145 protein-coding genes and 1 tRNA gene are annotated in these 169,734 nt (G+C 67.5%); 71 read left to right on the top strand and 75 right to left on the bottom strand.

From position 1 onward, the window contains the following. Positions 1–36 precede the first annotated feature (36 nt). Genes ACFVTM_RS10105 through ACFVTM_RS10115 form a run of 3 tightly spaced genes read left to right on the top strand, consistent with a single transcriptional unit; the run spans position 37 to position 5,253 of the window. Entirely contained in the window at positions 37–1,179 is a 1,143-nt protein-coding gene (locus ACFVTM_RS10105) for an AAA family ATPase (protein ID WP_390203315.1), read from the top strand. A gap of 13 nt (positions 1,180–1,192) precedes the next feature. Next, entirely contained in the window at positions 1,193–2,731 is a 1,539-nt protein-coding gene (locus ACFVTM_RS10110; RefSeq protein WP_390203316.1) for a DUF58 domain-containing protein, read from the top strand. Next, the gene (locus ACFVTM_RS10115) at positions 2,728–5,253 is read left to right on the top strand and encodes a transglutaminaseTgpA domain-containing protein (protein ID WP_390203317.1); all 2,526 of its coding nucleotides are present in this window, start codon (positions 2,728–2,730) and stop codon (positions 5,251–5,253) included. The genes ACFVTM_RS10110 and ACFVTM_RS10115 overlap by 4 nt, the downstream gene beginning before the upstream one ends. 9 nt (positions 5,254–5,262) lie before the next feature. Here the strand turns inward: ACFVTM_RS10115 and ACFVTM_RS10120 are convergent, their stop codons facing one another. After that, complete coding sequence (locus tag ACFVTM_RS10120) at positions 5,263–6,762, bottom strand: NAD-dependent succinate-semialdehyde dehydrogenase (RefSeq protein WP_390203318.1); 1,500 nt, start codon at positions 6,760–6,762, stop codon at positions 5,263–5,265. 280 nt (positions 6,763–7,042) lie between these two features. Further along, entirely contained in the window at positions 7,043–7,993 is a 951-nt protein-coding gene (gene rsmI / locus ACFVTM_RS10125; RefSeq protein WP_390203319.1) for a 16S rRNA (cytidine(1402)-2'-O)-methyltransferase, read from the bottom strand. Positions 7,994–8,050: 57 nt separating this feature from the next. Here rsmI and ACFVTM_RS10130 point away from each other — a divergent pair, with 57 nt between their 5' ends. Next, a complete protein-coding gene (locus ACFVTM_RS10130) occupies positions 8,051–9,808 on the top strand; it encodes a dolichyl-phosphate-mannose--protein mannosyltransferase (protein WP_390203320.1) in 1,758 nt (585 codons plus the stop codon). A gap of 61 nt (positions 9,809–9,869) precedes the next feature. Next, a complete protein-coding gene (locus ACFVTM_RS10135) occupies positions 9,870–11,699 on the top strand; it encodes an AMP-dependent synthetase/ligase (protein ID WP_390203321.1) in 1,830 nt (609 codons plus the stop codon). A 23-nt stretch (positions 11,700–11,722) separates the two neighbouring features. Here ACFVTM_RS10135 and ACFVTM_RS10140 read toward each other — a convergent pair whose 3' ends face one another. The 5 genes from ACFVTM_RS10140 to ACFVTM_RS10160 all read right to left on the bottom strand — a co-directional run bounded on the left by ACFVTM_RS10140 (position 11,723) and on the right by ACFVTM_RS10160 (position 16,847). Then, positions 11,723–13,021 (bottom strand): TIGR01906 family membrane protein, encoded by a 1,299-nt coding sequence (locus ACFVTM_RS10140; protein WP_390203322.1) that lies wholly within the window; start codon positions 13,019–13,021, stop codon positions 11,723–11,725. A gap of 112 nt (positions 13,022–13,133) precedes the next feature. Further along, a complete protein-coding gene (locus tag ACFVTM_RS10145) occupies positions 13,134–14,360 on the bottom strand; it encodes an Ig-like domain-containing protein (protein WP_390203323.1) in 1,227 nt (408 codons plus the stop codon). 157 nt (positions 14,361–14,517) lie between these two features. After that, a complete protein-coding gene (gene ahcY / locus ACFVTM_RS10150) occupies positions 14,518–15,996 on the bottom strand; it encodes an adenosylhomocysteinase (protein WP_390203324.1) in 1,479 nt (492 codons plus the stop codon). A 130-nt stretch (positions 15,997–16,126) separates the two neighbouring features. Then, on the bottom strand, positions 16,127–16,372 hold the full coding sequence (locus tag ACFVTM_RS10155; RefSeq protein ID WP_390203325.1) for a Trm112 family protein: 246 nt from the start codon (positions 16,370–16,372) through the stop codon (positions 16,127–16,129). Between the two features lie 85 nt (positions 16,373–16,457). After that, entirely contained in the window at positions 16,458–16,847 is a 390-nt protein-coding gene (locus ACFVTM_RS10160) for a DUF3499 domain-containing protein (RefSeq protein WP_091250737.1), read from the bottom strand. Between the two features lie 132 nt (positions 16,848–16,979). Between ACFVTM_RS10160 and ACFVTM_RS10165 the strand changes: the two genes are divergently transcribed. Continuing rightward, a complete protein-coding gene (locus tag ACFVTM_RS10165) occupies positions 16,980–17,531 on the top strand; it encodes a metallopeptidase family protein (protein ID WP_390203326.1) in 552 nt (183 codons plus the stop codon). A gap of 63 nt (positions 17,532–17,594) precedes the next feature. On the opposite strand, the gene ACFVTM_RS10170 is transcribed toward ACFVTM_RS10165, so the two are convergent. Genes ACFVTM_RS10170 through ACFVTM_RS10180 form a run of 3 tightly spaced genes read right to left on the bottom strand, consistent with a single transcriptional unit; the run spans position 17,595 to position 23,294 of the window. Further along, entirely contained in the window at positions 17,595–19,346 is a 1,752-nt protein-coding gene (locus ACFVTM_RS10170) for a DUF5719 family protein (RefSeq protein ID WP_390203327.1), read from the bottom strand. Further along, the gene (locus ACFVTM_RS10175) at positions 19,339–22,722 is read right to left on the bottom strand and encodes a glycosyltransferase (protein ID WP_390203329.1); all 3,384 of its coding nucleotides are present in this window, start codon (positions 22,720–22,722) and stop codon (positions 19,339–19,341) included. The genes ACFVTM_RS10170 and ACFVTM_RS10175 overlap by 8 nt, the downstream gene beginning before the upstream one ends. 29 nt (positions 22,723–22,751) lie before the next feature. After that, the gene (locus tag ACFVTM_RS10180; RefSeq protein ID WP_390203330.1) at positions 22,752–23,294 is read right to left on the bottom strand and encodes a WhiB family transcriptional regulator; all 543 of its coding nucleotides are present in this window, start codon (positions 23,292–23,294) and stop codon (positions 22,752–22,754) included. A gap of 359 nt (positions 23,295–23,653) precedes the next feature. Between ACFVTM_RS10180 and ACFVTM_RS10185 the strand changes: the two genes are divergently transcribed. Beyond that, positions 23,654–24,358, top strand: a complete 705-nt coding sequence (locus ACFVTM_RS10185; protein WP_390203331.1) for a TIGR03089 family protein — start codon at positions 23,654–23,656, stop codon at positions 24,356–24,358. 126 nt (positions 24,359–24,484) lie between these two features. On the opposite strand, the gene ACFVTM_RS10190 is transcribed toward ACFVTM_RS10185, so the two are convergent. After that, positions 24,485–25,048, bottom strand: coding sequence for a GtrA family protein (locus ACFVTM_RS10190; protein ID WP_390203332.1), 564 nt, complete (start codon positions 25,046–25,048; stop codon positions 24,485–24,487). Between the two features lie 267 nt (positions 25,049–25,315). Here ACFVTM_RS10190 and ACFVTM_RS10195 point away from each other — a divergent pair, with 267 nt between their 5' ends. The 5 genes from ACFVTM_RS10195 (at position 25,316) to ACFVTM_RS10215 (ending at position 31,052) form a co-directional block, all read left to right on the top strand. Next, a complete protein-coding gene (locus tag ACFVTM_RS10195) occupies positions 25,316–26,464 on the top strand; it encodes a 5-(carboxyamino)imidazole ribonucleotide synthase (protein WP_390203462.1) in 1,149 nt (382 codons plus the stop codon). Beyond that, positions 26,461–27,072: a 5-(carboxyamino)imidazole ribonucleotide mutase gene (gene purE / locus ACFVTM_RS10200; protein WP_390203333.1), complete on the top strand. Its 612-nt coding sequence runs from the start codon at positions 26,461–26,463 to the stop codon at positions 27,070–27,072. The genes ACFVTM_RS10195 and purE overlap by 4 nt, the downstream gene beginning before the upstream one ends. Positions 27,073–27,082: 10 nt before the next feature. Then, a complete protein-coding gene (locus tag ACFVTM_RS10205; RefSeq protein ID WP_390203334.1) occupies positions 27,083–28,723 on the top strand; it encodes an LCP family protein in 1,641 nt (546 codons plus the stop codon). 66 nt (positions 28,724–28,789) lie between these two features. Beyond that, positions 28,790–30,076 carry a mannose-6-phosphate isomerase, class I gene (gene manA / locus ACFVTM_RS10210; RefSeq protein WP_390203335.1) on the top strand — a complete coding sequence of 429 codons (1,287 nt, stop codon included), beginning with the start codon at positions 28,790–28,792 and terminating at the stop codon, positions 30,074–30,076. A 4-nt stretch (positions 30,077–30,080) separates the two neighbouring features. Then, complete coding sequence (locus ACFVTM_RS10215; RefSeq protein WP_390203336.1) at positions 30,081–31,052, top strand: lipid II:glycine glycyltransferase FemX; 972 nt, start codon at positions 30,081–30,083, stop codon at positions 31,050–31,052. A 60-nt stretch (positions 31,053–31,112) separates the two neighbouring features. On the opposite strand, the gene galE is transcribed toward ACFVTM_RS10215, so the two are convergent. Next, complete coding sequence (galE, locus tag ACFVTM_RS10220; protein WP_390203337.1) at positions 31,113–32,087, bottom strand: UDP-glucose 4-epimerase GalE; 975 nt, start codon at positions 32,085–32,087, stop codon at positions 31,113–31,115. Between the two features lie 138 nt (positions 32,088–32,225). Further along, complete coding sequence (glpX, locus tag ACFVTM_RS10225) at positions 32,226–33,248, bottom strand: class II fructose-bisphosphatase (RefSeq protein WP_390203463.1); 1,023 nt, start codon at positions 33,246–33,248, stop codon at positions 32,226–32,228. A gap of 195 nt (positions 33,249–33,443) precedes the next feature. Between glpX and ACFVTM_RS10230 the strand changes: the two genes are divergently transcribed. The 3 genes from ACFVTM_RS10230 (at position 33,444) to ACFVTM_RS10240 (ending at position 36,322) form a co-directional block, all read left to right on the top strand. Beyond that, positions 33,444–34,190, top strand: a complete 747-nt coding sequence (locus tag ACFVTM_RS10230; protein ID WP_390203338.1) for a DUF4245 domain-containing protein — start codon at positions 33,444–33,446, stop codon at positions 34,188–34,190. Between the two features lie 9 nt (positions 34,191–34,199). Then, positions 34,200–34,814 (top strand): carbonic anhydrase, encoded by a 615-nt coding sequence (locus ACFVTM_RS10235; protein ID WP_390203339.1) that lies wholly within the window; start codon positions 34,200–34,202, stop codon positions 34,812–34,814. Positions 34,815–34,885: 71 nt separating this feature from the next. Then, positions 34,886–36,322, top strand: a complete 1,437-nt coding sequence (locus ACFVTM_RS10240; RefSeq protein WP_390203340.1) for a class II fumarate hydratase — start codon at positions 34,886–34,888, stop codon at positions 36,320–36,322. Positions 36,323–36,413: 91 nt separating this feature from the next. On the opposite strand, the gene ACFVTM_RS10245 is transcribed toward ACFVTM_RS10240, so the two are convergent. Beyond that, positions 36,414–37,082 (bottom strand): VWA domain-containing protein, encoded by a 669-nt coding sequence (locus ACFVTM_RS10245; protein ID WP_390203341.1) that lies wholly within the window; start codon positions 37,080–37,082, stop codon positions 36,414–36,416. 167 nt (positions 37,083–37,249) lie between these two features. Between ACFVTM_RS10245 and ACFVTM_RS10250 the strand changes: the two genes are divergently transcribed. Beyond that, the gene (locus ACFVTM_RS10250) at positions 37,250–37,981 is read left to right on the top strand and encodes a TetR/AcrR family transcriptional regulator (protein ID WP_390203343.1); all 732 of its coding nucleotides are present in this window, start codon (positions 37,250–37,252) and stop codon (positions 37,979–37,981) included. Continuing rightward, positions 37,978–39,690, top strand: a complete 1,713-nt coding sequence (locus ACFVTM_RS10255; RefSeq protein ID WP_390203344.1) for an MDR family MFS transporter — start codon at positions 37,978–37,980, stop codon at positions 39,688–39,690. The genes ACFVTM_RS10250 and ACFVTM_RS10255 overlap by 4 nt, the downstream gene beginning before the upstream one ends. Before the next feature lie 124 nt (positions 39,691–39,814). Here ACFVTM_RS10255 and ACFVTM_RS10260 read toward each other — a convergent pair whose 3' ends face one another. Together ACFVTM_RS10260 and ACFVTM_RS10265 are read right to left on the bottom strand one after the other, a co-directional pair. Beyond that, positions 39,815–40,285 carry an NUDIX domain-containing protein gene (locus ACFVTM_RS10260; RefSeq protein ID WP_390203345.1) on the bottom strand — a complete coding sequence of 157 codons (471 nt, stop codon included), beginning with the start codon at positions 40,283–40,285 and terminating at the stop codon, positions 39,815–39,817. A gap of 8 nt (positions 40,286–40,293) precedes the next feature. Further along, positions 40,294–40,851: a prepilin peptidase gene (locus ACFVTM_RS10265; RefSeq protein ID WP_390203346.1), complete on the bottom strand. Its 558-nt coding sequence runs from the start codon at positions 40,849–40,851 to the stop codon at positions 40,294–40,296. 58 nt (positions 40,852–40,909) lie between these two features. Between ACFVTM_RS10265 and ACFVTM_RS10270 the strand changes: the two genes are divergently transcribed. Continuing rightward, complete coding sequence (locus ACFVTM_RS10270) at positions 40,910–41,740, top strand: hypothetical protein (RefSeq protein WP_390203347.1); 831 nt, start codon at positions 40,910–40,912, stop codon at positions 41,738–41,740. A gap of 71 nt (positions 41,741–41,811) precedes the next feature. Beyond that, complete coding sequence (locus ACFVTM_RS10275) at positions 41,812–42,462, top strand: GNAT family N-acetyltransferase (protein ID WP_390203348.1); 651 nt, start codon at positions 41,812–41,814, stop codon at positions 42,460–42,462. 445 nt (positions 42,463–42,907) lie between these two features. On the opposite strand, the gene ACFVTM_RS10280 is transcribed toward ACFVTM_RS10275, so the two are convergent. Both ACFVTM_RS10280 and ACFVTM_RS10285 read right to left on the bottom strand, forming a co-directional pair. Continuing rightward, positions 42,908–44,350, bottom strand: coding sequence for a PhoH family protein (locus ACFVTM_RS10280; protein ID WP_390203349.1), 1,443 nt, complete (start codon positions 44,348–44,350; stop codon positions 42,908–42,910). Positions 44,351–44,583: 233 nt separating this feature from the next. Next, positions 44,584–45,345, bottom strand: a complete 762-nt coding sequence (locus ACFVTM_RS10285; protein WP_390203464.1) for an isoprenyl transferase — start codon at positions 45,343–45,345, stop codon at positions 44,584–44,586. A gap of 232 nt (positions 45,346–45,577) precedes the next feature. On the opposite strand from ACFVTM_RS10285, the gene ACFVTM_RS10290 reads away from it, so the two are divergent. After that, positions 45,578–46,216: a hemolysin III family protein gene (locus ACFVTM_RS10290; RefSeq protein WP_390203465.1), complete on the top strand. Its 639-nt coding sequence runs from the start codon at positions 45,578–45,580 to the stop codon at positions 46,214–46,216. 199 nt (positions 46,217–46,415) lie between these two features. On the opposite strand, the gene ACFVTM_RS10295 is transcribed toward ACFVTM_RS10290, so the two are convergent. From ACFVTM_RS10295 to mca, 4 genes are all read right to left on the bottom strand, one after another. Beyond that, the gene (locus ACFVTM_RS10295) at positions 46,416–47,096 is read right to left on the bottom strand and encodes an HAD family hydrolase (protein ID WP_390203350.1); all 681 of its coding nucleotides are present in this window, start codon (positions 47,094–47,096) and stop codon (positions 46,416–46,418) included. Next, entirely contained in the window at positions 47,093–49,336 is a 2,244-nt protein-coding gene (locus ACFVTM_RS10300) for a thioredoxin domain-containing protein (RefSeq protein WP_390203352.1), read from the bottom strand. The genes ACFVTM_RS10295 and ACFVTM_RS10300 overlap by 4 nt, the downstream gene beginning before the upstream one ends. After that, complete coding sequence (locus tag ACFVTM_RS10305) at positions 49,314–49,661, bottom strand: hypothetical protein (RefSeq protein WP_390203353.1); 348 nt, start codon at positions 49,659–49,661, stop codon at positions 49,314–49,316. The genes ACFVTM_RS10300 and ACFVTM_RS10305 overlap by 23 nt, the downstream gene beginning before the upstream one ends. A 117-nt stretch (positions 49,662–49,778) precedes the next feature. Further along, the gene (gene mca / locus ACFVTM_RS10310; protein ID WP_390203354.1) at positions 49,779–50,684 is read right to left on the bottom strand and encodes a mycothiol conjugate amidase Mca; all 906 of its coding nucleotides are present in this window, start codon (positions 50,682–50,684) and stop codon (positions 49,779–49,781) included. 108 nt (positions 50,685–50,792) lie between these two features. On the opposite strand from mca, the gene ACFVTM_RS10315 reads away from it, so the two are divergent. Both ACFVTM_RS10315 and greA read left to right on the top strand, forming a co-directional pair. After that, complete coding sequence (locus ACFVTM_RS10315; protein WP_390203355.1) at positions 50,793–51,245, top strand: DUF4307 domain-containing protein; 453 nt, start codon at positions 50,793–50,795, stop codon at positions 51,243–51,245. A gap of 218 nt (positions 51,246–51,463) precedes the next feature. Further along, positions 51,464–51,958, top strand: coding sequence for a transcription elongation factor GreA (gene greA / locus ACFVTM_RS10320; RefSeq protein WP_390203356.1), 495 nt, complete (start codon positions 51,464–51,466; stop codon positions 51,956–51,958). Positions 51,959–52,103: 145 nt separating this feature from the next. Here the strand turns inward: greA and ACFVTM_RS10325 are convergent, their stop codons facing one another. The 4 genes from ACFVTM_RS10325 to ACFVTM_RS10340 all read right to left on the bottom strand — a co-directional run bounded on the left by ACFVTM_RS10325 (position 52,104) and on the right by ACFVTM_RS10340 (position 56,464). Then, positions 52,104–52,730: a rhomboid family intramembrane serine protease gene (locus ACFVTM_RS10325; protein ID WP_390203357.1), complete on the bottom strand. Its 627-nt coding sequence runs from the start codon at positions 52,728–52,730 to the stop codon at positions 52,104–52,106. A gap of 5 nt (positions 52,731–52,735) precedes the next feature. Then, positions 52,736–53,974 carry a threonine ammonia-lyase gene (gene ilvA / locus ACFVTM_RS10330; RefSeq protein WP_390203358.1) on the bottom strand — a complete coding sequence of 413 codons (1,239 nt, stop codon included), beginning with the start codon at positions 53,972–53,974 and terminating at the stop codon, positions 52,736–52,738. 21 nt (positions 53,975–53,995) lie between these two features. Further along, the gene (locus ACFVTM_RS10335) at positions 53,996–55,315 is read right to left on the bottom strand and encodes an AI-2E family transporter (protein WP_390203359.1); all 1,320 of its coding nucleotides are present in this window, start codon (positions 55,313–55,315) and stop codon (positions 53,996–53,998) included. Between the two features lie 183 nt (positions 55,316–55,498). Continuing rightward, the gene (locus ACFVTM_RS10340; RefSeq protein WP_390203466.1) at positions 55,499–56,464 is read right to left on the bottom strand and encodes an aldose 1-epimerase family protein; all 966 of its coding nucleotides are present in this window, start codon (positions 56,462–56,464) and stop codon (positions 55,499–55,501) included. A 76-nt stretch (positions 56,465–56,540) separates the two neighbouring features. Between ACFVTM_RS10340 and galK the strand changes: the two genes are divergently transcribed. Together galK and ACFVTM_RS10350 are read left to right on the top strand one after the other, a co-directional pair. Beyond that, the gene (gene galK / locus ACFVTM_RS10345; protein ID WP_390203360.1) at positions 56,541–57,701 is read left to right on the top strand and encodes a galactokinase; all 1,161 of its coding nucleotides are present in this window, start codon (positions 56,541–56,543) and stop codon (positions 57,699–57,701) included. Positions 57,702–57,721: 20 nt separating this feature from the next. Then, positions 57,722–58,960: an acetyl-CoA C-acetyltransferase gene (locus ACFVTM_RS10350; RefSeq protein ID WP_390203361.1), complete on the top strand. Its 1,239-nt coding sequence runs from the start codon at positions 57,722–57,724 to the stop codon at positions 58,958–58,960. 112 nt (positions 58,961–59,072) lie between these two features. Here the strand turns inward: ACFVTM_RS10350 and ACFVTM_RS10355 are convergent, their stop codons facing one another. Continuing rightward, complete coding sequence (locus ACFVTM_RS10355; protein ID WP_390203362.1) at positions 59,073–59,975, bottom strand: Bax inhibitor-1/YccA family protein; 903 nt, start codon at positions 59,973–59,975, stop codon at positions 59,073–59,075. Between the two features lie 151 nt (positions 59,976–60,126). After that, positions 60,127–60,978, bottom strand: a complete 852-nt coding sequence (locus ACFVTM_RS10360) for a hypothetical protein (RefSeq protein ID WP_390203363.1) — start codon at positions 60,976–60,978, stop codon at positions 60,127–60,129. Between the two features lie 556 nt (positions 60,979–61,534). On the opposite strand from ACFVTM_RS10360, the gene ACFVTM_RS10365 reads away from it, so the two are divergent. Genes ACFVTM_RS10365 through ACFVTM_RS10380 form a run of 4 tightly spaced genes read left to right on the top strand, consistent with a single transcriptional unit; the run spans position 61,535 to position 65,675 of the window. Then, entirely contained in the window at positions 61,535–62,797 is a 1,263-nt protein-coding gene (locus tag ACFVTM_RS10365; protein WP_390203364.1) for a branched-chain amino acid ABC transporter permease, read from the top strand. A 9-nt stretch (positions 62,798–62,806) separates the two neighbouring features. Next, positions 62,807–63,775: a branched-chain amino acid ABC transporter permease gene (locus tag ACFVTM_RS10370; protein ID WP_390203365.1), complete on the top strand. Its 969-nt coding sequence runs from the start codon at positions 62,807–62,809 to the stop codon at positions 63,773–63,775. Next, positions 63,772–64,905, top strand: coding sequence for an ABC transporter ATP-binding protein (locus tag ACFVTM_RS10375; protein ID WP_390203366.1), 1,134 nt, complete (start codon positions 63,772–63,774; stop codon positions 64,903–64,905). The genes ACFVTM_RS10370 and ACFVTM_RS10375 overlap by 4 nt, the downstream gene beginning before the upstream one ends. Next, positions 64,902–65,675 (top strand): ABC transporter ATP-binding protein, encoded by a 774-nt coding sequence (locus ACFVTM_RS10380; RefSeq protein ID WP_390203367.1) that lies wholly within the window; start codon positions 64,902–64,904, stop codon positions 65,673–65,675. The genes ACFVTM_RS10375 and ACFVTM_RS10380 overlap by 4 nt, the downstream gene beginning before the upstream one ends. On the opposite strand, the gene ACFVTM_RS10385 is transcribed toward ACFVTM_RS10380, so the two are convergent. From ACFVTM_RS10385 to ACFVTM_RS10505, 25 genes are all read right to left on the bottom strand, one after another. Beyond that, positions 65,672–65,911, bottom strand: a complete 240-nt coding sequence (locus ACFVTM_RS10385; RefSeq protein ID WP_390203368.1) for a hypothetical protein — start codon at positions 65,909–65,911, stop codon at positions 65,672–65,674. The two genes, ACFVTM_RS10380 and ACFVTM_RS10385, sit on opposite strands and share 4 nt — an antisense overlap. Positions 65,912–66,078: 167 nt before the next feature. Next, positions 66,079–67,428: an ABC transporter substrate-binding protein gene (locus ACFVTM_RS10390; RefSeq protein ID WP_390203369.1), complete on the bottom strand. Its 1,350-nt coding sequence runs from the start codon at positions 67,426–67,428 to the stop codon at positions 66,079–66,081. 174 nt (positions 67,429–67,602) lie between these two features. After that, positions 67,603–67,676: transfer RNA gene (locus ACFVTM_RS10395), tRNA-Leu, on the bottom strand. A gap of 31 nt (positions 67,677–67,707) precedes the next feature. Continuing rightward, on the bottom strand, positions 67,708–68,652 hold the full coding sequence (locus tag ACFVTM_RS10400) for an N-acetyltransferase (RefSeq protein ID WP_390203370.1): 945 nt from the start codon (positions 68,650–68,652) through the stop codon (positions 67,708–67,710). A gap of 160 nt (positions 68,653–68,812) precedes the next feature. Beyond that, positions 68,813–70,303 (bottom strand): NAD(P)/FAD-dependent oxidoreductase, encoded by a 1,491-nt coding sequence (locus ACFVTM_RS10405; RefSeq protein ID WP_390203371.1) that lies wholly within the window; start codon positions 70,301–70,303, stop codon positions 68,813–68,815. Positions 70,304–70,341: 38 nt separating this feature from the next. After that, a complete protein-coding gene (locus ACFVTM_RS10410) occupies positions 70,342–71,814 on the bottom strand; it encodes a S8 family serine peptidase (RefSeq protein WP_390203372.1) in 1,473 nt (490 codons plus the stop codon). Positions 71,815–71,907: 93 nt separating this feature from the next. Next, on the bottom strand, positions 71,908–72,903 hold the full coding sequence (locus ACFVTM_RS10415) for an exopolyphosphatase (protein WP_390203373.1): 996 nt from the start codon (positions 72,901–72,903) through the stop codon (positions 71,908–71,910). Then, positions 72,900–73,595, bottom strand: a complete 696-nt coding sequence (locus tag ACFVTM_RS10420; protein WP_390203467.1) for a DUF501 domain-containing protein — start codon at positions 73,593–73,595, stop codon at positions 72,900–72,902. The genes ACFVTM_RS10415 and ACFVTM_RS10420 overlap by 4 nt, the downstream gene beginning before the upstream one ends. Before the next feature lie 190 nt (positions 73,596–73,785). Then, complete coding sequence (locus ACFVTM_RS10425; RefSeq protein WP_390203374.1) at positions 73,786–74,601, bottom strand: septum formation initiator family protein; 816 nt, start codon at positions 74,599–74,601, stop codon at positions 73,786–73,788. Between the two features lie 86 nt (positions 74,602–74,687). Beyond that, on the bottom strand, positions 74,688–75,968 hold the full coding sequence (gene eno, locus ACFVTM_RS10430; RefSeq protein ID WP_390203375.1) for a phosphopyruvate hydratase: 1,281 nt from the start codon (positions 75,966–75,968) through the stop codon (positions 74,688–74,690). 150 nt (positions 75,969–76,118) lie between these two features. Next, a complete protein-coding gene (locus ACFVTM_RS10435; RefSeq protein WP_390203468.1) occupies positions 76,119–76,727 on the bottom strand; it encodes a MazG nucleotide pyrophosphohydrolase domain-containing protein in 609 nt (202 codons plus the stop codon). Positions 76,728–76,851: 124 nt separating this feature from the next. Beyond that, positions 76,852–78,009 carry an adenosine deaminase gene (locus ACFVTM_RS10440; RefSeq protein WP_390203376.1) on the bottom strand — a complete coding sequence of 386 codons (1,158 nt, stop codon included), beginning with the start codon at positions 78,007–78,009 and terminating at the stop codon, positions 76,852–76,854. A gap of 32 nt (positions 78,010–78,041) precedes the next feature. Beyond that, positions 78,042–78,782, bottom strand: a complete 741-nt coding sequence (locus tag ACFVTM_RS10445; RefSeq protein WP_390203377.1) for a DedA family protein — start codon at positions 78,780–78,782, stop codon at positions 78,042–78,044. A gap of 144 nt (positions 78,783–78,926) precedes the next feature. Then, complete coding sequence (locus tag ACFVTM_RS10450) at positions 78,927–79,562, bottom strand: DedA family protein (protein WP_390203378.1); 636 nt, start codon at positions 79,560–79,562, stop codon at positions 78,927–78,929. 228 nt (positions 79,563–79,790) lie between these two features. Continuing rightward, entirely contained in the window at positions 79,791–81,113 is a 1,323-nt protein-coding gene (locus tag ACFVTM_RS10455; protein ID WP_390203469.1) for a thymidine phosphorylase, read from the bottom strand. A gap of 5 nt (positions 81,114–81,118) precedes the next feature. Further along, the gene (locus ACFVTM_RS10460; protein WP_390203379.1) at positions 81,119–81,523 is read right to left on the bottom strand and encodes a cytidine deaminase; all 405 of its coding nucleotides are present in this window, start codon (positions 81,521–81,523) and stop codon (positions 81,119–81,121) included. Positions 81,524–81,525: 2 nt separating this feature from the next. Beyond that, entirely contained in the window at positions 81,526–82,842 is a 1,317-nt protein-coding gene (locus tag ACFVTM_RS10465; protein ID WP_390203381.1) for an ABC transporter permease, read from the bottom strand. Next, positions 82,839–84,239 (bottom strand): ABC transporter permease, encoded by a 1,401-nt coding sequence (locus tag ACFVTM_RS10470; protein WP_390203382.1) that lies wholly within the window; start codon positions 84,237–84,239, stop codon positions 82,839–82,841. Before ACFVTM_RS10470 ends, ACFVTM_RS10465 begins: the two co-directional genes overlap by 4 nt. Next, positions 84,232–85,923, bottom strand: a complete 1,692-nt coding sequence (locus ACFVTM_RS10475; RefSeq protein ID WP_390203383.1) for an ABC transporter ATP-binding protein — start codon at positions 85,921–85,923, stop codon at positions 84,232–84,234. Before ACFVTM_RS10475 ends, ACFVTM_RS10470 begins: the two co-directional genes overlap by 8 nt. A gap of 164 nt (positions 85,924–86,087) precedes the next feature. After that, complete coding sequence (locus tag ACFVTM_RS10480; protein WP_390203470.1) at positions 86,088–87,155, bottom strand: BMP family protein; 1,068 nt, start codon at positions 87,153–87,155, stop codon at positions 86,088–86,090. Positions 87,156–87,505: 350 nt separating this feature from the next. Then, positions 87,506–88,537: an NADP-dependent oxidoreductase gene (locus tag ACFVTM_RS10485; protein ID WP_390203384.1), complete on the bottom strand. Its 1,032-nt coding sequence runs from the start codon at positions 88,535–88,537 to the stop codon at positions 87,506–87,508. After that, complete coding sequence (locus ACFVTM_RS10490; RefSeq protein WP_390203385.1) at positions 88,534–88,965, bottom strand: organic hydroperoxide resistance protein; 432 nt, start codon at positions 88,963–88,965, stop codon at positions 88,534–88,536. Before ACFVTM_RS10490 ends, ACFVTM_RS10485 begins: the two co-directional genes overlap by 4 nt. Positions 88,966–89,046: 81 nt before the next feature. Then, entirely contained in the window at positions 89,047–89,511 is a 465-nt protein-coding gene (locus ACFVTM_RS10495) for a MarR family winged helix-turn-helix transcriptional regulator (RefSeq protein WP_390203386.1), read from the bottom strand. A 330-nt stretch (positions 89,512–89,841) separates the two neighbouring features. Then, positions 89,842–91,041 carry an amidohydrolase gene (locus ACFVTM_RS10500; protein ID WP_390203387.1) on the bottom strand — a complete coding sequence of 400 codons (1,200 nt, stop codon included), beginning with the start codon at positions 91,039–91,041 and terminating at the stop codon, positions 89,842–89,844. 95 nt (positions 91,042–91,136) lie between these two features. Continuing rightward, entirely contained in the window at positions 91,137–92,270 is a 1,134-nt protein-coding gene (locus ACFVTM_RS10505) for a mannose-1-phosphate guanylyltransferase (RefSeq protein ID WP_390203388.1), read from the bottom strand. A gap of 267 nt (positions 92,271–92,537) precedes the next feature. On the opposite strand from ACFVTM_RS10505, the gene sdhC reads away from it, so the two are divergent. The 5 genes from sdhC to ACFVTM_RS10530 all read left to right on the top strand — a co-directional run bounded on the left by sdhC (position 92,538) and on the right by ACFVTM_RS10530 (position 97,061). Then, a complete protein-coding gene (gene sdhC, locus ACFVTM_RS10510) occupies positions 92,538–92,918 on the top strand; it encodes a succinate dehydrogenase, cytochrome b556 subunit (RefSeq protein ID WP_390203389.1) in 381 nt (126 codons plus the stop codon). Positions 92,919–92,921: 3 nt separating this feature from the next. Further along, positions 92,922–93,416: a succinate dehydrogenase hydrophobic membrane anchor subunit gene (locus ACFVTM_RS10515; protein ID WP_390203390.1), complete on the top strand. Its 495-nt coding sequence runs from the start codon at positions 92,922–92,924 to the stop codon at positions 93,414–93,416. A gap of 176 nt (positions 93,417–93,592) precedes the next feature. Continuing rightward, positions 93,593–95,392: a succinate dehydrogenase flavoprotein subunit gene (gene sdhA / locus ACFVTM_RS10520; protein ID WP_390203391.1), complete on the top strand. Its 1,800-nt coding sequence runs from the start codon at positions 93,593–93,595 to the stop codon at positions 95,390–95,392. A gap of 1 nt (position 95,393) precedes the next feature. Next, positions 95,394–96,176 (top strand): succinate dehydrogenase iron-sulfur subunit, encoded by a 783-nt coding sequence (locus ACFVTM_RS10525; protein WP_390203392.1) that lies wholly within the window; start codon positions 95,394–95,396, stop codon positions 96,174–96,176. A gap of 120 nt (positions 96,177–96,296) precedes the next feature. After that, on the top strand, positions 96,297–97,061 hold the full coding sequence (locus tag ACFVTM_RS10530; RefSeq protein WP_390203393.1) for an alpha/beta hydrolase family protein: 765 nt from the start codon (positions 96,297–96,299) through the stop codon (positions 97,059–97,061). On the opposite strand, the gene ACFVTM_RS10535 is transcribed toward ACFVTM_RS10530, so the two are convergent. The 11 genes from ACFVTM_RS10535 to glyA all read right to left on the bottom strand — a co-directional run bounded on the left by ACFVTM_RS10535 (position 97,024) and on the right by glyA (position 106,869). After that, complete coding sequence (locus tag ACFVTM_RS10535; RefSeq protein ID WP_390203394.1) at positions 97,024–98,190, bottom strand: YihY/virulence factor BrkB family protein; 1,167 nt, start codon at positions 98,188–98,190, stop codon at positions 97,024–97,026. The two genes, ACFVTM_RS10530 and ACFVTM_RS10535, sit on opposite strands and share 38 nt — an antisense overlap. Further along, positions 98,135–98,749 (bottom strand): 2'-5' RNA ligase family protein, encoded by a 615-nt coding sequence (locus tag ACFVTM_RS10540; RefSeq protein WP_390203395.1) that lies wholly within the window; start codon positions 98,747–98,749, stop codon positions 98,135–98,137. The genes ACFVTM_RS10535 and ACFVTM_RS10540 overlap by 56 nt, the downstream gene beginning before the upstream one ends. 4 nt (positions 98,750–98,753) lie before the next feature. Further along, on the bottom strand, positions 98,754–99,875 hold the full coding sequence (gene trpS / locus ACFVTM_RS10545) for a tryptophan--tRNA ligase (protein WP_390203396.1): 1,122 nt from the start codon (positions 99,873–99,875) through the stop codon (positions 98,754–98,756). A gap of 17 nt (positions 99,876–99,892) precedes the next feature. Continuing rightward, entirely contained in the window at positions 99,893–100,726 is an 834-nt protein-coding gene (locus ACFVTM_RS10550) for an exodeoxyribonuclease III (RefSeq protein ID WP_390203397.1), read from the bottom strand. Positions 100,727–100,736: 10 nt separating this feature from the next. Beyond that, positions 100,737–101,306, bottom strand: a complete 570-nt coding sequence (locus ACFVTM_RS10555) for a hypothetical protein (protein WP_390203398.1) — start codon at positions 101,304–101,306, stop codon at positions 100,737–100,739. Between the two features lie 77 nt (positions 101,307–101,383). After that, on the bottom strand, positions 101,384–101,740 hold the full coding sequence (locus ACFVTM_RS10560) for a VOC family protein (RefSeq protein WP_390203399.1): 357 nt from the start codon (positions 101,738–101,740) through the stop codon (positions 101,384–101,386). Positions 101,741–101,795: 55 nt separating this feature from the next. Next, positions 101,796–102,644 (bottom strand): ABC transporter permease, encoded by an 849-nt coding sequence (locus ACFVTM_RS10565; RefSeq protein WP_390203400.1) that lies wholly within the window; start codon positions 102,642–102,644, stop codon positions 101,796–101,798. Next, positions 102,641–103,513: an ABC transporter permease gene (locus ACFVTM_RS10570; RefSeq protein ID WP_390203401.1), complete on the bottom strand. Its 873-nt coding sequence runs from the start codon at positions 103,511–103,513 to the stop codon at positions 102,641–102,643. Before ACFVTM_RS10570 ends, ACFVTM_RS10565 begins: the two co-directional genes overlap by 4 nt. Further along, positions 103,506–104,453: an ABC transporter ATP-binding protein gene (locus ACFVTM_RS10575; protein ID WP_390203402.1), complete on the bottom strand. Its 948-nt coding sequence runs from the start codon at positions 104,451–104,453 to the stop codon at positions 103,506–103,508. Before ACFVTM_RS10575 ends, ACFVTM_RS10570 begins: the two co-directional genes overlap by 8 nt. A gap of 169 nt (positions 104,454–104,622) precedes the next feature. Further along, positions 104,623–105,567 (bottom strand): bifunctional methylenetetrahydrofolate dehydrogenase/methenyltetrahydrofolate cyclohydrolase, encoded by a 945-nt coding sequence (locus ACFVTM_RS10580; protein WP_390203403.1) that lies wholly within the window; start codon positions 105,565–105,567, stop codon positions 104,623–104,625. Positions 105,568–105,570: 3 nt separating this feature from the next. After that, positions 105,571–106,869 (bottom strand): serine hydroxymethyltransferase, encoded by a 1,299-nt coding sequence (glyA, locus tag ACFVTM_RS10585; protein ID WP_390203404.1) that lies wholly within the window; start codon positions 106,867–106,869, stop codon positions 105,571–105,573. Between the two features lie 325 nt (positions 106,870–107,194). Here glyA and purU point away from each other — a divergent pair, with 325 nt between their 5' ends. From purU to ACFVTM_RS10655, 14 genes are all read left to right on the top strand, one after another. Beyond that, the gene (purU, locus tag ACFVTM_RS10590; RefSeq protein ID WP_390203405.1) at positions 107,195–108,055 is read left to right on the top strand and encodes a formyltetrahydrofolate deformylase; all 861 of its coding nucleotides are present in this window, start codon (positions 107,195–107,197) and stop codon (positions 108,053–108,055) included. A gap of 21 nt (positions 108,056–108,076) precedes the next feature. After that, positions 108,077–108,502, top strand: coding sequence for a class I SAM-dependent methyltransferase (locus ACFVTM_RS10595; RefSeq protein WP_390203406.1), 426 nt, complete (start codon positions 108,077–108,079; stop codon positions 108,500–108,502). A 123-nt stretch (positions 108,503–108,625) separates the two neighbouring features. Continuing rightward, positions 108,626–109,147 (top strand): gamma carbonic anhydrase family protein, encoded by a 522-nt coding sequence (locus ACFVTM_RS10600; protein ID WP_390203407.1) that lies wholly within the window; start codon positions 108,626–108,628, stop codon positions 109,145–109,147. 79 nt (positions 109,148–109,226) lie between these two features. Beyond that, complete coding sequence (locus ACFVTM_RS10605) at positions 109,227–110,417, top strand: ROK family transcriptional regulator (protein WP_390203408.1); 1,191 nt, start codon at positions 109,227–109,229, stop codon at positions 110,415–110,417. Positions 110,418–110,546: 129 nt separating this feature from the next. After that, positions 110,547–112,127, top strand: coding sequence for a multiple monosaccharide ABC transporter ATP-binding protein (gene mmsA, locus ACFVTM_RS10610; protein WP_390203409.1), 1,581 nt, complete (start codon positions 110,547–110,549; stop codon positions 112,125–112,127). 31 nt (positions 112,128–112,158) lie between these two features. Then, the gene (gene mmsB / locus ACFVTM_RS10615) at positions 112,159–113,427 is read left to right on the top strand and encodes a multiple monosaccharide ABC transporter permease (protein WP_390203410.1); all 1,269 of its coding nucleotides are present in this window, start codon (positions 112,159–112,161) and stop codon (positions 113,425–113,427) included. Positions 113,428–113,492: 65 nt separating this feature from the next. Beyond that, entirely contained in the window at positions 113,493–114,596 is a 1,104-nt protein-coding gene (locus ACFVTM_RS10620; protein ID WP_390203411.1) for a substrate-binding domain-containing protein, read from the top strand. A 213-nt stretch (positions 114,597–114,809) separates the two neighbouring features. Further along, on the top strand, positions 114,810–116,267 hold the full coding sequence (locus tag ACFVTM_RS10625; protein ID WP_390203412.1) for an ABC transporter permease: 1,458 nt from the start codon (positions 114,810–114,812) through the stop codon (positions 116,265–116,267). Between the two features lie 2 nt (positions 116,268–116,269). Further along, the gene (locus ACFVTM_RS10630; protein WP_390203413.1) at positions 116,270–117,013 is read left to right on the top strand and encodes an ABC transporter ATP-binding protein; all 744 of its coding nucleotides are present in this window, start codon (positions 116,270–116,272) and stop codon (positions 117,011–117,013) included. Positions 117,014–117,126: 113 nt separating this feature from the next. Further along, positions 117,127–118,197 (top strand): Gfo/Idh/MocA family protein, encoded by a 1,071-nt coding sequence (locus ACFVTM_RS10635; RefSeq protein WP_390203414.1) that lies wholly within the window; start codon positions 117,127–117,129, stop codon positions 118,195–118,197. Positions 118,198–118,336: 139 nt separating this feature from the next. Then, positions 118,337–119,611 carry a hypothetical protein gene (locus ACFVTM_RS10640; protein ID WP_390203415.1) on the top strand — a complete coding sequence of 425 codons (1,275 nt, stop codon included), beginning with the start codon at positions 118,337–118,339 and terminating at the stop codon, positions 119,609–119,611. Positions 119,612–120,159: 548 nt separating this feature from the next. Then, positions 120,160–121,389: a serine/threonine-protein kinase gene (locus ACFVTM_RS10645; RefSeq protein WP_390203471.1), complete on the top strand. Its 1,230-nt coding sequence runs from the start codon at positions 120,160–120,162 to the stop codon at positions 121,387–121,389. Continuing rightward, entirely contained in the window at positions 121,386–121,886 is a 501-nt protein-coding gene (locus tag ACFVTM_RS10650; RefSeq protein WP_390203416.1) for a mucin-associated surface protein, read from the top strand. Before ACFVTM_RS10645 ends, ACFVTM_RS10650 begins: the two co-directional genes overlap by 4 nt. A 131-nt stretch (positions 121,887–122,017) precedes the next feature. Further along, positions 122,018–122,602: an SRPBCC family protein gene (locus tag ACFVTM_RS10655; RefSeq protein ID WP_390203417.1), complete on the top strand. Its 585-nt coding sequence runs from the start codon at positions 122,018–122,020 to the stop codon at positions 122,600–122,602. A 154-nt stretch (positions 122,603–122,756) separates the two neighbouring features. Here ACFVTM_RS10655 and ACFVTM_RS10660 read toward each other — a convergent pair whose 3' ends face one another. Next, positions 122,757–124,979: an NADP-dependent isocitrate dehydrogenase gene (locus ACFVTM_RS10660; RefSeq protein WP_390203418.1), complete on the bottom strand. Its 2,223-nt coding sequence runs from the start codon at positions 124,977–124,979 to the stop codon at positions 122,757–122,759. A 245-nt stretch (positions 124,980–125,224) separates the two neighbouring features. On the opposite strand from ACFVTM_RS10660, the gene ACFVTM_RS10665 reads away from it, so the two are divergent. After that, positions 125,225–126,238: a trypsin-like serine peptidase gene (locus ACFVTM_RS10665; RefSeq protein WP_390203419.1), complete on the top strand. Its 1,014-nt coding sequence runs from the start codon at positions 125,225–125,227 to the stop codon at positions 126,236–126,238. Positions 126,239–126,920: 682 nt separating this feature from the next. Here the strand turns inward: ACFVTM_RS10665 and purH are convergent. Beyond that, positions 126,921–128,606 carry a bifunctional phosphoribosylaminoimidazolecarboxamide formyltransferase/IMP cyclohydrolase gene (gene purH, locus ACFVTM_RS10670; protein ID WP_390203420.1) on the bottom strand — a complete coding sequence of 562 codons (1,686 nt, stop codon included), beginning with the start codon at positions 128,604–128,606 and terminating at the stop codon, positions 126,921–126,923. Between the two features lie 163 nt (positions 128,607–128,769). Between purH and ACFVTM_RS10675 the strand changes: the two genes are divergently transcribed. Then, the gene (locus tag ACFVTM_RS10675) at positions 128,770–130,122 is read left to right on the top strand and encodes an MFS transporter (RefSeq protein ID WP_390203421.1); all 1,353 of its coding nucleotides are present in this window, start codon (positions 128,770–128,772) and stop codon (positions 130,120–130,122) included. 108 nt (positions 130,123–130,230) lie between these two features. Here ACFVTM_RS10675 and purN read toward each other — a convergent pair whose 3' ends face one another. Then, positions 130,231–130,806 carry a phosphoribosylglycinamide formyltransferase gene (gene purN / locus ACFVTM_RS10680; protein WP_390203422.1) on the bottom strand — a complete coding sequence of 192 codons (576 nt, stop codon included), beginning with the start codon at positions 130,804–130,806 and terminating at the stop codon, positions 130,231–130,233. Positions 130,807–130,845: 39 nt separating this feature from the next. Between purN and ACFVTM_RS10685 the strand changes: the two genes are divergently transcribed. Further along, a complete protein-coding gene (locus ACFVTM_RS10685; RefSeq protein ID WP_390203423.1) occupies positions 130,846–131,277 on the top strand; it encodes a hypothetical protein in 432 nt (143 codons plus the stop codon). Positions 131,278–131,313: 36 nt separating this feature from the next. Here ACFVTM_RS10685 and ACFVTM_RS10690 read toward each other — a convergent pair whose 3' ends face one another. Then, on the bottom strand, positions 131,314–132,633 hold the full coding sequence (locus ACFVTM_RS10690) for a DUF6350 family protein (RefSeq protein ID WP_390203424.1): 1,320 nt from the start codon (positions 132,631–132,633) through the stop codon (positions 131,314–131,316). Positions 132,634–132,853: 220 nt separating this feature from the next. On the opposite strand from ACFVTM_RS10690, the gene ACFVTM_RS10695 reads away from it, so the two are divergent. After that, positions 132,854–133,273 (top strand): DUF4383 domain-containing protein, encoded by a 420-nt coding sequence (locus ACFVTM_RS10695; protein WP_390203425.1) that lies wholly within the window; start codon positions 132,854–132,856, stop codon positions 133,271–133,273. A 297-nt stretch (positions 133,274–133,570) separates the two neighbouring features. Here ACFVTM_RS10695 and ACFVTM_RS10700 read toward each other — a convergent pair whose 3' ends face one another. Then, complete coding sequence (locus ACFVTM_RS10700) at positions 133,571–134,026, bottom strand: hypothetical protein (RefSeq protein ID WP_390203426.1); 456 nt, start codon at positions 134,024–134,026, stop codon at positions 133,571–133,573. A gap of 112 nt (positions 134,027–134,138) precedes the next feature. Then, positions 134,139–135,446 (bottom strand): MFS transporter, encoded by a 1,308-nt coding sequence (locus ACFVTM_RS10705; protein WP_390203427.1) that lies wholly within the window; start codon positions 135,444–135,446, stop codon positions 134,139–134,141. A gap of 671 nt (positions 135,447–136,117) precedes the next feature. Between ACFVTM_RS10705 and ACFVTM_RS10710 the strand changes: the two genes are divergently transcribed. The 10 genes from ACFVTM_RS10710 (at position 136,118) to ACFVTM_RS10755 (ending at position 146,502) form a co-directional block, all read left to right on the top strand. After that, positions 136,118–136,726 (top strand): helix-turn-helix domain-containing protein, encoded by a 609-nt coding sequence (locus tag ACFVTM_RS10710; RefSeq protein ID WP_390203428.1) that lies wholly within the window; start codon positions 136,118–136,120, stop codon positions 136,724–136,726. Positions 136,727–136,981: 255 nt separating this feature from the next. After that, entirely contained in the window at positions 136,982–138,364 is a 1,383-nt protein-coding gene (locus ACFVTM_RS10715) for an FAD-dependent oxidoreductase (protein WP_390203429.1), read from the top strand. Next, on the top strand, positions 138,361–139,620 hold the full coding sequence (locus tag ACFVTM_RS10720) for a CaiB/BaiF CoA transferase family protein (RefSeq protein ID WP_390203431.1): 1,260 nt from the start codon (positions 138,361–138,363) through the stop codon (positions 139,618–139,620). Before ACFVTM_RS10715 ends, ACFVTM_RS10720 begins: the two co-directional genes overlap by 4 nt. Next, the gene (locus tag ACFVTM_RS10725) at positions 139,617–140,444 is read left to right on the top strand and encodes an enoyl-CoA hydratase-related protein (RefSeq protein ID WP_390203432.1); all 828 of its coding nucleotides are present in this window, start codon (positions 139,617–139,619) and stop codon (positions 140,442–140,444) included. Before ACFVTM_RS10720 ends, ACFVTM_RS10725 begins: the two co-directional genes overlap by 4 nt. 99 nt (positions 140,445–140,543) lie before the next feature. Then, on the top strand, positions 140,544–141,476 hold the full coding sequence (locus ACFVTM_RS10730; RefSeq protein ID WP_390203433.1) for a dihydrodipicolinate synthase family protein: 933 nt from the start codon (positions 140,544–140,546) through the stop codon (positions 141,474–141,476). Continuing rightward, complete coding sequence (locus ACFVTM_RS10735) at positions 141,476–142,264, top strand: SDR family oxidoreductase (RefSeq protein WP_390203434.1); 789 nt, start codon at positions 141,476–141,478, stop codon at positions 142,262–142,264. Before ACFVTM_RS10730 ends, ACFVTM_RS10735 begins: the two co-directional genes overlap by 1 nt. 62 nt (positions 142,265–142,326) lie before the next feature. Next, entirely contained in the window at positions 142,327–143,841 is a 1,515-nt protein-coding gene (locus ACFVTM_RS10740; protein ID WP_390203435.1) for an aldehyde dehydrogenase family protein, read from the top strand. Positions 143,842–143,847: 6 nt separating this feature from the next. Continuing rightward, positions 143,848–144,177, top strand: coding sequence for a ferredoxin (fdxA, locus tag ACFVTM_RS10745; RefSeq protein ID WP_390203436.1), 330 nt, complete (start codon positions 143,848–143,850; stop codon positions 144,175–144,177). A gap of 136 nt (positions 144,178–144,313) precedes the next feature. Further along, complete coding sequence (locus ACFVTM_RS10750) at positions 144,314–145,555, top strand: serine hydrolase domain-containing protein (RefSeq protein WP_390203437.1); 1,242 nt, start codon at positions 144,314–144,316, stop codon at positions 145,553–145,555. Between the two features lie 65 nt (positions 145,556–145,620). Beyond that, positions 145,621–146,502 carry an HNH endonuclease gene (locus tag ACFVTM_RS10755; RefSeq protein ID WP_390203438.1) on the top strand — a complete coding sequence of 294 codons (882 nt, stop codon included), beginning with the start codon at positions 145,621–145,623 and terminating at the stop codon, positions 146,500–146,502. A gap of 50 nt (positions 146,503–146,552) precedes the next feature. Here the strand turns inward: ACFVTM_RS10755 and ACFVTM_RS10760 are convergent, their stop codons facing one another. Beyond that, positions 146,553–148,013: a phenylacetate--CoA ligase family protein gene (locus ACFVTM_RS10760; RefSeq protein WP_390203439.1), complete on the bottom strand. Its 1,461-nt coding sequence runs from the start codon at positions 148,011–148,013 to the stop codon at positions 146,553–146,555. A 282-nt stretch (positions 148,014–148,295) separates the two neighbouring features. On the opposite strand from ACFVTM_RS10760, the gene ACFVTM_RS10765 reads away from it, so the two are divergent. The 9 genes from ACFVTM_RS10765 to ACFVTM_RS10805 all read left to right on the top strand — a co-directional run bounded on the left by ACFVTM_RS10765 (position 148,296) and on the right by ACFVTM_RS10805 (position 162,125). Next, positions 148,296–149,741, top strand: coding sequence for a flotillin family protein (locus tag ACFVTM_RS10765; RefSeq protein WP_390203440.1), 1,446 nt, complete (start codon positions 148,296–148,298; stop codon positions 149,739–149,741). A gap of 36 nt (positions 149,742–149,777) precedes the next feature. Next, on the top strand, positions 149,778–150,017 hold the full coding sequence (locus ACFVTM_RS10770) for a hypothetical protein (RefSeq protein WP_390203441.1): 240 nt from the start codon (positions 149,778–149,780) through the stop codon (positions 150,015–150,017). A 426-nt stretch (positions 150,018–150,443) separates the two neighbouring features. Beyond that, entirely contained in the window at positions 150,444–151,616 is a 1,173-nt protein-coding gene (locus tag ACFVTM_RS10775; RefSeq protein ID WP_390203442.1) for a glycosyltransferase family 4 protein, read from the top strand. A gap of 200 nt (positions 151,617–151,816) precedes the next feature. Beyond that, positions 151,817–154,102 (top strand): EAL domain-containing protein, encoded by a 2,286-nt coding sequence (locus ACFVTM_RS10780; protein ID WP_390203444.1) that lies wholly within the window; start codon positions 151,817–151,819, stop codon positions 154,100–154,102. A gap of 136 nt (positions 154,103–154,238) precedes the next feature. After that, positions 154,239–156,341, top strand: coding sequence for a putative bifunctional diguanylate cyclase/phosphodiesterase (locus tag ACFVTM_RS10785; protein WP_390203445.1), 2,103 nt, complete (start codon positions 154,239–154,241; stop codon positions 156,339–156,341). Between the two features lie 128 nt (positions 156,342–156,469). Beyond that, positions 156,470–156,796, top strand: a complete 327-nt coding sequence (locus ACFVTM_RS10790; protein ID WP_090583485.1) for a GYD domain-containing protein — start codon at positions 156,470–156,472, stop codon at positions 156,794–156,796. A gap of 182 nt (positions 156,797–156,978) precedes the next feature. Then, positions 156,979–157,692: a hypothetical protein gene (locus tag ACFVTM_RS10795; RefSeq protein ID WP_390203446.1), complete on the top strand. Its 714-nt coding sequence runs from the start codon at positions 156,979–156,981 to the stop codon at positions 157,690–157,692. Then, a complete protein-coding gene (locus tag ACFVTM_RS10800) occupies positions 157,689–160,034 on the top strand; it encodes a multicopper oxidase domain-containing protein (protein WP_390203447.1) in 2,346 nt (781 codons plus the stop codon). The genes ACFVTM_RS10795 and ACFVTM_RS10800 overlap by 4 nt, the downstream gene beginning before the upstream one ends. A gap of 225 nt (positions 160,035–160,259) precedes the next feature. After that, the gene (locus ACFVTM_RS10805; protein ID WP_390203449.1) at positions 160,260–162,125 is read left to right on the top strand and encodes a putative bifunctional diguanylate cyclase/phosphodiesterase; all 1,866 of its coding nucleotides are present in this window, start codon (positions 160,260–160,262) and stop codon (positions 162,123–162,125) included. 179 nt (positions 162,126–162,304) lie between these two features. Here ACFVTM_RS10805 and ACFVTM_RS10810 read toward each other — a convergent pair whose 3' ends face one another. The 4 genes from ACFVTM_RS10810 to ACFVTM_RS10825 all read right to left on the bottom strand — a co-directional run bounded on the left by ACFVTM_RS10810 (position 162,305) and on the right by ACFVTM_RS10825 (position 166,403). After that, positions 162,305–162,601 (bottom strand): excalibur calcium-binding domain-containing protein, encoded by a 297-nt coding sequence (locus ACFVTM_RS10810; protein ID WP_390203450.1) that lies wholly within the window; start codon positions 162,599–162,601, stop codon positions 162,305–162,307. A gap of 145 nt (positions 162,602–162,746) precedes the next feature. After that, complete coding sequence (locus ACFVTM_RS10815) at positions 162,747–163,595, bottom strand: SDR family NAD(P)-dependent oxidoreductase (RefSeq protein ID WP_390203451.1); 849 nt, start codon at positions 163,593–163,595, stop codon at positions 162,747–162,749. A gap of 187 nt (positions 163,596–163,782) precedes the next feature. Continuing rightward, positions 163,783–165,201, bottom strand: coding sequence for a DNRLRE domain-containing protein (locus ACFVTM_RS10820; protein ID WP_390203452.1), 1,419 nt, complete (start codon positions 165,199–165,201; stop codon positions 163,783–163,785). A 233-nt stretch (positions 165,202–165,434) separates the two neighbouring features. Further along, complete coding sequence (locus ACFVTM_RS10825) at positions 165,435–166,403, bottom strand: GNAT family N-acetyltransferase (RefSeq protein ID WP_390203454.1); 969 nt, start codon at positions 166,401–166,403, stop codon at positions 165,435–165,437. Positions 166,404–167,365: 962 nt separating this feature from the next. Here ACFVTM_RS10825 and ACFVTM_RS10830 point away from each other — a divergent pair. Further along, on the top strand, positions 167,366–169,576 hold the full coding sequence (locus tag ACFVTM_RS10830; RefSeq protein ID WP_390203456.1) for a hypothetical protein: 2,211 nt from the start codon (positions 167,366–167,368) through the stop codon (positions 169,574–169,576). Positions 169,577–169,734 lie beyond the last annotated feature (158 nt).

Here is a 169,734-nt window from a genome sequence, read left to right on the forward strand (position 1 = left end):
TCCGTTCCGGGACCCACAAGGCCTGAAAGGCTGCCGATGGATTACCAGCGCACTTCCGTAGACGACGTCCTCCCCGAAGGACAGAGCTTCCCGGGCCCATCAGCCCTGGACTCCAACGCAGCCGGACACCGGTCCTCGGCGCCGGCGTTGGACGCGGACGCCTTCCACTCGGCCAGCACCCGGATCCTGACGGCCATCAATACAGTCATCGACGGCAAGGCCGAAGCGGCAAAACTGGCGCTCACGGTGCTCCTCGCGCAGGGCCATCTGCTCCTGGAAGACGTCCCGGGGGTGGGCAAGACGCTGCTGGCCAAGACCCTGGCCCGGACCATCGACTGTTCCGTCAGCCGGATCCAGTTCACCCCGGACCTGCTCCCGTCCGATGTCACCGGCGTGTCCGTCTACAACCAGGCGACCCGGACCTTCGAGTTCCGGCACGGCGCGGTGTTCGCCAACATCGTCATCGGGGACGAAATCAACCGCGCCTCGGCCAAGACCCAATCGGCCCTGCTGGAGTGCATGGAGGAGCATCAGGTCACCGTGGACGGCACGTCCTACCGGCTGGATGAGCCGTTCATGGTGGTGGCGACGCAGAACCCCATTGAGATGGAGGGCACCTACCCGCTCCCGGAGGCCCAGCGGGACCGCTTCATGGCCCGGATTTCCATGGGCTACCCGGACAGGGAGTCCGAGATGGAGATGCTCGAAACCCACCAGGCATCCTCTCCGCTGGCCCGCGTGAGCGCAGTTGTCACGGCGGCGGAAGTGGCCGCGATGATTGCCTCGGTGCAGCAGGTCTACGTCTCCCGGTCCATCAAGGAGTACACGGTGGCCTTGGGACGGGCCACGCGTGAAAGCGGGCTTCTCCGGCTCGGAGCCAGCCCGCGGTCCATGCTGCAGCTCCTGCGTGCGGCGAAGGCCACCGCCGCGCTGGAGGGCCGGGACTTCGTGCTGCCGGACGACGTCGTCAGCGTCGCCGAAGCAGTGCTGGCCCACCGGATCATCCTCGACCGCAAGGCGGCCAGCGCGGGCGAAACGCCGCAAAGCGTCATCCGGGCCATCATCGCCAAGACCCCGGTCGCCCCGGAAGTGACAGGGTCAACCAACGGAGCCGGCCGCCCTGGCCGGAACAAGGCCATGGCTGCCGCGCCGTCGCCCAAACTGCCGAATCCGCGTTAGGAGCGGTCCCGCCGTGGCGTTGAGGGACCGGTTCCCCGGACACATCTTCAGCACCCGCGGCTGGGGCCTGCTCGGCGCGGGTGCGGTGTCCCTGCTGGCCGCCCAGATCATGGGACGCCGGGATCTGCTGGCGCTGGCCGTGCTGCTGCTGGTCCTGCCCCTGCTGGCCCTGGCCGGAACCCGGGTCCTGAAGCCCAGGTTCCGGGTCTACCGCGAATTCAGCCCGTCGCCGGTTGAAACGTCCGCGCGCACCACGGTGCGGCTGGCCGTCGCGCGGACCGGGCCCGGAACCGGCCACGCCATCATGGAGGAACACTTGCCGGCCCGGTTCGGCGAATCCCCCGTCTTCCGTTTCCCGGCACGCAGGGCCACCGGCGGCGCCAGCCGCTATGAGTACCACCTTCGCTCGGCCAAGCGCGGCCAGTTCCTGATCGGGCCCGTCACGGCGGAATTCAGCGACCCCTTCGGGCTGTCCTTCCACCGCCACGCGATCGACGACGGCGACCTCCTGACCGTGACGCCGGCCGCCGTCCAGCTCCCAGAGACAGGGCTGGCCGGTGCCCGCGGACACGACGGCGTGACAGCCACCCGGGCCCGGGCGAATCCCAGCGACGACGACGTCATGACCCGCGAATACCGCCACGGCGATCCGATGCGCCGGGTGCACTGGGCCGCAACTGCCCGCCACGGATCCCTCATGGTGCGGCAGGAGGAATCCGTCACGACCCCCGAGGCGACCATCATCCTGGATCAGCGGCTCTCGGCGTATCCGCACGGCGTGTTTGGCCACGCCGCCCATTCCTCGGGCCATTCGGGGGGAGGGGAAGGCGATGGCCATGACCTGCTGAGCTGCGACGCCTTCGAATGGGCCGTCACGGCGGCGATGTCGATCGGCGCGCACCTCGCCGAACGCAACTACACGCTGCGGTTCCTGGACAGCGCGGGCGCCCCCGCCTTCCGGAATTCGCCGTCGGCTCCCGATCCCGAGGCCGAGGAATACACCGGCACGGCCGGGCTGCAGTCCATCGCGGAAAGCCTCGCCGCCATCGAGCTCTCCGGCCCGCACCGCGTCCACCCGCACCGCAACCGCGTCCAGGAACCCCGCCGGCGGCCGAGCCCGCAGGCGGCCAGCCCGGAACCCCAGGCCGCCTCCACCGCGCATGAAACCGTGCGCGGCGGGGGCACAAGGGGCGCCGCAGCCGCCGGGAACACGCCGCGGGACTTCGACGACACGTTGATGGACAAGCTCTCCGCCCACCGGCTGCGCGGACCGGTCCTGGCGATCTTGGGCAGCCTGTCCCTGGCCGAGGCCCAGGCGTTGTCCCCGGCGGCCGGGTTCGGCGCGAACGCCTTCGCGCTGCTGGTCACGGACCAGGCCCATGGTTCCGCCGGGATGCCAGAGGTGCTGGAAGCGCTGCGGAGGGGCGGATGGCGAGCCGTGGCGGTTTCAGCCCGGAGCCCGCTGCCCGCCGCCTGGGCGGCCTTCGATGAGGCAGACCCGACGATGTCCGCTGCAGCGGACGTTCGCCGCGGCGTGGGGGGCCGGCTATGACGCTCGCACCGCAGCGCAGCTCCGCATCCCGCCCCGGCACGGCCGGCGCGGAAGAACCGACAGTCCTGTCCCCCGGCGCGGGGTCCCGGCGGGAAGGACCCGGCGCCCTGCCCTGGGTGATGGGGACCGCCGTCGCGGTGGCCGTCGCCGGCGCGGCCTTCGGATTCAACGGCGTACTGCGTGGCTGGGCCTGGTACTCCCCGGTGTTCAGTACCGTCCTGGCCGTGGCATTCTCCATGGCGATGCTCCGGTCACTGCGTGCCCGGACCTGGCTCGTGGCTGCCGGCGGCCTGGTGGCACTTGTCGTGTCCCTGACCTTCATTTTCTTCCGGCAGCACAGCATTGCCGGGTTCATCCCGTCCCCGGAGACCATGACCTACCTAGGCAAGTTCCTCAGGCGCGCCAGCGAAACGGTCCTTGCCGAGAGCACCCCGGTGGCCCCCAACGCCGGCATCGTCATGCTGATCTGCGCGGTCCTCGGGCTGCTGGTGATCCTGATCGATGCCCTCGCGTTCCCGCTGGCGCTGCCGGCCACGAGCGGGCTGGGGATCCTGGCGATCCTCGTGGTTCCCGCCATCGTTAAGCCGCAGAGCGTGGGGGTATTGGGGTTCGTCGGCGCCGCCATCGGGTACCTGTTGATCCTGGGGTGCAGCCATTGGTTCACGCCGGATGCCCGCACGCTGGCCGACACCGCCCGGAACCCCGGGCAGCTCAGGCGCGGCGCGGTCACGGCCGCCGCCGCGCTGACCGTGACGCTGCTGCTGCAGCCGGTCATCCCGGGTTTCGACCAGGGCACGTTCCCCCAGGGCTCGCGGCTGAACCCGTTCGGCAGCGCCACCGGCCTGAATCCGATGATCAGCCTGGGCAACAGCCTGCGCAGCCCGTCCGGCGACGGCCGGATCACCTTCGCCACGAACGCGCCGACGACGCCGTACCTGCGGTCGGTGACGGTGGACAGCTTCGACGGCGATTCCTGGTCACCGGATGACCGGGAATCCACCCGGCAGCCGGGCACGGGCAGGATCGAGTCCGGGCTTGATACCGCCGCGACGGAGTTCCGCATCATCACCGCCGTCAACACGGGGCAGTACACGAGTCCATACCTGCCCTCACCGTATGCACCGGAATCGGTCAACGGCCTCACGGGGCGCTGGAGCTGGGACCCGGCCACGCTGAGCATCAAGGGAATCGACACGAACTCCCGCGACCAGCAGTATGTGGTCACGTCCGTCACGCCCCAGCTCACGGCCGCGCTGCTGGCCCGGGCCTCCGATCCCGTGCGCGGAGTTCCCGAGCAGTTCCTCCGGGAACCATCAAACGTTCCGGAGGTTGTGCGGAGCACAGCCAAGACCGTGACCGCCGGAGCGGCCACGCCGTATGCGCGGGCCATGGCCATCCAGCGGTATCTGCGCTCCACGGAGTTCAGCTATTCCCTGCAGTCCCCTGTGCAGGGCGGCTACGACGGCAACGGCCTGTCGGTGCTGGCTGACTTCCTGGCCCAGAAGAGCGGCTACTGCATTCATTTCGCTTCTGCCATGGCCGTGATGGCCAGGCTGGAGGGCATTCCGAGCAGGATCGCCGTGGGCTACGCACCGGGGCGCCCCACGGGAGCCACTGTGGCGGTCTCGGGACAGGGTCCGCTGCCGGAGTTCGAGGTCGATGCGCGCGACGCCCATGCCTGGCCGGAACTATATTTCCAGGGTGTCGGCTGGGTCCCGTTTGAGCCGACACCGTCCCGCGGCGTCGTGCCGGCTTATGCCACGGAGGCTGCCGCGCCCAGCGGTGCCAGCACCAATGAACGCAACGACGCCCTGACTCCCGGGGACGGTTCCACCCAGGCACCGGTCCCCGCCCCCGGCGCGGTGCCCCTGCCCGGCACCGGGACTCCGGCCGCTGGCGGCGGCTACTCGGCACAGGCGCTCTACGGCCTTGGCGCGGTGCTGCTGCTGGCACTGATCGTGGCTTCCCCGCGGCTGGTGCGCGGCGGCGTGCGCCGGCGCCGGCTAAGGACGGCGGCCCGCGGCTATCCCGGTACAGCCGGCACGGCCCTGCCGGCGTGGGTGGAACTGCGGGACCTCGCCATGGACTACGGCGTGGCGCCCGGAGCGAGCGAGACGCCGCGGCATTTCTCCGCGCGGTTGCGCGCCTCGGCGGCGCTGGGTGAACCCGGCGTCACGGACGGACCCGGGCAGCGCGCCGCGGCAGCCCTCACCGAGGACTTTGAACGTGAGCAGTACGGCCGCCCGGGTGCCGCCGGTTCGGCGGACGACGCGGGGTCTGCGGACCCGGCCGACTCCGCCGCGGCCAGGATTGCCCTGGTGCAGGCCGCGCTGCGGTCCAACGCGGGGCCCCTGGTCCGGCTGCGTGCGGCCTGGCTGCCGCCGTCGGTGATGTCCGGCTGGCGGCGGGCCCTCTCACTGCCCGGCCGGGCCATCTCCCGGACAGCACAACGCACCCGGCGGGGACTCGCGGGATCCTGGGGGAAGATCCGCAATTCCGTCCGCCGGGTGCGCCGCGGCTAGGGTCTGGGCTTAGCCGGCGTACGGGTCGGCGATGCCGATGTACTGGGTGTAGAGGTATTCCTCGATGCCCTCGAGGCCGCCTTCGCGGCCCAGGCCGGACTGCTTGACCCCGCCGAACGGTGCGGCCGCGTTCGAGACCACGCCGGCGTTCAGGCCCAGCATGCCGGTCTCAAGGCGTTCGCCCATCCGGATGCCGCGGTTCAGGTCCCGGGTGAAGACGTACGCGACGAGCCCGTATTCGGTGTTGTTCGCGAGCCGGACGGCCTCGTCCTCGGTGTCGAAGGTGATGATCGGGGCGACGGGTCCGAAGATTTCCTCGGACAGGATCCGGGTGCCCTCCGTGACGCCCTTGAGGATGGTCGGCTGGTAGAAGTAGCCCGGGCCCTCGACGGCGGAGCCGCCGGTCACCGCGACCGCGCCGGAGTTCACGGCGTCGGTGACCAGCTCGTGGACCTTGTCCCGGCTCTTGGCATCGATCAGCGGGCCCACCTTGGACTCGGGCTCGGTGCCGCGGGCCGTGGTCATCTCGCCCATTTTCGCGGCGAACTTCTCCGCGAACTCGTCCGCGACCGACTCGTGCACGATGAACCGGTTCGCCGCGGTGCAGGCCTCGCCCATGTTCCGCAGCTTCGCCAGCATCGCCCCCGCCACGGCGGCATCGACGTCGGCGTCCCCGAACACCACGAACGGGGCGTTCCCGCCGAGCTCCATCGAGGTCCGCAGCACCGTCTCGGAGGCGTCCGAGAGCAGCCGGCGGCCGACCTCGGTGGAACCGGTGAAGGACAGCTTCCGGAGCCGGGAGTCCTTGATCAGCGGCCCCGTGGTGGCACCGGCAGTGGAGGTCGGGATGACGTTCAGGACGCCGGCCGGCAGCCCGGCCTCGACCATCACCGCGGCGAACAGCTGGGACGTCAGCGGCGTCAGGTTCGCGGACTTCAGCACCATGGTGCAGCCGGCCGCGACCGCCGGGGCGATCTTCCGGGTCGCCATGGCGAGCGGAAAGTTCCACGGCGTGATCAGCAGGCACGGGCCCACCGGCTTCTTGGTCACCAGCAGCCGGGACTTCCCGTCCGGGGAGACCGAGTACCGGCCGAACGCGCGCACGGCCTCCTCGGAGAACCAGCGCAGGAACTCGGCGCCGTACGTGACCTCGCCGCGGGCCTCGGCCAGCGGCTTGCCCATCTCCAGGGTCATCAGCAGCGCGAAGTCCTCCGCGCGGGCCGTGACCATCTCGAAGGCGCGGCGCAGGATCTCCCCGCGTTCCCGGGCGGGGACCTTCGCCCAGGACTCCTGCGCGGCGGCGGCCGCGTCCAGGGCCGCCTTCCCGTCCTCCGGACCGGCGTCGGCAATGCTCAGCAGCACCTTCCCGGTGGCCGGGTCCTCCACGTCGAAAGTTTTCCCGGACGCGGCCGGACGCCATTCGCCGTTGATCAGCAGGCCCGTCGGGACCGAGGCCAGCAGGGCACTCTCCCGCTCCGCGGAAACAATAGGCTGGGCAGTTACAGTCACAACGACTCCCTCGTCAGCAATTCGGTTTGCCTAGTTTGTTGGCACTAGCTTGTTGAATTAGTTCTTGGTGCAGGCGCACGTTCCCACAGGCAGGCCCGGGCGTCTGGATTACTGCCACGGTACTGCTGCGCTTACTGGCAAGTCTATGCATGGGCGCACTACCCGATCCAGCATATGTTGTGCAGCTGCACAACACATTTGTGCTGATCTGCGCTACTGGATGGGAGCCCCGGCGAAGCCGGCCCGGAAGGTCCAAGGGGCCGGAAATCCGCTGCCCGGATCAGCGCGCGGCGAGCACGGCGGAATAGAGTTCGCGCTTGCTGACCTTCGCGTCGTCGGCCACCGCCGCGACGGCCTCCTTCAGCCGGATGCCCTGGGCTATCAGCCCGTTGACGGCGGCCACGTGGTCCTCCGGCCGCCCGGGTTCGCGTTCGGGAGCGCCGCCCACCACGACGGCGATTTCGCCGCGCACCTCGTTGGACTCGGCCCATTCGAGCAGTTCGCGCAGCGTGCCGCGGATGACCTCTTCATAGGTCTTGGTGAGTTCACGGCACACGGCGGCCCGGCGGTCGGCGCCGAAGCTTTCGTGCAGGGCCCGCAGCATGGGCTCCAGCCGGTGCGGCGCCTCGAAAAACACCATGGTGCGCCGCTCGGCGTCGAGGTCCGCCAGCCGCGAGGAGCGTTCGCCTGCCTTGCGCGGCAGGAACCCTTCGAAGCAAAAGCGGTCCGTCGGGAGGCCGGACAGGGCCAGGGCGGTCAGCACGGCGGAGGGGCCCGGTGCGGCGGTGACCGTGAGCCCGGCCGCCACGGCACCTTCAACCAGCCGGAACCCCGGGTCAGAGACGGACGGCATGCCGGCGTCGGTCACCATGACCAGGGTCTTGCCGGCGCGGACCTGCTCCAGCAGGTCCGCTGTCTTGGCTGCCTCGTTGTGCTCGTGATAGCTGATGATCCGGCCGGCCACGGTGATGCCGAGGTTCTGCACGAGGCGGTGCAGCCTCCGGGTGTCCTCGGCGGCGACGATGTCCGCCGTCGTCAGCAACTCCACGAGCCGCGCCGAGGCATCGCCGGTGTTCCCGATCGGCGTCGCCGCGAGGACGATCCTGCCGGGCCCGCCCCTGGCGGGAACATCAGTGGCGGGAACGCCGGCAGCGGGAACGACGGCGGGGGCGTCGCCATCGAGAGGGGGATCAAGGGGAGGAAGGGGGGAAGTGCTGGGTTCGTGGTCCACAAGTCCAGCCTACTGCCGCCGGGGCGCAGCCCTGCTGGCACAGCCGCGAAAGGTAGCATGGGCAACGTGACCCAGACCCCCACGCGGCAGCCCGAGGCTGGCCCCGCCGCATCGCCGACATCAGGCCCAGCCAGTGCCCGCGGCAGCGCCGACGGCAAAGCCAGTGCCCGCTTCCGCACCGGCCGCAACCTTGAGGGACACCGCTGGATCGGCCGCCCCGCCGAGGCCAACACCCCAGAGGCCCTCAAGGAACGCCTGATCGGCAGCATCCAGAGCTGGCGGGACTACCCGGCGTCGCTACGGCTCTGGTACTGGCTCATCCCCGCCCTCACGGCGGCGCTGGGCGGCGTCCTGCGGTTCGTCCGGCTGGACACGCCGCGAAACCTGGTCTTTGACGAAACCTATTACGTCAAAGACGCCTATTCTTTCCTGGTCAGCGGGTACGAGCGCAGCTGGCCCGACCGGGCGAACGACGCCTTCATAGCCGGCCACCCCGGCGTGCTGCTGAACACGCCGGAGTACGTGGTGCACCCGCCGGTCGGCAAATGGATGATCGCCTTCGGCATGTGGCTTTTCGGGGCGGACAATCCCTTCGGCTGGCGGTTCGGTGCGGCGCTGACGGGGACGCTGTCCATCTTCCTGCTGGCCCTGATCGCGCAGAAGCTCTTCCGCTCACTGACCCTGGGCGCCGTCGCCGGCGTCCTGCTCGCCGTGGACGGCCACCACCTCGTCATGTCCCGTACCTCCCTGCTGGACATCTTCCTCATGTTCTGGATCCTTGCCGCGTTCGGTGCCCTGCTGATGGACCGCGACGACGGCCGGCGGCGGCTGGCGGCCCGGCTCGGGCGGCAGTCCGCGGCCTCGGCCACGGGGCGGCCCTCGGCGCTCCAGCTCACCTCCGGGCCGTGGCTCGGCATCCGGTGGTGGCGGCTCGCGGCGGGCGTCTGCCTGGGCCTGGCTGTCGGCACCAAATGGTCCGCCCTGTTCTTCCTGGCGGGATTCGGCCTGCTGACCGTGTTCTGGGACCTCAGCGCCCGGCGCATCGCCGGCGTGCATGCCTGGATCAGCGCAGGCATCCTCAAGGACGGCGTCCCGGCCTTCCTGAGCATCGTTCCGGTGGCCGCCGTGGTCTACGGCGCCACGTGGATCGGCTGGTTCCGGTCCAAGGACGCGTACTTCAGGCACTGGGCCGAGACCAACCCCTCGGCCGAGTGGGGCTGGCTGCCGAACGCCGTACGGTCCCTGGCGCACTACCATTTGGAGGCCTACAAGTTTCATCAGGGCCTGAACTCCGACCATCCGTACGAGGCCAGCGCCTGGAGCTGGCTCGTCATGGGCCGGCCGACGTCGTTCTTCTACGAATCCCCCGGGCAGGGCAGCCCCGGCTGCGAATTCGGCAACTGCACCACCGCCATCCTCTCGGTGGGCAACCCGCTGATCTGGTGGAGTGCGGCCGTCAGCCTGGGCATCCTGCTGTTCTGGTGGGCCGGCCGCCGCGACTGGCGCGCCGGCGCAGTCCTGGCAGGAGTGGCCGCCGGCTACCTCCCCTGGTTCATGTACCCGGAACGCACCATGTTCTTCTTCTACGCCGTGTCCTTTGAACCGTTCCTGATCCTGGCGCTTGTCTATTGCCTGGGGCTGGTTCTCGGCCAGCGGACCGATCCCCTCTGGCGCCGCCGGTCCGGATTCTGCCTCGTGGCGCTGTTCGTGGTGGCGGCCGTACTGCTGTCCGCGTTCTTCTATCCGGTCTGGACTGCCGAGGTGATCCCCTACCCGGACTGGCGCATGCGGATGTGGATGCCGTCCTGGATCTAGGGCAGGATTGCAGGGGAAAGTCCGCCGAACTCCGGGCGGACCAGGAAATGGAGACTCGGTTGTGAGAGAAGCAAGCACCGGACTGCTCGTGGAGCTGGACCCGGAGAGCAACGTGACGGACCTGCTCCTGGAGCAGCACGCGAAGGACCCCGTGCACGCCCTCTACTCCCGCAAGGGCCCCGCCGGCTGGGCCGATGTCTCCGTCCACCACTTCCTGGAGCAGGTCACCGCGCTGGCCAAAGGCCTGATTGCCGGCGGACTCGCCCCGGGCGAAACCGTAGCTGTCATGTCCTCCACCCGGTACGAGTGGACGGTGGTGGATTTTGCCATCTGGTTTGCCGGTGGCGTCACTGTACCGATCTACGAGACCTCCTCCGCGGGCCAGGTCGAGTGGATCCTCCACGACTCGGGCGCCCGGCGGGTGTTCGTCGAGGACCATGCCAAGGAGGCCCTCGTCCAGGGCGTCCTGGACGCCTCCACCGTCCTCGGCGACCGGCTTGTCGCCGTCGTGCGGATGGAGCACGACGGCGCCGCACCGAACCTTTCGAGCCTGGCCGCCGCCGGCACCGGGGTCACCGACGCCGAGCTCGAACGCCACCGGAGTACGGCGTCCCTCGCGGACGTGGCGTCCCTGGTGTACACCTCAGGCACCACCGGCAAGCCCAAGGGTTGCGAGATCACCCACGCCAACTTTGCCCTGGTCGCGAAGAATATCGTCCTGTTCCTGCCGGAGCTCCTCCTGCAGCCGCGCTCCCGGACGCTGATGTTCCTGCCCCTGGCGCACGTTTTGGCCAGGGCGGTGCAGGTGATCTGCCTGAGCTCCGGCACCACCGTCGGCCACACCGCCAGCGCCAAGGAGCTCCTGGAAGACCTGGCCAGCTTCAGGCCCACCTTCCTGCTGGTGGTCCCCCGGATCTTCGAAAAGGTCTACGCCGGGGCCGCGCAAAAGGCTGCCGCCGCCGGCAAGGAGCGCGGCTTCACGGCGGCAGCGGCGGCCGCGATCGACTACTCCAAGGCCCTGGACGCCGCTTCCCGGGGTGACGGCACCGGGCCCGGGCTCCTCCTGCGCGCCCGGCACGCACTCTTCGACCGGCTGCTGTACCCCAGGCTGCGGCAGGCCTTCGGCGGCCAGCTGCGGTACACGGTCTCCGGCGCCAGCCCGCTCAGCTCCCGTGACGCCCATTTCTTTCGCGGAGCGGGCATCCCCGTGCTGGAAGGCTACGGCCTGACCGAAACCACGGCGCCGTGCACGGCCAACACTCCGGCCCGGACCAAGGTGGGGACTGTGGGCATCCCGGTACCGGGAACCACGGTCCGGGTGGCCGACGACGGCGAGATCCTGGTCAAGGGCATCGGCGTCTTCAAGGGCTACCATGCCAACGCGGCCGCCAATGCTGAGGCGTTCGTGGACGGGTTCTTCCGGACCGGCGATCTCGGCTCCCTCGACGAGGACGGGTTCCTGACCATCACGGGCCGGAAGAAGGACCTGCTGGTCACCGCCGGCGGCAAGAACGTCGCCCCGGGCCCGCTCGAGGAGAAGATCCGGGAGCACCAGCTGGTGGGACAGGCCGTGGTCATTGGCGACGGCCGGCCGTTTGTCTCGGCACTGGTCAACCTGGACCCGGAAGGCCTGCAGAACTGGTGCACCGCCCGGAAAGTGCCCGTCATGGGTCCGGCCGAAGCCGCCGCCGATGAGAGCGTCCGGGCCTCGATCCAGGGCGCCATTGACGAGGCGAACCTGACGGTCTCGAAGGCCGAATCCATCCGCAGCTTCGTCGTCCTGGACGCCGACTTTACGGTGGAATCGGGGCATCTGACGCCTTCGCTCAAACTCAAGCGGGCCGCCGTCGTGCGGGATTACGAGGAGCACATCAACCGCATCTACCGCTGAGCCCGTCTAGGGCAGATTCTCCCCTAGACGGTGTGCCGGGTGCGTGCTGTGCCCGTTTCCTCGTTGCCGGTGTTGCCGGTGCTTCCTGCCGTGCCGTCCGCCACGGGACCAGCCCCTGCGGTGTCAACGGTGTCCGCGCCGGTGGCTGTCGCCGTGGCGGTCTTCGTGTCGGTCTCCGTGTCGTTTTTCTCAGTATCCGTGGCCGTGGACGCGTCGGCCGCCTTCTTGCCAAGACCGCGGCGCCGGCGCGTGGGCCAGGTCAGGATGAGGGTGAGAAGGGAAGCAAGCAGGACGAGGGCTCCGATGACGATCCCTGCGTCCATCCAGAACTGGCCAGGGAACAGCCGGATCAGGGTGTCCTGGAGCGAAAACGTCCAGGTCCCGTTGGCGAAGAAAATGCGGTGGAAATCGGTGAAGAACTGCTCCCAGCCGAGCGCGGCGAGGGTTCCGAGGCCGATGATGATCGCGAGGGTGACGATCGAGCCGGCGAACAGGCCGCGGCGGACTCCGCCCCTGCGTTTCCGCTTCAGGTAGATCACCGCAACCAGGCCCAGCAGGATCAGCAGGGTGCCGGCACCGAAGGTCGACAGGATGACAGCCTTGACGTCGGCCATGTGGCTGACCTCGCCGTCCCTGAACAGCCGCTCCCCGCTTTGGTCCACAAGATCGCCGAGGTAGCGCGGACCCGACCAGTTGCTGAGGTAGTCCACCGCGTAGGAGCCGTAGGTCATGCGGTCATCCGTGCTGAAGCCGTAGCCGTCGCCGGGGAAGCCCGGACGGTTGTATTCGACCCAAAGGAACATGGGGCTGGTCACGGCGCGGACTGCCAGCACCAGCAGGATGAGCGGGTAGATCACGGCGAGCAGCACCTGCATCACCCGCGGGAGGACCGGCTTGGTCCTGGCGGCCTGCTCGCGTTCTGCAGTGCGGCGCTCGGCGTTGCGGCGCTCGATATCCTCCTGCGCCGTGCCGGCGGGTACCCCGGATTTCTCGGCGTCCGGCTGGACTGTATCCGGCTGGACTGTATCCGGCTGGACTGCCTCCGGCTGGCCTGCCGTCGCCTCGGCCGCCTTGCGGTCGGCGCGGCTCTCCGGCTGGCCCGCCGTGGACGCGGCGGGCGACGGCGCGGCCGGGCTTACGGCCGCGGCTGTGCCGGCGGCCGTGCTGGCGGTGGACTTCTCGGTGGACTTCTCTGTGGAATTGGGCGCGGACTTGGCGGCTGAGGCCGGCTTCATCCAGTCGAACGCCGGCTCGTCGGTGTCGTCCGTCGGATCCAGGTGCGGATCCGGATGGTCTGGAGTGGTAGGACTTTTGTCAGTCACGTGGAGCTTCGCTTCCGTAGGCTTTCGTGCTGCCCGGCCTGCGCCTGGCTGCGCAACTTATCTGGCTCCGAGCCTACCGTCAGAGGATTGGGCTCGGCGAGGTGCCACCCCGTCAGTTGGCGTATTGGAACCAGGGGATGTTCCAATCCCCGAATCCGTCATCGTAGTTGGCGTAGTCCCCCTCGGTGTTCACCACCTGGACGACATCGCCCGTGGTCATGTTGTCGAAGACCCACTGCGCCCCGTCCGGGCCCAGGCCGATGCAGCCGTGGGAGAGGTTCGCCTTGCCCAGGTACGGCATCGCGGTGTCCGTCGCCTGGTGGATGAACTCCCCGCTGGGCGTCAGGCGCGTGGCGTAATTGACGTCAAGCTGTCCGTAATAGGCCGGGTCCCCCGGTTTGAGCCCGATCGTGGAGGCATCCATGTGCTCCACGCGGTGCTTCTCCATGAATACCAGGAAGCCCCGGGCCGAGGGGAACCGGGTGTCGCCCATGGTCGCCGGCCACTGCCCCACCGGCTTGTCGTTGATGCTCACCGAGAAGGTATGGGCCTTGGCGTCGGCGACGGCCACTTTCTTGTCCCCGATGTGGATGGTGACGGTCTTGTTGAAGTTGCCGACCTGCCCGTTGCCCAGTTCGACGCCGAACATCTTCATCTCCATGGTGATGGTGCTGTTGGCGGCCCAGAAGGCCTCCGGCCGGTACCGGACTGTGTTCTTGCTGAACCAGCGGAAGTCTCCCTTCTGGCCGGACGTGGAGGTGATCTTGATGGCCTTCTCGACGGCGTCCCGGTTCAGGACCGGCTCGCTGAAGGTGATCTGCAGGGGCTGGGCCACGCCCACCTTCATCCCGTCCAGGGGGTAGATCGCGGCGTCGGCCTCGTTGGCCGTCGAGACGGTGGTGAATGTCCGCGTGCTGTGGGTCTGGCGTCCCGCGTCGTCCACCACGGAGTACGTGTAGCTGTAGCGGGTGTTGAACGCGAGGTCGCCGGACGAAGTCCAGGCCGCCCCGTCCGCGCTGAGCGTGCCGTCGACCGTGTCGCCGTCGGCGCTGGTAAGGGCCGCACGGTCAATGCGGCCGTTGGTGACCTTGAGGGATACCGGCGTCGCCGGGTTGACCTGCTTGGCCTCGTCGGCGGGTGTGACGGCGAGTTCCGCGGGGGCAACCACCGGGACGGCGAGCCCCGGCGTCGTCCGGGCCGGGGATCCAGCCTCGGAGGAAATCGCGGACTGGGCCAGCCCCGGTGCCGCCGCGGCGAAGGCTCCGCCGCCGGCAGCCAGGGCGCAGAGCACCCCCAGCAAGGCGATTTTGCGGCCGGGACTCCAGGTTTTCAGGGCCATCACAGGACCCGGGCGTTTCCACACGTCATCTTGCCAGCATATGCGAGTTACCTTGGAACCCCGGTCCGATTCGACCACGATCCGGTTACAAAAGGGCCCCCAAAACGGTCACAAAATAGGGCCCCGGACGCTCGTCCGGGGCCCTTTTGGTGGGTTCCTAGTAGCGGTAGTGGCCAGGCTTGTACGGCCCTGCCACCTCGACGTCCAGGTACTCGGCCTGTTCCTTGGACAGCTCGGTCAGCTCCACGTCGAGGGCGCCCAGGTGCAGGCGCGCAACCTTCTCGTCCAGGATCTTCGGCAGCACGTAGACCTGCTTCTCGTATTCGCGCTCGCCCTCCGGCTGGCCGGCCTTCGTGAACAGTTCAATCTGGGCGATCGTCTGGTTGGCGAAGGAGTTGCTCATGACAAAGGAGGGGTGTCCGGTGGCGTTGCCGAGGTTCAGCAGGCGGCCTTCGGAGAGGACAATGATGGAACGCTCGGCATCCGTGCCTGCGTCGAAGACCCACTCGTGGACCTGCGGCTTAATCTCGACCTTCCTGACGCCTGGGACCCGGGCCAGTCCGGCCATGTCGATCTCATTGTCGAAGTGGCCGATGTTGCCCACGATCGCCTTGTCACGCATGCCGGCCATGTGGTGCGCCATGATGACATCCTTGTTGCCGGTGGTGGTGATGAAGATGTGGCCCTCGCTGAGGACGGATTCGAGCTTCGCCACCTGGTAGCCGTCCATGGCTGCCTGGAGCGCGCAGATCGGATCGATTTCGGTGACGATCACCCGGGAACCCTGGCCGCGAAAGGCCTCCGCTGCGCCCTTGCCGACGTCGCCGTAACCGCAGACGACGGCGACCTTGCCGCCCATCAGGACGTCGGTGGCACGGTTGATGCCGTCCGGCAGGGAGTGGCGGATGCCGTACTTGTTGTCGAACTTGCTCTTGGTGACGGAGTCGTTGACGTTGATCGCCGGGAAGAGCAGCTTGCCCTGCTCCGCGAGCTGGTACAGGCGGTGCACGCCGGTGGTAGTTTCCTCGGTGACGCCGAGCAGGAGCGAGCCGATGCGGGTCCACTTCTGCGGGTCGGCCTGGAGCGAGGCGCGCAGCACGTCGAGGAAGACCCGGCCTTCCTCGGACTCGTCCTCGGCGGCAGCGGGCACGGCGCCGGCGGCCTCAAATTCGACGCCCTTGTGGACCAGCATGGTGGCGTCGCCGCCGTCGTCCAGGATCATGTTCGGACCCAGCTCAGGGTTGGCGTCGGCGCCGGGCCAGGTGAGGATCTGCTGGGCCGTCCACCAGTATTCCTCCAGCGTCTCGCCCTTCCAGGCGAAGACGGGGACACCCTGGGGGTTTTCTACGGTGCCGGTGCCGACCACCACCGCGGCGGCGGCCTCATCCTGGGTGGAGAAGATGTTGCAGGAGGCCCAGCGGACTTCGGCGCCGAGCGCCGTCAGGGTCTCGATCAGCACGGCGGTCTGGACCGTCATGTGCAGCGAGCCGGCGATGCGGGCGCCCTTGAGCGGCTGGCTGGCACCGAACTCCTCGCGCAGGGACATGAGTCCGGGCATCTCGTGCTCGGCGAGGCGGATCTGGTGGCGTCCCGCCTCGGCCAGGGAAATGTCCGCAATCTTGTAATCGAAAGTCATGTGAATCCTTTGTTGTGGCCGGTGGCTTGCGTGTCTGGAGCTGGGTGAGTCCAGCTGGTTCTGGGGCTAAGCAGTCATTCGCTGCCGGCGGCGTCCGCGATGGGTGTCCGGCGGGTTTAGTGGGCGCGCGTTATTCCGCCGCGTGGCGCGGCCCGGCGTCGTGCTGCCCGGCATCAGCCTGATCGGCGGGCGCCGCCGTCGCGGGCTGGAGTTCCGGCGGCAGTAGCAGCGGGATGCCGTCCTCGATCCTGTACCGCAGCTTGTTCCCGGATTCATCCGCCGTCACGGTGACGAGTTCGTCGCCTTCCTGTACCAGGACCGACCCGGTGACGGGGCATCGCAGGACAGACAACAGTTCGGGACTGAGCTTGGGCATAGTGAACGCTCCCTGGTGGGCGCCGGGAAAGGGCGCCGGTGGCTGACGGCTTTTTGCAGTTTCCACCCTACCGCCAGTTGGCGCGCTACGAGGGTTCGCGAAGGACCCGCAGATGCCCGCGCCGGGTGCCCTCGGCCGGGGCCGGCGCTTCCAGGGCGGGGTGCAGGGTGCGCTGCCCTTTCGCGGGTTCCGCCGCAGCCGGGCGGGAGGCAGCCTCGCGGACTGCGTTGGCGAGGGCCAGGAGGTCGTCGGGGCCGGGACCGGCCGGCGTGGCCGGCATCGCCAGCCGCATGACTTCCCAGCCGCGCGGGACGGTCAGCGAGTCGGCGTGCTGTTCACACAAGTCGTAGCAGTGCGGTTCGGCGTACGTGGCTAGCGGCCCCAGGACGGCCGTCGAGTCGGCGTATACGTACGTCAAAGTGGCCACCGCCGAATTGCGGCAGGCAGACCTCGAACAAAGACGAATTGCACCCACGACATCACAGACTACTCTCCCTCGCGCCGGGGCCACGCATTGAAACGCTGGTGTCTATTCCGCGGCGGTGTGGCGGCGGATCGCCGTCTGGCCCTTGTCGCGTAAATCAATCCGCGGGTTTAGAGTCATGATATGCAGTCATCGCACCACGATTCGGGTTTTACGGTCCGGTTGGCTGACCCCGACGCCGGACGCGCAGGCGCCGGTTACGGCCCCGCCGGGGCGCCCCTGACCGGGTCGTCCACCGCTGTCCGGGGAAAGAACTTCAGGCAGCGCCGCAGGAACCGGCACGGCCGGGGGCTTCGCGGCGAGCTCATGCTCCCCACGCTGCCGGGCTACCGGACCCGTTCGGACCGTTTCGATGACTTTGTCCTGGACTCGGCCCAGCGGCTCCACGACATTTGGGGCAAACCCCTGGACGGCGTCCGCTTCGCCGTTGACGAGATCCCCCCGGGCCTGGAGCAGCTCGTGGCGGACCGCACCCCCGCGCCGATGGGGGCCTTCACGGCGGCGACGGCCGAGGACGGACCGGTCATCACGCTGTACCGCCGGGTGGTGGAGCAGGCGTGCGGGACCCGGGACGAGCTCCAGGACCTCGTCCATGACGTCGTCGTGGAATACACGGCCGAGATGCTCGGCGTGCCCCCGGAGTCCCTCGACCCGGTCTACCGCCGCCGGTACTAGCCGTTCCCAGCTCGCTGGCGCCCTGTGTTCTGGCCCGCTCCGGGCCGCTGTGCCGCAGCCGGCTCAGTACCCCAGCGTGACGGGGACCTTCTGTTGTCCTGCAGCTTCCGGGGCCACGGCCACCGTGGAAATGTCCTGCCTGCCGTCCCGGCCCAGGAGTAGCGCACCGTACGCCGGGTCCCCCGCGGCGGACACCACGTAGCCCACGAGCGGCGAGCCGTCCACGTCTGCGGGGATCTTGATGGCCACGGTGGTTTCGCCGGCAATTTCTGCCGTGGCGGCGGCACGGATCTTGCCGTCCGCGGTGATGGGTGCGTAGGAGACGCTCGCCTGGCCTTCGGGTGCGCCGAAAACGAGCTGCCGGTCGCCCGAGCCGGGAACCGTCACGATGTGCTGGTTGCCCAGCCGGGCCGAGGCAGCGGAAAACGCGATGTCCGCGGCGTCCTCGGACTTCAGCCCGTGTGTGAGCCGGGCGGTAGCCGCGAAGGAGACATCCGAGCTCGCCGCCACGGTGTAGGTCCCGGCCGGAACACCCGCCAGGGAAACCTCCGTGACCGCTCCGGCTTTCGCCGTGACCACGCCGCCGCCGGGCAGGGCCTTCTGGCCGTCGCGTCCGTACAGCTTGACCTCGACGACGGCATCGGCCGCCCCGGGCACGGCGATTTCCAGGGCCGGTCCGGCGTCGGCGAAGCCGGGCTTCGCCGTGAGGGTGGCCAGGGCAGCCGAATCCTGGATCTCGAGGCCGGAGGCGACCTGGCTGACCGACGGGGCTGTGCCGGGGGTGATGAAGTCGACACCGCCGGGCGTGAGGCCACGGAGCACGCTTTGCTGGATGACGGCAGCCACCGGGCCGCCGGTGCTGCGGACCCGCACGCCGAGCCGTTCCTGTCCCGGCGCGAGCCCGGCCAGGACGATGGAGCGGGAGCTGCCGGGAGCCACGAGCAGGCCACGGCTTCCGGGCGCCTGGATCTGGCCCTCGGAGCCAAAGAGATCCAGGCTCACCGTCGCCGGCGTGCTGGAGGCATTGGTGAGGTTCAGGACGGCGGACCGGCCCAGGGCCGTGTTGGCGCCGACCAGCCAGAGATCGTTGCCGGGCTGCTGGCAGGCGGCCGCCGCGGACCCCTGGAGGTCCCCGTCCTCGGCCGTGTAGCTCAGGACGGCGCCGGCGGCTGCCTGGTGGTTGTCCTGGGCATTGGCGCTCAGGACGCTGATGCTGTCCACCTCGCGCTGGGATACGACGCCGGCAAGCAGTACGGGTGTGCGGGCCGCAGGCTCGGAGGCTGTGGGCGAAGCCGGAGCGTCCTTGGCGATCTCGGCGAGCGGTGCACCCTTGAGCGGGGCCAGCCTGCTGCCGGGAACGACGCCCGCGCTTGAGCCGAGCACGGCGGCACTGACAGCGGTCTTCGCGGTGCCGGATTCCGGGCTGAACTGGGGGTCGGTGCCCACGGGGGTGCCTTCGAGCAGCCGGGCCGGGCCCGGGCAGACTCCGACGCTGCTGCCGGCCGGCACCGAGGCAACAGGGGGCTCAAGTTGCCGGCTGGCGGGGCTCTGGGGCGCCAGCGATGCCGCCGACACGAGGCCAGCGCCCGCGGCAACGAGTGCCACCGCGGAGAGGACTCCGCCGATCACGCCGCCCCGAGGCACGCCCTTCTTCCGCTGCTTCGCCCCGGCCGGGAGGTTGCCGGCGTCGGACGTACTGGCACCGGGCGGGCCGGGGTCTGGCGAATCGGCGTCGGAGGCGCCTGCGGTCGCGGAGGTTTCCGGGGCCGGGTCGCCTGGGTTTTTGCTTTGGTTTCCGTTGTCGCCCTTAGACATGCTGGTGTTCCTTACGCAGGGAGGCTTCGTCCCTGGACAGGCCGGCGTTGGACCGGCGGGCAGGCATGGGCACGGCCAGGAGGATGGTCAGGCCGATCACGACGGCCTGCGTGATTCCGGTAACGACGGCCCAGGGCGCTTCGTAACGGATGCTCAACTGGCCGCCTTGGGCGGGCAGTGTGAAGGCCTGGGCCCATCCCGACGTCGTGGACGTCAGGCGGCGGCCGTCGAGCCAGGCGCTCCAGCCCGGATCGGCCCGGTCGGCAAGCACCACCAGGCGGCCCTCGGGCCCGGCCGGGACGGTTCCCGCCGCGGAGACTTCCTCTGACGGGAGCAGGCCGATGGCCGCGCCGGCGCCGTCCACCACACGGACCCGGTGGGCGACGTCGGAGGCCTTGATGCCGGGCCCTTCCTGCGGGCTGACCCGCCAGAGCCAGCCCGTACCTGTCTGCCCGACGGCGACCAGTCCGGGGACGGCGTCCATGCGGCTGGCGGTCAACTCGGAGGCCGAATCCGCGACCCGGAGCACGACAAATCCGACGCCGAGCCGCTCGAGGTCTCCGCGCGGGTCCACGCCCTCGCCGGCCACAATGGTGGCCACGACGTTTCGGAGCGATGAGGCGACGGCGTCGTCGTCGCGGACCGTCTCCTGGCCCGGGTCCCCCATGATGCTGCGCGCCGCGGCGATGGTGGACAGGGCGTCCAGGGTGGTGCCGGCGCCGCGCATGAGCGAGGCGTCGAAGCTTCCGTCCTCGTTGCTGGAGATCAGCAGGGTCCTGGACTGTTCCGTCCCCTCGCCGCGGTCAACTGCGGTGGCGGGAAGGGTGCGGGCCTGGGCCGATTGAACGAGCCTCGGGGTCCCGAGACCGGCCGGCTCTCCGGTGGGCGTCGACGGCTGTGACAGGACGGGTGACAGCGCCGTGGGCTGCAGCAGGTTTTGCGCTGTCCACATGGTGGATCCGGCCAGCGGGGCGGCCAGCAGCAGGATCAGGGCTGCCGTGGCCGTGCCGCGGACCAGGACCTTGCGTGCCAGCCCGGCCCCGGCGGTCCGGTCGGCGGCGTCCAGGAGTCCTTCGGCGGCGATGAGGGCCGCGCCGAGGAGCGCGAAGGCGGCCGCGGAAACGGCGGGGCCGGGGAACGGCGTGACCAGGACGTCGGCGCTGGCGCCGGAGGCGACGTGCCCGGCGAGCCAGCCGCCGGCCAGCATCAGGACGGCCACGGCCCACAGGCAGCGAGCCGTCCAGGTTCGTCCCGCCAGGACAAGCCTGCGCGGCATGAAGAGTGCGGTGAGGGCCAGCAGCAGCACCGGCAGCCCGAACAGCAGGGCCAGCAGCAGTGCCCACGGCAGCCCGGCCAGTCCGGTCGCCCCCGCGGCGGGCCCGGCGAAGGCGCTGAGTCCGGTCAGTCCGCCGCCGGCGTCGAAGCTCAGCGGCTGGCCCAGGGCCTGCTGCCACAGCGGGGCGGCGTCGAAACCGAGCGGCAGACCCGGGTCGGCCAGGAGCGCCCGCGGCCGGTCCAGTGCAGAGAAGGCGAACGGCAGGAACAATGCCAGGCTGGGCAGGAGCGCCCACCAGACCGTGCGGCCGCGGCGGCCCAGAAGCAGACCGCACAGGGCAACGACGACGATGGATGGCACCAGCAGCGACGGCGCCGCGGCAGTGACCACTGCCAGCGCGAGGCCTGCGGCCGCCGCGGCCGTCCACGAGGGGGTCCCGTTGACGCCGGGGCGGGCGGCGGGCAGGGGCGTGAGCCGTCCCTGGCCCGGTGCCGGGGCGGCATGGACGCCGTGGCCCGTGGCCGTGCCGGTCGCCCGGAGCAGCGCCAGGACCACAACCGGGATCATGACATGGGCAAGCAAGGCGCCCAGCCGGCCCTGGTTGAGGGACACCTGGAGGGCCGGCGCCCCGGCCCACACCAGGGCGGCCGCGAGGCGCAGGCTTCTGCGTGTGGTCAGGGCGCCTGCGGCGAACCACGCGCCCAGCGCGGACAGCGGCATCGCAAGAATCAGCAGCCACCCGACCGCGCCGTTGGCGTCGCCGGCACCGAGCACTCCCAGCACCCACAGGAGGTAGCCGAAGGGATCCCCGTGGCCTGGCAGGCCCGCGCCGAGACTGATCCACCACGCGGAGGCATGGCCCCAGATTTCGGAGAGGCGCAATGAGACCGGGATCAGCGCGCCGCCGGACACTGCCGGGGCGCTGAAGAGGCTGAGCAGTCCCGTCAGGGAGACGGCCAGGGTCAGGACTACGGCCAGTACGGCGCCGTTGCCCACCCAGCCGCGGTCCGGGGTGGCGATGGCGGCGAAGTCGTCGGTGTCGCCGGTAGGCTGCTCTGCCAGTTGGTCGGCACCGGTGGGCCCGGGACCGAAGTCGTCCGCGCCGAGCGCCTCAATCAGGGAGCGCCGGTGCGCCCAAACCTCGCGGCGCGGCGTCTGCAGTCCCTTCATGACGGAGCGCCGGATCTTGCGGGTGCGCGCGGCGTTGCGACGTCCCCGGATCACCGCGGCCGGGCGGCCCAGCGCGCCAAAGGTGGCGAGCAATTGGGAGAACCCGTGGCCCGGGTCCTTGACCGCGATGCTCAGGACGAGTTTGAAAAGGCTGCCCAGGAGGGCGCCGACGGCGTGCAGCGGGACTTTCCAGCCGGCCGCGTGCTTGAGCCGCAGATGGACCTGTGCCTTGCGCGCAGCGGTCGCGTTGCCCAGTGCGTGCGGACGGTGCGAGACATGGAACATCCTCGCGCTCGGAACCACCACCACGCGGTGCCCGGCGAGGCGGTTGCGCCAGCAGAAGTCGACGTCGTCGCCGCTTCCGGGGAGGGCCGGATCAAAGCCCCGGAGCTCCTCCCAGATGTCGCGGCGGACCAGCATGCCGGCGGAATTGACGGCAAAGGTATCGCTGCGGCCGTCGTACTGGCCCTGGTCGAGCTCGTCGGCGTCGATCAGCGTCAGCCGCTCGGCCCAGCGGCTCGTCGAGAGACCGACGTCGATCAGCCGCCGCCCTGCATGCCAGTCCAGCTGCTTGCAGCCCGCCACCGTGACGGACGGTGCGCGCTCGACCGCGTGGAGGAGTTCGGCGAGGGCCTCGGGTGCCGGTGCGGCGTCGTCGTGCAGCAGCCAGATCCAGTCGCCGCCCGGCGCGGCGGCGTCTGCGGGCCACGGCGCCAGTGCCTTGAGCCCGGCCGTGACCGCCCCGCCGAAACCGGATTTTGGCTGGTCAAAGGCGGTGACGTTGGCCTTGCCCAATTCCTGCTCGAGAAGGGCGGCGGAGTGGTCGCGGGAGCCGGTGTCGACCCCAATGACGGCATCGACGGGCCGTGTCTGGGACGCCAGCGCCGCAAGGGTCCTGGGGAGAAAATCACCGCCGTCGTGGGAGACCACGACGGCGGTGACTCGTACTTCCTGAAGAATTAGACTGCTCGCTTCCTAAGCCGGCGCCGCTCGCGCTCGGAGAGGCCTCCCCAGATCCCGAAACGCTCGTCGTTGGACAAGGCGTACTCGAGGCACTGGGAACGCACGTTGCAGGCGCCGCAGACTTTCTTGGCGTCGCGGGTGGAGCCGCCCTTTTCAGGGAAGAAGGCTTCGGGGTCCGTCTGGGCGCACAGGGCATCGGTCTGCCAGCCGAGCTCGCCCTCGTCGTCAAAATCCTGCCGGGACGGCAGCCCGATCCAGACCGGCTGCGCGGTGGTGCCGGAACCGGGAGACTGGAGCTCCATCGGCGGGTCGAGGGGATCAGTGTCATGATCCGGGCCGGCGAGCAGTTCATCGTGCGCTGCGAGGAAGGCCGTGGCCGCATCCTGCAGGGAGTCCTTGCTGTGTTCGTTATAGCGATCAGCCGCGTCCGGATCGGCCGGATCTACATACCAGTCACTCGGCACGCCGCGTGACCGGTATTTCGCCGTGGCCTGGCCGGCAACTACGGCATCTTCATGGATACGCTCTGCTAGCCCCATGGCGTCCCCCTCCTGATTTGCAGCCACTGCAAGACCCCCTTGGCACTCGGTTGAGTACCGGTTTATGTGCAGTGGCTTTAGATAACTAATTACACGCGTGTAAGTATCCGGGAGTCAAGCCACGGCGGAGATAATAATCAACTTGATACACAAAGTGCAGGTACGCCACGCCCGGCAATTTTTTCGCCCCGCCCGCGGGATCACGCGGAATAATCAGGGTACTGAGCACTTCTGGGAGTTTTCATTGGATTCACGGGAAATTCCCAGCACCCCGGACCAAGGTCGCGGCAGGCGGGACGCCGCCGCTATGACGGACGTCACAGCACTGGCGGCCGAAGGGGCCGTGGCAAGATGAAGGCATGAGCATTCCGGCAATCGAACTGATGACTGCACTGCGGTCCGGCCAGTCCACCTCGCCCCGGCTGACCTGGTACGGCCCCGATTCGGAGCGGGTTGAGCTCTCCGGCCGCGTGCTGGACAACTGGGTGGCCAAGACTTCCAACCTGCTGCAGGACGAACTCGACGCCGAGCCCGGCACGCGGCTGCGCCTGGACCTGCCCGCGCACTGGAAGTCAGTGATCCTGGCCCTGGCGGCCTGGCAGCTCGGCATGGAAGTGGTGTTCGACGACGCGGAGGCGGAACTGCTGGCCACCGCGGACCCGGGTCCCGGCGCCGCCGCGGGCGGATTCGACGCCGTCCTGGCTGTGTCGCTGCCGGCGCTGGCCATGCGGTGGACAGGCGAACTGCCCACCGGCGTCCTCGATTACGCCGCGGAGGTCCGCTCCCATGGCGACATCTTCATGCCCCACCTCGACCCGGAGGCAGAACGCCTGGCCCTCCGCACCTCGGACGGCACGGTCCATGCGCACGGCGCACTCCTGGACGATTTTGCCGCGGCCCGAGATACCGGGGAGCGGCTGCTGGTTCCGGCGGCGGAAGGCCTCGAGGCGGTCCTGGCGCAGTCGCTGGGAACCTGGAAGGCCGACGGTTCAATCGTCCTGGTGCACCCCGACGTGGAGGTGACCGACAAGCTGCGGGCCGCCGAGCGGATCAGCGGTACCTGAGCAACCGGGGTCTGAGCAACAGGGACAGCCGGGGCTCAGTAACGGCGGGACCGCAGTGAGAGCGGGACCGCAGTGACAGCGGGACCGCAGTGAGTGCGGGACTTGAGTAACAGGGAAAACCGGGCGTCAGGCCGGCGGGCCGGGCAGGTCCGGATCCTTGACGGCTTCCCGGGGAACGCCGGCGCCAGTCCGGGCGTGCGGGTGCCGCTCGATGATCTCATGGTCGTGCGAGAACTCCGGCTCGGCGTCGAGTTCCTGGTTGAACACGAGGAAGCGGTAGGCAAAGAAGCGGACCACTGTGGCGACCAGGATGCCGGCGACCCCGGCCAGGAAGAGCATGTTCTTGTCGGTAATGCCCATGCCGTACTTCGCGATGGCGGTGAGGCCGGTAGAGATGCCGATGCCGATCCCGTTGATGATGACGAACATCACGAACTCGCGCAGAACGTTGGCCTGCCGGCGGTGCCGGAACGTCCAAAAACGGTTCGCAATCCACGAGAACACGGTGGCGACACTGGCCCCGAAGAAGCGGGCCTTGGCCTCGCTGTCGGTCATGGGACCGTGCATCAGGTAATACGTGAGGCCGTTGTCGATGACGAACGCGATGCCGCCGACGGCGCCAAATTTGGCCACTTCGCGCCAGAACAGCGAGGCCAGCCCGCGCATGCGCTCGTTAAGTATAGTAATCATGACCCTCCGTGGCCTTTTGGAACTGTCGGCCATTGGGCCAAACTGCCATTTTAGCGCCGTTTCCCGGGAGTTTGCCCGCGCGGGACCGTGAGATGGCTCGCTGCGCACCCGACGCCGGGCGGTGCCTGAGGGGGCACGGAACCGCCAAATCGGTACTGGTCCCGCGGTCGCCAAGCCCAAAAGCCGGGTTCCGGTGAGGTTTTCGGTAGGCTGGGACTTGTGACTTTTCCTGTAATCGGTGTTGTTGGCGGCGGCCAGCTTGCCCGCATGATGGCCCCTGCCGCGACCGCCCTTGGCTTCGAGCTCCGTGTCCTCGCCGAAGGCGATGACGTCTCCGCAGTCTCTGCCGTGGCCAACGCCCCGGTCGGTGACTACAAGGACCTGGAGCAGCTGCTCGAGTTCTCCCGCGGCCTGGACGTCCTGACCTTCGACCACGAACACGTCCCCACGGCGCACCTGCGGTCCCTGATCGGCGCCGGCGTGAACGTCCACCCCGGTCCGGATGCCCTGGTCAACGCCCAGGACAAGCTCGTGATGCGCGCCGCGATCGACCGGCTCGAGCTGCCCAACCCGAAGTGGGCCGCCGTCGCCAACGTCGCGGACCTCGTTGCCTTCGGCGAGGAGACCGGCTGGCCGGTGGTCCTGAAGACGCCCCGCGGCGGTTACGACGGCAAGGGCGTGCGGATCGTGTCCTCGGCCGAGGACGCTGCCGGCTCCGCCGACTGGTTCGAGGCCATGTCCCCCCTGCTGGCCGAAGCCAAGGTGGAATTCAGCCGCGAGCTCTCGGCCATGGTCGCCAGGACCCCGGACGGTGAATCACGGGCCTGGCCGGTGGTGCACACCATCCAGGTGGACGGGGTGTGCGATGAAGTGATTGCCCCCGCCCTGGACATTCCCCTCGATGTGGCCGCGGCCGCGGAGAACGCCGCGGTCCGGATCGCCAACGAGCTCGGCGTGACAGGTGTCATGGCCGTCGAACTCTTCGAGACCCCGGGCGTGGGTGCCGGCTTCCTGATCAACGAGCTCGCCATGCGCCCGCACAACACGGGGCACTGGACCCAGGACGGCTCGGTGACGAGCCAGTTCGAGCAGCACCTGCGGGCCATCCTGAACCTGCCGCTGGGCGCCACGGACCTCCTGGGGCCCGTCGTCGTGATGAAAAACTTCCTGGGCGGCGCCAACGAGGACCTCTATTCCGCCTACCCCGCCGCCCTGGCCAGCGAACCGGCCGCGAAGGTGCACTGCTACGGCAAGGCCGTCCGGCCCGGCCGGAAGATCGGCCACGTCAACCTGGTCGGGACCTCAGCCGCCGACGTCGACTCCGTGCGGCAGCGGGCCACCGCCGTGGCCGACATCATCCGGAACGGCCGGGCCCACGCCGGCACAATGCCGGCAACCTCCGAGGAGACCGCATGAGCCCCGCACCCAGCAGCGCAGAAACCCCGATCGTAGGCCTCGTCATGGGCTCGGACTCGGACTGGCCGGTCATGGAAGCCGCCGCCGAAGCCCTGGCGGAGTTCGGGATCCCGTTCGAAGCCGACGTCGTCTCGGCCCACCGGATGCCCACGGAGATGATCCGCTACGGCCAGAGCGCCCACGAGCGCGGCCTTCGCCTCATCATCGCCGGAGCCGGCGGCGCCGCGCACCTTCCCGGCATGCTCGCCTCGGTCACCCCGCTGCCGGTGATCGGCGTCCCCGTGCCCCTGAAGACCCTGGACGGCATGGATTCCCTGCTGTCCATCGTGCAGATGCCGGCCGGCGTGCCGGTCGCCACGGTCTCGATCGGCGGGGCGCGCAACGCCGGCCTCCTGGCCGTGCGCATGCTGGCCTCGGGCACGGACGAACTCGCCGTCCAGCTCCGCGCCGACCTCCTGGAGTTCGCCCAGGAACTCAACGACGTCGCGACCCGGAAGGGTGCGAGCCTGCGCCACAAGGTCAGCGAAGTGTTCGCCGAAGGAAACGTCACCACGCGCAGCAGCCAAACGCGCAGCAGCCAAACGCCCAGCCAAAAAGGCAGCCATTAGGAATCCCGGCATGAGCAGCAGCTACGCCCCTGCGCACCGCACTGAGGGCCCTGGCCAGCCCGGGCGGGCACTGGGCAACCCGGTCCGGCATCCGTCCGGCGCCCCGGCCCCGGTGCTGACCAAGCGGGCGTTCGTCCTGATCCTCATGACGCTGCTGGTTCCCGGCAGCGCCCAGATCGTGGCGGGCAAGCGCCGGCTCGGCCGGGCCGCGCTGCGCGTGACCCTCACTGTCTGGGCGCTGGCCCTGCTGGCCGTGCTGCTCCTGCTGGTGTCCCGCTCCACCCTGATCAACATCCTCGCCGGCCCCGTTCCCTCGCTCCTGCTGGTGCTCGGCCTCGCCTTCCTTGCCATCGGCTGGGCCGCCCTGTTCCTGAACACCCTGCGCCTGATCCGGCCCGGGCTGCTCACGCCCACGATCCGTCCCGCGGTGGTGCTGGCGCTCGTGCTGGCCATGATCCTCAGCAGCGGGTCCCTGGGCTACGCGGCCTATCTGCTCAATGTCAGCCGCGACGCCATCGGCAGCATCTTCTCCGGCTCCGGCCCCACCCTTGAGCCCACCGACGGCCGCTACAACTTCCTGATGATGGGCGGCGACGCCGGAGCGGACCGCACCGGCCGCCGGCCGGACAGCCTCTCCGTGATCAGCGTCGATGCCAAGACCGGCAGCACGGCGATCATCTCCGTGCCCCGCAACCTGCAGAATGCCCAGTTCAGCGCGGAATCCCCGATGCGCCAGGTGTATCCGGAGGGCTACAACTGCGGTGACGAATGCCTGATCAACGCCATCAACACCGAGGTCACCAACGAGCACAAGGATCTCTACCCCGGAGTGGCTGACCCCGGCGCGCAGGCCACCCTCGAAGCCGTGTCCGGAACGCTGGGCATCAAGGTCCAGGCCTACGTGCTGGTGGACATGGACGGTTTTTCCAAGCTCATCGACGCCATGGGCGGCATCCGGATCAAGGCCGGCGGCTGGGTCCCCATCAGCGGACCAATGGTGGATGAAGCCAACGGCATCCACGGCATGCCGGACGGCTGGATTCCGGCCGGCGACCAGACCCTCGACGGCTTCCATGCCCTCTGGTACGGCCGGTCCCGGGAATTCGTGGACGACTACGCCCGCATCCAGCGCCAGCAGTGCGTCCAGCAGGCGATGCTGAAGCAGCTCGACCCGGCAACCCTGCTGGCCAAGTTTGAGGACATCGCCAAGGCCGGCACCAAGGTGGTCGAATCGAACATCTCCTCCGGCCAGCTCGGCAGCTTCGTGGACCTGGCCATGAAGGCCAAGGGCCAGGACGTCAGCCGCCTGACCATCGGTCCGCCCGATTTCGATGCGTCCTTCTCCACGTCCCCGGACTTCGACGTCATCCACGCGCGGGTGGCCAAACTGCTGGCCAGCCCGTCCAGCGGTGCCGCTGCAGATGACACGGTCCTGCAGCCTGGCACGGGTGCGGGTCCGCTGTCCGCGGCCGGCGCCGCGCCGGCGACAGATCCCTCGCCGTCGCCGTCGACGTCTGACTTCACCCCGGTGACCACCACGCCGGACGGTGAGCCGATCACCGAAGAGATGCTCAACCAGTTCAAGCGCAATGGCGACGAGCAATCCATCCGCGACCTCGTCGCCACCAACGGGCAGTGCGCGCCGCTCTAGGGTGACCGGCCAGCGTGACCACTTTTCATTGACGAGACAGTTCATTTCAAAGACAGGGACCCGTCCATGTACGAACTTGAGAACGTCCTCAGGCCCTACGCCTGGGGCTCCCCGACGGCCATCGCCGGACTCCTGGGCCGGCCGGCCTCCGGCGGCCCCGAGGCGGAGCTCTGGATCGGCGCCCACCCGGACTCGCCCTCCGTCGCACTGACACTGCCGGCCGGCACCGGGCGGCACACGCCCGAAACGCACGACGGCGGACGGCTCGCGCTGGATGCCTTGATCGCCGGGGATCCGGAGCACTGCCTGGGCAGCGCGAGCGTGGACGCTTTCGGGCCGCGCCTGCCGTTCCTGCTCAAGGTCCTTGCGGCCGAATCGCCCTTGTCCCTGCAGGTGCACCCGACACTCGAGCAGGCCCGCGAGGGTTTCGCGCGAGAGGAGGCCGCCGGCGTCGACCGCGGCGCGCCGGAACGCAACTACAAGGATGCCTTCCACAAGCCGGAAATGATCTTCGCGCTGACCCCGTTCGAGGCGCTGTGCGGTTTCCGTCCGGCAGCCGCTTCCCGCGCGGTCTTCGAGCACCTGGCGGCGTGCTTTGACCTCGCCGGGCTGGAGCTGCCGCCGCTTGTTCCGCTGCTGCTCGAAGACCTGGCACAGCCGGACGAACCGGCCGCCCTGCGCTCGGCCTTTGAACGGCTCATCGCCGGCGGCGAGGACGTCTCCGGCGCCACCGCGGCGATCGTCGCGGCCCTCGTCTCCGGCGCCCCGATGGCCTCGCACGCGGCGGAGCTGACCACGGTCGTGGACCTCAACCGCGACTACCCCGGCGACCCCGGCGTCCTGATCTCGCTGCTGCTGAACCGGATCTCGCTGGCGCCGGGCGAGGCGGTCTACCTGCCGGCCGGAAACGTCCATGCCTACCTGCACGGCCTCGGGATCGAGGTCATGGCGTCCTCGGACAACGTGCTCCGCGGCGGGCTCACGCCGAAATTCGTGGACGTGCCGGAACTGCTCAAGACGGTCGCGTTCGAGGCCGTCGCCGTGCCGATGCTCCCCGCCGAGACCACGATGCTGGGCCAGGATCTCTTCCGGCCGCCGTTCCGGGAATTCCAGCTGCAGCGAATTGTTCTGGCACCCGGCGCCGAGCCCGTCCCCCTGGCACAGTCCGGTGCCGCCGTCGTCATCGTCACGGCCGGCTCCGTCCGCCTCGACTCCCCCAAGGGCGAGCTGCGGCTGGAACGGGGCGCCAGCGCCTTCCTGCCCGCCGCCGAGGCCCCGGTCAACCTCCACCCCGTCTCCGGCGCCACCGGCACCGCCCTGGCCTTTGCCGTCACCACCGCATTGGAAGCATGACACCATGGATTATTTCCTGCAGAGCCCGCAATGGGCACAGTTCCTGCGCGCGCTGGGGCGCACTGTCCACGAACAGTCAGGCCCCGGGTGGCGCTTCCTCGCGGTCGAGGAATCCAACCCGGCCGGGAAACTGCTGTACTCCCCCTACGGTCCGGTCGCCGAGTCAATCGCAGCGTTCGACGCCGCCCTTGCGGCCCTGACAGACCTCGCCCGCGCCAGCGGGGCCGTGTTTGTCCGGGTTGAACCGGTCACCGCAGGGTTCACTGCCTCCGAGGCCCACACCGTCCTGCGCAGCCGCGGCCTGCAGCCGGCTCCCGTCAGCAATCAGCCGGAGCTCAGCTGGATTATTGACCTTGACCGCGATTTCAAGGATGTCCTCGCGGACATGAAGCCGGCGAACCGGAACCTCTACCGCAACATCCACAAGAAGGGCGTGACGTTCCGCTCCAGCCAGGATCCGGCGGAGATCGCCGTCCTCCTGGAGTTCCTGCACATGACGGCCGCCCGCAACGGCTTCAAGCCGCAAAGCGACGAGTACCTGAGCCAGGTGGCCCGCTCGCTGATGCCAGCCGGCGCCGCGACGCTGTTTATCGCCGAACTCGACGGCCATCCGATCGCCGCGGCCCTGGCCTACGATTCGGCCGACACGCGGACCTACGCCCACGCCGCCCTGGATGACACGCACCGCAAGCTCAGCGCAGGCATTCCCCTGCTGGTCACCCTGATCGCGGACGCCCAGGCAAAGGGCCTCAAGCACGTGGACCTGTGGGGTGTGGCGCCCGAGGACCAGCCCGACCACAAATGGGCCGGGTTCACGGCCTTCAAGAAATCGTTCGGCGGGCGCGGGATCGCCTACCCCGGAACGTGGGACCTGCCGGTCCGGAAAGTCCGCTACGGCAGCTACCAGCTGGCCCGCAAGGGCGCCCAGCTCGCCAAGAAGCTCCGCGCCCGGTCCAAGGCCCTCGCGAGCCGCTGAGGGCGCCGCCGGCGGCCCGGTGCGCCGCCGGAGGCCGGAACCGGCCGGTTGGCCGGGCTGCTAGCTGGCTGCGGAAATTGCGTGCCGCTGGGCGTCGTAGGCGCTCGCGACCATCTGATCCACGGAATGGCGCATTTTCCAGTTGAGATCGCGGGCGGCCAGCGTGCCGTCGGCCACGATCCGGTCAGGGTCCCCGGCCCGGCGCGGGCCGATCTCCGGTTCGAAGTCGATCCCCGTGACGTTGGCCATCGCGGTCATGATCTGGCGCACGGACAGCCCGTCCCCGGATCCGAGGTTGTAGACGCGCTCCAACGGCTTGCCCGCGGCGAGGGCCTGGGCGGCCGCCACATGCGAGGTGGCCAGATCGGCCACGTGCACGTAGTCGCGCACACAGGTTCCGTCCGGCGTGTTGTAGTCGACGCCGTTGATGCGCGGTGTCTGGCCCGCCGTGAGCGCCCGCAGCACGATCGGGAAGAGGTTATGCGGGCTTGTGTCGTAGAGCTCCGGTGCTCCTGAGCCGACCACATTGAAGTACCGCAGCGACGTGTGTTTCAGCCCCCGGGCCCGGCCCTGGTCCCTGATCAGCCACTCACCGATCAGCTTGCTCTCACCGTAGGGCGATTCCGGGTTGGTGGGCGTGTCCTCGGTGACGACGTCCCCGGTGGGCGTGCCGTACGTGGCCGCGGAGGAGGAGAAGACCAGCTTGTCGACTCCGGCGAGCTCCATGGCCTTGAGCAGCTGCGCGGTGCCCGTAACGTTTTGTTCGTAGGTCAGCAGCGGCTCCTGGACGGAGACCCCGGCGTACTTGAAGCCGGCCAGGTGGATCACGCCGGTCACCGCGTGGTTCCGCAGCGTGTCGGCCACGAGCTCGCCGTCGAGGATGCTGCCGTGGATGAACGGCACATCGGCGGGCACGAACTCGCGGTGTCCGCTGGAAAGTGAATCAATCACCACCGGCTGGATCCGGGCCCCGCGCAAGGCGGAAACCACATGAGAACCGATATATCCTGCACCGCCAGTTACGAGCCACGTCATGGCTCCACCCTATCTAATCCGCCGGGCCTGCGGCCGCCCCGCGGCAACAAAGAGCATCAGACCACGGATTAAGACGACGAATCCCGGGACGCGGAGGCGGCCCGGGATTCGCGGTGCGGCGTGCTTGCGGCGCAGGTGCTAGCTCTTGCGGGCGTAGCCCTCCCACTTGCTGGCCTGGTGCTCGCCGTCGACAAAGCGGATGGTGCCGGACTTGGAGCGCATCACGATGGACTGGGTGAGGACCTTGTCCTTGGAGTAGCGGACACCCCTGAGGAGGTCGCCGTCGGTGATACCGGTGGCGGCGAAGTAGCAGTTGTCGCTGGAGACGAGGTCGTTGGTCGAGAGCACGCGCTCCAGATCGTGGCCGGCGTCGATCGCCTTCTGCTTCTCCTCGTCGCTCGTGGGCCACAGCCGGCCCTGGATGACGCCGCCGAGGGACTTGATGGCGCAGGCGGCGACGATGCCTTCCGGGGTTCCGCCGATGCCCATGAGGGCGTCCACGCCGGTGCCGGCACGCGCAGCGGCGATGGCCCCTGCGACGTCACCGTCCATGATGAACTTCGTGCGGGCGCCGGCTTCGCGGATTTCCTCGACAAGCGGGCGGTGCCGGTCGCGGTCCAGGATCATGACGTTGAGCTGGTTGACCTTGACGCCCTTGGCCTTGGCGATCAGGTGCAGGTTCTGCTTGACCGGCAGGCGCAGGTCAACCATGTCAGCGGCCTCAGGGCCGGTGACAAGCTTCTCCATGTAGAACACGGCAGAGGGATCGAACATGGAGCCGCGTTCGGCCACGGCCAGGACGGCCAGGGCGTTGTTGATGCCGAGGGCGGTCAGGCGGGTTCCGTCGATGGGGTCGACTGCGACGTCACACTCGGGGCCAGTGCCGTCACCGACGTGTTCGCCGTTGAACAGCATCGGCGCTTCGTCCTTCTCACCCTCGCCGATGACCACGACGCCGTTGAAGTGGACGGTCTGCAGGAACGAACGCATGGCGTCCACGGCGGCGCCGTCGGCCTTGTTCTTGTCGCCGAAGCCCACCCAGTGACCGCCGGCGATGGCCGCGGCCTCGGTGACGCGGACAAGTTCCAGTGCGAGGTTGCGGTCAGGCTCGTCGATCCCAACGGCGAGCGAGGGGGAAAGCGTGGAGTACTTCTGGGACATAGGCGCTGGTGTCACGTGAACCTCTTCTTCGAGTGGCGGTCGTTGAACCCGTACGGCCAGGATCGATCCGTCGCGGTGATTCGTCTGATACTGATCATAGTCGTGGCGCGCTCTTCAGGTCATGGGATGACCCGCGCGTGACGCACTTCACCACCAGGCGGCCGACAAGGCCGCGAATGTGAGATCGGCCCGGACATGGGCGACTATAGAAGGGTGAGTGAAAAGCAGGACACCTCCCCCGCCGCCCCCGGTTCTCCGGCTGGCAGCGCCCCCGCAGCCGCCCCGGACGCTTCCGGGCAGCCGGCCGTGAAGCCCGTCATCGCCGCCGCGGCGGCCAAACGAGCCAACGCCTCCGTGATGGGCATGATCATCGCGCTGGTGGTGAGCATCGCCGCGTTCCTGCCGATCGTCCTCATGAACCCCTCACCGAAGAGCGACGGCTACCGGCCCAACATCAACGTCAGCGCCATCGCGCTGAACGCCGCGGATGTGGCGGGATTCACACCCGTCGCGGCCGATACCGGCGACACATTTCGCGCCAACTACGCCCGCTGGGAATCCGGCGGCGGCAGCGGCGTCCCGGCCTGGGAAGTCGGGTACCTGACACCCAAGGAGTCCTTCATTGGCCTCGTGCAGACCCGCCAGGCCAACCCCACCTGGCTCCTGCAGCAGACCAAGAACGCGCCCGTGACAGGAACCCGCAGCGCCGGCGGCCGCGATTGGGAACTGCGCGACACCGGCAAGGGCGAGAAGTCCATGGTGCTGACCGACCGTGGCACCACCGTCATCCTCTCCGGATCCGCGACGCTGGACGAGTTCACCACCTTGGCGGCCGCCGTCGTCAAATCGCTTGAAAGCAACCCTCCCGCCGGGGCACCGTCCAGCACGGCGACGCCCACACCGGGCGCAACAGTTTCTCCTTCGGCCAGCCCTTCGCCGTAAAGTAGCCACGTGGCTACCTACCTGACTCCCGAACTCGCCTGGCAACGTCTCCGTGAAGGCAACAAGCGTTTTGTCGCCGGCACGTCCTCACACCCCAACCAGGACGCATCGAGGCGCTCGTCGCTGGTAGAAAACCAGCACCCCTTCGCCGTGATCTTCGGCTGCTCCGACTCCCGCCTCGCCGCCGAGATCATCTTCGACCTCGGCCTCGGGGACGCTTTCGTCGTCCGGACCGCCGGCCAGGTGATCGACGACGCCGTGCTCGGCTCGCTGGAATACAGCGTCAGCGAACTGGCCGTTCCGCTGATCGTCGTCTTGGGGCACGACCGCTGCGGCGCCGTCACCGCCACCAAGGCTGCCGTGGAAACCGGCCAGATGCCGGCCGGATTCATCCGCAGCCTGGTGGAGCGGATCACCCCGTCCGTGTTGACCTCGCTGCGTAACAATCAGACCGACATCAACGACATGGTGATCGAAAACGTCAAGCAGACCTCGCAGCGGCTGGTGGACAGTTCCCGGGTGATTTCGGGCGCCGTCGACAGCGGCCGCACTACCGTGGTCGGCCTCGCCTACAGCCTTGCCGACGGCCGGGCCGACCTCGTCTCCAGCATCGGCAGGCTCTAAACCCCGGCGCCCGGTCCGCGGAGCCCGCTCCCGGTTTTCGGTGGGACTCCCACTCCCAATAAGCTAACCCCATGACTTCCACACATGAGTTGAACACCGAAGAGTTCCGCATTGAACACGACACGATGGGCGAAGTCCGCGTTCCCGTGAACGCCCTGTACCGCGCACAGACGCAGCGGGCAGTCGAGAACTTCCCGATCTCCGGCAAGACCCTGGAACGCGCCCACATCGAAGCCCTGGCACGGGTGAAGAAGGCTGCCGCCCAGGCGAACGCCGAACTGGGGGTGCTCGACGGCGAGCTCGCCCAGGCGATCGCCGACGCCGCCGACGAGGTTGCGGCCGGCAAGTTCGACGGCGACTTCCCGATCGACGTCTTCCAGACCGGCTCCGGCACGTCCTCGAACATGAACACCAACGAGGTCCTCGCCGAGCTTGCCTCCCGCGCCCTCAAGGCCGCCGGCAGCGACAAGGTTGTCCACCCGAACGACCACGTCAACGCCTCGCAGTCCTCCAACGACGTCTTCCCGACCTCCGTGCACGTGGCAGCGACCTCCGCCCTGATCAACGACCTGATCCCGGCCCTCGGCTACCTGGCAGAGTCGCTGGAGCGCAAGGCCGTCGAATTCAAGGACGTCGTGAAGTCCGGCCGCACGCACCTCATGGACGCCACCCCGGTCACGCTGGGCCAGGAGTTCGGCGGCTACGCAGCGCAGGTCCGCTACGGCATCGAACGCATTAACGCCGCCCTCCCCCGCGTCGCCGAAGTACCCCTCGGCGGCACGGCCGTCGGCACCGGCATCAACACCCCGGCAGGTTTCCCGGAGCGCGTGATCGAACTCCTCGCCGCCGACACCGGCCTGCCGCTGACCGAGGCCCGCGACCACTTCGAGGCCCAGGCCAACCGTGACGGCCTGATCGAGGCCTCCAGCCAGCTGCGCAACATCGCGATCTCCTTCATGAAGATCAACAACGACCTGCGCTGGATGGGTTCCGGCCCCAACACCGGCCTCGGCGAAATCGCCATCCCGGACCTGCAGCCGGGCTCCTCGATCATGCCCGGCAAGGTCAACCCGGTCATCTGCGAAGCCTCCATCATGGTTTGCGCCCAGGTCATCGGCAACGACACCGCCATCGCCTGGTCCGGCACCAACGGCGCGTTCGAACTGAACGTCGGCATCCCCGTAATGGCCGCCAACCTGCTCGAATCCGTGCGCCTGCTGGCCAACACCAGCCGCGTCATGGCCGACAAGATGATCGACGGCATCACCGCGAACGTGGAACGCGCCCGCTTCCTGGCCGAGGCCTCCCCGTCCATCGTGACCCCGCTGAACAAGTTCATCGGCTACGAGAACGCCGCCAAGATCGCCAAGAAGGCCGTGGCCGAGGGCCTGACCATCCGCGAAACCGTGGTGGCCATGGGCTTCCTGGAGCGCGGCGAACTGACCGAGGAGCAGCTGGACACCGCCCTGGACGTCATGTCCATGACGCGTCCGCCGCACAAGGCCTAGCGACTCCGGGCGGCCACTCCGCCCCGTCGGGAACATCCGCCGCCGGCCGGCACCTTTCCTGGAAGGGTGCCGGCCGGCGGCATGTCAGCGCCTAGGTCCCAGGGGCCTCTCCGCCGGCCGCCGCGCGCTCCTCGGGAGTGTATGCGGCGGCCGCCGAGGCCTCGGCCATGCTGGCACCGCCGATCCGCGCCTCCCGCAACCGCCGTGTCTTGGCGGACTGGACGGAAAAGGCAGCATCGACGTTCCCGGCGGCATAGGTCAGGGCGTCCTCGGCGCGAATGCCCAGGCTGCCAGCCGTCAAGACGGCGTCCTGGTTGGCGCCCAAGTAGGTGAACTGCCAGCCCCACTGGTTCTGCTGCCGCTGGACCAGGGCCTTGACCAGGGCGCCACTGGCCTCGCGCGAGGAGTTCTCGTGCCCGTCCGTCAGCACGGCCACGAGCACAGTGCCGGGGCGCCGGTCCTCCGGGAGGGCCGCGAGTTCGGCCCCCGCCTCGCCGATCAGGCGGACCATGGCGTCATGCAGGGCTGTGCTGCCCCGTGGCTGCAGGTCCAGGGCCGGCACATCCTGGATGTCCACCGAGGCGTAGACGCGCTCGTAGGTGTCATCGAACTGCGCCAGCGACAGCCGGCACCGTCCGGCCACCGCCTGCTGCTCACGCACGAACGCCGCGAACCCGCCCACGGTGTCGTCAGCGATGGCGCTCATGGAGCCGGAACGGTCCAGGAGGACATATACGTGCGTCAGGGCTGAATCTGTCATGCTTCCCCATTTCCGGTCCGGACGGGGCTTCCGCCTCGTCGGGGACCACCTGTTGCCAGCAGAAGAGCTGGACAGGAGCAGGTTACGGCCGGGCACCGACATTACGTTCCGCAACAGCCCCACCCCTCTTTTTGCACTATTTAAAGTTAAGTGCAAAAATACACTCTATGGGAAACAGTGCAATTAATACGGGCGGCCTCCGCGAGCGCAAACGGGCCGCAACCCGGGCGGCCATCACCGCCGTCGCCCGTTCCCTCACCGCCGAACGGGGCCTCAACGGCTACACCGTGGAGGAAGTCTGCGAACGCGCAGGCATATCCCGCCGGACCTTCTTCAACTATTTCCCCGCGAAGGAAGATGCGATCCTCGGCCACGTCGACGACGACTTTCCCGAAGAAGTCGTGGCCCGGTTCATGGCAGGCGGCGCGGGTTCGATGCCCGGTGAAATATCGATTTCCCTCCTCGCCGACCTCGTCCGGCTCTCCCTCGATCTGTCCGAACGGATGAGCGGCTCGGAGGAAGAGACCCGCCAGCTGATCGGGGTGATCAAGAAGGAGCCCCAGCTGATGCTCCGGATCATCGGCGCCTCCGAGGAACGCGAGGCCGAGTTCGCCCGGTTGCTCGCGGCCAGGGAAGGCGTTGCGGCCGACCACCCCGTCGTCCGCATGGCCGTGGTCCTCCTCGGAAACGTCGCCAGGAGGACCAGCGCCGACTACTTCTCCGAAGGGAACACCCGGCCCTACAAGGACATGTTGATCGAAAACATTTCCGCGGCCCGCACTCTTTTCTCCCTCCCGTTCGACCCGTCCCACTTCGCTCCGTCCCCCTCCAACACTGTCCAGCCAGACAATGTCCAGCCAGGCACTGTCCAGCCCATCCCCTCCGAAGGAGCGCAATGAGCGCCGCCGTCAGCACCAAACCAGCAGCCGAGCCTCTGCTGCTGACCCAGAAACGTATCTGGATCATCTTCTCCGCCCTCATCGCGGGCATGCTGCTCTCCAGCCTTGACCAGACCATCGTGTCCACCGCCATGCCCACAATCGTCGGCAAGCTCGGCGGCGTGGAACACCAGGCCTGGATCACCACGGCCTACCTCCTGGCCACCACCATCGTCATGCCGATCTACGGAAAGTTCGGCGACATCCTGGGGCGCCGGAACCTTTTCCTCATCGCCATCGGGCTCTTCACGCTCGCCTCCGTTGGCTGCGCCCTCGCCACGGACTTCTGGGGCTTCGTGATCTTCCGCGCCATCCAGGGCCTGGGCGGCGGCGGCCTGATGATCCTGTCCCAGGCCATCATCGCGGACATCGTTCCGGCCAAGGAACGCGGCAAGTACATGGGCCCGCTGGGGGCAATCTTCGGCCTCTCCGCCGTCGCCGGACCCCTGCTGGGCGGTTTCTTCGTGGACCACCTGACCTGGGAATGGGCCTTCTACATCAACATCCCGATCGGCATCGCCGCGTTCACCATTGCCTGGTTCACCCTGACGCTGCCGAACAAGAAGGCCGAGAAGCGGATCGACATCCTCGGCGTGCTGCTGCTCTCCGCGGCCACCACGTGCCTGATCTTCTTCACCGACTTCGGCGGCAAGAAGGACGAGGGCTGGGATTCGCCGCTAACGTGGGCCTTCGGCGCCGGGCTGGTGCTCGCCGCTGCCGCCTTCGTCATGGTGGAGCGCCGTGCCGAGGACCCCATCATCCCGCTGAGCCTGTTCAAGAACCGCATCTTCGTGAACTCCACCGCCATCGGCTTCACCCTCGGGCTGGGCATGTTCGCGGCGATCGCGTTCGTCCCGACGTTCCTGCAGATGTCCTCCGGGACCTCCGCCGCGGAATCCGGTCTGCTGATGCTGCCCATGATGGTGGGACTCATGGGCACGGCCATCTTCTCCGGCATCCGGATCTCCAAGACCGGCAAGTACAAGCTGTTCCCTGTCCTCGGGGCCACCCTGACCATCGCGGCAATGCTGTGGCTGACCACGCTCACGGCCGCCACCCCCATCTGGGTGATCTGCGTGCAGCTGTTCGTCTTCGGTGCCGGCCTGGGCTCGATCATGCAGGTCATTGTCCTGGTGGTGCAGAACTCCGTGCCGGCGGACCAGATCGGCACGGCAACGAGCACCAACAACTACTTCCGTGAGGTCGGCGCGTCCCTTGGCGTCGCGGTGTTCGGCTCCATCTTCACCACCCGGCTCTCCGAGTCCCTCGGCAAGGCCTTTGCCGGTGCCGGCGCCTCGGCCGAGCAGGCCTCGCAGTCCACCCGGACGCTGGATCCGCAGGTCCTCAGCCAGCTTCCGGCACAGCTCAAGGACGCGATCGTCAACGCCTACGCGGATTCGCTCGCTCCCGTCTTCTGGTACCTGCTGCCGTTCCTGGTCATCGCCCTGGTCCTGGCCCTGACGCTCAAGCAGATCCCGCTGTCGGACACCGCCGGAATGGTGGCCCGGGGCGAAGCAGTGGGCGGCGAGGAAGCCGAACGGCTCGAGGCGGCCCGCAGCGCGGCCGCCACCGCAGCCCGCAACGCCGCCGACGGCGAGGACAGCAGCAATTCAGAGCCCAGCACCGAAGGGCACACGCACGACGACGAACTCACCCGCCCGCGCGGCTGACCGTCCGGGGTCGGCTTAGGCCGACAGCCATTGCCTGCAGGGGCGCCGCAATCCTTTGGGGGTTGCGGCGCCCCTGCCGCGTGCCCGGCCGGTCAGCTTCTGCAGGCGGGCGCGGGTGCCGGTCTCAGCGCCAGTAATGGACTTCGCCCGCCGGGCCGGTGGCCCGCCGGATCATCTCCAGGTGCCCGGGCATGAGGTCCGGGAAGTCCGCTGGATGGAACCATCCCACGTCGAGGGATTCGTCGTCGTTGACCCGGGCCTCGCCCGAGACAAAGCGGCAGCGGAACACCAGCGTCAGGAAATGGCAGACGTCGCCGTTGGGATAGCGGATGGGACCCACGGCATCCACCGACACCAGCCGCTGGACCTCGGCCACCACCCCGGTCTCTTCGAGGATCTCCCGCAGCAGGCCTGGCGCCGGATCCTCGCCCGGCTCCAGGATCCCGGTGATCAGTCCCCATTGTCCGTTGTCGGCCCGCTGGCCGAGCAGGACCCGGCCGGCGTCGTCGAACACCGCTCCCCTGACGCCGGGCAGCCACAGCGGCTCGTGTCCGATCTTCTCGCGCAGTCTGAGGATGAAATCCGGGGTGGCCATGCGCCAGCCTAACCGGCCGGAATCAGCAGCATGGCTGCCGCCGTGCCGGCCAGCATGAACGGCCCGAAGGGAATGGCCGACTGCAGCGTGCCGCGCCGCAGGGCGAGCAATCCGACACTCCACAGCCCCCCGAGGACAAACGCGGCCAGAGTCCCGGCCAGCACGTGCCCCCAGCCAAGAAACCCCAGATACATCCCCAGGACGCCCGCGAGCTTCACGTCGCCGAACCCCATCCCCGGCGGATACACCGCGTGCAGGAGGAAATAGAAGAGCCAGAGGGCTGCCCCGCCGGCGAGGATCCGCAGCCCCGGGACCCCGAACGCCCCGGCGTCTGCCGTGCCGGCCAGGTCCTGCCCGCCCGGAAGGAGCAGGCTGGCGGCCGCCCCCAGCAGGAGCACGCCGGAGATCGCGTAGGAAGGAAACACAATCCGGTCCGGCAGCAGGTGGTGCCGGACGTCAATGACGGTGAGCCGGACGGCCATCACGGAAAAGTAGGCGCACGCGGCCAGGGCCAGCCAGAAGGCCAGCGGGTTGGCGGCGCCCAGGATACCGAGTCGTTCGATCACTCTCGGATGCTACTGGATATTCGTCCGGCCCGGCGGTCCCCGCGCGTAAACTGTGGATATGGCGGCATGGGACAGCAGGGACCGGCACGGACCGGCCGCGCCCCGCGGTCCGGGAGACCAAGCCGCGGCCTTCCGGAACCTGTGCCGGTCCTCACCCTGGAAATGGCAGTCGCTGAGGTTCGAGTACCTGGACCGGCCCCTCACGGGTTCTGCGGGCTCCCTCACCGCCGGCCCCTCCCCCGACGACCTCGTCAGAGGGTGGCTGCGCAGGCCCGGCGCCTTGCGGCTGGAGACCGCCGGCGGTCTCGTGATCGGCAGCACCACCGGCATCAATGATTCGCGCGGCGGCTTCTATGTCAGTTCCACGCGGAAGACCTGGCTGCTGCCGCCGCATCTGGTCACCCCGGTGTACGACGACGACGGGCTGGTCCGCCGCCGCCCGGAGGCAGCCTACGGCGAGCCGTCGTTCGGCAACGGCCGGTTCGCCGCCGTCCTGGACCCCGTGGAGCTCGCGGGCAACGCCCCGGTCCCGTTGGAGTTTCCCAATTCGAACGCGGTGGAGCTTGGCCCCATCACGGAGGTTGACCATGAGGGGCGGCCCGCCCTGGAAACCACGGTCAGCCCGAACCTCTCGTACCGTCCGGCCGATCCCGTGGCCCCGCTGTGCAGGCCGGGGCACACCCTGCTGAGGATCGACGCCGGCACGGGCGTCTGCGTTGCGAGCCGCTGGCTGGACGCGCCCGCAGGCGGCAATGGACAGGACGGCTACGGCCACTGGCTCAGGATCCTGGGCGTCGACGAATACATGCTCGATGACCTGTTCCTGGCCGAATCGATGAACCTCACCGACGTCCGGCGCCACATCAGCTGGGACGTTCCCGCCGAGTAGCCGGCGGAACACCAGAGGGGCACACAGCGGGGTGACTGGCGTCCGCCGCCCGGCACCGTTAGGCTTCCCCGATGACTGAGCCCGCCGCATATTGGCCCCCTTTCGGCCTCACCCTGACCACGCCGAACCTCCAGCTGCGGCCCGTCCGCGACCAGGACATTCCGGCCGCAGTCGAGGCGGCCAGCAGCGGCATTCACGAGCCGGGCCGGAACCCGTTCAGCAACCCCTGGACCGAGGCCCCGCCCCACAAGCTCGGCACCAACATGGCCCAGTGGTACTGGCGGTGCCGGGCCGGCATGAGCCCCCAGGATTGGACCCTCCTGCTCGGCATCTGGCACAAGGACGAATTCGTGGGCTGCCAGGACGTCGCGGCCAAGGACTTCGCCGCCCTCAAGACGGTCACCACGGGCTCCTGGCTCCGCCAAAGCGCCCAGGGCCGCGGCCTCGGCAAGGAGATGCGGGCTGCCGTCGCGCTCTACGCCTTCGACTGGCTCGGCGCAGAAGTGGCCGAATCCGAGGCCGCCGCCTGGAACCAGCAGTCGCTGGGCGTCTCGCGTTCCCTCGGCTACGAGCTCAACGGCGTCACGCGAGCCGTCTGGGGCGGCAAGGCCCAGGAAGTCCAAAACGTCCGCCTCACCCCCGCCACCTTCAAACGCCCCGACTGGCAGCTGCAAGTGCAAGGCCACGAACCCACCGCGAAGTACCTGGGCATCAAGCAGTAGCTCCTAAGCGTGACCGCGGCGTCCTGCCGTCGCTGAGACACCCGGTTGCCGTGGTTGGGTTTGCCGGGATACGGCCTTTCGCCGTCGCTTAGACACGTCGCATTGGGACCACTGCGGTCGCTGGGCGACCTCCGGGGTCCGATGCGCCGCGATGCGCTCCTTTGCGAAAGACCGCATCCCGGCGGGTTCGGCCGTCGCCTTGCGAAAGTCCGTGCCCCGGTTGGTCAGTGTCTCACCTTCGCGGGGCTGTGGTGTTCCGCTGAGGAGCGCATCGCCGACCAGAGCGAAGCGGAGGTCGCCCAGCGACCGCAGCGTAGCGGCGGGAGGTGTCTAAGCGACGGCGGGACGCCACTGCCCCGCGGACCCAACCACGGCAAATCCAACAACGGCGAAGGGCCGCGGCCCGGCGAACCCGACCACGGCCCCTCGCGAAGTCGACGGAAGCCTAGATCTCCGCCCCCTCAAGCAGCTCCGTCACCAACGCAGCAATCGGCGAGCGCTCCGAGCGGGTGAGGGTGACGTGGCCGAACAGCGGGTGTCCCTTCAGTGTCTCGACGACGGCAGCCACGCCGTCGTGCCGTCCGACCCGGAGATTGTCCCGTTGGGCGACGTCGTGCGTGAGGACAATCTTCGAGTTCTGCCCGATCCGGCTCATCACCGTCAGCAGCACATTCTTCTCCAGCGACTGCGCCTCGTCGACGATCACGAAGGCGTCGTGCAGCGAGCGTCCGCGGATGTGCGTCAGCGGCATGACCTCGAGCATGCCCCGGTCCATCACTTCCTCCACCACCTCCTGGCTGACCAGCGCGCCCAGGGTGTCAAAGACGGCCTGCGCCCACGGGTTCATCTTTTCCGCCTCGGACCCGGGCAGGTAGCCCAGTTCCTGGCCGCCCACCGCGTACAGGGGCCGGAACACGATCACCTTGCGGTGTTCCCGGCGCTCCAGCACGGCTTCGAGGCCGGCGCACAGGGCCAGCGCTGACTTGCCCGTTCCGGCGCGGCCACCCAGGGACACAATGCCGACCGACGGGTCCATCAGGAGGTCGATCGCCAGCCGCTGCTCGGCCGAGCGTCCGTGGAGTCCGAAGACGTCGCGGTCCCCCTTGACGAGCCGCACCTGCTTGTCCGCCCCTACCCGTCCGAGGGCCGAACCCCGGGGCGAAAGCAGCACCAGCCCGGTGTTGGTCGGCAGCTCGGCCGCGGCAGGGATGAATACCGGCTCGTGCCCGTACAGGGTCGCGACCTCGTCCTCGCCCGCGTCGAGCTCGGCGACGCCGGTCCACCCGGAGTCCTGGACGAGTTCATTGCGGTATTCGTCGGCCAGCAGCCCCATGGCCGAGGCTTTGACGCGCATCGGCAGGTCTTTGGACACCACCGTGACGTCGCGGCCCTCGTTGGCCAGGTTCTTGGCCACGGCCAGGATGCGGCTGTCGTTGTCCGCGCCGCGGAAGCCGGCGGGCAGCACCTCGGCGGAGATGTGGTTCAGCTCCACCATGAGCGTGCCGCCGTCGGCGCCAAGCGGGATGGGTCGGTCCAAGCCGCCGTGCTCGAGCCGCAGGTCATCCAGCAGCCGAAGGGCCTTGCGCGCAAAGTAACCCAGTTCCGGGTCGTGGCGTTTTCCTTCGAGCTCGGTGATGACGACGATTGGCAGGATGACTTCGTGCTCGGCGAAGCGCAGGAGGGCCCGCGGATCGGAGAGCAGCACGGAGGTATCGATCACGAAACTGCGGGCCGTGCCCCGATTCCCTGTTCCTTCCCCGGAAACAGCAAGACCGGCCGCAGCATCTTTTCGTGCCGCACCGGTCTTTGAGGTGGCTCGCTTGGCGCGAGAGGTAGCTTTCTGTCCCTGATCGGAAATAACGTCGGGCAGTTGCTCAGAAATAGCCACATCGACTCCAGCCCCGGGGCAATGCCCGGATTTGTTATTGGTGAGGCGGCTCGGCCTGGAGGCCGGACGCGGCCCCCCATACACCCGGTGCGAAAATCCGCTCCATGTACTGGCCTCCCCGATCGGCCGGCGAATTGCCCGCCGATGGGATAAACGTACGTCTCCGGGGCCGGGTTTGTCCGATTATTTTTCGGCGATTCTTGTTGCCGTCTTGTGAACTCCGTGTGAACGGCTCAGGCTCCGAAGCGGCGCTGCCTGCCGGCGTAATCGCGCAGGGCGCGCAGGAAGTCGACCTTGCGGAACGCCGGCCACAAGGCCTCGCAGAAGTAGAACTCACTGTACGCGCTTTGCCACATGAGGAACCCGGACAGCCGCTGCTCTCCGGAGGTCCGGATCACGAGTTCCGGGTCAGGCTGCCCGCGCGTGTAGAGGAACCGGGAGATGTCATCCACGGTGAGCTCATCGGCGAGTTTTCCGATGTCCGCCCCGCGGCCGACGGCGTCGTGGAGCAGTTCCCGGACGGCGTCGACAATCTCCCGCCGTCCGCCGTAGCCGACGGCGACATTGACGTGCAGCTTTTCCTGCGCGGGCGTGCGCGCCGTGAGATTGTTCAGGCGTTCGGCGAGGTAGTCCGGCAGCAGTTCGGGGGCGCCCATGGCGTGCACCGAGATGTTGGCGTCCTCGTCCAAACGGTCCAGGGTGTTGGCGATGATCCCCATCAGGAGGTCCAGTTCCTCGCCGGAGCGGTTCATGTTGTCCGTGGAGAGCATGTACAAGGTGACTACCTTGACTCCGAGCTCCTGGCACCAGCCGAGGAATTCGTGGATCTTGTCCGCGCCGGCCTGGTGTCCCTGGCTTGTGGGGGCGTTGAACTGGCGGGCCCAGCGCCGGTTGCCGTCGACCATGACGCCGACGTGCCGGGGGATCCGTTCCGGATCGAGGGAGCGCTGCAGCTTGCGCTCGTAAAAGCCGTAAAGGAACCCGGGCATTTCCATCCGGAGTTTCACCTGGCTTCCTTGAGGTCCTTGTTCAGTGCACATCCTAGGGTACCTGCCGGAGGCCGCTGCCGCGTGCAGCTTCGGCCTCGGACGGGCCCGGAACCCTTGTTACCCATCAGTAACTTACTAGTGCGTACGATATTATTGCGGCATGGATAGCAACAGTTTGGAGCCCCGGCCAGAGCCTCCGGCGCAACGGGGAACCCCGGTGGACGAGGCCGCGGTGAAGCTGGCTGAGCTGCTGATGATCAAGCCCAAATGGCGCGGCTGGATCCACACTGTGACGGCCCCGCTGGCGTTAGCCGCCGGGCTGGTGCTGGTTATCCTTGCCCCGCCGGACCTGAAGGTTGCCTGCGCGGTCTATGCCGTCACCGGGGTGCTGCTGTTCGGCGTCAGCGCCGTCTATCACCGCGGGAACTGGTCACCGCGGGTCAAGATGGTCCTGAAGCGGCTGGACCACACGAACATCATGCTGGTGATCGCCGGAAGCTACACGCCGCTTGCCTGGGCCCTCCTGGACCGGCAGCAGGCCGAGCTGCTGCTGTGGGTCATCTGGACCGGGGCCATCCTCGGCGTGCTGTTCCGCCTGCTGTGGACCAATGCGCCGCGGTGGCTCTATGTGCCGATCTACATCGCCCTGGGCTGCGGCTCGCTGTTCTACCTCCCGGAGTTCTTCGCCGCCAACGTCGCCTCGGCAGTGCTGATCTGCGTGGGCGGCGTCCTGTACATCACCGGGGCCGTCTTCTACGCCCTGAAAAAGCCCAACTTCAGCTACAAGCACTTCGGTTTCCACGAGCTGTTCCACGCCCTGACGGTCGTCGCCTTCGCCGCGCACTACATCGCGATTGCCATCGCGGTCCTAAGCTGAGGCTGCCTGCACGCCTGCCTGCCTGCCTGCCTCCGCCCAGTCTCCCCACGTTTGAGACGGCGACGGCGGGAATCACCGGCGGTTCGCCCTGACACGCCGGGGCGTCCGTGAAAGGTGGGGAATTTCCGACGGCGCGGGCCGGCGGGAGGCGGCCCGGGCCGGCGGGAGGCGGCCCGGGCCGGCGGGAGGCGGCCCGGCCTCAGGCGGGCGGCCCCGCCGCGATGAGCCCGGGCAGCTGCCGCATGTCGGAGAAGACGGTGGTCCCGGGGCCGGCCAATCGTTCGGCCGGCGTGACGCCTCCGGCATACGCGAAGACGTGCATGCCGGCGGCCCGGGCGGCCTGGACCCCGTAGGCACTGTCCTCGACGACGGCGCACCGCTCCGGCGCGGTGTTCAGGCTCGCGGCGGCGTGAAGAAACAAGTCGGGCGCGGGTTTGCCGTTGGCGACCTCCGTGGCGCTGTAGATCCGGCCCTGGAAGCGGTGCAGCAGCCCGGTCTCGCCCAAGGTGCGGCGCATCTTTTCGTGGCTGCCGCTGGAGGCGACACAGATGGAGGCGACACAGTGCGGCAGGGACAGCCGGTCCAGGGCTTCCTCTATGCCGTCGACCGCTTCGAGGTCACGCTCAAACGCTTCCTGGTACCAGCGCCCGTAGTCCCGGTCCCAGCCGTCGGCCAGCCGGATACCGAGCTGTTGTTCGATGGCGGCAACAAAGTGCGCCTCGGATTTTCCGACAAACCGTTCCACGATTTCGTTCAGTTCCAGTTCCCAGCCGAGATCGGCCAGCACCCGCTGGTCCACCCGGATGGCGATCACCTCGGAATCAACCAGCACGCCGTCGCAATCGAACACCACCAGCTCAAAACCGTCCTGACCTGTCATGAGGCCATCGTAGCCAGCCGCTCGCGCACTCCGTCGATGGAACCCGTGGGCAGGTCGCAGACCATGCCGCGGCACAGGAACACCTGCGGGGCGCCGTCCGGGCCTGCGCCCCGGCCGCGCAGCAGCGGCACTGGCCGGCCGGCGTCGTCGTCCTGGACCGCGACCACCAGCCCGGGGCTGGCCGAGAGCAACAGCGCCCGGTGCAGCGCGGCCCGTTCCGGTGTGTCCGGGCCGGTGACGGCGGCCTCGATGGGACCGGCGAGCGCGGCCTGGGCGGTCGCGAGCAGCCACCCGGCCGCGCGGGGCGCCCGGGCCGCAAGCGCGGGCACCAGCAGGGAGAGGATGTTGGCCGCCAGGGTGCGGTGTTCGGACGAGCCGGAGAGCGCTGCATGGGTCACCAGGGCACCGGCCAACGCGGCGGCGCCGCTGGGCGTGGCGCTGTCGAACGGGTCCATGCCGTCCCGGCCGCCCTGGGCGGCCGTGACCTGCGTGGACTCCCCCGCCGCGTCCTTCAGGTCTCCGTCGGCCGCGAACCGCCTGCAGGCGGCGTCCAGCATGGCCTCGGCCAGGTCATACGAGCGGGTGTGCCCGGTAACCCCGTAGAGCGCGAACAGCCCCTCGGCGCACAGGGCGTAGTCCTCCAGCAGGCCGCCGATTCCGCGCGCCACTCCGTCGTGGGAGACGCGCATGAGCCGGCCGGGGCCGTCCGCCGCGGGGCGCCAGTGCACGCGTTCGAGATAGGCCGCGATCCGTTCCGCGGCGTCAACGAGCTCCGGCCGCGCCAGGACGGCACCGGCGTCGGCGAGCGCCGCGACGGCCAGCCCGTTCCAGCCGGCCACTACCTTCTCGTCCCGGCCGGGCTGGGCCCGCCCGCCGCGCGCCTGCGCCAGCAGCGGACGCACCCGCTGCCACAGCGCGGCGTCTCCGCCGGTGATCTCCCGGCCCGGGTGCAGCGGCGAACCGCCGGCCTCAACGCTCCCGGGGGTGCGGACGTTCATGAGGTCGGCCACGGCGGCGCCGTCCGCCGGGCCCAGGAGCGCCTCCAGCTCGGCGGGGGTCCACAGGTAGGTGGCTCCCTCGGCGTGCACGCCGTCGACCACCGTATCGGCGTCGAGCGACGACGCCAGGGCCACGACGTCGGAATCCGGGCCTCCTTCGGGTGTCACCTGATTCGCCGCCAGCCCGAGGCGGGCCAGGAGCCAGTCGGCGGTGCGCCCGGCGATCCCTGCGGCCTCGTCCGCCGGGTACTCCGGGGTGCCGCCCAGCCGGACCCAGTGGACATAAACGCGCAGCAGCTGGGCGTTGTCGTAGAGCATTTTCTCGAAGTGCGGAACGGACCAGTCGCCGGTCACCGAATAGCGGGCGAAGCCGCCGTCGAGCTGGTCGAACAGCGCCGAGCGGGACATTGCCGCGAGGGTGCGCCCCGCCATGTCCCGGGCCGCGGCGGCGGTGTCCGGGACCGGCGTTTCCGGAACCTGGGTGGCCACGGTGTCCGGGTCCCGGGGAGCGGACGGTACGGCCGCGTGCCGGATCAGGAACTCGAGCACGGCCGAGGGCGGGAACTTCGGTGCGCCGCCGAAGCCGCCGCGGGCCTGGTCTTCGGAGTCGGACAGGGCGGCAACGGCTTCGCCAAGGAGCGCCGCGTCCAGGGGTTCGGGCGGCCCGTCGAGGCGGACGGCGGCGGCTGGCTGGGACGCGGCGATGCCGCGAGCCAGGGTGGAGGCGTTGGCTTCGACGCCGCCGCGGCGTTCCGTCCAGGCCTCGCTCACGGCTTCAAGGACCTGGCGGAAGGACGGACGGCCCGGCATGGGCCGGGGCGGGAAGTAGGTGCCGGCGTGGAAGGCGCGGCCATCGGGCAGGAGGAAGACGGACATCGGCCAGCCGCCTTCTCCGCTGATGGCCTGGGTGGCGGCCATGTAGACGGCGTCGACGTCCGGGCGTTCCTCCCGGTCCACCTTGACCGAGACAAAGTGGGCGTTCAGGTAGTCGGCGGTGTCCTGGTCCTCGAAGGATTCATGGGCCATGACGTGGCACCAGTGGCATGCCGCGTAGCCGATTGAGAGAAACACCGGCACGTCCCGGGCGGCCGCGGCGGCGAAGGCCGCGTCGCCGAACGGCTGCCAGTGCACGGGGTTGCCGGCGTGCTGGCGCAGGTACGCGGAAGGTTCCGCCGCCAGGGCGTTCGAGGCCCCGGACCGCGGGTCGGGGGGACCGCCGTCAGCGGCTTCCGGGTCCGGCATCGCCATTGACTTCCGGCCGGGAAACCCCGCCGTCGGCGGGGAACCCGGTGCCGTCCGCGGGGAGCGCGGTCCCAGTGCTTCCCGCGTCCTCGGCGTCGGCACGTTCGGCTTCCACACGCTCGGCTTCCACCTGGGCGCGGTAACGGACCCGGCGGATGCGCCGCACCATGTCCACGATCAGCAGCGCGGTCAGCACCACGATGAAGGCGGTCAGCAGAAAGCCCAGCAGACCCGGGGTGACCTGGTCCTCGGACAGGCCCGGTCGCAGCGACGGCGTGGGGGTCGGCGCCGGGGTTGTGGCCAGGGCGATGAGCAAGGAATGCACGTGAAAACCTTCTGTGGAAACTGGTGTCTTTTCTACGGCGTCTTTCCGACAGTGTCTTTTCGACAACGTCTTTTCAACAACGTCTTTTCTACGCCGGATAGAAGAGCCCTTTCGTCTCTATCTTAGCCCGGCAAAGACGTCCGTTTCGGGCAGGTCCGTCGGGATCCGGGACTCGATCAGGGAGTAGTCCTCCCACGGCCAGACCCTGCGCTGCATGGCCGCCGATACGGCGAAGAAGAATCCTTCCGGGTCCACCTGGGTGCGGTGCGAGCGGAGCGCGTCGTCCCGGGCTTCGAAGAAGTCCCCGCACTCGATCTGGGTGGTGGTGGGGTGTGTCGGCGGCGGCGGGGTGTGCCCCTCGGCGTCGGCTTCCAGCCACGCGGCCATCCGCTCGGCGTACGGTGACTGCAGGCCGGCCTCCTCCAGCGCGGTGTGCAGGGCGCGAAAGCGGTCCGGGCTGAATGCGCGGTCGTAGTAGAGCTTGCTGGGCTCCCAGGGTTCCCCGACGCCCGGGTACCGGGCGGGATCGCCGGCCACGGCGAAGGCCTCCACGGCCACCCGGTGGGCCATGATGTGGTCCGGGTGCGGATAGCCGCCATTCTCGTCATAGCTGAGGATCACGTGGGGTTTGAAGTCCCGGACCAGCCGGACCAGGGGCGCGGCCGCACGTTCCAGCGGCTGCAGGGCGAAGCACCCGGCCGGGAGGGCCGGCAGGGGGTCGCCCTCCGGCAGCCCGGAATCGACGAATCCAAGCCAGCGCTGCCGGATGCCGAGGACCTTGGCCGCGGCATCCATCTCGAGCCGCCGCGCCCCCGCCATGTCGCGCTTGGGCTGCGGCGCCGCCTCCATCGCGGGATTCTGGATGTCGCCGCGGGAGCCGTCGGTGCACGTGGCCACCAGGACGTCCACACCAGAGGCGGCATACATCGCCATCGTGGCGGCACCCTTGCTGGATTCGTCGTCGGGATGAGCATGGACCGCCAGCAGGCGAAGCGGTGCTGACGGGCTGGGGGATGCAGTCATCGTGGGACGGCTCCTCTTTCTGCTGTTCTGCTCTGGTGGGGTGGGGCGTGATCGGTGCGCTCAGCCGCCGCGGAAACATCGCGGTCCGATCCACACTAAACTGGACTGGTGACTTCCGAGGATCAGCCTGCCGCGCCGGCACCTACCAGCCTAGCCAATCGTTACGGCGGCCAAAAGCGCGCGCTGACCCGCAAGGGCAAGCGCAACATCCTGATTGCCGCCCTTGCCGTGGGCATTGCCTTCCTGGCCTGGGTTTCGACGTCGGCGGCCACCAACAGTGTCAGCTTCAAGGACGTCGGTTACAGCACCCCTGACGCCACGCTGACGGAAATAGATTTCCAGGTCACCAAGGACCCCGCCGCGGATGCGAAATGCGCTGTCAAGGCCATGGATTCCAAGTTCGCGATTGTCGGCTGGAAAGTCGTGGACATCGGGCCGAACGCGGCCGACGCCGGCACGGACGGCGGACGCACCACCGCCCACCGCACCCAATTGCGCACGGAGTCCCAGGCGGTCTCCGCCGTCGTGGACAGCTGCTGGATTCCCGCCACCGGGCAATAATCGGAGATAGCCACCGCACTCACCGGACAGTAGCCGCACTGAAGAAACCCGACAGCGGGCGGCAACACGGTGTGACCTGCACCGCAGTCCTCTTTGGTTTATCCACAGGATTGACTACAATGGATCAATACCTTTCCCCCGCTGAGCTGGTTACTGCGTCATAAAAGTGGCCACCGTGGCGGGGTCTTTGCTTGTATGACCACCCAAAGGAGAAGTCCGTGTCTACCACCAACAGCGCAACTGCGGCTTGGCTTACCCAGGAAGCTTTTGACCGCCTGAAGGCAGAGCTGGACCACCTTTCCGGCCCCGGCCGGGCAGAAATCGTCCAGAAGATCGAAGCCGCACGCCAGGAGGGCGACCTCAAGGAAAACGGCGGCTACCACGCGGCCAAGGAGGAGCAGGGCAAGATCGAGGCCCGCATCCGCCAGCTCACCGCACTTCTTCGCGACGCCCACGTCGGCGAGGCCCCGGCCGACGACGGCATTGTGGAGCCCGGCATGCTCGTCGTGGCCAAGATCGCAGGCGACGAGGAAACCTTCCTCCTCGGCTCACGCGAGATCGCCGGCGACTCGGACCTGGATGTCTTCAGCGAGAAGTCCCCCCTCGGCGCGGCCATCGTCGGCCACAAGGAGGGCGACAAGCTTAGCTACACCGCCCCGAACGGCAAGGACATCACGGTGGAGATCATCTCCGCCAAGCCGTACGCCGGCTGACCCAGCAGCACGCCCTGGCCTGTCAGGGAACACTTTCACGAAACAGCGACGCCGGGCTCCCCTTCGCGGGGAGGCCGGCGTCGTGTTTTCCGCCTGTTTGCCGGGGCCGCTTTGGCGGGCCGCGTGGCCGGGTCTTCCCGGCGGGTCAGCGTCCGGCCGGCAGCGACCGCGGGCGCCGGGTGCTCAGCAGCAGCGCAGCTGCGACGCCGCCGATCGCCCCGCCCAGATGGGCCTGCCACGAGACGAAGCTTGCCACGGTGGGCAGCATGCCGAACAGGATGCCGCCGTAGGCCATGAACAGCACCAGGGACAGCACGATCTGCCACCAGTTCCGGTTAATGAAGCCGCGGACCAGGAGGAACGCAAAGAGGCCGAACACCAGGCCGGAGGCGCCCACCGTGACGCTGGTGCCGCCGATGAACCACACCACCAGCCCGGACGCCAGCCAACTGGCGGCCAGGGCGGTGATGAAGACCCGCCGCCCGGACAGGAACACCAGGAACCCGAAAATGATCAGAGGGAGCGTGTTGGACATCAGGTGGGCCAGGCTGGAGTGCAGCAGCGGAAACGTCAGGATGTCCAGGATCCCGTCCAGGCTGCGCGGCCGCAGCCCGAAGGTGCGGTTCAGGGAATGGAACATGGCGGTGTTGATGATCTCGATCAGGTAGAGCAGCACCACGAAGGAGCCCACCACGAGCAGCCCCCGGCGGGCCCGTACCGCCGTGCTGTCCCCCACTTGCTGCGGTCCGCCCGGGGACGCGTCCGTCACCATGGCCCCTAGTGCACCACGATCGGCTGGAAACCCTCGGCCCGCAGCGCCGCGAGGACCTGGCTGCAGTGTTCGTGGCCCTTGGTTTCCAGGTTGACGGTGATGGAGACGTCGCCCATGCTGATGGAGCCGCCCACCCGGGTGTGGTCCAGGCCCGTGACGTTGGCGTCGTTTTCGGCGATGATGCGGGCGATCGTGGCCAGCGAGCCCGGACGGTCATCGAGCATCATCCGCACGGTCATGTAGCGGCCGGCGGCGGAGAGGCCGCGCTGGATCACCTTGAGCATCAGCATGGGGTCGATGTTGCCGCCGGAGAGGACCACCGCCACGGTTCCGGGGTTTTCGATCTTGCCTTCCATGAGCGCCGCGACGCCGACGGCTCCGGCCGGTTCCACCACCATCTTGGCGCGCTCCAGCAGGAAGATCAGCGCCCGGGCCAGGGCGTCTTCGCTGACGGTGACGACGTCGTCGACCAGCTCACGGATGATGCTGAACGGCAGCTGCCCGGGCCGGCCGACGGCGATGCCGTCCGCCATGGTGGAGACCTTCTTCAGCGGGACGAGGGCGTCCGCGGCGAGCGAGGGCGGGTAGGCGGCAGCGTTCTCGGCCTGGACGCCGATGATGCGGATGTCGCGGCCCAACTCCTTGGCCCGCGCCTTCACGGCGACGGCAACGCCTGCCAGGAGGCCGCCGCCGCCGACGCCCATGAGGATGGTGTCGACGTCGGGGACCTGCTCCAGGATTTCCAGCCCCACTGTCCCCTGGCCGGCGACGACGTCGACGTCGTCGAAGGGGTGGACAAAGACGGCACCGCTTTCGTCGGCGTAGCGCTTGGCCTCAGCCAGCGCCTCGTCCACGTTGTGGCCGTGCAGCACCACCTCGGCGCCGTGGCTGCGGGTGGCCGCGAGCTTGGGCAACGCGACGCCGAGCGGCATGTAGATCCGGGCCTTGATGCCCAGGCTCTTGGCGGCGACGGCAACGCCCTGGGCGTGGTTTCCGGCGGAGGCCGCCACCACGCCGCGCTTCTTTTCGGCGTCGGAGAGCTTGGCCATCCGGACGTAGGCGCCGCGGACCTTGAAGGAGCCGGCGCGCTGCAGGTTTTCGCATTTCAGGAACACCTCGCCGCCCACCGTGCCGCCGAGGGCCCGCGAGGATTCCACGGGTGTCCGCGTAATAATCCCGTCGAGCAGCTTCTGCGCCTCCAGGACAGCGTCCAGCGTGACGGGCAGGCTCTCAAGGGTATTCACGAACTGTTCTCCTTCTTCGGATCAGGCGTCGGTGCCCCGTCCGGCATCGCTGCCCGGAGCACCGCTGGTGGGTGCGGCGCCCTCGCGGCCGGGGGTTCCGCCCGGCAGGTGGACGTCTGTGAAGGTGGTGTCGGCGCCGGGTCCGGGGGCAGGGCTGCCCTCGGGTCCCGCGGTTGCCAGCACTTCATCATGTTCCCACGTTCTGCCGGCAATGTAGCGAATCGACGAGTTTGCTACGGCGAGGATCGGCACGGAGAACAGCGCACCGGGGATTCCGGCCAGGTAGGAGCCCGCCGCGACGGACAGGATGACGGCCACCGGGTGAAGGGACACGGCCTTGCCCATGACGAGCGGCTGCAGGATGTGGCTTTCGAGCTGCTGGACGCCGAGGACGATCGCGAGCATGATCAGGGCGTTGACCGGACCGTTGGCGACGAGTGCCAGCAGCACCGCGATGGCGCCCGTGACCAGCGCGCCGACCACCGGGATGAAGGAACCGAGGAAGACCAGCACGCCCAGCGGCAGCGCGAGTGGCGCGCCAATGATGGCGGCGCCGACGCCGATTCCCACGGCGTCCACGAACGCGACGAACATTTGGATGCGTGCGTAGCTGACCATGGACGCCCAGCCACGGCGGCCGGCACCGTCTGTGGCACGGCGTGCCTTCCGGGGCATGAGCCTGACCAGGAAGGCCCAGATCCTGTCCCCCTCGAGCAGGAAGAAGATCAGCACGAACAGCGCCAGGACCAGGCCGGCGGCGAAGTGCCCGGCGGAGCTCCCGAACGTCAGGGCCCCGCTGAGGATGCTGCTGCTGTTGTTCTGCAGCGCTGCGGTGGCGTCCTGGATGTACTTGTCGATCTGGGCGGCGGTCAGGTGGAGCGGGCCTTCCGACAGCCAGGTCTGGACCTGCTGCACGCCCTCGAGCGCCTGGGACCACAGCTCGCCGAAGCCCTGCGTGAGCTGGCGCCCGACCAAGGTCAGGGCGCCGACGATGATGCCGATGAAGCCGAGCACGGTGATGGCGACGGCGAGCCCCTTGGGCACTCTGCGGTTGGCCATCCAGCGCACCGCAGGGCTGAGGAGTCCTGAGAGGAGCGCTGCCACCATGACCGGGATGATGAGGAAGCTGACGTGGCTGAGCAGCCAGACCAGGCCGCCGACCACGAGCAGGATGAGTCCGGCGCGCCACGCCCAGGCGGCGGCGATCCGCACACCGTAGGGAATGTCCTGGTCGATCTCCCGGTCAGTGCGTATCCGGCCCGCGGCACGTGCACCGGCCCCGGCCGCGGCCGCGGAATAGGTGGGGCTTGCGGTGGGTGCGGCGTCCTCAGCTGGCGTCATAGCCCCATAATTCCGCAGCGGGCGGTTAATAGGAAACCAGCAACCAGCAACCAGCAACCGGCAACCAGCAACCAGCAACCAGCAACCAGCAACCGGCAACCAGCTACCGGCAACCAACTACCGGCAACCGGCAACCGGCCCGGGGTCAGCCGGGCTGCCGAGCTCCGGGGTCGGCCTTCGTCGTCAGGCCGCGGTGGCCGTCAGCGAGGCGGAGATGCCCCATGTCATGGAGAACTGCTCCCCCGGTGCCAGCCAGCGCAGTCCCTCGCCGCTGTTGAACGCGTTGGCGGGCCCGGTCATCGGCTCGATCGCGACCGCCTTCGCCCGGCCGGGAAATTCCGTCGTCACGAAGACATGGACGTAGCCGCAGCCCGCGTCCTGCCACAGGCTCACCGTGCGACCGTCCGGTGCGCGCAGGGTGTGCCGGGCGACGCCGCCGTCGAAGGCCAGGTCCGTGTAGGCCGAATCGAGGTCCATGGTCCCCACCAGCCGGCCGCCGCGCAGGTCGAACTCGCCGCCCACCGGCTCGGTGCTCCGCGGGATGAGGCGGTCATCGGCCACCAGCCGGGTCCGGGCGTCCACGCTTACCGTGAGGTCCTCGCTGGGCACCTCGCCCAGCCGCAGGTACGGGTGCGCGCCGAGGACAAAGGGCGCAGGGTCCTGGGAGTCGTTGATCAGGGTCTGGCGCACGGCCAGCCCCTGGTCCTCCGCCAGCTCGTAGCGGACCCGGTGCCGCAGCAGGAAGGGGTAGCCGTGCTGCGGGAAGACGGCCGCTTCCAGGGTCACGGAGAACTCGTCCTCGTCCACCAGTTCGTAGGAGGAGTTCCGCAACAGCCCGTGGCTGGCGTTGTTGCGGGAGACCTCGGTGATGTCGAGCTGCAGCTTCTTGCCGTTGAGGTACCAGACGCCGTCCTCCACGCGGTTGGCCCACGGTGCCAGCGTGATGCCGGTGGCGCCGGGCGGAATCTCGGCGTCGCCATAGGTCTCCGTCAGGGCCGTGCCGCCGCGGCTGTAGAGGCGCAGGCCGGCGGCGAGTTCGGTGACGATGGCCAAGGCGTCGCCGCGCCGGATTTCGTACTGCCGCCCGGAGGCATACCGGCGCAGGGTGTCGTCGGGGCGGGCTGCCGCAGGTGTCGCTGAGAGGTCCATGGTGACCACCGTACAGACCAGCCCGGCAACCCGTATACCTTGGTTCCATGACTTCCAGCAGCGCAGGAGCCAGGCCATGAACCCTTCCCTGGACAGCAGCGGGCTCGCCGCCCGGTTTGAGTCGGTCTTCGGCGCCCGGCCCGACGGCGTGTGGCGGGCACCGGGACGCGTCAACCTCATTGGCGAGCACACGGACTACAACGAGGGCTTCGTGCTGCCCTTCGCGATCGACCGCTCAGCCCGGGTGGCGGTCAGGGTCCGGCCTGATTCCGCCGTGCGCATGCTCTCCACTTTTGGGAACCAGGGGCTGACCTCGGCGGACACCGGCTCCCTGGCCCGCGCCAGCGCCCGGGGCTGGACCAAGTACCCGCTGGGGGTCATCTGGGCCCTCCAGCAGCAGGGCCTGCCGGTACCCGGCGTGGACCTGCTCCTGGATTCCGATGTTCCCCGCGGCGCCGGCCTGTCCTCCTCCCACGCCATTGAATGCGCCGTGATTACCGCGCTGAACGAACTCATGGCCGCCGGCCTCTCCGCGCAGGACATGGTCCTGGCCACCCAGCGCGCGGAGAACGACTTCGTCGGCGCACCCACCGGCATCATGGACCAGTCCGCTTCGCTCCGGGCTGCGGCCGGCCATGCCGTCTTCCTCGACTGCCGGGACCAGAGCGTCCGGCTGGTGCCGTTCGACGCCGCCGCCGCAGGTCTGGTGCTTCTGGTCATCGACACCCGGGTGTCGCATTCCCACGCCGACGGCGGGTACGCGGCCCGGCGGGAATCGTGCGAGCTCGCCGCCGAGGTGCTCGGCGTGGGGGCGCTGCGCGACGTCGGGTTCGAGGACCTTGAGGAGGCCAGCGGGCTCCTGGACCCGGAGACGTTCCGGCGCGCCCGCCACGTGGTCACCGAGAACGACCGCGTGCTGCAGACGGTGGAGCTGCTGGAGACCCTGGGCCCGGGCGCGATCGGCCCCCTGCTGGACGCGTCCCACGCCTCGATGCGGGATGACTTCGAGATCTCCTGCGCCGAACTGGACCTCGCCGTCGACACGGCGCGGGCGGCGGGCGCGATCGGCGCCCGCATGACCGGCGGCGGCTTCGGCGGCTCAGCCATCGCGCTCACCCCGGCGGCTTCGGCTCAGCAGGTGACTTCCGCCGTCGAACAGGCCTTCTCCCGGGCCGGGTACGCCGCGCCGGAGATCTTCAGCGTCAGTCCCGCTGCAGGGGCGATGCGGCTGGCATAGCCGGGGCGTAGTCTGGGCGCATGCCAGAAGCCGTCATCGTTTCCACCGCCAGAAGCCCTATCGGGCGCGCGTTCAAGGGGTCGCTGAAAGACGTGCGGCCGGACGATCTGGCCGCCGCGATGGTCACGGCGGCCCTCGCCGGGATCCCGGCGTTCGACGCTGCCGCCGGGCCGGGCCGCGGCCTGGACGACATCTACCTGGGGTGCGCCGAGCCCAGCGGCGAGGCCGGCTCCAACATGGCCCGCGTGGTCAGCATCCTGGCCGGGCTGGACGACGTTCCGGCCGCCACCATCAACCGCTTCTGTGCCTCCAGCCTGCAGACGCTCCGGATGGCCTTCCACGCCATAAAAGCCGGCGAAGGGCACGCGTTCGTCGCCGCCGGCGTGGAGGCGGTCTCCCGCTACCGGGACTGGGCCGGCGCGGGCGAGACCGACGCCAGCACCCACAACCCGCGGTTCGAGGCCGCCCGGAAACGCACCGAGGCCCGGGCCGCCTCCAACACGCCGTGGACCGACCCGCGCCTGGGCGACCGGATGCCGGACGTCTACATCGCCATGGGCCAGACGGCGGAGAACGTCGCCACAAGCTACGGCATCGGCCGCGCCGAGCAGGACGCCTGGGCCGTGCTCAGCCAGAACCGGGCCGAGGCGGCCATCGCCTCCGGGTTCTACGCCCGCGAAATCACGCCCTACACCCGCGCCGACGGTTCCGTGGTGGACCGCGACGATTCACCGCGGTCCGGCGTGACCGCCGAGGCCGTCGGCGCGCTGCAGCCGGTCTTCCGCAGCGGTGGCACCGTGACAGCCGGGAACGCGTGCCCCCTCAATGACGGTGCCGCCGCCGTCGTGGTCATGAGTGACGTCCGCGCCGGCGAGCTGGGCCTTGAGCCTCTTGCCCGGATCGTTTCCACCGGGGTCAGCGCCCTGTCCCCGGAGCTGATGGGCATGGGCCCGGTGGAAGCGACCCGCCGGGCGCTCACGCTCGCCGGGCTGGGTATCCGCGACATCGACCTCGTGGAGCTCAACGAAGCGTTCGCCGTCCAGGTGGTGGCCAGCGCAAGGGAGCTAGGCATTGATCCGGAGAGGCTCAACGTCCACGGCGGCGCCATCGCCCTCGGCCACCCCTTCGGCATGACGGGCGCACGCATGACCACCACCCTGCTCAACGGGCTCCGCGCCCGCGACGCCTCCCTGGGCCTGGCCACGCTGTGCGTCGGCGGCGGCCAGGGCATGGCGGTGGTGCTGGAGCGGCTCAGCTGATGGTTTGTATTTGAGGGTTTGCTGCGGGCGGCAGCAGCTGGCGCAAACGCGAGGAGCCCCGCCGTTGGGCGGGGCTCCTCGTTGTATCCAGGGTGAACAGGTACGACGGCGGTCAGTCGTCGCCGCGGAGGATGGCCAGCAGTCGGATGATTTCGACGTAGAGCCAGACCAGCGTGACCGTGAGGCCGAAGGCTGCGGTCCAGGAGAAGCGCTGTGGGGCGCCGGCGCTGATGGCCGCTTCGATGCTGGTGAAGTCCATGATCAAGGAGAAGGCGGCCAGGCCGATCGCCAGGATACCGATGAAGACGCCGAGCGGGATACCCATGATCGTCACGCCGGTGCTCAGGCCGAACGGAGTGGTCACGGCCCCGGTCATCATCATGAACATGTTGACGAGCGCGAACACCGCATAGCCGATCAGGGCGATCATGAAGAACCGCATGAGTTTGGGTGTCGCCCGGACCTTGCCGCTCTTGAACAGCACCAGCGTCACAGCGAAGACGGATAGTGTCCCCACGACGGCCTGGATGCCGACGCCCGGGTACAAGTTGTCGAGGATGCGGGTCAGGCCGCCGAGGAAGAAACCTTCGAGCAGGGCGTAGGCCAGGATCAGTCCGGGCGAGGGCTGCTTCTTGAAGGTGTTGACCATGGCGAGGGCGAAGCCGCCGAGGGCGCCGAGGATCATCAGCATGGATCCGGTGCCCTGCGGGACGGCGAGCGCCACCGCGGCGCCGACAATCAGGATGCCGAGGCACCCGGCAGTCTTGACGATGACGTCGTCGTACGTCATCCGGCCGATGTCGGCCGGGCCGGCCGCCGGACGGTTGTACAGGTCCTGGAGCTGGTCCTGGGTCATGCCCTGCTGCGCGGAACTCCACGCGCCCTGGGCACCCGCGGCCTGGCCGTAGGGGTTCTGGCCGTAGTTCTGGCCGTAGGGGGCCTGCGGGGCAGGCGGGGCCTGGGTGGCTTCGCGGAAATTCTTTCCGCTGAAGATCGGGTTTCCGCCAGTTGCCATTGCGGGTGTCCTCCAAGGTTTAGGGTGTGGGTGATGAACCGGTGCGAAACGGACTACACGAAAAGGGAATTTATATAGTCACGCTACCAATTCCCACGGCCAGCGGGGAGGGATAGTTCCCCGCAGGGGCCGCCGCAACCGAACCGTGACCTTAGGCCAACAAGCCTGCCTGCCCGTCGCCACGGAAGTCGTCGAACCGCTTTGACGGGTCCACCTTCGGCTCCGGGAGTGGTCCGGGAACCGGCGCGGGCGTTCCCGTGCCGCTGTTGACGATGACGTCGTCGATGTAGATGTCGCCCATTTGCTGATCGTGCTCGGAGCCCAACTGCAGCGTGTCGACCGTCGTCGCGGAAATACTGACCGTGCCCGCATAGACGGAACGGCCATCCCACCAGATTTGGACGGTGGTCCCGGAACCGTTCGGGACCACATGCATGACCAGCCGGTGCCAGGAGTCGGTGGGGACATCCTTCCTCAACGTGGTGTAGGCGAACCCTGCCGGTGACGACGTTCGGAGCACCAGCTCATGGGAGATGTTCTGCCGGAACACATCCATGACGCGGACGCCGCGGGAAAAGAACCGGAAGTAGGGAACATTGTTCCCCTCCATTCCCTCAGCAGCGATGTTGAACCATCCGTCCGCATACGCCTCGGTGGCCCCAGGGGTCAGGCGCACGGTCAGCCTCGCGAGGGAGCCGGGGGTAGCGGTGGTATGCAGGAGGGCAGCGCAGTTTCCTGAGTGCGACAGACCGGGGGACGCCGAGGCATAACCCGTTCCGGAGGTGGAGACGTCGAACCCGTCCAGGGTGCCCGCCTCGAAGTTGGAGGCTGCGGCCATGATCCCCGGGTATGGGTCGGTGACTGGCGTCGTCGACGGAACGCAGGCCTGCGCCCCGGCAGTCTCGGGTCCGAGGCTGAGCGCCGGGATACCCAGGATCGCCAGCACAAGCGATCCCGCGAGGCACAGCTTCACCGCCCGGTTCATCAGTCGGCCCTCCACCATCGGCCCTGCTACTGGCGCCGGCCCGGGTCCTGGGCTCCGTCTTCCTTGGGAACTGGACATCCGGGGATGGACTTTCGGGGCTGGCGCTCTTCGCACCATAACGCCGGAGGACTTGGAAAAAGCTTGAAATTGCCGGTGCCGCACGCCGGACGGGACACACCCCGCAGGCGGCACCAGCCCCTTGCCGGCCCCGCGAAACGGGGCCCGGATCGGGCACTGTTTAGGCATACTCTGAATCAACAAAAGTTTTCTTTAGCTGGGCTACATTATGATGCCCGTGCGACTACACAGTTGTTACCCGATCGCGACGTTCTGCCTGCTCGCGGCGGCATTCTTTGGCTCGCCCGCGCGGTAGCATAGGCCACACAGGGTGACGGACATCACAACAAATGATCGTATTGCAAGGCACCCGTCCCCTGACCGTTCGCAACGGTTGCAAAGGCGCAACCCACAGCACCCCCATGTGGAGGTTTTCAATTTGAGAAGCACAACGAGCGGCCTGTCGCAGAGACGGCGCGGCAGACTACTGAGGGCTGTGGGGGCAGTATTTGCCGCCATGGCTGCGCTACTGCTCATCGTTGCCCCGGCGTCCAGCGCCGCGACCCCGTCGCCGACACCATCCCCGTCGGCCACCCAGTTCACCAACAGCATCAGCGGCTTCCTGCGCGGCGACGACCGCGCACCGATTCCCGGCGTAACCATCACTGCCACAAGCGGCGATTTCACCGGAACCACCAAATCGGGACCCAACGGCGCCTGGACCATCGGCGTCCCCACGCAGGGGACCTACGAGATCAAGCTCGACGAATCCACGCTTCCCCAGGGCATCAAGCTGGCCGAGGGCCAGGAGAACCCCCGCAAGGTGACCTTCAGCCAGACCTCAAACCTCTCGGTGATCTTCGCTTTTGGCAAGGGAATCGTGGTGGCGGAGCAGAACTTCGGGCAGAACCTGCTCAACCGGCTGGTGGCCGGATTGAGCTTCGGCCTGCTGCTTGCCCTCGCGGCCGTGGGCCTGTCCCTGATCTTCGGCACCACCGGCCTGACGAACTTCGCCCACGGTGAAATGGTCACGCTGGGCGCGGTGCTGGTGTTCATGCTGAACGGCATGCACCTGCCGTTCTGGCTGTCCGTCATCCTGGCCGTGATCGGCGGCGGATTGTTCGGCTACGTCCAGGATGCTGGCCTGTGGAAACCGCTGCGGCGCCGCGGGACCGGGCTTGTCCCGATGATGATCGTCAGCATTGGCCTCGCCCTGTCCGTGCGCTACATCATCCAGTTCTATTTCGGCGGCGCCACCCAGCAGCTGCCGTTCGCCCAGAGCGTGGAAATCTTGATCGGCCCGATCTCAATCTCCCCCAACAACCTTTTGTCCCTGATCATCAGCGCCATCGTGATCGCCGCCCTCGGCGTCGTCCTGCTCAAGACCCGTCTCGGCAAGGCCACCCGCGCCGTGGCCGACAACCCGGCACTCGCCGCAGCCTCCGGCATCGACGTCGACTTCGTCATCCGGATCGTCTGGGTGGTCGGCGGCATGCTGGCCGCTCTGGGCGGCATTCTCTGGGCCTACTACCGGCCCGGCGTCACCTTCGACATGGGCTCGCAGATCCTGCTGCTCATCTTCGCCAGTGTCACCTTGGGCGGCCTCGGCACGGTCTGGGGCGCCTTGGTCGGCTCGATCATCGTCGGCATCTTCGTTGAGCTGACCACCGTGTTCGGCCTCGCGGCTGACCTCAAGTACGTGGGAGCGTTGTTCATCATGATTGTTGTCCTCTTGTTCCGCCCTCAGGGCATTCTGGGTCGCCGCGAGCGCGTGGGTTAGGAGACAGCCATGGATTTCGGATTCATTCTTTCCAGCGCCGCCGGCGAATTGTTCAGCCCGACGACGGCTGCCTACGCCCTGGCCACCCTCGGCCTCGCGGTCCACTTCGGTTACACGGGCCTGCTCAACTTCGGCCAGGCAGGCTTCATGGCAGTGGGGGCCTACGGCTTCGCCATTTCCACCTTGACGTTCAAGGTGCCGTTCTTCGTCGGCCTGCTGATCGCCGTTGTCTGTTCCGCCATTTTCGCCCTGCTGCTCGGTATCCCGACTCTGCGGCTTCGGGCGGACTACTTGGCAATCGTGACCATCGCGGCGGCGGAAATCGTCCGCTACATCGTCACCACCAACCAGCTGACCGCCATCACGGGTTCGGCCAACGGCCTGGCTGCCTTCGAGGGCGATTTCTATGCCATGAACCCCTTCCCGCCAGGGACCTACATCGGCATGAACAACCGTGACTTCTTCATCCGGGTGGTTGCCTGGACAGTCGTGGCCCTGTTCTGCGTCATCGTCTGGCTGCTGATGCGCAGCCCCTGGGGCCGTGTCCTCAAGGGCATCCGCGAGGACGAGAACGCCGTCCGCTCGCTCGGCAAGAACGTGTACTCCTACAAGATGCAGTCCCTCATCATCGGTGGCGTGCTCGGCGCCCTGGCGGGCATGATCTTCACGCTTCCCCGCGGCGCGGTCCAGCCGGCCAACTACGGCACTGAACTGACGTTCTTCCTCTACACCTGCCTGCTGCTCGGAGGCCTCGGAACGGTGCTTGGCCCGGTAATTGGTGCAATGATTTTCTGGGTGGTGCTTTCGCTGACCCAGGGCATCCTGTACGGCCTGATCGAGTCCGGCACCATCACGTGGCTGAACACGGTCCAGGCCGGGCAGCTGCGTTACATCCTGGTCGGCGTGGCGCTCATGCTCCTGATGATCTTCAGGCCCCAGGGCGTCCTCGGCAATAAGAAGGAGCTGGCATTCGCATGAGCATTCCAAGCGAAGAGTCCCGTGGCGAACCCCGCACGTCGGAAGAAATCGACTACATGACAGACACCCGTCCCATCGCCGTGGGCGAGGCCGCACCCGGCTGCAAGAAGCGCGATCCGATCGTCGTGGCGGAGAACGTCACCCGCAGCTTCGGCGGCATCAACGCCGTCGACGTACAGTACCTCGAGATCCCGCGGCACAAGATCACGGCGCTGATTGGCCCCAACGGCGCCGGCAAGACCACCCTGTTCAACCTCCTCACGGGATTCGATACCCCGAACTCGGGCACCTGGCAGTTCGAAGGCCAAAGCATCGCCGGCGTCTCCTCCTACAAGGTCGCGCGGATGGGCATGGTGCGCACCTTCCAGCTCACCAAGGTCATGGGCAAGCTGACCGTGATGGAGAACATGCGTCTCGGTGCCTCCAACCAGTCCGGCGAGCGGCTCGTCAAGGCCCTATTCAAGGGCATCTGGGGCGGCCAGGAAAAGAAGATAACCGAAGAAGCCAACGTGCTGCTGGAGAAATTCAAGCTGGACGCCAAGAAGGACGACTACGCGGCCTCGCTCTCCGGTGGCCAGCGGAAGCTGCTTGAAATGGCGCGATCGCTCATGGTCCGGCCCAAGCTCGTGATGCTCGATGAGCCGATGGCCGGCGTGAACCCGGCACTGACGCAGTCGCTCCTGGACCACATCAAGAACCTCAAGTCCGAGGGGATGACGGTCCTGTTCGTCGAGCACGACATGCACATGGTCCGGCACATTGCCGACTGGGTGGTCGTGATGGCCGAGGGCAAGATCGTGGCCGAGGGGCCTCCTGCCCAGGTCATGAAGAACCCCGCCGTGATCGACGCCTACCTCGGCGCCCACCACGACGTCGATCTTGGCGATTCCGAGGGCATCAAGGAACTGGCCGCGGAACTGGTCGCCGACGAGGAATCGATTGTCGGTACGGAAAACGCCGGCATCATCTCCGCCGATGTCCTGGAGGCCGAAGCGCAGGAACCGGAGACTAACGGGTCGGCGCGCGGCCGACGCAGCGCCGAGGGGCCGAACAGCACAGAGGGGCCGAACAGCACAGAGGGGCCGAACAGCACAGAGGGGCCGAACAGCACAGAGAAGGACACAGAATGAGCGCCACCAGCGCGGCACCGGCCGCCCAGCCCGCCTTCGACGGCGACTCGGTCGTCAAGGTCACCGATCTGGTGGCCGGGTACATCCCCGGCGTCAACATCCTCAACGGCTGCAGCATCGAGGCCCGCAAGGGCGAGCTCATCGGCATCATCGGCCCCAACGGCGCCGGCAAGTCCACGCTGCTGAAAGCCATGTTCGGCCTGGTCAAAGTCCATTCCGGTTCGGTGGTGGTCCGCGGCCAGGACATCACCGGTCTCAAGGCTAACAAGCTGGTCAGCCGCGGCGTGGGCTTCGTGCCGCAGACCAACAACGTGTTTGCGGCCCTGACCATCGAGGAAAACCTGCAGATGGGCATGTTCCAGCGTCCCAAGGATTTCGCGGAGAGGTTTGACTTCGTCGCCAGCCTCTTCCCCGAACTCGGCAAGCGGCGCGCCCAGCGGGCAGGCTCGCTTTCCGGCGGCGAGCGCCAGATGGTGGCCATGGGACGGGCCCTCATGATGGATCCGGCCGTGCTGCTGCTCGACGAGCCGTCGGCCGGCCTCTCTCCGGTCAAGCAGGATGAGACGTTCCTGCGGGTCCACGAGATCAACCGGGCCGGCGTCTCCGTCATCATGGTGGAGCAGAACGCGCGCCGCTGCCTGCAGATCTGCGACCGCGGCTACGTCTTGGACCAGGGGAAGGACGCGTACACGGGCACCGGCCGGGAACTCATGAAGGATCCCAAGGTCATCCAGCTCTACCTGGGAACTCTCGCCGACACCGTCGACTAGGGCATCCCCCAGCACCTCGAAGTATCCCGCACAGGGGCCGTCACCACCCGGTGGCGGCCCCTCTGTTTGCCCGGCGCCGCCGGCGGCGTCGCCTCGGTGCCGTCCGGGCGCCTCCGCAGCCACAGGACGACGACGGCGTCACGCAGCGCCGCCTCGGTGCCGTCCGGGCGCCTCCGCAGCCACCGCACCCACAGGACGACGACGGCGTCACGCAGCGCAGAGTTATGGGCGGGCACGCAGCGGGCTAAGCCGGGTTTCCGGCGTCGGGCTGTCCGATGCCGGCCAAAAGCCTGCTCTGCGTGACGGCTGGGCCCGCCGTTACGCTCCTCCCCACTCCCCCGCAGGCACAAAAGACCCCCGTCCTTCAAGGACGGGGGTCTTTTGGTTGTCGGTGGGAAGCGGCTTACAGCTTGCCGAATTCTTCCTTGACCGCCTTGTAGGTGTTGTCATCCTGGTACTCGTAGATGCCGATGTAGGCTTCCGTCGGGTCGCCGGCGTCGGAGAACGTTACGGGGCCGGACTGGCCGTCATAGTCGATGTCCTTGCCGTTGCGGAGCAGGGTGACGCAGCTCGGGAAGGTGTTGCACTTCTCGCCGCCCTCAGAGACTGCCTTGAGCTGGGCCGCGATGTCGGTTCCCTTGGTGCTCTTGGCCGCCTCGGCAGCCAGGGCGATCAGGTTCACGGCGTCGTAGGATTCGCCCGCGTAGCTGTAGTCCTTCAGCGCCGGGTCGATCGCCAGGAGCTTCTTCTTGAAGTCATCCTTGGCGAAGGTGCCCGGGATGGTGCCCTGGGCGCCCTTCAGGGTCCCCGGCTGGAAGTCCTTGCTGTAGTCGGACATGTTGCCGTCCACCATGAAGATCTGGTTGGGCTTGACGCCCTTGCCCGTCATCAGCGGGACGATGCTCTTGGCCTGGTCGAAGGTGACCAGGGCAATGGCGTCCGGCTTGGCGGCGAGGACCTTGTCCACCTGGCTGCTGAACTGGGAGTCGCCCTCATTGAAGAGCTCCTGGGCAACAACCTTGCCGCCGGCTGCCTCGAAAGCGGCCTGGATGTTCTTTGCAAGGCCGGTTCCGTAGGCGTCGTTCAGGACGATCATGCCGACCGTCTGGGCGCCACAGGTGGCCATGTAGTTGCCGAGGACCTTGCCCTGGAGCACGTCCGAGGGGGCGGTGCGCCAGTAGAGGCCCTTGTCATCCCACGCGGTGAAGTCCGGCGAGGTGTTGGCCGGGGAGAACTGGACGACGCCGGCACCGGTGATCTGGTTGATCACGGTCTTGGAGACTCCCGAGGAGGCGGCACCGATGATTGCGCCGACACCCTGTCCGAGCAGTGATGTGGTGGACTGGGTGGCGATGTCGGTTTTGGTGTCACCGGAGTCGCGGTGGATAACCTCGACCGGCTTGCCCAGGACGCCGCCGGCGTCGTTGACTTCCTTGATGCCGAGGTTAACACCGGCAATTTCGGGCGGGCCGAGGAATGCCAGGGAACCCGTCGTCGGCAGGAGCGAGCCGATCTTCAGGGGCGTGGGGGTGGTGGTGGCCGAAGCGGGCACACTGCCCGTCTCGCCGGCAGCGCTGGTGCCTGCGCCGGTGGCGCTGGGTGCCGGGCACGCGATGCCAGCGGGCGCGGCTGAGCTGGATCCCGTCGAACTCGGGGCGGGTGAACCGCCACAAGCCGTAGCCAGAAGGGCGACGCCGAGGCTAAGCACTGTGAGCTTAGCGACGCGGGGCGCAACCCGGGGGAGTGAAGTCATGTACAAGCTCCTCGATCTAAAGGTGCGAACGGCCTTTGACGCGAAAGATCAGGTGTTCCTGATTCCACTTCAAGCTAATGCAATTTCGACGTGAAAATAAGTGACTACGGTCACATCCTTATAACACTCGTTGCATAGAGGAAATCTGGACGGTTCCTTGACCGTCCAACACTGTGCCCCAGGTGGGACTCGAACCCACAACACGCGGATTTTAAGTCCGCTGCCTCTGCCAATTGGGCTACTGGGGCGCCCGGTCAATGGTATCCCGCGCGGGCGGGATCAGCCCGAGAACGGGCCAGCGTAGCGGAACGTGCCGCTGACGCCGCCGGGCCAGACGGCGAGCGGAAGCAATTGGAAGTACGCACCCCAGCCGGCCTCCGGCGGGGCGACCCCGAGCGAGGTTGACGGAACAAAGCCGAAGCGGGAGTAATACTCGGGGCTGCCCAGCAGTGCGATCCCCCGCTCCCCCGCCGCGTTCGCCCGCGCCACGGTCTCGTTCATCAGCGCGGTGCCGATGCTGTGGCGCTGAAGCCGCGGCGCAACCCCGATCGGGCCAAGCCCGAGCAGTTCCAGCTCGCCCGCCCATCCCCGGGTGCTGATCACATGCCCCACGATTTCGCCGTCGAGTTCGGCAACGATGCTGAACTCCGGCAGGTATTCCGCGCACTCGAACAACCGGGCGAGCAGCTTTACTTCCTCAGGTTCGCCGTCGACGTGTTGCCCGGTGACGGGCGAGATGGCAAACGCGGCGGCCGTGAGGGCGAGGATGGCGGGGCGGTCCGCCGGCTCCTCGCTGCGCAGCACGAGTTCCGGGGCCGGCTTGTGCTCCCCGTTGGCGGCGACGAGTTCGTGCAGTATCTCGAGCGCCCGCTCGGCGTCCGCCACCGGCACCAGCAGATGGTCATGGTGGAAGCCCGCCAGGACGTTGCAGCTGATCTTCGCCTCCGTCAGGGCGGCGCTGACGGCCGCCGTCAGGCCGATCGCCTCCAGCGAGGAGTGCACCTGCAGCGTGATCCAGGCAGCGACGAAGTCGTAGGAGAGACCCAGGCTGTCCGCTTCGGCCCGCGGAAGCACGACGGTCAGGCCTTCCGCCTCGCGGACGGCCGCCGCGATCGCTCCGGCCAGGGGTTTGCCGTGCGGCCACAGGGCGTAGACGTACTCGCCGTCCCGCAGGTCGGGGCGCATGGTGGCCAGGAGGGTGTGCAGGTCCTTTTCAGCTGTCATGGAGCCAGTCTAGGCGCGGGTCCTGCGCACCGGCCCGTTTCCGATGCCCCTACCCGTTCCCGACGCACCGGCCCGTTCCCAACGCCCCTGCCCCGGCCCACAACGAAAACGGCGGCCGCTCCCCTGAGGGGAACGGCCGCCGTCGAAAGCTTCGGTCTGGCTACTTGGAGTCGGCCGGAACAGCTTCCTTTGCATCGTTCTTGGCAGCATCGTTCTTCGCCGCGTCGTTCTTGGCGGCGTCCGCCGTGCCGGCAACAGGAGCCGGGGCAGCGGCGGGCTTCGGGGCCGGCGTCGCTGCGGCCACGAAGGCGCCGCGGGGGTTGTCCAGATCCATCAGCTGCGTGGTGTCGCGGCCCAGGAAGAAGGCCCAGAGCCAGCCGGAGATGACGCGAATCTTGCGCTCCACGGTGGGGATGGCCATGCCGTGGTAGCCACGGTGCGCCAGCCAGGCCAGCGGGCCCTTGAGGCCGATGCGGCCAACCAGGTTGATGTTCGCGACGCCCTTCCATTCGCCGAAGCCGGCGACGGCGCCCAGGTTCTTGTGCTTGTAGTCCTTGAGCGGCTTGTTCCAGCGGGAGGCCCACAGGTTCTTGGCCAGGCGCTTGGACTGGCGCAGCGCGTGCTGGGCGTTCGGCACGCAGGTGCCATCCGGCAGGCCGCTGCCGGAGAGGTCGGGGACGGCGGCGATGTCGCCGGCAGCCCAGGCGTTCTCGACGATGCCCTCGTCGCCTGCGATGCGGAGGTCGGCCAGGACCCGGACGCGTCCGCGCGGCTCGAGCGGGAAGTCGGTGGAACGGACCATCGGGTTGGCCTGCACACCGGCAGTCCAGACCAGGGTGTCAGTCTCGAATTCCTGGGCCGGGCTCTTGTCCGGGAGGTTAATGAGCTTCAGGGAGCCCTCGGCGTTGTCGAGGGAGGTGTTCAGCAGGACCTCGATGCCGCGGCTGCGGAGGTGCTCCACGACCCATTCGGCCTGCGGGGCCGTGACCTCGGGCATGATGCGGCCCATGGCCTCGACCAGGACGAAGCGGACTTCCTCCTGCTTGATGCGGGGGTTGTTCTTGACCGCGGCGCGGGCGAGGTCTTCCATTTCGGTGATGCACTCGATGCCGGCGAAGCCGCCGCCGACGACGACGAACGTCAGGGCGCGGGCGCGCTCAGCGGGATCCGTCATGAGCGAGCCGGTTTCGATGCGCTCGAGGACCTTGTTGCGCAGGGCAACGGCCTCTTCGATGGTCTTCAGGCCGATGCCCTTGTCCGCGAGGCCCTTGATCGGGAACGTGCGGGTGATGGCGCCAGCGGCCATGACGACGTCGAAGTAGGGAACCTCGAAAGTGTCGCCGCCGTTGGAGGGAGCGACCACTGCCGTGCGGTTGGCGTGGTCGATCGAGGTGACACGGCCCTGGATAAGTTCCGTCTGCTTCAGGTGCTGGCGGTGCGAGACGACCGCGTGGCGCGCCTCGATGTTGCCGCCGGCAACTTCCGGCAGGAAGGGCTGGTAGGTCATGTAGGGCAGCGGATCGACGAGGGTGACGATGCCACCTGCATTCGCGATCTTTTTCTGAAGTTTGAGGGCTACATACAGGCCGACGTACCCGCCGCCGACGACGAGTACCCGGGGACGGTCCTGGAGCTGAAGGGAGGATGCCATGCGTCAAGAATACAGTAGTTTGTGAAAACCTTCACTAACTATGTCGGGTTGCTGGAATCCACGGATTTCACGGGCCCCGGTTCAGCCTTGTCCGCCCGCTCCGGACCGTACTTTGGCGGCGCCGTCGGTGGCGGGCCGGCACTTGGCGGCGCCGTCGGTGGCGGCACCGTCTTTTCCGGTGTCGTCTTTGCCGGCACCGTCTTTGCTGCCGGGCGCATGGCGGCCCGCAGTTGGAAGGCGGCGGCCGCGATGATGCCGACGAAAAGGCAAGCGAAGCCCAGGACCACCACGGCCGGCACAGCGCTGTCCAGCTGGGAGGGCTTCTCCGCGACCGGCACTGTCGCTTCAGGCAGGGTGGGCGCAGCGCTGGATGGGGCGGGCGCCGCGGCGGCCGGCGTCGTGGCGAGGTTTCCACGCCGGTGGACGCGTATCCAGTCCGAAATCGACCCCAGCGGGTTCACCTTCGTCTCCGGGACGTCGGCTTTGAGGGCGGCCTCGGCGTTGAGCACGCCGAACCCGTAGAGCGGGTCCTTCCCCGGCTCCCCGGCGTCCTTGGCCGTGCTGACGATCCGGTTGATGACCTGGCTCGCGGACATCTCGGGCCATTTGGAGCGGATCAGGGCCGCGACGCCGGACACGATGGGCGTGGCCCCAGAGGTGCCGGCCCAATCGGCGTAGCCGCCGGCGGGCATGCCGCCGACCAGGTCCTCGGCGGGGGCCGCGACGCCGATGCTGATGCCCTGGGAGGAGGAGTCGATGCTGGCCACGCCCGTACGGTCCAGGCCCGCAACGGTCAGGACTCCGGGAATCGTGGCCGGCGCGCCGACCTGGACGTTTCCGCCCACCCGGTTGCCCGCGGCGGCGACGATGACGACGTCCTTCTGCTCGGCGTAAAGGAACGCGGCATCCCAGCTCTGCGGCCACTCCGGCGAGGTGCTGCCGAGGGAGATGTTGATGACGCGGGCGCCGTTGTCGACAGCCCAGCGCACGGCCTCCGGAATTTGCTCCTGGTCGCTCTTGCCGCCCGGGTTGGCGGAACCGAGCCAGGTGGACACGGAGAGCAGCTGCGCCTCGGGGGCGACGCCGATGATCCCGTCGGGGCCGCCCGTAGCGGCGGGTGCTGCGCTGGCACTCGGCTTGGCGGTCTCCGGCTGGTGCCCGCGCCCCGCGAGCATGGTGGCGACGAGGGTTCCGTGCTCGGGTTTGGCGCCGATGCTTTCCTGGCCGTTGGCACCGCCGGCCTCGGAGATGTCGGCGCCGCCGGCGAGCACGCCCGCCAGGTCCGGATGCTTGCCGTCCACGCCGCTGTCAATCACTGCAATCTTGACGCCGGCTCCCTTGGAAACGTCCCAAGCCTTGGTGATGCCGGACTCTGCGAGCCAGTATTCCTTGTCCCGCCAGGAATCGGCGTAGGCGGGCGTGGCCAAGGCCAGCGCCGCCGTGGACGCTCCGCCGGCAAGGGCCAAGGCCATCAACGCGGAGGAAATCCGGCGGCCTGTTGCTCTGGTCATTCAGGTCCTATCGGCGGTGTGCCAGCGGCGCGGGCACTCTGTCGGTACGCAACTGTCGGTACACACGGCTGGTGCGCGATTGCGGGGGAAAAATTAGCGGATGCTGAGGGCAATTCCGTCAAGAATATCGTGTTCACTGGTCACGGCCGTGGTGATGCGGCCGGCCGTGACGTCGGCCAGGCGTTGCAGGACCCGCCGCCACACGAGACCACCGGCGCCGATCACATCCACCCGCCCCGGGTGCATGTACGGCAGCGCGGCCCGCTCCTCCCGGCTCATTTCGAGCAGCTCGGTGCAGGCCTTCCGGACCGCGTCCAGATCCAGTTCGGTGCCGTGGATCGCGGCCGGCGAATACTCCGGCAGCCGGAGCGCATGTGCCGTGATGGTGGTGACGGAACCGGCTACGCCGACGACGGCGGTGGCGCGTTCCAGCGGAACGGTCTGTGCCGCCTCGCTGATGGCGGCGTCGACGTCGGTCTCTGCCGCCGCGATCTGCTCCGGCGTGGGCGGATCGCTGCGCAGGTGCCGTTCGGTCATCCGGACGCAGCCGACGTCGACCGAGCGGGCGGCGATGACGCCGTCGGCGTTGCCCAGCACGAACTCCGTGCTGCCGCCGCCGAGGTCCACTACCAGCACGGGGTCCTCCCCGCGGGAGGGCAGGACACTGCTGGCGCCGGCGAAGGACAGCGCGGCTTCCTCGTCTCCGGTGATCACCTCGGGTTCAACGCCGAGGATGGCGCGGATGCCGTCGACGAAGACCTGCCGGTTGCTGGCGTCACGGGTGGCGGAGGTGGCCACGAAGCGCACTTTTTCGACGCCGTGCCCGCGGATGAGGTCTGCGTAGTCCCGGGTGGCTGCGAAGGTGCGCTCGAGTGCTTCCTGGGCCAGTTCGCCCGTGGAGTCCACGCCCTGGCCCAGCCGGACCACGCGCATTTCCCGCACAATGTCGGTCAGCCGCGGCGTGGGCCGCTTGGCTGCATCGCCCGCGCTGGCATCGGTGTTCACATCTGCGTCAATATCTGTGTCAATATCTGCGATGAGCAGGCGGATCGAGTTGGTGCCGCAGTCCACGGCCGCGACGCGGGTCACTTGGATTCCCCCGCATCGGCGGTGCCGGCAGTATTGGTCCCGGCAGTATCGGTCCCGGCAGTATTGGCGGCGCTGGCCCCTGCGCGGGATTTGCGGACCGGGGCTGGCCGGCCCACGATCTCCGGCAGGCCCTGGGGCCCGTGGCGACTGAGGTCCTGGGAGGGGACCTCGCCGCCGGTGTCCCAGGCGCCGTCGCAGTAGCAGCGGTCGGCGGTCCACCATTCGGCGATGGCGGTGATCGACTCGTCACCAAGGGGGTTCACGCCCGGCCCCGCGGCCAGCGAGTGCCCGACGAGGACGTGCAGGCATTTGACGCGGGTCGGCATGCCGCCGGCCGAGACGCCGTCGATTTCCGGGACGGCACCGATGCCGGACCGTGCGCCGATCTCGGCGCGGGAAGCCAGGTACGCCTCGTGGGCGGCGCGGTACCGCGCGGCGAGGCCGGCGTCGGCGGCGAGCCGGTCGTTCATTTCATTCATCAGCCCGGCAGCTTCCAGCCGCGACACCGCGGACGTGATCACCGGGTGAGTCAGGTAAAACGTGGTGGGGAACGGCGTGCCGTTGCTAAGCCGCGGCGAGGTGGCGGCCACGAGCGGGTTTCCGCAGACGCAGCGGGCCGGGATTTCGACGACGTCCCGCACGGGCCGGCCCAGCTGGCGGCTGAGGACCTCGAGGTCGTGCGGGGTGGGCAGGAGTGAGGCCTCCGGGGCGCCGGTCCTCTCAGAGGGGGCCTGGGCCGCACTGTTCTGGGCCGCACTGTTCTCGTCCGGTCGGTTCTCGTCCGGTCGGTTCTGGTCCACTCGGTTCTGGTCCACGGGAGTGGCACCTTCCTGCCCTGTTCTTAGATTGTCCGCGGGACAATCCCGGCGGCGGGCGCCGCTCTTAGTCTGTTGCCGATCGCCTGATGGACTCCCAAAGGGCGTCCACCCATGGCAGGTTGGCCGGGTCTTGTGCTGATGCTGCACCCGCCGTGCCACTGGACTGCGCGGCAGGAAGATCGCTGCCAAAAACCCAGTAGCCCGTCTCTCCGGGCATAACCATGTTAATGCGGTCGCGGGCCTGCTGTTTCACGTAGTTGGGATCCTGCCACCGTGAAACCTGCCGCTTGAGGTCCTCCTGCTTGGTCTGCTTGGCCGCGATATCGGCCTGCAGCGCCGCGATTTCGGCCCGCTTGTCCAGGAAGATCTTGACCGTGGGGGCCAGCAGGATGGTGATGGCAATCATGACGACGCCGAGGGCAAGGAGCCGGCCCGAGAACGCCTTGGCGGGTACGGGGTCCAGGGATTCGGCCGAATCCGCGGCGGCGGCCCGGCCTGTGGCTTTGCCGCCGGCTTTGCCTGTGGCTTTCCCGGCTGCCGGCCGGGTTCCCGGTGTTGTTGCGGGTTTTGTTCCGGGGTTTGCTCCGGATTTTTGTGCGGGCTTTCGTTGGCCGGCGGCAGGACCGGTACCGTTCGTGCCGGGCTTGCCAGCTGCGGGCGACGACGCACGGGCGGAGGAAGAGGCGGTGCCGGACGGAGAGGCGGTGCCGGAGGAAGGGGCGGTGCCGGCGGACGTGGCCGGTGTCGGTTTGCCGCTGCGGGAGCCGCCAAAGTCCGCCTGGATGACCTCGCCGCCGTCGTCCGTTTCCCCTGAGCCTGCGGCCGCAGGCCTGCGGGCAGCAGGCGTAGCCCGGGGAACATTGGGGCGTCGGGTAGCCATGTCACTCCTTCAAAAGCGGACCAAAAACAGAACCGGTGGCCATGGTCTTTCAACCATAGCCACCGGTTACCGGTTTTCGCGGCTAACTAGCCCTTGAAACGCGGGAAGGCGCTGCGGCCGGCGTACCGGGCGGCGTCGTCGAGTTCTTCTTCGATGCGCAGCAGCTGGTTGTACTTGGCGACGCGCTCGGAGCGTGCGGGGGCACCGGTCTTGATCTGTCCCGCGTTGGTGGCAACGGAGATATCAGCAATGGTGGTGTCCTCGGTTTCGCCGGAGCGGTGCGAGGTGATGGTGGTGTAACCCGCGCGCTGGGCGAGGGAGACGGCGTCCAGGGTCTCGGTCAGGGAGCCGATCTGGTTGACCTTGACCAGCAGCGAGTTGGCGGTCTTGGTGTCGATGCCGCGCTGCAGGATGGACGGGTTGGTGACGAAGAGGTCATCGCCGACCAGCTGGACCTTGTCGCCGATGGTGTCGGTGAGGGTCTTCCAGCCTTCCCAGTCGTTCTCGTCCAGCGGGTCCTCGATGGAAACCAGCGGGTAGTCGGCCACGAGCTCGGCGTAGTACGCGCTCATCTCGGTCGCCGTCAGGGCCTTGCCCTCGAACTGGTAGGCGCCGTCGGTGAAGAACTCGGAGGAGGCGACGTCCAGGGCCAGGGCGATGTCCTTGCCCGGGGTGTAGCCGGCGTTCTTGATAGCTTCCTGGATCAGGTCCAGGGCGGCACGGTTGGACGGCAGGTTCGGGGCGAAGCCGCCCTCGTCGCCGAGGCCGGTGGAGAGGCCCTTGGCCTGCAGGACGGACTTGAGGTTGTGGTAGACCTCGACGCCCCAGCGCAGGCCCTCGGAGAAGGTCTCGGCGCCGATCGGGACGATCATGAATTCCTGGATGTCCACGTCGGAGTCGGCGTGCGAGCCGCCGTTGAGGATGTTCATCAGCGGAACGGGCAGGACGTGGGCGTTGGGGCCGCCGAGGTACTTGTACAGCGGCAGGTCAGCGGAGGCGGCGGCAGCGTTGGCCACGGCCAGGGAGACGCCCAGGATGGCGTTGGCGCCGAGCTTGCCCTTGTTGGGGGTGCCGTCCAGGTCGATCATGGCCTGGTCGATGCTGCGCTGGTCGGTGGCGTCGAAACCGGTCAGCGCCGGGGCGATCTGATCAATGACGGCGTCAACGGCCTTCTGGACACCCTTGCCGAGGTAGCGGCCCTTGTCGCCGTCGCGCAGTTCTACGGCCTCGTGCTCGCCGGTGGAGGCGCCGGAGGGAACTGCCGCGCGGCCGATCTGGCCGTCCGAGAGCAGGACTTCAACTTCTACGGTGGGGTTGCCACGGGAATCGAGGATTTCGCGGGCGTGGATGGCATCGATAAGCGCCATGGATATGCTCCTTTGGGTGAAGCGATCTGCAGGGAATCTGACTGCTTGGAATCTGGCTGTACACAAGTACGAAAAGCCGACGTCGTCGTCGCTACTAGCGTAGTCGAGAGTGGCGGAGGTTACGGAAACCTATCCAGTCCCCGGACGTCATCATGGAGTTCGCGGGTGCCCCTGGTCCGCTTGGAAGCGCCGGGCGGCCCCGCGGAGGGCCCGCTCGGCGTCGAACCCATTGCGGCGGGCCGCCGCAACGATGCCGAACAGGAGCTCACCGAGCTCCTCTTCGGTGGCCGGAACGTCGACGGCGGTTTCGCCGGCAGCCGTCGCCAGGCCCGCGCGTTCGGCCCGGTCCAGCAGCTTCTGGGCCCGCGCCAGGGCCGGAAGTGCGGCCGGGACGCCGTCGAGCGCCTCCCCGGGATGGGACTTCTCCGTGTGCAGCACCTTTTCGGAACGTTTGACGGCATCCCATTTCAGGACGATCTCCTCCACCGTTGCCGGGAAGGAATCCTGCAGGGAGCCGTCAGGCCGGAACACGTGCGGGTTGCGGCGGATCATCTTGGCCGTGAGGCCGCGGGCGACGTCGTCGAGGTCAAAGGCGCCGCGCTCTTCGGCCAACCGGGCGTGCAGGACCACCTGGAGCAGCACGTCCCCCAGTTCGGACTTCAGTTCGGCGTCGCCGCCGGCCGTCTCGATGGTTTCGGCGACCTCGTGGGCCTCCTCGAGGAGGTACTCCACGAGGGACTCGTGGGTGAGGGCACCCATCCAGGGGCAGTGCTCGCGCAGCGCCGCAATTATCCCCACCAGCTCCCCAAGCTCGCCAGCTCGCTTGGGGACCCCTGCTGGCGTGGGCCCACAAGCAAGCCCCCGGACGGGTGTTCGTTCCTCGTTAGCCAAGGTCGGCGTAGGCCTCGTTGATGTATTCCACCAGTGCTTCCTTCTCCTCGAGCGGGAGGAAGGCGGCCTCGGCGGCGTTGAGCGTCAACTCCAGCAGGTCATCGAGGTCGTAGTCGAAGGTCTCGACCAAGAGCTCGAACTCGTCCGTGAGGGTCACGCCGCTCATGAGGCGGTTGTCAGTGTTGATGGTGACGTTGAAGCCCAGCTGGTAGAGCATGTCCAGCGGGTGGCTTTCGATGCCCTCACCGAAGCCGGCAATCGCACCGGTCTGCAGGTTCGAGGACGGGCAGATCTCCAGGGCGATGCCGCGGTCGCGCACCCAGCTGGCAAGCTCGCCCAGGGTCACCATGCCGATGGTGTCGTTGACCTCATCGGAGCCGTCCCCGGCGTCGTCGGCCTCTTCGAATTCGATCGTGACGTCCTCGGCGATCCGCACACCGTGGCCCAGGCGCAGGGCCCGGCCGTCCACGAGGGCCGACTGGATGCTTTCCAGGCCCGCGGCCTCGCCGGCGTGGACCGTGGCCGGGAAGTTGTGCTGGGCCAAGTAGGTGAAGGCGTCCTTGAAACGGGAGGGCAGGAAGCCGTCCTCTGCTCCGGCGATGTCGAAGCCCACGGCGCCGTTGTTCCGGTGGCGGACGGCCAGTTCGGCGATCTCCTGCCCGCGGTCGGCGTGGCGCATGGCGGTGATGAGCTGGCCCACCTGGATGTCGCGCCCGGTTTCGGCGACGGCGTCCACGCCGGCTTCCAGCCCGGCCTGCACGGCCTCGACCACTTCGTCCAGGTTCAGGCCCTTCTGCAGGTGCTGTTCCGGGGCCCAGCGCACTTCGCCGTACACGACGCCGTCGTCGGCCAGGTCTTCGACGAATTCCTTAGCGACGCGGAACAGGCCTTCCTTGGTCTGCATCACGGCGATGGTGTGGTCAAACGTTTCCAGGTAACGGACCAGGGAGCCGGAATCGGCGGATTCGCGGAACCACTCCCCCAGGGCGACGGGGTCCGTGGACGGCAGCGTGTGGCCCGCAGCCTCCGCGAGTTCAATGATGGTGGCCGGCCGGAGGCCGCCGTCCAGGTGGTCGTGAAGGGAAACCTTGGGAAGGACCTTCAGGTCGAATTCGAGGTCAGGGGCAGCGTCAGGAATAGTCTCAGTCACGTTCCAACCATAGGGTCGCGGGGCGCCGGATGCTACTTTCTGGACGCTCCGGCCTCAGTGGACGGACCGGCCAGGATGGTGCCGTGCAATTCGGGGGCCTGTTCCCGGGGAGCGTGCTCCTCGGCGGGGACGGGCCGGGCGTTGGCGGAGACGGGCCCGGCGTCGTTGCGGCCAAGGCGCTTGTGCCACCAGCGCAGGAGGTGGTCGATCAGGACGCCGAGCACGATCGCGAACACTACCGCGATCCCCGCGCTGAGCAGCGGGTTGTGGTGCAGCCACGGGAAGGAACTGGCCAGGACGCCGATGCCGATCGAGTAGGCGACCCAGGTGAGGCACGCAAAGGCGTCCAGGAAGAAGAACCTCCGGTGCGGGAACGCCGTCGTGCCCGCCACGTAGTTGACGGCGACGCGGCCCCACGGGATGTACCGGGCGGTGAAGATCAGGACGGCGCCGCGCTTCTCGAGTTCGTAGTGTGCCCACCCGAAGACCTTTTGGACCTTCGGCTTGCGCATCCAGCGGAACCGCTCGAGGCCAATCTTGCGGCCGAGCATGTAGGCCATGTTGTCGCCGGCCATTGCCCCGACCAGCGCAGTGAGGCCCAGGATCCACAGGTTGGGCTGGCCGCTGTGCACGGAGTACGCCGCTAGGGCCACGATCAGGGTCTCGCTGGGGACCACCATCGCGAAGCCGTCCACGAAGAAGAAGACGAGCAGAAGGGGGTAGATCCACCACTGGCCAGCGGCATGGAGCACGGCCTCGTTAATGAACTCCATGCGGGTGGTGCTCCTTGATGAATGGATACGGACAACTAAGCCGTAACGAACAAACGATGACAGTGGGTGGAACCTCGGACGAAGTGCGGTCACCAAACGTGACGCAAATCGCTCCTAAGTGTCCCATGGGCGGGGCCAATCCGCCTAGGACTCGGCGGGCGGCACAGATTGCGGCGATTCCTCCGGAGTGCGGCCCCGCACCTTGCCGATCACGAAGTCCACGAAGATGCCCAGGACGACTGCGCAGACGATCGCAATGGCCGCGCCCAGCACGTGGTTTTTCTCAAACCACGGCCCAACAAACAGGCCGATCCCCACCGAGTAGCCGGCCCACAGCAGCGCCGAAAGCACCGTCAGGCTCATGAAGCGGGGCCGGGGATAGTGCGTGGCTCCGGCGGTCAGGTTGACGGCCACCCGGCCGATCGGGACGAAGCGCGCCACGAGGATCAGGGACGCGGGCCGTTTCCGCAGTTCCCGGCCGGCCCAGCGGAAGGCCGCCTGCATCCTGACGCCTCGCTGCCAGGCCCAGCGCCGCGTCCCGGTCCTGCGGCCGATCAGGTAGGCGAGGTTGTCGCCCACCCACGCCCCGGCGGCGGCGGTGGCGATCAGGAGGAACGGATTGGGGACACCCGCGGTGGCGGCGACGGCAGCCAGGCCCACCACCACGGATTCGCTCGGGATCGGCGGGAAGAAGCCGTCGATCACGCAGCACGCGAAAACGAGGACCAGGACCCACGGTTGCCCTGCGGCGGCGAGGATGAAGTCGTTGATTGCCTGCACAGCTTCCTAACGCGCGGCGGGGCCAGATAGGTCCTTCGAGTAGAGATACTTCAAGCGCAGGCTCGGCCGGAGCCGGGCCTGCGCTTCAAGGGTACTGCTGTGGGGTTCAAGGGTACTGCTGTGGGGTTAGTGTACCGCCGGCCCCCGCTGGCGCCGTGGACACGCCCGTTGCCCTGTCACTTGTGGCGGTCAAACCCGGGGTTTGGGGACCAAAAGTGATAGGGCAACTTATGCGATGCGGTCGATGATGAGCTTCTGGGCGGGCCGGGAGCCCTCCGGTGCGATCACCGCGGCGTGCTCCAGCGCTTCCTTGGCGCGCTCGAACTTCTCCGGGGTGTCCGTCAGGAGCGTCATGAGCGGTTCGCCAGCCTTGACCGTGGCACCCGGCTTGGCGTGCATCCGCACCCCGGCCCCGGCCTGGACCTGGTCCTCCTTGCGGGCACGTCCGGCGCCGAGCCGCCAGGCCGCGACTCCGACGGCCATCGCGTCGAGTTCCACCAGGACGCCGTCGGCGGCGGCGTAGATGACCTCGGATTCCTTGGCGACCGGGAGCTTCGCGCGCGGGTCGCCGCCCTGTGCCTCAATCATCCGGTTCCACACATCCATGGCCCGGCCGTCCCGCAGGGCGGCGCGGGGGTCGGCGTCGCGGACGCCGGCGCACGCAAGCATTTCCTCCGCGAGCCGGACGGTGAGTTCGACGACGTCTTCCGGGCCCCCGCCGGCCAGGACCTCCACGGATTCCTCGACCTCGATCGCGTTGCCCGCGGTGAGACCCAGGGGCGTGTTCATGTTGGTCAGCAGGGCCACGGTGTTGACCCCGGCGTCCTTGCCCAAGGCCACCATGGTCTCGGCCAGTTCGCGGGCGCGGGCCTCGTCCTTCATGAAGGCGCCGCTGCCCACCTTGACGTCGAGCACCAGCGAGCCGGTGCCTTCGGCGATCTTCTTGCTCATGATCGAGGACGCGATCAGCGGAATGGCCTCGACGGTCCCGGTGACATCGCGGAGTGCGTAGAGCTTCTTGTCCGCCGGGGCCAGTCCTGCGCCGGCGGCGCAGATGACCGCGCCGACGTCCTGGAGCTGGGCCATCATTTCCTCGTTGCTGAGGGCGGCACGCCAGCCCGGGATCGCCTCGAGCTTGTCCAGGGTGCCGCCGGTGTGGCCGAGGCCGCGGCCCGAGAGCTGAGGCACGGCCACGCCGAAGACCGCCACCAGGGGCGCCAGCGGCAGGGTGATTTTGTCCCCGACGCCGCCCGTGGAGTGCTTGTCCGACGTCGCCTTCACGCCGCCGTCGGGCCGGCGCAGGCTCGAGAAGTCCATCCGCTCGCCGGAGGCGATCATGGCCGCCGTCCAGCGGGAGATCTCTGCCCGGTCCATGCCGTTGAGCAGGATGGCCATGTTCAGGGCGGCCATTTGCTCGTCGGCGATGGCGCCGCGGGTGTACGCGTCAATCGTCCAGTCGATCTGCGCCGGGCTGAGCACGCCCTTGTCCCGTTTGATGCGGATGATGTCGACGGCGTCGAACGCTTCGGTGTTGCTGGCGGTCTGTGTCATTTGTGTCACCGGGGTTCCTCCAGGTGTTGGGGGCCAAAGGCGTCGGGAAGGACCTGGTCCATGGTCTTGATTCCCTGCGTGGTCATGAGCTCCATGTCGGGAGCCCGGAATTCATAGAGCAGCTGGCGGCAGCGCCCGCACGGCATCAGGACGTTGCCGCCGGCGTCGACGCAGTAGAAGGCGCGGAGCAGTCCCCCGCCGGTCATCTGCAGGTTGCCCACCAGGGCACACTCGGCGCACAGGGTCAGCCCGTAGCTGGCGTTCTCCACATTGCAGCCGCTGACGATCCGCCCGTCCCCGGTGAGGGCAGCTGCCCCCACCGGAAACTTCGAATACGGCGCGTAGGCGTTCTTCATGGCGGACACTGCCGCGGCTTCGAGCGCGGCCCAGTCCACCGCGATGTCCACCACGGTCAGCCCTTGACGTACGGTATGCCGTCGGCCGCCGGGGGCCGGGAGCGGCCCACCAGTCCGGCCACGGCAAAGACGGTCACGATATAGGGCAGCATGGCCATGAACTGGCTCGGCACCGGGGTGCCGATGATCGTCACGATGCTCTGCAGGTTGTCCGCGAAGCCGAACAATAGCGCGGCAAAGAACGCCCCGATCGGATTCCAGCGGCCCAGGATCATGGCGGCGAGGGCAATGAAGCCGCGGCCGCCTGAGATTTCCTTGGTGAAGCTGTCGATCGCCACCAGGGTGAAGAACGATCCGCCGATCCCGGCGACGGCGCCGCCGATCGTGACGTTCCAGAAACGGGTCGCGTTGACTTTGATGCCCAGGGTGTCGGCGGCCTGCGGGTGCTCGCCCACGGCCCGGACGCGCAGGCCCCACTTGGTCTTGAACAGCCCGATCCAGATCACGATCACGGCCACATACATCAGGTAGCCCACCACTGACTGTTTGAACAGGATGGGTCCGATCACCGGGATGCTGGACAAGACCGGGATATCGATGATGGGCAGCTCGGCGGGCGAGTTGTATTTCTCCGGGTCAGACTGCATCACTGTGGTGAACAGGAAGCCGGTGAGCCCGGAGACCAGGACGTTGAGCACCACGCCGACGATGATCTGGTTGACCACGTACTTGATGCTGAACACTGCCAGCACCATGGAGACCAGGGCGCCAGCCACGGCCGCCGCAAGCAGGCCCAGATAGGGGTTGTGCGTCAGGCTGGCCACGAGCGCGGCCGTGAAGGCACCGCCCAGGAGCTGGCCTTCGATGGCGATGTTAACCACGCCGGCCCGTTCGCACAGCACACCTGAGAGGGAGCCGAAGACGATCGGCACGGCGAGCGTCACCGAACCGGCGATGAGGCCGGCGAGCGAAATGCTGGGGGTCCGGGCCCCGCCCACCACCCAGATCAGGAAGGCGACGACGAACACGACGGTGAACACGGCCGGCAGCCAGCGCGGGGGCCGCTGGTTCTTTCTTGCCTTCAGGACCAAGGCGTAACCCGCGAGGCCCAGCAGGATCAAGGAGAGCACAATCCCGGACAGGAACGCGGGTACTTCGATCGCGGGGAGCTGGAAGAAGTCTCCGCCGGAGGAAACGCCGAACTTGGCGTTCACCTGCGGACCCAGCAGTCCGAAGAAGATGAAGGCGACGGTGGCCAGCACCGACAGCGTCACCGGCACCTTCCACGTCACGGGCTTGCCGGACACCGCCTGCCTGCCGTTCTTCTCCGGCTGAGGCTTTCCCTGGACGGGTGAGGTTGCTGTTGTGCTCATGCGGCACCTCCGGTGGTTGCGGCCTGCTGGGTTTTGCCGGCGGTCGCGGCCTTCTTCTTGCGCGGGTTGAGTCCGAAGATCGCCCGGACCAGGGGCGGCGCCGCGATGAACAGCACAATGAGCGACTGGACCACGAGGACGATGTCGATCGGAGTTCCGGTCTGGATTTGCATTTGGACGGCGCCCGCGCGGAAGGCTCCAAACAGCAGGCCGGCGGCAAAGGTGCCCCACGGCGATGACCGTCCCAGCAGCGCCACGGTGATTGCGTCAAAGCCGTAGGTTGCCGCGACACCATCAGTCAGCACCTTTTCGGTGCCTGCCACTTGCGCCACGCCGGCCATGCCGGCCAGGCCACCGGCAATGGTCATTACCAGGATCGTGGCCCGGGAGACATTGATGCCGGCAGTCAGGGCTGCCTTGGGGTTGGCCCCGACTGCACGGAATTCGAAACCGAGCGTGGAGCGGTTCAGCAGCCACGAAACAAACACGGTGGCCGCAATGGCCAGCAGGAATCCCAGGTGCAGCCGGTACTGGCTGCCGAAGATCAGCGGATACGCGGCGCTGGGGTCCAGGATCGGCGATATCGGTGTGTCCGCCCCCGGGCGCTGGAACAAGTCAGTGTCGAGCAGGTAGCGCAGGAAATAGAGGGCAATGTAGTTGAACATGATGGTCACAATGACCTCGTGGGCACCCGTCCTGGCTTTGAGCACACCGACGATGCCGCCCCAGACTGCGCCGCCGATGACGCCGGCCACGAGGACCAGCAGCAGGTGGAGCCCCATCGGCAGGTGCAGCGCGAAGCCGACCCACGAGGCGAGGATGCCGGCCATGATGATCTGGCCCTGCGCACCGATGTTAAACAGGCCCGCGCGGAACGCCAGAGCAACGCCGAGGCCCGCTGTGATCAGCGGGGTGGCGATGGTCAGCGTCTCCATGAGGGGCGCGAACTGTCCGGCCACCCCGGTCCCGCGGGGGTTGAAGACTGCGCCCTGGAAGAGGGCGACGTAGGAATCGGTGGCGGCGGACCAGACGGCGACGAGGAAGTCGCTGGGCCGGGCAAAGAAATAGCCCGCCGTGGTGCCAACCACCTTGTCCGTCATGGCGATCAGCAGGCCGCCCAGGATCAGTGCCAGCAGCACCGCCAGGATGGTCACAATTCCATTGCCGGTGAAGATCTTGCGCAGCAGCGACTCGTCCTGCGGGGCGCCGGGGAGGGTTCCGCTCTGGGCCGAGACCGGAACGGCCGATGGCTGGTGGGCCCCGCCCGCGGTATCCAGCGAGGTGACGAATTCCGCATCGTCCTCGAGCGGCTCAGGTTCCCCGTCGGTGGTTTGGGCTGCCGGAATATGGCCCGGGTCCGGTGCGGCGGCGGTCCGCGGCTCGGTGTTCTCACTCATGCTGGTCTCCTACGGCGCCGGAGCGGGGCTCCTGCACGGACGGGGCGGCGGTCGCCGGGTTCGTTGCTGGGGTGTCAGCTGTGTTCTCGGCGGTGTTCGCCTCTGTGTTCCCAGCGGCATTTTCTGCTGTGTTTTCCGAGCTGGGCTGCGCCGGTTGTTTATCCGCGGCTTCGGCCTGGGCTTCCTCCGGGGAAACGCCGGCCATCATCAGGCCGAGGACATCGCGGCCGGTGCCTGACGGGACGATCCCGACAAGCCGGCCCTTGTAGAGCACGGCGATCCGGTCGGCGAGTTCAATGACTTCGTCCAGTTCTGTGGAGACGATCATCACTGGCGTGCCTTGGTCCCGCTCCGCGACGATGCGCTTGTGCAGGAACTCGATGGAGCCGACGTCCACGCCGCGCGTGGGCTGGGAGGCAATAAACAGCCGCAGCGGCCGGGAGAGCTCCCGCGCCATGACCACTTTCTGCTGGTTGCCGCCGGACAGGGTGCCCGCGGCGAGCATGCCGGACGGGGTGCGGACGTCGAATTCTTCAATCCGGGTCTTGGCATTCTCCAGGACCTTTGCCGGGCTCATGCTGATGCCCTTGGCGAACGGCGCCCGGTCGTAGCGGTCCAGGATCAGGTTCTCGGCGATGGAGAACGTGCCGATCAGCCCGTCGAGCGAGCGGTCTTCCGGCACGAATCCGACGCCGGAATTAAGGACGTCCTTGACGCTGCGGCCCAGGAGTTCCTCGCCGTCGAGGGTGATCGAGCCGTGGACCCTCTCGTGCAGGCCGAGGATGGCCTCGGTCAGTTCGGTCTGGCCGTTGCCCTGGACGCCCGCGACGGCGAGGATCTCGCCGCGGGCGATCCCGAAGCTGATGCCATCCACGACGTGCTGGCCGCTGGGCGCGATCACGGTGAGGTCCTTGACCTCGAACGTGGTCTCCTGGGGCTGGGCGGGGGCCTTGTCCAGGGTCAGGCTCACGGCGCGGCCCACCATCATGGACGCCAGTTCGGTGGTGGAGGCGCCGGGATCGGCCGAGCCCACCACCTTGCCGCGCCGGATCACGGTGATGGTGTCCGAAACGGCCTTCACCTCACGGAGCTTGTGGGAAATGAAGACGATGGAGGTTCCGTGGCTCTTGAGCTGGCGCATGATGTCCAGCAGCTCATCGGTGTCCTGCGGCGTCAGGACGGCCGTGGGTTCATCGAGGATGAGCACCTTGGCGTCGCGGACGAGTGCCTTGATGATTTCGACGCGCTGCTGCACGCCCACGGGGAGGTCTTCGATCAGTGCGTCGGGGTCGACGTCGAACCCGTACCGGTCGGAGATCTCCCGGATCTTCCGACGGGTGACATCCAGGTCCAGGAATCCGCCGGTTTTGGTGGTCTCCGCTCCCAGTGCGACATTCTCCGCGACAGTAAAGACCGGGACCAGCATGAAGTGTTGGTGCACCATGCCAATGCCGGCCGCCATCGCGTCGCCGGGGCCGCGGAAGGTGACAGGTTTGTCGTCGATCAGGATTTCGCCCTCTGTGGGCTCGTACAGTCCGTAGAGGACGTTCATCAGCGTGGACTTGCCAGCGCCGTTCTCGCCGAGCAGACAGTGGATCTGCCCGGGTTCAACAACCACATCGATGTGATCGTTGGCTACCAGGGAGCCGAAGCGTTTTGTAATGCCCTTGAGTTCAAGTTTCAAAACTCTGACCAATCTCGAGATGTCCGGAAGGGTTGATCCGGACGCGTAGTGGGGGCCGCAGCACCAGCATAGTGCCTGTGGTGTGAGGCGAACCGGGCCGCAACGAAAAGCGCCACAGCCCGTGCGGTGGTGACCGGACGGGCCGTGGCGCTTAGCGGAGGAAGTTAGGCCTTCGGGCTGGCTGCGGATTCAACCTTCAGCTTGCCGTCGGCAATGTCCTTCTTGATCTGGTCCAGCTCGGACTTCAGTTCGGCCGGAACCTGGGCATCCATGTCGTGGAACGGAGCCAGCTGGACGCCGTCGTTCGCGAGGGTGCCGATATATGGCGCGTTGGTGAACTGGCCGTCCTTGTCCTGCTTGACCACCGTCTCCACGGCCTCGCCCATCTGCTTCATGACGGAGGAGAGCATGATGTCCTTGTAATCCGGTGCCGTCAGGTAACCGTCGGAGTCAACCCAGATGAGCTTGACGTCCTTGCCTGCTGCCTTGGCTTCCTGCAGGGCCGCGCCCGCACCCTTGCCGACCGGACCGGCCACGGGCATGACGATGTCCGCGCCTTGGTCCAGGAAGTTCTGGGTGAACTGCTTGCCCTTGTCCTGCTTTTCGAAGTCGCCGGTGAAGGAGCCGTCCTGCTTGGCCTTGTCCCAGCCGAGGAGCTTGACGTCCTTGCCCTTCTTCTCGTTGTAGTACTTCACGCCGTCGGCGAAGCCGTCCATGAAGATGGTGACCGTGGGGATCTTGATGCCGCCGAAGGTGGCGACTGTTCCGGTCTTGGTGGTGCCCGCTGCGAGGTAGCCGGCCAGGAACGCGGCCTGGGCCGTGTCGTAGATGATCGGCTTGACGTTGGCAACCGGGGTGTCGTAGCCGAAGTCGATGATGGCGAAGTGCTTGTCCGGGTTCGCGGTGGCCTGGGACTTCGTGGCGTCGCCAAGCAGGAAGCCGACCGTGATGGTCAGGTTGCAGCCGGCGGAGACCATGGCGCGCAGGTTCGGCTCGAAGTCGTTGTTGGTCTTGGACTCGGCCTGGTTTGTCTTGATGCCGAGATCCTTCTCAGCCTTCTTCAGGCCCTCGTAGGAAGACTGGTTGAACGACTGGTCATCGAACCCACCCGAGTCGGACACGATGCAGCCCGTGTAGTTACTGGCGGTCTGGGTGGCGGTGCTGGCCTCCGGGGCAGCGCCACAGCCGGTCAGCAGGAGTGCAGCCGCGCCCGCGGTGGCGACCCCGGCCATTGATCCGCGCTTGAAGGTGGCACGCAGAGAGTTCTTCAATTTTCCTCCAGGAAGAAAGAGTAGGCGCTACGACGGGAGCTCAATGAGTGTCTGTCCGCGGTATTCCGCTGAATTCTGTTTTCACTGATGGATTCGCAGCACTGCGCCAAGGCGCACTGATGGAAGTTACTTTAGTGTCCTGCGACACGTCCACATAGCGGACTTTCCAGCAATTTCCCAGATCGTTGAGAACTTGTTACCTAGTGGTAGCGGCGCCCTCCTGCCGGGAAAGGCGTACAACGCCTCCGGCGCCGGTCCCCGCGGGGACCGGCGCCGGAGGCGTCTGAGTGTATGGTGGTGAGCCGCTCCGGCTACAGCCGGACGAGCATCTTGCCGGTGTTGGCGCCGTCGAGCAGGTCCATGAAGGCCTGCGGGGCGTTCTCCAGGCCGTCCACCACGGTCTCGTCGTAGCGCACGGTTCCGTCGGCCAGCCAGGCGGACATGGTCTCGACGAACTCGGCCATGTGCTGCCAGTAGCTGCCGACCAGGAAGCCCTTGAGCGTCAGCTGTTTGCCGATCGCCAGCATCAGGTTCCGCGGCGCCGGGGTGGGCTCGGTCGAGTTGTACTGGGCGATGGCCCCGCACATGGCCACGCGGCCGCCGACGGTGAGTGTGGACAGCGCCGCTTCCAGGTGCTCGCCGCCGACGTTGTCGAAGTAGACATCGATCCCCCGCTCACCGGCGGCCGCGGCGAGCTGTTCCGCCACGGGCCCGTCGTGATAGTTGAAGGCGGCGTCGAAGCCGAGTTCGAGCAGCCGTGCCACCTTTTCCGGCGAGCCAGCGCTGCCGATGACCCGGGACGCGCCCATGGCCTTGGCGATCTGCCCCACGAGTGAGCCGACCGCACCGGCGGCGCCCGAGACAAACACGGCGTCGCCGGGCTTGAATTCTGCGACCTTCAGCAGTCCCGCGTAGGCCGTGAGGCCGGTCATGCCCAATGCGCCGAGGAATGCCGAGGCGGGGGCCAGATCGGTGCGCGCCGGGGCGGTAGCCGCGGCATCGACGACGGCGTATTCGCGCCAGCCGAGGCTGTGCACGACAGTATCGCCGACAGCGCGCCCTTCGGCCCGGGACGCGATGACTTCGCCGACGGCGCCGCCCTCCATCGCGGCATCCAGCGCAAACGGCGCGGAGTAGGACTTGACGTCATTCATACGCCCGCGCATGTACGGGTCTACCGAGATGAAGAGGTTGCGGACCAGGACCTGGCCATCCTGCAGCTCGGGCAGCGGCGACTCGGCGAGGCGGAAGTTTTCCGGAACCGGGCGTCCGTGCGGGCGGGACGCCAGCTGGATCTCGCGGGTGGTGGCAGGAAGGGTGAGGGTTTCGGTGTTGGCGCTCATGCGGCTACCTCCAGGATGGTGATGTCGACGGCGATGTTGCCCCGGGTGGCGTTGGAGTACGGGCAGACCTGATGGGCTTTGGCCACGAGGGCCTCGGCGGTTTCCCGGTCCACGGCAGGCAGTGCGATCTCCAGCTCTGCGGCCAGGCCGTATCCGGCACCGTCCTCGAGGGCGCCGAAGTGGATCTTCGCGGCCACCGCCGAATCCGTCAGGTCGGCGCGCTCCTTGCGCCCGACGAGGCGCAGCGCGGAGTGGAAGCACGCGGCATAGCCGGCGGCAAAGAGCTGCTCGGGATTGGTTCCCGCGCCGTCGCCGCCAAGTTCCACAGGGCTGGCGAGGGTGACACTGAGCTTGCCGTCCTTGCTGACGGCGGTGCCGTCGCGGCCTTCGCCGGAGGCCAGGGCTTCGGCTGTGTAAAGGGTCTTCATGGGTTTCCGTTCTGTCGGCGGGAAGTTATAAGGGAAGTCTTGGGTGGAAAGATTCGGGGGGAAGGGCCCGGAGGAACGGGCCTAGTGGGACGCGTTCAGCGCGTTCGCCAGCCGTCCCAGGGTTTCGCGGAGCTGGTCCAGTTCCGCGGGCCTGAGGCCGGCGGCGTCCGCCAGGCGCTGCGGGATGCCGCTGGCCTTGGCGCTCAGGGCGGCGCCGGCGTCGGTCAGAAAGATCTCCACGCGGCGCTCGTCCTCGGCGGACCGGCGGCGCTGGACGAGACCCAGGGCTTCGAGCCGCTTGAGCAAAGGCGAGAGCGTGCCGGAGTCGAGTCCGAGCTCCTCCCCCAGTTCACGGACGCTGCGGGGCTCCGCTTCCCACAACACCAGCATGGCGAGGTACTGCGGGTAGGTCAGGCCGAGCTCCTCCAGCATGGGCCGGTAGGCGGCCGTGGCGGCGCGCGAAGCCGAGTACATCGCAAAGCACACCTGGCGGTTCAGGCGGAGCGCTTCCGGGCCGGTCAAGGGGGCCGCTTCTGGCGTGGTCATGCATTAACAATAGCGCGCAATCACATTGTGCACAACTCAATTGTGCACAACTTACTCGTCTATATTGAAGTCATCCTCTGATCTGCACGGTGACCCACGCGTCGAACCCACCGGATTTCCCCATCTTCGCCGGGTGCCGACGGCGTGTCGGCCCGCACCGCCGGCGCATCCCGGCGTCGTACCGGCAAAGGTGGGGAAACTCCGCACAAGGCCCTCCTCGGAACAGATTGAGGGCGCCGAAGTGGGAGCAGGCGGAGGGGCGCCGACGACGGGCAAGCGCGGGGCGCCTGCGGCGGTCCAGGCGACCAGAACCGCGGGTGTCTGCGGCGCCTAGAGGTCGCGGATGGTGCGCAGGGCCGCCGCCGTGAGGACCTGGATGCCGAGGCCCAGGGCCCGCTCGTCAACGATGTAGTCGCCGCGGTGGAGGTCGTACTCTTCACCGCCGGGAGTCTTGGTGCCGAGGCGCATCATGGCGCCAGGGGTGTCGGCCAGGAACCAGGCGAAGTCTTCCCCGCCCATGGACTGCGGGGTCAGGACTACGGCGCCCTCGCCAATTTCGGCGCGGGCCGCGGCCTCGATCAGCGCGGTCTCGTGCTCGGAGTTGACCACCGGCGGCACGCCACGGGTGTGTTCCAGGTGGACGTCGACGCCGTAGGGCTCGGCGATCTGCCGGATGATGTCGTCGAGCAGCTCGCCGGCGTCGTGCCAGGCCTCGCGGTCCAGGCAGCGCATGGTGCCGGCCATGTAGCCGCTGCCGGGGATGGCGTTCGGGGCCGAGCCCGCGGAGATCTGGCCCCAGACCACGGACACGCCGCTGCGGACATCGACGCGGCGCGAGAGCACGGCGGGAACATTGACTGCGATCTGCGCCAGGGCGAAGACCAGATCCTCGGTCAGGTGGGGGCGCGAAGTGTGGCCGCCGCGGCCGGAGAGCTCAATCTTGATGGTGTCCGAGGCGGAGGTGATGGCCCCGATCCGGGTGCCGATCTTGCCGACCTCGATCCGGGGGTCGCAATGCAATGCCAGGATGCGCGGCACGCCTTCCAGGACGCCCTGCTCGATGCACGAGGTGGCGCCGCCGGGCATGGTTTCCTCGGCCGGCTGGAAGATGATCCGGACCGCCCCCCGCAGCGGGGACTGCTCGTTCATGCGCTGCAGGACCAGGGCGATGCCGAGCATGGTGGTGGTGTGGACGTCGTGGCCGCAGGCGTGGGTCACGCCATGGTTCTTCGAGGCGAACTCGAGGCCGGTTTCCTCGATGATCGGCAGGGCGTCGATGTCCCCCCGCAGTGCGGTGGCGATGGGGCCCTGTCCGACGTCGACCGTCAGGCCGGTTCCCTCCAGGCGGCGGGGCTTGAGCCCGGCTTCCTCGAGCCGCTTCGCCAGCTTGTCGGTGGTGCGGTACTCCTTGAACGAGAGTTCCGGATGCGCATGGAGGTCGCGGCGGAACGCGATCAGCTCAGGCAGGAGGGGCTCCAGCCACGGCCCCACGAGAGTGGTGGGCTCAGCTTCAGTCGAGTAGTTGCGCACAGAATCACTCTATCTAGCGGACAAAGAATAGCGGCATCGGGTACGGCGCGTTACGGATTGCTGAACATTTCACAAGCCCTGATCCGCCCCATTCCTTACAGAACGTCCGTGTCGCCCTTGGCCTTGATGGCGTCCACGGCCTGCTTGACCCGCTGCGAATGTTCCTTCGTGGTGACCAGCAGGGCATCCGGGGTGTCAACGATCACGACGTCCTTAATGCCGATCAGGGCGATCACCCGCTTGGTATCGGAGACCACCACGCCGCTGGCGTTCTCGGTGAAAACGCGTGCGCCTTCGCCCAGGACGGTGACCTCGTCGACTTCCTTTGCGCTGTTGAGCCGGCCCACGGAGGCGAAGTCCCCGACGTCGTCCCAGCGGAAGGTGCCGGGCACGACGGCGACATCGCCGGCGGCAGCGGCGGGTTCGGCCACGGCATAGTCAATGGCGATCTTGGGCAGCGTGGGCCACACCCGGGCCGTGACGGCGTCGCGCTCCGGGGTGTCCCAGGCCTTGGCGATTTCCTGGAGCCCGGCAAAGAGTTCGGGCTGGTTGGCTTCGAGGTGCTTGAGCATCAGCGAGACCGGGGCCACGAACATGCCCGCGTTCCAGACGTAGTCGCCGCTGTCGATGTACTGCTGGGCCACTTCCTCGCTGGGCTTTTCCACGAACTCCACCACGGACTGCGCGCTGGGAGCGTCGGGGATGTTCAGGTTCGCGCCGGAGCGGATGTAGCCGAATCCGGTGGAGGGGTGGGTGGGCTTGATGCCGATGGTGACGATCTTCCCGGCGGCCGCGGTGTAGACGGCCTCCCGGACGGCGTCCTGAAAGAGCTCGTCCGGGCTGATGACCTGGTCCGCGGCGAACGAGCCCATGATGGTGTCCGGGTCCCGCTCGTGGAGGATGGCCGCGGCGAGGCCGATAGCGGCGCCGGAGTCCTTGGGCTCACTTTCCAGGACGAGGTCCGATTCCAGGACCTCAGGCAGCTGGCGGCAGACGGCATCCCGGTGGGCGGCGCCGGTCACCACCAGCACGTGCGTTCCCGCGACTGGCTGGAGGCGGTCATAGGTCGCGCGCAGCAGCGTGCTGCCCGAACCCGTGAGGTCGTGCAGGAATTTCGGGGCTGCTGCCCGCGACAGGGGCCAAAGACGGGTCCCCACGCCGCCCGCCGGAATGACCGCCATAAAACGGTCCAGCGGTGAATCCTGGCTTGTCACTTTGTCTGTAGTCATCACCGCTACTTTAGCCGACGGCGGCCGAATCACCCCGGACTTCGCCGGGAGCACGCCCTCCGGGCCCCCTCGGGGACGGCCGAATGTGGCGTTCGTCTCAAAACGGACGCAAATCCGCGCGGGGGCCTGTCAACAAGGGGTTCCTAAATTGAATAAGCTGTAAGCGAAGCCTAGATTTAGGCTTGAGCTTACGAGTGCTCTCGCAGCAGGCGTTCCCCCCGCGTGGATCCCATGCCAGCGCCGCTGTGTTGCAGGGAGGTTTATTCAGTGCCGACAAAACCAGCTGGCACCTTGTACCGCGGCCGTGAAGGCATGTGGTCCTGGGTTGGACACCGCATTACAGGTGTAGTGATTTTCTTCTTCTTGTTGGTCCATGTGTTGGACACCTCATTGGTGCGTGTGTCCCCGGAGGCTTACACCACCGTGATCGGTGCCTACAAGAACCCCCTTATGGCCCTGGGTGAAACGGGCCTTGTCGCAGCGATCGTGTTCCACGCCTTCAACGGCCTGCGGATCATCGCCGTCGACTTCTGGAAGAAGGGTGCCAAGTACCAGCGTCAGATGCTCTGGACGGTCCTGGGTCTCTGGGTTGTCGTCATGGTCGGTTTCTCGATCCGCCACCTGTCCCTCGCGCTTGGAGGTCACTAAGCCATGACTGCAACTATTCAGCCCCCACGTAGTGGAAACCTCAGTAGCGGAAAACCCAGTAGCGGGAAGATCCAGCCGAAGTACCGCCGCAGCGGTTCCTCGAAGGGCAACTTCGAGATGCTCGCCTGGCTTTTCATGCGGCTCTCCGGCGTTGTGCTGGTGGTGCTGATCTTCGGCCACCTGACCGTCAACCTGCTGGTCGGCGAGGGCATCCACGCAATCGACTTCGGATTCGTGGCCGGCAAATGGGCCGACCCGTTCTGGCAGGTCTGGGACCTGGCCATGCTCTGGCTCGCCATGCTGCACGGCACCAACGGTGTCCGGACCATCATCAACGACTACGCCGAGAAGGACGCCACGCGCCTGTGGCTGAAGATCGTGCTCTACGCGGCCACCACGGTCATCATCGTCCTGGGCACCCTGGTCATCTTCACGTTCAATCCGTGCCCCGTGGTCAACGGCGTCCAGCTTCCCGGCGGCTTCTGCCCGGCGCCTTAACGGCGCAGCCGTAACGGCTGAGCCGCCGCGGACTGCCGCCCCTTCGGGCAGGTAATGGCGGTCCGGGCGGCAACAGATCTTGCCTGCCGAGCGCAGGCGCAGATTGCACGAAACTTCACCGGGCAGGCACGCCTGCCGGTGGGTTACAGCGAATTTTGAGAGAAAGAGCATCTGGTATGCAGGTCCATAAGTACGACGTCGTGATCGTCGGTGCCGGTGGCGCCGGGATGCGCGCGGCGATCGAATCAGGTCAGCGCGCCCGAACAGCAGTATTGACCAAGCTCTACCCCACCCGGTCCCACACCGGCGCGGCGCAGGGCGGCATGTGTGCGGCCCTGGCCAACGTCGAGGAAGACAACTGGGAGTGGCACACCTTCGACACCATCAAGGGCGGCGACTACCTGGTTGACCAGGACGCCGCCGAGGTCATGGCGAAGGAAGCGATCGACGCCGTCCTGGACCTGGAAAAGATGGGCCTGCCGTTCAACCGCACGCCCGAGGGCCGCATTGACCAGCGCCGGTTCGGTGGCCACACCCGCGACCACGGCAAGGCACCGGTCCGCCGCGCCTGCTACGCCGCTGACCGCACCGGCCACATGATCCTGCAGACCCTGTACCAAAACTGCGTCAAGCACAACGTCGAGTTCTACAACGAGTACTACGTCCTGGACCTGCTGACCGTCGAGGAAGACGCCGTCCGCGAGGACGGCACGCCGTACAAGCAGAAGCGTGTTGCCGGCGTCGTGTCCTACGACCTCGCCTCCGGTGAGCTGCACGTCTTCCAGGCCAAGTCCGTGGTGTTCGCCTCCGGCGGCGCCGGCAAGGTCTTCAAGACCACGTCCAACGCCCACACCCTGACCGGTGACGGCATGGGCATCGCGTTCCGCCGCGGCATCCCGCTGGAGGACATGGAGTTCTTCCAGTTCCACCCGACAGGTCTGGCCGGCCTGGGCATCCTGCTCTCCGAGGCCGCCCGCGGCGAAGGCGCCATCCTGCGCAACTCCGAGGGTGAACGCTTCATGGAGCGCTACGCCCCCACCATCAAGGACCTCGCCCCGCGCGACATCGTGGCCCGCTCCATGGCCAACGAAGTCCGTGAGGGCCGCGGCTGCGGCCCGAACAAGGACTACGTCCTCCTGGACCTGACGCACCTTGAGCCCGCGCATATCGACGCGAAGCTGCCGGACATCACCGAGTTCGCCCGCACGTACCTGGGTGTGGAGCCGTACACGGAGCCGGTTCCGGTGTTCCCCACGGCGCACTACGCCATGGGCGGCATCCCCACGAACATCAGCGCCGAGGTCCTCCAGGACAACGACACTGTCATCCCGGGCCTGTACGCCGCCGGCGAGGTTGCCTGCGTTTCCGTCCATGGTTCCAACCGTCTGGGCACCAACTCGCTGCTGGACATCAACGTGTTCGGCAAGCGCGCCGGCGTCGCGGCCGCCGAATACGCCAAGACCGCGGACTTCGTGGAGCTCCCGGCCGATCCGGAGGCGTACACGCTGAACCTGCTGGACCACGTCCGCACTTCCGACGGCACCGAGAAGGTCGCTGCGATCCGCAAGGAACTGCAGGACACCATGGACGCCAACATGCAGGTGTTCCGCACCGCCGAAACGCTGAACCAGGTCCTGAAGGACATCGCGTCCTTCGAGGAGCGATACCAGCGCATCAGCGTCCAGGACAAGGGCAAGCGCTTCAACCTGGACCTCCTCGAGGCCGTGGAGCTGGGCTTCCTGCTGGAGCTGGCCAAGGTCATGACCGTGGCGGCCCTGCACCGCGAGGAATCCCGCGGCGGCCACTTCCGCGAGGACTTCCCCGAGCGCGACGACGAAAAATTCATGAAGCACTCCATGGCGTACAAGGACGAGCATGCCCCGGCGGACGGGTCTGCGGAGGCCATTGCGGGCATCCGGCTTGCCACCAAACCGGTGGTCTTTACACGCTACGAGCCGATGGTGAGGAAGTACTAAGATGAGCGCTGAACTCGCTGAGCCAGCATCCAAGATCGAGCTGCCTGCCGGCGTCGGCGGGGGCGGGGAAATCCCGTCCTTCGACGTCACGCTGCGCGTGCGCCGCTACAATCCCGAGGTCTCCGAGGACGCCACGTGGGATGACTTCAAGGTCACCATGTACGGCACCGACCGTGTCCTGGACGCCCTGCACAAGATCAAGTGGGAGATGGACGGCAGCGTCTCCTTCCGCCGCTCCTGCGCCCACGGCGTCTGCGGTTCCGATGCCATGCGCATCAACGGCCGCAACCGCCTTGCCTGCAAGACCCTGCTGAAGGACCTGGACACGTCCAAGCCCATCACGGTCGAGCCGATCAAGGGCCTGCCGGTGGAGAAGGACCTGATCGTGGACATGGAGCCGTTCTTCCAGTCCTTCCGCGAAGTCATGCCCTTCCTGATCAACCGCGGGCACGAGCCCACCAAGGAACGCCTGCAGTCCGCCGAGGACCGCGAACGCTTCGACGACACCACCAAGTGCATCCTGTGCGCCGCGTGCACCTCGTCCTGCCCGGTGTTCTGGACCGACGGGCAGTACTTCGGCCCGGCCGCGATCGTCAACGCGCACCGCTTCATCTTCGATTCCCGTGATGATGCCGGCGACATGCGCCTGGAGATCCTCAACGACAAGGAAGGCGTGTGGCGCTGCCGCACCACCTTCAACTGCTCCGAAGCATGCCCGCGCGGCATCCAGGTCACGCAGGCAATCGCCGAGGTCAAGCAGGCCATCCTCTCCCGCAAGATCTAGCAACTGGCTCGCCAGTACAACCTGGCGAACCAGTATCAAGAGATAGACGACGACGGCGCCTCTCACCTCACGGGTGGGGGCGCCGTCGTCGTCTTCCCGCTCAACACGAAAGGGGACACCGTGTCCCGCTCAGAAAAAGTGAATTTCCAGGGTTCCACCGGCGAACTCCTCTCCGGCATCGTGGACGTGCCGGAAGGCCCCGTGAAGGGCTGGGGCGTGTTCTCGCACGGCTTCACCCTGGGCAAGGACAGCCCCTCGGCGTCGCGGATGTGCAAAGCCCTGGCGGACAACGGTGTGGGCATGCTCCGCTTCGACAACCTGGGGCTCGGCGAGTCAGCGGGGCTGTGGTCTGAGGGGTCCTTCAGCCACAAGGTGGCAGACACCGTCAAGGCCGCCGAGTTCATGCGGGATTCGGAGCGGCGGGTGTCCCTGCTCGTGGGCCACTCGTTCGGCGGCGCGGCCGTCCTGTCCGCGGCGCGGCAGATCCCCGAGCTCAAGGCCGTGGCCACGGTCGGGGCCCCCTTCTCGCCCAAGCACGTCGCCCACGTCTTTGACGCGGCGCTGGACCGGATCCTCAGCGAGGGAAGCGCCGAGGTGGACCTGGGCGGCAAACGGGTGGAGATCCGGCGGCACTTTGTCGAGGACCTCGAAAACGCAGACCTGACGGACTGCATCCGTCGGCTGCACAAGCCGCTTATGGTGCTGCACTCCCCCACCGACAACACGGTGGGGATCGAAAATGCCAGCACCATCTTCCAGACTGCACGCCACCCGCGCAGCTTCGTCTCGCTGGAGGGCAGCGACCATCTCCTGACCGGCAAGGGCCAGGCCGCCCGTGCCGCGAAGATTATTTCGGCGTGGGCCGACCAGTACCTCGACGCCTGAACGCCGCGGATAACGGCCGCCGGCGGACCCGGGGCTCTGCCGGTGTTTTCCCCGGCTGGACGCGCCGTGCACCCCAGCCGGTAGTCGCGGTGGCGGGTTCGGTCTTGAGGTCCTCTTCCCGGATCGCCACCCACGCCGCGCAGATGACATAAACCTGGCTGACCAGGTTGAACCAGATCAGCAGGCCGATGATGATCGCGAAGGGCGCCAGGATCGGGTTCTTGCCCGCGCTGGCCAGTAACTGGGTACTGAAGATCTGCAGCACGGTGGCGCCTACTGCGGCGAGGGTGGTCCCTTCCAGCAGTGAGCGGCGGGCCGGCTTCAGCCCTGCCGCCACCCGGTACATGATCAGTGCAGTCCCCCAGCCGAGCAGCAGCGGCACGAGGATCGTAATGGACGTCGTCAAGGGCCCGGCCACCACCGGGTCGAGGCCCAGCTGCTGGGCCACCCACCCCGCGGCCGTGCCGAATATCAGTGAGGCTGCAGAGCTAACCACCAGGGCCACTCCCATCAGGATCAGCGTGCCGATGTCTTTAAATATCTGCAGGATCGGATTCATCACCAGCGGGCCGAGCCGCATCATGCCCCGCACACCGTCGCGGATGCCGCTGATCCAGCCAAGGGAGGTGAATACCGTGACTATGGCGGCAATCCCGGCAGCCCAGCCGAGGCTGGCGGGGTTCAGCAGCTGGTAGGGATCAACCAGTCCCTCGCTGCCATCGACCTGCAACAGCCCAGGCGCGGCGGCGTCCACGCTCTTGATAATCGTGTCCAGCAGGGCCGGATGTCCGCTGAGGACGAGGCCGGCAATGGAGAATCCGGTGGCCAAGAGACCCGTGACGGAGAAGAACATCCTGAACCCGATGCCGGCACTCAACAGCGGCCCGCGTTGGCGCAGGTAGTGCGTGTACGCCCGCATGGGCAGCAGCGCGTTGACCTTGGCCAGCAGCCACGCCACCATGGCCATCAGCGACGCGACCGTCCCGCCGCCGGAGCGCCGAACCCTGCCCCATTCGACCCTCTTGCGGATAACTTCCAGTTTCAGCCCGGCCAGATCAGTGGGGAGCGGCGGCTCAGCGGGCGTCGGCGGTGCCGTCCGGGCCTCCGTCGTGGTCAGGTTTGGTCCCAAAATCAAGCTCTTCCCGTAGCTGCCAGATGCCGTTGTCGTCGTGCTCGTAAAGTCCCATGCTAGCCACAGGGAACGTGGCCCTGTAATCCTTGAGGACCGTTTCGGCCTCGTCGAGGCTTTCCGGGGCGACATCGTGGGCGACGGTCACGTGCGGGTGATAGCCGAATGGCAGCTCCCGCTCCAGCGGACCGGTTTGGAGCTGGCGGTGCAGGTTCACGCAATGACCGAAGCCGTCCTCGACATTCAGGAAGACCACCGGGGACACCGGCCGGAAAGATCCGGTCCCCGCGATGGTCACCGTGAACGGCTCCTGCCGGCGCGCCACTTCCCTGACGTGGCGCTGGGTCGCGTCCCAGTCCTGCGTCATGGTGGTGGTGACCAGGGTGATGTGGGCCGGGACGACGGCGGCCATGGGGTCACCGAAGGATGCCCGCCAGCGCTGGAGCTCCTCAGCGATGTCCGCCGGGAAGCTCAGGATCACACCGATGCTGATGCCTTCGCTGCGTGCCTGCCCGTTCGACGTGGCGACTTTGGCGGTGACTTTGCTGACGGAGGACATTGACCTAGCGGGCTCCCTGGGCGCCGGCGTACGGCAGGAAACCCACCTTGGCGTAGACGTCGCGCAGAGTCAGCGAGGCAATCTCCCGGGCCTTGTCCGCGCCCAGGGCCAGCAGCCGGTCCAGCTCCGCGGGGTCGTCCAGCAGCTCGTTGGCGCGGGTCCGGATCGGAGTCAGGTGTTCGGTGACCACCTCGGCGAGGTCCACCTTGAGGTGGCCGTACATCTTGCCCTCATACGCGGTGACCAGGGCGTCAACGCTTTGACCGGTGATGGCCGAGTAGATGGTCAGCAGGTTGGACACGCCCGGCTTGGCCTCACGGTCGAACCGGATTTCCGTCTCCGCATCCGTGACGGCCGACTTGATCCGCTTGGCGGTGACCTTGGGATCGTCCAGCAGGTTGATCAGGCCGGCCGGGGACTCCGCGGACTTGGACATCTTGGCGGTGGGATGCTGCAGATCGTAGATCTTCGCGGATTCCTTCTGGATGAAGGGCTGCGGGACCGTGAAAGTGTGGCCGAAGCGGGTGTTGAACCGCTGGGCCAGGTCACGGCTGAGTTCCACGTGCTGGCGCTGGTCCTCGCCCACGGGGACGCCGTGCGGCTGGTACAAGAGGATGTCCGCGGCCTGCAGGATGGGGTAGGTGAACAGTCCGACGCTGGCGTGGTCTGAGCCCTGTTTGTGGGCCTTGTCCTTGAACTGGGTCATCCGCGACGCCTCGCCGAATCCGGTGATGCAGTTCAGCACCCAGGCCAGCTGGGCGTGCTCGGGCACCTGGGACTGGACGAACAGCGTGCACTTGTCGACGTCCACGCCGCCGGCAATGTACTGCGCGGCCGTGACCCGGGTGCGGTGGGCCAGCTCGGCGGGATCCTGCGGAACGGTGATCGCGTGCAGGTCCGGGATGAAGAAGACGGCGTCGTACTCGTCCTGCATTCGGACCCAGTTCACGAGCGCGCCGAGGTAGTTGCCCAGGTGCAGGGAGTCGGCCGAGGGCTGCATGCCGGAGAGGATGCGGTGCCGGGCGGCAGTGGCCGTGCCGGCCGTGGGAGCGGACGCCAGGACGGCGTCCGGAACGGTTCCGGCGTCGGCGGCCGTGCCTGTGGTCGCAGTGGAAGGAGAGGTCATTCGTGGAAGCCTTAAAACTAGAGCCGGTAGTCCACTACCAGCGGTGCGTGGTCGGAGAAGCGTGTGTCCCAGGACGCTGCCCGGTCAACAACGGCTGACACTGCGGCTGCAGCGAGAGCGGGCGTGGCCATGTGGTAATCGATGCGCCAGCCGGTGTCGTTGTCGAAGGCCTGGCCCCGTTGCGACCACCAAGTGTAGGGGCCGTCGACGTTACCCGCCAGGCCCCTGTGAACATCCTTCCAGCCGATTTCCTCGCCGAAGAAGCGGTCGAAATAGGCCCTCTCCTCCGGCAGGAAGCCGGCACGCTTGACGTTGCCCTTCCAGTTCTTGATGTCCAGCTCCGTGTGGCCGACGTTGAGGTCGCCCACCACCAGGGCGTGGTCACTGTGTTTGGCGAGTTCGGGCAGCCGCGTGCTCATGACGTCCAGGAAACGGAACTTGTCGTCCTGCTTGGGGGTGCCGGCCTCGCCCGAGTGCACGTAGGCGCTCGCGACGGTCAGCCGCGAGGCCTGCCCGGCCGCATCCCGGACGGTGTAGTCCGCCTCGACCCAGCGCCCGGCGGTGGCGAAGAAGTCATCGCCGATCCCCACCCGGGTGGCAAGGGGCTCTTCGCGCGAGGCGATGGCGACGCCGGCCCGGCCCTTGGCTTCGGCCTCGGCGTGCAGGATGTACCAGCCCTCGCCGAGCAGTTCCTCGACGATTGCGTCGGGCGCGCGCACTTCCTGGAGGCACAGGATGTCCACCTCGCGGGGCTCAAGCCACTCCGCCATGCCCTTCTTGTAGGCGGCACGCAGGCCGTTGACGTTGACTGACGCGATGCGAAGGTGGTCCTTCTTCAATGCCGAGCTCACCCGATCCACTCTAGTCGATGATGGTTCCGCTAACGGGTGCGTCGTCGCCGCCCGAGGATTTGATCATGTCCCGCGCGTTGGTGGCGGTGATCTCAATGGTTTCCAGGGCACGGCCGATCGTGTCGGGGTCCGCTGCCTCGCCCTTCGCGCGCTCCTGCTCCACGACGCGGACCTGGACCTGGACGATTTTGAAGGAGTGGTCCAGCTTCATGTCCCGGACGCCGTCAGATTCACTGCGTTCGCTGACCACGCGGGTGCCGCCGTGGTCCGCGCTGCCGGCCGCCGGCGGCCGCCCGGCCGCGGCGTTGAAGGCGTTCTGGGCCTCGGTGAGCCTGGCTCCGGCCTTCTTGGCGGCCTTCTGGATGCTGAACACGACGAAGGAGGCCAGCGCCAGCCAGAAGCCGGCGATGATCGCCACGATCCAGCCCACGACGTCGTTCTGGTTGGCCGCGAAGATGACGGCCACCACGAACGCGATGATGAAGACCAGCAACCCAGGCCCGCTGATGCGGAACATGGAGAACCGGCCCCTGGCCGTGGTGTCGTTGGACGTGGACGCGGAGCTACCCAGAGATTGCATGAGCCCATTATCGCAAACGGGGCGGGGCCACGGCTGCGCTTCCACCCCGGGCGAACGGCGCGCCCAGAGCGGGCCCCTCAGGTCAGAACCAGGCAGAACGGGTGGCCGCTGGGGTCCGTGTAGACCCGGAAGGTCTTCGAGCCGGCGTTCAGGCTTGTCGCCCCGAGCCGGAGCACCTCGGTTTCGGCGGCGTCGAGGTCCTCGACGAGCACGTCCATGTGCATCTGCTGAGGGTGCTCGGCGTCGGGCCACTGCGGGCGGACCAGCCGTTCGACGCGCTGCAGCGCGACGGCGGGACGGTCGGCGGCGTCGCCGATGGAAATGAATTCGTCATTCTCCTGGACCCGAATCATGCCCAGCAGCTCCTGATAGAAGCTGGCGAGCTTGTCCGGGTCCTCGCAGTCGATGACCAGGGCCTGCCATTTGCCGATCATGGGTTCTCCTTATGTCGAAGGATGGCTTGTCGAAGGATGGCTTGTCGAAGGATTCCTACTTGAGGAACAGTTTGCGCAGGCGGCTGGTGGTGAGCAGGACGCCGAGGGCGATCATCACGAGGTAGTAGCCGATGTGGACGGCCGTGGCCGGGGTGAACACGCCCACGCTGATCTGGCGCAGCAGTTCCACGCCGTGCCACAGCGGCATGGCCTGGATGAGCCACTGGATGTACTGCGGGTAGACGCTGAGCGGGTAGAACGTGGCGCTGAAGAGGAACATCGGCAGCATCACGAAGTTGATCCAGTCCATCTGCTGGAAGGTCTTCATGAAGCTCGTGATCCCCATGCCGAAGCTCGCGAAGCCGAAGGCAATGAGTACCGAGGCCGGGATCATCAGGATGGCCCACGGTGTGGTGATCAGGCCCATCACGCCCATGACGGCCGTGAAGCCGGTGGCGTACATGGCCCCACGCAGCAGGGCCAGGAAGATCTCACCCATGGCGACATCCAGCGGCCCCAGCGAGGTGTAGAGCATGCCCTGGTACAACTTGGCGAAGTTCATCTTGAAGAAGACGTTCCAGGTGGAGTCATAGACGGCTCCGTTCATGGCGGACACCGCCAGCAGCGCCGGCGCGATGTACGCGGCGTAGCTGATCTCCTGCCCGCCCGGGCCCTGGACGGAACCGACGATTGCGCCCAGGCCCACGCCCATGGAGATCAGGTACAGCACGGGCTCGAAGAACCCGGAGGCCATGACCATCCAGTTGCTGCTCTTGGTCGCCATGAGCCCGCGGGCCACGACGGCGCGGACGTTGCGGGAGTAGATCGGCCCGAAACGCCGGCGGCGGGCGGCGTCGGTGACGCTGTGATCGCCCGCGTTGAAACTTCCGGTCAGCACGCTCATGAGGCCATCCTTTTGGCGAACTGGCGCTTGGTCAGGATCCAGCCGACGGCCGCCAGGCCCAGCAGGAAGAGGACGTGGACGATGGTCAGCCACGGCTCTTCCTCGTAGCCGTAGCTGACCACGCGGCCAAGTTCCGTGCCGTGCCAGATCGGTGAGATCCAGCCGATCCAGCGGACGCCCAGCGGGAGCGTGTCCAGCGGGAAGAACGTGCCGGAGAACAGGAACAGCGGCATGACGATGAACCGCATGACCATGGCGAACTGGCCTTTGTCCTCCGTGACGGTGGCCGCATAGGCCATGAGCGGCAGGCCGAAAGACAGGCCGGCGAGGGTGGCGACGAGGATCGATACCCAACCCCAGGCGCCGGGTGAGGCGCCGAACAGCGCGACGACGGCGAAGTAGATGGCCGACTGCAACAGGAAGCGGACGGTCACGGCGATGATCTGGCCGCCTGCGATCTGTTCCGGCGTCAACGGCGAGGCGTGCGGGCCGTAGTAGACGCGCCGCCATTTGAAGCCGTCCATGACGGGAAACGTGAACTCGTTGGCTGCCGTCATGACGGCGGCCGAGATCAGCAGGGCCGGCGCGATGAACGTCAGGTAGCTGACCCCGCCAAACACGCCGGCGCCGTTGGCCTGGACGAGCGTGGCCAGGCCAACGCCCATTGCGAACAGGTACGCGACCGGCTGCCCGACGCCGTACATCACGATGGTCCAGCCGTAGCCCTTCATAACGCGCAGGACCTGTTCGGCGTAGTAGAAGGCGCCCCACTTCCGGGCCCGTGCCGCCGAGATTTCCGGCGCGTGCGCGCGCAGGGCGGCTGCCGTCGTCGTGCCTGCCGCCTGTGGTGCAGGAGCTGCGTTAGTCAACGAGGCTCCTGCCGGTCAGGCGCAGGAAGACGTCCTCGAGTGAGGAGCGGCGGACCAGGGAGGTGACGGGCCGCAGGCCCCGGGCGGTGACCTGCTCCAGGGCGGCCTCGCCGTCGTGGGCGTAGATGAGCACCCGGTCCGGCAGGGTCTCCAGGCGTTCGCCGATGCCGTCGAGCTCCGCGCCCACGCTGGCGTTGCGTTCGGAGCCGAAGCGCAGTTCAAGGACCTCCCGGGTGGAGTATTCGCGGATCAGGCTGGCCGGGGATCCCTCGGCCATGATCTTGCCCTTGTCCACCACGATCAGGCGGTCGCAGAGCTGTTCAGCCTCGTCCATGTAGTGCGTGGTGAGGATCAGGGTGACCCCCTGTTCCTTGAGCCGGAACAGCCGGTCCCAGAGGATGTGGCGCGCCTGCGGGTCCAGGCCCGTCGTCGGCTCGTCCAGCAGCAGGATCCGGGGCTCGTTGATGAGCGAGCGGGCGATTGTCAGGCGGCGCTTCATGCCGCCGGACAGGGCGTCCACCTTGGACTTGGCTTTGTCGGTCAGCTGGGCGAATTCCAGCAGCTCGTCGGCCTTGGGCTTGAGGTAGCTCATGGGCAGGCCGAAGTAGCGGCCGTAGACCAGCAGGTTGTCCCGGACTTTCAGTTCCTCGTCCAGGTTGTCCTGCTGCGGCACTACGCCCAGGTGGGCGCGGACTTCCGGGCCGTGCTGTTCGGGATCCAGGCCCATGATGCTCAGGCTGCCGGAGGTGCGCTGTGAGACTCCGCCGATCATCTTCATGGTGGTGGATTTGCCGGCGCCGTTGGGCCCCAGGAGGCCGAAGGCTTCCCCGGCAGGAACGCGGAAGGAGATGCCGTCGACGGCAGTGACATCGCCGTAGCGTTTGGTGAGGTTCTCGGCGGTGATGACGTACTGCGGAGGGGCGTCTGAGGGGCCGCTCACGCGTGATTCTTTCGAGACAAGTTCGGACACCCGCACCACGGTAGTGGATTCCCACAAACTATGAAAGAGTCTTTTCGTAAAAACCCCGGACTTATCCGATCCGTTATGCCTTTAACGACACGGGGCACCTGCTCCGCGGGAAGCAGGTGCCCTGTCATCAGGCGGGATCCTAGGCGATCCCCGAGTGGCTTTCCGCCGCCAGGTGGCGCTCTGCGGTTTCCACCACATTGGCCAGCAGCATGGCACGGGTCATGGGGCCCACTCCCCCGGGGTTCGGCGAAAGCCAGGCGGCGACGTCGGCCGCGGCGGGCTCAACGTCTCCTGTGACCACGGCCTTGCCGTTGCCGTCGTCAACCCGGCTGACGCCGACGTCGAGGACAATGGCGCCCGGCTTCAGGTCTGCCGCCTTGATCATGTGCGGCTGGCCGGCCGCGGCGATCACGACGTCGGCCTGCCGCAGTTCCGCCGGCAGGTCCACCGTTCCGGTGTGGGCCAGGATCACTGTGGCGTTGACGTCCTTGCGGGTCAGCAGCAGACCCACCGGCCGGCCGATGGTGACGCCGCGGCCGACGACGAGGACGCGCTTGCCCTTCAGGTCGATCCCGTGCCGGGTCAGCAGCTCCACGCAGCCCTTGGGCGTGCAGGGCAGCGGGGACTTCATGGGCCCGCTGACGTTGGCCACGAGCCGGCCCAGGTTCATCGGGTGCAGGCCGTCGGCGTCCTTCTCGGGATCCATGGCCTCCAGGACGACGTCCTGGTCGATGTGCTTGGGCAGCGGCAGCTGGACGATGTAGCCGGTGCACTCCGGGTTCGCGTTGAGCTCGCGCACCACGGCCAGGAGTTCCTCCTGGCTGGTCTCTTCCGGCAGGTCGCGGCGGATGGACGTGATGCCCACCTCGGCGCAGTCCTTGTGCTTGCCGCCGACGTACCAGGTGCTGCCGGGATCGGAACCCACCAGGATGGTGCCGAGTCCGGGGGTGATGCCCTTGGCCTTGAGTGCGGCCACGCGCTGGGTCAGTTCGGCCTTGATGGTTGCGGCGGTAGCCTTGCCGTCAAGGATTTGTGCAGTGTCAGCCGTTTTTGCGACTGCTTTTGCGGTGTCAGCAGAAGTCATGGCCTACCACTGCTCGTGCTGCGGGTACAGCGGGAAGTCGGCAGCGAGCTTGTCCACGCGTGCCTGCAGGGCCTCGATATCCGTGGCCGCGCCGGACTTCAGCGCCGTGGCGATGACGTCCGCGACCTCGGTGAATTCCTCGGCGCCGAAGCCGCGCGTGGCCAGGGCCGGGGTGCCGATGCGCAGGCCGGAGGTGACCATGGGCGGGCGGGGGTCGAACGGCACGGCGTTGCGGTTGACGGTGATGCCCACCGAGTGCAGGAGGTCCTCGGCCTGCTGGCCGTCCAGCTGGGAGTTGCGCAGGTCCACCAGGACCAGGTGCACGTCGGTGCCGCCGGTCAGTACCGAGACGCCGGCGCCGGCGACGTCGGCCTGGCCGAGGCGCTCGGCGATGATCTTGGCGCCTTCGAGCACGCGCTCCTGGCGCTCCTTGAATTCCTCGGTGCCGGCGATCTTGAAGGCCACGGCCTTCGCGGCGATCACGTGCATGAGCGGGCCGCCCTGCTGGCCGGGGAACACTGCGGAGTTAAGCTTCTTGGCCCATTCCTGCTTGGCCAGGATCACGCCGGAGCGCGGACCGGACAGCGTCTTGTGCACCGTGGAGGTAACGACGTCGGAGTGCGGGACCGGGCTCGGGTGCAGCCCGGCGGCGACCAGGCCGGCGAAGTGCGCCATGTCGGTCCAGAGCAGGGCGCCGACCTCGTCGGCGATGGAGCGGAAGGCGGCGAAATCGAGGTGCCGCGGGTAGGCGGACCAGCCGGCGATGATGACCTGGGGCTTTTCGGCGATGGCCTGCTCGCGCAGCTTGTCCATGTCGATGCGGAAGTTATCTTCCTCGACCTGGTAGGCGGCCACGTTGTAGAGCTTGCCGGAGAAGTTGAGCTTCATGCCGTGGGTGAGGTGACCGCCGTGGGCGAGGGAGAGGCCCAGGATCTTGTCGCCCGGGGTGATCATGGCGGCGAGCGCAGCGGCGTTGGCCTGCGCGCCGGAGTGCGGCTGCACGTTGGCGTATTCGGCGCCGAAGAGATCCTTGACGCGGTCGATCGCAAGCTGCTCGGCGACGTCGACGTACTCACAGCCGCCGTAGTAGCGGCGTCCCGGGTAGCCTTCGGCGTACTTGTTGGTCAGGACGGACCCCTGGGCCTCCATCACCGCACGCGGGGCGAAGTTTTCGGACGCGATCATTTCCAGGGTGCCGCGCTGGCGGCCAAGCTCCTGGGCCAGTACGGCGGCGATTTCCGGGTCGAGTTCGGCCAGCGGCTGGTTGCTCACGGCGGCTGAGGTGGCGGTAGTAGTAGTCACGAGGAACTCCTGTTAGGCAACGGGTACGGCTATTGGTCAGGCTACCGGCTGGCCCGTTGCACCGCTCTTTGATTACGGGCCCGTTGACAGCAAGACTGACAGCGGGCCGCGACAGCGGCGGATGGCACCCGCGCGGGAGCCAGCAACTTCCGTGGCAGCGCTGGTGCTGCCGACCGGTAAGACATGACCCTCGGCCCAGGCGTACGATCCGTGGTCTTCGTGAGTGCCGCTCCCTGATGGTTCGCCATCCAACGCCAGTTGCGACGGGTTAACACTACCAAAACCCGTTCAAAACTGCCGCTGAAGCGCAGGTAGGCTGTTCTTCGTGACTGACCAGAACCTCACTGCCTCCTACATCCTCACCCTGTCCTGCCCCGACCGGCCGGGAATCGTGCACGCCGTCGCCGGAGCCCTCCTGGTGGCGGGCTGCAATATTACGGACTCCCAGCAGTACGGCAGCCAGGGCACAGGCACCTTCTTCATGCGGGTGGAGGCGACGACGGCGGCGTCCCTGGCGGAGCTGCAGGCGGCGCTCGAGCCCGTGGCGCAGGCCTTCGGGATGCAGTGGAGCCTCAACCCGGCCGGCCGCAAGGTCCGCACCCTGCTGATGGCCAGCACCTCGGCGCACTGCCTGAACGACCTGCTGTTCCTGCAGCGCTCCGGCACCCTGCCGATCGAGATTCCGGCCATCGTGTCCAACCACCGCGACCTTGAGGGTCTGGCGGAGTTCTACGGCATCCCGTTCCACCACATCCCCGTCACCCCGGGCACCAAGGTCCAGGCCGAGGACGCCCTCCGGGGCCTGATGAAAGAGCACGACATCGAGCTCACCGTGCTGGCCCGGTACATGCAGATCATCTCCGACGAGCTGTGCACCGAGCTCACCGGCAAGGCCATCAACATCCACCACTCGTTCCTGCCCTCCTTCAAGGGGGCCAAGCCGTACCACCAGGCGCATGCCCGCGGCGTGAAGCTCATAGGCGCCACGGCACACTACGTCACGGCCGCCCTGGATGAGGGGCCCATCATCGAGCAGGAAGTCATCCGGGTGGACCACCGGCGTACGGCTGAGCAGTTCGTCCAGATGGGCCGGGACGTGGAGGGGCGCACGCTCGCCCAGGCCGTGCAATGGCATGCCGAACACCGCGTCCTGCTCGACGGCAACCGGACGGTTGTCTTTAACTGAAACCGGTCCTTCACTAGGACTATGGGATCCACCCGGCGGGACCGGCTCGAATCGTTTGTGGCGCTATTGAAGACCGAGGGGCGGCACGGCGTGCTGGGGCTGGACTGCGGCCGGGGCGCCGACGGGCTGCATTTTGTGCAGTCCGGCATCCATTTCACCGGCGTCGACCCGTCCGAGGAGAACATCCATATCGCCCGGGCGCACGGGTTGGAGGCGTCCGTGGCCAGCCCGGTCTCGCTGCCGTTCGCCGACGCCGCGTTTTCCTCGGTCTGGGCGGTGGATGCCCTGGCGGGGCTCGCGCCGGGGCAGTGGGACGAGGTGGTCCGCGAACTTGGACGGGTGGCGGAACCGGGCGCGCCGATCGCCGTCGTCCTCCCCGTCCCCGACCGGCGCAGCGAGGGCTACAATCGCGGCGCGGGCTTCACCATCCTCCGCGCCCCGGTCTGACCCCAACCACCCGTTGCGCTATCAGGTGTGGTGGTTCAGGGGCGGCCAGAGGGACCACAACTGAAAGCGCAACGGCATTTGGAGGGCAGCAACGGGGGCAGGCGCGTGTCCTAGGCTGGTGGCATGTCTCCCCTCTACGCATTCGCCGGCACGTCCCCGGCCGTCCATGACTCCGCCTTCATCGCCCCCACGGCCTCCGTGATCGGCAACGCCACGCTGGCCGAGAACTCGAGCGCCTTCTACGGCGTCTCCGTCCGCGCCGACACCGCCCCGATCACCGTGGGCGCGGGCAGCAACCTCCAGGACAACGTGGTCCTGCACGCCGACCCCGGCTTCCCCTGCACGGTCGGGGCGCGGGTCAGCGTCGGCCACAGCGCGGTGGTCCACGGCTGCACCGTCGAGGACGACTGCCTGATCGGCATGAGCGCCACCATCCTCAACGGGGCCGTGATTGGCGCCGGGTCACTCATCGCCGCCGGCGCCGTGGTGCTGGAGGGCACGATCATCCCGCCCCGCTCCCTGGTGGCCGGAGTGCCGGCCAAAGTCCGGCGCGAACTCAGCGACGACGAGTTCGCGGGCGTCCAGCACAACGCAGCCCATTACCAGGAACTGGCCCGCGCGCACCGCGAACTCCACAGCGCCTGAGGGTCGCGGCGGCTGAGGCGACCGTTACCGTTGCGTTAACTTCTTGACTACAAGCCGCGGATGCGTCACGCTTCATAGCATGCCCTCACCAACGCGCTCAACGAGGAGCCGAACCAAGAACCCGGGATCGCAGTCCGCCCTCCGGCATCTGAACCAGCAGCGGATCATCGAATGCCTCCTCGCGGGACCGTCCACGCAGGCGGAGCTGGCCCGGCAGACAGGCCTCTCCACGGCCACGGTCTCGAACATCGTCAAGATCATGCAGGACGCCGGACTCGCCTCGACCGAGCCCATCACCAGCTCCGGGCGGCGGGCCCTGAACGTCCGGCTCAACAGCAACGGAGCGGTCGCCGTCGGGATCGACTTCGGCCGGCGCCACCTGCGCGTCGTGCTGGCCTCGCTCAGTTACCACGTGATCGCCGAAGAGTCGGTCCTGCTGCCCCTGGGCCACCACGCCGAGGAAGGCATCCAGGCCGCCGTCGGGGTGCTGGACCGGCTGCTCGCGGACAGCGGCGTGGAGCGCAGCGCCCTGGTGGGTGCCGGCGTAGGAATACCCGGACCCATCGACCGCCGCACCGGCACAGTGGCGCAGGGCGCGATCCTCCCCGAATGGGTGGGCATCAACATCCTCAAGCGCCTCGAAGAAGCGCTTGACCTGCCCGTATTCGTGGACAACGACGCCAATCTGGGCGCCCTCTCCGAAGTCACGTGGGGGCCGCACAGCGGCATCAGCAACCTGATGTTCCTCAAGATCGGCTCGGGTATTGGCGCGGGCCTGATCCTCAACGGCATCCCCTACTACGGCAACGTCGGCATCACCGGCGAAATCGGCCACGCCACCATCCACGAGCACGGGCTGATCTGCCGCTGCGGGAACCGCGGCTGCCTGGAAACCATCGCCTCCACCACCACCATGATCGAGCTCCTGGGCCGCGGCGAGGACCGTCCGCTCAGCCCCGGAGACATCGTCCGCAAGGCCCTGGAACGGGACTCTGCGACGCTCCGTGTGGTGGACGACGCCGGCCTCGCCGTCGGGCGCGCCCTGGGCAACGTGGCGAACCTGATCAACCCCGAAGTCATTGTGGTCGGCGGCCCGCTGGCGGGACTCGGCGAGCTCCTTTTGGACCCCATCCGGCGGGGCCTGATCCGGCACGCCGTGCCGGTGATCGGCGAGACAACCACCCTCACCATGTCGTCCTTGGGCGACCGGGCGGAGGCCCTCGGGGCCACCGCTTTGGTCTTCCAACACGCCGGAATCCGGCGCAACTAGCATTTTGTTATCCGCCCGTTGCGTTAAAGACTTGACGACAAGGGCGTGATCCAGTTTACTTTTCCATCAGACGGCCCTGCGGTTTGCAGGGGCGGACAACGAAGTCATGCATTGGAGGCGTAAGGGCAGATGACGTCCCTCAACACGCACAGTGATCCGCTAATCCTCGAGATGCGCTCCATCACCAAGGAGTTCCCCGGCGTTAAAGCTTTGGCCGATGTGAGCCTGCGGGTGAAGGCCGGCGAGATCCACGCCATCTGCGGTGAGAACGGCGCCGGGAAATCGACCCTGATGAAGGTCCTGTCGGGGGTGTACCCCTTCGGCACGTACACCGGCGACATCGTTTACCAGAACGAGGTCCAGGAGTTCAAGGACATTCGCGCCAGCGAGCACGCCGGGATCGTGATCATCCACCAGGAACTCGCGCTCATTCCCGAACTGTCCATCATGGAGAACATCTTCCTGGGCAACGAACCGACCAAGCGCGGTGTGATCGACTGGGCCGAGGCCCGGCTGCGGTCCACCGAACTGCTGGCCCGGGTGGGGCTGCGGGAGGACCCGGACACCCCGATCAAGGAGATCGGCGTCGGCAAGCAGCAGCTCGTGGAAATCGCGAAGGCGCTGAACAAATCGGTGAAGCTCCTGATCCTGGACGAGCCCACGGCCGCGCTGAACGAGTCCGACTCCCAGCACCTGCTGGACCTCATGCTGGGCCTGAAGGGCCGCGGCATCACCTCGATCATCATTTCCCACAAGCTCAACGAGATCGAACAGATCGCCGATGAGATCACGATCATCCGCGACGGTAAATCGATCGAGACGCTGAATGTCGTGGCCGACGGCGTCGACGAGGACCGCATCATCAAGGGCATGGTGGGCCGGACCCTGGAATCCCGGTTCCCGGACCACGAACCAAAGATCGGCGAGGTCCTCTTCGAGGTGAAGAACTGGAACGTCGGGCACCCGGCGATCCAGGACCGCCTGGTCTGCAAGAACTCCAGCTTCTTCGTCCGCCGGGGCGAGATCGTCGGCTTCGCCGGCCTGATGGGGGCCGGCCGCACCGAGCTGGCCCGGTCCGTGTTCGGCCGCTCCTACGGCCGCTTCATCTCCGGCCATGTCTACAAAGACGGCAAGGAACTGCAGCTCAAGAACGTCCGCCAGGCGATCGACGCCGGGCTGGGGTACGTCACGGAGGACCGCAAGTCCCTGGGCCTGAACCTGCTGGACGACATCAAGGCGACCACGGTCTCGGCGAACCTGCGCAAGATCAGCAGGCACTTCGTGGTGGATAAGAATAAGGAATACGCCGTCGCGGAGGAGTACCGGAAGTCGCTGCGGACCAAGACCCCTTCCGTGGAGGAAGGCGTCGCGAAGCTCTCCGGCGGCAACCAGCAGAAGGTGGTGCTGGCGAAGTGGATGTTCACCGACCCGGACGTGCTGATCCTGGACGAGCCCACCCGCGGGATCGACGTCGGCGCGAAGTATGAGATCTACGGCATCATCCAGAGGCTGGCCAACGAGGGCAAAGCCGTGATCGTCATCTCCTCGGAACTGCCCGAGCTGCTGGGCCTCTCAGACCGGATCTACACGATTTTCGAAGGCGCCATCACCGGCGTGCTGACCAAGGACGAAGCCAGCCAGGAAAACCTCATGAAGCTCATGACGTCCGCCCGCAAGACCGCCTCAACCTCTGGCACCACCCAGAACTAGCCGAACTCCCCGGAAACAAGGACTGAAAACAATGAACGCGCTCAAGAAGCTCTTTGGCGGCAACACCCGCCAATTCGGCATGATCTTCGCCCTGGTGGCGCTGATCGTGTTCTTCGAGATTTTCACGGAGGGCCGCACGCTCACGTCGGGCAACGTCATCAACCTCTTCAACGGCAACTCCTACATCCTGATCCTCGCCATCGGCATGGTGCTGGTCATCATCGCCGGCCACATCGACCTCTCCGTCGGCTCCGTCGCGGCCTTCGTGGGCGTCTGCGTGGCCCTCTTCATCCGGGACTGGGGAATGCCCTGGTACATCGGCATCCTGATGGGGCTGGGGCTGGGCGTCCTGATCGGGGCCTGGCACGGATTCTGGGTGGCCTACGTCGGCATTCCGGCGTTCATCGTCACGCTCTCCGGCATGCTGATCTTCCGCGGCGCCAACCAGTTCGTCGGCAAGTCGAACACCATCCCGGTCCCGGGCGACTTCCAGTACATCGGCTCCGGCTACCTGCCCGAGATCGGCCCGAAAACCGGGTACAACAACCTCACCCTGCTGATCGGCCTGCTGGCCGTCGCATACGTGATCTTCAGCGAGATCCGCTCCCGCCGCACCGCCAAGGCGCTCGGCGCCGAGGTCCCCGAAGCCTGGATCAGCATCCTCAAGCTGGTCCTGGTCTGCGGCGCCATCCTCTACGCCACCTACCTCTTCGCCACCGGCCGGCCCGGCACCTCGTTCCCGATCCCGGGCCTGATCCTCGCCGTCCTCATCCTCATCTACGGCTTCATCTCCGCCAAAACCGTCATCGGCCGCCACATCTACGCCGTCGGCGGCAACCGGCACGCCGCCGAGCTCTCAGGCGTCCAGTCCAAGAAGGTCAACTTCCTGGTCATGATGAACATGTCCATCCTCGCCGGCCTCGCCGGCATGATCTTCGTCGGCCGCTCCACCGCATCGGGGCCGTTCGACGGCGTCGGATGGGAACTGGACGCCATCGCTGCCGTGTTCATCGGCGGCGCCGCGGTCACCGGCGGCGTCGGCACCGTGATCGGCTCCATCATCGGTGGCCTGGTCATGGCCGTGCTGAACAACGGCCTGCAGCTCCTGGGCGTCGGCGCCGACCTCACCCAGATGATCAAGGGCCTGGTCCTGCTGATCGCCGTCGCGTTCGACGTCTACAACAAGACCCAGAGCAAGAAATCGGTCATCGGCATGCTGATGAAGAACTTCGGCCGCAGCAGCGAAATCAAGGCCGACGAAACCACCCAGACCAAAGAGGTCATCTCCCGGGGGATCTGATTCACTCCCCCGGGACCAAATTCCCACAATTCTCCGCACACCACCAAAAGAAAGTGAACCAAGCAATGCGAATGATTGGTAAAGCAGGAAAGGCAGCAGCAATCGCTGCTATTGCGGCACTGGCGCTGACAGCCTGCGGCCGTTCGGACACCGGGACTACCGGCGGTTCAACCACCGGAGGCGAGGCGTTCCCGAAGGGCTCCTCGATCGGCGTCGCACTCCCCCAGAAGACTTCGGAAAACTGGGTCCTGGCGGAGCAGCTGTTCAACGACGGCCTCACCAAGGCCGGCTACAAGCCGGATGTTCAGTTCGCCAACGGCGGCGTTTCGGAGCAGCAGAACCAGATCAGCGCCATGATCACCAAGGGTGACAAGGTCATCATCGTCGGCGCCATCGACGGTGCGCAGCTGGGCACCCAGCTCCAGCAGGCCAAGGACGCCGGCGCCACGATCATCGCGTATGACCGTCTGCTCCTGAACACCCCGAACGTGGACTACTACGTGGCCTACGACAACTTCAAGGTCGGTGAACTCCAGGGCCAGGCGCTGCTGGACGGAATGAAGGCCAAGAAGCCGGAAGGTCCGTACAACATCGAGCTGTTCGCGGGTTCCCCTGATGACGCCAACGCGAAGGTCTTCTTCGACGGCGCCATGAGCGTCCTGAAGCCGAAGATCGACGACGGCACCCTGAAGGTCCTCTCCGGCCAGTCGACCTTCGAGCAGGCCGTTACCCAGGGCTGGAAGGCAGAGAACGCCCAGAAGCGCATGGACACCCTGCTCGCCGGAACCTACGGCACCGCAGCGCTGGACGGCGTACTGTCCCCGAACGACACCCTGGCCCGCGCGATCATCACCTCCGTCAAGGCCGCCGGCAAGCCGATTCCGGTTGTCACGGGCCAGGACTCCGAGGTTGAGTCCGTCAAGTCCATCATGGCTGGCGAGCAGTACTCCACCATCAACAAGGACACCCGCGCGCTCGTTGAGCACTCGATCGTCATGGTCAACGACATCCAGGCAGGCAAGAAGCCTGAGATCAACGACGACAAGTCCTACAACAACACGGTCAAGGTTGTTCCGGCCTACCTGCTGGAGCCGGTCATCGTTACCGCCGAGAACGTCCACACGGCCTACGTCAACGATCCGGTGCTCGGACCGATCACCAAGCAGTAGTTCCTTATCCAGGCGCACGAAGCGCGCCAGGCAAGAGCCCCGGTCCTCCCGCAAGGGAGGGCCGGGGCTCTTGCGTTGCCGGGCGCGCTTCACAGCGGATCCATAGCTTCACCGGGAGGTTCGCACAGCGGCCCGTACCACTGTGGGACCAGCGCCGGGCATCGGGCCCGGCAAGAGAAACCCAAGAGACACCCAAGAAAAATTAGGAGTACCGTGAGCGTTCTTGCCCGGAGTGTAGGCAACGCCTTTCGAAACAAGGTCAGGACCGCCGCCGTGGTGGCCGTGCTGGCCGTAGCCATCGGCCTTGCCCTTGCTATGCTCGTGGCCAACCAGGCCGTCACCGGCAAGGTTGCCGAGCTGAACGCCTCCGTGGGCACGGTCCTGACCGTGAACCCGGCCGGCGGCCAGGGATTCGAGGGCGGCGGCGAGCCGCTGACCTCGGCACAGGCGGCCACCGCCGCGGCCGTCCCCAACGTCAGCAGCGTGGTCGGCACCAAGGCGCTGCGCCTGCGCAACGCCGCTGAAATTGCGGCCGAGGCCGCGTCCGGGCGCACAGGCCAGGGCGGGCCCGGCGGGCAGTCGGCCACCTCCGTCACCACCAGCCTCACCGCCGCCGTCGACGCCGGTACGCTCGGCAACCGTAACCAGGCCAGTAGCGGCACCTCCGGAACAACCGGCACCTCCGGCACATCCGGAAGCGGCACGGCGGCGGCGCCTGCGTTCTCGCTGCCCGTCACCGCCACGGGCATCGGCGCCGAGGTGGAATCCACCGGCAAGGCCCTGCAGCTGACGCAGGGTGCCGGCCTGGGCGATTACACCGCCGCGTCCACCGGCGCCCTGCTGGGCACCACGCTGGCCACCAAGAACGGCCTCAGCGTCGGCTCGACGTTCACCATCCAGGACCAGACCTTCACCGTCAAGGGATTGTTCGACGCCGGCACCGCCTTCGGCAACAACGCCCTCTACGTGACGCTTCCGACCGCCCAGACCCTCGCCGCGCTGCCGGGCGAGCTCTCCACCATGATCGTCACGGTCAACAGCATGGAAAACGTCGACGCCGCCAAGACCGCCCTGCAGACGGCGCTCGGCTCCGACAAGGCCGACGTCACCCAGGGCCAGCGGAACCTTGAAACCGCCGTCAGCTCGCTGGACAGCGTCAAGAACATTTCCTTCATCGCTTTCGTCGCCGCCCTTGGCACCGCCGGGCTGATCATTCTCCTGATCATGGTCATGCTGGTCCGCGAACGCCGCCGCGAGATCGGCGTCCTGAAGGCCATCGGCGCCCCCAACCGCACCATCGGCCTGCAGTTTGTGCTGGAGGCCCTCGTGCTGGTGGCCCTGGGCAGCGTGGTGGGCGCCGCCGTCGCCTCCCTCGCCAGCGGCGGCATCGCCAGCGCCCTCATCAGCTCAAGCAGCAGCACCACCATAACGAACGCGGCGGCGACCGGCCAGCGCGGCGGCCCCGGCGGGTTCGCCGGCGGGTTCCCCGGCGGCCAGGGCGGACCGCTCGGCGGGGCGAGCCAGCTGCTGACCTCCGTGACGGCGAGCGCCTCCCCCGGCGTCATCGCCGCCGGCATCGCCGCGGTATTCGGCGTCGCCATCATCGGGGCCCTCGTCCCGGCCCTGCTCACCGCACGCATCCGTCCCATCGAAGTCCTCCGAGGAGAATAGCCATGATCGAAGTCAAGAACCTGGTCCGCACGTTCAAGTCCGGCGACAGGACCATCAAGCCGGTGAACGACGTCAGCTTCGAGCTCGAACAGGGCACGCTGGCCTCGATCGTGGGCAAGAGCGGCAGCGGCAAGAGCACCCTGCTCTCCCTGCTCGGAGCCCTGGACACGCCCACCAGCGGCGATGTGGTGGTCAACGGCGTGAGCCTGGCCAGCATGCCGGACGGGAAGCTGACCAACTACCGGCGCCGGGACATCGGATTCGTGTTCCAGCAGTTCAACCTGATCCCGAACCTCTCGGCCGTGGACAACGTGATGCTGCCGATGGAGTTCGCCGGGATCCGCAAGTCCGTCCGGGCCGAGCGTGCCCGGGCGCTGCTCGAACAGGTCCAGCTCGATCCGGACAAGCACGCGCGGCGCATCAACCGTCTCTCCGGCGGCGAGCAGCAGCGCGTGGCGATCGCCCGGGCGCTGGCCAACGAACCCAAGCTGATCCTGGCCGATGAACCCACCGGCAACCTGGACGAGCAGACCGGCGAGCACATCATCGACCTGCTCAGCACGCTGAGCCGGGACCACAACACCACCATCCTGGTGGTCACCCACGACCGCGCCCTGGCCAACAAGACGGACCGGCGCTTCCGGCTCCAGCAGGGCCGTCTCACGGAGGAAACGGTCCGGCCCCGGGCGACGGCAGCGGCAGCGGCAGCGGCGACGGCCGTGACGGCGGCAGCGGTGACGGCGTAGGTCCGTACGGCGCAGCCGCTGCCCGGAGCGTTTGGGAGGGTCCCTCGGGGCCCTCCCTCGATCGCTCCTGTCATAACCCGGCCCCTCACCCACCCGGGTGAGAAGATGGCACCATGTCTGCCCTCATCGCGAAGCCGTGGCTGTTCAGCCAGCCGGACCAGGATCCCCGCACAGCAACCGGCGCCAGGCTGCGCTGGGGCATCATCGCAACCGGAGGGATCGCCGCCGCCGTCACCCGCGACCTTGAGCTTCTGTCCGATGCGGAGCTCTACGCCGTCAGCTCCCGCACCCAGGCGGCGGCCGACGCGTTCGCGGCCGACTACGGCTTTGTCCGCGCGTACGGTGACCGGGACGGCGTGACCGGCTATGAGCGCCTGCTCGCTGACGACGGCGTCGACGTCGTCTACGTCGCCACGCCACACGCCCACCACCACCGGATCGCCCTCGCCGCCCTCAATGCCGGCAAGCATGTGCTGTGCGAGAAGGCCCTCACTGTCAACGCCCGGGAGGCCGCCGAGCTGATCGCAGTGGCCCGGGCAAAGGGCCTGTTCCTGATGGAGGCGGTGTGGAGCCGGTTCCTGCCCAGCATGCAGCGGGCGTTCGAGATCGCCGCCTCGGGCGAGATCGGTGCGGTCAAATGGGTCGGCGCCGACCTCGGTTTCCCGGCGCCCTACTCGCCTGCCTCCCGGCTCTGGGCACCCAAGGACGGCGGTGGCGCCCTGCTGGACCTGACGGTCTACCCGCTGCTCTGGGCACTGGGCACCTTGGGGTTCCCGCAAACCGTCAGCGCTACCGGCTGGCTCAATGACGACGGCGTGGACGCCCAGAACGCTTTGACACTCGGCTACCACCATGGCGCCCAGGCCCAGCTGACGTCCTCGTTGCTGGCGCACGGACCCCGTACAGCCACGGTCGCCGGCAGCCAGGGCTTCCTGCAGGCCTCGGGCTCCATCAACAACCCCAAGGAACTGCTCATCAGGATCGGCTTCGACGATCCCCGCACCGAGCAGTTCTCGGTGGTCGGACGGGGCTACACTTACGAGCTCCGCGAGGTCACCCGGTGCATCCAGCACGGACTCACCGAGAGCCCGGTCATGCCGCTGGAGGACTCCCTGAACACCATGCGGCTTTTCGACGGTGTCCGCGCGCAACTCGGGGTGAGCTACCCCAACGACGCCCACTGACCAGTGCCCGCAGGCGTAGGAACCGGCGCATACCGAGTGTCTCGGTCTGCGCACAGTTTCGGCTCTACTCTGGACTCTCCTTGGGGGCCGACTTACCCTGTAGGCAATCGTCCAGTCTTCCCGGAGCGGGGGTGCGCGCATGGAACCAGCAGCTGCGTCCTTCCGCGCGGGCCGCATCCTGCGCCCCTCAGGTCACTTGCGCCCCTTTCGCCGCGTGCTCCTGGCAGCCCTCGCCGGCGCCACATGGCTGACTCTTTCCGCCGCCGCCGCGCAGGCGGATGACCCCTGCACATTCACCGGACCGGCCGGGGACGCCGGTACGACAGCGTCTGCCATCGGCTGCGCGGACGCCGACGACCTCCCTGTTCCCGCCCTCGAGGGCGTGGGCTCCCTGGACATCGCTCCGGCGCACACGTGGTCGGCAGGCGCCGTGCCCGGCCCGAAAGTCGTCGCCGCGGACGTTGCGCCCGCCGCGGCCGGCGCCGCCTCCGACGCGGCAGTGACGGACGCGGCACCCCCGGCCGCTGTGCCGGCCGACGTAGATCCGGCCGCTGAGCCGGCCGACGTAGATCCGATCGACACAGATCCTGCCGACACAGATCCAACGGCGCCCGAACCGGCCCTCCCCGCACCAACAGTGACCCCGCCCGCAACCGTGCCGGTGGGCGGTCCCGGCGTCCCGGGTGCGGATCCTGCCGTCCCGGACCCCGGCGCCGTCCCACCGGTTGTGGATCCTACGGCCCCGGTTCCATATCCTGTCCCCTTGCCCGGTGACCCTGCGGCCGCGACTCCGGGCGGCGTCGTTCCCGGCAGCCCTGCAGGGACACCGGTGGGGACTCCTGCGGCCGTCGACGGCGCATCGTCGTCGGCTGGCACCCCCACCGTTGGCGCCTCAAAAGCAGACAATACAAAAGCAGCCACCGTAAAGGCGGGTACTGCAAAAACGGCGGCAAAGGCAGACACTGCCAAAGCGGGCACCGCCAAGGCACCGGAACCCCCGGAGTCTGCACCCGCTGGCCGCCCCGGGGCGGCCGCCCCACTCGCGGCGTACCGCGGCCCGGTCGCGTATTCTGCCTGGCTGGTCCCTGAACGCCCCGCGGGGGCACCGGTCGCCGCAGGCGCCGCCCCTCCGGCGGAACCTCCCGCGGGAACCGGCGAGCCGCCGGCTCCCGCCGGCAACCCGGGTCCGAGCCCATGGCATGGCGGCACGGGCCTGCCGGTGCCTGACGCACTCCCGCCTGCCCCGGGTTCCGGGTCAGGCAGCGGGCACACCGGCAACGGGCCAACAGGAACGGCTGCGTGGATGCCCAGCCTGTTCTTCTGCCTGCCCACCACAGGAGCCGACCCCATCGGCGGTCCGCTCCAGCACGAGTACTCAGCCGTTTGCGCTGATCCCGGTTCTTCTCCTGACTAGTCGGGCCGTCTCTGCCTCCACAGAGCACGGCCCGTCGGGCTGCCTTGGCCGCCCGCTAACAGTCACCCAGGAGATCTCCCCATGGACTCGACCGTCCACCGCCGGGTTTCCGGCACCCCAATTACTTCCGACCTGATCCCGTCAGGGCCGCCACCGTCAGCGCCTTCCCCGTCCACCGCGCCCTGGCCCGTTTCCGGGCCAGTCCGGGACGGACTGCGCTCCCCCGCGTACCCGGAACGCTCCGGTCCGCATCCGCGTCCCGGGTGCAAACCCCGGCCGCCGTAACGCATGCCGCCGCTCCCGTTGAGGTCCTTGAACCGCCGGAGCGAGGTCGTTGGGTCCGCTGGGGGACCCAACGGCAAGCACTGGCTCCGGCGGTAGGGCCCGCGGATGAGCGGCCTTCAGAAATACTGCAAAATAAGTCACACAAGGCGCTTCCATGCCGGGACCGGCGCGGCGGCCGAACTCCGATCGGCACAGAAGCGGATATCCGTCCCCGTATCATTCTCTAGGAGCGCCGCCGGTGCGCACACGGAAGGTACGGGGACATCGTGGACAGTTCGCCCAACAGCGTCACGGCAGAGCCTCTGGGCGGGCGCTATCAACTGGGCGAGGTGATTGGCCGGGGCGGCATGGCGTCGGTCTACACCGCCAAGGACCTGAACCTTGGCCGGGACGTTGCCCTGAAACTCTTCGCACCTCAGTCAGCCGATCCTGATGAGCTGCGCCGCCAGGAGGCAGAGATCAGGCTCCTGGCGACCCTGAACCATCCAAACCTGGTGACGCTGTTCGACGCCGGGACGGACACCCGGATGCCCGACGAGCCCCGGCCCTTCCTGACCATGGAGCTCGTGGACGGCCAGGATCTGCGGACCCGGATCCGTCATAGTCCACTGTCACTGGAGGAGCTGGCCGTGATCGGCGCAGGGACGGCCGACGCTCTCGCCTACGTTCACAGCCTCGGCATCATCCACCGGGACATCAAGCCCGCCAATATCCTCCTGGTACCGGTCCGGCCTGGCGAGCCGCTTCGGCCCAAGCTCACCGACTTCGGCATCGCCCGGATCATCGACGGAACCCGGCTGACCACCACGGGAACCCTGGTGGGAACGGCTGCCTACCTCAGTCCGGAACAGGCCCGCGGTGCCGACCTCGGACCGGCGAGTGACATCTACTCCCTGGGCCTGGTCCTCCTCGAATGCCTCAAGGGCGAAGTGGAGTACCCGGGCAGCGCCGTCGAATCCGCAGTGGCCCGGCTGCACCGCGCACCCGCCATTCCGGACGCCGTGCCCGCCGAATGGGCCCGGCTAATCCGGGCCATGACCGACCTCGACCCGTTGGCCCGCCCCTCGGCGGCCGACCTCGAGTCAGCCTGCCGCCTCGCGCTCGTTTCCCCCGGGTCCCTGCCGGGGCCCGTCATGGCGGAACCCACCCGGCTGCTGCCCGCCCCGCCGGCGAGGCCGCCCCGCCCACCACAGTCCGGCGCGTGGGCGGCTGGGCGAACACGGCCCCTGAACGTGCTGGACCCTGAAGCCCTGCCGGCCCGGCCACGCCGCCGCCACCACCGCCGGCGTTCCCGTGGGGCCGCATGGTTCCTCGGTGCCCGGCTCCGCACCCGTCTGGCCGTACTGCTCGCCGCGCTGGCAGTTCTCATCGTGGGGGTCACGATTGCGGTCCCGCTGTCTGCCCCTGCCGCCCCCGACGTAGTCCCCTACCCCACCGTCACGGGGCCGCTTGGCGATCATTTGAAGGATCTCCAGAAGAGCGTGGAACCATGAGTCAATCGCGCAACGCCAGGCGGAACCGCAGCGGTTCGGCGTACCGGCTGCCCGCAGGCCTGATCGCCGGGCTGGTGTTGGCCGGGGCATTGGCCGGCTGCGGTTCTGCTGCCCCCGAGCTGGGCCGCGACGCGGCGAGACAGCTGCAGTCCCAGGTCCTGGCTGTGAGCGAGGCTGCAGCCTCCAACGACCCCGCAGGCTCCCTGAAAAAGCTTGATGAGCTGCTGACCGGGCTGGATGCCGCAGCCGCGAGCGGCGAGGTGTCCTTCAAGCGCCACCAAAGCATCAAGTCATCGATCGACGCCGTCCGGGCGGACCTTGTCGCGCAGCAGGCGGCGGCCGAGGCAGCCCGCCTGGCGGCTGAACAGGAGGCGGCAGCCCAGGCCGCTGCTGCGGCAGCTGCCGCCGCACCAGCACCGGCCGCCGTCGTTCCTGCCCCTGCCCCGGCGAACAGCGGCAAGGCCAAGGGAAAGGCAAAAGGAAAGGGAAACGGCTGATCCGCTGTCAATGCCGTCAGCCTGCTTACTATTTCGGCCGAACCCCGCTAGCGTGGAGGAACACGGCATTATGCCGGTCAACGACCAAGAATCGCGGGCTGCCGTCCGCCAATCGAAGGAGTGACCCCTGCATGGCAACTGTTCAGGAATCCATCGAAGTCAATGTTCCGCTGAGCCAGGCCTACAACCAGTGGACGCAATTCGAGGAATTTCCGCTCTTCATGAGCGGTGTGGAATCCGTTCAGCAACTCGACGACACCACTGTCCACTTCAAGACCAGCATCGGTGGAGTCCGGCGCGAATACGACGCACGGATCACCACGCAGGAACCCGACCAGCGCGTGTCGTGGGAAAGCCTTGATGAACCACGGAACGCCGGAACCGTCTGGTTCGAGGACCTCGGTGACGCCGAAACGAAGGTCAACGTCGAGCTGACCTGGGAGCCGGACTCGGCAGCGGAAAAGATCGGCGCAGCGATCGGCCTCGATTCCCGCCAAGTTGCTGCCGACCTGAAGAAGTTCAAGCTTTTCATCGAAGAGCGCGGCGCCGAGACGGGCGGATGGCGCGGACGCGTGGACGGCGTCGCGCCGGGCGCCACCACCGCCGTGCCGCTTCAGGAAGAGGTGGGCTACGGCGCAGAGCCCGCCTTCGAGCGTGTGGACGCGGACCCCGACCTCGCTCCCCAGCCGCCCTTCGGCCAGGACCAGCAGCGCTGACCGGACGTTCGCACTGACCTGGCGTGTGGTTTGCGCCTCTGGTCGGGCAGCAGAACGCCCCGCCTCCCTTGCGGGAGGCGGGGCGTTCTGCGTGGCGATGAGCCCGGGCCCTGCCGATAGTTGGCTGGGCCTGGGCTGAGCGCCGCGGCGCCGGCTACTTGGTCAGCGTCGCAAGCACTTCGCTGAACGTCGCCGACGGGCGCATGACCGCGGAGGCCTTGGCCGCGTCCGGACGGTAGTAGCCGCCGATGTCCACCGGGGAGCCCTGCACGGCCAGGAGTTCACCGGTGATGGTGTCCTCGTTGGAGTCCAGCGCGCCTGAAACGGCGGCGAAGGCCGCGGCGAGCTCGGCGTCGTCGTTCTGGCGGGCCAGTTCCTGGGCCCAGAACTTGGCCAGGTAGTAGTGGCTGCCGCGGTTGTCCAGCTCGCCGGCCTTGCGCTTCGGGGACTTGTCCTCAAGCAGGAACGTGCCGGTGGCGCGGTCCAGGGTGTCGGCCAGGACCTGGGCGCGGGCGTTGCCGGTGCTCGTGGCGAGATGCTCGAAGCTCACGGCCAGCGCGAGGAATTCGCCCAGGCTGTCCCAGCGCAGGTGGTTTTCCTTCAGCAGCTGCTGCACGTGCTTCGGGGCGGATCCGCCGGCGCCGGTCTCGAACAGGCCGCCGCCGTTGATGAGCGGCACCACGGAGAGCATCTTGGCGCTGGTGCCCAGTTCCAGGATCGGGAAGAGGTCCGTGAGGTAGTCGCGGAGCACGTTGCCGGTCACCGAGATGGTGTCCTCGCCCTTGCGGAGGCGTTCGACGGTGAAGGCGGTGGCCTTCTCCGGGGACATAATGGCGATCTCCAGGCCCTCGGTGTCGTGGTCCTTGAGATACTCCTCCACCTTGGCGATCATGCGGGCGTCGTGCGCGCGGCCCTTGTCCAGCCAGAAAATGGCGGGCATGGCTGAGGCGCGGGCACGGGTGACGGCCAGCTTGACCCAGTCACGGATCGGCACATCCTTGGTCTGGCAGGCGCGCCAGATGTCGCCCGGGGAAACCTGGTGCTCGATCAGCACGGTGCCGGCGTCGTCGACGATCTGGACGGTGCCGGCGGACTGGATCTCGAACGTCTTGTCGTGGCTGCCGTATTCCTCGGCGGCCTGGGCCATGAGGCCGACGTTCGGGACCGTGCCCATGGTGGTGGGATCGAAGGCGCCGTGGGCCCGGCAGTCGTCGATGACAACCTGGTAGATGCCGGCGTAGCTGCTGTCCGGGAGGACGGCGAGCGTGTCGGCTTCCTGGCCGTCGCGGCCCCACATGTGGCCGGAGCTGCGGATCATGGCCGGCATCGAGGCGTCGACGATCACGTCGGAGGGCACGTGCAGGTTGGTGATGCCCTTGTCGGAGTCGACCATGGCGAGTTCGGGGCCGTCGTTGAGGCCCTTTTCGATCGCAGCCTGGACGTCGCCGCGGATTTCCTCGGGCAGGTCCTCAAGGCCGTTGAGGATGGAGGCAAGGCCGTTGTTCGGGCTCAGGCCGGCGGCGGCGATCTGCTCGCCGTAGGTGGCGAAGAGGTCCGCGAAGTAGGCCTTGACGACGTGGCCGAAGATGATGGGGTCCGAGACCTTCATCATGGTGGCCTTCAGGTGGGCGGAGAAGAGCACGCCCTCTTTCTTGGCCCGGGCAACCTGGGCGGCCAGGAACGCGTCCAGGGCGGCGGCGCGCATTACGGTGCCGTCGATGACCTCGCCGGCCAGGACCGGGAAGGCACGCTTGAGGACCTTGACCGTGCCGTCTTCCTTGACGAGCTGGATCTTGATGTTGGTGTCCGCGTCGATGACCACGGACTTTTCGTTGGAGCGGAAGTCGTCGGCCTCCATGTGGGCCACGTTGGTCTTCGATTCCGGGGTCCAGGCGCCCATGCTGTGCGGGTTCTGGCGGGCGTAGTTCTTGACCGAGAGCGGGGCGCGGCGGTCCGAGTTGCCTTCGCGCAGGACCGGGTTCACGGCGGAGCCCTTGATCTTGTCGTAGCGGGACCGGATGTCCGTTTCCTCGTCCGAGGAGGGGTTGTCCGGGTAGTCCGGCAGCGCGTAGCCGTGGCCCTGGAGTTCGGCGATTGCGGCCTTCAGCTGAGGCACGGAGGCGCTGATGTTCGGCAGCTTGATGATGTTGGCTTCGGGCGTCTTGGCAAGGGCACCAAGCTCGGCCAGGGCGTCGCTGGCGCGCTGCTCTTCGGTGAGGTAGTCGCCGAATGCGGCGATGATGCGGCCGGCCAGCGAGATGTCGCGGGTCTCCACTTCCACACCGGCCGTCGAGGCGAACGCCTCAATGATCGGCAAGAACGAATAGGTGGCCAGCATCGGCGCTTCGTCGGTGTGGGTATAGATAATCTTTGCCATTGCTCGGGCGTCTCCCTGAAGGTCTGGGTATTTCCGGAATCTTGTGCTATCTCAACACCCCTAACTTACCCGAGGTGCCCCCGTTGGCGCCTACCGGCGTCGTGCGCGGACGGATGCGTGACACCGCAACACGGCTTAACAAGAATTGACAATTGACTTTACAGATTAGTCAATTTGCCGTAGTTTCGTTCCATCCAGCGGCCGCCACAAGCGGCCGTCCCGTATTTCCACCGGTTAGGACACCCATGAGAACACCCAAGACTCTGGCCACCAGCCTGCTGACTCTTTCGGCCGCGGCGCTGCTGGCCCTGAGTGCCGCGGGGGCGGCCACCGCCTCCCCCGCACCGGCCAAGGCACCGCTTTCCACGTCCGATGTCACGGGCCACACCGTCACAGAATCGGGCGCGGCCGACTACTGGACCGCGGACCGCATGCGCAACGCCGTCCCCGGTGACGTGCTGGCGGACAAGGCGATGAACCGGAGAATGTCCGCGAAGCCCGCGGCGGCACCGCTGGAGGGTGCCGCCCCGAGCACGGTCGAGGCGACCGCACCGAAGAAGCAGTCCCAGGCGGCGCTCGCGCAGACGCCGCAGACCAAGGCGAATGCGAGCGAAACCCCCGTCCCGCACATCGGCAAGGTCTTCTTCACCCTCGGCGGTACCAACTACGTCTGCTCTGGCAACTCGGTCTCCTCCGGCAACAAAAGCACCGTCTCCACCGCCGGGCACTGTGTAAATGAGGGCCCGGGCGCGTTCGCCACCAAGTTCACGTTCGTCCCGGCGTACCTTAACGGCGCATCCCCCTACGGCAAGTGGACGGCCAAGGCCCTCTACGCCCCCACGCAGTGGAGTTCTTCCGGAGACATGACCTACGACACCGGCTTCGCCGTCATGTCCACGCTCAACGGCCAGTACCTCAGCGACGTCGTCGGCGCCTCCGGCCTGCAGTTCAACGCCGCCCGCGGCCTGGGCTACAAGTCGTTCGGCTACCCCGCCGCGGCACCGTTCAACGGTGAATCCCTCAAGAGCTGCTCCGGCGCCGCCACCAACGATCCCTACAACCCGCAGTTCAACACCCAGGGGATCCCCTGCAACATGACCGGCGGTTCCTCGGGCGGACCGTGGTTCATCGGCAGCAGCGCTTCCGGCTACCAGAACTCCATCAACAGCTATGGCTACGGCAGCAACTCCACCAAAATGTACGGTCCGTACTGGGGCAGCGTAATCCAGCAGGCCTACACCACGGCCGCCGCTTCCTAGCCTGACGGCACGAGCCCGGTTCACGCCGGGCTCGTGCGCTCCAGGTGTGGATGCCCAGCCTTGTTACCGCAAGCGCGGGCACCCCAGCTATTTGTTACCCAGGCTTGTTGCCCTGAACCTGTTTGCCCGGCCCTGTTCCCCCTTCTGATTACCCGACACTGTTACCCGGTTTTCCCATCCTGATTACCCAATCCCTGTTGCCCCAGCGCGGGGTCACTTGCGGTCCATCTTCAGCAGTGAGGAGGCCGCGGTGGCCCCGCGTTGGTTTTTGGTCCACGACGGCGGTCTCCCGGGACATGCCCTCCGCACACACTGAGGCCTGGACATATCCCCCATATGCCCACCCCTTGCCGCGAACAATGAGCATGTGCCCCGGGCTGGATTTTTGCGCTCCACGAACATCGAGCCTGTCCCGCCGGAAGAATGAGCATGTTCCCCCGTCTGGCCTGCCAGCGTCAGAGCTCACGGGACATGCCCTCCCCACACGCCCAGGCCTGGACATATCCCCATATGCCCACCCCTTGCCACGAACAATGAGCATGTCCCGCGGAATGGCTGAGCGTGTCCCGCGGGGAGGCCACCAACCCACTCGTGGGCACAAAAAATGGACATGTCCTCCGGATGAGGGAGGGCATGTCCATTCTTTGTGCGGCCCAGCGGAACAGGCCGTGCGGAACCAGGCCTAGTGGAAGAAGTGGCGGGCTCCCGTGAAGTACATGGTGATGCCGGCGGCGTTGGCCGCGGCGATGACTTCCTCGTCCCGGACGGAGCCGCCGGGCTGGACTACGGCGCGCACGCCGGCGTCGATCAGGATCTGCAGTCCGTCAGCGAACGGGAAGAACGCGTCCGACGCCGCGACTGCGCCGCGGGCACGCTCGGGTGCGTCGGTCGCGTCGGCGCCGGAAGCACCGCCGGCCGCATCGACGTCGGACTCCACAGTGACGCCGAGCGTGTTGGCGCGCTCGACCGCGAGCTTGCAGGAATCGAGCCGGTTGACCTGGCCCATGCCGATGCCGACGGCGGCACCGTTGTCCGCGAGCAGGATCGCGTTGGACTTGGCTGCGCGGCAGGCGGTCCAGGCGAAGGCGAGGTCGGCCAAAGTGACGGCGTCGGCGGCGTCGCCCGCGGCGAGGGTCCAGTTGGCGGGGTTGTCGCCGTCGGCGTCGACCTTGTCCGTGGCCTGGACCAGCATGCCGCCGGAGACCTGGCGGAACTCGGTCGGGTAGCGGCCGTAGCCGTCGGGGAGGGCCAGCAGGCGGATGTTCTTCTTCTTGGACAGGATCTCCACGGCCTCGTCCTCGAAGTCCGGCGCGATGACGACCTCCGTGAAAATCCCGGCGACAGTGCGCGCCATGCCGGCGGTGACCGTGCGGTTCGCGGCGATGACGCCGCCGAACGCGGACACCGGATCGCAGGCGTGCGCCTTGGCGTGGGCGTCGGCGATGGGGTCCGCCGCGGACGCGGAACCTACGGCCACGCCGCAGGGGTTGGCGTGCTTGATGATCGCGACGGCGGGCTCGGCGAAGTCGAAGGCGGCGCGCAGGGCGGCGTCGGCGTCGACAAAGTTGTTGTAGCTCATGGCCTTGCCGTGCAGCTGGTCGGCTTGGGCGATCCCGGCCGGGGCGGCCTTGTCCACGTAGAGTGCGCCCTGCTGGTGCGGGTTTTCGCCGTAGCGCAGCACCTCGGAGCGTTCCAGCGCCAGGCCGGCGTAGGCGGGCCAGTCGATCACGCCGTCGCCGTCCTCGTCGCGGAACTGGCTGGCGGTCCAGGTGGCCACGGCGGTGTCGTAGGCCGCGGTGTGCGCGAACGCCTTGGCCGCGAGCCGGCGCCGGGTCTTCAGGTCAAAGCCGCCCGACGCGGCCGCTTCCACCACGGAACCGTAGGAGGCCGGGTCCACCACGATGGCGACGGCGGCGTGGTTCTTCGCGGCGGAGCGCACCATCGCGGGGCCGCCGATGTCGATCTGCTCGACGACGTCGTCCGGCGCGGCACCGGACTTCACGGTCTCCACGAACGGGTAGAGGTTGACGACGACGAGGTCGAACGGCTCGATCTCCATGTCCGCGAGCGTCTGCATGTGGGCCGGTACGCGCCGGTCCGCGAGGATGCCGCCGTGCACGCGCGGGTGCAGGGTCTTGACGCGGCCGTCCAGCATCTCCGGGGAGCCGGTGACTTCCTCAACTTCCTGCACGGGGATGCCCGCGGCGGCGATCTTCTTGGCCGTGGAGCCCGTGGAGACGATCTTGACGCCGGCGGCGTGCAGGCCCCGAGCGAGCTCCTCCAGACCGGTCTTGTCGTAGACCGAAATCAGTGCCCGGTGGATGGGCACTCGGTCGATGGATACACGGTCAAGCTGCGTGAAGCTCACAAAAGTCTCCGTCTTATATCGCGGCGGGCCGCGGGTGGTGGGGATGCGGCCAGTTTATCGCGTCCCGGACCTCCGCCTTCCCTCGGGGCTGCCCGCGCGCCGGAGTGTGAAGCACCCCCGGGCCGCGGCGGGGCCACGTAGAGTTTTCATAGGAGGCCAAAAAATGAACACGTACACCACTGTGCCCAGCGGCGAACAGGTGGTCCAGGAGCTGCCGTGGCGGTGGAAGGTCCAAGGCCGGATCTTCCTGATCGGCGGACTGGGCTTCATGTTCGATGCCTGGGACGTCACCCTCAACGGCATCCTCATTCCGTTGCTGTCCAAGCACTGGTCCCTGAGCCCGGGCGATGCCGCCTGGATCGGGACGGCGAACCTGATTGGCATGGCCCTGGGCGCGTTTGTCTGGGGCACCATCGCGGACACCATCGGCCGCAAGAAGGCCTTCACCGCGACCCTGCTAATCTTCTCCGTCTTCACTGTGCTCGGCGCGGTCTCCCCCGACTTCATGTGGTTTGTCGTGTTCCGGTTCCTGGCCGGGTTCGGCCTGGGCGGCTGCATCCCCGTGGACTACGCGCTGGTGGGCGAATTCACACCCCGCAGGAATCGCGGCCGGGTGCTCACCGCGATGGATGGCTGGTGGCCAGTCGGCGCCGCCCTCTGCGGGTTCATCTCCGCGGGGCTGGTGGCGGCCTTCGCGGACTGGCGGCTGACCATGCTGGTCATGGTGCTCCCGGCCCTGCTGGTGTTCTGGGTCCGGCGAAGCGTGCCGGAATCCCCGCTGTTCCTGATCCGCAAGGGCCGCCGCGATGAGGCCGCGAAGGTGATCGACGGCCTGGTCGAGGCCACCGGCGCCGAACCCCGCGTCTACAGCCTGCCCGCCCCGCAGGACGCCCCCCGCCTCTCGGCGGGCAGCGCGTGGACGCAATTGCGCGCACTCTGGCAGTTCAGCTGGAAGATCACGACGGCGGCATGGGCCCTGTTCTTTTCCATCCTGCTGGTCTACTACCTGTCGCTGACGTGGATGCCGCGGATCCTGATTGGCGCCGGGTTCGAGGAGTACAAGGCCTTCCTGACCACGGCGTCGATGGCCGCCGTCGGGCTCCTCGGCGTGGCGGTCGCCGCCCTGCTGGTGGAACGGGTGGGCCGCAAGTGGATCCTCGCCATCACCGGCCCGCTGTCGGCGCTAACGCTGGTGATTGTGGCGATAGTGGTGGACATCCCGACGGCGGCCGTGTTCTGGCTGCTGGTGTTCGGCTTTGTGGTCCAGGTGGCCATCCCGGTGCTCTACGCGTACGTGTCCGAGCTGTACCCGACGGAGCTGCGCGGCTCGGGCTTCGGCTGGGCCTCGACGTTTTCCCGGCTCGGGGCCGGGTTCGGGCCGCTGGTCTTCGCGGCCATCCTGTGGCCGGAGCTGGGGCTCGCGACATCGTTCGCGCTGGCCGGCGGCCTGGTGCTGCTCTCCGTGCTGTGGATGGCGTTCTTCGCACCCGAAACCAAGCAGCGCCGGCTCGAATAGCGCGGCCCACCACCACCAGATGCGCTATCAGTTGGCGCGGTTCTGAGGCCTGAGAACCGCGCCAAGTGATAGCGCATCGGGGGGTATATCGGGAGGGTTAGGGTGGGGCTACGCCGGGGTGTGGGCCGCGGCCAGGGACGCCAGGGTGGAGACCAAGAGCCGGCGCTCCACGACTTTGATGCGCTCGTGCAGGGATTCCTCGGATTCGCCGTCCCCGATCGCCACAGCTTCCTGCGCGATGATGGGTCCGGTGTCCACGCCGGCGTCGGCCCAGTGCACCGTGCAGCCGGTGACCTTCACGCCGTAAGCCAGGGCATCGCGGACACCGTGGGCGCCGGGGAAGGCCGGCAGCAGCGCCGGGTGCGTGTTGAGGTATTTGCCGCCAAACGCGTCGATGAAGCCCGCGCTGACAATCCGCATGAAGCCTGAAGACACCACCACGTCCGGGGCAAAGCCGGCGACGGCGTCAGTGAGTGCCGCGTTCCAGGCAGCCCGGTCCGGGTAAGCCTTGAAGTCCACCACGAACGTGGGAATTCCGGCCGCGGCGGAGCGCTCCACCCCGAAAGTCCCCGGCCGGTCGGCGCCCACGGCGGCGATCTCGACGTCGAGCGCGCCGGACTTCACGGCATCGATTACTGCCTGGAGGTTGGAACCGGTGCCGGAAACGAGGACTACTATGCGCATGGTCCTAGCTTATGGGGCCGCTCGCGTAGGCTGGAAAACATGAATTCCCCCACGGACTCCGGCGGCGGCGAGCCTGACCGGCATCCGCGCGGCCAGGCGGCCAAAGAACCTCCGCGGCTGACCCATACGCTGTTCCGGCTGTTCATCGTCGCAGTCCTGGGCTCCTTCTTCGTCTTCCAGCTCGACGTGGCCTACCTGTGGCTGACGGCGCTCCTTACGGTGGCCGGGATCGCGCTGGGCATCGTGGTGCTGGTCCGGGCGGTGAAGGACAAGGAATCGCGGCTGGTGCTCTTCGGCACGATTTCCGGGCTGGTGGTCACAGCGGTGATGCTGCTGGTGGTCCTGGCCTCGACGCTGTTCTTCAACCAGATCCGCGACTACCAGCAGTGCGTCCGCCACGCCCTGACGCAGCAGGCGACCTCGGCCTGCAGGACGCAGCTGGAGAACTCCATGCCCACGCAGTTGCGCTAGCGGCACAGCAGCTGCGCTAGCGGCTGGGCCAAGGCCTCAGCGGTGGCTGACCGCCTCGAGGTCTGCCTCGCGCAGCTTCTGCTGGCGTTCCAGCCAGGGTCCGGCCGCGTAGCCGATCACGACGCCGATCCCCACCTCTGCGGCCACGAACAGTGCCATGGATAGCGGGTCGGGCCCGATCTCCGTCAGCCTGCCGATGCCGGCCGAACCTCGGGCCAGGCAGGCCAGGCCCGCCGCGAGCAGCCCGGCGACCGAGCCGATCACCGCGCCCAGCACCAGGGTGGAGGCCGCGGCGGTGAACCAGCGGGCCCGGATCTTGATGGAGAGCCACTCGTCGAAGTGGTTCTCGCCTTCGCGCAGGAACCACCAGCCGGCCAGCGCCCCGGCCAGCGCCGGCACCACCAGGGCCACGAAGCCGAAGTCCAGCGAGCCGGCCGGCAGCGCGGCGAACACGGGAATGGACGGCAGCGGCCCGACGGCGGTCCCCAGCGGCCCGGCCAGCGAGCCGACGCCCAGGGCGAACCCCGAACCGCAGATCCAGGCCAGCGCAAACACCACGAGGTTGGGCAGGAACCCCAACTGCACGATGGTGAGGACAGCGCCGCCCATGGCGCCGGCGTCGAGCCCTTCATAGACGGCCACCACGAGGTTCCAGTGGATGAAGAGGTCGACGGCGAGCAGCGCCGCCGACATCGCCAGGCTCGCCATCAGCGCCACAGATCCGGCCTTGATGGCGGAGCCCAGGTAGGAGCCGGCCCAGCGGGAATGCTGGCTGGTGCGGGAAAGCCAGGCAACGGCGTCGACGCCGATCAGCCGGCTCCACGAGCCTGCCTCCCGGCGGGCGCCGACCACCATGCCGAGCCCGAACGGGATGAGCGGCATGAGCGCGGCGGCCCAGAGGCTGATGCCGACGTCGGCCGTGCGGCAAACGAAGCCGGTGGCGAGGCCGAAGCCGGCGTACATCAGCCAGGAGCCGAGCAGCGCCTGCCAGAGCTGATCGGTGTAGGAGGCGCGGGCGAGCCGGCGGCCGGCGCGCCACGCGAGCAGGAACGGGATGAGGGTCAGCCCCAGCGGGATGAGCGAGAGCGTGCCGGATTCCGGGTGCGCCGCGGACCCCGCACCGGGGGTGTCCAGCAGCAGCGGCACGCCGTGGATCAGCAGCCAGGCCTGGCCGGCCAGGCGTGCCAGGACGTCGAACCCGCTGTGCTGGAAGCCGGCCGTGGCCCAGACCATGACGATCGGCGCCACCACCACGAGGGCGGATATGACGGCGGCCTGGGCGGACTCGAGGGCACCCTGCAGCCCCAGGGGCATCGGAAGGCCACGTTGTCCGGTCTGATCAGCGCGCAGTTTCATCGAGATCCATGGTGCCACGGGCCCGGCATCCGCCCGGTTTCCGACAGGCACAACGGGCGAATCCGCGGTATTTGCCGCCCCGGGCCTTCCGGAGCTTTTTCCAGACCCGGGTCGTAAAATTGTTAGTGTCCGCAATCAGTGGTTGGAGGCAATAATGACTACCGCATCTCCTCATGCGCACGGCGTTCATTTTGGTCGGACAGATGTACAGAACGTTGGCATGGGTGTGGGTATCGTCCTGATCGTCGTGGGCATCTTGGGGTTCATCCCCGGCATCACTACGAATTACAGCGAACTCAGGTTCTTCGGGCCCGATTCCAAGGCCCTCTTCCTGAACCTGTTCCAGGTGTCGATGTTGCTGAACATCGTTCAGCTCGCGATCGGCGCCACCGGCCTGAGCATGTCCCGGACCGCCCTGGGCGCCCGGAATTTCCTCATGGGCTCCGGCCTGCTGTACATCGTCCTTAGCATTTACGGCTTCATCGTCGGCTTGGATTCGGCGGCCAACTTCCTGTCGCTGAACACCATGGACAATTGGGCCTTCATGGTTATGGGCATTGCAATGGCCGGCGCAGGCTGGCTGATGACGAGGCACCTTGAAGAAGACGTAAAGACCCGGTCATCAACCCCCGGGACCTAGGGAGCCGCGAATGAGTAACGTTTCATAGTATTCAGAAAATTCGTACTACCTGCTGGTGCAGTGGTTTAGCGGAAACGCGGCGGCTGCACCAGCTTCCTTATGTCCGGCAATATTCCGACGACGGCGACGGCGGCGCGCGCGGGCTACGGCGGCGGCGTCGCGGACGACGGCGGGATGTCCGGCACGCAAGAAGGCCGGGACCTTGTGGGTCCCGGCCTTCTTTCGATGCCTGTTGAGTTGGCGCTGGTGTTGGCGCCGCTCTTGGCGCTGGTGTTGGCGCTGGCGTTCCAGCTGGTGCTAGCCGGCGCTTTCCTCCACGCGGGGCGGGAGGGTGTCCCACTCCGTTTCGGCGGCACGCATCCAGGGGAAAGGCAGCAGTTCCTTGATCCGGATCTTGCCCACCTCACCCTCGGCATCGACCAGGACGGACGTCTCGGTTCCGTAAGAACGCAGCAGTTCCCGGCATAGGCCGCAGGGGTTGGTGACCTGGGGTTCCCCCTGTCCGTCCATGCTGACCGCCACCACGGAATGGATCGAGGTTTCCTGTGCCATGCGTGCATTGGCCAGGGCGCTGGATTCGGCGCACACATTGAGTCGCTTTGCGCCAACGTGCAGTCCGAAGTAGATAGCCCCTGACTCACCGCGCATGGCCGCAGCCACCCGGTGGTTCTCGCTGTGATGGGCGGTCAGCAACAGCCCGCGGGCTGCCTCGAAGAGCTCCACGTCTGACGCGTCGAGATCAAAGGAGATCACGCTTGCCTCCCCGCTGCTTAAGTCCGGGCGACTGGCGTCCATGAGCGTTCCCACTTTCCGTTCCTGCTTCCTGCGTTCGTGTTTGCCGATGGTTCCGGGGTTGCCGGTGTTCCTAGCGGCCGACGAAGATGCCGTTCTTCTTCCGGGCAAGCAGGTAGAAGACAATGCTCAGCGCCGACAGGACGGCCACGTAGACGGGGAAGATCCAGGACGCGTTCAGCGACTGGAGCCAGACCAGGAGGTAGGAGGCCGTGCCGCCGAACAGGGCCACGCCCAGGCCGTACCCGAGGGCGGTTCCGGCGCCGCGGCAGTTCTTCGGCATAAGGGAGCTGGTGACCACGTTGTACAGGGTCATGTTCAGGACCAGCACCACCGAGCCGCCGAGGAGGACGGCAGCGAAGCCGGCGATGCCCGGCTTGACGTACATCAGCATCAGGAAGACGGACGGGATGGACAGCGCACGGGTGATCAGGAACCACTTGGAAATCGACTTGCCATCGGCCAGCTTGCTGATGATGAGGCTTCCGACCACCAGGACGACGCCGAGGACGGTGGTGAGTGCGAAGACGGCGGTGGCGTCTTCCTTGAAGCCGCTGCGGGCCGCCGTCGGGAGGCCGGTGTTCCAGGCGTAGTTGTAGGCCTGCGCCGCACCGACGACGAACGTGATGGCCAGCACGCTGAGCCAGTGCTTGCGCACCCCGCCCCAGACCGTCTTGGCGGACTTGTTTTCCGCCAGTTCCTCGGGCTTCATGGTTTCGGGAAGGGTCCGGCGCAGGTAGACCACGACGAAACCGAAGGCCGCGCCGACGATGAACGGCACACGCCAGCCCCAGTCGGCCATGACGGCTCCGCCCAGCATCAGGGACGACAGCCAGCTGACCAGCGAGGCGAGCAGGATGCCTGCGTTGACGTAGAAGGAGATGATGCCGGCCACAAAGCCCTCGCGCCCCTCGGGCAGGAGTTCGACGGCGTGGGCGGTGGACAACGGGGCTTCAACGCCCGTGGAGATGCCCTGGACGATGCGGCAGACCAGCAGGATGATGCCGGCGGCTGCACCGATCTGATCGTAGGTGGGGCAGAGGGCAATAATCAGGGTGGTGACCGCCATCATCATGATGGACCAGAGCATTACCCGGCGTCGTCCGATCCTGTCGGCGAAGGTGCCGAGCAGGACGCCGCCCAGCGGACGGAACGCGAAGCCGACGGCGAAAACGGCCAGGGCACTCAGGGTCGCGGCAACGGGGTCCTGCGACGGGAAGAACTTTGGCCCGATGAAGGCCGACAGGAGGCCGAAGACCATCCAGTCGTACCACTCCAGGGTGTTTCCGAGCCCGAGGCCCAGCAGCCCGCGGCGTACTTCCGGAGAGAGCCGGGACTTCCGGCCGCCCTCCAGGTCAATCTTGACGACAGTGTCAGTCATGATACTTTTCCTTCCCCCGCGCCTTCGGGGCGCGGGAGGGTACGGATCGCCGGCGGACGTCCTGTTGGGGCCGCCGGAAATCGAAACTATCGTTTGGCTTGGTCCGCAGGGCGGGACCGGATCACCACATGGGAGGTGAGTTAGCCCAGATAGCTACGCATGCCTCTTCGTAGCGATTGAATGCAAACGGGCCATCCAGCTCGGAAACAAGGAACCTATCCCTAAAGGAACGCGTCCCTGCTGACCGGCCAACATCGTGTGTTGCGGATGGCTTGGAAGATGCCACTGCATCAGTACAAGGGAACGATCACGAACGCGGCCGGGCGCACCTTCCGCCAGAAGGTCGTTGCGCCCTTTCCCTGTTCGCCTAGCGTCGAACCCTTAGTGTTGCGGCTCACACAACTATATTGAAGATCTTCACAGAGTCAATGGTCTGGCGGAAAGTACGTCCCGACCTTGAGTGATGCCGCCAATCGGAGCGGGGGCCAAGGGGGAACTGGCCCGGATTGACCCCACAGCAGACCCCAAACAGGCACGAAGCCAGGTGCCTATCCCCGCCCCGGCCAACTGCGGACACCGCGGGAACAGTAAAGAAATTTACGAAAACCATTGATTCGCTAAAAGTTTTCACTATAGTTATGTGTGTCAGCTCACCAAGAGAAAGTCGGACCATGGCCAACGAAAGCGTCGCGGGATCTTCCCCAGCCGGCACGAGCGTCCTTCTTGCCACCGTAGGCAACAAGGTCCGCAACATGCGCAAAGACAAAGGGATGACCCTGGCGAAGCTCTCCGAAGTCACCGGCCTCAGCCCGGCGATCGTAAGCCAGATCGAACGCGGCCTGGCCAATCCGTCCTTCACCACCCTGGCGCAGCTGGCGCACGGCCTGGACATCCCCGTGGGAAAGTTCTTCATCGGACAGGAAGAAACCAGGTCGCCCGTGGTCCGCAAGGCCGAGCGGCGAAACCTCAAAGGCGTGACCAAGAAATCTGTGGGTGAGGCGGTCTATGAACTGCTCACCCCGGACCTCAACGGCGCGCTGGAGGCACAATGGATCGTGAGTCCGCCAGGCCACGACACCAGCGCCACACCTTTCCGCCACAGCGGCGAGGAATTCGGCATTATTCTCTCCGGCCGGAAAGACATCTTCCTGGACGGCGAGTGCTACACCCTGGAAGAAGGCGATTCGATCACCTTCTCCTCGGATACGCCGCATTGGTACAAGAACAGCTACGAAGAGGTCTGCGTAGCGATCTGGGTTAACGCACCTCACGCGTGGTGATCGGCCCGCTCTAGCCGCCGTCGCCATTCTCCGGCCCGGGCACGCCAGTGTCCGCCGGAACCCTTTCCATACCCTGCAGCAAGGTCCGCAACGGGCCGCGCTGCGTCATACCCTCTGCCGGGTGGATTTCGCGGTCAGCGTCGCTGCGCGCTCCCCCGGAGCACCGTCTTCTACCTCACCGGCCGCCGCGCAAAGAGGCACGTCTCCAACGGCACGCCCCCAACCACACTGCGGCCGAAATAAGTAAGGATCCCCATGAACCCGTCTTCAGCCACGTCGTCGCTGGAACTCAGCACCACCACGGCGGACCTCACCGCCCCCGTCATCTCCCGCTCCGACGTCCTGGTGGTCGGCGGTGGCCCCGCCGGTGTGGCCGCCGCCGTCACGGCAGCCCGCTCGGGCGCTTCGGTCACGCTGCTGGAACGCTACTCCTCCCTGGGCGGCCTCGCCTCCGGCGGCATGGTCCTGGTGCTCGATGACATGATCAACGGCCAGGAAATCACTGTCACGGGCATCGTCTCCGAATACGTCGAGCGCCTGCAGAAGCTCGGCCTGGCGATCGTCCCGCCGGCGGATGACCGCAAGACCTCCGAGGAACTGTGGAACAAGTGGGGCCGCTACGGCACCTTCGACTTCCACTCCCACACCACCCCCAAGCCGGTCTGCTACGCCGCCGCCTTCGACCCGGACGGCTGGAAGCGTGTCTCCAACGACCTCGTCCGCGAGGCCGGCGTCAACCTCCGCCTGCACTCCTGGTTCTCCCGTCCCATCGTGGACAACGGCGTGATGAAGGGCGTCATCTGCGAGACCAAGTCCGGCCCGCAGGCCTACATGGCGGACATCGTTATCGACACCACCGGCGACATCGACGTCGCCTCCCGGGCCGGCGCGAGCTACGTCAAGGACAGCTACCTCACCACCCTCGTCTTCCGCCTGGGCAACGTCGACACCAACGCCGCCGAGGCCTTCGAACAGGCCAACCCCAAGGAAGCCCGCGCCATCAACCGCAAGATCAAGCGCCTCCTCGGCGGCGCCTGGGAGCTGTGGTGGCTCAAGACCCCGATCGACGGCGTCGTCTGGTGCAACGCACCCCACATGACCGGCTTCGACGGCGTCGACCCCGCGGACATGACCGCCGCCGAGTTCGCCGCCCGTGACCGCATCACCGAGGCCGTGGACTACGTCCGCGCCAACCTGCCCGGCTTCGAGAACTGCTACATGCTCGACGTCGCGTCCCAGATGGGCGTCCGGCAGACCCGCCTGCTCGAGGGCGAGTACGTCATGACCAAGGACGACGTCACCTCCCGCCGCCACTTCGCCGACACCGTGGCCCGCGGCCGCGACTACTACTACCCCTTCCGCTCGCTGCTGCCCAAGGAAGTGGACCAGCTCCTCGTCGCCGGCCGCCACTACTCCGCCACCCCCGAGGCGCAGAAGATGTCCCGCGAGATCCCGCCCTGCATGGCCATGGGCCAGGCCGTCGGCGTCGCCGCCGCGCTGGCGATCCAGAACGGCACCCTCGTCCGCGACGTCTCCGCGCTGGACATCCAGCAGGGCATGCGCCGGCACGGCGCTGACCCGGGCGACGTCCCGTCGTCGAACGCCTCCCTCGACGTGGATGCGGTGGTGGGGGCATGAGCACCGTTATCGAGGACCTGCTGGCAGGCAGGGCAACAGGTACGACGGCGGTGCCCGCACCTGAACTTGCCGGCACCCCGCTCCCGCTCGATGGCATCAAGATCGTGGACTTCACCCAGGTGTTCATGGGCCCGTCCTGCACCCAGCTGCTGGGCGACTACGGCGCGGACATCATCAAGGTGGAGCGCCCGGGCGCCGGGGACATCTCCCGCAACTCCTTCCCGGACAAGGACGGCCAGGACAACCCGATCTTCCTGTCCATCAACCGGAACAAGCGCAGCATCTCCGTGGACACCCGCACCGAGGACGGCAAGGACGTGCTCCGCCGCCTGCTTGCCGACGCCGACGTGGTGGTCAGCAACTTCCGCTCCGGCGTGATGGAGCGGATGGGCTTCGGCTACGAGGACCTCAAGGAGCAGAACCCGGGCATCATCTGGGCCTCCGGCACGGGCTTCGGCCCCGAGGGCCCCTACTCGCACAAGGGCGGCCAGGACGCGATCGCGCAGGCATACTCCGGTGTGATGTGGCGGCGCGAGTCGGACGACGTCAAGCCGTCCATCTACCCCACCACGCTGTGCGACTACATCACGGGCATGCACCTCATGCAGGGCATCCTGCTGGCGCTCCGCACCCGGGAAACCTCCGGCGTCGGGCAGAAGGTGGAGGTGACCATGTACGACTCCATGCTGCACTTGCAGATGCAGGAGGCGTGCATGCAGCTCAACCGCGGCTACGAGGTCAACTGGGGCGCCATGCCGCTCAGCGGCGTCTTTGAAACCACCGACGGCGCCGTGTGCATGGTGGGCGGCTTCACCCCGGACCCGCTGCTGCGCATTTCCGAGGCCCTGGGCCTGGACGAGGACCTCACGCTCCGGCCCGAGTTCGCCAACCTGGAGCAGCAGTTCGAGAACAAGCCGGCGCTGCAGGCGATCTTCCGCGAGCGCATTGCAACCAACACCACTGAGTACTGGACCTTCCGGCTCGAAGAACAGGGGTTGCTCAACGCCCCGGTCCACACCCTGGAGCAGACCCTGGCCGACGCGCAGACCCACGCCAACGGCATGATCGTCGAGGCAGAACACCCCGGCGTCGGCACCGTGAAAATGCTCAACGCGCCCATCCGGCTCTCCGCCACCCCGCCCAGCATCCGCCGGGTGGCCCCGCGGCTGGGCGAACACAACGTGGAGGTGCTGCTGGAGAACGGGTTCGACGCCGAGACCATCGAGCGCCTGCAGCAGTTGGGGGTGCTCCGGTGACCGCCGTGTCAGCATTGCCGGCAGGAACGGCTCCGGCGGCGGTGGACCAGGTCACCCTGACCATCGAGAACCACGTCGCCACGGTGGTCATCGACCGCCAGCACGTGCTCAACGCCGTCGACGGCGGCGCCCAGGCCCGGCTCAACGAGATCTGGGACCAGCTCGAAGCGGATCCGGAGGTCCGCGCCGTCGTCATCACCGGCGCCGGCACCCGCGCCTTTTGCGTCGGCGCGGACATGTCCGCCTCCGCCGTGGACAAGACCGGCCTCGAGTACTGGGCCGGCCTGGACCCGAACGGCTTCGGCGGGCTCAGCCTGCGCACCAGCCTGGACATCCCGGTGATCGCCCGGGTCAACGGCTACGCCCTGGGCGGCGGCATGGAAATCGTGCTCGGCGCGGACATCGTCGTCGCCGCGGACACGGCCCGCTTCGGGCTGACGGAACCCCGCGTCGGGCGTTTGGCGCTCGACGGCGGCATCCACCAGCTGGTGCGCCGGATCCCGTACACCCTGGCGATGGGCATGCTCCTCACCGGCCGGAAGGCCGAGGCCGCAGAGATGCAGTCCATGGGCCTGGTCAACGAAGTGGTCCCCGCGGAGGAGCTCGACGCCGCGGTGCAGCGCTGGGTGGACCAGATCCTCGCCTGTGCCCCCACTTCCGTCCGGGCTGTCAAGCAGATGGTCACTCAGACCGCGCACCTGACCGCTGCCGAGGCCCGCGGGCTCCGGCTCCCGGCCCTCATGGCGGCGCTGGACAGCGCGGACTCCGCCGAGGGCGTCCGCGCCTTCCAGGAGAAGCGCCCGCCGGTCTGGCCGGGCCATTAAAGAGATCGCCGCTAGCGGTCCACCGCCTTCGGGCGGGCTGATGTTCGGGCAGCTGACCAACAGCTGCCCGAAGACCAACAAGAGCTTAAGGAGAAACCAATGCAGGAGTCACTGACACCCGGTGTGTGGGGCGTCGTCGCCACACCCTTCCAGGGCAGCGCCCTGGACATCGACACGGACAGCCTGGCCGGACTCGTGGGCTACTACGAGTCGATCGGCGCCACGGGGCTCACGGTCCTGGGCGTGTTCGGCGAGGCCGCGGCCCTGACCGCAGCCGAACGCGGCCTGGTCCTGGAAGTGGTGGTGGAGGAAACGCGCCTGCCCCTCGTGGTGGGAGTGACCTCCCTCTACACCGGCACGGCCGTCGAGGAAATCCGGGCCATCCAGGCCGCCGCCGGCGATCGGCTGGCCGCCGTCATGGTGCAGGCCAACTCCGCCAACCCGGCGGTGGTCATCGCACACCTGAACGCCATCCACCGCTCCACCGGCGCCGACGTCGTGCTGCAGGACTACCCGCTGGCCAGCGGCGTCAGCATCAGCACCGAGGCACTGATCTCCGTGGTCCGCGCCTGCAGCTTCGTCACCGCGGTCAAGGCCGAGGCCCCGCCCACATCCGTGGCGATCGGACAGCTCACAGCAGCCCTGGACGTCTCCGTCTTCGGCGGCCTCGGCGGGCAGGGCCTGCTGGATGAACTCATGGCAGGCGCTTCCGGCGCCATGACCGGGTTCTCCTATCCCGAGGCGCTCATCGCCTGCGTGCGGGCCTGGCAGCGCGAGGGCTATGAGGCCGCCCGCGACGCTCTCCTGCCCTACCTGCCGCTGATCAACTTCGAGCAGCAGGCCAAAATCGCGCTGGCTATCCGCAAGGAATGCCTGCACCAGCGCGGACTGATCGCCGACCCCGGCGTCCGGCCCCCGGCCGCATCGTTCCCGGAGGCTCTCCGGCCGGGCCTGCGGGCCCACCTCACCGAAGCCGCCGAGGCCCTTGGCCCGAGCCCGGCCGTCGCCTTCACCACGGCGGGGAGGAACTGATGGACCTCGGAATCAGCGGCAAGACCGCTTTTGTGGCCGCCTCCACCGGCGGACTCGGCCTCGCCGTCGCCCGGGCCCTGGCGGCCGAAGGCGTGCGGGTGGCCATCACCGGCCGGCGCCAGGTCCTCGCCAAGGAGATCGTCGCCGAACTGACGGACGCCTATGGGCCGGGCGCCGTCGCCGTCGAGGCAGACCTGAGCACGGCGGAAGGCGTGGCCGCCGCCGTCGAACAGACAGTGGCGGAACTCGGGCCCATCGACATCCTGGTCCTCAACGGTCCCGGACCGAAGCCCGGCGCTGCCGCCACGCTCGGCGCCGATGACATCGCCGCGGCGTTCGAACAACTGGTCAAGCCGCACCACGCCCTGGTTTCACACATCCTGCCCGGCATGCGGGAACGGCGCTGGGGACGGATCCTCGCCGTCGGCTCGAGCGGCGTCGTGGCACCGCTGCCCAACCTGGCCGTCTCCAACACCGGCCGCGCGGCACTGGCCGGCTACCTCAAGACCCTCGCCGCCGAGGTGGCCCTGGACGCCGTCACGGTCAACATGCTCCTTCCCGGTCGCATCGCGACGGACCGGGTGGCGGAACTGGACCAGGCCGCCGCCAAGCGGCGCGGAACCACCCCCGAGGAAATCCAGCTCGAATCCCGCAAGACCATCCCCGCCCGCCGCTACGGCGAACCCGAGGAATTCGGCGCCGCCGCCGCGTTTCTCTGCAGCGCCCCGGCCTCGTACATCACCGGCGTGGCACTGCGCTGCGACGGCGGCCTGATCCGCGGGCTGTAACCGTCCCTCTGAACAGCGGCCGCCGCACGCCCCCTGCTCCGACTCTCCCGAAGGAACACCCCATGACTTCCACCGTCACAGACCTCTCCACTGTCACCGAGACCCCCACCGAGACCCCAACCGAGCGCGACCTCATCACCGCCCGGCACCTCATCAACGGCCAATGGCTCGGCGAGGCCGACACCGAGCGGATGAACCCGGCCCGCCCCGGCGAGCTCGCTGCCCTCTCCCCCAGCGGAACCGCGGCCGACGTCGACGCCGCGATCAGCGCCGCCACCGCAGCCCAGCCGGCCTGGGCCGCCATGCCCGCCCCGGCCCGCGGCGCCATCCTCATGGCCGCAGGCGACCTCCTCCTGGACCGCCAGGCCGCCATCGCCGGCGACCTCGTCCGCGAAGAGGGCAAGACCCTCGCCGAGGCCAAGGGCGAGGTCAAGCGCGCCTCCGACGTGCTGCGCTTCTTCGGCTCGCTCGGCTGGGCCGCCACCGGCGAGGTCCTGCCTAGCGGCCTGCCGGACACCACCATCACCACCCGCCGCGAGCCGCTCGGCGTCGTCGGGCTCATCACGCCGTGGAACTTCCCCATCGCCATCCCGGCCTGGAAGTCCGCCCCCGCGCTGATCAGCGGCAATGCCGTGGTCATCAAGCCCGCCGAGCTCACGCCGCTCTCCGCCACGCACCTGGCCCGCGCCCTGCAGGACGCCGGGCTGCCCGCCGGCGTGTTCAACGTGGTCCACGGCAAGGGCCGCGTGGTGGGCGACGCCCTGGCCCGCGATCCGCGCATCGCCGGGCTGTCCTTCACCGGCTCCACCAAGGTGGGGCTCGGACTGCAGGAGATCCTGAACGGCCGCCGCGCCCGGGTGCAGCTGGAAATGGGCGGCAAGAACGGCGTGCTGGTCCTGGACGACGCCGATCCGCGCAAGGCCGCGCAGGTGGTGGCCGCCGGCGCCTTCGGCCTGACCGGCCAGGCCTGCACCGCAACCTCCCGCGTCTACGTCACGCCCGGCGTCCGCGAGGACTTCCTGGCCGCCCTCACCGAGGAAGCCGCCGCCTACACCCCTGGTGACGGACTCGGCCGTGACGGAGTGGACGCCGCCCGCATGGGCGCCGTCGTGAGCAGCCAGCAGTTCGAGCAGAACCAGGCCGCGGTGCGCACCGCCGTCGAACGCGGCGCCACGCTGCTGCACGGTGAGTACGACGGCGGCACGGACGCCGGGTTCCGCTTCCCGGCCGCCGTCCTCACGGACCTGCCCTTCGATGACGCCGCCGTGACCGAGGAGATCTTCGGACCCGTGGTGGCCGTCCTCGAGGTCCCGGACTATGAGGCCGGACTCGCCGCGATTAACGATTCCCGCTACGGCCTCACCGCCGGCATCTGCACCGACTCGCTGGCGTTCGCCACGGACTTCGCGGCCCGCGCCCAGGCCGGCGTCATCAAGGTCAACCGTCCGACGGCGGGCCTGGACCTGAACGTGCCGTTCGGCGGCGTGAAGGACTCCTCCACCAACACGTTCCGCGAACAGGGGAAGTCCGCGCTGGACTTCTTCACGTGGGGCAAGACCGTCTACACGGGCGTGTAGCCTGCCATGACGTACGTGATCGCGCAGCCCTGTGTGGATGTGAAGGACAAGGCCTGCATCGACGAATGCCCGGTGGACTGCATCTATGAGGGCGAACGCTCGCTCTACATCCACCCGTCCGAATGTGTGGACTGCGGCGCCTGCGACCCCGTGTGCCCGGTCGAGGCGATCTACTACTCGGACGATGTCCCGGATGAGTGGACCGATTACGTGCGTGCCAACGTGGAGTTCTTCGAGGAGCTGGGGTCACCGCTTGGTGCCTCAGCCCTCGGAAACCTGCACCGCGACCATCCTGTGGTGGCGGCGGCGCCGGCAACGGCAGGCGCCGCCGGCTGACCCTGTCCGCTGACCCTGTGACTTATGGCTCTAGTCGCTGGCCCTCTGCCTGAGGAGCATCACAAGGGTCAGGATTGTGCCCGGCCAGGGGCATCCTCCTCCCCGACGACAAACCCGACCTGCAAGAAGGACTGCCATGTCGGTGGCTTGGATTCGTGCATCATCCGGCCGGTTCACGGCCGCATTCGCCGCCGTCGCGCTCACCATGGCGCTGGGCGGCTGCAGCCCCGGGCCGGAACCGCCGACGCCGCAGGTGTCGCCGGAATCGGGCTACCGGAGCATGCTTGAAGACTTCAGCAGGAGATTGCTCGACCGCGGCGCCCCGGCCGTGCTCATCCAGATCCGGGTGGGCGCGGACGAGTGGTCCGCGGCGTACGGCGTACGGAACCTGGAGAGCCGTCCCCGGGCCGAGATTACGGACCCCGTCCACGTCGGCGGGATCACCAAATCCATGGTGGCCGTCTGCGTCCTGAAACTGGCCGAGGAAGGCCTGCTGCAGCTGGACGCGCCGGTCAGCACGTACCTGCCGGAGTTCAACAAGGTAACGCACCCGCCAGGACCTGTCACCGTCCGCCAGCTGCTGCAGCATCGCTCCGGTATGCCATCCGTGGACGGGCCGTTGTTCGATCCCGCCACCGTGCGGGAGGCCCTCACCACCAAAGTGAGCCTGGAAGACCTGCTGGCCATGGCGGGCCGGATTTCCTGGCAGGCGAAGCTGGCCCAGGGATTTGAGTACTCCAACTCGAACTACATTGCCCTGGCCCTGATCGTCGAGCGCCTCAGCGGCCGGCGGATCGGTGAGGTGATCAGCACCGACATCATTGAGCCGCTCGGATTGACCGAAACCAAAATGACGGCGGCCGGGCCCGCGCCGTCATCCATGGTCCACGGCTACATCGCACTGGATTCCAAACAACTCGACGTCACCTACCCGGCCGCACAGATCGACAACGCCGCCGGGGGCATGGTGTCCTCCGTGGCGGACGTCAATACGTTCTACCGCGCCCTGCTGCAAAACCGGCTGCTCAAGCCGGAGACCATCACGCAAATGGAGAGCCCGCTCTACGCCCGGTACGGGCTCGGGGTGGTCCGCTGGAACGACCTCTGCACGAACAACTTCTACTACGGCCATCCCGGCGACGTGCCCGGCTACGGCACCATCACCATGACCAGCGCGGACGGAACCCGGCAGCTCACCATGGCCGTGGCCTACCCGCCCCATCCGCTCCAGCCCGGGGACACCCGTATCCTGCACCAAATGGAATCCGTCGCGGAGGACACCCTCAACGCCACTTGCCAGACCGGGCCGACAGGGCCGCTGAACAATGCCGCAGGCAGTCCGGGCAATGCCGCAGGCAGTCCAGGCGGTCCGGGCTGACCACGCGCCGGTCTCCGTGACAATCTCCGTGACACTTTGGCAAAAGTCACTGCGACAATGGGCAGATGACAGCCATCATCCTCGTCTGGAACCCCGACGAATGGAACGATTGGACCTACCCGGCCGTCCTGGGGGAGGTCGCCGAAACCGGCCGGTTCCTGATCGATTGGGAAGTGGGCGGCGGGGCAGACTTTGCCGCATCCGGCACGGAGGTGTGGCTCGTGCTTCAGGGCCGCCATGGGCGCGGCCTGATCGGCCATGGCGTGATCGTCTCGGAGCGGCCGGCGCCCCGCCTTCAACCGCCGGAGACCGCGAGCGCCGCACCGGCCGGTTCCCCGCTCTACGTCCGTGTGGCCTTCGACGCCCTCCTGCCCGCCGGGGACCAGATCCAGCCCGGCATCCTCGAGGAGTCCGTCCCCGGCCCAGACTGGGAAGCGCTGCCGGGCCCCGCGCTGGCCGTCGACCCCTCCGCCGAATCCCTGTTGCGCGCCCTCTGGAGCGAGTTCGGCCCCCCACCGGGGGCCGAACCCACCCAGCCCGTGCCCGGCACCGTCCCGGCGGCGGCGGTCAGCCGCGTCGAGGTCAACCGGTATGAGCACAGCCCGGACGCGCACCGGGCCTGCATCGCCCATCACGGGACCAGCTGCGCCGCGTGCGGGTTCTCCTTCGAAATCGCCTACGGGGACATCGGCAAGGACTTCATTCCGGTCCATCACCTGGTCCCGGTGTCACAACTTGGCGGCACCTATGAGCTGGATCCTGTCACGGACCTCGTACCGCTCTGCGCCAACTGCCACGCCATGGCACACCTCGGAGTGACCACGCCGCGCACCGTCGCGGAGCTGCGCCGGGCCATGGCCGCCGCCGGATACCTGACCGGGCAGACGCTGACCTCGAACGAACTCCAGGCCCAGCGGGACGCGCGGCGGATCCTCAACCAGCACTAGGCGCAGCGCCAGTATTAACGGCAGAGCCAGCACTAACAGCAGGTCCGTTCTCAGGTGGACCACACCTCCCGAAACTTGCCGCTGCGGTCCGGCCGGGGCGGCTCGTCGGCAAACCTGACGTCGACGCCGGCGGCGCCCTGCGCCGCGAAGAACGCGGCCAGGCGCTCCCCCACGTCCGACCGCACGGCCGCCGTCCCGACGTCGAGCCAGAGCTCGAGCCGCACGGTGAGCGACCTCGGCCCGGTGCGGATCGCCTGGAACCGGCGGACGCCGTCGGTCTCCTCGATCACCGTGCCCAGCGCCAACGGCAGCACCGTCACCACTTCCCCGTCCAACCCTGCCCCGTCCAACCCTGCCCCGTCCACAACTGACCGGTCGGTGGCAGCGAAGGTGAGCACGTCGCCGCTGCGGCCTTCGACGCGCAGCACGGGAAACGGGCTGCCGCACCTGCACGGGTCGGCAGCCAGTTGCACACGGTCGCCCAGGTTGTAGCGGATCAGCGGCTGGACCCGGTTGGCCAGGTTGGTCACCAGCACCGTGTGGGAAAGTTCCCCGGCCGGCACGGGCCGGAAGGCCTCGTCCACCGGCTCCACGATGTTCCAGTCCGCGTTGACGTGCAACAGCCCCTGCCGGCAGCGGCTGGTCAGGGCAAGCGCCTCAGAGGCAAGGTAGCGCACGCTGACCCGGCAACCGAAGGCGGCCTCGATGTCCGCCTCGCCGCCGGCTGCCAGGCCTTCCCCGGAAGCGACCCCCAGCAGCGGCTGGATCCGGAGCCGTCCCTGCCTCTGTTCGGCGGCCAGTTGCACCATGGCGCTCGGATAGCCGTAGAGCACGGTCGGCTGGAAGTCGTTGAGCTCGGCCACGAGTTCCGGGAGCGGGCGGAGCACGGAGAACACGCGGACCCGGCGGGCGATCCGGGGGCTGCGCCGCCGCGTGGCTTCGGTCAGTACGACGCCGGCAAAGTGGTCCCCGTCAGCGATCAGCGCCGCGGCCCGCAGCCCCCGGCGCAGGAGGGCCCGCGCCTCCGCTGCCGTCAGCAGGGTCCGCCGTTCGCGGATCGGGCCAAGGAGGCTCGCCACCAGTTGGGAGGTCCGGTCGTGGACCAGGACCGCGGGTTCCCCGGTGGAACCCGACGTCGTCACCACGAGGTACTGTCCGCGATAGAAGCCGCCGATGCGCGAGGGGTCATCGAGCAGGTCTTCCTTCAGCCCGGCGAGCGTGATGTGGGGGTCGGTCACCCAGTCGTCGAAGTTTTCCATGAGCTCGCGTTTGCCCACCGGGGGCAACTCCCTGAGACCGCTGGCCACATCCGTAACTGTGTCCGGGACGTCGCGGTACAGCCTGCGGTAGTAGGGCGAGGAGGACCGTGCACACTCGACGAGCACCCCGAGCCGGTCGCGTTGCCGGCGGGCGATCGCATCCTGGCCGGCCCGCCCGGCCCGCCAGATGTCCCACGCGATTGCCATCCCGGTCTTGCCTGTCTTGCCGGTCATCCCGGCTCGGATGCGCATCCCGCATCACCCTTTCGAAGGTGCATACTCCAGACGCACCCGCTCCCACGCTGGCACGCCGCCGGCCGCCCCAACAGGGGCTTTAGGCACGCGGCGGCACTTGGGCGTATTCCCTGACACTGTCGAATTGCTGGACTTCCCGGCAGGCAGCACCACAGACTGTGTACAACAGCTGGCTGGGCGGCGTGCGAATTGCTTGCCTCCGGGCCGGCCGTGGACTACCAGCAGCATCGTTTGGGGCTTTGCTAATTGCCTTTTCCGCCGCCGTGAAGGGATCTGGTTATGCCGGACTTGTCGTTTCTCTACCCGCTCATTTCGATCATTATCGGGGCGGTCGCCATCGTCGGCGTCATCTGGATAGCGACAAAACTGATGTGGAAGGTGGCCGAACCGAACGAGGCCCTCATCATCTCCGGGTTGACGCGTGGCACGCTGGAAACCCGGGAGGGAATGGACTTCAAGATCGTCACAGGCAAGGGAGCCCTGGTGCTGCCCGGCCTACAGACGGTGCGGCCGCTCTCCCTAACGCTGAATGAAACCGAGCTCAAGGTCTCCTGCGTGACCTCCCAAGGAATCCAGGTGATTGTCGACGGCGTGGTCATCTACAAGATCGGCGATGCCCCGCCGTTCATTGCCAACGCCGCGCGGCGCTTCCTGGGCCAGCAGCCCAAGATGGAAAGCCAGGTGTACAACGTCTTCGAAGGCCACCTGCGCTCGATCATCGGCAGCATGACGGTGGAGGAAATCATCCGCGAGCGCGACAAGCTGGCCTCCCAGGTCCGCAGCGCCAGCGGCGTCGAAATGGAGAAGCTCGGCCTGGTGGTCGATTCCCTGCAGATCAAGGACCTCCAGGACCCCACGGGCTACATCCAGAACATCGCCAAGCCCCACATTGCCATGGTCAAGATGGAGGCCCGCATCGCCGAGGCCACCCGGAACCGCGAGGCCGCGGAAAAGGAAGCGGAGGCCGAGGCCCTGATTGCCGACGCCCGAAGCGTATCCGCGATCCGGCAGTCCGTGGCGCTGGCCAATGCCGAGCGCGCCAAGGCGAACGCGGCCCAGGCCGGCCCGCTGGCGGACGCGACGGCGCGCCAGCAGGTGGTGGTCCAGGAAACCGAAGTGGCCAAGCTGGAGGCAGACCGGGAGGAACAGAAGCTGCAGACCACCGTCCGCAAGCCTGCCGACGCGAGGGCCTATGCCAAGCGCACCGATGCCGAGGGCCAGAAATCGGCGGACATCAGCGCGGCCGAGGCGCTGGCCCGGCGCACCGAGCTCGAGGCCACGGCCAACGCCCGCCGGACTGAGGTGCAGGCCCAGGCAAACGCGACGGCGGCAGCGGCGGCAGCCGGCGCCACCAAGGTCACCGGTGAGGCCGAGGCAGCCGCCACGAAGGCGCGCGGCGATGCCGCCGCCTCCGCCATCAAGGCCAAGGCCCTGGCCGAGGCGGAAGGCATCAAGGCCCGCGCCGAAGCCCTCGGAGCCAACCAGGACGCTGTCATCGCCCAGCAGCTCGCCGAGAACATGCCGGCGATCGTGGCGGCGGCCGCCGAGCCGTTTGCGCACGTCGGCCAGATGACCGTCCTCAACGGCGGCGACGGGGTCAACCGGATGATTGGCGGGGTTTTGGCACAGGTGGGCGACTACCTTCCGGCGCTCTCCACCGCACTCAAGAACACCCGGAGCGCCGCCAAACGGGACGGCAAAGCCCCGGGAACTCCGGAGGCGTAGGGGGGCGGGTATTCCTGCACATGTACAAGGATTCTGATGCACAAGGATCATGACCGGAGCCTGACCGGGAAGATCGGACGCGTGACGGGACGGATCGGCCCGGACACCATCGGCGAGGTCATGCTGCCCGTCCGCGGCGGAACCAGCGCTTTCCATGCGCACCCGTTCGACAAGAGCAGCGTCTTTGCCGTGGGCGAGCAGGTCCTGGTCATCTATTTTGAGCCGCCGCAGACCGTCTTCGTGGACGAACTTCCGGACATCCTCAGGCCCGGCTGACCTCTGGACGATAGGAGGCGACCGGCGTATTCTGAAGTTCCGTAGCCTCTGGAGGTATTTCAGATGGAAGGCAATATGCGCGCGCGTGGCGGTCCGGCTGTGAGGGTATCGATGGTTTCCAGCCATCGTTCCCTTTTCCCGGTCGGCAACTGGCCCGATCCGCTATAGCTCGTCTTTCGTCATGCCGTCCGGCACCGCTGCTTGCTCGGGTTTGCGCCGTGAACGCATGGCCGCGGTCAACTACGCCCTCCTGACGCTTGCCGGCTAGTTCCTGGCACTTCCTCTCGTTGGAGCGCGCGCTCCCGCCCTCGTGCTCCTGCCCTCTTGACGGTTTCCGGCTGAGCGCGCCCACCTGTTAACCCAGTCTTCCCCTACCGGCCACGCCCGCTCCCCCGCGCCGCAAACCGCCGCCCGCACCGTGGAGGGGTGAGGATCGCAATCGTCGCCGAATCATTCCTGCCGCTCATGAACGGGGTCACCCACTCCATCCTGCGCGTGCTGGAGCACCTGCAGGAGCGCGGGGACGAGGTGCTGGTGGTCGCGCCATCCACGCAGGACACGGACGCACCGGACGAGGTCTACGGCGCCCACGTCCATCGGCTCCCGTCGGTCCCGCTGGCCGGCTATGCGAACGTGCGCGTGGCGATGGGCGGTGTGTATCGGGTCAAGCGAATCCTTGCCGATTACGCGCCCGACGTCGTCCACCTCGCGTCCCCGTTCGTGCTCGGCTGGCGGGCAGCGCAGGCCGCGCACCAGCTCGGAATCCCCACGGTGGCCATCTATCAGACCGAGGTCCCCGGCTACGCGGGACGCTACGGCGTCCCGTTCCTGGAGAACTGGGCCTGGAACCGGGTGGACCAGATCCACCTCTTGGCCTCGCGCACCCTGGCCCCGTCCACTTTCGCGCTCAACCAGCTCCGCGGCCGCGGCATTCCGCGCGTGGACATGTGGCGGCGCGGCGTGGACACGCAACGGTTCAACCCCGCCAAGCGCGACGCCGGCTGGCGGGGTTCCGTGGCGCCCGGCGGCGAGCGCCTCATCGGCTACGTGGGCCGGCTGGCGGCCGAGAAGCAGGTGGAGGACCTGGCGGTGCTGGCGGATGTCCCCGGGACCCGGCTGGTGATCGTGGGCGACGGGCCCCAGCGGGCCGCCCTGGAGGCTGCCCTGCCGCAGGCGGTCTTCACCGGGTTCCTAGGCGGCGACGACCTCGCCCGGGTGGTGGCATCCTTCGATCTGTTCGTCCATCCCGGCGAGTTCGAGACCTTTTGCCAGACCATCCAGGAGGCCATGGCGTCCGGCGTTCCGGTGGTGGCCACGGGCCGCGGGGGGCCTCTGGACCTCGTGGAGAATTCGCGGACCGGCTGGCTGTACGAGCCCGGCGACCTCGCCGCGCTCCGCGCCCGGGTGACGGACCTGATGGGCGACGACGCCAAGCGCCGCGCGTTCGCCGCGGCCGCGCACGCCTCGGTCCAAGGCCGGACGTGGTCCGCCCTCGGCGCCGAACTCGTTGCCCACTACAAGGCCGTGATGAGTGAGCCCGCCGTCGGCCCCTCCCCCCTCGTTGCCCTATCACTTACAGCTGCCAAACAGGGGTTTTAAGCACCAGAGGTGATAGCGCAACGGGAGGTTTGGTCCTCCCTGCGGCCCCGGAACCCGCCTTGAACCCCGCCTTGAACCCGCCCTTGACCCGACCGCCCCCGTGTTTGGCACCGCAGCTACCCTCAGGACGCTTATGATTTCGGGATGGGAGGGTCCTAAATGTCTTGTTGGTGGTCTCAGGTTCGCACGGCGGTGGCCGGGTGAGCGCGCCGTCGTACCCGGAGAAAGCCTCCGGCACGGTCTCGGGCAAGGTCTCGGGCAAGGTCTCGGGCACGGTACCGGGCTACGGGGACCTGGTGGAATCCAGCCCCGACGCCCTGCTGGTAGTGGCCGAGGACGGCACCATCAGGATGGTCAACGCCGCCGCGGAGCGCATGTTCGGGTACGCCCGTGCGGAGCTCGTGGGCTCAGACCACCGCATTCTCCTGGCCGAGGGCTACCGGAACGGTCTCCAGCGGCTGTTCTTCAACCTCCGCCGCGACGCGCACCTCCACGGAGCGCCCGACGTCGACGCTGACGCCGCTGACGCTGACACTGCTCCCGTCGAAGCCTACGGGCTGCGGCGGGACGGCACGGAGTTCCAGGCCGAAGTGGCCGGTTCCATCTTCATCACAGGTACAGTCAACGCTGCAGTCACAGGTACAGCCACCGGCGAAGGCACTGGTCATGGCACTGGTCATGGCACTGTGAGCATGATCGCCGCGGTGCGGGACACCTCGCACCGGCCGGAGAACGACGACAGCCTCCGCGAGGCCATGTCGCTGCTGAGCGCGACCCTCGAATCCACTGCCGACGGCATCCTGGTGGTCAGCAGCGCGGGCGAGATCGCCGGCGTCAACAATCAGTTCCTCACCATGTGGGGCATCCCGCGGGAAATGCTCGCCACCGGGGACGACGAGGCCGTCATGGGCTTCGTCCTCGACCAGTTGCGGGATCCGGCCAAGTTCGTCGAGAAGGTCGAGGCCCTCTACGCCGATCCTGCTGCGGAAAGCCACGACAACCTGGAATTCCGCGACGGCCGGACCTTTGAACGCTATTCCCGTCCGCAGAAAGTCGCGGACCAGGTGGTCGGGCGGGTGTGGAGCTTCCGCGACGTGACCGCGGCCAAGGTGGCGCAGGACCGGATCACCCGGGCCATGGCGGACCTCGCAGAGCAGTCCGCCCAGCTCACGGCCCTGGCATTCCGGGATGGCTTGACCGGCCTGTCCAACCGCCAGCTGTTCAACGACCGCCTCGCCAGCGCCCTCGCAGGCCCGCGCGGCACCGCCGTGGACGTCCTGCTCCTGGACCTGGACGACTTCAAGGAAGTCAACGACATCCTGGGCCACCATGCCGGGGACCAGATGCTCATCGAGGTCGGCCGGCGGCTCCGCGCGTGCGTCCGGCCGAACGACGTCGTGGCCCGGCTGGGCGGCGACGAATTCGTGGTGCTCCTGGTCAACTCGCCGGAGCCCGAGACCGTCGCCGCCCGGATCGTCGATTCGCTGCGCGTCCCGGTCTGGATCGACGGCACCATGCTGCGGCCCAGCCTCAGCCTGGGCGTCGCGTCGATCAACGGCGACGCCGTGGACGCCTCCGAGCTCCTGCGCCGCGCCGACGTCGCGATGTACGCCGCCAAGTCCGCCGGCAAGAACCGGTACATGCGTTTCCGGCCGGAGATGATGAAGACCCTAGTGGACCGCAACGACCTCGAGGCCGGCCTGCGGCTCGCCGTGGACAACGGACAGATCGCCGTGCACTACCAGCCGATCGTCTCCGCCGTCCGCGGCACCGTGACCAAGGTCGAGGCCCTGGCCCGCTGGGTCCGCGACGGCGTCCTGGTCCCGCCCCAGCACTTCATTCCGGCGGCGGAACGCAGCGGCCTCATTGTCGAAATCGGCACCGAGGTGCTGCTGCGCGGCTGCACCGAGCTCAAGCCCTGGCTGCTGGAGGACGCCTCCCGGTCCCTGGCCGTGAACGTCTCCGGCGTCCAGCTGCAGCACGGGGACTTCGCCGAACTGGTCCTGGCGGTGACGGAATCCTGCGGCGTGGACCCGCGCCAGCTGGTCCTGGAGGTGACGGAGAGCGTCTTTTTCGACGACGACTGCCACGTGATCCAGCAACTGACGAGCCTGCGCACGGCAGGCGTCCTGGTGGCGCTGGATGACTTCGGCACCGGATTCTCTTCGCTGGGACGCCTGCAGGGCCTGCCGGTGGACACCCTGAAGATCGATCAGTCGTTCGTGGCCATGATCAACACCGGCACGGAGCAGCTGCCCATCCTGAACGCCATGGTCGGCATGGCCCACGGACTGGGGCTGACGGTCACGGCAGAGGGCGTGGAAACCGCGGCCCAGGCCGGCTACCTGATGAATCTGGACTGTGATTCCCTGCAGGGCTTCCTGTTTTCGGGCCCGCAGCCGGAGACGGCGCTCCAGCCGGCGCTGGACCGGGCGGCCCGGGCAATCGCCGCGCTGCGCGGTGACCGGGTGCCCGGCAACCGGTGACCCGCAAAGTTCCGGGGCGGATGTGCTGGACAGCCGGCCGAAGGACCCTATGATTCAGGAAACGCATTGATCCAGGCGTCTCGGCCGGGACCATCATCGCTCTATGAACTTCCGTCGCTTGGGGGCCGGTATCGTCGTGGGAACTGGATTTGGTGAAGACCTGCTGGAACAGGGTCCTGATGCGTTTCTGCTGCTGACCGCGGACGGGACCATCGCCTTCGTGAATTCGGCGGCGGAACGGCTGTTCGGCTACTCCCGCCAGGATCTCCTCGGCGTCCCGCACACCATCCTGCTCTCCGAGGAATCCCGCGGCGGCTTCCTCCGGGTCTTTGGCCGCCTGGGCCGCAAGAGCCGGGCCGGAAGCCGGCCGTTTGCCGCCGTCGGACTGCACCGGGACGGCACGGAACTCGCCCTTGAGATCACGTGCTCGCTGGTGATCGTCGACGGCGGCACCGCCATGGCGGTGGCCGTCCGCGACGCCGAGCACCGCAACGACGCCGATTCCGGCCGGCGGCTGGCCGTCTCCCTCCTGGATGCCACTCTGGAAACGACGTCGGACGGAATCGTGGTGGTCTCCAGCGAGGGCCTCATCACCGGGATCAACGACCAGTACCTGAAATTGTGGGGCATGCCGCCGGAGCTGGTCGCGGCCGAGGACCCCAACGCGCTGGTGCGGTTCATCGCGGACCAGCTGGTGGACCCCGACTACTTCCTGGAAAAGGTCTCGGCGCTCTATGCGGACAGCCTGCTGCAGAGCCACGACGTCCTGGAGTTCGCCGACGGCCGCACCGTGGAGCTGTACTCGCGCCCGCAGAAAGTGGCGGATACCATTGTGGGACGGATCTGGAACTTCCGCGACATCACCTCGCGCCGGCGCGCCCAGGACCAGGCCCGCCGCGCCATGGAGGAACTGGCCGAGCAGGCCGGCAAGCTCAAGGAACTGGCCTTCCAGGACCCGCTCACGGGACTGGCCAACCGGATGCTCTTCAACGAACGGGCCGCCGCGGCACTGCTCACCCCGGACCCGGTGCACGTGCTGCTCCTTGACCTCGACGACTTCAAGGAAGTCAACGACGTCCTGGGCCATCACGCCGGCGACGAGATGCTGGTGGAAATCTCCCGCCGGCTGCAGAACTGCGTGGGCCCGCACGGCACCGTCGCCCGGCTGGGCGGGGACGAGTTCGTCGTCCTGCTGGTCGGCTGCCGGGACGCCGATACCGTGGCCCAGCGCGTGGTCAGCACCCTGAACGCCCCGGTTTCCATCGAGGGAACGCTCATGCGGCCCGGCCTGAGCCTGGGCGTGGCATCGCGCGACGCCGGCACGGAGACGTCCTCGGAGCTGCTGCGGCAGGCGGACCTGGCCATGTACGCGGCCAAGGAGGCCGGCAAGAACTGCTACGTGCACTTCCAGCCCGAGATGCTGGCCGCGCTGCTGGAGCGAACCCAGCTCACGGCCGGGCTGCGGCGGGCGGTGGAGCTGGGGCAGATCAAGGTCCACTACCAGCCCGTCATCTCCAGCGACCGGCTCGGCGTGGTGCAGTTCGAGGCCCTGGCCCGCTGGGAATGGGAAGGCGCGCTGATCCCGCCGGACGATTTCATCGAGACCGCCGAACGCAGCGGCCTGATCCGCGAAATCGGGGCCGAGGTGCTGCGGCGCAGCTGCACCGAGCTGGCCCCGTGGCTGGCCGAGGACCTGTTCCGGAGCCTGGCCGTCAACGTCTCCGGCGTGCAGCTGCAGCACCGTGACTTCGCCGAGCGCGTCCTGGACATTGCGGCCTGGAGCGGGGTGGACCCGCACCAGCTGGTCCTGGAGGTGACCGAGAGCGTGTTCTTCGACGCCCACTCGCACGTCATCGGCCAGCTCGAGACCCTGCGCGAGGCCGGCATCCGGGTGGCCCTGGACGACTTCGGGACCGGCTATTCCTCGTTGGGCCGCCTGCAGGACCTGCCGGTGGACGTGGTGAAGATCGACAAATCCTTCGTGTCCATGCTGCAGACCGGCATCGAAAAGCTGCCCATCCTGACCTCGATGATCCACATGGCCCACAGCCTGGGCCTGAAGGTCACGGCCGAGGGCATCGAGACGCCCGCCCAGGCCCGCTACCTGATGGACCACGGCTGCGATGCCCTGCAGGGCTTCCTGTTCTCCCGCGCGGAGCCCGCGGCTGCCAGGCAGCAGGCCGTCCGGAACTCGGATGCCGCCATCGCCGAGCTCGAGGGCGTCCCGCTGCTCGGGTGAGGCGGCTCCGCGCGTGCGTGCGGCGCCGGGTCCGAGCGACGTCGTGGCCCGGCTGCATTGCTGGCCTGGCGGCAGACTGCCATTCTTGGTGAATCCGCACATCCGACAGCGAACGAAAGGAAGAGACGATGCCGCTCTATCTGTCGAAGTTCAGCTACACACCGGAGACCTGGGCGAGGCTGATGAGCAACCCCGAGGACCGCGGAAAGGCCGCCCAGGCGTACATCGAATCGGTCGGAGGAAAACTCCATGGATTCTGGTACGCATTCGGCGCCCACGACGGCTATAACTTGTGGGAGGCTCCCGACAACGTGTCCATGGCCGCAGTTGCATTGGCGATCAGCGGAGGAGGCGCACTCAGCTCTTTCGAAACGACAGTGCTCCTGACCGTCGACGAAACGATGGAAGCCCTGCGGAAGGCCGAACAGATTAAGTACCGGCCGCCCGGCACCTGAGATTCCACGCGGACTTGCACCATGGGCCGGGCCGCACTGCATCGCGCTCCTGGCCGCTGGCATCGCGTCCAGCGTCTCCGAAAGCGGTCCGGAAACTCGTGTCCGCGCCCCCTCCAAGTTTTCCATAGGGCCGTGTCAGCACCATGGGGCCTTATCGCGAACTCAATGTGGAGGCACGAACCATGGATGCACGCTCACCCCTGATTTCCGGCCCAGTCCTGAGCCGCCGCCAGTTCGGACTGATCGTGGGCGGCGGCGCCTTCCTGGTGGTGGCAGGCGCCACGTACGGCGCCGTCTCCGGAAGCGGCCCACAGTCCGCCACACAACTGGATACTGCCTTTGGCCTCCTGTCGGTCACCCGGGCCGGCCGCCTGGCCCGGCTGAACGCGCAGGGCGTCCAGGCCTTCCGGTCCATCGAAAGCGCAGCCGCCCTGCTCGACGATCCCGGAGCTGTGGCCGCCGGTGCGAACAGGGCCGTCACGGGCAGTTTCCAGCGGGCCGCGAGCCCGACGAACCCTCCGGCAACCTCCCATGACCACGACCATGACCACGAGGGCGCACCCCCGGAGGATCCCAACTGGCCCCAGCCGCTCAACCTGACCTGGGGCGATGTGATCCTCCTTGAAGTTGAACTCCACAACTCCGGCCAGGAACCCGTGCTCTTCAGCCCCGGCCAGCTGCGCCTGAAGCTGCTGCCGTCCGGAACCACCGTCACTCCCCAGGACTTCGACCGCGGCCTGGGCTCGGTGGAACCCGGGGCCGCAGAGCATTTCTGGATCAGCTACCTGGCTCCCCATGACGCCCTCGCCATGGAACTGGAGTTTTCAGAACCCGAACACGACGGCACGGCCACCCTCCCCCTCCCGCTTCTTACGGTTAGTCAGGTGAAGTCATGAGCCCGCTGGACATCCACATCAATGACGGATTCCTGCCCATGGTGGACGGATCCCGCGTCTACCACCGGGGGTTCGGCGACCGGCGGACGCTGGTGAACGACCCGAAGCCCAGCCTGGCGATTAGCCCCAGGGTGTTCCTGCGCAACGGGTCGGTGGTGGCGAGCCGCACCTACCCCCTGAAGGCTGCCATTCCCCCGCTCGGGCGTCCGGCACCTGCCGCCAAGGACCCTGCCAACCCCGGGGAATTCCTGGTCCGCCGCGCCTTCTGGGCCAGCTTCTTCCCGGAGCGGACGCTGATCGCCGAAACCGGCAGCACCATCAGCATCCGTGTCACCAACCACCTGGCGCAGGAGCACGCGCTGCAGTTCCTCAACGCGGGAGCGGGGAACAGCCACGTCGGTACGGGCGTGATCCGGCCCGGCCAGACCAAGACCCTGGAATTCAAGGCCCCCAAGGCGGGCACCTACCTGTACTGCGATCCTGGCGCCGACCCGGCCGATCCGACCGCTGACCCGGTCCAGCGCGTCCTGGGCCTTTTTGGCGCCTTGCTGGTGACCGATCCGGCGTCGCCGTGGCTCTCCATGCCCAACGGGCCGGAATTCGAACGCCAGTGGCTGTGGATGCTCCACAACGTTGACCCCGTATGGGCCGGCATCGCGTCGCGCAACGGAACGGTGGATCCGGACAGGACACCGGTGTATCCGCGGTTTTTCACGCTCAACGGCCGCAGCGGCTTTCAATCGCTGGCCGCGTCCACTGACGAGGCGCTGAACCGGGTGCGGGACGAGGACTCACTGATGTCAGGCTCGCCCCGGCAGAGCGACGTCCGCAATTTCAGCCTGAGCGCCGCGGCGGGAACTGTGAGGACCGGCCAGCTGATGCGCTTCCTCAACGCCGGCGTGGTCCACCACCAGCTCCACTTCCACGGAAACCACGTCTGGACCGTCAACCGTAACGGGAGCACGTTTCCGCGTACCGGCGGAAAAGTTGACGCTGACGGTCACGTGGTGCTGCAGCAGTGGGAGGACGTCGTCGAAATGCACCCGCTGGATCGCAAGGACTCCATGCTTCCGTTGCGTCGGCCGCCGGAGGTTATCGATCAGGTGTGGAACGCCCGGAAAGAGGACTGGGACTACCCGATGCACTACCACGCCGAGCCCTCCCAGGTAGCGAGGGGCGGCATGTATCCCGGCGGGCTGGTTGGCCACTGGACCGTAGCCGCGCCCCCGCCCGGCGCCGCCGGCGAGGCGCACGAACAGTTCCGCACCCAGGTCGATTTCAGCTCCCACCAAATGCACGAGGGAAGCCCCGAAACCGAGTTCCGCCTAACCCCGGACGTGGAACACGAGTTCAAGTTCTTCAACCGCAAAATGACGTTCGACGACGGCGGCGAGTTCGAGATCTGGACCTTCGAGACCGAGAACTCCGGACAGATCTTCCCCGCGCCTCTGATCCGCCTCACCGAAGGGCAGCTGTTCCACGGCACCGTCCACCCGGGCAAGAAGGTCCACACCATCCACTGGCACGGCATCGAGCCGGATCCACGCAACGACGGCGTCGGCCACACCTCTTTCGAGGTCTCGGGAAGCTACACCTACCAGTGGCGGGCGGAACGCGGGCAGCCCGGCAACCCAAACGTGGGCGCATCCGGAACGTACTTCTATCACTGCCACGTCAACACCACCCTGCACGTACAAATGGGCATGTTCGGTCCGCTGATCATCGACCCCCTGGTCCACCCGGACTTTCCGGTGGCCAAAGGCGCCAGGCGGGCCTTCGTTGACGGGCCGGAGTACGACATCGACACCGAGACCCTCCTGGTTCCCTACTCCGTCGACCCCCGCTGGCATCTCCTCAACCACGCCGCCGGGCTCTCGGGCGAAGACGTGGGGCTGGACAAGTTCATCCCCAAGCACTTCTACCTTTTGGGCGGGGAGATAGCCCGTGCCCCGAAAGTCGAGGGCCCCACCGCGCTTACCCGCATCCGGGCCAGGGTGGCAGGAGGTGCCGCCAAACCCACCCTGCTGCGTCTGCTGAACGCCAACTATTTCCCGGTCAACGTGCGCTTCACCGATTCCGCAGGCAAGCCGGTGGCCATGGCCGAACTCATCTCGCACGACGGACGGCCGTTCCGGGACACCTCCAACCCCACCGGACCGGCACGGCCTATTTCGTCCACGGGCCCGCTGCGGTCCAGCCTGATCAATTTCGGCGCCGCGGAACGCTTCGACATGCTGCTTCGCCCGCCGGCACCTGGCACGTTCTGGCTCACCGTGGACCTGCTGGACTGGATCACCCAGAAGGTCCTCTTCACCCGGAAGATTCCAGTCGTCGCCGGCTAGGTCGTCGGCCCAGCTCCCCGGCGGGCGTACCGCCGACCCGGCGCACCGCTGCCGCGGCAGCTCGGCGTGCCGGGCAGCCGGCTGGTGCCGACACATTTAGTCCCGGCATGATGCCCGTCACGTTCGGGGAGCCCGCACCGACTATGATTCAGTCAGCGCAGCGCGCCTTGTTCTCCGCAAGGCGCCCGCTATCCGTATTCATTGCCTGGGGGGCTGACAAAAATCGTGGAAACTGGATTCGCACAACAATTGCTGGAGTACAGCCCGGACGCGCTGCTGCTGGTCGGTCCGGACGGGTCCATTTCCTTCCTCAATGCGGCGGCGGAGCGGCTCTTCGGCTACTCCCGGGCGCAGCTCCTGGGGGCGGACCACAGCATGCTCCTGGCCGAGGCCTCGCGGGAGGACTTCCACGGCGTCCTGGCCGGGCTCGGCAAGGCAGCAAACCCCGGCCAACCAGCAAACTCCGGCGCCCCGTTTACCGGCTCGGGCCGCCGCGCCAACGGCACCGAACTCCCGGTCGAAATCACGTGCGCGCTGGTCCCCGCCCCGGCGGGAGCGGCCGACGCCGGAACCTCCGTGGCGCTCTCGATCCGCGGCGCCGCCCCGGCCCCCGCCGCGGTCCCCGCCGGAGCCCCCGCCGGAGCCCCCGCTGCGGCCCCCTTGGGCGCCGGCAGCGCCGGCCCTTCCCTCGGCGGCGAGGTCCGCCGTCGTGATTCTGGTTCCGGTTCCGCAGGAACATCCGGCTCCGCGGCAGCTGCCCCTTCCGCGGCGTTTGCCGAGCACGACGACGAACTCAGGGCCGGCTCCCTCCGCGACCCGCTGACGGCGCTGCCCAACGGCCCGCTCTTCAACGAGCGGGTCGCCGCGGCCCTGCGCCGCCCGGATCCCGCCGACATCCTGCTGCTAAACCTCGATGACTTCAGGCACCTCAATGACGTGCTGGGACGCTCGGCAGCCGATGAGCTGCTGGTGGAGGTGGCGAGCAGGCTGCGCAACTGCGTGCGGCCGCATGACACCGTGGCCCGGCTGGGCGGCGACGAATTCGCGGTGCTGCTGACCGAATGCCTCAACGCGGACGCGGTGGCCAAGCGGATCGCCGAGGCCCTCTACGCACCCCTGCGCGTGGGCGGCTCCATGGTCCGGCCCGGCGTGAGCATGGGCCTGGCGTCCAGGTCCGGGCAGACGCTGGACGGGGCGGAACTGCTGCGCCAGGCCGACGCCGCCATGACCGCGGCCAAGGCCGCCGGAAAGAACACCTGGCTGCGGTTCCGGCCGGAGATGCTCAGCACGCCGGCGCACAAGGCCGAGGGCGAGACCGGGCTCCGGCGCGCCGTCGAACTGGGGCAGATCTCGGTGCACTACCAGCCCGTGGTGTCCCCCGGCATCGGCTCGGTGGTCCAGTTCGAGGCCTTCGCCCGCTGGGAACGGCACGGCCGGCTGGTGCCGCCCAACCAGTTCCTGCCCGTGGCCGAGCAGAGCGGGCTCATCCGCGAGATCGGCGACGAGGTCCTGCGCCGCGCCTGCGCCGAGATCCGCCCGTGGCTCGCCGGCGATACCGCGTACAGCGTGGCCGTGAACGTCTCGGGGCTGCAGTTCCAGCACCGGGATTTCGCGGTGGACGTGCTCGCGATCGCCGCGTCCACCGGCGTCGACCCGCGCCAGCTCACGCTTGAGCTGACCGAAAGCGTGTTCTTCGACGCGTCCTCGGACGTGCTGGGCCAGCTGCGGCAGCTGCGCGCGGCCGGAGTCCGGATTGCCATGGACGACTTCGGCACCGGATATTCCACGCTCGGCCGGCTCCAGGAACTGCCGCTGGACAACGTCAAGATAGACCGCTCCTTCGTGGCCATGATCAAGACCGGCCAGGAACAGCTCCCGTTCTTCGCCACCATGATCAACGCCGCGCAGGACCTCGGCCTGAAGGTCACGGCCGAGGGCATCGAGACCCCGGAACAGGCCAAGTACCTGATGGAGCGCGGCTGCGACTCGCTGCAGGGCTACCTGTTCGCCAAGCCGGCCCCGGCCAGCCACCTTGCCGGGACCATGGGGAGCGCCCTGAACGCCTTGGACAGGGTCGACGCCGCGCGGTGACCCTGCCGTCACCCGCCGTCGACGCCGTCGCACCCCGCCGTCGCCGCCGCACCCTATCGATGCGGCACCCCGCCGTCGCCGCCGTCGCACCCCGCCGTTGCCGCACCCCGCCATTGGACGCAAACGGCCGCTAAGCAGCATGGCTTAGCGGCCGTTCTTGGCCAATCGTTGGACCGGACCTAGCGCTTTTCGCAGGCGATGCCGTCGTTGTCGCGGTCGAGGTCGTATTCGCCCCAGTGCCGCGCGCCGCCGTCGTTGTAGCTGTACACGGTGTTGTTGACGCGGAAGTTGGTGACCGGCTTTCCGCTGGTCTTGTCCCGGGCACCGGCGCGGCCGACGCCGTGCGGGTAGACCTTGTTGAGCTCCGTGCAGTTCTTGTACGACTTCGGCGCCGCGGCAGAGGCCGGCACGGCTGTGGAGCTCAGAACGACGGCGGTGCCCGCCAGGGTTGCGATAATCAGTTTCTTCAGGCGCACGGTCGAGAGCACTCCCCCAAATAGAAGCCCTCAGCCGCGTGTCGGAGAGGGGCAGGAAAATGCTAACCCACGATTTCGCCGCAGCTGGTGAGGCGCACGTGGTGAGGCTCAGGCGGTCAGGCTCAGGTGCGGCCCGCCCCGTGACTTACAGCCGGCGGTCCAGCTTGTCGAGGTCCTGGGCCACCATGGCCTCGCTGCGCTGCCACAGGGCCTTGGCGAGGCCGGCGTCGTAGGCTTGCTTGTTGGCCTTGGAGAGCGTCCGCTTGGCGTAGTAGGCGCCGGAGATCCAGTCGTGGCCCGGCGTGGCGTTGGCGAGCCACACGAGGGTGTCGGCGCCCTGGTCGGGGGTCAGCATGAAGCGCTTGAGGAAGGACTTGTAGGCCAGGCGCATGGGGCTGGTGGAGTCCGCCGCGAAGTTGGTGGCGACGCCGCCGGGGTGGAACGCCGCCGTCGAGATTCCCTCCGTGTTGTAGCGGTTATGCAGCTCAGTGGTGAAGAGGATGTTGGCGAGCTTCGCATTGCCGTAAGCGCGGTTGGTCGAGTAGCTGCGGGCCGCGTCGAGGTCGTCGATGTCCAGCTTGCCGAAGAGCGAATTTGCGACGCTCGAGGTGTTGATGACGGTGGCCTGGCTGGCGGAGAGGACGTCGATCAGCCCGGTGGTGAGCAGGAACGGGGCCAGGTGGTTGACCTGGAAGGTCGTCTCGTGGCCGTCCACGGTGAGCTCGCGGGGTCCCATGATGCCGCCGGCGTTGTTCGCCAGCACATCGATCTGCGGGTACTTTTCCTTCAGCTGCGCGGCCAGGGTGCGAACCTGGGCAAGGTCGGCGAAGTCGCTGACAAAGTAGTCGGCGCCGATTTCGTTCGCGATGGCCTCGGTCTTCTGCGCGGAACGCCCGACGACGACCACCCGGTCCCCGTGCTTCGCGAAGGTCCGAGCGGCGGACGCGCCGATCCCGTCGCTGGCTCCGGTGATGACGATAGTGCGCTCGGGCATTGAGGTGTCCTTAGAACGAAAGCGGTGGGCTGGTTTTTGGAATCCAGCCCCGTCGAATACTAACGAGCGCACCCGGGAGAACGTTCCACCGCGCCCGGGAGTTTCCCGGGAGTCTGCTGGGAATCTGGGGCCTGGGGTCCGGGGCTAAGAACCCGAGGCTCAGATTCCGCGGCTCAGAATCCGGGGCTCAGATGCGCAGCGGCGGCCGCAGGCTCAGCGCCGAGCCGGCGTTGAGCAGCTTAGGGCCGATCCCCAACATCTCCTCGGTGGTTCGCAGCAGCGAGTAGTGGCTGTAGGAACCCTGGATAACGGTGCCGGGGACCACGGACGGTGCCACCACAAAATTGGGCGCCGGTGTATCTTCGTCGAAGACCACGAATATCGCGGTGCGTCCTCCTTGGTAGCTGGGGCTGGCCAGGATGACGGGCAGCCACTGGGAAAGCCAGGTGTCACCCGTGGCCACACTACAGTCGTGCATGTCGTTGCAGACGTTTGGCACCATCATGGCGAAGTTCGGCAGCGTGTTGTTGGCCAGATCCCTCGCAAGATTCCCAGAACTCACCGTGCCCATGGGGACGTTGTTGGTGGCACAGGCCGCCCGGTCCCCCGGTCCTTGGTAATAGATTTCGGGGTTGTGCCGCTCCGCATACAACCCTGATGCGGTCAGCCGGCAATTCGATGGCATGTCTTCCAGATAGCTCTTCTGTGTCTGCCCGGTTGCCCTGACCTGCCGGAAGATGTTGTCGGCGGTAATCGGTGGCAGTCCGCTCGGGTTCGAATCGGACGTGACGCCCTGGGTGCTGCCCGAGGTCATGGCCAGATAGCTCGGTAGGGACGGCAGACCCAAGCCGGCATCACTCCACGTGGACACCGAGGCGCACTGGTTCGCGGTTCGCGTCATGTACGGCGCACTCGCGTTCCCGATCACCTGCGAGTAGGTCTTGTTTTCGAAGAGGATCCAGATGACGTGGTCATAAGTCGCTGGCGGGGTCGCCGTCTTGCCGCACGGGTTGGCCGGCGGCGGCGGGGGCGGTGGTGGCGGCGGTGGGGGAGGCGGCGGCGGTATGGCGTTCGTGGTGACGGTCAGTCGGGGGCGCTGTGCAACGGTTGGCGCTTCCCTCGAGCTGTAGATGACACCGTCTGAGGACGTGTTGCTGATGCGGAAGGAATACGTGCCGTTGCCCTTGATGACGCTGGTCAGGTCAAACTCCACGAACGTGTTGTCCGCTACCGCCCCGCGGGAAGCCACTACGGTCGGTTCGGCGACCGGCGCATTGTTGAATGTCAGTGCGGTTTCGCTCCAGGTGTTGTTCAGCACCCTGCGGACCTGGCCGCCCGAGTTGGACGGATCAGTCGCGAACAGCCGCAGTTTGGCGCTCGTCACGGTGCTTCCCGTGGTCCCTGTCACCGTGAACCGGATGAATATCGTCTCGACCGGCGAGTTGTCGGCCTTCATGCTCGTTGCCTTGCCGAAGTTGATCGTGGGACTGTCACGCTTCACCACAGCATCCGCCGACGCCGAGAAGGTCAGCGTGGCCGCTTCCGCGGGGGCTCCGACGACGGAAACTCCGGCCGCGGCGAGCACAAAGGCTACCGCTGCCGACACCCGCCTCCACCGCCTCGTGCTCCGGGGCAGCAGCCGTTGACCGGCTTCGTGCTTACCTGAGGCGAATCTAGATCCGGGGCTCATCGTGGGTCCTATCTAGTCCGCCTGGTAGGGTCTCAAACCCTAGCCTGCGACTACACGTGCCTCAATGGGCGGCCTCGGTTCCCGCAGGTTTTCCGAAGGTCGCCTCGCACCGCTGCATCCATATGTGGTGCACGGTCGGGGATTGGGTGTCAGCGCCAGTCGTCGATCACGTAAGCGTCCGGGTGGCTGTAGCCGGGCTCGTTGGGCCGGTGCATGGTCACGCCCTGCAACCCGGTACGGAAACCGCGGGCAACCATGCGTTGATAAGCGTCCGGACGGCCCAGGTTCATCCCGGCGTCCAGCTGACCGAGTCCGCGCTCGGCGGCCAGTTGCTCGCAGGCGTCGAGCAGCCGTTCGAATCTGTCACCGGCCTCCCGGCCGGGGCGTACGGCGCCGAACTTGACGAAGCACACATCCGCGCCGGCCTCCGATCCCGGTCCGCAGTGGCACACGGCCAGCCCGTCGAGCCCCGACTCGCCCGGCAGCAACACAGTGTCTCCAAGGTCCTGCGCGTGCGCGGCCAAAATCTCTCGTTCCAGGTCCAGACCCTCGTACACGGCATCGGTCAGGGCGCGACAGGCATTGAGATAGTCGGGACGCTCGACGGCGGACAGCCCGCCATACGTCACCAGGGCGGGCACCGAGTTACGGGCCGCGACCTGCTTTCGCATGACGGCGGTCAGGAACCGGGGCCAGAAACCGTACCGGCGGTAGAGCTCAAGGTGTTTAGGACTGTGCGAGAAGGTGAACAGGCCGAGGTGGCTATTCCCCCAGGACTCGAAGCAGTCCATGATCGGCTCCATCAGGCTTTTGCCGACGCCGTGGTCCCACAGGTCCGGCCGCACGGTCAATGGACCGAAGAATCCGACGCTGCCCCAGTTGGTGGCGAAGTTCGATCCGGCGAGCTCGCCGTCGACTGTCGCGGCGAAGGCGGCGTGCGGATCTGCGGCAAAACGAGTGCGTACATAGTCGGCGGATCCGAACGGATCGGGGACGCCGAGGAACGTCCCGAATGCCACCCTTACGATCTCGTCAGCGCGATCGAGGTCCGCCTCGCGCAGCGGTCGGACCGACACCGGTCCCCCGCCACTTGTTGGCCCGGTTTCCTGAGTGGTCATGAGTCTCTCTCCGTCCACGACTTTTTCTTGCATCCGACCACCGGACGCAACCCCGGGAAGTGAATCCGAAGCCCGGTATGGGTGATGGCCCGGATCGACCGGGGGCAGGCATATCTAGTGGCCTGCCCCCGGTCCTTTCCGAAGGTCCAAACGCTGCTGAACCGGGGCGTCTATATTCGCGGACTAAACAGGGCCGGCGCCCTTGGCGTTGTGACGATTTCGGCTTCGTCCGAGCTCACCAGTATGCGAGCACCGCCGCCGCCACCGCCACCGTCGTCAGTGAGAACATCGCTAATTGCGTCCCAAGCGCGACCGGCACGGTTGGCCGCTTCCCATATACCCGACACACTGAACGCGACCACGTCAAATCCAGGGTTCGGTGTTCGTGAAACCACGAGATCTGGTGTCTTGCCCTCTGTTGCTGATAGTGCTGTTTGACCGTGCATCATCGCACGGAGTCGATCTCCCTGGCGGGATTCGACAGGTTCAGATGTAAAAGGACCGGGCGCGTCTGCAACCGGTTTAAAAGAAATCTTGCTCATTTTCTCTCCGTTGATCCCCAGATTCGGAGTTGATTAACAAACGCGGAATTATAAACTCCGCGATAAGCGATATTCCACTGCAGAGTCAAAGTTCACCGCGGGAATAATCAGTACACTTGCGTATTCTCGGCAGGTCAGACTCGGAGTTATGCCCCCATCATCGACTTACACACGACATCGTCCTCGCAGGCGACACGAAAGTCAACGGGACTTTTGGCACGGTTGCGTGACCGGGAGGACGGTCCAGATACTTGATTCTTGCAGCGCTGGGTGGCCACTGGGGGGTCCGTTTGCCCAGATCGATGTGGCCGCCGGTCGCCGGGCCTGGACCTGAGCCTGGGCCGCCGCCTCCCGAGCGGCATTCGGTTCTCGACCCAGCAACGATGTTCAAGGAAGGTTTGTGGTGGTTATGATTCGGTCATGCCGAACCCGCGATTGTCCCTCGCCCTAGAACGAATTGGCCCTGGAGACTGGGAGATATTTGAAAAGTTTGCGTCGGAGTTCCTAGCGGTCGAATATCCAGACCTGCGGACAATGGCAGCTCCGAACGGAGACAAGGGCAGAGACGCCGAAATATTCACGATTGACGGTGTGCCAAAAGTTGCATTTCAGTACTCAGTCACGGCGAGTTGGAAAACAAAAATTACGGCTACGCTGGACACCCTCAAGGAAAATTTTCCTTCAGTCAGCACCATGATCTACACGACCAACCAGGTGATTGGTCCGGCTGCGGATGCACTCAGGGAAGAGTCCCGACGTGATCGGAACATAACCATAGATATCCGCGACCGGTCGTGGTTTGTGGACCGTGAGCTGTCCTATCCTCAACGCCGTGTGGCAAGTGAAGAGCTGGCCAGGAGATTTGTTGACCCGATCCTGTCCAAACGCGGGGTCATCGACAGAACATCGACCCTGACAGCGGGCGAAAGTAAGGTCGCGGTACTGCACTTGGCACTCGACAGCGAAGATCAGGCAACCGATCAGAGCCTGACCAAGAGCTGCTTCGATTCGTTGGTCTTGGCGGCGCTTCACGATTCGAGCACCGACAATAGACTCAGCCTGAGCGAGATCCAAGACGGAGTCGCCCTCCGCATGCCCGTGGGGAAGCGAGGGCAAATCGATGCGCTGACCCTGAGCGCGTTGAACCGGCTATCTCGGAAGGGACCCGTTAAGCAACACAAATCAGCGTCCTTGTCTGAGGACACCTACCATCTCAGTTTTGAGGAGGCCAAAAGGATAAATGATCAGACAGCCAGGTTCCTTCTTGATGAAGCTGTTCTAGATGCTGAACTCGTTGTGGCGGTTCGAGCCCTCGAAGTACCGAAGGAACTGAGCGCGGCGCAGCTGACAGAGATTTCTCGGGAGCTACGAACTGCATTGGACGAAACACTTTTGGAACGAGGTGAGTCTTTTGCCGAAGCTGTGCAAACAGGAGAACCGTTCCAGCTCAGTCCTGTAGCCATAGCGGACAAGATTACAGCAGACGGAGGCATCAACGAGCTCAGTTCTGATGCCGCGGCCGCAGCCATAATGCACGTATTGGAGCAGCCTTCGCCTCAAACACAGTCCCATCTCCGGCGACTAGCTGACGCATACACGCTTTTCGCGTTCCTGAAACAAACGCCGGACGTCCAGAAAGTCATGCTCAACGTCTTCAGCGAGGGCGACATATGGATGGACACCACCGCGATCCTGCCGCTAATCGGGGAGAGCCTGGTAGACGATCCGGAAGAGCGCCACTTTACAATTTTGATGCGAGCAGCGGTAGATGCTGGGCTGGTTCTATACGTAACTGAAGGCGTCGTCGAAGAGGTTGAAAGACACCTCAACCTGGCCGTTGCCTATGGCCACAACAGAACGTCGGCTTGGACGGGAAGGGTCCCCTTCCTCTACTCGGCCTTCGTGCTATCGGGCCGGCCAGAGCATGAATTCCTGGACTGGCAAAGGGACATCTGTGGACGCGAACAACCATTGCAGGATGTCAGCGACTACCTTGCCGATGAATTCTCTATCGAGACCAAAAATCTCCTTGAGTACTCCGATGCCGCATCGATCGAACTTCGGGGCGCAGTTCAGGAACTATGGAATGAGACTCACGAGAGAAGGCGTCAACGAGGTGACTACGGAGCCGATCAAGGGACGCGGTCACGCCTGATTGCCCACGACGTTGAAAACTCTGTCGGCGTCATCGAGTACCGACGGACGACTGGACCATCACCCATGGGCTACCTTGCTTGGTGGCTGACGTTCGATGGAACAGCAATGAAAATGAAGGACCACCTCCGGGAGCGCCTAGGCCCTAACGCCCCTCCGTCGCCCGTATTGAGTCCGGATTTCCTCACTCAGTTGCTTCGCTTAGGCCCCCTTCGCACTGCTATCGAGCAGGATCTGAGGGTGCAACTACCCCTACTCACGGACATGAGCGTCAACCACTACGCTCCGCAGGCTCTGCTCGATCTGGCAAGAGAAACCAGGGAAAAGTCGTCGAGTCAGAATGAACGCGTGGTGCGTCGCGAAGTCCGGGACGCCGTGAACCGTGCACGACAGTTGATGGGACCAGCGGCGGTAGGCGGCGTTCGAGCAATGGAGGATCGAATTTCAGCCTCCATCAAACGTCAATCACCCGAATGAATCCGGCCGGCGACGGCGGCAGCGGTGCCGGCCGTGGGTGGCCGGCTGCTCCTGTTTTGTGGGTTAAATGCGGGAGGACCCCCAACCTGTGGTTGGGGGTCCTCGACCTGAATGGTGTTCCGGCGGTGACCTACTCTCCCACACCCTCCCGGGTGCAG

This window comes from Arthrobacter sp. NPDC058130 (assembly GCF_042884475.1).
In the GTDB taxonomy this organism is placed as follows: domain Bacteria; phylum Actinomycetota; class Actinomycetes; order Actinomycetales; family Micrococcaceae; genus Arthrobacter.

Coding starts and splice junctions, on each gene's coding strand:
- ACFVTM_RS10730 (WP_390203433.1), top strand. CDS start 140,544: ATGCAGGAGTCACTGACACCCGGTGTGTGGGGCGTCGTCGCCACACCC.
- ACFVTM_RS10190 (WP_390203332.1), bottom strand. CDS start 25,048: ATGATTACTATACTTAACGAGCGCATGCGCGGGCTGGCCTCGCTGTTC.
- ACFVTM_RS10255 (WP_390203344.1), top strand. CDS start 37,978: ATGAGCGCCGCCGTCAGCACCAAACCAGCAGCCGAGCCTCTGCTGCTG.
- ACFVTM_RS10270 (WP_390203347.1), top strand. CDS start 40,910: ATGGCGGCATGGGACAGCAGGGACCGGCACGGACCGGCCGCGCCCCGC.
- eno (WP_390203375.1), bottom strand. CDS start 75,968: ATGGCGCTTATCGATGCCATCCACGCCCGCGAAATCCTCGATTCCCGT.
- ACFVTM_RS10795 (WP_390203446.1), top strand. CDS start 156,979: ATGGATGCACGCTCACCCCTGATTTCCGGCCCAGTCCTGAGCCGCCGC.
- ACFVTM_RS10690 (WP_390203424.1), bottom strand. CDS start 132,633: ATGAAACTGCGCGCTGATCAGACCGGACAACGTGGCCTTCCGATGCCC.
- purE (WP_390203333.1), top strand. CDS start 26,461: ATGAGCCCCGCACCCAGCAGCGCAGAAACCCCGATCGTAGGCCTCGTC.
- ACFVTM_RS10695 (WP_390203425.1), top strand. CDS start 132,854: ATGGGTGTGGGTATCGTCCTGATCGTCGTGGGCATCTTGGGGTTCATC.
- purN (WP_390203422.1), bottom strand. CDS start 130,806: ATGCGCATAGTAGTCCTCGTTTCCGGCACCGGTTCCAACCTCCAGGCA.
- ACFVTM_RS10685 (WP_390203423.1), top strand. CDS start 130,846: ATGAATTCCCCCACGGACTCCGGCGGCGGCGAGCCTGACCGGCATCCG.
- ACFVTM_RS10740 (WP_390203435.1), top strand. CDS start 142,327: ATGACTTCCACCGTCACAGACCTCTCCACTGTCACCGAGACCCCCACC.
- ACFVTM_RS10340 (WP_390203466.1), bottom strand. CDS start 56,464: ATGGACCTCTCAGCGACACCTGCGGCAGCCCGCCCCGACGACACCCTG.
- ACFVTM_RS10335 (WP_390203359.1), bottom strand. CDS start 55,315: ATGACGCCAGCTGAGGACGCCGCACCCACCGCAAGCCCCACCTATTCC.
- ACFVTM_RS10825 (WP_390203454.1), bottom strand. CDS start 166,403: ATGACCACTCAGGAAACCGGGCCAACAAGTGGCGGGGGACCGGTGTCG.
- ACFVTM_RS10525 (WP_390203392.1), top strand. CDS start 95,394: ATGAGCGCTGAACTCGCTGAGCCAGCATCCAAGATCGAGCTGCCTGCC.
- ACFVTM_RS10640 (WP_390203415.1), top strand. CDS start 118,337: ATGGAACCAGCAGCTGCGTCCTTCCGCGCGGGCCGCATCCTGCGCCCC.
- ACFVTM_RS10540 (WP_390203395.1), bottom strand. CDS start 98,749: ATGTCCTCCGTCAGCAAAGTCACCGCCAAAGTCGCCACGTCGAACGGG.
- ACFVTM_RS10735 (WP_390203434.1), top strand. CDS start 141,476: ATGGACCTCGGAATCAGCGGCAAGACCGCTTTTGTGGCCGCCTCCACC.
- ACFVTM_RS10650 (WP_390203416.1), top strand. CDS start 121,386: ATGAGTCAATCGCGCAACGCCAGGCGGAACCGCAGCGGTTCGGCGTAC.
- ACFVTM_RS10215 (WP_390203336.1), top strand. CDS start 30,081: ATGGATTATTTCCTGCAGAGCCCGCAATGGGCACAGTTCCTGCGCGCG.
- ACFVTM_RS10790 (WP_090583485.1), top strand. CDS start 156,470: ATGCCGCTCTATCTGTCGAAGTTCAGCTACACACCGGAGACCTGGGCG.
- ACFVTM_RS10470 (WP_390203382.1), bottom strand. CDS start 84,239: ATGAGTGAGAACACCGAGCCGCGGACCGCCGCCGCACCGGACCCGGGC.
- ACFVTM_RS10185 (WP_390203331.1), top strand. CDS start 23,654: ATGAGCATTCCGGCAATCGAACTGATGACTGCACTGCGGTCCGGCCAG.
- ACFVTM_RS10365 (WP_390203364.1), top strand. CDS start 61,535: ATGGCTGCGCTACTGCTCATCGTTGCCCCGGCGTCCAGCGCCGCGACC.
- ACFVTM_RS10750 (WP_390203437.1), top strand. CDS start 144,314: ATGTCGGTGGCTTGGATTCGTGCATCATCCGGCCGGTTCACGGCCGCA.
- ACFVTM_RS10630 (WP_390203413.1), top strand. CDS start 116,270: ATGATCGAAGTCAAGAACCTGGTCCGCACGTTCAAGTCCGGCGACAGG.
- ACFVTM_RS10170 (WP_390203327.1), bottom strand. CDS start 19,346: ATGTCTAAGGGCGACAACGGAAACCAAAGCAAAAACCCAGGCGACCCG.
- ACFVTM_RS10230 (WP_390203338.1), top strand. CDS start 33,444: ATGGGCGACTATAGAAGGGTGAGTGAAAAGCAGGACACCTCCCCCGCC.
- ACFVTM_RS10715 (WP_390203429.1), top strand. CDS start 136,982: ATGAACCCGTCTTCAGCCACGTCGTCGCTGGAACTCAGCACCACCACG.
- mmsB (WP_390203410.1), top strand. CDS start 112,159: ATGAACGCGCTCAAGAAGCTCTTTGGCGGCAACACCCGCCAATTCGGC.
- ACFVTM_RS10505 (WP_390203388.1), bottom strand. CDS start 92,270: ATGACTACAGACAAAGTGACAAGCCAGGATTCACCGCTGGACCGTTTT.
- ACFVTM_RS10445 (WP_390203377.1), bottom strand. CDS start 78,782: ATGGAGTTCATTAACGAGGCCGTGCTCCATGCCGCTGGCCAGTGGTGG.
- ACFVTM_RS10240 (WP_390203340.1), top strand. CDS start 34,886: ATGACTTCCACACATGAGTTGAACACCGAAGAGTTCCGCATTGAACAC.
- ACFVTM_RS10515 (WP_390203390.1), top strand. CDS start 92,922: ATGACTGCAACTATTCAGCCCCCACGTAGTGGAAACCTCAGTAGCGGA.
- ahcY (WP_390203324.1), bottom strand. CDS start 15,996: ATGACTTTCGATTACAAGATTGCGGACATTTCCCTGGCCGAGGCGGGA.
- ACFVTM_RS10355 (WP_390203362.1), bottom strand. CDS start 59,975: ATGGCAACTGGCGGAAACCCGATCTTCAGCGGAAAGAATTTCCGCGAA.
- ACFVTM_RS10390 (WP_390203369.1), bottom strand. CDS start 67,428: ATGACTTCACTCCCCCGGGTTGCGCCCCGCGTCGCTAAGCTCACAGTG.
- manA (WP_390203335.1), top strand. CDS start 28,790: ATGTACGAACTTGAGAACGTCCTCAGGCCCTACGCCTGGGGCTCCCCG.
- ACFVTM_RS10400 (WP_390203370.1), bottom strand. CDS start 68,652: ATGACAGCTGAAAAGGACCTGCACACCCTCCTGGCCACCATGCGCCCC.
- ACFVTM_RS10815 (WP_390203451.1), bottom strand. CDS start 163,595: ATGCCCGAGCGCACTATCGTCATCACCGGAGCCAGCGACGGGATCGGC.
- ACFVTM_RS10295 (WP_390203350.1), bottom strand. CDS start 47,096: ATGACAGGTCAGGACGGTTTTGAGCTGGTGGTGTTCGATTGCGACGGC.
- ACFVTM_RS10560 (WP_390203399.1), bottom strand. CDS start 101,740: ATGATCGGCAAATGGCAGGCCCTGGTCATCGACTGCGAGGACCCGGAC.
- ACFVTM_RS10760 (WP_390203439.1), bottom strand. CDS start 148,013: ATGCGCATCCGAGCCGGGATGACCGGCAAGACAGGCAAGACCGGGATG.
- ACFVTM_RS10465 (WP_390203381.1), bottom strand. CDS start 82,842: ATGAGCACAACAGCAACCTCACCCGTCCAGGGAAAGCCTCAGCCGGAG.
- glpX (WP_390203463.1), bottom strand. CDS start 33,248: ATGTCCCAGAAGTACTCCACGCTTTCCCCCTCGCTCGCCGTTGGGATC.
- ACFVTM_RS10755 (WP_390203438.1), top strand. CDS start 145,621: ATGACAGCCATCATCCTCGTCTGGAACCCCGACGAATGGAACGATTGG.
- ACFVTM_RS10155 (WP_390203325.1), bottom strand. CDS start 16,372: ATGCCCAAGCTCAGTCCCGAACTGTTGTCTGTCCTGCGATGCCCCGTC.
- mmsA (WP_390203409.1), top strand. CDS start 110,547: ATGACGTCCCTCAACACGCACAGTGATCCGCTAATCCTCGAGATGCGC.
- ACFVTM_RS10655 (WP_390203417.1), top strand. CDS start 122,018: ATGGCAACTGTTCAGGAATCCATCGAAGTCAATGTTCCGCTGAGCCAG.
- ACFVTM_RS10250 (WP_390203343.1), top strand. CDS start 37,250: ATGGGAAACAGTGCAATTAATACGGGCGGCCTCCGCGAGCGCAAACGG.
- ACFVTM_RS10105 (WP_390203315.1), top strand. CDS start 37: ATGGATTACCAGCGCACTTCCGTAGACGACGTCCTCCCCGAAGGACAG.
- ACFVTM_RS10300 (WP_390203352.1), bottom strand. CDS start 49,336: ATGCCGGACCCGGAAGCCGCTGACGGCGGTCCCCCCGACCCGCGGTCC.
- ACFVTM_RS10455 (WP_390203469.1), bottom strand. CDS start 81,113: ATGACACAGACCGCCAGCAACACCGAAGCGTTCGACGCCGTCGACATC.
- ACFVTM_RS10375 (WP_390203366.1), top strand. CDS start 63,772: ATGAGCATTCCAAGCGAAGAGTCCCGTGGCGAACCCCGCACGTCGGAA.
- ACFVTM_RS10435 (WP_390203468.1), bottom strand. CDS start 76,727: ATGGGTGCCCTCACCCACGAGTCCCTCGTGGAGTACCTCCTCGAGGAG.
- galK (WP_390203360.1), top strand. CDS start 56,541: ATGAACCCTTCCCTGGACAGCAGCGGGCTCGCCGCCCGGTTTGAGTCG.
- ACFVTM_RS10130 (WP_390203320.1), top strand. CDS start 8,051: ATGGGCAACGTGACCCAGACCCCCACGCGGCAGCCCGAGGCTGGCCCC.
- ACFVTM_RS10145 (WP_390203323.1), bottom strand. CDS start 14,360: ATGGCCCTGAAAACCTGGAGTCCCGGCCGCAAAATCGCCTTGCTGGGG.
- ACFVTM_RS10490 (WP_390203385.1), bottom strand. CDS start 88,965: ATGAAGACCCTTTACACAGCCGAAGCCCTGGCCTCCGGCGAAGGCCGC.
- ACFVTM_RS10405 (WP_390203371.1), bottom strand. CDS start 70,303: ATGGCATCCTCCCTTCAGCTCCAGGACCGTCCCCGGGTACTCGTCGTC.
- ACFVTM_RS10595 (WP_390203406.1), top strand. CDS start 108,077: ATGGGATCCACCCGGCGGGACCGGCTCGAATCGTTTGTGGCGCTATTG.
- ACFVTM_RS10165 (WP_390203326.1), top strand. CDS start 16,980: ATGCAGTCATCGCACCACGATTCGGGTTTTACGGTCCGGTTGGCTGAC.
- ACFVTM_RS10370 (WP_390203365.1), top strand. CDS start 62,807: ATGGATTTCGGATTCATTCTTTCCAGCGCCGCCGGCGAATTGTTCAGC.
- ACFVTM_RS10600 (WP_390203407.1), top strand. CDS start 108,626: ATGTCTCCCCTCTACGCATTCGCCGGCACGTCCCCGGCCGTCCATGAC.
- ACFVTM_RS10285 (WP_390203464.1), bottom strand. CDS start 45,345: ATGGAAATGCCCGGGTTCCTTTACGGCTTTTACGAGCGCAAGCTGCAG.
- ACFVTM_RS10180 (WP_390203330.1), bottom strand. CDS start 23,294: ATGGGGCTAGCAGAGCGTATCCATGAAGATGCCGTAGTTGCCGGCCAG.
- ACFVTM_RS10705 (WP_390203427.1), bottom strand. CDS start 135,446: ATGACTGACACTGTCGTCAAGATTGACCTGGAGGGCGGCCGGAAGTCC.
- ACFVTM_RS10770 (WP_390203441.1), top strand. CDS start 149,778: ATGCACAAGGATCATGACCGGAGCCTGACCGGGAAGATCGGACGCGTG.
- ACFVTM_RS10800 (WP_390203447.1), top strand. CDS start 157,689: ATGAGCCCGCTGGACATCCACATCAATGACGGATTCCTGCCCATGGTG.
- ACFVTM_RS10675 (WP_390203421.1), top strand. CDS start 128,770: ATGAACACGTACACCACTGTGCCCAGCGGCGAACAGGTGGTCCAGGAG.
- ACFVTM_RS10380 (WP_390203367.1), top strand. CDS start 64,902: ATGAGCGCCACCAGCGCGGCACCGGCCGCCCAGCCCGCCTTCGACGGC.
- ACFVTM_RS10480 (WP_390203470.1), bottom strand. CDS start 87,155: ATGGCCGGGGTCGCCACCGCGGGCGCGGCTGCACTCCTGCTGACCGGC.
- ACFVTM_RS10555 (WP_390203398.1), bottom strand. CDS start 101,306: ATGCAATCTCTGGGTAGCTCCGCGTCCACGTCCAACGACACCACGGCC.
- ACFVTM_RS10830 (WP_390203456.1), top strand. CDS start 167,366: ATGCCGAACCCGCGATTGTCCCTCGCCCTAGAACGAATTGGCCCTGGA.
- ACFVTM_RS10620 (WP_390203411.1), top strand. CDS start 113,493: ATGCGAATGATTGGTAAAGCAGGAAAGGCAGCAGCAATCGCTGCTATT.
- ACFVTM_RS10605 (WP_390203408.1), top strand. CDS start 109,227: ATGCCCTCACCAACGCGCTCAACGAGGAGCCGAACCAAGAACCCGGGA.
- ACFVTM_RS10635 (WP_390203414.1), top strand. CDS start 117,127: ATGTCTGCCCTCATCGCGAAGCCGTGGCTGTTCAGCCAGCCGGACCAG.
- ACFVTM_RS10425 (WP_390203374.1), bottom strand. CDS start 74,601: ATGGCTACCCGACGCCCCAATGTTCCCCGGGCTACGCCTGCTGCCCGC.
- ACFVTM_RS10580 (WP_390203403.1), bottom strand. CDS start 105,567: ATGACTTCTGCTGACACCGCAAAAGCAGTCGCAAAAACGGCTGACACT.
- ACFVTM_RS10195 (WP_390203462.1), top strand. CDS start 25,316: ATGATGGCCCCTGCCGCGACCGCCCTTGGCTTCGAGCTCCGTGTCCTC.
- ACFVTM_RS10495 (WP_390203386.1), bottom strand. CDS start 89,511: ATGACCACGCCAGAAGCGGCCCCCTTGACCGGCCCGGAAGCGCTCCGC.
- ACFVTM_RS10350 (WP_390203361.1), top strand. CDS start 57,722: ATGCCAGAAGCCGTCATCGTTTCCACCGCCAGAAGCCCTATCGGGCGC.
- ACFVTM_RS10325 (WP_390203357.1), bottom strand. CDS start 52,730: ATGGTGACGGACGCGTCCCCGGGCGGACCGCAGCAAGTGGGGGACAGC.
- ACFVTM_RS10115 (WP_390203317.1), top strand. CDS start 2,728: ATGACGCTCGCACCGCAGCGCAGCTCCGCATCCCGCCCCGGCACGGCC.
- ACFVTM_RS10660 (WP_390203418.1), bottom strand. CDS start 124,979: ATGGCAAAGATTATCTATACCCACACCGACGAAGCGCCGATGCTGGCC.
- galE (WP_390203337.1), bottom strand. CDS start 32,087: ATGACGTGGCTCGTAACTGGCGGTGCAGGATATATCGGTTCTCATGTG.
- ACFVTM_RS10205 (WP_390203334.1), top strand. CDS start 27,083: ATGAGCAGCAGCTACGCCCCTGCGCACCGCACTGAGGGCCCTGGCCAG.
- ACFVTM_RS10245 (WP_390203341.1), bottom strand. CDS start 37,082: ATGACAGATTCAGCCCTGACGCACGTATATGTCCTCCTGGACCGTTCC.
- mca (WP_390203354.1), bottom strand. CDS start 50,684: ATGACTGCATCCCCCAGCCCGTCAGCACCGCTTCGCCTGCTGGCGGTC.
- ACFVTM_RS10360 (WP_390203363.1), bottom strand. CDS start 60,978: ATGGTGGAGGGCCGACTGATGAACCGGGCGGTGAAGCTGTGCCTCGCG.
- ACFVTM_RS10485 (WP_390203384.1), bottom strand. CDS start 88,537: ATGAGCGCCAACACCGAAACCCTCACCCTTCCTGCCACCACCCGCGAG.
- ACFVTM_RS10260 (WP_390203345.1), bottom strand. CDS start 40,285: ATGGCCACCCCGGATTTCATCCTCAGACTGCGCGAGAAGATCGGACAC.
- fdxA (WP_390203436.1), top strand. CDS start 143,848: ATGACGTACGTGATCGCGCAGCCCTGTGTGGATGTGAAGGACAAGGCC.
- ACFVTM_RS10665 (WP_390203419.1), top strand. CDS start 125,225: ATGAGAACACCCAAGACTCTGGCCACCAGCCTGCTGACTCTTTCGGCC.
- ACFVTM_RS10765 (WP_390203440.1), top strand. CDS start 148,296: ATGCCGGACTTGTCGTTTCTCTACCCGCTCATTTCGATCATTATCGGG.
- trpS (WP_390203396.1), bottom strand. CDS start 99,875: ATGACCTCTCCTTCCACTGCGACCACAGGCACGGCCGCCGACGCCGGA.
- sdhA (WP_390203391.1), top strand. CDS start 93,593: ATGCAGGTCCATAAGTACGACGTCGTGATCGTCGGTGCCGGTGGCGCC.
- ACFVTM_RS10710 (WP_390203428.1), top strand. CDS start 136,118: ATGGCCAACGAAAGCGTCGCGGGATCTTCCCCAGCCGGCACGAGCGTC.
- ACFVTM_RS10565 (WP_390203400.1), bottom strand. CDS start 102,644: ATGAGCGTGCTGACCGGAAGTTTCAACGCGGGCGATCACAGCGTCACC.
- ACFVTM_RS10410 (WP_390203372.1), bottom strand. CDS start 71,814: ATGACCAGAGCAACAGGCCGCCGGATTTCCTCCGCGTTGATGGCCTTG.
- ACFVTM_RS10275 (WP_390203348.1), top strand. CDS start 41,812: ATGACTGAGCCCGCCGCATATTGGCCCCCTTTCGGCCTCACCCTGACC.
- ACFVTM_RS10720 (WP_390203431.1), top strand. CDS start 138,361: ATGAGCACCGTTATCGAGGACCTGCTGGCAGGCAGGGCAACAGGTACG.